Source organism: Mycolicibacterium frederiksbergense (assembly GCF_012223425.1).
GTDB classification, from domain to species: Bacteria; Actinomycetota; Actinomycetes; order Mycobacteriales; family Mycobacteriaceae; genus Mycobacterium; species Mycobacterium frederiksbergense.
Genome location: NZ_CP038797.1, coordinates 1,353 through 231,204 on the forward strand (window position 1 = coordinate 1,353; position 229,852 = coordinate 231,204).

Consider the following 229,852-nt stretch of genomic DNA (forward strand, 5'->3'; position numbering starts at 1 on the left):
CGGCAACGTCGAACCACCACAGTGCACCGGCGCCTGGGGCCCGGGCTACGCCGCCACCTACGAGGGCACCGGCCTCACCGGTATGGCCATCCAAGGTGTCGCGCAGGGCCAGGAGCACCGCATCGCCCAAGCTGTGCTCGCATTTCCCGACCCTGCAGCGGCCCAGCGCATTTACGACAAGCTCGTCGGTGACTGGAACGCCTGCCAGAACACCCGCGCCGAGTTCAGCTACCAGGGCGCGTCCACCACGGTCGACATCAAGACACCACGCCCGATCGGCGACATCAACACCCTGATGCTGGTGCCCACCACCTCGCCGGTCCCCGGACAGCAGTGCGAGCGCGGTATGGCGTTGCGCGGCAACGTGATCGTCGATGTCCGGGTCTGCTCACCGACCGTCGGCAGCGCCGGATACTCGATCACCCGCGCCATTGCCGACAAGGTCCGCTGACCCCTCGCTCCACGTGCGCACCACCGACCAACCCCGCGCACCGCGCGGTAACGCCCTAAAGCGGTGCAGCCGTCGACGCTGCACCGATACGCGGCCACGAAGGAGATCACCATGACCAACCCCCCCAACGCTCCCGGCGGCTGGCCCGGTCCCGAGGACCCCACCGTCGTGACACCGCAGTTCCAGCGCCCCGCACCGCCGCAGCCGCAACAGGCGCAGCCAGCGGCAGGATGGGGCCAAGCACCGACGCCGAACCCTGCAACCCCGCACAATTCGTGGGGCACACAGCCACAGCCGCCGGCCGCTGGCACCCCACCAGCGCCCGCACAGGGCTGGGCAGGCTCACAGCAGCCGCTGGCCGCCGGAACGCCGGCGCAGGGATGGGCCAGTCCGCCACCGCAGGGCTGGGCTGGCGCGCCCGCCGGCACCGGCGCCAAGCCCCCGTCCGCTGGCAGGCGCCGCAAACTGATCATCGCCGCGGTCGCCGCCGTCGTGCTGGTGATCACTGCCGTCGTGGCCGTTCCGCGCCTGTTCGGCGGCGCCAGCTCGATGACCGCCGCGGAAACCGTGACCGCCTATCTTGAAGCACTGGCTGCCGGTGACGCCGAGCAGGCGCTGTCGTTCAGCAAGAGTGAACCTGCCAACGCCGATCTGCTCACCAGTGAGGTGTTGGCCAAGCAGATCGCCAAGATGCCGATCTCGGACATCCGCATCCTCGACGACGGTGAGGACATGGCGGGCATCGGGATGGCCATCGTGAAGGTCGCTGTGAAGTTTGGTAACCAGCTCTCGGATTCGACCGTGCGTCTATCGAAGGTCGAGGAGACCTGGAAGATCGACGAAGCCATCAACAAGATCGAGATCCTGAGCCCCAACGCCGCTGACGAAACCCTCACCTTGTTCGGCAAGGAGTTGAGCAAGGGCGAAGCGTTCTACGTGTTCCCCGGCTTCATCGAAGTGGGCAGCTCCAACGAGTACATCGATGTCACCGCAGACTCCCCGCTGCTGACCGGCTCGATGTTGTCGTTCCGACCGACCTACGAACTCAACGACGACGGCACCGAGGCCGTGTCCGCCGCCGTGGCCGATGCGTTCGCCGCATGCGAGAAGTCCAAGCTCCTCAATCCGCCGGCCTGCCCAGTCAAGCTCAACGAGTACAGCGCAGTCGACGGCACCGTGACGTGGGGAAAGTCCGATCTCAGCGGTGTGAGCATCGGCGAACTCAGTCCGTACGACCTGACTGTGCGGCTGAGCGGAAAAGTCGCCACCCCGGTGTCTTTTCAGACCCGCGACGGAGGGACCGAAAGCGGCACCGCCGAAAGCAGTATGTACAACTCAGTCGACGTCAGTACCTCTCCGCCGACGATCGGTCGATGAGCTGATGTCTCGGATCGCACTGCCTTGACTCGTGAGTCCTAGCGCCACATTTCACGACGAGGGACAGCTACAAGAGGAGGTGGATCGGAATGGCGGACTGGCCTGGCGAACAAGGCAATACGCCACGCGCCCGCGGCTGGGGTGATCCCGACGCACCCACCCGCACCGTACCGCGGTTTCCACCGCCATCAGCGGCGCCCACCCACGCTCCCGGCACACCACCACAGCCGGCCGCACGCACAGCACTCATGGGCCGCGCCGCCGGTTGCTGGTCGCGCCGGGGAACCGGCAGCACCAGCGCCCAATGCCCCGACGGCGCCAACCCCGCCATCCGCAGCTGCCCGGACAGTCACCGACTACCTAGAAGCGCTGAGCCGAAAGCACCACCCGCGTGCCAGGGAAACACTAAGGCAATGCTAGAGAGGCACCCGTGACACCTACGACCGCCGTTCTGAAACTCGCGATTGCTGTGAGTGCGTGTGCCGCGCTGATCACCGGATGCTCCTCCACCACACCGGGCACCGCGAAAACCGCGGCAGCAGGCCCGGATTCGGGGGCCAACGTCGCCTTGATGGACACCGGCCCCTACGACACCGCGTCGAGCAAACCGTTCGGCACCGTCGGCGACGACGCTGAGGGCGCCAACTTGCTCGAAGCGCACCGCATGGCCAACTTCGTGGTCGGACCATGGGAGGTCGACGCTGAGCTGAATAAGCTGCCGGGGGCACTGAGTTTGGGGATGATTGGCCCGATCCCGTCGATCCAAATCATGCGCAGCAACGGCGTGCTCAAAGACGACCTGATCGCCATCGCCGAGAAGCACCGCTTTATGACGGCGTTCTCCACGGTGCGCGTGGCGCCGGAAACAGCCGGCCAGCCGCGCAGCCTGCACAACTTGGTGCTGCGATTTCCCGACGCCGCCGACGCCGAGGCCGCCGCCGCCGAGATGGCCACCACCGAGGCGTCCCGGCCCGGACAACCCCCGACAGAAGCCGTCACCATCGGGAACACCCCAGAGGCCCGCGCAACCACATCCACACGCGACGGTGCAGTCAACGTGGTCAGTTTCACCGCCCATGGCCCATACCTGCTCTACCAGCAGGCCCAGACCGCCGAGGCGTTCCTGGGCACCAACGCAGTCAACCTGGTTGACGGTGCCCTGATCAGTCAGAAGCGCCGCATCGATGAGTTCACCCCCACCGAACCCGCGGCGATGGGTGATCTGCCGCTCGATCCCAGCGGACAGCTTCTGGCTCGGACCCTCGTCGCGCCCGACGGCGGCGCTCCGTTCATGATCGGTGTCTGGAATGCTCGCGGATGGCTGCATTTCGAGCTGGATCCGTTGCAGGCCAACGCGATGTTCAACACCGCCGGCGTCGACATCGTGGGCCAGCGACTCACGACCGTCTACCAGGCGGCCAACGCCGACGGAGCCACGCGCATCGTCGGCGGCCTGGTCGACCAGCTCGAAAACCTGCCCTCGGTGCGCGAGGTCGACGGCGTCAAAGGGCTTCCCGCCGCGAGGTGCTTCCAACGCACCGAAGGTGCGCTTCCCGGCACTGCGGCACCGACCTGGCAGCGTGTGGTCTGGCAGTTCAAGTGCGTGGCCAGCGCCGACCGGTACGCTTTCACCGCGTTCTCCGCCGATGTCACCGACGTGCGTCAGCAGATGGCCGCCCAGTACCGGATCCTCGCAGGGCAGTAGGTGTTTCGATAGTGGTTCTCCCAGCTGGATCGACGATCAGCGGTTACGTCATCGAAGACGTTCTCGGTTCTGGCGGCATGGGCACCGTCTACCGGGCGCGCCACCCGGTGCTGCCACGGTTTGATGCGCTCAAGGTGCTCTCCGGTGAGCTGTCGCGCGACGAGCACTTCCGCGCCCGCTTCGACCGCGAAGCCGAACTCGCCGCCACCCTGGATCATCCCAACATCGTCACCGTCTACAACCGCGGCGAAGCCGACGGCCAGGTGTGGATCGCGATGCAGTACGTCGCCGGCAGCGACGCCGAACGCGAACTGGCCGGCGGGCGCATGACCCCTCAACGCGCCGTGCACATCACCAGTGAAGTCGCCAAGGCTCTGGACTACGCGCATCGCCGCAACCTGCTGCACCGCGACGTCAAACCGGCCAACTTCCTGCTCGCCACCGACGACGAACGGATCTTTCTGGCCGACTTCGGCATCGCGCGCGCCCTCGACGACGCAGTCAACCTCACCCAGACCGGCACCGTGATGGCGACCATCGCCTACGCCGCACCCGAGACGCTGGCCGGCGAACCCGCCGACCACCGAGCCGATATCTACTCACTGGGCTGCTCGCTGTACCGGATGCTCACCGGCACATCACCGTTCAGTGGGTCCGGCGGCATGGCCGCCGTCGCGGCCGCCCACCTCATGGCACCCCCGCCGCGCCCCACTGATGTGGTGGCCAACCTGCCCGCCGCGATCGACAACGTCATCGCCCGCGCCATGGCCAAAGAACCTGGCCACCGCTATCAGAGCGCCGGGGATCTGGCCCGCGCCGCGGCCGCAGCCCTCGACGAGACCACCGCCGAGGTACGCATCACCCCCGCGCCCGCGCCAGGCCCCCGCCAGCCGTGGGGCCCGGAGAACAGCCCACCCCATTGGAGCGGCCCGCACCCCGGAACAGGCTCGTACCCGCCCGGGCCCGGATGGTCGACCGGCCCCACCCCGGCAACCGGGTGGCCCACCGGGCCTGGCCCCGCCGCCCCGGTGCACACCCCGACGGGAAAGCCGCGCAGCCGCAGAACGGCACTGGCCGCCGCGGGCGTCGCCGCCGCCCTCGTGGTCAGCGGAGGCGTCGGAACGTGGATGTTCACACGCGAGGACACCCCTGCCTATACGGCGCAGACGCTGGCCCACGAGCACGGAGAGGCCACCCTGACCTCCCCGCCGAACGCGATTGTGGCCGCCGGCCCCGGCGACGGGGATGCCGTGCTGTCCCTCGGCATACAGCCGGCCGCCATTGTCTCATCCCCCGGCGGGCTGCCCAGCTGGGAGAAAGACCTCATCACCGGCAACACCCAAGTGCTCTCCGACGCTGATCCTGCTCAAATCGCTGCCGCCAAGCCCGATCTGATCATCGACACCGGCGACGTTGACGCAGCGACCTACCGTGCTCTGGCCGAGATCGCGACCACCATCACCCGCTCGGCTAACGCCGGCGAATGGAGCTGGCAGACCCAGCTGCAGTGGATTGGCCGCATCCTCGACCGCACCGAACAAGCCCAGCAGCTCATTGACAACGCCGCCGACGCCCAGGCCGAGCTGCGCACCGAACATCCGGTGTTCGACGGCAAGAGCATCGAGGTCGTGTTCGTCGGCGATGACGGAATCAGTGCCGCCACCCCGAAATCCCCGGCCGCGCAATACCTGCAGGGGCTCGGCTTCCGCTACCTGGACAAGCCGGCCGTCACCGCGACTGCCGACGGATCAGCTATCGCCGCCGTCGCCGACCCCGAGCAACTCAACACGATCCCCACCGACGTACGGATCGTGGCACGCACCGACTCCGCAGCTGGTGGCGGCAGCTACAACGGGCTACCCGATCCCTTCACCAAGTACCGGGGCGCCACGATCATCGTCGATGATGTCGCGGCGATCGACGCGCTGCGGGTGCCCGGTTACGCGGCCATCAGCTATCTGAACACCGCGCTGGTCAACGCGCTGAGCCGCCAGATCCGCTGAGTGGGAGGCGTTCTCGCCCCGGCGACCGCGACACGCCTGCACGCCGACCGCGTGTGGTTGCGCGCCGAGATTGCGGCGCCGGGCAACCCGCGCACCAACCGGCAACGCAGGACAAATGTCGCGGCGAAAGGTCCGCTGCTTGATTCACTCGATGAATGCCGGCGGCGATGTCGTGAGGTCCACATTTTCGTACAGCTGCTGGACCGCAATGCGCTCGAAGGGCTGACCGGAGCGCAACTGCCCGGACACCGGGATACGGACCGCGCCGTTCACGATGGCGAACATTCGTTGGTCGTTGAAATCCGTCACCGCCACAGCCCCAAGATCCGCCTTACCCCACCTGAGGGTGCCTTCCACGACATCGGGATCGGTGATCTTGGCCCGACAACCCGGTGGGGCGAGCATCGTCGAGCCCTCGCACGGTGCGTACGCGTTGGCCACGGTGTCGAGAACTGCAGTCTCTCCCTGGTCGTTGATTTCGACGGTGGGCCGGAAGGTGACTGGCGTTTGTCCGGGAAGCGGTGAGGCGAACGTGACGTCGATGTACTCGTTGGAGGTGACCAGCTCAAGAGATCCGGGGAAAACATACAGCGTTTCGCGTTGGGTGAGTTTCTTGCCGAGAATGCTCAGTGTCGCCACGGCGGCGGTGTGATCGGCGATGTGCAGCTCGTTGAAGGCATGGTCGACCTTCCACTCATCGCCAACCTTGGTCACCCCCATCGTGACATCGGAACTCACCCCACCGAACATCATCGTCGCGTCCACATCGGCGGTGTCGCCCGCCTTCTTGCCCTCGGTCTGCCCCACGACCTGGATGTCGGAGATCGGCATCGCGGCGATCTGTGTGCGCAGAACTTCGTCGGTGAGCAGATCGGCGTTGGCGGGTTGGCTTTTGCCGTAGGACAACGCTGCTGCGGCATCGCCGCGGCTAAGCGCCTCCAGGTATGCCAGGACGGTCTCAGCGGGCCCGGCCGAGCCGCCCGAGCCAGCTGCGCCGGTCGAGCCGGTGGAGCCGTCGCTGTCCGTCCTCATGTAGGCCAGACCTACCGATATCGCGGCCACGATGACCGCGACGACCGTCAGCAACCCCAGACGGCGTGTCCGCGACGCGGCCTTGCCCGCCGGGGCCCCATCTGCAGGCACACCAGTCGGCCAGCCCGGTGGGTGTCCGCCGGCGGTGGGGGGTTGCGGCCGCCACGGTGGTGGGTTGCTGGGAGCCGGCTGCGGTCTCTGGAACTGCGGTATGACGTGAGTGGTCTCCTCGGAAGCGTCATCGCGCCGATCGCGCGGCCCAGGGCCCCGGTCACCAGGCCAGTTCGCCATAATGTCGCATTTCCCTTCCCCGCATAGCTTTTCAGGCGACCTCGGCGCGCGAGGCTGTCCATGTGTTGCACTGGGCAATCTCGTTGAGGGTGCCCCGAACGAACCAGCCCTCGACGTTCTCGGCGGTGCCGTGCGTAGGGCTGCCGGTGCCGCTGCCGTATTCAAACCGTCGAGTGTGGTCGACATCGGATCGGGTGAACGGTCCGCCGCTGTCAACGATGGATTCGACGAACATGCCCGCGAAGCACTGGACCTGAAGCTCGGTGCGGCGACTGCTCTCCAAACCGGCCGGACTGGTGCGACCAGCGCGGCGTTCACGTTGGAATGCCTCTTCCAGGACGCCGGTGAGGTTTTGCACGTGATGGCCGAATTCGTGCGAGAAGACTGAAAGGTAGTTCAACGGACGACCTTCAGTCCATGCTTCTGGCAGTCCGGCGATCGGCATATAGATCGTCTCGTTGATCGGGCAGTAGAACGCGGCGGCCTGCGCGGTGGACGTCGTCCCGCACGGAGACGTGGCAGTCGTCCCTACCGGGACCATGACCTTAGGGGCGTCGTATTCCATTCTCACGCGCTCGAATAACGGCTCCCAAGCTCGTTCGACGCACGGCAACGCCGCCGCGTAGAACGCTTCTCCGGCAGGTCCGTCGTTGGGGTAGCCGGGCGGGCCGCATACCTGCTTCTGCATGCCGCCGGCCTGCAAGATCGGGTTGGCCGTCAGGGCTGGCTCGCCGATCGGCACGGGCTGAAAACTCGGCGACGTCGTTGTTCGCGGCGTCGAGGCCGCCGACGTCGACGATGTCGACGAGGGCTGCGTGCTCGGTGCCGTAGCGGAGGTCGTTCTCGTGGTGGTGGTGGATGCGACGGTGCCGGCGCCCGGAAGTGCGGAGCGGATGCTTTCCGGCGAGGCGATCGCCACGCCGATGACACCGAGCGCGACGACCAGGATGGCCCCCAGGGCGATCTGCGCGCCAGAAGAACGCCGGGGAGCCGGCGCAGCAGGCGGGTAGGGCCACGGTCCCGGGCCGGGGATGGGTGGCGACGCACCGTGTCCGGGTGGTCGTCGGGCATGTGCCGGCGGTCCCGGGTAGGGCGGGTAGGGCTGCGGCGGGGGGCCTGGCTGCGGCGGGTAGCCCTGCGGCGGTGTCGGTGGGCGCTGGTAGTGCGGTGGTGGCACCGGTGGTCGCTGATAGTGCTGCTGGCGCGGCGGGGGCCGGGCGGGGGTGGCCGGCTCCATGCGACGGGTGTGGAGGTGGCCGCCGGAACGCACGGTGTGCGCCGGTGTCACCCCACTGCGGAGCCGGCCCCACTGGTCTTGGTGGCGGCACCGGATGCATCGGTGGCCGCGGCGGCTGTTGTTGCCTCCGAGGGTGTTGCGGTGCTGGTGGCGGGCGATTCGGATGCCCGGGTTGGCTCCCCGCCGGGGGTTGCCCACCCGGATGTGGTTGCCCGGGAAAGGGTGGTCGGCGACCGGGAGGATCCTGATGCGACGGCACCGAAGTAGGTTACCCTGCGCGTATGGGTGGGAGATTCACATATTTTCTGGTCATCGCTATGGCCTGGGCGGGGTTGCTGCTCATAGCTACTCCGCCAGCGCATGCAGACACACCGTTCACGCTCGATCTCGCGCTCGACGTGCGCGATGACGGCACATTGCGGGTCACCCAGACCACCACTGTCCCTGACGGCGCCACCGCGACCAGCCGGATGCCGTTGCAGATTGCGGTGGAAGGCAACCGGACGCAGCACTTTTCGGTCTCGGATATCAGCACCGAGAACGGAGCCCAAGCCACCATCGACGGCGAGGACCTGTCGCTGTCGGTCCCGGCCGGCACCTCCACGGTGCGCTACAGCGTCAGAGGAACCGTAGCCGATGGACCAGACCTACAGCAGTTCACCTGGCTCCTGGCCGCCGCATGGTCAGAGCCCATCGCGGAATTGACCGGCGTGTTCAGATCTCCTGCCGCGGCGCCGGACTCCCCGATCTGCGCCTACGGTCAGATCGGAATCCGGCGGCTGTGCTCGCTGACCCAGACCGAACTCAACGGGCAGGTGAGCTTTCAGCACAACAATCTTGCCGCCGGCGATGTCGTGGTGTTCTCGGTGCTGCTGCCAGCCGAAACTGTGCCTGCATCAGCGGAATTCAGCGCTACCGTCGCAGACGGCGGTCAGTCGCCGACCGCACAAGCCGGCGGCGCTGGCCTGATCGCGGCGACGGTGGCGACGGTGCTGGCCGGCGCGGCAGTTCTCGCTGCGTGGTGGCGACGCCGCAGCGACCGGGTCGCCGCGCAGTCAATCACCGACCAGCCGAACTTGCTGTCCTCCAGCGATACCGGCGGTGTGTTCACCTCCCCTGACGGCGTCCTTCCGGGGCAGATCGGTTCGGTCGCCGCCGGGACCGTCCGCGCCTCGGACTTCGGGGCCACGGTGCTGGACCTGGCCGTGCGCAACTATCTGTGGCTGGCCGAGATCCAGCGCGACGACAGCGAACCGGACTTCCAGATCTCGCGGCGCGCCGACCTCGACGAGGCGGTGACCCCGTTTGAGCGGGCAGTGGTGGATGCGTTGCTGCCCGACGGCCGCCAGTCGATCCTGCTCTCGGAGTTGACTGGTGCTCCAGCTCCGGTGGATTTGCGGCGTGTCAGCGCTGAGATCGGACGCAGCGTTGCAGCCCGCGACTGGACCCGTCAGTGGGGCGCTGCGCAGACGGTCGGGCTCTGGCTGCTGGGGATCGGCGCTGTCTCGACCCTGGTGCTCTACGTCGTCGGTGTGAGCCCGCTGTTCGGTGTGGCAGTGGCGGTGATGGGTGCAGGAATCACCGCTGCGGCATTGCTGATTCCCGCGCACACCCCGCGTGGATCGCGGTTGACCGCCGCGCTCGGTGGTCTGCGGCTGCACCTGAGCAACACCGACCCGGCAACGATGGATACCGCGGCGGCACCGGTGCTGTTCGAACGCGCGCTGCCCTATGCCCACGCAGTCGGTTTCCTGCAGCCGTGGTTGACCCGCTGGGGATACGCCGGGCCCCAACAGCTGCAGTGGTACCAGTCCTCACCGGCTAGCGATCCGCCGTTGGTGCGGCTGCCTGTCCTGGCAGCGACTCTCGACGGGATCGCCGCGCAAAGCCAGGCCGCCAACCCGCGCTGACTATCGCCGGGGATCTGTCCGCGGCGCGGACCGCGCAGAAGGGTTGCGCTGGCTCATTTTGGTGCCAGGTAGGACCTTTCAGGTCGCTTAGGGTAAATACATGCCCCGTTCAGCACTCATTCTCGTTCTCACCGCCGCCACGGCGCTTACCGCGTGCTCCGGGCCGGCTACGAGTGCACCGGAAGCAGCTGATCGGCTCGCGGTCATCAAAGAGTTGCGCGGTATCGATGTGTGCGCGCTCTACGCCGACGCAGAGTCGGTTGATGGTCAGCCACTGACCATCAAGGGTTTCGGCTCAGCGTTGAACTGCGAGGCCACCGTCGAGGACCCCGCCGGCACCGTTGATGCGACGATCGCGCTCAACATCGGCCCCTCCCAGCCGGCCGCGGAGGAGCCCAGTTGGATCCGCAATGAGGTGATCGACGGAGTGAACGTCACCATCGCCTCCAGCGCCGACCAACCCGACGCACCCCCGCGTGAGGAAATGGTGGCGTGGTCGTGCGAACTGGCGGCCAGCTACCCGGACAACGCACGATTGTCTGTATCAGTAATGGCGGACCCGGATGTCGATGGCTGCGCGGTAGCCGAGACGTTGATGCGGACCGCGATCAGGACCTTCGAGCAGCGGCCTTCTTTGGGCTCCAGCGGCCAACCTTCCGCGATTCTGTCCGGTGCAGATCCGTGCGCGCCGGCCGAGCGGCTACGGGCCACCCACGCGGTCGATATCGCCCCCGACGACGTCACCGTGAACAGCTGCATGTTCACCGTGGACGGCGGCCCGCCGGTGGATGTGTCGTTCTCCTACCAGGCCCCGGAGTTGGTCGACGTCTATCCCGACCAGTTCAGCATCGGCGGTCACCGCGTCGCCGGGGACCAGAGCAGCGGAGTTTTCGATGTCGTGGTCGGCGACGTCGTGCAAAGCGCGCGAGGCCCCGTGCTGCCGCTGGTCAGCGTCGTCGAACCCACCCAGAACATGGATCTCATTCGGCAGGTCGCGCAGGCAGTCGCTGACCAGTTCTAACCCGCCGGATGGCCGCCTGGCCAGGCCTTCACCGCGCTACGCCGGCAAAAGCGGAGGCTAGAGGAGGTCTGTGCGCTCCCTGTGCGAAGAGCCGAAAAGAAGTGATCAAACACCCCTTGGGGGCAGGTAACGTGATCAACCGAGCAACTTTCCCGAGGGGACCAAACATGGATGATGTCGAAAAGACGCAGGATGTCACCGACAACGCACCGCACGACGTCGACCCGGACAAGACCACGGTCGTGCCGAGCACACCACGACCGAGCACCGCCGGTGCCCAGTACGGCGACGACGCAGAACGGACGCAGATCGTGCGGGACACGCCCGCCCCGTCGCGTCCCGCGCCTACCACCGAGCGCCAGTACCCGCCGGCCGCAGCGGGCGGCCAACAGCCGCCCCTCGCCACGCCCCACCAACACCCCGGCACCGGAGCCCCGCCGCAGCGTCCGCAGACCCCACCGCCTGCCCAGTACGGCCCTGTGCCCGGAACAGCGCCGCAGCAGGGACCGCCGCCCTCGTACGGGCCCCCTCCGATGAGCGGCCCGACCAACTACGGCCCGCCACCGGCGCCCGGACCCCACTACGGGCCAGGCCCCCAGCCGCCGCACGGCTACCCACCGCAGCACGATCCCTACGCCCAGCCCGATCCCTATGGGTACTCAGATCCCTACGCTCAGCAGCCCCCGCAGGCGGGACCGTTCCCCGGACAGCCCGCTGGGCAGCCGCCGGGACCGCAGCCCGGACAGGTGCAGTCACCGCTGCAGGCAGCCAATTCCGCTCTAGCCAAGGGCGGTTCATTCATCGCACGACTGATTCAACGCGGCATGTACGGCGAGCTGATCAAGAATCCCTGGTTCCAGCAGACCCGCCAGCAGTCCCCAGATCAGTTCGTCTACATCGGTTTCGGCATCGGCGTCGTCCTGGCACTCATTCTCGGGCAGATCGGCGGCTTGATCGGCGACCTTCTCACCCTGGCCATGTGGGCAGGCCTGGCCTACACGTTCTTCGCCGTCGGCACGAAGAAAGCCGTCCAGTTCGTCGCCTACGGCATCTGCGGCATCGGCGCAGTTCTCTACGGCGGCGGAGCCCTCCTCGGATTCCTTGCCTGGTCGCAGCTGACATCGTCGCCCTACATGAGCGGCCTCGGCGGATCGAGTATCGGCACGGTCATTCTGCTGCAATCCATCACGAGCACAGTGTTCGCCGTCCTTTTGGGCTGGGCCGGGATCACAGTGCACCGCACGATCAAGAAGCTGTCCGGGCACGGATAGCTCCAAACAGCTCGACTACACGGGCGGCACCACTGTCACACTCGACGGTGGTGCCGCCCGTCTTTCTTGTCCCTCACGGAGGTATCGCATGACCGCCGCGACACCGTCGCCGCTGCGCGGTTGAAGCATCGAAAATTGGTGCGCAACAGGGGCTGCACCGCACCTTAGGCTCGAAGAAGGCCGCAGCCAGCGGTTTACAACGACGCCAAGGGGGGCGATACGCCATGTGCGTGCACAACCTATCCACGCTGCGGACGAAAGCCGTTGCCAGGCAGGCAGTGGCCACCCTCACGGCGGCAATGATCGCACTGTCGTCATCTGCTTGCGGTGGCGTTGACGACTCTGCCCACAATCCAACAGACCGTGACGCCGGCCGCAACAAGCCAGCGACTACCTCGCAGACGGCTGAGCCCGGATCCGACCCTTCCCCTGCGCCACGCTGACCATCCGAACCCGACCACGCGCCACGTGAGGACCGACGCCACAGTGGCTGAGCCGGACGTCGTCGATGGGGTGGCACCGTCGCCTACGAGATCGATAAATGTCAGCGACCCCGGCATGTTCATGGTGGCTGGAGGTCCCGGCCTGATCCGTAGCACCGGCTCAGACCCGGCCCCCGGCGGTGTGGAAGTTCTACGCTCGTTCGACACCACGATGGGCATGCTCACATGGTGTAGACCGCGATGTGTACATATGCCTCGCCAGGTGCGCGCTTATCCACGATGATCTCGCGGAGATACCCACCGCCTGGTGAATCGATCCCCGTTTGCATAAACAACAGCTCCGGCGCTGATTCCAGGGCAGGCCCAGCGATCACCGACATCGACCGAGGGATATCGGATGGCTGCGGACCGAGCAAGAACTGGGAAAGGAACTCCTCGAGTTGCCCGTCATCGAGCCGCATCGCCACCCGGTAGCGAGTGTCAGCCCCTGCGTCGGATTCGGCGTCCAGGATCTCGGGCCACAACGGCAACCTAATCTGACCTAGCGTCTGGACCGCCTCAATCGGAGTGATCTTCGATTGCGCCGACTCGGCCCATCGTTCGCTGACCGGGGAGCAGGCTGCAAGCGCGCACACCGCCAACAAGGCTGCCAGCGACACCTGTAGGCCTCGACGGCGCCGGAACGATTGCAGATCATCACTTTTCGCAGTCATGCGGACCCGTTCCCTCCTGGCGACGTCGGCTGTAGGCGATCGTTAGTACCGCGGGCCCGGACCGGGCTGCTGATGTGGATACGGTGGATACGGCTGCGGGGCTTGGTAGGGCTGCGGATATGGCTGCTGCTGCTGCGGGTATTGCCATGCGGATCCATCCCAAAACGGCTGCGGCTGCATGCCGCCCGGCGGCGGGTACTGCCAGGCGACTCCGTCCCAGTAGGGCTGCGGCTGTGGGTACTGCACGGGCGGGTGGGCACGTCGTCGGCGTTTCCGGATCAGGTGCACGATCCCCCAGATGATGAGCCCGACGATGATGAGCCGTCCCAGAACGAGACCTACTGTCCGGCCCGGATTGGCGTTGTCTGCCAGCACCATCACAAGATCCGCCGTCATTGCTACACCCCCCCATTTCGCACAGCCCGCGGTCGCGGGATGCTCTCAAAGCCTAACCGCCGCACTACTTCGGCAATGTCAGTTCTTTCCACCCGAGGTGCGCGGCGCCGTCACTTCGAGGGGAGTCGATACGCAGCTCTGTCGTGTGGGCCGGTGAGCAATCTTCTGGTAGCTGCTGAGATCGGAGACGGAAGGCAGAGATGGCCATGCTGTGCACGCGCGAGCATCGCACCGCTAAGAACGAAGCACTTCGATTTGAGTAGATCTACCGATTCGGCGCCCGCCCTGTTGCCCGACGATTGCTCCATGCGCACAGACAGGGCTCAGGACCGCGAACGCGCCGCGATGCTGTCGATCGCGGCTGTTTCCGCCATGATCATCGGATACCTGCTCGTGTTCACGGTGCTGCGCGACCCCAATATGACTGACAAGCTGATGAATGGCGCCGCGCCCCCGGGGACTGACGTCGCCGGCATCCGCGCCTCAGCGGTCGGTGGGTTCATCGCCGTTCTGGGCGGGTGGGCCGCCGCGGTGGGGACGCGGCGCGTCATCCCGATCCTGTTGGCGCTGTTGGCGTCGGTGCCGTTTGCGCCGTTGGCGCTGTTCGCACTAGCCCTGGCCTTCTGAGCGGCGCGCGGCCGGCCAGGCGGCGCCTCGGAGATCCCTGCGAGCCCCGACTGCGGGCCCTCGACTACCGCCCCGCCCGAAGGGACCTACTGGGCTTGCACTCAGATCCCACTTAACAGTTCACTCCAGCGCGGCCAGGAGGCGTTGGAACGCATCAACCTGAGTCGCGACCAGAGGTTGTCCAGCTTCGGCCATAGTGACGTCGGCAGGACTAAGTCCCACCATCGCTGAGGCCTCTTCGACCGTCAGTTCAGCACGATGGCGCGCGGCGAAGACTCGTTGTCCGAGCGTAGCGTTTGGCGATCCCGCCGCCTGCAGCATCAAATCGCGGCGCATCCGGCGAATCTCGCCCAGTCTCAGGAGGATGTCCTGTGCCCCCGACAACCCTCGGGAGGCATTCGACGCGGCCGACTCCAGCCGAGTCAGATCGACGATCAGACCGGCGATCCGTGACTGAAAGATTGGATCTGCGGGTGGCGGTAGTTCGGTGATCTGAGACGTGATGTTCGACAGCGCGACCGCGATTGTTTCGACCATGAACCGAGATTCAACGGAGGTGGTGCCTCCCGACCCGAGCAGCACAGTTCGCTCGTCATCTTGGGCATCAGACGTGTTGTTGGGCTCGGCTTGGCTCTGTTCGCGGAGCGCTTGAGCTTCGTATGCTGAACGGAGGCTTTCGATGTGGCCCTCTGGCCACCCCAGGGCTTCTTCCAGCTTTTCGCGAGTCTTCTGACGCGGCCAGCTGCGGCCCTTTTCAAACTGGATCAACGCACCAGCGTTCATTATTTGCGCACTGGCAAGGGTGCGCTGCGAGATGCCGAGTTCGTTGCGACGCTGCGCAACCTGAGCGCCAACGTAAACCAGGCTAGGGTCCAGCCCACTGAAATGCACTTGGATACCGACGTGAGGGTGCCCAAGAACGACGGTTAGCTCGTCCTCGGGTACGGCGAACTCATCATTGACCTGCTGGCCGTCAATGAACACACCATTTCGACCTCGCGGAACCCCGTGCCAGGCGCCTGCACGAGCGACTAGGACCAGGTGCTCGCGCGAAACCCGACCATCTTCGATTGGGATCTGTGGCGCCTGCCCGGTGCGTGCGTCTGGCCGTCCGATGACAGCTGGCGAATCGGCGCTGTGTACGCGGTAGGAGGCCGAGCCGACCCGAACAGTCAGGGTAGGCGCCGCGACGTCGGCTTCGCCATCAGCTTCGTTGGGCATCGCACTCACAAGGCAAATCGTAGCATCGCTACGCTTAGCGACTCCGTCGCGCGCGCCGCCCACCACCACCTCCCGCAAGGCACTCACGATCTGATCGGCGAGGTCGGATGGAGTTGCGGCTGGCACTTGGGAGGTGATCGCGCCCCGGGCTCGTTGATCGGCCCCTTTCGCGCTCCATGGGGCACGCCAGCCACAATGGGAAGGCGGTGGTGGTGGTTGAGCAGACCCTAGGGGTCGGATCGATGATGTGAGCCGCGCTTAGCGATTCATTGCTGCGTGGCCGCCGAGCCGGCGAACATCTCCGCGGCAGGGACGGTGCGCTCCATGACGCACCACACTCCCCACATATGGGGCTGCACGCGCAGCATGGTGGAGTCCATCATGTTCGTGAAGCGGACCTCCACGTCGACGAAATCACCGGGCTTGGCGGCTTTGAGGTCGGACTCCACCTGCTCTGCTGCTTCAGCCGTGTTATCGGCGAGAGCATAAAGAAGGAACTCGCCCGGGCTCGCGGTCGTGGCTTGTAGAGCTAAGGCCCACGCGTTCACCACTTCGGGGTAGTTGTCTGTCATCAATCCTCCAGATCTCTTGGACATCGTTCACAGCATGCTCTGCTTTTGGCCACCTCGACTCCGCACAACTGTTCTGCTAGAAACCCTTTGGAGAGTGGGAAGCGTTCCGCGGCGGCTACTGACGTAGCCCCTGGATCCAGGGATCTCCCGCCATCTCCGAGACTGACTCGACGATCTCGGCGTCGGAGTCCTGGGCGCGGCCCATCATCTGCCAAGCAGCGTCCTCGATGCGCTGCAAAAGTGCGCTGTAGGCCGCGCCGGCGGCGTTGGCGTAGGAGGCCGACGCCTCGGCGTCAGGCTGATCGGTGAACCGGTCGGGCAGGTCGGCCAACTCCGCCGAGAGCCCCTTGGCCCGTTCTTGAACCGCCCTCGTCAGGCCGCGCACGTACTCGGGGTCTGGCTGTGGCTGCGCGCCGGACACCGCGCTCTCCAAGACGTAATCGATCCGATAGAGGGTGTCCAAGACGGCTTCTAGCGTGCCGATATGCGGGCGAACCTGCACTGGCGCAACGGGAATCATCAGCGGCCCGGACGCTTGAACCGCCGCCGTCACCCGAGCCACTTCGTCCTGCGCTTGGCGCACGACATCCTCTGCGTAGGAGTGAGCGCCGTCGATATCGGCTTGCGCGGCACGGCGCGCATCTGCAATCTCCACCTGCGCCGCGCGCTGGGCAACAATGATCTGTCCTTGGGCCGCATCAACTTCGACCTGCGCACCAAGTTGGGCCTCGACAATCTCGGCGTCAGCGTGTGCCCGAATGGCGGTTACTTCACCTTTGGCTGTTGCGTGGGCAGCGGCGACCTCTGCAGCGGCGTCGGTGCGCACCTGCTCAACTTCGGAGTGCAGCCGCCCCAGAGTTTCCTCTGCAACTGCGCGCTCGGCCACGCGCTCGGTCGCACGCTGCTCGGCCCGGGCCTCTGCCGCGCGCGCTCGTTCCCGCGCTGCGACCACCTCAGCCGCGGCGTCAGCACGGACCTGTTCTAGCTGCGCATGAAGCTCCTGCACCTTCGCCTCCGCGGCGCCGCGCTCAGCGGTTCGCTCGCTCGCTCGCTGCTCGGCGCGTTCCTCGGCGGCGCGGGCGCATTCGTGCGCGGCAGCGACCTCGGCTGATGCATCGGCGCGTGCCTGCTCGATCTCCGCCGCGGTGTCGGCGAGTACTCGCGCGGTTTCAGCACGCGCCTGCCGTAACGCCTGTTGGTCGGCCGCATGCTCGCGCGCCCGCCTGCGGTCTCGTTCTGCCGATTCGGCTTCCAGCGCCCTGGCGCGTTCACACGCTGCCGTGGCGGTCGCCGCGAACTCGTCGGCATCAGCACGTGCGATCTCGGCGGCCGCTTCGGCATCGAGTCGACCTTGGTGAGCGGCGAGTTCGCGACGGCGGGCCTCGCGGCTTCGCTGGTCGGCCTCAACGAGCTGCATCACCGGCGAGGATCGTTTCTTGGTTGGCCCGTAGCGCTTGCGGTGCTCGACGAGTTCGCCGTTGGTCATCCTGGCCAACGCGAGCGTCTCCGGCCGCGGCGTTATTCCCAGTCGCTGTGACGTCTCGATCGAGGCCTCGGCGGCCTGCTTGGTCACCGTAGCCCACTCGGCTTCGTCGAGATCCTCGATGTGCTGCCGCGTCGTGGTCATCGCCGGCGCCGCCTCCCCGCAGTTACCTGCGCCGGGACAGCCGACGACGTTGATGCGCCCACCGGGTCAGGTGCGGCCGCCGCCACTTCGGACCGCCGCCTCGGCTCTGCACCCTCCGACAGCGCAGAGTCGTCGACTGCCGGCGCCAACGGGCCCCGTGGCGGAAGGCTCGTGGGTCCGCCATTGACCATTGGAGCCATGGACTCCTTCGCCAGAGCGGAAAGTGGGCCACCCTGCTGCGCCAGAACCAACAGCAGCTGCTCCTGGTAAACAGCGATCGCCTTGGCCAGCGTTGCATCGCCAAGATCCTCAGCGTCGCGAAGCAGGCCCCGCAGCACCTCCAGGGCTACCGCCGGCCCAAGCCCCAAAGTGGCCCCCTCGCTCGCGGACGGTTCGATCCCCGTTGCCTCCACAACCTGCCACCACCGATCCCAGCAGCGCGCCACCGCAGCCGCGTGCAGCTCGTCGGCGCGCCGTTGCTCGTGTTGGCGATCGCGCTGCTCCCATTCGGCGCTGCGGCGCTTCCCGGAACGACGTGACCCGTACAAGACGGCACACACCACGACGATCACACCGAGCACCGCCGCCACGCCCGCGAACCCGGGGGACAGAAGGAAATCCCGGGCCGGCGGCAGATTGTGCAAACCGGCTGCTCGCATGACGTGGCTCATCTGGCCAGTTTCGCACCCGAACGCTCCTAGATAGCGCGCCGAAGCACCCCAATTTCGCTCGCCCTGACGCATCTCTGCACGCATCTTTCGGCCTGGCGGCTGCGGTGGCAGTGGCTCCGATCAGCAACCCACTGCGCGCACTCGCGCGTTGTGCTGGGGCGAGGTCGAACGCCGTACTTCTTGACCGCGGATACGCGGCACATCGAGACGCAGCTGAAATCGACATTTCGCTTCCACGCGCCCACCCACGGTGCTACCAGCCCCCCGGCTTTCGAAGAGCTGTACTCGTCGGGACCACATACTCAGCTGGATGGCCCGCGAACGGGTACCGAGGTTCTAGCGGAGGTCCTTGCAGACATGTAGCCGTGAAAGTCGCGCTACGACGAACTGGCCTGCAGTGCATGCGTTCCGGCGATGGCCTCTTTCAGCGTGGGCGCTGTCTGTAACTGGTCCAGGAGTACCCACAGTCGAGATGAGGGGTAGATCCCGGCGCCGTTGGGGATCGGTTCGAAGGGCGGGATGCGTGGCCCCAAGTCGTACACGGCGTGCGCCCGGTCACTGAGGGGGCCTTCGGGCAGGTAGTCGAACCGGTCACGGATGGTGGGGACGACGTCGACGCGAACGATGCGATGGATGCGCTGGACGTGCCCGGCCCACCGGAATGCCATGAAGTTCGGTGTGTCCGTGGGCCATCCGCCGATGCCGTAGGGATGGAAGTAGCAGTTCCCCTCGGTGACGATCTCGCGGAAGGTCGGTGTGCCCTCACCGCCGGGGCGGTCCTCGCTGAGTACGACGCTGTAGGTCATGCTGTCGGCCACGGTCCTCATGCGGATCACTTCCGTCAGGTAGGTGTGCAGTTCTGCGAGCCAGATGCGTTCTCGCCCACGGCAGAGCGGCCGTGCTGCTGTGATGTCGGCGAAGACGTCGCGCCATGACAGATGCACCACGGGAACGCCGTCGATGTCGGCAGGCAGTTGTGTGGCCGCAAGGGCGGGCGAGGCTTGCGACAACGACACCAGCGCACCTGAGCCGTGCCGGTGAATGCGCGAAACATACTGTTGCAGCTGTTGTGTGGTGGGGACGAGCCAGTCGCGCTTGGCTTCGAAGATCAGCAGAGCGGAGCTGGCGGGGAGCCGAACTTCCAGATCGGTGCGGCCCACTTCAGCCCGCACTTCCAGGGCGAAGCTGACCTCGGCGTCGCTGTCGTCGAAGGCGGGCCACACCCGGCGGAGGATGGCGGCGCCCAGGGCCTTGGAGCGCGCCATGGTGAATCCGAGCGCTGCGGTCAGGTCGTTCTCCTCTTGGCCCAGGAGACTGAAGACTGAGCCGACCTCCGCTCCGTAGCGGGTGAGTGACGCCACGACAGCTCCCTTTCCTTAATCGCCGGCCCGCTGCCATAGGACGGGGACGTGCCATTGGCACTGGTCCTGGCTTTATGCGGGATCAGGGCAGAAGTCGATGTCCAGGCCATCGACGTTGACTGCGGCTGACCACCACCACACCGGGCCCAGGGCGTCGAGGCCGGCTTGCGGCAGGATCATGCCGATTTCGCCGGGGGTGTCGGTGTCGGCGAACCCGTCCATGTTGTGCTGGGTGCCCTCGGCGAAGAGGAAGTAGAAGTAGCCGGCCTTTTGCCCGTCGAGGGTCTTGTATCCGAGTTGCACCGTCGATCCGGCGGGATTGGTGGCAAGTAGCGACCAGAGCACGGTGCCGGTCGCGGGTGGGCCTCCGGTATAGGTCATCGTGACTTGAGCGCTCTCACCGGCCCGTCCTGCCACCTTGCCGACTTTGACCTCGACGGTGCGCAGATCGATGGGCGCCGCTGCGGCGCTCGACGTGCACGACGACTGCGGGCCAGCGAGCACCTTTCCCGGGGGTATCGCCGGGGGCGCTGCGGGCGTCGGCGCGATCTCGGAGGTGGCCTCGACGGGCAGACTCACCGTTGTACTGATCGCTGGCTCGCTGGGGCTCGACGACGTGGGCTGGGTGGTCGTCGCCGAACTCCCGCACCCCGCCGTCGCGACAAACAGGTAGGTAGCGATGACCGTGTGGGCAACCCGTCGATGCGTGCAGTCACTCATCCAACCCCCTTGTTCCCGATGCACCCAGCAAGCTACTGCATCTTCGCGTAGCTACTCGCGAAATTGCCCCGCGTCTCTCCTCGGACCAGGAGCACTCAGGCATCCCTTGGCCTGCTCGCCGTCGGGCTGGCCCGCCGGCGGAGCTGGCCGAGCCCGGGCCAGACTGTTGGCCGCGTCACGCAGGGCCCGACTGAGGCCACGAACGGCCGTGGCGTTCAGCTTGAGGGTGTTGGACTTCAAATCCTGTCTGTCATCGCGGTCGATGACATACAGGACAATGGGTCCGGGCTTTGCCGGCTCCTGACGCGAGTAGACGAATTCATAGCGAGAGTCCGGCACGGTGACCCGCTTGACTTGCCACTGCTCCGGCGATGGCCCACTCAGTGCGTCGGCGAGAGCGTGAGCGGTCCGCTCGTCGAACTCAGCCCGCCCGTCCCAGGACGCTGCACCGATCGCTCCGTACCAGTCGACGCTCACAGCGGGACGGCCGCCGCGCACCGAGTACCCGACCTTGACGCGCTCGTTCTTGTTGCTGGCGATTATTCGGGGCTTCGTGGCGGTAATCGTTTCGTACAGGTGCTCGTGCTCGTCGTCGATGGCGTCTGCGAGCTGCGCCCGTTCGGCGTTCAGAGTGTGGATCTGCTCAGCGAGCTGGTCGCGACGCCGCTCCAACTCGTTGACTCGATCCACCGAACGCTGCAGCTGTGCGCGTGGATCGGAGCTGCAGCGACGAGGCCCGTCGGGTTCGTTACCGGCCTTGCACATGGTTCAGCTGCGTCCAGCGGACAACTGTGACCTCGGTGATTACTTCGCATATGCACATACCGCTCCCCGTGTCGGACTGCCTTCACCGGGGAGTACCGACGCAAAGGCTTATTTCCGTCATGCTTCGCGGGCTCGCCGTTTGGGGCACACCGCGCCTGGCGAGTCGTCGCCACAACCTCGACGACGGTGCAGGCCTTCGGCAGCAATCCCTATGCTGGGCAGTTCTCGACGACTCGCGACAACGCGGCATCTGCTGGTTAGCAATCGTTTTCGAGGATTCGCATTACGGCCGAGCGCGCTTGGGGATTGAACGGATCGTCGTGCAGCTCGTCGCAGGCGAGTTTGAGGTTGCAGGGCGAAACTGCGCACCGCATCCAGGGCAGAGTCGCCGGCCGGCGACGATGTCGCAGCGACACGGCACATAGCGGCTCCTCTCGTAGTCCTGACAGGCGCCTTCGCCGCTGAGCGGTACTACGCATCCGATACAACGATGCTCGCCCCACCCACACCGTGGCACCTCGAACGGGCGCCAGCCTTCTGGCCGACGCCAGGGACCGCTACACGGTGTTCTCCAGTTGGGCGGGCAGCTCGATCCCGGCCTCACGCGCCAGCCGGTAACCAAGTTCGGCAAGAGCCTTGATCTTGTCGGGCTGCATCCCCGACTCCAATGCCGTGTCAAGCATCGAGGCCAGGACGTGGGCTGCGTCCTCCTCCAGGGCGGCAGTGAGGGCGATCCCCGCCATCACGCCGTCACCGCGGATGTACGTATACGCCGCGAGCAGTGTTAACGCCTCCACCCGCGACGGGGCGGGAAGCGAGCGCGCCAGCATGGCCCAGAAGGTTTCGGCGGCGCCGCTGTCGCTGGTAAGGGCGAAGGCCAGCAGCATGTCTCGGACCTCCTTGTCGAGCAGAGCCCCCGCGACACAGGCCAGCCGATCATCACCGGGCGCCTGCCCCTCGGCGAGGCAACGTGCAGCATCCATGACGTAGTCAACCGCCGCGCGAGGATCACCCGGCGCGCTGGCCGGCGATGACGCGGCCCTCACCGCTTCGGACCTCCGGGAATCTCGCGTGACCAGTGACTGCATCTCGCGCCGGTTGGCGTAGACCCGCCGCCCGTCGAGGACCGCGGCGGCGGCCAACACGCTCGTCGCCGGGTCATCCAACGCTCCGCCCGCACCGCAACCGTCGGGGCAGTGCCAGCGCCCACCCGCGGTGATCTCGTCGACGACGAAGGCGCCCAGCAGCCGAACACCCCTAATGGTCAGTGCGTCAGTGAAGGTGTCGATCAGCTCCGTGTGGCTGCGGTCCTCGCCGTGGGCGTCGACGACGACCACGACAGCTTCGTCGGCACCCTGGCTGGCGGCGGCAATGGCGAGCCGCCCGGTGTACTCCGCGGTGTCACCGTCTAGGTCTACGCGCATGACAGCGCCCAGGACCTTGTCTGCGACTGTGACGACCAACATGGAGTTCTCGGGACGAAACCCTAGGACAAATGGGATCGCGGCAATCAATGAATTCGGTGCAGTGATGTCGAGCATGGACCCTCCTGGGTTGATGGACTGGGCCTCGCGGGCCTAGCCGATGTGCGCCCCGGCGTGCTGGGGCTGTCTTCAACAGAGTAGGGCACGGGTCTGACATGCCGGCCGATACAGCGGTCGGGCGCACCGCCGTTCCGCCTCGAATCGGCGTCGGATTCAAACATGGCAGCGAAACCGGTGACGTGGGAGAAGCGCCTTGAGATCCCCTGTCATGGGAATATTGAGCCACCACGGACTTGGAGGGACCTCGGGTGGCAGTCAACGCTGGGAATGCGCATCTCGTTCGTGAGCCACGCGTGGCGTCACCGTGGCGCACGACATTGCATGCGCGCTGCTACCCCGGCCGGGTGGGTGGGCAATGAGCACCGGCGACGAAGTCAGCTCGATCCTCAACCAACTGCGAGGACTCCTCGGTGAGGGCACTCCGGTGACCGCTCCGCTGCCCTCGCAGGTACCTGACCAGATTCAGCAGCGCCTCAACGCCCTGCCCGGCGGGTTGGGTGCCTTCATCGACAAACTCATCGACGACCGCAAGAGCCAGGCAGAGATCAGTGCTGAACTGGCCAAGATTGACCCCTCCTTGGTGCCGGTCGTGGATGAATCCGCCGACAACGTGACCGGCGCGCGTGATCAGCTCGACGGTATACACGGCACCTATGACGATCGCCGCGGCCAGCTGGCTCCCGTGGAAGGCACCCCCATGGGACAACTGGGCGTGCTTCAGGCCAAGGCCGACGCCGTCGGCAATGGGGCCAACACCGTGCGGGAGCAGATACCGCCGGCCGATCTGCGCAGGGTGATGGTGGACCGTCTGGCGCAGCGCTATTACGAGCAGGCGAAGGCGGCTATGCAGGGCGCGGGTGGAGGGATGCCCGGCGGCGGCCAATCAGGAGGCGGCGGTGGAGGGATGCCCGGCGGCGGCCAATCAGGAGGCGGCGGTGGCGGATCACCTCTCAGTGCCCTGACATCGCCAGCGGCGAGCCTTGCTTCGGCGTTCAAGCCTGCGTCGTCCATGCGCGAGGGGTCTGACGACGAGCAGCGCGAAGCGGCGGGACTGCCATCAGGCCGCGGTGGCAGCGAGGCCGGCCGCAAGATCGCCGAGAAGGCGCTGACGGCAAAGGGACTCCCCTATGTGTGGGGCGGCGGCAACGCCAGCGGCCCCACTGGCGGCGGCTTCGATTGTTCGGGTCTGGTGCAGTGGTCCTACGCCCAAGCGGCCGGCGCGGAAATGCCACGGACAACCTATGACCAGATCAATCTTGGCACCCGTATCAACCCGGTGGATGCTCAGCCCGGCGATCTCGTCTTCTCTCGATTCAGCAATCGCGGCCCCGAGCACGTCCAGATCGCCCTGGGCGGCGGTCAAGTGGTCCACGCACCGCAGAGCGGCGACGTCGTTCGCATCGCCGCCATGCCACGCGACGTCGTCGTCAAGCGGATTCTCTGAGCGCCCGGGACTTATGCGGGGCTCTGGTCATAAGTGCGCCGATCCCTCCGCACCGCAACCATGCTTGCTTGCCCTCGCCCGGCTGGGGCCGCCACCGCGGTTACCCTGCACCCCATGGCCTCGACGTCACTGAGTCCCGATCTTCGCGCCTGGGCACAAGCCGCCGGCTACACCAGCCTCGGCGACGAGGCCGACACCAACGAGTTACGCCCGCTCAACGGCGCCAATATCCGCTATCACCTACGCCCTCATGACAATCAACGGACGATACTCGCGCGGACGGAACCAGACAGCGACCCTGACGAGCACATCGTCTTGCTCATCGCCTCACCCAAAGTCGTTGAGCACCATCTGTATAGCCTCTTCGGCGATGACATCCGCGACGACCTGGCCCTGCCCTACCTCCAACTCCCCTGGGCAACCGGCGACCTCGCCCCCGGCTACACCCTCGGTACCGACGCCGAAGAGTCCCAGGTGCTGGTGCACCACTCCCGCGGCGCTGTAGCCACCGCACCCGATCCGGATTTTGCCTTGCTCACCCTGGTGCCACTGTCGCATCTGCTGGGCTTCAGCGCTGCTGATCTGCGGCGGGCCTTCATGGCCGAGGACGGCGCTCCGCTGCTGTCCAACGGCTACTACGCCCCCCGATAGAACGGCAACGCTGCACTCACCGCTGCCCCGGATCACGGTTGGTCAGGTCTGCACTCGGATGCTTCGATCGCGCGTCCGCGATGCGGGCGGCAACGGTCATGGCGCCGCGATCCGCGGAACGCTGGCCCTCGGTGCCGTCGGCCGCGGCGCTGGAGACGTCCTGGACCGTCCGGTGGCGGCTGGCGTAGTCGACGGCCTCCTGCAACTGGGCGGCAGTGTACATCCAACCCGCGGCAGTCCACGTGCGAGAAACCAGTTGGGCGATCACCGGCTGCGGCAGTCCGCTGGCTTCGGAGACGTCTTTGATGCTGAACTTCGCGTCGGCGTAGTCCGGGCCGGTGCCGCGCCGACCGAACTCGATGACCTCGCCCATGCCGGTCGACGTTACCGCTATGACAGACCCCCGCCGGCCACCAAGTTCACGGTGGGCCGCGTTGGCGGGACAGAGTCTTGACCAGCAGAAATTGCCGGACGGCGGGGGCCTGGTCGCCGAGCAACCCCAACGCGGCGCGTAACCCCGCCCCGGCGCGGTGCGGCTATAGTGGGGTGCAGAGCCGTTTCGCATGGCTGACCCCGAGTCGTTCAGGCGCCCGCACCGCGCAGCGACAGTAAGGGCAAGGTCCTCTGGATCTGCGATAGACCGATCACTGTTGGTAGGCGTTGACGTGCGGGGCATCGCCGGTCTAACCAGGTGAACGGATTATCTGATGACGAAGAACTCATCCCTCAAGAAGGCCGCCCGCGCGTTCCAGCGCGCCAACCCCGGCGTTCCTTTCCCCGCGGCATTGGCCGCAGTCGACCACGCGCGGCCGCCGGCGCCGGCGCGGTCGTGGAGTCACGGCCAGGACCCGTGGATCCGCAGCCTGCCCGCCGAAACCCCGACCCGCTGCTACCTGTGCGGAAAGACCACCAGCATCGTCTCGTTCGGAGACCTTCTGGTGGACCAGGGGCGCGTGCAGATGTACTGCGACCACACCGATTGCGATGCCCGCGAAACCGAGATCGTGATCGTTGACGACGGTGTCACCGCGACGGCGCAGCGCTCCGACGTGCGCATCCTGGCGCACGTCCCGCCCGTGACGGACCGGCCGCAGTGGACCTTCGGCCCTGGAGCCGGCTGGGCGGCGGGCACCTCGCCCCACGCGCGGGTGTCGGGGCAGCGGATGCCCTGCCTGTTCTGCGGGGAAGTCAGTTGCGTGCCAGCACCCACCGACCCTGCACGCGACGGGGGACGGCTTCGCCTGCGCTGCAACAACACCGGGTGCGCCGTCATCGACGTCGAGGTGCTCGTGACACGTGACGGCACCGGCTATGCCGGGGATCGCCCGGATGTGGAGGCGCTGCGCGCGCTCAGTCCGCCGCGGCGCCGCATCGCCCGCCTCACCGGGCCGGTCGAGATCCTCCCCGTGGTCGACCCCTATCCGCCGTCAGATCAGACGGTGCTGGATCGCCGTCGATCCGGGCCGCTGCCCTGGGACTGATCTCCTGGGCGCCTGAGGTGCACCGGAGGAGGTCCGCCGCCAGCTGGTGGCGGCGGACCCCTTCCAGGCCCTTGTCACGCCCGCCTGGTCACCGCGGCGATGACCCGCTGGCGGAACGCCTCAAGGTGCGCCGGCCGCGACGCGATCGCCTCGGCCTCGGTGCGCAGGCGCATCACGTGCGCGGCGTCCAGCCCGGTGGTGCGCTCCCCATCACGGCCGGCGAACAGGGCCACACCGAAGTAGGGCTGATAGATCTCGCGGTGCTCGGCCAAAAGCAGTGTCGCCAGCGGGTTGAGGGTGGCGGTGACCATCTCGACGTCGCCCAGGTCGGGCATGCCCTCGTCGTCGATCCACATGTCGGTCTGCGCGTCGACATCGGTGATGGTGTAGCGCCGGCAGCCGATCGCCTCGCCGATCGCCGTGCCGTAGGAACCGTCCTGGGCGCGGGTGAGGTCGATGGTGTCGATGGTGCCATCGACGTCGATGCGCAGCGCCTGCCCCACATCGACGGCTGTGGCATCTGGCCGGGCGGCCGTGTCGTCGGTGCCAGTCTGCGGGAAAACATGAGCTGTCTTGGTTGTCATGGTGAGTCTCCTTCGGAGGCGGTTGTGGACCGGGCTCACAAGCCGCGGCCGTTGGGGTGGTTCGTGACGCACTCTATCGGGGGGCGCCGACACGCCCGCGCCGAGCGCGGGTTAGTCGGTGGCTGAGTCGATTTCGTCAGCGCTGAGGCGGAATGCCTGCGCCGCCATCCGGTAGACGTCGTTGATGTCGATGCGCACCTGTTGCCCGCTGGAGTGCACGGCGATGCTGTACGCACTGATGTAGCAAAGCTTCTCAGCTCCGGCGTGCACGAACACCGCCACCTGGCCGTCCTGCAGGTGCGCCGCGATGATGTCGGGAACGAACAACTCCTCGGGCTCGTCCTGTCCGTCGACGTTGACGAGCTGGCCCCAGCAGCCCGCACCGTCGCTGTCGGAGGCGGTGAGGAACACCGCCCCGAGTCCCCGCTCGGGTCGCTCACGCACCACGAACTCGCTGCCCTCCAGCGCCGCTTTGAGGGCCTGCACGTCGTTCACCAGGAAGGTGTTGGTGCGCCCTTTACCGTAGTAGTTAGCCACGTGTTGCTCCTGCCATCGGAATCTGTGACCGGATGCTCACACCCGGCCGTTTACGCCAAACCCGTTGTTTGACAGTGATTATCGTATCGCCGGGGTCTGACATCGGCACGGTTGTCGGTGGCCGTTGCGCCCTCAGGCCGGGTTCGCGCCGGCGGTGACCTCCCACTGGCGCATCCCGTCTCTGATGGCGGCCAAGGCCGCGGTGTCGTCGGCGTTATAGCTCAGCAGCCACTGCCGGGGTTCTTCGGTGTTCGGCCGACCCGGGCGGGCGTGGTCGAGCATTTTCTGCGACAGGGCTCCGCCGGCATCCTCAGCACGCCAGTTGAAGCCGAACAGTGGTGCGACCGTTTTGATGCTACTTCCGTGTAGCGACAGGAACTGCTCTTTGAACACGCGCTCCAAGTCGGTGAACACCCCGGTGTCCGGGTTCAGAAGGTCTTCGGCGTCGCTACCGAGGATTCTTCTGAGCCGGGAGGGCTCAGCTGCTGACCAGTGGAACACCCCGACGGTCTGCCCGACGATCTGGGCGTGGTCGCGCAGCTCTTGCAGCCAATGCAGGAAGCGCTGAGCCAACGCCCGCTCGCTCGCGGTGTCGCTCACTGACCAGTCGACGAAGGCATGGAACTGGGCGGTGGTGTCGTCGCGCGCCGTGCGCACCCGCGCACCCCACAGGTAGACGTGTCCTTCGGTGTCCCATTCGATGTCGAGGTCGATCTCGACGTCAGCGCCGGGCACCTGCACCGGCCCGTCCCCCGTCCTGACGACATGGACTCCGGCCTCCACCATCACCGCGCGCTGAGCAGCGCCCCGTAGACGAGAGCGCGCGTGATCGCGGCCGCGGTGCGATGTCTCGGCGTGGTACCGCTGCAGGAAGTGGTCGTCGTCGAGGTCGACCTCGGCCAGAGCAGCCGTCGTCGTGACGCCCAGCGCGCGCAGCGCCAGCCACTCACGGGTGTCCAGGCTGCCCACGGTCAACGCCAGGGATGGATCGTCTTGGGCGCTCATCTCGCGGGCGCACGTGCGCTCATAGGGGCAGCTGCGGCACTCCGGCTGCCGGACCGGAGTGACGAGCCGATCAGCACGGGCGTTCGCCGCGGCGGCCACGGCCACCCGGAATCGGTGTTCGTGGTCGTAACGCTGCAGCAGCGTGCGTGCTGCCTTGCCGCTGCTTCTGGAGTAGGTGAAGCCCAGCGGCTCGTTGAGGTCGTGCCACACGAGCACCAGCTCGTCGCCTGCCGGCCCGGGCAGTTCACTGGTGCCGAGCACTGCCGCCCACGGGTACTGCGGGCCGGGATGGCGCCCACAGGCCTGCAACATCCGGGTGTAGTGCGCCAGCTGGAGCCCATCTGCCAGCCGGTGGTTGGTTGCTGCGGTGAACCCGGATTCGAGGTGGTGCACTGCTGGTGCGCTGAGACGCGATACCCGGGCCCGCTTAGTCTTCTTGGCTTCCAGCGTGCGGTGATGCTTGACGTCGGCGGGCAGGTAGCCGCCGGCTACCCGCACCAACAGGTCCGGTTTGCCCTTGCGCGCACCGGCGGGGTCGTCGGGAAGCCATCCCCCCAGAATCAGTGGCGCGCCAGCGTCCATCGCAGCCAGCGTCTCAGCGGTGGCGTCCTGGCGGCGCAGCGCGGCAGCGATGTGCGCGGTGCCGGGGTGCGCCGCGATCAGGCGGGCGAACACGTCGGCCTCGAAGTCGATGCCCGCGTCCAGACGCGCCTGTTCCTCCGCCTCTGGCACCCACGTCAGCGGATGGGGCCCGAAGTCATGCTGGGTGCGCACCGGGCACTGCTTGGCGGCGTACCCGCCCAGAAGCACGGGCCCGCTCTGGCGCTCATTCATGCGGCGGATTCCCCTTGAGTGGTTGGGCCTCACCGAGATCCCATTGCTGCCAAGGCATTAAGCCGTTCTTGTCGGGCCAGACGATCTGTTGCGCTGCCATCACTGCGCCGTAGAGCGCCCGCACGTTGGATAGGTCGCTGGTGTCGTCCATCGTGATCGCGACCAGCGGCAGCCCTCCTGCCAGCAGGCCGTCGATAGCCTTTCCGCGGGGCAGCTCTCCTGCAGTGAGGACATGCCCGGCGACGGCGTTGAGCACCCCTGCTGCAGAGCGCAGATCCAGCCCGTAGACCGCCAGTTCGGGCAAGCCGCGGTCGGTCATTCCGACGGTGTAGCTGAACGGTGGGCCGTCATCGACTGATGTCGGGAAGACCCCGATGACCGCCCAGCCGTGCTGGTCGATGAGGTTGCGTACGGCGTTCACCGGTCCGGGGCCGCTCATACCAAGTCCTCACGTCGCCGCGGCGTTGCGTTATGTGGCACACGGTTGTTGAGATCGTCTGCGCTGCAGTTCATCATCGTCTCCTTACGGTGGGTGACGGGGCCCTCAGAACCCTGCCGTTGGTGGTCACCCGAATCGGAGCGGCAACCGGTGATCAGTGTATCGAGACGGTCTGACATGCCGGGTGACCGAAGCTCGCCAGAGGTGCTGTCAGGCCGCCGGCAGGGGCCGGTGCTGGTTGTTCTCGCGGCAGATCCAGCCGTCGCGGATCAGCTGGGCGGGTTCGCCGCAGCACCAGGGCAGCACTTCATCTGGGGCGTACACCACGGGCACGTCCATCGGACGGTGCCAGTGCTGCCAGGGCAGCAGGCCCGCGCCGAGGGTCACCTGAGCCAGAAACGCTGAGTAGCCGCGCATATCGTGGTCGCGGAGCCAATCGAGGTAGTCCTCGATGTTGTCGACCCCGGCCGGCCCGCCTTGGCCACCGCGGCCGCGTCCGCTGTCGTCGAGCCAGGTGAAGTCCGTGCCGGCAGCGTTCCAACGCCGCACAAGGCGAACGGCGCAGACGGTGCACGTGGTCTCATCAGTGGTTCTAGCCATGGTCGACCCCGGCCGTGACGCAGTCGCGGCGGGCGTCCCGGATCGCTGCTCGCACGGGTGAGAACGCGCATCGCCCGCCGTTGATCTGAGCGTGAATTTGCTTGGAGGTGACCAGTTCGGGTCGCCCAGTCGACAGGTAGAGCACCGCGAGGTCGTAGGCGTCCCAGCGCACGCGGCTCGCGCCCCGGGTGTGGGCCTTGCGGTAGTGCAGTGACATGGAGCGTCGGCGACGTTCCTCGGGTGTTTCACCGGGGCACGCGGCCACCGATGGTGTCTGGCTCAACATTGGGTTTCCCCTTCTCGGGTCGGTGACCGGGCGCTCACGCCCATGCCGGTGGTGGCGAACTCGCTTCGCCATATGCGTTCACGGTAGTCGGGGGCTCCGACATCCGGCCTGCACCCGGCGACGCGTTAGCCGGGGTGCGGTGTCGTACTCCACGTGGACATGAACCAATCCCAGTTCGGGCGAATCTTCCTGCCCGACCGCGCTGTCCAGAGTCGCAGGCTATCGACCTGGACCGTGTCGATCACGGTGCCACTTTGCAGGGTGACAGGCGACTGCAGGGTGATCCATCGGCCGCGAGCTGCCAGCGCCGCGGCGCGCTGCTGTTGGTAGTGGGCGGCTTCTTGGCGCCACTGGCGGGCGTAGTCGCCCTCCGGTTCGGTGAGCGCCGCCAGGACCGTCGCTCCGACCCCGAGGGCTGTCGGACCCATGGTTTCGTCCATCATCTTGATCACCACATCGCCGCGGTACTGAGCGAACAGGGTGATGGAAGCCCATACCTGTCCACTCTCCTCACGGTGGGCGGCGAAGTACGTTCCGCCCCATTCGTATCCGTCTCCGGGCGCACTGTTGGAGGCGATGACTTCGGCGCGGGTCCCGCGCACGTGCTGGGCGACTTCTGCGCGGGCGGAGCTGCGGTGCGGAATGGCGTAGCTGATTGATCCCATTGACTCAACCTTTCGCGGGTTGTCGGTGACCGAGTGCGCACACTGGGCCGGATGGTTGGCTGGCGGTTGTTGTACCGCAGCCCTTTTGAGGATAGCCGTGGGTACCGACAGGTGAGCGAGTTAGGACGGTTGCCAGTCTTCGGCGGTGGTGTCGGTGCCGGTGAATTGGTATTGGCATTGGTAGCAGCGGGCGGTTCCGCGGGCGCGGTTGATCCAGTAGCCGAAGTGTTGGTGAGAGGTCGCGGTCGCGTCCGGGCGGGCGGCGACCGCGCGCAGGACGTCGTTGGCAACGGTACAGATTTCGTCTAGGTGCTCTCGCGCGCCAAGGCGAGCGTCGGTGGCATCCTCGACGCGGGGCACTTCTGTCCATCCGCTGGTGAGCCCGACGAGACGCTGGTTGCCGACGTTGTTCTTCAGTACCGCGTAGAAGCCACTGACATCTTCGTCGTCATCGCCGTAGACATCGAGTTCGAAGGCGTTGTCTCCGAGGATCACTGCGGCTTCCTTGGCGTTGTGGAATAGGTCTGACAGTGCTGCGCCGGCGCGGGGGTTGGTTCGCGTCGGGATCTCGCAGGCCAACTCCTCACCCTTGGCGTCACACCAGCGGGTGAAGGCCTCGTCGTCGATGCTGAACAGGGTCGGTTGTGCGTCAGTGAGGATCACGGTGAAGGCGGGTGCCAGTGCAGCTGTCATCGGTGTCTCTCCCGGTGTTATCGAGGACCGGGCACTCATGTCCGGCCGGTTTGTATCGGTGCGTGTTGGGCTCCGTTGGGTTCCAGTTTAGCGGCACCCACCGACAAACCCCTGGTGGCGCTGCGCCCCCGCTGTCAGGCGTCTTTCCGGGTGAGTTTGTCGATGACGCGGTCGACTCGTCGAGTAGGCCTCTGAGATTGACCGGTTTCCGACAGTGCCTTCGCGGCCTTGCGTCGTTCGGCCTCCTGCGCGGCCTTCCAGAACGGGGAATTGGGGTCATCGGTGCCGATCTTTGAGTCGGCATCCAGGCCCGCTTCCCTCCTGTCCCAGTACCTCTCGGTGGGTGTTGGCGCGTAGTCGGACCATCGGGGGCTCCGCTGTTCGCGCCCGGCGTGCGCTGCTTGCTGCAGTTGGGCGGGTGTCTGCGCTGTGTAGCCAGGCATTGTGCTGACGTCGCCGGCCAGGTTATAGAAGTGGCCGTAGGCGTGTTCTCTGCTGTAGTCGGGGTTCTGCGCGAGCTTCTCGGTGTACCACTGGTCGAAGTCGGGCGGGTTGGGCGGATCGGCGAATGGCGGCGGCCCGATGTGCGGGCCCCAGGCCGTGCTCGGCGGTGCGGCGCTGGCGCCGGCATCCAGCCGTGCCGTCAGGTCGTGTTGCCTCGCCTCCAGGGGGCGGCGACGTCGTCTGCAGAGCGGGCGGCCTTGGCGCGGGTGTCGCCGCTGCATCGCTGCGGTCCACCAGGTTCGCTACTTGCTTTGCACATGGGTCCTCCGACGGGGTGTGGACATCTCGTGAAGGTAGTACCGGCGCGTGTCGCTGTTTCCGTCGTCTGATGCCAGATTCTCTCGTCACCCTCGGCCGCGACGCGTGACGGAAATGTCGGTGGGGCCCGGTACTACCAGGGGGAGGCGATTCGCCGCCGCCGAGTCGTGAAGTGAGGATCGTCGTGTGCAAAGCCAGCCATGAGCCCGGTGGGCCGCAGCGATGCAGCGGGGACGCCCGAGCGGCCTTGGAGCGCTCGTTGGGGGCGGTGGCGCAGTTGGAGTGCCGCCAGGCCGCGCTGACTCGCGCTGTGGGCCTCAGCGGTGCGCTGGGTGGGGTTCAGGACGGTCCAGCACTGAGCCTTCGGCAGCAGTACTTGATCGACGCCGAGGCGCTGTCACCGCGCGAGGCGGCGGCCCGTTTTGCCCGTTCGGTGCTCGCGCCGGGGCGGGCGATCATCGTCGACACCGAGACGGTGTCGATGGGTGGGCCGATCTGCGAGATCGCCGTGGTGGACGCTCATACCGGTAGTCCGCTGCTGGACACGTTGGTCAATCCGCGGTGCGCGATCACCCCGGCGGCTCAGGCCGTTCACGGGATCACTGAGCACGAAGTGAGCGCGCCGCAGGTGCCAACGTGGGTCCAGGTGTACGAGCAGTTCGCTCAGGTTGCCCAGGGCCGGGTGGTCTTGGCCTACAACGCCGACTACGACCGCCAAGTTGTTGCCGATGACTGCCGCCGCTACAGCCTGGATGCTGCCGGATCGGCATCTGATGCTGGGTGGTGGGCCGATGTGATGGCGCCGCGCAGCGATTTCATGGGGGCCAAGCGGTGGCTGCGCAACGGCGGCGGGCACCGGGCTCTTGGTGACGTGGTGCAGACCCGGGGTCATCTTCTGGCGATGGCCGCGGGGTCATCCGCCTAGCTTGTTCGGCCTCTGCTTTCGGTGCGCGTCGGTCACGGGTTGATCGCGCACGGCCGCCGGCACGACGATGATTTCGTGTTCTCCTCGCCCGTTCAGGTAGGCGATCACCGCGGACTTTTCGACGGTTCCGGCTGCTACGCGGGGACGCCCGTGCCCGAACCGCATTGCGAAGCGTCGGGCGACCTCAGCGTCGAGGCTCCAGCTCATCCCCTTCTGGCGCTCGTCGCTATTGAACCCCCGGTAGACGCGCATTGACGTCGGCTGCTGGGCGAGGTGGCGCCGTTCTGGGGCGGTCATCATGAGGTGGCGGCTGCGGATCCTGGAGCTGTCCTGCAGCAATGTGGTCCACAGGGGCTCGTTTTCGGCGATGTTCTCCGCATCGATCCACAGCTCGGCCAGGCTTGTCCAGTAGGTGCGCGCGGTCAGCTGCGCTGCAATGCGGGTGAAAGCGTTGACGCGGTAGGGCCGTTCGTGCAGGAACAGGTACTGCGACCACTTCCGGGTTTGGAGGGCTTGTCGGCAGCCGTCTTGCTTGGCGCGCAGCCGCGCGTTGGCCATGGCGTTGAGCTGCGGGCTGTGTGGGATGGAGAAGACCAGGGGGTGCTTGATCACCGGTCCCAGCGGTGAGTCGACGAGGTGGGCGGCGAGTTCAGGATCGAGCGTTTCCTGTGGCCGCTGCAGTAGCGCGTTGAGTTCGGTCATGAGGTGTCCTTTGGTGGTGCGGTGGGTGACCGGGCCTGCAGGCGCCGGCCGGGTGGTGGCAAGCGCGGTCTATTGAGGCGTGCTGGTCGCCGTCGGCGGGGTCTCGTCCTGCCAGAGCGCTCTGCTGCGGATGGTGGTGCGGCGGCGCCCGCGGCAGGTGGTGCAGGCCGCGGGAATGCCCCGCCTGGTGCTGAACAGGCGGCCGTGGCATTCGGGGCACGGGACCGACAGTGTGATAGCTCCGGCCGCACGTGGCGATGCATGCGTCCAGGCGTTCCAGGCGTGCATCCATGAGGGGAATGTATTGGGTTGCTGCAGCATCCATCTCACGAATTCGGTGCGGATCTCGTAGCTGGAGTGCATCGGTCGCAGGTCGGGCAGCGCGGTAGCCAGAACATGGTGTGGGAGATGGTGGATGTCGTGTGCGAGGGAGTGATTGTTCATATCCGAAGGGGACCTCTCGATATGGGTGACCGGGCACTCGTGCCGGGCCGGATGTGGTGCGGTGTTGTTGATGCTGAGTGTAGTGCTGTGGTCTGACATGCCTGCCAGCTCTTGGACCTAGCGGTGTCGCGGCAGGGGTGGCGGTCGAGTTGCTCAGTCGTTCAGTGTGTTCAGGAGTGGGTGGTCCACCATGTGTAGAGCTGTTCGAGCGAGGGGCCTTGTGCGTTGCCTGCTGTGACGTTGAGCAGCGTCTGCGCTTCACTGGTCCATACGACGACGGCTTGGCCGCGGTCGGTCCCGCAGAACAGTGTTCCTGCCACCTGCGTGGGGGCGGAATTACGTCGCCAGGGCCCTGGTGTTCAGTGGCCCTCTCGACAGTTGTCGACCGAACTCATTCATAACCCCTTGGTGATGGGTTCAGCATCGCCATCGAGGTCGTCATGAACCGCGCGGGCCGGCACGCTGGCTGGCCAATACTCTGCTGCCGGCGGGGGTCACGCGGCTGGTGAACATGAAGTCGCCGGGTGTGTTTATGCGGGTCAGCGGATCGTCGTCGTCGCTTACGTCGAAAAGTGGTGCGAATCGCTTGGGCGACGGACTTGTGCGTTTAGGTGGACGGCTGGGGGCATCGACAGAAGCTAGTGCGATTCCGACTGCCACTGGTAGCTCTCGTTGGCGCTGAGGTCGGAGTCGGCGGTGAGAAAGCCGGCCTGCACGATGAGGTCGCGATGGTCATGTCCGCGACCCTCGATGACGGCGTGGCCGCTACAAGAAGTACACGTGCTCGGGCGTGACGATCGATGTGATGGTGCTGGCGAGTAGTTCCGCGAACTTCGCCTTGGAGGCGTCGGAATTCACGACGACCGCCAGCGTGGCCTCCCGGTCCGGAAGGTATACCGCGACGGTGATGTAGCCGGCGATAGCCACGTTGTGCCCGACCCACCACGGAGCGTTGAAGATCGCGAATGCGTAATCCATGCCGTCGGCTATTGCGCCCCGCCGACCGCGATCGACTGGCCCACCGCCCCGACCATGCCACGGTGGAGATAACCCCTTCACCACCCGCAGCAACTCGTCGAGGTTGCGGCCGGTGCTCAGCGGGTAGTAAATGAGTGCGGACGACGCCGGCGGGGTCCACGATGAACACCGCGCGGACGGCTTTGGTGGAGTCCTCGCCGGGGCATGATCATGCCGTACCTGCGGGCGACCTCCATCGTGATGTCTTCGATGAGCGGGAACGTTACTTCCACTCCGCTCATCCCGTTGAAGGCGATCTTCTCCTTGATGGTGCGCAGCCACGCGATGTGCCTGTAGAGTCCGTCGACCGACAAGTCGACCAGTTCGGGTGTTGTACTTGCCGAACTCGTCCTGCATCGAGGCGAACGCGATGAATTCGCTGGTACATACAGGCGTGAAATCGGCCGGACGGGAGAACGGAGAACAAGATCACCGACTTAATTCTTGTAGTCTCCCCGGAAAGTTGATCGGTCCCTGTGTTGTCGATGCGGTGAATTCCGGCGCTGGATCGCCGATGAGGGGCATCGCTGCCACGACTTCGGATGCATTGTCCGCGCTTGTCATCATTGACCTCCATGGTTTTGGGGATGAAAGTTTCCTACCACAACTCTATACCCGGAGGGGTATAGACCAGCCTCCTGTCCCGGCGGCTGTGACGCACAGATTCCACTGCCGTTCCAGTGCATCGGTCAACGCGCGAGACACCGTCGAACTCACCCCTTCGGTTTCGGTGCCACTAACGGGGCCGGGTGTTTACCATCTTCCTGTCAAGCAACCGGTTCAGTGGGCATCGCGAGGGTGATCCAGTCATGAAGTCCACCTCGATAATAGGCCAGGGCGGAGGCTGGAAATCCGTTCTTCAGCAGTTCGCGGATGGCGTCGGGAGATTGGGGGCATTGCGGGCCGTTGCAGAACAAGACGTTTACTCGTGACGCATCGAGTTCACTGCTTCGGTGCGCAATCTCGTTGTGAGGGATGCTGACAGCTCCCGGGATGGTCACGCCGCTTCTCGAATCGGGTAGTCGAGTGTCGAGGAGGAGGGCTCCGTCGCGCAGGCTCTCGATCAGTTCGAGCTCGGCGACGGTCACGACGCCCGGCGCGCATTGCAGGGGCTGCAATTCCCCCCAGGTGGTATCCACCGCGACGAGGTCTGCTTCGTGTTCCAGCGGCTGAGGGACACTGGAGGGAGCGTGTTGACGGCTTCTGGATTGACGCTGGACGTTAACGGGTGCATTCGGCATTCCTGCAGCCTAACTAACTACGCCGGCCCGATTGCCGGCGGTCGGCGCTGAGGGAATCGATCACTGCCCGCACTTTCGTCAAGACCTGTTCGGCAAAGGGAGAGGTCGGTGTCGCCGGTTACGTCCACGAGTAGTGGTGGGGTTCATGGCTTTTGCGTGGACGACGCGTGCATCGGTCGGATCGGCGCCGGCCACGACGTTGCCCTGGCGGCGGGTTGCACGCGCCCAGGATCGGATGGTCCCCCTATGTCCTCACTGGCTGTGGTTCTCAGCGTGGTCTTCCCATGGATCTCGGGCAGAATGCCCACTCCGTTCTGCGCCAGTACTTCTCGCGCACGCTTGTTGAGCGTCCCTCTGGATGACGACCACGGAGGGTGTCTCGGTCACTTCCGATGCCGATGAGAGTTCGGGCTGCGGAACTTCGTCTGCACCACCACTGTGGTGACATACGGCGGTACCCCCGATGACCGGCCCGCGCCGGACTGTCGGACCGAGCGTTGAGGGGCATCGTGACGGACGGGCGTCGTCGGCACGCTAAGTGACGGCACGGACGCGAAACCTGTTGCGCCCAAGCCGAACTGACCCCTTCGCCAATCCGGGGTGTGGTAGGCAACACTGATGCACCGAGAACGCAGTGCCCGACAATGATCGTCATCCGCCGACCCCAGGACGCCGAGGCCCACCTCGCCGACGCCGTCATGTGCTGCCCGCACTGTGGCGGCACGCTGGCCAAATGGGGATACGCGCGCGAACGCACCGTCCGCGCGCCGGGTGCCGCGACAGTGACCGTGCGCCCGCGGCGACTGCGGTGCCGCAACTGCACCACCACCCACATCCTGCTGCCGACCGCATTGCAGCCGCGCCGCGCCGACACCACCGAGGTGATCGGAATAGCGTTGGCGCACAAGGCGAATGGCTTGGGGTTCCGGCGCATCGCCACCCTCATGGGCCGGTCCGAATCAACGGTGCGGCGCTGGCTGCGCCGCGCCACCGACACACACCTGAACTGGGCATGCCAACAGGGCGCGACGCGACTGATCCAACTTGCCCCTGAGGCGTTCACCGAGATCCGCTACGCCGGCAACCAGCTGCGGTACACACTGACCATCCTCAGCGCGGCCGCCTACTGGGACCGCCGCCGTTGCGGGTTCGAGGAACCACCGTGGACGCTGATCGGCATGTACACCCGCGGCCGCCTCCTGGCCCCACCGCGCAGCGGCTGAAATCGAGTCCACCGCGCGCGTCTATGCTCGCGGCACGGCGTCACTGCGTCGCCGACCGACCATCACCATGCCGACGATGCCGTCACCGCACCGATCACCCCGTCAAGCTGCCGACCAACGGCCCCAACCTCGTCTTCATCGACAGTGACGGACAACACGCGCTGAGCCGGCGGCGTCGAATGTGGTGTGCAGCGCGGTCGAGATTGCAATGCTCATCGCGTGGTTCCTCTCGTTTTGGGCCGTGGCCGGCGGTGGACCGATACGGGCGTCAGACGTCGGGGCCGAGTCCGGGTTTCGGACGGGCTTGGCCGAGGATGTGGGCGAATCGGGGAAAGTGCCGCAGCGGCGCGTAGGAGAACCGGTCCAGTGTTTCGATGTCGAAGCCGGCGGCCCGGATCGCTGCGGTGGTGTCGCGGTTGGGATGGCAACCGCCGCCGATCCGCGACCACAGCGGGGTGATCGCATCCTCGAGCAGACCCAGCCAGGGGGTCTGCGAGCGTACGTGTTCGAAGAACCGCAGCTGCCCGTCGGGCTTGAGGACGCGGCGCATCTCGGCCAGCGCCGCCCGCTGATCGGGAACCGAGCACAGCACCAGTGATGCCACCACCGCGTCGAAGCCGCCGTCCTCGACCGGCAGCGCCGTGGCGTGTCCGGCGAGCACCTGCACCGGTACCGGTGCCGACTCGGCGGCCTGGGCGGCCAGGCCGCGCAGGTGGTCATCGGGCTCCACGGCCACAACTTCGGCGACGGTGGGCGGATAGTGGCCGAAGTTCAAGCCGTTGCCGGCACCGACCTCGATGACGCGGCCCGACAAGCCGGCCAGGGCATGGTCGCGGCGTTCGGCGGTTCCGCGTTCCTCCGATTCGGCGCTGATGCGTTCATACATCCGGGCGAAGCGCGGATGTTGGAACGTTGACAGATCCATGCGCCGTCCTTTCATCCGTCGGCTGGTGTCGGCTGCTCATACTCCGGCCAACTCCAGGTTCGTTGGGTCAGCCGTGCCCGTGATGGGCAGGCGGCGGCTGGGTTTCCGCGACGGGTGGCGCGGGGATGTTGAGCGCTATGGTGGCGGGGCCGGCCGCAGGTCGTCGGGTCGAGTAGCTGATCCCATTCGGCTCGACACCGACCGCGACGGTCGCCGCCACCGTCTGGCTGGCCAAGTCGATGACGGAGACCGCGTTGTCGTAGCTGTCGGTGACCCAGGCCCGCGTGCCGGCGCGGTCGATCACCACGCCGTGCGGCCCGGCGCCAGTGGGAACCGCGGCGCGTACCGCCATCGTGGTGGTGTCGATCAGTGACGCTGCATGCCCTGGGGCTTCGCGGGTACCTTGATCGGCTGACACCACCGTCGCCTCATCGGGGGTCAGGTACAGCTGCACCGGTGAGGCCGACACGGCGACACTGCCGACCACCTTGCGCGCACTGAGGTCCACTTTCACCACCGCAGGTGGTTGGGTCGTGCCGGTGTAGGCAAAGCGGCCGTCGGCGGTGACCGCGACCTGCGCTGGTCCATCGCCCACGGGTACGGCGCCCAGCATCCAGTCGGTGCGGGGGTCGATCAGGTCCACCGCTCCGGCCATGTGGTTGGCGATTACGATCACCGAACCGCCTGCGGCTGCACGCAGCCCGTGCGGCATCCCGCCCACGTCGATGCGGCCCACCGGTTGCAGGTTCGGGCTCTGATACACCGAGACGGTGCCGTCCCCGGAGTTGGCCACATAGACCTTGCCGTTGGGAGCCTCGATCACATGGGCCGGCTCCGGCCCCGTCGGGGCGGTCGCCGTGACGCGGTAGGTCGCGGCGTCGATGGCGACCACCGTGTTGGTGGTGTTGCTGGACGCATATACCGTGGCGCCGTCATGGCCGACCTGCACGTTGTGTGGCCCTGGCATTCCGGTCAGGGTTGTCGATACTGTGTTGGTGGCCGCGTCGAGGACCGTCAGGCTGTTTCCGCCTTCGTCGGCCACCCACACCGATCCGGTCGCGTCGGCGGGCGCCCGTGACGCGGGGTTGGTCGTTGACTGCCCCGAGTCGGTCGTCTGGCCAGCGGAACAGGCTGAAACGGCAGCGAGCAAGGCGGCGGCCAGAGCAGCGCGTGTTTTGCTGGTGACCGCGCCGGTCCGCAAACGATTCAGACGAGGCCGTCGGCGTCGGGATGCGTCGGAAAAGCTCATCGACATGGGGACTGCATACCCCGGTAGGTATCGCTCAAACGCATCTGCACGCAGCCAGTGTAGGCACAGCAATTGCCGCGACCGCCGGTATCGCGGGCGCTCGCTGATGAGGAACACGACGCACTCACGCCAGAGACGACTTCAGCGACATCCTCAGCGGGTATGGCGCCTCGTAAGAAGTCGTCGAAAGCGCCTATAATCGATAACTCGCCAGGCAAGGCGCGCTAGAGACGGACTCGCCGATCGACCACCCGCCGATGGCGCCGGATCCTACTGCCCGGGCCCCATACCTCCGGGCGCCATCGGGCCGGGCCCCATATCGCCGGGCTCCATCGGGCCTGATCCCATACCGCCGGGCGCCATCATCGGGCCAGACCCCATACCTCCGGGCATACCGGGGTTCATCGGCAGGCCGCACCTGGTGCTCAGATCCTGAACCGGCTGGTGGATATTTCGTAAGGCGGCAGCGACGTCGGGATGGGTGTCGTTGTAGGCCTTGATCACGTCGTGTCGCTCCTGTGGCGTGGCCTGACTCCTGGCGTCCACAAACACCTGCTGGACATCCGGGCGCGAGTCCAGATAATCGGCCATCTGAGTCATCGCTGCGGCGTGCGCACGCATGACTGCCGCCGGGGAACACGGATCTGGCGCCGGCTGGGCTGTCGCAGCGCCCGCAGCAGCCAGCGCCACCACTCCGGCGACGCTAGCAGCGGCGATGAACCGTGGCGTGCATCCGCCCGTAAATCGTTGCCTCACTGTCATCGTTCCTCCTGATCGCTACTGAACAACACCCCTGGTTCCCGCTGAACCGACGATGGTCGAAACTTCGCAAACACGGCGGGATCGGTCGCCGACCGCACTCGTCCACCGGAGCCTGCCCCCAATCGACACTACGCGCTCGACGACTCGAGAATTCCCACGTCTCGCTTGCTGCCGTTTGCGGACGCACAGATGACGTGGACGCAGACCATATCCAATGCGCCATTCGGGTTGTGCCCCGCCGACACCACCCCAAGATGTCGGACTCCCATCGTTGATGAGTGCGCCGCCTGCGTAGGGGGATACGGCGCCGTGATCTGATCATTCTGCGCGGCGAGCGGTTAACCGTGCACGTTGACCGTGGCCATCATGCCGGCGTCTTCGTGATCGAGAATATGGCAGTGGTAGACGCTGCGGCCGGCGAATCTGGTGAAGGCGATGCGCAGCCGGACCCAGCCCTGCGGCGGGATTAACACCACGTCCTGTGGTACCCCGAGGGGTGGGGTGTTGTCGCTGCTGGCCAGCACGGTAAACGGCCAGACATGCAAGTGAAATGGGTGCGCCAGCGTGCTGGTGTTGGTGACGGTCCAGTCCTCGACCGACCCCAAGGTGGTCGACTGGTCATCGCGCGTCGGATCGAAGATGCGTCCGTCTATGGTGAAGGTCATCCCGCCACCTCCCATACCCATGCCCATGCCCATTTGGAACGCGATTTGGCGTTGGGCGACTACCGGTCCGGCGGGACGTGCTTCCACCGGCACGGATGCGGGCAGCGGGGCAGCGCTGGCCGGTGGCCCGTCGACGGTCATGGTGGCCAGGGAGACCGGTTCGCTGGAGTCAGTCCCGCCTCCCATCATGCCCATGCCGCCGCGTTGGAACGGTTCAGTGATGAGCTCGAAGCGGCCGGGGGCCGCCGGGTGAACGATGACGTCGGCGCGGTTACCGGGGGCCAGCATCACCTGGCCGGTGCGTGCCGGGCGGGGAAGGTAACTGCCGTCCTGGGCGATGTGCAGCAGGTCGTGGCCCTGCAGCGCAACGACCAGCACCCGTGATACGCAGCCGTTGATGATCCGCCAGCGTTGCAGCGCCCCGGGGGCGGCCGCAATGGCGGGTTGATGCTGGCCATTGACCAACACCAGCTGGCCTTCGCGTCCCATGGCGCGCTCCATGGCGCTGGGCCGGGCAACGCGGCCGTCGCCGGTCAACGTGATGTCGGTGACCAGCAGCACCCGGTCGGCCGCTACCGCAAACTCCGGTTGCTGCCCAGGGGCTGGGTCGACCAGCAAGGCACCGGCCAGGCCGCCGAAAATTTGGTCGGCCACCACGCCGTGGTGATGCGGGTGATACCAGAAGGTCCCGGTCGGATGATCGGGCGGAATGCGAATGCTGTAGTCCAACGAGGCGCCCGGGTCGACGCGCAGGAAGGGGTTGTCGCTATTGCCCAGTGGTGACACCCGCAAGCCGTGGGTGTGCAGATTGGTCGGCTGATCGAGTTGGTTGACGAGGCGCACTGCCAGCTCGTCGCCAGGGTGTACTTTCAGGGTGGGTCCCGGTAAGGAACCGTTGTATCCCAATGCATGGGTTTCGCGCCCGATTAGCCGTGCCCCCGCCGCGGCGGTGAGTTGCACCTGCAGTCGCCCGTCACGACTGTCCAGCCGCGTCGGCTGGGTCAACTCAGCTCCAGTGTCAGCAGCATCTGACCAGTCACCCGAACCGGGGCCGCGAGAACTCGCCATCCAGCCAGTCACGCCGGACGCGACGGCGGTGGCGCCGAGCGCACCGAGAGTGATGGCGTGCCGCCGACTGATCGGTGCCGGCGTCATGTCAGCTGGTTGCGGCGCCGCAGGTATTCGTCTTCATCGATCTCGCCCTTCGCGTACCGCTCGTCGAGGATCCGGCGGGCCGAATTCTGCTGAGGCGGAATGGGCCCGACACTTCGATCAGCGACCAACCGGTACCCGAGGTACACGATCAACGAAATCCCGATAAGCACCAGCAGCGGCCAAGCAAGCCACCATCCGCCCATCCAGGTACCACTCATCACCGTCGTTACCTCCGTTGCCAACATCATTCAGGTTCACGGTCCAGTCCCCGAGCGCAGCGGCTCGTTTCCGTCAGCCCACGACCGCACCGCTTCAGGTGTGCGCTGCAGCGCGGTCCGTGGCCACTCGGTTCGAACGCAACGCGCTATATACCCCGAGGGGTAAGCCAGGACAGCTGCCACTGTACCCCCGCGACCGAGGCGTTCATCCTCGACCGCGCTACCCCCGACGGCTATTCGGATAGTTCTGATACCGCCTCCTACCAATTCCGATGGTGCCCATCTTGTCCTTGAGTCGGCGAATGCTGACCCCGTTGGGTGTGCCGTCGTGTCGGATTCGCGGGACCACGAACATCGCGAGGCCCTTCGTTCCGGGCACATCGGGATTGACCCGGGCCAGGGTGACGATGAGGTCAGCGCCGACGTTGGAAGCAAACCACTTCTCGCCAGTCAGCCGCCACTGGCCGGTCGGGACGATCGCGGACAGCAGTTCGTCGCGTTGCTCGACGGTGGCGAAGCGCTCCAGCACGGTGACGGTGCCGTGGGCGAGTTCCGGCGGACAACACAACGCCATGTCGGCCTGCCCGACGAGGTAGTCGAAGGCGTCCAGCAGCGGGACTGGCGCCCGACCGTGGCGCTGCAACCGGGCGGGGTCGTGATTCCAGCCGACCAGACCGTAGTTGAAGACCTCGTCGAGGTTGGCCAGCCAGTCCGGGTGATGCTCGACCCGGCTGACGTCACGCCCGAGCTTGTCGTAACGGGTCAACACGTGTCCGACTGCGTCGTAGACGTCGGCTCGTCGCACCAGCTCAGTGCCGGCCGGATTTCCCAACTGCGACAACGACTTCTCGGCCCATCGCCGGACCGTGGGCGTCAAGTAGGTGGCCAGGGTCCGAGCCAGGTTGGGATCGGCGGTGTAGTAGTTCACTCCGCGCCCGGACTCCAGTTGCCGGTACCAGCTGTCGCTGGTGGTGGCGTCCAGCGCGAACGGTGGATATACCTGGGCGATCGATGACGGGTAACTGGCGCGGTGATCGGCCGGCGTGTTCGCCGACTTGAATGGCGACACGTCCATCATCGGGCGCTCCTCGCGATCGGGATCGGATCGGGGGGGCGATTGGACGGGGTCGGTCGGCACTGTTGATTCATGGTGGTCCTCTCCTAGGGGTTGCTGCGGCGGCGTGGTCAGTGGTCGTAGTCGTTCTGGGGGCCCCGCTCAGGGCCGGGTGTTCGGTTGGTGGAGGTGGGGGCTGGCAGCCGGTGGCACAACACTTTCCGGGCTGCCGCGTCGACCTTTGCCGTCCGCCGGCGGCCCCGCGGTCGATCAGGTTGGCCACCAGTTCGGTCTTCTCCGCGATCGGGTACTGGCGCCAGATCTCGCGTTTCATCGCCTCCGGGGAGCCACCGCCGTGCAGGGAGATGATCGAATACCAGCCGCCCTGATAGGAGGCCGTCAGGTCCTCGATCAGCCGTGACACCTCCAGGCGTTGACGCGCCGGGATGTCGTCGCGTCCGCCGAGCACTGCGGCCAGCGCGGCCGTGGTGACCGGATCGTGGTCCTCCTCGGGTCCCGGCAGGGCGACGACCAAGCCGCCGGACACGTAATGGGCGAGGCGGTGCATGTCATAGATCTGGTTGGCCAGCAGGAGTTAGCCGATGTTGGCGAACACCGCATCGGGGGTCACGGTCCCCGAAGGTTCGGCAGCAGCGTAGGTGGAGGCCGTGACCCCGCACGCGTAGAACCCTTCGACGATGGTGATCAGCTCGACCATCGCCTCCCGGATGTGGCCGTGCACGTTCGGGTCCAGGCCGTTCGCCTCGATCATCAACGCACCGGCGCAGATCAGCAGATCCCCGAACCCGGCGCGAGCGCCGATGCACGAATGCCAATGATGCGTGGCGTAAGTCGTGGTCAAGGTGCCCCAAAGTTCGTATTCGGCTTCGAGGAACAACGGTTCCCAGGGGACGAACACGTCATCGAAGATCACCACCGCGGTGGACTGGCCGTACCGGGACGAGAACGTCGCCGCCCGCTCACCTGGGTGCCCGGCCGGGCGCGCCACCATGGTGATGCCGGGGGCATCCACCAGGACCGCGCACGCCACCGCGAAGTCGGCGTCGTCCGCGGTCACCGTGCGACACGGCATCACCAGCAACCCGTGCACGTACGGGGCGCCGGTGACGATGGCCTTGGTGCCGCGGATCACTATGCCATCCGGCCCGGCGCTGTGCGACGTGGACGTAGACGTCCGGGTTGTCTTGTGCGCCGGGCCGTTTGGACCGGTCGCCCTTCGCATCGGTCATCGCGACCCCCAGCGTCAGATCCGCGTCCTGCACGCGTGCGAGATAGGCGCTGAACCGTTGGTGGTAGCCGGTGCCGTGTTCGGGGTCGGCCCGGAAGCTCACCTGATGCAGGGCCGCGAGTCCGTCGTGGCTCAAATACCTTTCCGCGCAACCAGATTCCTGGCAATCCAACCGGACCGCCTCCAGCTTGGCCAACAGCTCCGTTGGCGAGGCGTCCAGCGCTGGCATCCGGTCGACCGTGCGCCCATCCGGGGTGCAAGCGGTCCTCACCTCCCGGCAATGGGCGGCGTCGATGACGGCCGGGGTCGAGACGGAGCGCCCGCAGCGTAGCGATGACGAGCGGTCCTGATGCCGCGCCGACGCCGGCGCATCAGCGACGGGTTGCCGAAAACTGGACCAGGCTAAAGTAGCGCTCAGCGAGCGCCGCTGCACCATGCGGCAGCTACCTCCCAAAGGAGGACAGATGCACGATGACGACGCCGGGACAGGCCTTGGCAGCGCTGACAAGACGCCGCCCGCGGGTCCGGCCACGTGGGACGAGCGTTATGCCGCCCCCGGATACTTGTTCGGCACGGCACCGAGCCGATTCCTCAAAGAGCACAGGGATTACCTCGTCCCCGGCGCAAAGGCTCTGACCGTCGCCGACCGCGAAGGGCGCAACTCTGTCTTCCTCGCCGCGTGCGGCCTGCGAGTGACCGCCATGGACATCTCGCCTGTGGCCGTCGAGAAGGCCCGTGCACTCGCCGCCGAGCAGGACGTCTCCGTCGATTTTCACGTGGCCGACATCCTGGACTGGGACTGGACACCCGATGCCTATGACCTCGTGTCTAGCTGGCCGGCATCGCTGAAACCGTGCGCGACAAGCTCAAACACGTGATCGATGCCCTGTGAGGGCGTGACAGGAAAAGGGACGCCCATGAAACTGGTGCAGTTCGATTTTCCCTACGATGGCCCCTTCGGCCCGGAGATGACCGAGGCCATGGACGGGCTCGCCCGGTCCATCCCGGACGAACCGGGCTTCATCTGGAAGATATGGACCGAGAATCAGGCCGAACGCGAGGCGGGCGGCATCTACCTGTTCGCCGACGAACAATCCGCACGGGCCTATATCGGCAAGCACTCTGCCCGGCTCGAGGAGTTCGGCATCGGCAACGTTAGGGCCAAGGTCTTCGACGTGAACGGCCCCCTGACCGCAATCACCCGAGGACCAGTGTGAACGCGCCGCGGGCCACCCGACCCCATCCGTCCTGGCCCCGCATTGTGGCGGTGCTGCGGGCTGGGGTTTTGCAATAGCTGTCGGGTGGTTCGGGTGGTGTAGCACTTCAGTGAACGCTTCATCTACCTAGTCCTCCCAAGTATCAGCGGCGGCCACCGGTGTGTTTGCGTGGCATCGGAACGACGACGGTGGTCCCGGAGGTTTCGTGCGTGAGTTCGGCGATCACCGCTGAGAGCGTTCTGATCTTGCCTCGCAGTTCAGCATTTTCGGCAGCCAGTTCCTGGTTGTGATCACTCGCCTCTGCAAGTTGCCGTTGCAGAGCCTCGACATTCGAACCGACGGGCCCGCACCCGACCGACTCCTTGAACTCATTCAGCAGATCGCTGTGATGTTCATAGAGTCTCTGCCGTGGTATGCCCGACTCGTCAGCCAGAGCCACGACCGTATGTGCCCCGTTGCTCCGCTCGGCTTTGCTCTCTCGGAGGCGGCTCATCGCGGCCTGGACCAGCTGGCGTTCCTCATCGTTGCGGGCCGCGGCATTGCGCAACAGGATCATTCGGCTTCCCCGTCCTGTAGTGGACTTGTCGGTGGTCGGCTGGATTCGTGGCCGGTAAGGGCTTTTCGGTGCTCGATCAGGCGAGTCTGAATTCGTTCCCGCAGTGGTGCGGGGAGTCCGGGCGTCGCCAAGTCGCGTTGAAGTGCAATGACGTGCTGGCGGAGGTTGGCTGCGTCGCGGTCAGTGCGGGCGGCGTTGACGCAGCCAAGACGGCACCGATTCCAGGAGGGTTCAGCGGAGCTGTCGGTAGGTTCGAGACAGGCCGCGGTGGCGCGTCGGAACACACACGTCACGACCGCGCCGTGGTGGATCTGCAAGTCGGGGTTCGATAGGGCGCTGTTGATCTGGCTCTTGGTGGTAACTGTCAGACCTGCGAATGTGTGCACCCGCGCAACGCGGGCACGATACTCATCGGCGGCCGGGCCGGAGACGTGCTCCCCGCGCTCGAGTCTGTGGGCATCGTCGTGGATGGTCTCAGCGCGGTGCAGAAACTGTTCGAAGGTGATTTCGTCGAGAAACCCTGAATCGGCTCCGCCAGCGTAACCGTGGATCATTTGTGTGTGCAGGTGGCCGTATTGCGTTGCGCCGGCGATGGTTCCGCCTGGCCGTCGTACGATGTGCCATGCCAGTGTGCGCCGCAGGCGCGGCACCTGGATAGTGCCCTGCGGATCGGCACCGATTAGCGGATGACTGACTGCCGGACAGACGTCGCGGTTGAACCACTCGATGAATCTGGTGATATCAGCGTTGATCGAGCCGGGTGTTCTCGTACGGGTGCAGCCGAAGAGGAATTGGTCCTGGGAGCACAACTCGAAACCCGGGAAGAGTAGATCGCTGACCGTGATCTGCTCGAGGACGCTGACGGCATGTGCGGTTTCATCAGTCACGACCCACGGGATCGTGGCGGGCGATCGGTCCCGGCGCCGGTCATCGGCTTTCAACTGATGACCGGACATGAATGTCAACTCCAGCTTGGAACCCCGGGTGATGCAGCCGCGCCGTAGGTTGAGTGCCTCACCGGTCCGGACACCCGACAGGTAGGCAATGACGAGGAAGCAGGCAGTTGTGACGTGGCGGAGCAGTTGCACGAGTTCACTCGCATCGACGGGCTCGTCACGCCAGGGGTGTGTGCCGATAGTGCTGAATATGTTGGCGCGCAACATGTCGACGTCGATGGGCAATCCGCACTTCGCCAACATGACCGGCGTTTCCTTCATTCGCTTCAGTTCGGTGTGGTGCAGCCATCCGCCGACGGCCAAACCCATCAGGTCGACACTGGTCGTGTCGCTTGTCCGGATACCTGGAAGTGCCGCGTCGTCGCGGCCAAGTGCAGCAAGCAGGCATTCGAGTTGCGCCTTGGTGGTCTCGAATACCGACACCGTACGAGTACGAGCCCGACGAATGTCGGGTGCGATTTGATGGGCGAGGTGCCGCATCGCGAGAAGGTTGCGCGCTGCGGGAAGGAGATCGGCCGCAACCGTATTGGTGACCATCAACGCCGCCGAGAGCAGCGGCTCCATGACATCGGGATGAATACGAGGGGTCGTGTTCGGTTTGCCCCAGGATGACTCATAGTTGGCAAGCCCTCGTGCACTCGCGCCACCCCATAACGGGCCTGCGGGGAGCCGGCAATGCGCGGGCACCGTGTCCCGGTACAGGTGTAGACGCTTGATCGCCTGTAGCGCGCAGCGTTTGGATCCGGCGCTGACCCCGCCCGTCTCGGTGACATGGCGCAGATAGCCGTCGAGGTGTTCGGCGCTGACCTGGCCGAAGGATGTCAGCCTCATCTCCACCAGCCACATCGTGAACCGTCGCAACGGCACCAGCTCGCCCAAGATCGTCTTGACATGCGGGCACAGTGACCGCGCACTGTCGAGGCGGGGTGCGTCGTCAACGATGTTGAGTAGCGCGAAGAGGTAGAGCTTGCAGGCGTGCCGATATGGGGTCGGGAACCTGTGCCAGTGCACGGCTTGTCCTGCGCTGTGCCGGTCCTCGATCGCCGCGGACAGATCCCACACTGGGTCGCCAAATCGGCATCGGATCCCTTCGACGTGCAGGGTGCGGTTCAGCAGGACCTCTGTGTCGGAGGCGACTTGGACACCTGCCACGACGTCGATTGCGTCAGCTGCGCAGGTCATGATGCTTCGAGGTTTCCGGACAGGAGAAGGGTGGCCGTCCGGTGATCGCTGTCGGTGATCTCGGCTCGCGCGGCCGTCAGCTGGGCCTGCTCGTATTCGGCGAAGATGTCGTCCAGTTGCGCAAGAGGACCCGCGTGATCGGCGATCCACTGCCAGATGGGCACCTCCTTGCGCATGTCACGAAGCCGGTCGGCAACGACCAATTGAACGGGCAAGTGGCGCGGGAAGGCGCGGGCGTTGCCGCAGTCGAGGCATGCCATGAACGACTGGCGACATCGTTTGCCGTCGATCGGCGAGTGCTCGAAATCAGCGCAATTGCCGAGGACGGCGTCCTGGCCGGATCCGGTGTCATGGTCGTCCGGATGCACCGTCATCGAGCGTCGAGCGAGTGCTCGCGCGACCTGCTCATCGAGAGCCTCGGCCACGATGTGGAATCCCTCGTTCCTCACCGACTCCATTCGACCTAGATATCGAGCCAGAGTGCCCGGCGTATGGGCCGTGGGCTTTCGGACCTGCTCCAGGTAGGTCTTGCGCAGCCGATCCATACTGATCCCGAGCAGCAACTCGTCGTGCCGGGCAGCACCGTTGAGCCACGGCGCCATCCAGCGTCGTCGTGCATTGACGCCGGACGCCGTGCTGCTGATTCCGTATCCGAACAATTTCTGTTCGCCGTGGTCTGGCTGGGCGCTGTAGTAGATGAAGGCGTGCTGGTTCCCGGTCAGCGCGCGGGCCGGTTCGGTCAGTTCCAGCAGCAACATAAAGACCCCATACGCAGTAGTCAGCGACGTGTTGACCACCGCGGTACGCCGATTGTCGCTACCAAGCGGCCGCAGTTCGGGGCGCAGCGCGGTCACCGGCACCGTCATGACCGATCTTCTCCCACGACGGGGCTTGTCGGCGCTGACGAACAGGATGCCGGGTTCGTCAGGGTGGCTAGCGTGTCGGTGCGGAGCGGGCAACGAGTCGAGTGTCGACAGGTTCAGGCCGGTCAGCCCGGCGAGGAGAACACCGAATGCCCACGCCTCGCCGGGGCTCAGATGCAGCAACGACAATAATCGACATCCACCAGCTGCGGTCACCGCCCGCCGGGTCACGAAAGTTCTTGCACCCGAGGCGGTGCGCGGGAAATCTCCCTCACGAGCGCAGTGATCAAGCGCCTCGGCCAGATTGCGACTGGGGTCTGCACGGAGTAGGTGATCGAACCGTCCCGCACGATAGTCAGCGACTATCTCCCAATGCGTCCGCAATCGGACACGCGCCCGCCGAACCATTCCACGCGCCACGACATTGATTTGGCGAACCTCCTCGGCGGAATACGGTTGTCGCGCCCTGGCCATCTTCAGGTGACGCACCCGCGCGAACGCCTGACGTGCCTCGTCGGAGACGACAGGGCTGCAGCGCAGCAGAGTCTTGAGACTCGGCGCCGGGCCCGGGCCACTGGGTACCCGACATGACAAGGCGAGCAGTCGGGTATCCGAGGCTGATAAATCTGCGAGTCCGCTTAGTCCTGTGCGGTTTTCGGCAAGCCAGCAGCAGGCATGCCGGGCAGCCTGCCACAGCGCGCCGGCACCCCTCAATCGCTTGGATACGCCCAGTACACCGGTGGCATCCTCGAACGCGATCGCGAAGTCGTGGCGGATTCCGTCGTTGCCCGGCAGCGATCCGAAGTCGAAGTCCTTCGACGCAGTGCCATCCTCGCTGACGAACGTCACGATGAACCCTTGTCGTCGCAATACGGGTCGCCACGCCGAATCCGGCTGCTCCGCCGGGTGACCCGTCATGTCTGGACCGTCAACACACGCGACTCACCAACGCCAACTGAGGCGACGAGACGCTCGAGCGATTCCCGATCGTCGGCATCCATCAGAGCGATCAGCTCCTCAACCTGCAACACCTGAAACGGCTCGAGATAAACGCCACGCGTCACCTCAGCACTACGATGTCCGAGAAGTGTGGCCAAGAGAAACCAGACATCACCAAGTTGATTGCGGAAGTCCCGCTGCTCCTGGTTGGTCAACATATCGGTACGTCGCCACGCGACGAAGGTCGCAATGCAAAACCAGCGCAGCGCAAAGGAATGCCTCAGCATGTGGGGACGGCACCACAGCGGCGTACCCCCTGCTTGCGCAAGCACTTTGGCGACCCTGGTGTTCGCGCGATCGAACGTCTTGTACCAGGAATGTTTAGGGCGAGGCGTCCCGTCGTGATTCAGCCACAGCCACAACGGCTCCAGACCGTCGGGGCCCCAACTGAATAGTTTCATTCGCATCGACGGGCCGAGTGCGTCCAGCCGAACCGTACGACGCGATCCCTTCTCATCGACTACCTCCAGTTGTCCATCCCGCCGGACATGCTCAACGATCCAATGATCCGCGACTTGCCCATACCTCCCGCTGCGTTGCGCGCGGGCGACGGCAGCAGTACGACTGCCTTCCTGCAGATAGAAATGGACTTGTTGGGCAACGCGGCGGCGCATCCAGAACGTGCGCCCGCTACCGCCCTTGGCGCAACACGACGCAACGTGTGAACGCACGAGTCCCTCAGAACCCGGCTGCGGCACCTCGATGGTCAACATGCTGGCCCACTCGCCGATTCGCAAACCCGTCCCGAACAGCCCCTCCACGAACGCGACGTCGCGATCCTCAGTCACTCCCTTCCAATCGTGACGCGGCAAGCCTTCCATCGTGAAACCGCGCAGCCCCAAATTGCGCCACAACCGAAATGCCTGCGGGGTAAGCCACTTCACATCGGATCTGCGGATCCCAGAGGGAGTGCTTTCTAACGCGGCTTGACCCCCAGTAACCCAAGACGTGGCAATCGCACGGGCTCGGACGGGGTTGTCGATTCCGTGCTGCTCGGCCGCCCACGAGTAGAAACTGCGGATCGCGGCGCGATCGACACAGAAACTATTGGCGCTCACATGCTGAGGGTTCTCCTCAGCCGACAACCGCCACTCCTTGAACGCAGCCAGTTCCGATCGCGACGCCTGATCCCATCGAACGCCCAGGACGTGCAGAAAATCCAGCCACATTTTCAACGACAACGCGTAACGACGCAACGTCCCCGTCGCCCGTCCCCTCACCAGCGGATCCCGCCAGTAGGCGTTCACCAACGCATCCGCCCGGCCCACGGGATCAAGGAAGAAGGGAGTGCCGTCACGCGCACCATTTCGCTTCGCCCACGCCTCGACATCGCCCAACCCGGGAACCACGTCGTCCACCGGCACGAACCGCCGACGGAAATCGTAGAAATGAAGAGTCCAACCATCAGCCGAATCACCAGCCATCCCCGGCTCCCTCTTACCTCACGACCAATGCCCCCATCATCGCGGACGCACGTCCCCAACCATCTCCGACACGCCTGTCGGGCAGAGAACGGGTGACTGGATGTTGCCGGGGCAGATGGCGCGGTCGAACGTTGCGATGGTGGCGGTGAAAGCCTGTTGGAGAGCTTGGTTGTCGGGATAGATCGCGTAGGTCGCGGATTGGGGTCCACCGGGGTTGGCGTTGGGCGTGCAGGTGAGCGAGGGGTGTGTAGTGTCGGGCGTCGGTGTGCAGTCACCGTCTGAATAGCCCTTGGGCAGTTCCGCTTTGACCCGTTGCAGGTCGACATCTGATGCTGTGGGGCTGGGTGCGGCGCTGGTGTCACTGTCACTGCTGTCGCTTGATGTCAGCACGCTCCAGCCGGCGAAGATGATGAGCAGGGCGCCGGTCAGGACGGTCGCGGTGACCATCAGTGTCTTTTTCGAGGGCCTGGATCGGCTGGGCGTCGTGACATGGAGTTGCGCCGGCGGGATGGGTGGCGCGGGATACGTGTGCGGCGGGTGTTGCTGGACAACAGGAATGGGGGACGTGTCGGTCGGCGCTTCCGGCATCGGCGGCCGTGGTGGCCGGGCCAGAGGGGCTGCTGGGGCCGGCGGCGAGGTCGCCGCAGTAGCGTTGCCGCCGACGCGGGCGGGCTCGGGCGCCGGGGTGAATCGCTGTTCTACGTCGAGCCCGGTGGCGGCTACGTTGTCGCCTGCCGCCGGGGATGTGGTCGTATCGCCCTCTGCTGGTGTGTCGAGGTCTAAGGCCGGGGTGCTCACCTGTTCCGGTACATCCGGCGCAGTGGCAGCGTCGCCGTCGGCTGGTGTCGGGGTGGCATCTGTCGGCGCATCGTCGGGGACGTCGTCGATCTCCGCGGTCGCGATGGGCAGGATCTTCCCGAAGTCCAGGGCGGGGTCGTCGAGGTAGCTCAGGTCGATGGCGTAGGCGAGGTCGACCGGGAAGCGGTTCATGCCGTAGTGGGGCTGCTCTCCAGGTGTGCTGGGCCGCATCACGATGTCGGTCACCCAGAGGAACGGTCCGTTGGCGTCGGCCCCGAGCTGCTCGGTCGAGCAGGCGCTGGTGTCGAAGTGTGTGTCGATTCGGTGCTTGATGGAGCCGTCGAGCCGCGCATAGAAGTACTGCTGGCCGTCGGGGTCGGTGCGGACGTCGATAGTCGTCCCGGTGACGGGAAGTTGATCGCGGAACTCTTCGGGGCCGACCCGAAGATTGCTGATGACAAACCGTGACACAGCCCAGAACCTACCTTCGCTGCGTTCAGGAAACCTCGAACGCGGTGGCGTCGCGTTCGAGGCGTGCCGGGGCTTCGCAGGACCGGATTCGGGGGCCGATCGCGATGTCATCGTGGCCGTTGAGAGTCATGGCCTGCCCGTTGGTCAACTCGAGGTCCACCCATTGCACGCCGAGTCTTTCGGTGCGGATGTCTACGAGGCTGACTGCGGCTTCGAACTGAGGCAGGTAGTCGCCTACTTCGAGGTCGAGCACCAGTTCGACCTGGTCGGACGTGTTGTCGGGGCCAGACGCTGCCGCCGTGAGGGTATCGCCGAGGGTGGTGGTCATCTGCGCCTCTCTCACGTGGTCTGGTCGGTCGACTCGCCTGTCGGTGCCGGGCGGGTGCGCGGGTCGGGCCGTCGGGGTGGAGTCCACGTTAGCTGCGAGTTCAGCGCTGACGGGCTCCCGACATAGGCCGATTTCCGTAATGTGTGTCGCCGGTTCATCGACGGGGCCGCCTTGCGGTGCATGCCTCCGGTAGGCCGGCGGTGCGGCGGCCGCCTTATGGGCGCGGGCGTCGAGGTCGGCCAGGTACTGCTGCGGTGCCCAGCTCGGCTCCATGCCCGGCTGCGTGCGGCGCCCAGGACATCGGCGGCTGCCGCCTGGCACGACGAACGTCGGCGAACTGAAAGAAGCTGACCTCATCGCCTCCGGCGGCCAACAACTTTGGTGTCCCACAGCCCTGTTCCGGGCAGCCGCAGGGTGCGCCGCACGGTGCCGTCGGCGGCGCGGCTCAAACGTACGGGGCCCGCGCCGGCGCTCACCGAAACTCCGCGCTGAGTCAACGTGAAGCGGAAGGGACCGAGGGTCTTGGTTTTGCGGAACTGCATGGGTGATTCCTCCTGGTGTGACGTTCGCGCTTCATCTCTCTCATGGGTAGTACCTTCCCGCGCGTCGCTTTCCGTCACGAAGATCGTCAATGGTGCGCGTACCTGCGGCGATGACAGGTCCCCCGGCCACGCGTGCGTGTGTCTGTCAGCGCCGCATTGTTCGTGCGGAGAGGGACGGCGGGCGCGGCGGTGACGTGCTTAGTTCTCGCGGCTGCGGGCGAGCGCGATTCCCATCTCTGTGATCTCGCCGCCTTCCATGCACAGGGTTAAGGCAGGGCGCAACCCTTCCCACACCGTCAGGGTGTGGCCGGTGGATGCGGTCCCGGTGCGGCCGTCCCAGAGTTGCACTCGGACCGCCCAATTGGTCGGTGCGCCAGGACTGAACCGTCGTGCGTCCAGCTCCGCTACGGCGCGCCAAGCAAGTCTGCGTTGATATGGAGTTCGCCTCGGCCACTGGCGAGGTTGAGGGACCGTAGCCGCGACAGGGCGTTGCGAAAGCCACCGCCGACGGGGCTGTATTCGGTCGCTTCGGCGATCTCGGCGATGGGGATGTCGCGGTGGGGGTGGCGCGCCAGGTACTGAAGGATCATTCGCGGTGCTTTGTCGAGATGTTGTGCCCACCATGCGATCAGCTCGGGACCGGGTGGCGGCAGATGCTCCCAGCTTCCGAGCGCGTCCAGGCCAGCGGCGGTGATGGCGATGTCACCGCGACCTTCAATCAGGCCGCCGGTGCGAAGGCTGGACAATGCGTTACGGAAACCCCCGCCTTTATGGCTGCGGCCGGTCAACAATGCGATCTGGCTAGAGGTCCGCTGGCCGTGTTGGGCCAGGACGGTGAGAATCTCGCGCTCGGCCAGCTTGAGCTTGTCGTCGTCTCGCCCGGCCGGCTCCGCTGTCGTTTTCGCCTTCGGCGGCGACTCGCATTGCAGTTCCGGTGCTTTCGCGGGCGTGGCTGCAGCCCGGCCCTGTTGGCCTGACACGGCGGGGCTGGCAGCGAGCGCGTTCTCAACCTGATCGGCCGCCCTGCTGATCGTCTCGCCGAATGCGCGCAGTTGCTCGACCGCGCAGGTGAGGGCACCGAGGTCATCTGTGCTCAGCACCGGGACCTCAACGTGGACGACCTGTTGGGCGCGGGCACGTTCGGCTTCCAGTTCGCTTCGCAGGCGTTGGATTTCGCGGTCCGCACTGGGTGCTGGGGTTCCATCTCCGGCGACCGGAGTCGTGGTGGTGTTGTCGAGTTGCCGGCGCAAACGTTCGACGTCGACCGGGGCCCTGGTGCTGGCGGTGTGCCGGCGTGCGCCTGCCTTGGGTGTCGCGCTGGAGTCGAAGGTGTGACGGCGCCTGACGTTGATGAGCTGGGTGACACCGAGCCACTCGGGGGACCATACCCAGGCTTGACCGATCGGCAGTGATGGTAGCGATTGACGCACTTGGCGGGCTTGCCCTTCCTCGGCGTGCTGGGCCACCCAATCACTGATCGCGCTGACGTCTTGTGGTGCCGTGACACCTAAGGCGATCAGCGAATCAAGTTGCGAGAGAACGGTTTTGTGCAGCGCAGCGGCGCGCTGACTACACAGGGTGACCCCGAGCCCCTTGACCCGACCGCGGCGCACGATGTCTTCGGTGGCTCCTAGAAGTCGTTCCACGCCGGCGGGAGCGCGCTGCGGGGCGAACTCGTCGGCCTCGTCGATGATGAGGTGCAGTGGTTCCCGGTTGCGCCAGTAGAGCGTTTCCAGGAAGTCGGTGGCGAAGGTACGGCGTTCGGCTTTGCGCAGCAGGGAGAGGTCCACAACCGCAGGGAAGCGTTCCTTGACGATGAGTTCGGCGATGGCGGCTCCCTGGTCGGCACGTAGCGCGACGTCGGCATGCTCACCGCCGATGATGATGACGGGGAACCCGGCCGCGCGGCCGTCGGCCGACGATCGCAGACCGTGCCAGACACCGGTGGGATCGATGACGCAGATCAGGCAGCCGGCGCTCATCAATTCCTCGGCGAGAACTGAGGCGGTGTGGGTCTTCCCGCGGCCCTTCTTGCCGAGAATGGCAAAGGTCGAGGTCACGCTGTCCAGGGGCATGGTGAAGTCGTCAGCGATGTTGATTGTGGCGGCTGGTGCGCCGTCCTGCCCGATTTCCGTCATGCTGCCGCGCCTATCGGTGTGACCTGGCCAAATGGTTTCTCTTCGTTCTGAGTATGCACCGCGGATCGGGGCATCGCGGCTCCCGCGGCGCGTGTGTTTGCCTTCATTGCGCCCCCGGCGGCGCGCCGACGCCGCGAGGCGTCGCGCTGACAGCTGGGGGCCTTGCGCCTGCCCAGCGCGGCGTTGAGCAGGCATGTCGGCACGTCCCCTGAGTTAGCGCCGGATGCGCACCCGGCGCTCTGTGGTGGGGTCGGCGGGCACGAGGATCTCGGCGTGCGGGTCGTGTTCGAGCTCAGTCACGGAGTTGATCTCGCGTTCCAGGCCTTGGAATCCGTCGTCGTCGAGTTCGGCCAGCCGGTTCTCCAGGTCCAGCTCGTCGATGTCCGCACCGAGAGGAACCTGGACACGGGCCTGGTGTTGGGACACTTCGGTCCATGTGACGAGCACCGTCTGCATAGTCGCTGACTGACTCGCGGTCTGGGGGTCTAGTGAGGTCATGGCATCCCTTCGGGGGTGTGGTGACTGGGCCAGCAGGCCGAGCCGGTGAGCGCGCCCGTGTCGGGGGCACGGCCTAATTGTACTGCGCTGCACCGACATACCACATCTCCTCAGCCATCGGCGCTGTCTACTTCAATGCTGGCCAGCGCAGCCGTTCCGATGCTGCCGGCGTTGCGGAGCAGCGATGCCGCCACGCCGCGCTGATATCCGATGCCAGGTGCGGCCTCGAAAGCGTCCATCAGGACAATGTCAGCAATGCCTGCCTCGTTGACGATCTGAACGCCGACCGAGAGCACCTTGAGATAGGCCGCCGGGAGCATCGCGATGATCTCGTCGGGACGGCGGGCACACAGCTGGGCGGCCAGCAGGTCCGGACCGCAAGCTCCGGGCTGTCCCATCTTCAGGTCGTAGGGAGCGATGACAGTGTCGAGGTCCACCAGCCCGTGCAGAGCCGAGACGATAGCGACGCCGGCGGGCTTACCGCACACTCTGGTGGTGTCAGCCGCTTCGCTGCGTGCGGCGGACAGCATGAACGTAAAGTGGTTGCTGCAGTACAGTTCTGCCGCCGGTGCCGGGTGCTCGCGCTTGGCCGCGGCGCAGGCGACGACGACCAGGACGCCGCCGTTCACTGGAAGTCCTTGGACGAGATGATGGCCTGCGTGACTTCGCGGCACCGATTCGGGCATGCCGTGACGGCGAGATCCTTGCAGCGCAGTCGCACCTTTTTGCCGGATCCGTCGAGGACGATTCGGACGTAGCCGCCGGGCACACCCACGACCATGCCGGTGCGCTCCCCCGCGTTGTGCCAGGTTGTGCCAGGCCGCAGCGCTACCCGGTCGGCCAGCTGGAAGTCGGCCAGCGACGTCGCGTAGGCGAGATCGTCGCCCTGGGGGTCTTGAACGGTGGTGTAGAAGCGGTCATCGAGTGGCACGCCGCATCTCCTTTGTCGGGTTGGTGACCGGGCCGCACGGCCTGGCCGGATGTCGGCTGCCCACCTCGGGTGGTGGTCAGCGCCTCGGGTTCATCGCCCCGGTTGTGTGAGAGCAAGCATTTCCCTCGACCGGGTGAGCTGCGGTTTCTCACCTCACTCGCTGGTCGCCACGTGGCGATCGCTCGACTGCCGCATGCTCTGGTGTTGATCAGGCTGCCAGCGAGGTCAGCAGGGCGTAGCTCACGGCGTGGCACTGCTGTGTGCTCATGCTGGCCGGTGTCGCCGTCTCGGGGTCGGTGGCGACCACGATGGCGTTCCCGCAGATGAGCGGCAGGTCGTGCGGGGCGCGATCGGAGACTGCCAGCGCCAGACCCATTGCGGCCATGTTGGGTTCGGCCGCAGAGGTGGCGGACTGGTCGCTGTACCAGAGGTCCAGGTTGTGCCAGAGGACCAGGGTGGCGGGGTGGCTGGCTCGGTGGCCGCGGGGATCGAGGTCGATGCCTGCGACCCATCCGTCGGCGCCGATCTTGACTGCGCGCATGTGTTCCTCCTTGGTGTGTTCCCGGGGTGTAGGCGACGCGCCCTCCGGACCTCACAGATGCGGGGGACGTGCTATCTGGCCTGGTCATGGGCGTTGTGGTGGGTCTTCGGTGAGCCGGCCGTCGGGGGTATAGCTCCAGCTCCGGATCCGTTTGAACGGCTTGGCAAGGAACAGCACGTGCGATTGCGGGGTTCGGGGCGCGATGATCCTGGCTTCGTAGTCGCGGCAGATGCCCATCACCCAGCGGTCGGGTTTGGCTTCGGTCATCAGCTCAGGGGTGATGGTGTCGGCGCTGATGCGGTGCTCGGGTGCGCGGCGATGCTCCCGGCGCGCGATGTGCGGGCACAGGGTCAGGCTCGCAAGGGCGCAGTCGGGGTGCATCGGGGGGTCTAGATAGGCGCGCTCGGATGCTGTGCGGGGTCCGCCCAGGAACGCCAGCCACCATCCGAGTGGTTGCCCGCAGGATCCACACAGGCGCTCACGTGCGCAGGTGAGCACTCTGGCCGATTGGATGGCCGCGAAATCGGCCGTGTGGTCGTCCTTCTCATTGACGTAGGGGATGGGGATGCCGCGGCGTCGGTCGTGCGGGCGGGCGGCTAGCGTCTCGGGCAGCACGTGCTCGGGTGCGCTCATCGTCGTTGCTCCCGCACGTGGTGGACGTAGCGCTGAATGTCGTCGATGCGATCGGCGATGGCGTCGAGGTCGCCTTCGATGATCAGTCCGTCCTCTTCCTCGCCGAGGAACAGCGCCCATGGCTGGGTGACCTTCTTGGCCCACGGGTCGTCGTCCTCTGGGGGCGCGGTGTTCAACTCTTCGGGTGCGCGGTCGCGTTCTACCAGTAGGTAATTGAGGTTCTGGACCTGTGCCCAGTTGTCACGGCTTTCGCTCATGGCTGCTCCTCGTCCTCTTGCTCCGCGGCGTACTGCCGATCTGCACAGTTGCCGCAGGCCCCGTTCCATCCCTCTCCGTCGTCGAGGGAGTCGGTGCAGCCCTCCTCGAACGGATCCGAGCAGATGTCCTCGCTGTCACGGTCGGTGTCGGTGTCGCTCGCCTTCGCGGTGGTCATCACGCGATCCCAGCAAGGTGGTCGGCGTAGATGCCGGCGGCGTGCTCGGCCGCCGCGTCAGCGGCCCGGTCCTCGGATGCTTCGTCGGCGAGGTAGCCCAGCCAGTCGCTCACGTCGGCGATCTGCCGGGCCAGCGCCGGCGTCTCGGGCTCGGTGTCAGCGCGCGCCTGCAGGGTGCGCAGCAGGTCGTTGGCTTCATCATCGTTGAGCAGTTCCAGGGGGAAGTGGTCGCCATCAACGGAATACATCACTGGTATCACCCTTCTGGGCTTGGTGACCGGGCCCGCGGGCCTGGCCGATCTGGGGTGCGCTCATCGTGTGAGTCGCTGCGTTCAGTGTATCGCGGGCTCTGACAAATCCGATTCTGCGGGGGGCGTGAATTCCCCAGCCCGAAAGCGTGGATCTAATCGTCTGCACGGGTGCGGGCCTCCTCCTCTCGCGGGGGAAGTACCGGTGCATAGCCATCATTCCGTCGCCACCCGTCTGAGATTCTTCCCCTGGCGGTCAGTACTCGGCAGTGGCCAGCAGTGTTTGCAAGACGGCCTGCGCGGCGTGCGCGGCTTCTGAGTCGGCCTGTTGCAGCACCGTCTCGGTCTGGTCATCGACGATCAGCGACAGGTGGCTGCGGTGGCGCGAGAGCATCACGCACAACCTGCCGGTGGCGAGGGAGAACTCGTCAGCCACGCGCTTGCCGGCCATCGGGTGCACGGCGACCACAGCCGGGCGTTCGAGCCCCTGGAGGGCGTCTGCGGTTCCGCACAGCAGTTCGGGGTGGTCGGCCATGAGCGCTCGCACCGCCGCGGCCTGAGGCACGTGCGGGACCACGACGGCGATGTCGCCCTCGGTGATCGGTCGGGTGCCGGCCGCCGTGCTTACCTGGGCGTGGCCGAGCAGCTCGCGCACGCGCGTGACCGCGGCCGCGATCAGGGCGGCGTCGGTGCTTCCGTTGGCGACCGTGATGGCGCGGTGGGTCAGTTCCGGCAGGGATGTCCGTCGACGGCGATGTGTTCGGGGGCCGCCGTGAGGTGAACGGTAGGTCAGGGTAGAACGCTGACTGCACGACGGCGGTGGTCTCTGGCCCAAGACGCCAGGTGTAGGGCAGGGCAACGGTATTGACCACATCGGGGTGCGCGGCAGCAAGAGCGTTCGGGGCGGGCACGTGCGGGCCGGTGGGAGAGTCTGCCCACCGCGCCACGTCCCCGGTGACCACGGGGTCGATCTGTCCGGGGTCACCGACGCATACCACTTGTGCAGCCATCGAGCCCAGCGCGCCGAGGTCTGCGTAGGTGCACTGGTAGGCCTCGTCGACGATCAAGACGTCGGCCATGGTTTTGGAGGGCTCGGAGAACAACCACCGCGCCTTGGTGGCGACGCGGACTGCCCCGCCGCTGTTGGGCCACATTCTGGCACCGGATTCCAGGACCGGGCAGCCCTGTGCGTCCGGCTTGACATCAGTTCTCCCCCAGAGCAATCCAATCTTCGGGCGGTCGCACACTGCGGCGAGCCGCCCTGCGATGTCGACGGCTTGCGCGCGGGTTTGCGCGACGATGCCGACCCGCAGTTCCGCGCGGCCTGAGAGGGCGCTGGCGAGCAGCACGGTCAGGCGCGTCTTCCCGGACCCCGGTGGGGAGGGGACGCGGACCGCGAGGTCTCCACTCCACACGGACATGAGCACCTGAGCACTGACCGGATCGTTGAGCAGTTCCATGCCAGGCCAGCTCTTCACCGTGGGCTTGGGGGCGGGTTCCGGCGCGGTCGGCACTACGGCCTTAGGGGTAGGAGCCTGGCTATTGCTGTTGCGGGGTTTAAGGATTCGCATGGTGTTACTCCGTTTCTGCTGCGGCGCAAAGCACGTCGAGGGGCACGTCGCGGCGACGTAGACCGGGGGTTTTTCCTGAGGCGATCCACGAATCGGCTCGGAACTGCAACTTGCGGTACTTGTGACGGCCCATGCTGACCGTGCGGGGGTTGGGCGGGGCGGGCATCAGCGACACCCACCCGCCGGCGGACGGGCGGTGCTCGGCGGGCACCCGAACCACTTTGAGCAGCAGGGCACCGTGGTGTGCGGAGGCCTCCAGCACGTCGCCCTGAAAGTGGGTCACTTGGTCATAGGAGTCCAGCCCACCCGACCATCCGAGGATTGCCGATCCGCCGCGCAGCCGGGCGTCCAGGCGGCGGCAACGCACGGTGAAGCTGGCCTTGGTCGTCTCCACGACCTCCCCGCCGGTGACGTGTCCGGTGTGCACGGCGCGGTGTCGCCAGAGCCGATCAGAAAGCAGCGCGGCCTCCCACAGGTCGGCGGTGTCGCAGCGCAGGCGAAGTCCCATCGCGGCGATCGGTGGCGGCTCCGGGGCGGTCCAGCTGTAGCCCTTGTCGAAACGCTTGCACGCCTGCTGGTAGCTGTAGGCGTCGTCTTCGTGCACTGGTGCCAGCGCGTCGAGGAACGCGCCGTGTGCGACCCGCTGTGCCCACTGACGCAGGCCCGTGGACCCGGTGGGGGTGGTGAGCGCGGACTGCCAGTGCGCGGCGTGGCGCTCGGCTTCCGGTGGCGCGCCGGTGATGAATCTCTGTCGACTGTGGGTGAGCAGGTTGATGACAGCGTTGGTGCCCGGGTATCCGGCGCGGTCAATCCACCATCCGATCGTGGCCGAGGCTGACCGCACCGCGGGGTCGCCGTCGTTGTGGTGCGCGCGGGCCACCGAAGCCAGCGCTCCTAGGGCGGTGCCGTCTGCAATGACCAGTTGCGCGGGCTCGGCGGCGGGGTCCATCTGCACTCCGCGTGCCGCCAAGGCGCGCAGCACCGCAGCCCCGGGTGCGGTCAGCGGCGGATGACCAAGGGCTGACAGCCGCACGGTGGGGGCACCGGAGGCGTCGGTGTGGGCCTCGACGAACACCGCGGTCGGTGCCAGGGTGAACAGCGCTTGGGCCACGCGCAGCACGGGGCGTCCGGTCTTGGCGGCGTGCAGCCGCTGGGCCAGGTCGTAGAACTCGACGGTCACAGCTGCACTACTTTCGCCGCGCGGCGTGCGAGATCCCAGCCGTGTTGCAGTGCGTGCACTGCCGAGCCTTCGTCCTGGCTGGGGTCCGCCGCGTAGGCGTCCGTTTCGGTGAGCCCGGTGCCGGCCAGGACTCGTTGGGCGTAGGTGTGCAGTGCGCTGGTGTTGTCGACGTTCTCAGCCATGGTGGGTGGTACCGCCTATCGGTGCTCGGTGACCGGGCTCGCGAGCCTGGCCGTTTGGGGGCGGCCCTGGGGGCCGAGCTACCTACACACTGTAGCGCGGCCCACCGACAACATCGGCTCGATTACTCGGCTCCTGCTCCGCTGGGGACGGTGGCGGTCAGCGCGAATTGCGGTGTGCGGCTGGCTGCCTGGTCGTTGCCGACGATGACGCAGACCAGCTTCGCGCGCGGCGCGCGGGCGGGCCACGGCGTATCGCCGTCGCTGATGACGATCGTCACGTGCGGCGGCGGGCGCAGCGTGTCCGCGGCCGCGATCCCGACGCACATGTCGGTGCCGCCGCCACCGGTGAGCACGATGTCTTCGACCCGGCGGATCCGTTGCGGGGTGCCGGTGGCCGCGTCACAGGTCAACAACGTGAGGCGATCGCCACTGATGCCAGCGGACTTGAGCACGCCCCGAATCTCGGACATCCCGGCCAGCAGATCCTCCCGCGTCATGGACGCCGACGTGTCGAACACGACCGCCACCCGCACCTTGGGACCGCGCATGGACGGCAGGATCAGTCCGGGACTCTGCCGCCGAGACGGGCGGGTGTAGGTGAACTGGACACGGCCTGCGGCCTCGACGCAACCGCGGCGGGTGACGGCCCGCAGCTTCCGATTCCACGGGATCTTGGGCGGGGTGAGCACGCCCTGCGCCCACCGTTGCAGACCGGCCGGCACGGTGCCCCGACCGGACCCCGCTGCCTCACGGACTGCTTCGGCGATCTGTCGGCGGATCACTCCGGCGGTGGCGTCGTCGACGCCGGCCTGCCCGTCCACAGCCTCGGCCGGTGCCAGTTCCCCAGGAACAGGGGCCAGGCCCGCTCCTGACCCACAGCCCGGCTCGTCGTCGTCGGCCTCTGTCCCGCTCGGGTCGCCTCCACTGGTGTCGCCGTCGGCCTGGTCGTCGTCGGCCAGATGGGCGTAGTAGTCCTCCGCGACGCCGTGCTCGTCGCATCCGATGGCCTTCGGGGTCACCACGCCCGCGGGCAACTCGACACCCGCATCGAGCAGGTCGTCGTTGATCTCGGCGTCCGCTGCACAATTCCAGCGATAGTGCGAATACGGTTGCGGCAGAGCAGTTGCCCGTTCGGCGTGGAGTCGCAGTAGGTGGTTGAGTTCGTGGCAGAGCACACCGCTGGCCTCTCTGATCGTCCACGCGTCCTCGCCGATCAACAAGGCAGGCTCGACATAAATTCTCCACCAGCGGTCCACCGCCCACGTGCCCAAGCCGGGCGCGGCCACCGGCTGCAAGCTGAACAGCCCGGCGGCGTAGTAAGGCATCAACTGAAAGGCCACCAGCCGCACCACCCGGAACGCTTCGAGTTCCTCGGCAGTGAGCGTTCGCACGCCTCCCTGTGTGGTCATGGCGCTCATGCGGCATCCTCACTCAGCAGCCCGGCTCGCTTGAGCAACGGCTCGAACTTGCGCATCTCCGCCGGGATCTTGGCGTTGGGTGGCCGGAAGGTCGCCAGTGTCCGCGCGGCCGCGGCGGCAAAGTCGGTTCTACCCGCGTCCGACGCGGCACCTAGCGGCTTCCAAGCCTTGCGGAACGCTTCGATAGTCCCGCGCTCGGCTGCCAGCGTCACCACCCCATTGAGGACCGCCCACACGCGATCCTGCCGCTCATTCGCCCAGTCGACGATGGACGGGTCGGCGGTGACGGCATCGGGGTCGGGCAGATCGGCATGCTGGAGCCACTGCACGAACTCCATACCCGCACCTTCACCGACAAGCCCCACCGCGAGTGCCTGAATAGCCGCCACGTCGTCAGCGCGCACGTGGGCCAGGACTTGCCCGAGCATCGTCCAGCTGCGACCCGAGGGGTACGCGCGTCCGCTTTCCTCGGGCGTCTGGGGAAACTTGTCCCACAGATCCGGGCGGTGATGAATGAACCCGGAGACCGCCGCGACCGTTGCGGTGGACCGTTCGGTACTGGCCACCACGGCCCGCGAGGCGGGTAGAGACTTCCACCGCGTCGCCATTCCGTGCAGCCAGTCCTCCACGGTAGGTTCGTAGTTGATGTGGCAGAACCGATTCGCCATCGGCGGGGTGAGGTCGTAGCCGCCAGCGGCCGAGTCAGGTGGGTTCGCGCCTGCCACGATCCGCACCGCCTCGGGCAGCTGGAGGTCGCCGACGACACGGTCGAGGACCACGGTCAGCATCGGCCCTTGGACGCTGTCGGGCACGGTGGTCAGCTCGTCGAGGAACACGAAACCGGCACCAGCCGCGACGAGCCGCTTGGCCCAAGCTGGCGCTTCGCGCTGAACGCCTGCACCGTCGGGCGACAGGTAGGGAAGTCCGCCAATCTCAGCGGGCTCGTACTGCGAGCCCAGAACCGTCTCACACGGAACCGCCTGTGCCGCAGCCAGTCCCCGAATCAAACTCGACTTGCCTGAACCTGGACGGCTTAGCAGCAGAGCCGGCACCTTCGCCATGCCGCAGGCGTCGAGCACGGTCACAGTGGTATTCATGTCAGCCATTGGGTTGCACCTCTCGGTTGGGTGACCGCCCCCTCGGGGGTAGCCGTTTCGTTGTGCCGGACAGTGCATCCGGCGTACCTGGCCCACTCTAGCGAGGGGCACCGACACGTTGGACGTGCCGGGTTCAGACCAGTGTGTAGCCCGCCTCGGCGAAGGCGTCGGCCAGGGTGTTCCCCCAGCCACTACCGGGCAGCTCGTCGGAGTCCAGTTGTAGGTCCTCGCCCACGACTCCCAGCAGGAAGGTTTCGACTCCACGCTCGATGCCCCCAGCCGCGGCGACGCGGGGCGCAGACGCCAGGGTGGATGCCACGACGACGGTGAAGCCGCGCAGCGGCGGGTCGAGGTGGTACAGGTTCGCCTCGCCCTGCCATTCGACAACGCATTCTCCGTCGCGCACCACGCCCACTGCGCTGCCGACGAACCGTGCCTGCGCGGTGATGGTGTTGACCGTCATGGTGCCCCCTTGGGGTTAGGTGGCCTCGCCCTCGGGCGTAGCCGGATGGTGGTGTCTGGGTGTCTTCCGACACTGTTTCCTGCGTTGTGCTCAGTATATCGGTGGCCACCGACACGTTCAGTTCGCTTGCCGCAGTCTGGCACCGACGCCGATGATGCGATGCCCCTGGGTTCAGGGCGTGTTTACGGCCAGGGGTCATCCTCATTCCATCGTTCCCCGGCTGCCATGGGGTCGAAGTCAGGCGGGGCCATTTCCGGGTAACGGGAACGAATGTCGGCCATCACCGGAGTCAGCCGCTCAACGTATGCCGCGTGGTGCACGTCGCACCGGCTGTAGCGCTCGCCGCTGCCCGAGAGGGCGGCACGGGGGAATGTGTCGCCACCGCAACCGTGCGGCCCTTCGAGGCACTCATCATGATCGTCGCGCAATTCCATGTCGCATCCTTCCGGTAGTGCGCACACCACATTGGTTGCGCTGCTGCGCTTTACACTACCGACGACCACCGACACGGCCGCTGCGCCGCCATTCATCATGACCACGCCGAGCCTTGCGCGGATCGAATGCCGACGTGCGGCGCGGACTCCGGTGGTCACGAAAGGGCGCTGCGATCCCTGAACTGGATGAATTCTCGCACCAGCGGATCGGCAACGTCGTACACGGTCAGGCGCCGATCTCCGGCCATATCCTTCGAGGACGACACCCACCGGCTGGCGGCAAGTCGCCGCAGTCCCGTCGAGGCGGATTGGCTGGAGATGCCCAGGTTCTCAGCGAGTTCGCGGACCGTTCGTCCATGTGGGGAGCGCGCAATCTCGGTGAGTAGTCGCCCCTCGCCGGCCGGCACCTTCCATAGCCGCGGCTGGTAGTAGGGAGTCCAGAAGTCCAACACCAGGCGCACCGCGGCGTCGACCTCGAACAGCGTGCGCGCATCCAAGACTTCCGCGAGGAATAGCCACGTGCGCGGGCATCCACCAACCCGGCGGTGAATCTCGGCGACTGCTGCCCGGCCGGGGCCGGATGTCACAACTGGGTGCAGCCCGTCAACTCCTCGCGGGCGGGCGGCCCGCCCGACCAGGGTGACGATGTCCTCGGTAGACATCTCGTGCACCCGCTCGACCATGAACGACCCGTACCACGGCTTGGTGCGGGATGAGACCCCCTCAAACAGGGTGGGCGAGGACGCGAAGACCGTGACACCAGAGGGGCTTTCCGCCCACTGTCGCAAGCTGCCTTGGCCCGCCACGCCGATCGCGCGGAACACCCGATCGAGTCTTTCCACGACCAAGAGCATTGCCCGCCCGCCGGCTGCCCGCGCGAGCAGGCCTTCCATCCCTGCGTCGTCGCGGTGCTGGCGCAGGGTGGCGGCTTCGTGGTGCACGTGCGGGTCGATCGCGCGTGCGGCTTCGTGGAGCAGATCGGTGTAGGTGCCGATGGCGACTGAGTTCTCGGGATGACGATGGGAGAATGTGATTGGCGGTGTCGTCGGCGCTCAGGGCGCGGTGCAGCGCCACGTGCAGGGTGTGTGTCTTCCCCACCCCGGGTGTTATCGAAGGTTCGAACGCAGAATGACCGTGTTATGCCTGTTCAGGACGTTGTTGCGATCGATACGACGTTAGGCGAGGGCTGGATGCCGCGGCGGGCCAGTTCGCGCCGTAGGTCGAGGTTCTCTCCGTGTGCTCGTTCGAGTGCGTCGCGGAGTGCTTTGAGTTGCTGGTGGTGCTGTTTCTTGAGTTCGGCGATCTGGCGGGTCAGCGTGATGACGAGCGTGCTGTCGGTGTCCACGGATTGGTCGGCGGGGGCCTTGGGGCGGGTGCCGCGCAGATGTTCGATTCGTTTGCGCAGTTCGGGATGGTTGTAGAGGAAGGCGTGAGAGACGGCCGCTTCGCGTTGCACGGCCTGGAAAGTGATCGGGTCGCCACGTTTGACCAGTCGGCGGATGGCCTGCTCAGCGTCTCGGGTCTTGTTCTGAGACTTGGCTTTCGCTGCTTGGGTGAGTGCGGTGATGCGGCGTTCTCGGGAGTCGGTCATGGGGTGCTCCTGCGGTGGGCGGTGAGATCGAGAGTCAGCGGGACTGGTCCAGCGCTGGCTCGATGACACTGGGTTGTCGCGCCGTGGGCTGCGGAGCCGGGCGCATCGTCGAGGGCGGCCAGGAGTCGGGTAAGCGCGTGGTGTTCAGCTCGGCGGCGGATCAGCCAGACGTTGTCCTCGGGCATGGGATGGCCGTGTCGCTGTTCGAATTCCGTTGTGGCCCGGTCGATCAGGTCGGTGGTCTCGCGGAGTTGACGTTGCAGTACGTCGTGGTGGGTGTGGTCGGTGACGAAAACTGAGCAGGTCAGGCAGGCGTTGCCTTTGTCGCAGGATTGCAGCGGTGGCAGCATGCACCACCCGTTGGGCAGGAACCGGTCTGCGCGGCGGAACAGGTGCAGACTGTCGTGGTCGTCGCTGGAGAGTTGGATGCGGGTGCCGTCGGATCGCAGCTTGGCCGTGGCCAGGAATGCCTGCTCGGCGTGTTCGTCGCGGGCGGCGATGTAGTGCATCGTCATGGTGGGGGTGGCGTGCCCTGCATAGCGCTGTAGGACGTGAATCGGCAGACCGAGTTCGGCCAGTCGGGTCAGCCGGGTGTGGCGGAAGCGGTGAGTGTGGCTTAACCGCACGGCGTGGCCCTTGGCGTCGGTGATCTGAACGAGGTCGCTGAGGCTGCGCAGCACCCAGTTGTAGGTACCTGCCGGATAGGGTTTGTCACCGCGGCGGTTGCCCAGACGCCGCGCGAACAGATACCGCCTGCTGCCTTCTGGATGCTGGATTTGGAGCCAACGGTGTTGTTCGGCAATGACTTCGGTGACCTCGCGGTCGACGAGGATGATGTCGGGTGCGACATCGATCTTGCTCTGCGCGTAGCGGAACCTGGTCAGCATTTGGCCATCGCCCTCGGCCGCTGCGGTAGTGGCGGGCGCAGCCGAAAGGCAGTCGAAGTCGCAGGTGCGGATCTCGCTGGCCCGCCGGCCGGTGAGGATCTGCAGCAGGATCATCCGCATCGCTTGCGGGTCGTCAAGTCCGTTGGCGGTGAGGGTGGTGCCGTCGCCGCGGGTGATGGTCATCTGCTCGGTGCGCGGCAACCCGATCAGCGGCAGCGCCGCAGTGATCTGCGCGAGTGCGTGATCATCGATGTAGTTCGCATCGTTGAAACCGCGTTGATGCGGTATCCGGGTGACCCGGCCGAACCAGCTGGAGGCGTGTGCTGCGCTCACTCGTTGCCAGGGCTCGGCACCGAGAACGCTGCGAGCCTCCCCGGGATTGGCGGCAATGAAGTCCAAGAGGCCGGCCACCGCTCGCAGGTCGTCGTTGATTCCCCGGATCGGCACTGTTCTTCCGAGGTGGCGTGTGTCGGATTGGCGGGTGACGCGGTTGGCTGCCACGGCGGTCCACCGCGCGAACGCCGCCGCCTGTTCGACCGCGCTCGTTGGGTCGCCCAGGATGCCAGTCGGGTCGTCGAAGCTGGCGGTCAGCCAGTTGTCGAACCGGCGGAAGCTGCGCATGCGTTCCTGGCTGACCGTGGTCCAGCGCAGCGCCCCGGATTCGAGCATCGTGCCCAGGTGCCACTTCACCGCGGCCCGCAACCACGGAAGCTGTATATCTCCGGGTGCGCAGCCGTAGTTGGCGACCGGTTCACGATCGGTCAGTGGTATCCGCGGATCGCAGCGCGGGTGCCAGAAGTCCAGGTGCCACCACGGGCCGTCGTGGCAGGCGGCGATCAGGGCGTGCCGGGCGAACCCGAACAGAGCGTGCACCCGGCCCCGACCTCGGGGTGAGGGCAGTCGCTTGCCCCTGCTGAGATAGAACCAGCTCTGCAACACCGCGGCGGCGTCGTAATCCATCGCCCGGATCGACGAGGGGAAATCACGGCCCTCGGTAACTGCCCGCCGAATCATGTTGGCCAACTGCGCCATCGCCAACACCGAGACACGGGTGCCATCACCGGCCTGCCAGTGCGCCATCCACGCCAGCTCCGCGGCGAACGGATCGGGTAATTCGCTCAGATCCAAATGCGGCCAATCATTCTCGGTAATCGACGCCCAGTTCTCGATACCGGGCCCGAGCACGGGGCCACGCCACTGTGCTGGCAGCTCGTCAAAGAGTCGCCAGATCGGATCGAGGTGTTCGGCACTACGCAGGCGCAGGTGGCCATGCTCGTCGATCACTCGGCCACCCGCCAGCTGCTGGCATAGGACGCCCAGTTGGCTGCTGCTCGCAGGGCTTCGTCATCGCGAACCCAGCCGTAGAGGTCAAGGGTGGTCTGCACGTGGGCGTGCCCGAGGCGTCGGGAGACCACCCACTCCGGCGTCCCCGCCAGCAGCAGTGCAGTGGCATGGGTGTGGCGGAACCAATGCGGCGTCCACCCGGGTGGCCCGATGCAGCGCCGACGCAGCGTGGCCACCTTCTCCCGGACCGTCGTCTCTCGCAATGCGGCCAACAACGGTGGTCGGAACACATTCACCAGTAGCGGCGACGTGTCCGTAAGAGCAATGCCGCCTTCGGTTGCCCGGCAGGCGATATCGGTGAGATAGTCGGCGAACAGCCGCTCGAGGTCGGCCCCGACATAGACCCGTCGCGGTCGCATCATCTTCACCCGCGCCCCGTTGGGATTATCCGAGCGGGGCACGATCTGCACATACGCGGTGCCGCCGCGGCCAAGCACGAACTCGCCGATCCGCAGACCCAGCGCCTCCCCGAGACGCATCCCGGTCTCGGCCAACAGGGCGAACACGAACCGATCGCGCAGGTTGCCTCGCCACGATCCGGACTCGGCGTCGAAGACCGCGCAGCCATCCAGGATCGCCTGAATCTGCTCGGGCAGGAGCACGGGCGGTCTGTCGCGGCGGCGGTCGCGGCGCACGCGCACCAGCGATGACGCGACCGGGGCCGAACGCGCATCCAGATGCGCAAGCAAGCCTCGCGCCGGTCGGTGCCGCGGTGCTCCACGAAGGAGCCGTCCCGCTACCGCCACCCCGGACACGGCCTGATGCCAACGGTAGAACGAAATCACCGCTGCCAGGCGGACTTCCAACGTTGCAGCGGTCGGCGTCGGGCCAGACCCGGTCAGCCGATGTTCAACCGTGCGGCCATTGCGCTGCCAGGACAGGAACGCCGTGAACGCGGGGACACCGACATCACGCCAACCGTCGGTCTGTCCGCGTTGCTCCAGGAAGCTCCACCACTGCGCCAACGACGTCGCATAACCACGCACCGTGTTCGGTGACCACAGGTGCCGGTGAGCTTCGATCCACTCCTCGATCGGACCGACCGTTGCGAAGTCCTCGCCAAGCACAGTCCACGTCCGCTGCCCACCCGCAGGACACACAGCCACCGGATACGCCATCGTTGCCGTTCCTTCACGTTGAAGAACACCCGCCGATAAACCGGCAACAACGATGACTTGCCCCGCATCAACCCCCTTGTCACATACATAGATTCGAGCGTGTTGCTACCCGTTGATAACGCTGGGGCCCAACAGCAACGTATGGGGTCGTGCGCCATTCCTGGCTTTCGCTACACGGTCGACGAGGGTGTCCACCAGGGTGGTGGGGCCGACGGTGAGGGCGTCGAGGTCTGCGCCCGCCATCGTCGAGGGCGTGAAGAGCGGAGATGTCGTGGCCGGCCGTGCTGCGACGCGGCCGCCCGTGCCCGGCGGTTCGTGTGGCGGCGGGAGCATGTCATGACCTTCGGTAGGTGGACTGCAGTTCCAAGGGTTCACCGGTGCGGGCGGCAGTGCGGATCTTGTCCAGTGAGGCCTCGGTGATTCCGGTGTCACGGTCGGCGGGGTCGACGTCGAGGCTTCCCAGGATGGCGTACAGCTCGTCGTCGGACAGGTCGCCGGCCCGGTGCAGGGATATCGCGCCGATGAGCGCTTCGAGCATGACGCGCTCTTCGGGGGCGTACTTGGAGAACTCGGCACCGGCCCAGGACATGGGTTCCTCGTTGGCGCGGCTGAGGCGCTGCAGGGCTCCGTCGACGTCCCCACGGAATCGGCGGACGTAGGGCGCGTCTTCCTCGCTGAGGGTGGGGCTGGCTAGCTCGGCTTCGGCGTCGGCGAGCCAGCGTTCCAGCATGGCGTAGACACCTTTGCGGTCGGCGAATGCCATTGCCCTCCAGAAGGTTCGCCACGCACCCATGTAGCGCTTGTCCTTGGGGTGTCGGGGCACCAGGTGCGAGCGGATGACGATGTCGCCGCTGGCCGATTTGGCGACCTTGCCTGCCCATGCCGGGGTGAGGCGTTCCTCGGGGAACTCGACCGGTGTCGCCGGCGGGAACCATGGCTGTTCCGGCGAGTACACGCGGTTGTCGGTCATGTTGAGGACTCCTTGGGTATGGGTGGGTGAGATTGCCGCCGGCGGGCGTGCCGACGGCCGAGGCGGTGAGCAGGGCGGATGGCATGTCCCCTGCAGGGGTGTCGCTCCTGAGGCGTCACAGTGATGCTCCCGCGGTGACCTGCATGCCGAGCAGGATCCCCACCAGTAGTGCCAGTGCCATCAATGCGCTGGCTAGCGCGGTGGCAGGCAGCGGCCAGTTGCGGGGGTTGTGGGGTGAGGGCACGACATCTGACCAGAAGTCCAGTGCCGCGCGCAGAGCGTCGGGGTGGGTAGGGGCGTTCTGCATGGCCGTGTGCACCCAGTGCCAGCGCACACCGTAGGCCAGCATGAGCGCGGCGACCTGGGCGCGAATGACGTCGGCCTCGCCGAACCGTCGCGCGTCTGGGGAGCTGCCCGCAGCGCGGACGGCGGGCTGGATGAGTTCGGCGATGATGGGCCCGGGCAGGCCGACCCGGGCGGCGACCTCGTCTTCGGTGAACTGCTGCATGGAGTGCTTCCCGTCGGACATGTTGGGACCGGGTACGCGTACCCGGCCGGCTGGCTGTGGGACGAGCCGCTGGGGGCGGCTCACTGTGCGGTCACTGTACTGGGGTGGGGGCTGACCGTGTGAGGCCATCACGTGATCGTGTCCGCGAGTTTGACCGTTTCCAGCTGGGCGCAGATTGTGTCGATGACGTCCAGGCTCAAGCCGGCCCAACGTGCGGATCCGCCGTCGCCGAAATCGACCCACACGGTGCCTGCCGCCTCGGGGGAAACCGCAGACGTGTCCTGGCTGGCGGACTGATCGCTTGGCTGGGGCGCGGTGGTGTGTGGCGTTGTGCTCATGTGTTGCTGTCCCTTTCGGGTTCGTTGGCTGGGCTCGCAGGCCTAGCCGGATGGTTGGAAACTGTTGCGGTGCTGACTCTATCGGAGGGCACTGACATCGTTGCAGTGATCGGTGCCCGCGGTACCGGCGCGACGGGCTAGTCGCGGATTTCAAGGGAATGCACCGTGGTGACGGTGACCGCCTTGGGTTGGCGTCCGTACCAGGTCGAGGTGACTTGAATTTCGATCTGGCGACCTATCACTTCCTTCGTCATTTCGTCGTCTTCGTCGGCGTGGGCTGCGACCAGCGAGCTGGCATCTGGCTCGCTGACCGCCATGTCCGACCCGTACAGGGGGTGGGACTGGTTGTCCAGGCGCCGGCCGTACTCAGTGGTGCCGCCTTTGCCCGGGATGCTCGCCGGATGGAAGATGTCGCAGGTGACGTCGAAGGCGATATAGACCGCACCTCCCTCATCGGTGAGCCCTGGGGCGATTCCGGATCCGGTTTCGCGCCACTGACTCACCTTTTTGGTGCTCACACCGGCCTTGGTCGCGAACTGCTTGATACCGCCAGCACGGTCGATGGCGGCCTGGCGGTTGAGTTGCTGCTGGTCGGCACCTCGGGGGGTGGTGTTCTTGTTGGCGTTACGCCTGATGGTGCTGTCGGCGGGTCGTTTACCTGTCAGGCGTTCGATGCGTCGTGCGACCTCGGCCGTGGCGCGGCGCGCCGCTTCTGCTCGTTTCTGGGCATCGGTGGCGCTCTGCCACTTCTGGCCGGTGATCTCGCGGAGCTTGCGATTGACAGCGGCGCGGAAGACCGCGCGAAATCCCCTGGCGCTGGGCGGCAGCGCGGACGCGGGTGTGCCGGTATCCGCCGGGGCGGGGGATGGCCCCGCGGCCGGCGGTGAAGGATCTGCGGCAGCTCCCGCGGGGGCCGGTGGCGGGCCGGGCGGCGAGCCCTTGCCCATCTTCTTCATGCGGCACCTCCGCCCTGTTCATCGTCCTCAGCGCTGGTCCACTTGACGCGGTACTTGCCGTTGACGGCGGGTTCCTCGTTGAAGATGGACAGGTCTTGGTCTCGATCCACCAGGTAGATCCAGGCGTCCAACTCGGCCTGCACCGGGTACAGATTGTGGGTGTCGGCCATCATCCGTGCATAGCGCATGGCCCGCCAGCGAGTGTCTGCGCGGATCGCTGCGTACCACGCCGGCTGCTGGTGTTGCTTCTGGCTGGGCTGCCACTGGTCACTGGCCATCCGGCCGAGGTAGGTGGTGTAGATCGCCTTGACGAAGTCCTGGTAGTCCTCACGTTCGGCCTCGCGGGCCTCAATCAGCTTGGCCCGCAGCGCGTCTGCCCAGGTTCGCAGGAGTCGGCCTTGTTGTGACCACACCCATGCTTCGTCGATGACCAACTCGGGGATGCTCAGGCCAGCACCGCCCAGCTCCACGGGAGCGGTGAGCTGCTGCACTCCACGGGTGGTGACCCAGAAGGTGGCGGGTTCGTCCCACTGCATCGAGGCATGTGGGCGGGGCAGCTTCTTGGTCAGTCCGTCAAGGTCGCTGCACGGCGGGGTGGTCAGGCGCCACAGACCGAAGGGCGGTTTCTGTTCCCCGAAGACTCCGACGTCAATCTTGCTGAGTTCCTTGAGCTTTCCGTAGCCGAGTTCCACCTGCCCCGCTGAAGCTAGGTATGCCGCACGTTGGTCGACCTCAACGTCGATCTTGTCCTCTTTGGCTCGGTGGGGACGTCGATCCCACTGCGGTTCGACGGCGGGCTCGATGTCGCCTCCGGTTTCGACGGCCACCTGGGCGGGATAGGGGCATGCTTCGATCGCCTTGGTGTCTTGGCGGCCCCGCTTCCGGACGGCATCCAGCAGTGATGCCCCCAGGGTTGACCACCGCGATGACGGCGCAACGCCATCGGCGATATTGGCAAGCCAGGCAATGCGTTCGGCGAGCAGCTTGACCGCGTCGAGTTCATCTTCGGGCAGCTCGGTCCCGGAGTCCTCGTAGCCGGCCACTCCCATGTCTCCGGGGCGTTTGGACGAGGGGTCTGTGTGCATGAGCGGGATCAGCACCACATACGCCTTGCGGTCTCCGGCGAACTTGCAGGTGAACCATCCCGCTTTGGCGTTGCTCACTTTGCAGTCGAAGTATTGCTCGACGACGCCGGTGACTGCTGATGATGACGTGATCGGACCGTCTGAGTCGTCGACGGCGAACCCGATGGATTCGAGCGCTTCGTAGGTGAGCCAGAGTTGCGGCAGGAATTTGGGGCTTCGCGGCCAATGGGTGGCCAGGAAATTGCCGAGGGCCTGGCCGCTGGGCATGGATTGACCGGTGATGACCTTGCCCGAGGGGGCGACGACGCCGAGGCTGCTGATGATCACGACGCGGTCATCGGCGGCCATCGGCACATCGGCCCACAGCCGCGACCGCGGCGTCCATGCGGGCTTGTCTGAGCGAGAGGATGTTTCGGCTGCGACCGCTTCATCCATCATTTCTCGCGATGCCTTGTTCGTGTCGGTTTCCGCGGCGGGCGCGTCGCTGTTGAGCAGTGCGGCTTCCCAGCCATCGACGGAGGATTCCAGCCAGCCGCGGGTGTGGCCTGTTTCCCTGTTGGGATCGCCGATCACCATGTCGGGGGCCGGGAAATCCGTTGGCAGGGCGCTGCGGCCGATGCGCGCCAGGACTTGTTGTCGCGATAGGGCGATCAGCGGTTCTGGTGTGCCTTGCGACTCGATGTACCACTGGAGGATGTCGCTGGTCTCGCCGTCGGCGTCGATGCGGTAGGTACGCCCAGCGGTGGTCAGAAGGTAACGCGTCATCGTCTTGTCCTCTTTCACTGCTGCTCTTGGCGAGGTGGGGGAATGTGGATCGACAGAACCTCGGGCAGTCGGCGCTGTCGCCACCGCAGCCGCAGTGATTCCACGGCGCTGGCGGTGCGGCCAACCCTGAGTGCGGCATCTGGGACTGACAGCGTGAGGTCCAGGGCGATCTTCGCCTCGTCGACCGTCCAGGGCTTGCGCGTTCTTTGTTGATCAGCTGGCGCGGCCGTCCGGGCGGCACGCCGCTCGACATAGCGACGGCGCTCTTCGCGGCGGCCTTCAGCGAACCCTCCGAAGTTGCCTTCCCGCGCGGCCGGCGTCATTGCTCGCGCCCTAGGCGTGTGGCGATGCAGTCTTGGCGCATGACCCACACCCTAGCACCCCTCAGGTATTGGTGTCGGTATGCATGAGTGGCGTGTTGCGTTCGGGCTGCTTTTGCTTTGCTCCCGCGACTGGATCCGACGATCTTGCCTTCACCTGCGCGCCAGTCCCTTTGGACCGGCCCGTACGCACTAGACTCAGGACGCACAGCGGGACGGGCGCACGGCACTTGTCGGACACCCCCGCTACAGTGCACATCGCATGCCGGACGAGACTCCGGCGACGAGAACCGGCTGGCCCTGAGGGGCTGGTCACCGAACCGAAAGGTGCGACTTATGGCCGCAACGCTTACCGCCGCTCGATCCGCCGTCCAGGCAGTGCACGCCCTCCAGACCTTGAAGCCCGGGACTTCTCCCACGCCCGACCAGCGCGCCGCTTTGGCAGGATTTCCCGGATGGGGCGCGGCAGCACCGTTGTTCGATCCGCAACCCGCCAAGTCGTGGGCGGCGCTGGCCGACGAACTCGACGACCTCGATCCCACCGCGATGAATGCCGCAGCCCGCGTGGTCGACACCTCGGTCTACACGCCTCCCGCGCTGATCGAGCACATCTACCACCTGCTGCGCCAGGCCGGCTTCCGTGGCGGCAACGTGCTGGATCTGGGTTGCGGAAACGCCCGGTTTCTGACCCACGCCCCGGCTGACCTTCCGATCACCTACACCGGGGTCGAGGTCGACCCGACCACCGCAGCCATCGCCGCGGCTCTGCATCCGGCAGCCACGATCATCGCCGACCGCCTACAGGATGTGTCCATGCCCGCCAACCGCTTTGACGCCGCGGTGGGCAACGTGCCGTTCTCCTCGGCCAACGTCCACGACTCGGCGATCGCGTTCTACGGTCCTCTGCACGAGTACTTCCTCGTCCGCGCGGTGCGCGCGGTCCGTCCGGGCGGCTACGTGGTGATGGCGACCTCGCGTCATACCGTGGACTCCGCCAACGGCCTGTCCTACTCGGTGCGATCGCACGCCGATCTCATGGCGGCAATCCGACTGCCTTCGGGGTACTTCGCCGCCGAAGGCACCGCTGTGGTCGCCGACGTGCTGGTGCTACGCGTGCGCGACACCGACGAGCCGCGCCAGGGCTGGGATGCCCGCCAGCCCTGCGACACCCTCACCGGCACCGATCAGCGGGGCCACCGCGCCCAAGCTCGCATCAGTGCGTTCTGGGGGGCGCACCCGCAACTGGTCGCGGGCACCATGCGGGTCACCGGGTATCACCAGAACCCGCTCACCGTGGACTGCGATGACCCCGACACCGCGGTCGCCGACGCCTTCACCGCGGCCCAGCCGCTACTACTGCCCTACCCGGCGGCAAGCGACGCGATCCATGCGTTCGCCGACGTCGCTCTGACCGACGCCGAGGGCCGCAAGGAGGGGTCGTTTCATCTCGTCAACGGCGAGATGGTCCGCGTGGTGGACGGCCATCTGCAGGCCGTCAACCGGGCGAGCAAGGAACTGTATTCCCTCGTCGCGCTGCGCGACGCGGCCGTGGCACTCCTTGCCGCGGAGGCGAACTGGGACACCTCAGATGCCACCCTGGCTCCCCTGCGCGCAGCCTGCCTGCAGGCGTACCTGGCCTACGTCGAGCGCTTCGGCCCCCTCAACCGCGGCACTCTGATTGAGGGCAAGGTCGACCCCGACACCGGCCTGCCCAAGCTGAGCTGGCGTGTCCCGACGATGGGCGGATTCCGCGGCGACCCCGATTCGGCGAAAGTCTTCGCACTCGAGAAGTTCGATCAGGACACCGGCGAGGCCGCGCCGGCGCCGATCCTGCAGCGGCGCGTGAACCAGCGCCCGGTGCCCATCACGCGGGCCGACACCCCCGGTGAGGCCATGGCCGCAACCCTGGGCGAGGGGCGCGGCTTGGACATGGCGCGCATCGCCGAGCTGCTGGGGCTGCCCACTGCCGAGGACGCGTTCACCGCTTTGGGCGATCTGGCCTACCGCGATCCGACGACCGGACGGGTCCACTCGGCCCGCGACTACCTGTGCGGCAACGTGCGCACCAAGCTCCAAGATGCGCTCGCCGCGGCCGCGACCGACGCCTCCTATGAGCGCAACGTCGCCGCACTGCAGCAGGTGCAGCCGCGGTGGCTGGGCCGCGACGAGGTGCGGATCGAACTCGGTTCCCCGTGGGTGACGCCCCGCGACATCGAGGACTTCTGCCGCGAGGTGTTCGGGGCGAGCTATGTGAAGGTCCACCACATCGCACCGCTGGCGGCATGGGAGGTCGACGGCAATGCCCACGCCATCTCCCCCGACGCGAAGATCACCTACACCACGACCCGCAAGACCGCCTTCGACCTGCTCCAGGCCGGACTCAATAGCTCCTCGCCCACCGTCTACGACGAGGTGTACGACTCCGCCACTCACAGCTCCCGGCGGGTCCGAAACGCCGACGAAACCGAGGCGGCGTTGGCGGCACTTGCGGCCATCGAACAGCGCTTCTCGCTGTGGATTTGGGAGTCACCGCAGCGCGAGCAGCGCATCCTGGACCGCTACAACCACGCAATGAACTCCCATGTGCTGCGCCGCGACGACGGGTCCTACCTGACGTTCCCGGGGCTGGCCGATGACCTCAAGCTCTGGTGGTGGCAGCGCGACTTCGTCGACCGCGCATTGTCGGTGCCCGTCGCCTTCGCCGCCCACCAAGTCGGCCTTGGGAAGACCCGCACCGCCATTGCGCTGTGCATGACGTTGCGGCAATTCGGAATCGCAAACAGGCCACTGTATTTGGTCCCAAACCATCTTATTGAGCAAGCTCAAAGGGAGGCCTTGCAAACGGCCCCGTCAGGCAAGATCCTGGTGATCACCCGCGAGGACCTGACCCGCTACGGCCGGCGCCTCTTTGCCGCACGCTGCGCCACCGGCGATTGGGACCTGGTCATCATGACCCACGAGACGTTTTCTTCCTTGCCGGTTCCCGCGCAGGTCGAAAGGGATTGGCTCGACGACCAGTTGGCCGAGCTGGAGGACTACCAACGCAGCCAAGGCGCGACCGGCAAGCGCATTGCCGCGGCGGTGCGCTCACTGGAAGGTCGCATCGAGAAGTTGCGCGACACCGCCACCGATCCAGACGTGATCACGTTCGACATGCTGGGTATCGACTACTTGGCTGTCGACGAGGCCGACCGCTTCCGCCGACTCCCTGTCACGACCCGCGCGGAGGGGTTCAGCCTCGGCGCTTCCAAGCGCGCCACCGACCTGCTGCTGAAGTTGTCGATGCTGCGCCGCGACAAGGGTTCCCGCCCCTACGCGAGCATGTTCACAGGCACCCCTTACACCAACACATTGGCCGAAGCCTTTGTCTGGCACCGCTTCTGTGACCCTGACCGGCTCGACGAAGCCGGTCTCGGACACTTCGATGCGTGGGCTGCCCAGTTCGTCCGCTACGAAACGCTGATCGAGGTCAGCCCCGACGGCTCCGGGTTCCGCAGCAAGCGCCGCCCGACCGTGATTCAGAACGTGCCTGAACTCCGATCCATGATCGGAGCGTTCATGTCGATGGTCCACAGCTCGATGACGGACCTGCCGTTGCCGACCCCGCATCAGCACACCATCGTCGTTGAGCCGACGGACAACACCCGCACGTTCATGAGCGAACTGGTGCGCCGCGCCGACGATCTGCGGGCGCGCCGCGTTGGCCCGGAGACCGACAACATGCTGGCGATCTGCGGTGATGGACGCAAGGTAGCCCTGGATCCCAACCTGGTCGGCTTCTGCGAGACCGCCCCCAAACTGGAGGTGGTCGCTGAGAACGTCGCGGCGATCTATCACCGCAGCCGCGACGCGGTCTACGCCGATTCCGCGCGCCCCGGCGCGTTCCAGTTGGTGCTGTGCGACTTGGGAACCCCACACCCAGACGACGCCCAGAGCTACGGCCGGATCCGCGAGGGACTACTCGCCCGGGGCGTTCCGGCTGACCGGATCCGCTTCATTCACGAGGCGACCAATTCCAAGGCCCGCGAGGCACTGTTTGCAGCATGCCGCGATGGCCGGGTGTCGGTTCTGGTGGGCTCCACACCGAAGGTCGGTGTAGGCACCAACATTCAGAACCGCATGATCGCCCTGCACCACGTGGATCCCACCTGGACTGCCCGCGACTGGGATCAGCGCAACGGCCGCGGGATCCGCACCGGCAATCTGCATGACGACATCGACATCTACTGCTATGCGGTGTCGGGATCGTTTGACGCCTACATGTTCCAGCTCGCCGAGCGCAAGAGCCGGGGTTTCGAGCAGCTGTACCGCACGGATAGCGACGCGCGGGAAATCGAGGACCTGGGCGATGGCACGTTGAGTTTCGGGGAACTGAAGGCCGCGGCCGCGGGCAACTCGCTTCTGCTGCGCCAGCATCAGCTCCAGGTGAGGGTGCGCAAGCTGCGCCTCACGCATCTGACGGCACGCCAGAACGTCAACGCCGCCTTGTACGCAGCGTCGGAGGCGGACCGCCGCGCCGATGCACTGCAGGAACGTGCCGACCGCCTGGCCGAACTCGTCGACTATCTCCCCCAGCTCCCGCCGCTGGATCTGGCGCGCTGCGCTGAGAACGCGGCGTCGGACAACGGCCACCGTGCCCGGTACTCCAGCGGGCCGCTGCTGGTCGCGATCGTCGCAGAGCGCGGCGATCACCACCTGAAGGTCAGCTTCGGCTACCACCCGCTGTGGACGCAGGTGTTGCCCGCCAAGGTGCGCCGCCGCGGCGCCCAGGACGTCGCCGAGTGGACTCATCAGTTGGTGCGCGCCTGGCTCGATGGTGCGGCCGCTGAGCGCCGACAGGCCCTCACCCGGGCCGACGATGCCCGTCACAGCGCGGCGCAATCGCGGGCCGCGGCTGAAGCGACGGATCTGTCCGCACCGGCGGAACTGGTCGCCGCCGAAGCTGAGCTGGCCGAGGTGACCGCCACGATCCAGGCGGAGATCCTTGACGCCGGCGAGGCACCGCGCGGGGAGGAGGCGGCCTGACCCGCGCTGGTGGGGCGCGCCGGCATCGTGCGCCCCACCAGCCCGGCACGGCTGGACCTGCACTGATAGCACGTCCCTGCCACTGCCCGCACGCGATACGCTCGACGACGTGACGGGCGCGGTGCATAGGGCTACGACATGGTGAAGCGCAAAGGCCTCCCGTGGGCCCCCACGTCCGTTCCCGACATGCGACGGCAGTGGTGTGACGCTCTCGATGCCCTTGTCGCACATCAATCGTCGGCGTTGGAGGAGCCCACCGATCCCGCACTCGGCGGTTCTCGCCGCTTGCAACGCATGCAGGCCAAGCTGGCCGAGTCCCTGACCCAGATGAGCGCCGAGTCCGGGGCGATCCGCAGCGCCGAGCTGTTCTGGGTAAGCCGCGACATGGTGGACGTCGCCCTCGACGCCGCCGATTCGCTGCCCGAGTGGACGCCTGCGATCGCCGCGCCGTGCCCCACCGGGGTGCTCTGTTGGGCCAAGCCCGCCGGCGACGTTCCGTGGAACGCATTGAGCGCCGATGACCCGGCCGAGGTGACGTGGGACGGGCTGTGGTGGTGGTCGCGCCCAGATGGAGTACTCCAGCTGCAACCGCTATCGCGGCTGGCAAAGAACCCCGAGCTACTGGCGCCCTACCAGGTGACCTCACCGCTGTGGGCAACCAACCCGACCCTGATGGTGCAGCCGCTGATTCCCCGTACTGCCGAGGTGGCCGGCGCGGCCGACGCGTCCCCTCTGGTGAGCATCGTGGGCGCGGCGTGGCTGCTGATGGGGCAGCCGACCGTCGCCGCGACCCGAGCGCTGGAGACCCCTTCACGGGGCCGCCAAGAGGGTCCGGCGGACGGGGAGGCTGACCCTGATCAGGTCAGCATCATCGAGTTGCGCCGGCCGATGAGCCCGCCGCGAGAGGGCGACGGTTCCTCGACTGACCGCCAGTATCACCACCGCTGGTGGGTTGGCGGGCACTGGCGTCAGCAGGCGTGCGGCCCCAACCACGCGGATCGACGCCCGAAGTGGATCGCTCCGTACGTCAAGGGTCCCGACGGTGCCCCGTTGAAGAAGGACCGCGTCTACCTGTGGCGCCGGTAGGGCCCTCGCTGTCGTGCTCGGCGCCCTCGATCACCGCGGGTGGCTGTTCCCATGAGCGGTGGATGCTGGCCAGTTCCCGGCGTCGCCGCGCTTCGCGGAGGTACTCGATGCCGCGCTCGACGAGCGATCCACGGAATGGGTCTTCACGCAGGCCCGCCATGTTTTCGGTGACGAGCTTGTGCACCAGCTCTTTCGGCGCCAAACCGTAGGCCGCGCAGACGGCCTTGAACTCATCAACGACGTCGTCTCCGACCAGTTCGAAGACGGTACCGATCCGCGGAGTGTTCGGGGCCCTCTTGCGGCGGCTCATCGGCGCGTCACCGGCCTCCCGGGTCTCGCGGGGACGTGCCGTATCCGCTGGTCATGAGCCTTTGGCTGACCGGTTTGGCGCCTCGTTGTCCCGAGGGGCGATGGTGATGGTGGTCTTGTAGCCTTCCGGCACCACCATCACCGCGGCGGCCGGGTGCAGCGCTACGGAGAACTCGCCGAGCCTGAGCACCAGCAGCGGTTTGGTCATCGACTTCGCCGGCGGAAACAGCAGTGGCCCGGTGAGCGTGTTGCGGCCGCGGCGCACGGCGATGATCTGCCCGGCGTGCGCGGTCGACAGCGCCCCGACGTTGATCTCGTAGGGGCCCAGATCCGGCACGGGCTGCAGCCGCCTCGATCGCCGAACGGTTCCCAGGGCCATCCTCATGAGACCCTGCCCGCTTCAGTGAGCCGGTAGAGCCAGGCCGTGCTCGCCGGCCGGTGTTGACGTTCGACTAGTGGTCTGTCTGTGAATTAATTTGGTAGTTTGTAGTATGCCTGTTATGACAGCTGTCGCGTTGCCGGTCAGTGATGCGCAGCGTGCGGAGTTGGAGCGGATGGCGGCCTCGACGTCGTTGCCGCATCGGCAAGTGGTGCAGGCGCAGGCGCTGCTGTGGGCTGCTGACGGGGTGGCTAACGAGCAGATCGCGCGGCGCAGCGGTGTGGACTCGGACACGGTGCGGCGCTGGCGTTCCAGGTTCGCCCAGGAGGGGATCGAGGGGGTGGGCCGGATCGCCAAAGGGCGTGGACGTAAGTCGAGTCTGCCGGCGGGCACGGTCGAAGAAGTATTGAGGCTGACCCATCAGGGGCGACCTGCCGACGGCTCGACGCATTGGAGTACCCGCACGTTGGCTGCCCGGGTCGGGATCGGCAAGGACTCGGTGGCCAAGATCTGGGCCGATCACAAGCTCAAGCCGTGGAAGGTCGAAACCTTCAAGGTCAGCAACGATCCGCGGTTTGAGGAGAAGCTGGTCGATGTCGTTGGGCTGTACATGAATCCACCCGCGCGGGCGGTGGTGTTCAGCTTCGATGAGAAAACCCAGTGCCAGGCGTTGGACCGTACTCAACCATCGTTGCCGATGAAGGCCGGCCGCGCCGGAACCATGACCCATGACTACAAGCGCAACGGCACCATCGACTTGTTCGCCGCGATGAACGTCGCTACCGGCGAGGTCCTGACCGACCTGCGCAAAGGCCACACCGGTGCGGACGTGTTGCGGTTCTTCAAGCAGATCGACGCCAGCGTCGCGCGTGGACTCTCTGTACACGTCGTTCTGGATAACCTGTCAGCGCATTCCACGCCTGAGATCGCGAAGTGGTTGGCGCACAAGGATCGTCGCCGCTGGCACATGCATCCCACCCCGACCTCGAGCTCGTGGCTGAACCTGATCGAGCGATGGTTCAAAGAACTCACCGACAAACGTTTGCGCCGCGGAACCTTCACCAGCGTCGCCGAACTCTCCGAAGCCATCATCGCCTGGGCCACCCATTGGAACGCCGATCCCAAACCCTTCATCTGGAAAGCCCCCGCCGAGGACATCATCACCAAAGTCCGACGCGGCAGAGCCTCTCTCCACCAGGTCAATACGCAGACGGACCACTAGGCCCTTGCGGGTCAGCCCGGCCAGGCCCCGTTGAACGCGGGAGCTGGGCCGGCCCACATCCATCGGCCGCAGCCACTTCTCGGGCGGGCTTCCGAGGTCGTGCAGCATCTCAAGGACCTCTTCCTCGGTCTCGGTCAGATTCACGGGAATGTTGTTGCTACTCACCGCTGCAGTCCTATCGAGAGTTGGAGGTGTGGTGGCGGATGAAGGCCGCGGTGTACACGCCGCTGAAGTCGAGTTGGAACTCGTAGCGCTCGCACGGATACCCCAGGCGTGCAGCCACGGGCCCCACATCCACGGGGTGGTTCGCCTGCGGCCGGGGCAGAGTCGGATGCGGCGGGGGAATCTCGTCGGGCAGCGCCGGAATGAGGTCGACGACTTCACCGAGCCCGGTCCATTCGCCGTCTGGGCTGAAACGCGGCTCGAACACCACCCAGTTGGGTTGGCGCACGCATCCATCGGCGTCGCGCGCTTCGTAATGCGATCCGACGATTTGGCCCCATTGCTCGACATTCTTAGGCCTGATCGCGTCAGCGATGTTGATCGTCATGTGCGCCTCCGTCTCTGTCGTGCCCGGCTGGCGATGCCGCGGCGCGGTCGTCGCTGCTGTGCCTCGCGGGTTGGATACCGATGTCGGCCGCGCCGCTGCGCAACGGGCGGCCTTGGGCGCGTCGGATCTGCCGTAGCAGCGCCACCGTGGTGGGCGTGTATGGCATTGGCATGCACCCTTTTCCGCACTCGTGCGCCCTGGTCCAGGGCGCAGCATTAGGCCAAGCTGTCAAGAACACGCCGGTCTTCGGCGCGGTCGGCTTCGACGAGCGCGTAGTCCTCGCCGGCGTTCAGGAACGGTCGGCTTGGAACTGCCACGCTGCGCCGCGCGAGATCTCGCCCAAGAACCGACGCGGCCCACTGCTCACCGCGCCGGTCAAGCACCCGTAAACAGGTGTGCAGAACCGTCGGGTCCACGAACGGCGATCGCCGGGATTGCCCGCGGGCGCGCAACTCAACGAGTGTGGGTTCTGGCAACTGGGTGATCATCTGCCGTCCCTCTCAGTCGTTGCTTCGGACGTAGGTGTCGAGTGCGTTCTGGATTGCCGGGTAGCCGCGGTATTCAGCGCGCGCGTCCTCGACGAACCGCCGACTTTCCTCGGTGCTGAACAAAACTCCCGAGCCTCGGGGGTAACGCTGGACGGGATCGTTCGGCGGGGCCCACCGCAGCAGAGGTCGGCTGGCGATGAAGTCTGACACTGCGGCGAACTGGCGCAGCGGCTCGACGAGCTGGCCCAGGTGCTGGCCGTAGATGCTGGCGGCAATGTCAGCGCCGGGCCCGAACGCTGCCGTAGTCAGGTTGGCGCGAGGTGAACGGTTCTGCGCGGCAATGGCATCCCAGACGGGTTGGGCGATCATCGCGAACACCACCGGGTGACCATCGAGCACCGTCCCGGGGGGAAACGGCCCGTCGTACAGGTTCGAGCAGGTGGTGGTGCGCTCGACGAGAAACAGCAGTGACTCGATGTCGATGTCGGGGTCAAACCAATGGGGGTCACCGGCATGGGTGTGATCGTGTGCCTGGAATCGGCCGGTGCGGTGGGCGGCCGAGAAGAACCGCGTCAGCAGCGCCGCGTTGAGGTCCGCGGGCACTGACTCGATACATCCGAACCCGTCATAGGTTCCATGGATACCCATCGAGATGGGGCAGTAGTGGCCGTCGGGCGTGCGGTGTAACATTACGACGGCGGTATCAACGCTGCTGCCCAAGTTGATACCGGTGATCAGGCAGGTCGTGTCGTAGAAGCCCATGGCGCGCTCACCTCCCGCATGCCGATCTTTGCCCCGCAGCTAATCATCCGAAATCACCACCGTCCGTGTGCGTGACGTTATACTGTTAATTCTCAATAGGATTGCCCTCCGCCCCTTTGACCAGGGGCCATGTTGGCAAACCTACTCATGTGAAGCTGGTTGGCCGCCTTGATCGTTCTGGTGGGTCCCGATCGGTGCTTGCCGACGATGATCTCGACCTCCCCGGCCTGTGGATGGTCGGGATCATTGGCGTCGGGGCGGTGAAGCAGGATCACGAGATCACTATCCTGTTCGATCGATCCGGACTCGCGAAGATCAGAAATCAAGGGCCGCTTGTCAGTTCGTTGCTCCGGGCCACGATTGAGCTGGCTCAGCGCGACGACGGGCACGTCGAGTTCTTTGGCCATGAGCTTGAGGGTGCGGGAGAATTCCGAGACCTCCTGCTGGCGGCTTTCCACGCGCTTACCCGAGGTCATCAGCTGCATGTAGTCCACGACGATCAGCCTCAGGTCCGTCTTCTGCGCCAGGCGCCGCGCCTTGGCGCGGATCTCCATCATCGTCAGGTTGGCCGAGTCGTCGATGTAGAGCGGGGCCTCACTGATCTCGCTCATCTTCTTGGCGAGCCGCGCCCAGTCATCGTCGCTCATCTTGCCCGACCTCATGGCTCCCAGCTTGATTCCGGCCTCCGCCGACAGCAGGCGCATCACGATCTCGGACTTGCTCATCTCCAGCGAGAAAAGGATGCTGGTCATCTGATGCTTGATCGAGCATGACCGCATGAAATCCAGTGCGAGCGTGGAGTTGTGAGTAGGAACCATGCCGTCACCGGCGAGGTAGAGGTGATCAGCATTGTCCACCTGAACACATCGCACGGCCACGCTGTGCCGCTTGCGCACCGCGATGACGCTGCGATCTCCGGCAACCACGTGGATCGGTGCGCCGGCCCAGCCGGGGGCCACGACGAAGCCCAGCGAGCACAGCAGGTCCACTGCCAAGCTGCGGTCTTCGGGCAGCCGCCACCCGGCGATGATGGTGAAGCTGTCCCCCGGGCCGCCCTTGACGGTGCTGGCCAGCAGGAGTCCCCGCAGCATCTCGCGGCGCTGACGCAGCGAGCCACGCAGGTAGCGCGTGACGACGGTGTCATAGCCGCGCAGTTCGACACCGAGGTCTCCGCCCAGCCAGCGGCCCACGGTGTGCGGGTCATCGTCGGGCTCGACGATCTCGGGCAGCTCCACCGGCGCCGTGGTGGGGATCGTCTCGCCGGGCTGCAGGTCTGCGGTGATGACGATGCCGCCCCGGGTGGGCCACTGGTGCTGCTCGTCGGCGGTGATCACGGTGCCGTCGGAGAACTCCACGTCATAGCAGGGCCTGCCGTAGAGCACCTCGGTGGCCGCGACGATGCGTGTGGGTTGGCCGTCGGCGCCGAGCAGCTCCTCACCCACCTTCACCTCGCCCATCGTGGTCCACCCTGACGGGGTGGGCAGAATGGTGTTGAGCGCCAGCGCTTTACCGATGCCCGGGCGCGCGGCGATGGTGATCATCTGTCCGCCGTGCAGGCCGTTGGTCAACTCGTCGAGGTCGATGAACCCGGTGGGCACACCGGTGGCCAGGCCCCCGTTGTTGGACAGCTCGTCGAGTTCGTCCATCGTGGGCTGCAGCAGGTCGGCCAGCGCCACGTAGTCGTCGCGACGCTCATGGTTGGTGACGTCATAGATCTCGGCTTGCGCCCGGTCGACGACGTCGGCGACCTCAGCGCCTTCGGCGCCGGCATAGCCGTACTGCACCACGCGGGTGCCGGCTTCCACCAGGCGGCGCAGCACGGCCTTCTCGGCGACCAGGCGCGCGTAGTAGCTGGCGTTGGCCGCGGTCGGCACCACCGACAGCAGCGTGTGCAGATAGGGCGCTCCCCCGACCCGCTGCAGTGTCCCGTGTCGATCGAGTTCGGCGGCCACGGTGACAGCGTCGGCAGGTTCTCCGCGGCCGTAGAGATCCAGGATGGCGTCGAAAACGATCTGGTGTCGCGGTTTGTAGAAGTCCCCGGGGCGCAGGGCTTCCAGGACGTCGGCGATCGCGTCCTTGCTCAGCATCATCGCGCCGAGCACGGACTGCTCGGCACTCTCGTCGTGCGGCGGCAGCCGGCCGTAGTCGGCGCTGCCGTCAGCTCTCGCGGCGGCTCTGGCCGGCCGTTCCTCCAGGGCGGTCACGCACGCCTCCCCCGCCGCGGCGCCGGGATCGCGGTGGCCGTACCGCGCAGATGACCGTCTCTCACCTGGCGCTGCAGGGCCAGGGCGCGATCGACATAGCTGTCACGTTCGAGGATCTGCTGGTGGTTCAGCGGGGGCGCGGCGCTGGGACGCAGATGGGCCCCGAAGGCACGCAGGCAGTCCGCGCACGTGTCGCCCCACTGCTCCACGTCGATGCTGCAGTTGGGGATGACGCACTGCGGCCCGGTGGCACCGGCGCTGGGTGCTCGTCGCGCCTGGGTAGCTTTGTGGCCCATTGTGGCTCCTTCCCGTTCGCCTTACCGGGTGAGTACCGGCCCGGCGGGCCGTTTCCGTCGCTGCGGCCCGTAGTTGGGTCGCTGATCTGCGGTGACGACATGTCCCCGCAACGGGCTCATGCCGCGGCGGCGCTCGCTCGTGTGGTGCTCACCCCGGGCGCGCGCAGCGTGCCGCGGAAGCCCGCCGGCATGGCCAACCTCTGACCGGCGCGCTGGTGCAGGGCGTGACGTTCATGCAGGGCGATCGCGACGAACTTGGGCAGCGCGCCGCCGCCATGCTTGCCTCCGGCCTTCTTGGCTTTGGCGTAGAACTTCACCTGCTCTGGGGTGAGGTCGATGAGGGCATCGACGAGGACCTCGCAGTCGAAGTACTCGGCGTCCCCGAAGGTGTCGAGGAAGACGGCCATCCCGCCGACCAGCGACGCGTCGTAAGCGCTGTGCTGCGCCCCCCAGGTCTGATGCAGGAGGCGCAGGCTGTCCCGCAGCAGCGCGTGCCCGCCGCCGCTGCGCGCGATCTTCTCCAGCATCCCGGTGCAGCGCAGGTTCCCGTCCTTGGGCGCTTCCTCGACACGCAGCCCCACGCTGGCCACGGTCGCCTCGATGGCGGTCACCTCGGGGTCCTGTTGAGCACGCCGCGCCTTCCACCGGTTCCACGTGGTCAGCCGTCGGCGGTTGATGTCGATGCCCAGGAACAGTTGTGACTCCTCGGCGATGGTGAGTCCGCTGTGGATACGGGCGGCGATCGCCGCGCCGGGATCACGCAGTGCCACTGCCGCCCAACGGTGTTGGCCTTCGACGACGGCGTATCGGGGACTCGACGTGTCCCCGCGGTCGGAGACCTCGATGACTCCCAGCAGTCGCTGGTCGAAGGTGGCCGCCATGTGCTGGACCCGTTGCGGATCCAGCGGGCGCTGGTAGGTGTGGTCGGCGAAGATGTCGGCGACCGGGACCGCCAGGACGTAGGGCTCGGGGACTTCTGGTGCGGTCATCGGCGTCGTCCTTCCGCAATGGTGGGTTTGGGCTTGGTGGTGTTCAGCGCCCAGGCGACGTGTCGTCGACCGGGCAGTCGCAGGCGCCGGACCTGGCCGCGCTGTTCGAGGATGACGAGGTTGCGGTAGACGATCTCGTTGACCAGCCGTGGCGCCCACGACAAGAGCAGCTGGCGGATCGCGGCGGTGGTCAGTTCGCCCTCCGCTGCTGCCAGGGTGTCCAGGATGTGCTTGCGCACCAGCTCGGAGTCCAGGCGTGGCGCGCTCATCGTGGAACGTTCTGTGGGGCGGCGCGGTGGTTGAAGACCTCGACTGTCGCCGCCGGCGGATGAGTGATGGCCACACAGGCCGGGCACAACGGTGCACCGTCCTCCAGCAGAGCTGTGGGGCGTTCCTGGATGAGCCGCACTCCGCACCGCGATCGCGGCGCGCGCCCGAACGCAACGTCGAGCAAGTGCTGAATCCGGCCGACGCAGTGGATGACCTGATTACCGCGCGCCCGGCGGCACCCGCAGCTGATGTCCGTGCTCGGATCCCAGTGCCGCAGTGAGCCATGCACGTAGTCGGGCACCCACGCCTTGGGCGCAATCAGGGCTGCGGGCGCGGTCATCGCCGCGCGCCTCCGGTCGAATGACGCTGCGCCCACAGAGCCCGGTAGTCAAGACGGTGAGCCAGCAGCTCGATATCGGGGGCCTGCAGCGTCGGGATCAACCGGGCCAGCGCGGCCGCGGCGGTGCCGTCGTATTCCATGGTGGCTGGGAAGATGGCGCACACATCGCCGGGAATGTCGGCGATGAATCCGCCTCCGGCGATGTCTTCGCCCAGATGGCGCACCGTCCAGCCGTACTTGGCGACCAGGCGGGCCATCAGCCACGCGGCCGAACGACCACGGGACATCGGCTGCTCGTTGGATCCCACGGTGGGAAGCGGATCGCTGCACCGCCAGTTGCCGTGATGGCGGTGCGGGGACCCGACGTGCAGCTGGACCAGCCAGCACAGCCGGGTCAGCCAGTCATCTCCGCTTTCAGCGTCGCTCTGCCCCAGGCTCGCCACGGCGCGCGCGAGACCGATCAGCCGATGCGCAGCGCCTTGACCGGGAACCTGTTGGCGCGCTTTGCGATTGCCGCGAAGATCCCAGCTCACGGTCACGGTGCGCCGTGTCGGGGTGTGCACCGTAACGAAGGCGGTCGCGGTGTTGGCGTCGAACTCCAGGCGCTTGGGATGCCACCCGTAGGCCGCCAGGTCGATCGCCGTCCAGTAGGCGTCGATCACTTCGGCGGGGGGCTGGTCCTCGCCGAGGCCGGGGATCAGGTCGCGGCCGGCGGACCGCTGCGCGGGCCGGGTCATCCTGCCAACCTCGCGTCCTGGTAGTCCTCGGTCGAGGCAGCGATCGCCGGCAGGGCCTGCGGCTCGACGATCTCGCCATCGGTGGTCCTGTTGGGGTCCAGGCCGCGCTGGAGGCGGCGGCGCTCGCGTTCGGACAGTCCTCCCCAGACCCCAAACCGCTCGTCGTTGTCGAGCGCCCACTGCAGGCACGGATCCTTGACCGGGCAGCGCTGGCAGACCTTCTTGGCTTCCTTGGTCGAGCCGCCCTTCTCGGGGAAGAACGCTTCGGGGTCGGTCTCCGGGCACCGCGCCTTCTCGGCCCAGTCCTCGTCGACCGGTTGGGGTGCCCCCAACGTGGCGATCAGCTCGATCACGGCTGCTTCAGACATCGCATCTACCTCCCCAGGCCAGTCGCTTTCGCGTCCCTGAATCTGGAAATCCAAACGGTTACGATTTGCACATCTGTAGGGGCAAGATTAGTCGCTGACTACGATAAACAGCTTTCCCGCATACGGGTAATTATCTGTGATGGGGAGTTTTGGCGACTGCTGGGGGGTGCGGACGGCCTGCCAACTCAGCGGATGCGCTGTGGCCTGCGGCTATAGCACGTCCCTGCCGGAAGTCCTCGCCGAACGCGGGTGCCGGCGGGAACCCTGCCGGCGGCGGGCCCGCCTGGGGGCTCTGCCATTTGCGCTGGTGAAGCGCTAGTTTCTGTACTGGGTATTCGCCGAAGCCCCGATGTTCTCGTAGGCCTTTGTCATCGCCAGCAGGTCGGTGTTCAGATCGTTGAGCGCGGCGGCAGCCAGTTCGTTTTCCACCACCGCGGTGAACAGCGCGCCGCTGGGCACCGAGGAGTCCGCTGTCGAGGTGACCTGATCGCGGCGCTGCTGCAGCTCACTGAGCGTCGACACACACCGGTGAAGCACGATGAGCCTGCCCAGCAGCGCCTCAGTGAGAAATCGCCGCTCTGTGCGCAGCACCGCATTGCCTAAGCCGGTGACCACGAACGGCTGCCCCAGGGCTGCCGAGCCCGAATCGTGCGCGTCCAGGCAGTATGCGGCGCGCGCGATCTGAAAGATCTCTTCGTCGGGATCGAAGCGCAGCCGCACCACGTCAGCCCCCGGTAGCGCCCAGCCCGGGCTGGCCATCAGGTCCTCCACCACGGCGATACCTTCGAGCAGATAGCCACCGCCAGGGGTGATCGGGCCGGCACCGGCCAGTGGATTCCATTCCAGGACGCGGCGCGCGGCATCGACCTCATCGACTTGTGCAGCATTCAGATTCAGAGGATCGCGGCGCGCCCAGAGGGCCAGGCCGAAGACGGCGAGGGCAGCCCCGGCACACAGGAGCGCGCCCCACCCCGCGGCGGTGCCGATGCCGGCGCGGTCATCGGTCGCGCGGGCACTGATCATGGCCACCAGCGCCCAGACCGTGGCCGCCACGGCCCAGCACGCCGCGGCGCGCATCGAGGCCCAGCGGGGCAGTCGGCGTCGCCGCGGTCCGCTCGGGTCAAAGAGCGCTGCGGTTGGTGTGCCGGCGGTGCGGCGGCGGGCGATCAGTTCGGCGGTGCCGGCGCTGAGGTCTGACTGGCGCAATGGGGCCACGTGCTGACCGCGCCACAACCAGTTCGGGCCGGTGGTGATGCTGCGACGGTCCTGGGCCTGCCAGAACGCCAGGCGCATGCGCACATGGGCACGGAGGGCGTCCTGGTCGCTGTCCACGCCCGTAGCCTCCCTCACCGCCCAGGGGATGAAACCCGCTGGAAGTAAAAGCAACTCCGGCATGGGGCACGTTGCCGCACCGCGAACCGGGAAACCTCTTGCCAAAGACCCTGGAAGCTCATGCCGGAGTTGCGAGCCTCAGTCTATGGCCACAAATGCCCCGAATCGCCTGTCGCACAGGGGTTGCTTTTCACAACATCAATACAGCCGTATCGGACCCCGGGCCCGACACACGGCCATCAGCTGCTTACTCGGGCAGGAACTCTTCGGGCACAAAAAAGGTCGGTGGCACACCGAAGAGCCGCGCCAACTCGTAGACCACGTCCAGGCGCGGCGGAGCCTCACCGTGGAAGTAGCGGTAGATCTGGGTCTGCGAGACCGGCAGGTCGGGGGCCTGCTCCTTGAGCAACTGCTGGATCCGCAGCGGGGTGAGCTTACGGACGCGGTCAGTGTCGAGCATGCGCACGTTCATGCTGGCCGCCAGCGCACGGAATCGCTTGGCGAAGTACTCCGTTGCCGCGTGCGGCGGATCGATCGCAGCCTTGCCCTTGCCCTGTTGTGCGCTGCGTGTGGAAGGTGCCTCGGCGACGGTGGGCATCTCTTCGTTGGATCCCTCAACGAAGTAGGTCGGCGCCACCTCGAACAGACGAGCCAGCTCGTAGACCACGTCCAGGCGCGGCGGCGCCTCACCGTGAAAGTAGCGGTAGATCTGGGTCTGCGAGACCGGAAGGTCGGGGGCCTGCTTCTTCAACAGTCGCTGAATGCCCAACGGCGTGAGCTTCTTGACGCGGTCGGTGTCGAGCATCCGGACCTTGGTCGTCCTGACCAAGTCTTGGAATTGCTGGGCGAAGAACTCTGTCGCCACATGCGGCGGATCGATCTCCGTTTTGGCGGGCTCGGTGCGCACCAGTTGCGCCGAATCGGCAATGTCAGCGTCGTCGTCGCCGACGACGACGACTTCGAGATCGTCGGTCAGTTTGTCCACCTGGTTGGTCATCGCTTATCCAATTCTGCTTTGATGCCACTGGGACAAACCCCCACCTCGTCCACCTACAGCAACCTCCACCCTATCCACCGGTGGCCGAATCGCCACTGTTGGGATGAGCCTCGCCCCTGTCGGGCACGGCGGCCACTGGCGGCGGAAGCGCCCTCACAACACCGGGAATGTTCACGCCGCGGCGTTCCAGGAACTCCTGGATCGCCAGCGAAGCCGCGTCCCCCTTCGGTAAGTCGTACTCGTCGATGAATGCAGCAAACGCGTTCGACACGTGGGTGTTGATGTGAACGTTCATCCCGGTGCGCTTGACCTTGCGGTTACGCAGCTGCTCCAGCGCGGGGTCGTGAGCGACCATATCGGCGACCGGGTTGGCCGTGGAGTGGGGTTGGGGCGCCGCGCGCAGATCTGGGGCCGGGGTGACCCCGCCACGGCCTCGCGCGGCATCCGGCGACACGGCCCGCCCCCGAGGATTGGGCAGCGGCATGGCATCCTTAGCGGCCATTGGTGATCAGTCCTTCCTCCGCGATACGCACCGCGACACGCCGATAGTCTTCTGCAGCAGTGCAACCCGGGTCGTAGACCGAAATCGGCTGACTGTGCGCCTTGGCCTCGGTGACTCGGACGGTCCGGGAGATGTATCCCAGATACTCTTTCTCCCACGCATCTTCGACGGCGCGGCGGATTGATTTGGTCGCGCGCGAGCCGCTCATGTAGTTGGTCAGCAGCACGTGGGTGATCTTGATGCCGGGATTGTTCAGGTCCACGTTCTCCACGGCCGCGTCCAGCGAGGCGAGCGCGGCGACCTCATCGGGGCCGGTGCCCACGGTGGCCAGTACCCAGGTGGCCGCTGACAAGGCCGAAGCAGCCAGTTCGTTGAGCGTGGGCCGGCAGTCGATGATGATGAAGTCGTAGGCGGGCAGCATTTCGACCTCACGGCGTAGGCGCATCTGTCCACCGGGGCCCAGACCCTTGTCCAGCTCGTCGAGGGCTTCGCGCGACGGCGCGACGTCGACCCCGTACTCGGTGCCCTGGATGACGTCGTTCAGCGGCAGCCTGCGGTGCTTTTCGGGGTGCAGAACGTTGAACATGGTCGGGGTCGGATCGCCGTCCGGGGGAATCTCGAGTCCCAGCCCCGAGGTGGCGTTGGCCTGGGGGTCGACGTCGATCAGCAGGACGCGGATGGGCCGGGTGATCTGTTCGGCTTCGTCGAACACCTCCAGCCGGGTCAGTTCGTAGCTGAGGTTCACCGCTGTGGTGGTCTTGCCAACGCCGCCCTTGCGCATGGCAATCGCGATGACCACGGGCGGAGAATTTTGCGCCCGGACCAGCTTCGGAGTCTTTGGCATGCGCAAATCATAACCTTCCGGGACTGGGGGAATGCCTCTACCGAGTCAAAAAACTTGCAGCGACCTGGGGCCATACCGTTGTCGCAGGTCACAGGATAATTCACACCCATTGTGCGCAACACGCGCCCCCACTTTCACGAACAATGGAGGTTGTTTTCACGGGCCTCTAACGTCCCGCGTGGAAGAACCGTGCACCACTGGCGCACGCGGCAGGCTCCGGCGCTCGACTTATCTCACTGCCCCACCGGGGGCACCCAGCGTCGACACGCCGCTCCCGCCCACCCTTTTTCGACCGAAATCCGACCGGCCGCGGACCGGTTCTCGCCCTGCACACGGCAATACGATTGGACAATGAGCCCCCGCGCCGAAGATCTGACCTCGCCGGCCGGCGCCCTCAGCGCGGCCCTTGCCGCGCTTTGCGAGGCCAACGCCGAAGCCGAACAGTGGCGCCGCTGGCAATACGCCCGCACCGCGGCCGACTACGCCGCGGAGGTGTGGTGGCATCCCGCCGCCAGCAGCGAGCAACGCGCCGAAGCGTCTCGATGCCTGCGACTGTCCTACGACCTCGACGAGCAGACCAAGGCCCGTCACGCCCAGCTGCGCGCGCCCACCCACCTCAAGGCTGGATAGGCCCTTCCACGCAGCACAGTGGCTGTCGGACTACTTCCCCGGCGGAGGCGGGAAGTTGCGCGGCGGGCGACGCGGGGCCGGCGGCGGGGGTGACTCCGCTGCGCGCTGGCCGCGCGGAACTCGTTGCGGCCCACCAAGGTCGCGATGGCGGCCGCTTCCATTGGACCCGTTGCCGGCGTGGTTTCCGTTGGGCCCCGCGGTGGCCAGGTCGCCGGCCGGCACAGGTGCTTGCACCGGTGGCTGCGGCGCCCAGGGGGCCGGGGCTCGCGTAGCCGCCGGATCCGGCGCCGGCGTGGGCGCCGGCATCCGCACCTCTGCGGCTCGACGCGGAGTGCGCGTCAGCAACGGCGCGGTGGACACGGTGCGACGCGGCTGCTGGATCTGGTCGGCGCCCAGTCCCAGGTACCGATCCTCTTCACGGGTGCGGATGGTCAGAATGCTGACCGGCTCGGCATCGTTGATCGATACCTCCAGCACCTGCCCTGGGCCTTCGACGATGGTCATGTCCGCGCCGCCGCCGGCCGCGTCCGGGCCCAGCAGTCGCAGCACGGTACGCGCGGGCACCGTGGTGACCGTGCGCCCGTCGAAGATCGCGACGTCACAAGTGCGGGCACCTGCAGTGGCGTAGAAAAGCCGCCGGTCGTCGTCGACGGTGGCCACCAGGCTCTCCCAGCGCTGCCGATCATCGGTATGGATGGCGACCACTGCACCGGTGACCACGGCGCGCAACACCAACTGCCGCGCCACTTCTGGACCTACACGCGCGTCGATGCGGCGCCGCTTGGGCGATCCTGACTGATCCCACAGCGGCACGGCGACAAGGGTTCCCTCATCGATCTGGCCAAGAATCTGCCCGGACGGGCCGATGGGGACGCGCACGTCGCGCACCGCTGAGAACGCCACTGTCGGCATCGTCGCTTCCAGGCTGCGATCCCCGCCCGGCAGTGCCGCATCGAGCATCTTGCGCTGAATGCCGGTGGGGCGGGCCACCTTCGCCTCTGCGAGCGGCTTGTAAGCCTTGCCGTGGTGCACGTAGCGGACAAGCACACCGACCTGAACCTCGGCGACACCACCTGCACCTGTCAGGCGGATCACGGTGACCGTCTCCTCGGTGCGCCAGGACCACCACTGGTCGAATTGGCCCTGGGCCAACAGTTCCGGGTTGCCGACGTAGGTGGTGATGAAGTTCGGGCCCGACCGGATGTAGGACCACTTCTCCTGGTTGTCGACCGCCCCGACCGGCGCTAACAGCACGTCCCCCATAGCGTCGAGTTCCTCGGCCGACAGTGCATGGGCCCGGTGCTGCTCTTGCTGCAGACGTTGCACCACCCGGTGCGCTGCAGCCGCCAGCGCTTTGGGTCCGGCGCTGCGCGAGGGACCTTGCTCCACGATGCGGCTGAGGTTGTCCAAGTCGTTGAGCCGCAACACCAACCACGTACGGCGTTGCCCGACGAGGCGCCGGGGACCCACGAACTGGGAGTACACAGTCCGATACGCAGTCCCTGGCGGAACGTGGCAGCCAGCTTCGACGACGTCGATGTCGATGTCGAGCCCGTACTGGCTCATCAGCGAGACCACCAGCTCCAGGGGCAGCTCGCTGCCGCTGAACGATCGCCCCCCGGCCTCGGCACTCAAAGCCAGTGTCGGGCCGACCTCGACCGCGGCGACCAACGTATGCCCATCCCAACGCACTCCGGCGTTACCGGAGATGACGTTGATGTCGGTGGCCGGCGTCAGCGCCGGCGGCAGCGGTTGGCGTCGATGTCGCAGAAACGCCCAGAGGACACCGAACCACTCGACGAGAATGACGCGGCCGCGGATCGGGATGAACAGTCCGATCGCCGCGACCAGCAGGATCAGTACGGCCGCCCACACAGGCAAGTGCTTGGACATGGTGAACGCTACGACCACCCACACCGCGATGCCGTAGATGAGCGCCGAGGCCATGGGAAGCCGGATCCAGCGTCGCCGGGGACGCGCCACAGTCGCCATCACTGCCTCCTTCGCCGAGTGCCGGTCGCCGCCACGACGATGAAGACCACGGCCACGACGGCTGCCATCGCGCCGATGGTGATCGCCGCGGTCCACTTCGGCGCGGAATCCGGCGGTGGCGGGGGTTTGGGCAGCGATAGCTCAGCGGCCTGCACGGTCACTGCGGGTGCGCCCTCGATCGGGATCTCGTAGGTCAGCGCCGCGACAGGATCGATGAGCCCGCGTCCCACGACGTTGTCGACTCCGCGGGCGGGGGCATGGGCGGTGGCGATGATCCGCGTCGCCACTTCACGGGCGGTCATCTGCGGGAATCGTGAGCGCAGCAGCGCCGCAGTTCCTGATACGTAGGCCGCCGCAAATGACGTTCCAGCGATCGGCACCAGACCCGCTTCCTCGCCGGGGACGCCGTTGATGACGCCCTCGCCGCTGGAGGACAGCGACACGATGCCAGACCCGGGTGCGGCCACGTCGACCCACGGTCCGGCCATGGAGTTCTCGGCGCGCACCCCTTCGGGCGAGACGAACCCGACCGAAAGCACCAAGTCGTCAAACCATGACGGCGTGGACACCACGCTCACCCCACCCCAGTTGCGGGGATCGTCGGGACGGGTGGGGTCAGCCTCGGGGTTGCTCTTGCAGCTCTGGTTGCCGGCACCGGAATCAACGGAGGCATTGACGTTGCCCGCCGCAGCGACGACAAGAGCGTCCTTGACCTCCACGGCGTATTTCAACGCCCCGCCCAGCATCGCCTGGTCGATCGGAGTGGAAACCTTCACGCACGACACCACCGACACGTTGATGACCCGTGCGCCCATGTTGGCGGCATGCACGATCGCCCGGGCCAGCGTCCGGATATCCCCTGCGGTCCGAGAGCTGTTGGGGTCGTCCGGGTTTGCCGAGATGTTCTCGGGCATGTACGCCAGCGATGTCTGCCGGATGGCCAGGATCTGCGCGTTGGGTGCGACACCGACCAGCCCGTCGGTAGGAGCCGGCGCCGCGCCGATGATGCCCGCGACGATCGTTCCGTGCCCTTCGCAATCCTCGAACCCGTTGGCGCCCGTTGCGGGATCCACGTAGTCACCTCCGGCGATCATGCCAGGCAACCGAGGCTGGGGGCGCACGCCGGTGTCGATCACCGCGACAATCACGCCGGCGCCGGTGGAGAACTTGTGCGCCTGCTCGATCTGCAGCGACGTCAACGGCGGCGGAGTCTTGGCCAGATCGGAATTGGGCAGAACCCCACCGACCACGCACGCCCCGTTCTTACGCATGGGTCCGTCGGGTCCTGGCGGGCCGTCCGGCGGCGCGGCAGCCACATCAGGATTGGGCGGAGTCACCGCGCCGGCAGTTCCCAGTGGCGTCGCGGCGACCAGCGCGGTGACCGCGGCCAGGACGGCTGCAGTGCGCGTGGCGGCGAGCACGGCGCGCGCGTTCACAGCAGGTTCCGGAAGAACGCGAAGGCCCCGACGATCCAGAAGGCCAGCATCGCCACCGCCATATTCGTCACGAACTCCAGATACTCGATGCGCCGCAACGTGATCGGCGACATCTTCCTGCCGGGCAGCAGCATCGCGGCCAGTGCGGCCAGGATCGCCACGGCGACCACACCGCCGAGCACGCTGATCTCGGCCACGACATTGGACGTGCCGGTGATGATCGTCAGGGTGAACCCGACCAGCAGGATGAACGCCCCGACGAAGAAGGTCACCGCGTGTACTCGGTCGGGCAGCGAACGCCCACGGAACACGAGCACCAGGATCGACAGGATCGCCACGGCGACCTCACCCCAGAAGTAATGGGTGTGGGGTTCGACGGCGACGACCGCTCCGGTCACGATGACGATCACCGCAGCAGCGAACAGGCCGGTGAGATACTTGTTGGAGACCCGCGAGCGTCCCTCGAGTTGGGTGTCCTCGTCGTCAGACAGTGCCACCGTGCGCACGTCGTTGCCGTCGTCGAAAACTTCGACCATCATGGCGGCTTCGTCGAGTTCGTTGCGATCGATATCTTCGCCGGGCACAGGAAGGCTCGGCGGTTTTACCCCGGCCAGCAGCAGCGACAACCCCGGCGCGCTCACCACAACGATCATCCCGACAACGACCGCGACGGTGCCGATCTGGCGCAGGTCGAACTCGGTGAAGGTGAGTACGCCGGCCGCCGCCGCGCCGGCCACTGCGAGCGTCACCGCAGCGGTGTGCACGGTGATCCCAACGTTGGTCAGCCACAACACCATCAGAGACACCGCAGCGGCGGTGAACGCCGCGGCCATCACGTTGGCGGCTGTCCAGTGCCCCGGGGTGTTCTCGTAGGCGGGTACCGCGACCCATCCCACCGCGAACGCCAGGAGCACCGCGGCGATGCCGGCGACATACGACACCGCGGGCGCCGAACGGCGGGCGGCCACGACCGCGCCGACGACAGACAACAGTGTCAGCGCCGCACTGGGCGGCACCCACCACAGGCTCGACGGGGTGGACCACCACGCCGCGATGGTCAGGGCCGCGGTGAGCGCGGCGCCTCCCACGATGGCGATCAGTCCGAGCACCCGCGCGGTATCGGCGGTGAAAGAGGCGAACTTGACGGCGTTGAACTCGGCCAGGGCATCGCTGCCGTCTTCGATGATCGGCTTGAACACTTCTGTCGAGTGCACCTCGCGCAGCAGCAGCCGCGCACCGTCGAGGACACCCGCTTCGGCCAGCGACAGTGTGCGCGCGAACGGCATCCCGCCTTCCACGGCAAGGGTGTAGACCCCCGTGGTGGTGAAGTCGACGGCCAAACCCTCGCTGCGAAGGGTATCGGACAGGAACGGCACCAGCCCTTCCATGACGATAGACAGCGGAGCGTGCGCGGCCAGCGAGGTGTCGACGTTGTAGTTGCCTACGTGGATCGCTACGCGGATCTGCTCGGGAACCGCCGCGACGGCGGTGGTGGCGCTCTCTGGCTGCCCGCTCGGATCGGCGGGCAGAGATTCAACCGGCAAGACGACTGACATTGGCTGTCTCCCTTGATGTTCAGCTAGCGGCGGCGACCGGCACCGGCGGTTGCGGCACGGAGAAGTCGTCGGCCAGAACGGCGGCGAGGTCTTCAAAGGCGCGCCGCGTCTTCTTCTTCAACTTGTCCAGGTCGACGAACAGACCCTCATCCAGATGCGGATCGAACGGAATGTGATGCATCTTGAGTTGCTGGCGCGCCAGCACCGTGGTCAACTTCGCCACATCCAAGCGGGTGTTGGCCGTGGTCTCGTTGATCACGGCGACGGTGCGCGCCAATAGACCCTGGTAGCCGTGGTTGCGCAACCAGTCGATGGCATACCCGGCCTTCTCCGCTCCCGGACGGGACGCTTCCACAAGCAGCACAAGAGCATTGGACTTGTTCAGCATCTCGCGCACCACGTGAGAGTTCAGCGCCTTATCGCCATCCCAGAGCAACATGCTGTAGTAGTGCGAGGCAATTTCGTAGACATCGCTGATGTCCTCGGGAACGAGCACCCGCTCGCCGTCGGGGCGCCACCCGTTGCCCAGCACATTGAGGTCGGTATCGGTGATGGATAGGAACCGCTGCACCTGATCGTGCTGGCGCAGATCATCGGACTCGGTGTCGAGCATCTCCATCATCGACAGGTTGTTCGGATGCACCGCGGTGCGCGACGGCAGATCACCGGCGTCCGGGTCGGCGTCCACGGCGAGAATTCCGTCGGATCGGTACTTGGCGAAGGTCTGCCCCAGCGTGGCGGTCACCGTCGTCTTACCGGCCCCGCCTTTGAGGGTGAGTACGGCGATCGCGTACATGGTGTCCTTGGGTGCACGGATGCGCGCATACACATCGCGGCGGCGCTGCTCCTTCTTGCTGGGCTTGAGCTTGAACCCAGCCTTGTTGGTCGCGCCGCGCCAGCCCGTGTTGGCCACCGGCGTGCGTTCCTCGTTGGCCGTGGCGATCAGTTCCTGGCGGATGCCGGCCGAGGCCGCCTGGATCGGCGCGTTGGCCCGCCGGTACTGATCCGGCTCAGCTTGGCGCCCGACCGCCTGCTCGCGGTCGGGGACCGACTGGCGGCCACGCTCCTGGTCGGGAACCGCGGGGATTTGCGCGGTCATCTCGGGTCGGCGGAAAACACCGTGCTGGTGGGTCACTTCCTCGGAGCCCCGGAACTGCTCGCCTTGCGGCGGCTGCGGCTGCTGCGGCTGCTGCGGACGTCGCGGCGCCATCGCCGGGCCGGGCCGTTGCGCTTGAGGAGCCGCAATGGGCTGGCCCCACTGCTGCGCGGGGCCGGGCCCTGCGCCCCCACTGGGCGGGACCTGACTGCGCCGGCGGGGCTGAACCGTTGGGGCGCGCCGGGTTCTGCGCCGGCGGCTGTCCCCACGCCGGCTGAGGACGCGGCGGGGGCACCGCGGTGGGCGTGGCCTCGGGCCCGAACCGCTCTCGCCCTTGGGCCGGCGGTGGCGGCGGCGGTGTGTCAGGGCGGGCCGACCAGTCGCCAGCGCCGGCCGGCGCGATCATCGTGGGTGGCGGGCCCGGCAGATCCTCCGGCGCGGCAGCACCGGTTTCTGGTGCCGGGCCACCGCTTTCCGATGGTGCGGACTGCGTGGACTCTGCAGGAGTCTCCGGTTCCGACCAGTGCCGGCCGCTGCCCGTATCGACGTCTTCAGCCATTCGGCTCACCTCTCCCCGCAAAATGAATCGTGGTGACCGGCATATCATCCGGTCGTTTGACAGCTGCCACCCTGGGCTTGCCCCAGGACCATTCTCCCAGCGTTCACCCGCACACTAGCGCACCAAAATGGGCGAAATCGGCGCCGCAAGGCACCATTTTCCTGCACCGATGTCACGTCCCGTCACCGCGCCGCACCCCCGGTAGCGAACCAATTCCGGCTCGGTGTGAGCTGCACGAGATCTGACATCGCCGCCCGGAACCGCGCGTAGGTGCCGGGCCCGAAAGTCACCCACAGGCGGGGACCCTGTTTGCCTACCGCGGAGAGCACCCGCCCGTAGGAGGTGTCCGCAACGAAGACACCGGCCTTGGTGTCCACGGTTTGAATGCCGCGGTTCTCCCGCATCACGATCTCGCAGCGCTGACCGGTGTAAGCCGAGACTTCGTTGAGGATCTTGGCGGTCTGGACGTCGACTCCGAGTTCCCCACGCAAAGCGCGGATCATGTCTCCTGGCGTCGCGGACGCGGACAGCTCGGCGATCTGGTCCAGGGGCAGGGTCACCGTTTCGAATTCCGCCGGCGCCGGGGCGAGCACCTCTTCTGTTTCACGCATCGCCGACCAGATCGGCGTGGACACAACGTCGTCGAGCGATTCGGTCGTCGACCACACGGCCTGGATCACCATCTCGTCGTTGCGCCGCAGCGCCATCACGTGTGTATCCCCCTGGCGGGCGATGACCGCGCGCCGCATGCGGTCCTCCTGCAGGGCGCGCAGGGTGACCTCGATATCGGGGCGTTCGAGCACCCTCATCCAGGAGGCCAGCGTCGGGTCGACGGTGCCGTTGATGTCGATCAGTCCGGCGTCGATCAAGATGGGGACGGTGACATCGTCGACGGCAGCCTGGTCTTGGGGGTAGTAGACGTTCTCCATCAGGGCCAGTACCGGGGAAATGCTGTCGATGCCCATCAGTCGCTTGATGAACAGCGCCGAGTCCACGCTCAGATGCGCGGCCGCCAGGATGTCTTTCGCCATAGCCGCCGATGCTACCCGCGCTAGGACCGTATTCTGCCTGCGCGAGAACGCTTTTCACGTCGACCTTCTACCGGTGACGCAACAGGGCGCCTCGACCCATTTCGATGGATCGAGGCGCCCTGTCCTCGACGTGCTGAAAGCAGATCAGCCGGGGAAGTACCCCATCATCTGCTTCTCGTTTCCCTGCATCCCCTGGATGCCGTTGTGGTAGGAATTCACGCCCCGCTGCACGACCTCGATCTGGTCCTGGCAGACACCCTCGAACTTGGTGAAGCAGTCCAGGAACGTGTTGGCGGTGTCGCCGTGGAAGCTTCCCAGCAGGGTCTGCTTGTTCGCCCGGCCAGCATCGAGCAGGCCCTGCGCGGTGGTCCCGCAGGTCTGCAGCTGCCCGGCGATCCCTTCCATCAACGGATAGTTGTAGTGAACTTCGTCTCCGGCCATGATGTGTTGTCTCCTTGTGTGTCAGTGGTTTTGGGTGATCAGGTGTCGGCGCGGGCTAGTGGAACGGGCTGACGACACCCGTGATCTGCTGGAAGTCCGCGGCGGCGGAGGATTCCTGGTTGTCGGTCGAGCCGAGACCGAACTGCAGCGCCTCGCGGATCTGATCGAGAACCACGTTGTTACTGGTGGCGACCTGGTGGACATCGCTGATCCACGTCTGGAACGAGGCCGACATCTGGCCGCGGTTGGCCGTCATGGCGCTGTCGGCGACGACCATCATCTGCTTGTTGTTGGCCTGTGCCGAATCGACCAGACCCTGGAAGCTGGCGGTCTGGGCCGCCTGGACAGCCATGTCCATGTTGAATGGCATACTCACAACGAACTCCGTTTCTTTGAAATGGTGGTGGTGTTCTCTGAACTGGTGGTGGTGCTGCCGCTCCTGGACTCACACGCCACCATGGCGCGCCGCGCTCCGAACAGCCTTGAGCGCAAGTGTGGGGGCAGGCGCGCTGCCATCTAACTGGTTTCCTGGGTGTCGGGTGTCTGCCTCTCTGAGACCAAGGCGCCGGCCGACACAGACTCCTCCTCATCGGGGACGTACCCCCAGATCGGAGTGAGTTCTGTATCAGGACGTTTGACCGTCACCTTCTCCTCGTCACGGCGGTTGCCGTGGCGCATGGGCATCCCCGACCCGCCAGGGCGGGCCGCAGGAGCGCCGCTGCTGGGCGCAGCGGGTGCCGCCGGCGATGCCGATCCCGGAAGGGGACCATCCCAGCCGCCGGGAAACCGGAATCCCGTTGACGCACCGGACAATCCGGACAGACCCGGCACCCGGATGGCCGCGGCCAGTCCGCCACCGCCCGAGCTTCCAGCCAACCGGTCCAGCGTGGAAGAGCTGGGCTGGGTATCGAAAAACCCGGGCTGCTCCAGGCGGTGCTCCGGTGACACCTGACTCATCAGGTTGCTCATCTGCGAGGCGAACTGTTGGCCCATCTGCTGGCCCTGTTGCAGCGCCTGCTGCGGCGCCTGCATCACGGTCTGACCGATCTGCGCGGCCTGCTGCGGGATCTGCTGCACCAACTGCTGGGCCATCTGGTCTTCGGTCCGATTCGCCTCACGCTGCAGGCCGTTCTCTCGAAACCGTGTCACAGCGGCTTGGGCCTCGGCCTTCTGCGCGCCGTCGGCCGTGCGCTGAGCCATCCACGCCGCCGCTGACGCGGCACCACCGACCTTGCCCTTGAGCACGGCGGCAGCGTTCTGCGCCTTGATCGCCTGCATCCGGACCGTGTCGGTGGCCGCCATCGCCGCGTTGAGGGCCTGCGTGATGACCGGGGGAAAGCTGGTCACCCCGGTCAGTGGGGGCAGTTTCGTGAAGGGAACCGGGGTGGTGTTGGCGACCGTCTGTGCCAGGTAGTTGGTCTGCACGGCGACGTCGCGCATCCACATCTCCATGTACTGGCCCTCTTTGATACCGATGGGCACAGTGTTGAAACCGAGGAAGTTCGTCGCGTGCAAGGTGGCGGTGGTGACGCGGTTCTCCACGATCTCCGCCATCTGGGCCATCGTGGTGTACGCCTCGGTGAACGCCGCCGCCTGCGCGGCCGTGCGCGCCGACTGGGCGAGGACCTGCGCCTGCAGCATGCGATTGACCATGATGAACTGCATCACGGTGCGCTGCATGGCCATCGCGGCCTCGCCTTGCCAGGAGGCGCCCAGGTAAGCCATCAGCGCGGTGAGCCGGTCGATGGAGACCTCGTAGGCGATGCCGGCGGCGGTGTACTCCGCCGACGCTGCGGTCATTGGAGCGGCGCCGGCGCCCGACATCAGCCGGCCGGTGATCACCTCAGGAGGGCCGAACATCGACACCTCCCCAGACACCCGCAGCTGCCGCCACTCGGGCGACGTTCACTTCGGGGGGAGCGTGCCAATAGCTTCCCCGCTCTGGGCAGACAGCCAGCGCACCGCGCCCGGACACTGAGGTGCCGGGCGCCTGAGGCTGCTGGTCCGCAATCATGATCGTGGCGTGTACCCGGTTACAGGTACTGCGACCCGTTGGCCGCGTCGACGGTGGTGTAGCTGGCGTCGACGACGCCCAAAGTCCCCGCGTAGCGCGCCAGCTCCAGGAACCCCATCGAAGCGGTGCCGAGCAGGTCCGCCGACTGTGCGCTGGTGTTCGCGGTGGCCAGCATGGACGCCTCATCGGTGCCGGCCGGAACCGGCGCCATGATGACCGGCGCACCGCCGGCGATGACGCCTGCGGTGGATGCCACATTGGAGGCCACATCGGCAACGCTCGCCATCATGACCGCGGTTTCAACGTTGGTGATCACTAGCAAACCTCATTCCCCTGGTGCCACGGATCGCCGCCCGCGGCAATATTACCTGTGATGGTAAAACTCTGCACCAGCCTAGCGCCACTGTGAAGGGGCGGTGTCGCACTTTTTTCCTGTTCCGCGCTGTGCCGGCGGCGGCGGCGGCGGCGGCGGTCGCATGTTCATCAGTCCCCGAGGCTGTCATCGTCGCTGTACCGAATGCCCGACCATGCGGCCTGAACTCTGCCCTTGCGCGCGAAGCCCGACTCCAGATAGCGGGCGCGGCCGGGGATGCCGAAGTTCTCGAACTTCTGATCACCGATCTGACCGTCGAACTTGTTACCCGAGAGCATCACCGTGGGTGCCGCGTCCCCGATCAGGCGGCGCAGAATCGGGTCCCTGTTCACCGCGATGAAGAACTCCTCAGCAGCTCGGGCGAGCACGAAGTGCCACCCCTTGGCCAACGCCTCGTTCTCCAGCTGCGGCAGCATCTTGAAGATCGCCGGCTGGTCCCCGAAATTCCTGGTGTTGGCGAACAGGTGGTAGTCGTCGATGATCATGAAGATCTCCGGGCCCGACCACCACGAACGCGCTGCCCGCGTTTTCGCGTCGATGCCCGGGGGCAGCTCGCGTGCTCCCAGGTTGTAGCGGTCCCACAGCTTGACGACCGCAGCGGCCAGTTCGTCGTCATTGGTGACGTAGGCGAACAGGTTCTTGTCGCTGATCTTGCCCAGGTGCCGGCGCCGCGGGTCGATGAAGATGACCGCGGCATCGTCGACGCCGCCGGGGAACCGGCGCGTGATGCTGTCGTAGATTGCCCCGATCGCCTCGCTCTTGCCTGACTTCGCGTTGCCCGCGATGAGCAGGTGGGGCTCGCGCCACATCTCGGCGTAGGCGGGGGTGAGCCGTTCCTCCTGGATGCCGAAGGCCAGGCGCAGCTGCCGACGCGGGTCCCAGACTCCCCCGTTTTTCTCGACCGCTCGGTGGTCGGCTTCCAGGACCATCTCGGCGAGGTGGTCGTAGGTCAGCGAGGTGGGCAGCGTGCGCAGACGTTCGGCCGAGCTGGTGGCGAACTGGTCGGCAATCTGGCGCACCAGCGCCGACATGCCCTCGTTGATCGAGGTCTGGTCCTGGACGCCGTCGATGCGGGGCAGCGCGACGAGCCCCTGCAGCGTTGAGCCTGTGGCCAGGACGTGTCCCGGGGATTGGCGACGGTTCTTGGACAGGGCGTTGTCGATGCGGGAGAACTCATCGGTGTCCAGCTCGATGACCGCTTCCATGTGCGGTTCGATGCCGCGCATCTCGACGACGCGCGTTGTCGACATCACCAGGTGCACGCCATAGTTCAGAGCACCGGCGATCAGCGACTCAACTTCATTGCCGCGGTATTGCAGCACCTGCCCTTCGGAAACGGCTGCGTCCCATCCGTCGATCATGATGTAGACGTCGCCGTAGTGATCCTCGCGCAGCAGCGGGTGATCGGGGTTGGTGCGTAGCTTGCGGTAGTCGGCCATGGTGCCGATCTTGTTGTCCCGGAAGAGCCGCTCGCGGTCGGTGATCAAGCTGCGCACCTGGGAAAGCATGCGGTTGATGGCGTCGTGCTCGGACCTGGTGGCCACCCCGCCAACGTGCGGGAGATCTGCCAGCGGGCCTAGGCCGCCGCCGGCGTAGTCGACCAGATACATCTGCACCTGCTCGGGGGTGTTGTGCAGTGCCAGTGAGCAGGCCAGCGTCTTGAGGGCGGTGGACTTGCCCTTCTGCGCACCGCCGAGGATCAGGACGTTCTGGTTGGCAGTGTCGATGGTCCACGTCGGCTGGGAATGCTTGACCGGATCGTCGAACATGCCCATCGGCACACGCAGCTGCGGCAGCGCGGTATTGGCCGGCACGGCCCAGTCGCGCAGGGCGGGCTCGGCATCGTCGAGGGTCTTGACTTCCAGCGGCGGCAGCCACATCCGGTAGGGCGCCGGGAAACCCGAGTTCCGCAGAAGCTCGACGACGGTGGTGAAGATGGTCGGGGCCGCCTCGAGTTCCTCTTCGGTGCGCTCAGGTTCGCTGACCACCTCGACCGAGGCGTTGGCGTCCTTCGGCAGCGGCGCCTCGATCGCGGTGAAGGCCTGCGGCCCGACGAATCCCCCATCGTCGGAACGGGTCTGAGCGCGCTCGACGCTGATTTCCGAGGCCGGCGGGAAGTATGCTGCGCCGGTGAAGCCGGCGTAGAACTGCGTCAGCTCACCGGCGCGGTCGCCGGCGCTGCCCAGCAGGATGCCATGCCCGGGTGTGCCGGGCAGGCGGTAGGCGGCATCGGAGCTGTCCAGCAGGGCCCGCGATTCCTGGGCGGTCTGGGTCTTCAAACCGATCTTGTAGCCGATGTTGGATTCCAGGCCACTGGTGCGACCGGAGATGTCGAGGTTCTGAGAGGCGAATAGCAGGTAGATACCCAAGGACCGGCCCACGCGGCCGATGCGCTTGAACAGGTTGCCGTAGTCGGGGTACTCGGCGAGCAGCTCGGCGAACTCGTCGATGATGACGTACAGCGAGGGCAGCGGCGCGAGGTCGATGCCGCGCTCACGCAGCTGCTCGTAATCGCGGATGTCCTTGACGTCGTAGCGGTTACTAAGTTCGTCGGCGCCGCGCAGGATCTGGAATCTGCGCGCGATCTCGCCGTCGATCATCTCGGCCATGCGCGAGACCAGGTGGGATTCCTGCTCCATGTTGGTGATGACCGCAGTGACATGGGGAAGGTCACCCATGCCCAGGAATGTCGGTCCGCCTTTGAAGTCGACCAGCAGCAGGTTGAGCATGTCCGGGGAGTGCGTCACGCACGCGTTGAGCACCAGGTTGCGCATGAACTCGGACTTGCCCGAACCTGTGGTGCCCAGCAGCTGCCCGTGCGGGCCGGTACCGCCGTCGGCGGCCTGCTTGATATCCAGGTCCAGCCGGTCACCATTGGCCAAGAACCCAATCGGGATGCGCAGGCGCCGCTTGTCGCCGTAGCGGCTGATCGCGCTCCAGGTGTCCATCGGGTCCAGGGAGCCGGGATCGCGCACCCGCATGAGCGTCCCCCAGTCGCGGCCACGCTCGGACTGCTTGGCTTGGCGCCCCAGACTGGTCAGCGATGTGACTTCGTACTTGGCCAGCTGCCGCGCCAGAGTCCGCGCATCGGTCAGCGAGACCTGATCGGCCAGAGCGACTTTGGTCGGCTCGGCCAACGGCTTGTCGGCCTCGGTGCGCCACACGGTGCGGTCGGGGTCACAGCGCAGCACGATGCCCTCGCTGGAGGTCAGAGCATTCTCGGGCGGGTTGACCATCAGCCAGGTCACCCCGGCCCGCGGCGCGATGACCGAGTCGATGAGCTTGTCGTTGACCGCGGAGTCCACGATGACCAGCACGTGGCGGTACTTGTCGTTGACGAACTCGACATGGGGGTCGAAGTTCATCGTGAAGTCGATGAGCTTGGCCGGGTCCTCGTCGTCGTCCCCGCCGACGCTGGCGGTCAGTGTCGACCAGTCCGAGTACATCATTCGCGCGCTGCCCAGACGGTCCAGTTTGAACGGGTGCTGGGTGTGGGGCAACCACTTCATCCACGACCACTGCGGCCCGTCCGGGTCGTCGGTGAGCACGACCATCGACAGGTTGTCCGGACCGTGGGTGACCGCAGCGTGCATCAGCATCGCGCGCAGCATGCCCAGCGCGACCTCCCGGTCCCCGGAGATCCCGATGATCGGGAACCGCGCGGTGGCCAGCGCCAACGGCATCCCGGACGCCGTGGTGTGGTGACGCAGGAACCGCACGGTTTGCACCCAGCCCACCGGCTCCAGGAACTCTCCTGGAGGCGCCTCGGGGGCAACGATGCGCGCGGCCAGTTCCACCTCACCGACGCCGTAACGCAGCGCGGTGAATCCGTCGTTGGTGGGAGTGACCTCCCACATGCGTTCGTTGCCAATGAGACTGGGCAGCATCACCGGATCAGGGAAGGCGTGCTGCAGCCCTTCATGCATACTCAAGCCACGCTTGAACACCTTTTCCCGGGTGACCCCCAGGCCGCGGGTCTGGGCTTTGCGATCCGATAGCAGCTGCGCCCGCGAGGTCCCGCCCCCGCCGCTCTGGCCGAACATCATGCCGCCCATGCCCATGAGCATGATCAGCGGAAGCATGATGAACATCGGGTTGAAGCGCCCCGAGCGCATCATCAGCGCGACCATGCCGGCCAGCACCACCAGCATCAGCAGTGGCAGGCCCACGGTTCTGAGCTTCGATACCGGCTCACCCTCTTCGATCTCCTTGGGCGCCGGAACCTGAATCTCATCACGCGAGATCCGCGGGGGCTCGACCGGCATGAACGGCCGGTTGAAGCTGGTACGCACCTACTTCACTTCCTTCTTGTCCAGTCCTGCGACAACAGGATTGAGGGGCACCCCGTCGTGACGGATGAGTGCGTCCTTCTGCGAGAGCGTGGGTCCCGGCGCGAACAGCGACACCACAACCCATGGCGCCGGCACCGGGTAGTGCAACTTCAGCGCGGTCAGGGTCACGTCGCCGGATTCTCTGTCAGAGGTGTCCAGCCCGAACCGCACACCGGTATCGGCGACCCAGAAATAGGACTCCCTCAGACGCGAATCCGTTGCCGCGCTGGTGACTTGCACAAACCGTCCGGTCGTTGAGGGCATGTACACCTGGTCGGCGGTCATACCCTCCGACGTCGGGGCGGACACCATCGGGACGATCGCCTTGACCTGTTCGGGCCGCAACGGCAAAGTGCGCCCGGTGACCACCTCGGTGCGCGCGGTTGGCTCGTCACCGAAGTGCGACCACGACCAGCACGTCACCGGCTCGTTGTCGGCGCTGACCAGCTCCACCGCGGCCTTCGGATAGAACGAAACCGCCAACATGGTCGACTTCGGCAGGGCTGCCAGCTCGTCCGGGCCGATCTCGACGGGCTCGGTGCTGACCTGGGGGTTGGCGGCCCGGATCATTGTCGCCGCGGTCAAACTGACCTCCTGCACCCCATCGGGCAGCGTGGCGTAGTAGGTCTGCTGACCAGCCAGGTCGCGCGCGGTGAGGATGGTGCCCACCGTCAGCGGACGGTTCTCCGCGAACGCCGGTCGTTCACCGACCCCGGGGATCGCCGGGGCGATCAGCGGCGGCTCGGCCGGGATTGCGTTGAACAGGCCCTGGGAGATCGGCAGGACGAGGTCCTCGGCATTGAGCCCCAGCGCGTCGGCGACGATCGGATCGGTGATGTCCAGCGTGGAACGGACCACGACTCCGTCGGGGCGAGAGTAGATCAGCCATGTGCGGTTGTCGTAGCCCACCAGGCGGGCCTGGTCGCCACCCATCGTGGCGGTGTCAGCGCCCTTGGTCAGGACGCCGCCGATGGCTGTCGTGGTGACCGGCGAACGGGCCGTGGTCGGCAATCCGGACACTGGATCCAGCGGAACCGCTGAGCCGGTCATCGTGGTGTCGCACACCGTCCACACCGACCACGGGTCCTCGGCGTCGCGAATATCGTTGGGTGCCCCGGGTATTCCGACCAGCGATCCGCGCGGGTACTTGTCGATCTCGGCGGCGCCGGCCTTGACCGGACTGTCGGGCTGACCGACGATCAGCCGCGCCGAGGTCAGGTTGGCAACCGGATCCAGGCGGTCACCGACACGCACGTAGAGCGCGCCGCTGTCCTTGTCCATGACGATCTTGGCGTCCTTGACCTGCCCGGCCGGGGAGAACAAACCCCACACCACCGCGCCGAGGCAGACCACGACGCCGAGCAAGATGCCCAACACCAGCGGAGAGGACTGCGCCCGCTGCGGGTCGTCGATCATCCGGGTGTCCCGGCGCACCAAGGCATGCTGCAGCCGGCGGTACAGGAACCGCCACCCGCTGACCTGATACTTCGCGGTGAGCCGGAAGCCGCGGCGGCGCCGCTGCTCGGGACCCTCCAGTTCAGCCACGACTACTCTCCCAACGCCTATCCATTGAACGGAACTCCCTGCACGGAACAGACTTCACGGAACGCCGCGGCCACATCCGTCTCGTCGATCGTGACCAGCACTTCTTTGACCGACAGGTCCAGGTCCAGGCTCGACGACAACCGGAAATCCCTGATCTCGGTGGCCTTTTCGGTCACGTTGCGAATGAAGCGGGCGTTGCCGGCTTTGTCGATTCCCGACACCACCCGCGGGTTGCCGCCGGAGTCGACGTCGTCGACCGACGTCTGCGCCAGCGTCTTCAGACTGGCGAGCATCAGGTCCTGGGCCGCCGCCGAATACAGCGACGACTCGGAGCTGGCCATTAGGTCGGCGATCTTGACCAAGTCTTCAGGGGTATAGGAGTCGAAGTGGATCCGCGTGGTAAACCGTGACGCCAGGCCCTCGTTCATCGTCAGGAAGCGATTGATGTCAGCTTCGTAGCCGGCGATCACTGTCACCAGCTTCTTGTTCGGATCCTCGGTCTTGCGCTCGTTCTCCAACCGCGCCAACAGCGTGTCGATCGCCTCCTGGCCGTAGGCGTCGCCGTCGGAATAGCCCTTCTGGTACAGCGAATAGGCCTCGTCGATGAACAGCAGCCCGCCCAACGCCTTGTCGATGACCGCGTTCGTCTTCTGCGCGGTCTTGCCCAGGTACTGGTCGACCAACTGCGGACGTGACGCCTCCACCACTTCCGGGCGCGCGATCACGCCGAGCCCGAACAGCAGCTGTGCCAGGATGCGGGCCATCGTGGTCTTACCGGTACCCGGAGGGCCCGTGAAGATGTAGGCCGCGCCGACGTCCTTCGCAGCGATGCCCATCTCGGCGCGCTTCTGGTCCATCATCGCCTTGGCTTCCAGACGACGGATCTGCTCCTTGACCCCACCCATGCCGATCTGCTGGTCCAGCAACGCCATTGCCTCAGCGCGCACCCCGTCGCGACGCTTCTCGCGGGCCTCAGCCTCCAGCGACGCCGCCGAACTTCCCGACTCGGGATCCCAGATGTCGGTCCGGGTCGCCAGCGATGACGCGGTGACGGTCTCGATCGTCTTCTCCGGGTCCTCGATGGCCTCCTGCACCTCGGGCAGATTCACCCAGGCCTGAAGCTCGGTGAACGCCTTCGTGGCTTCCTCGCGCTGCCCTTGGGCGCGCATCGCGTATCCGCGGCCCAAACGGAGCTTGGCGTGCACATCGTTGGGCAATCCCGATGTGTTCAAGCCGATGTCGGCGTAGCGCTGGGCTTCTACAGGATTCCCGGTGCCGACCAGCGCCCACACCTTCCACACCAGCATGCCGGCGTTGAGCAGGTTCACAATGGTCGGATCCTGCGACCGCCATTGCTGCTTGCCCTCAAAGCTGAGCACATCGGGCCAGCGCCGCGCCAGGCCGAGCAACCCCAGTCGCACATAGTCGAGCACGTCCAGATCGATATCCGGCACATTGGGCTGCCGGAACTCCCGATTGATGACTTCGTCGGCTTTGGCCAACTGCCGGGGCGTCGCTTCGGCCAACGCCGCGGCATAGGCGATCGCCACATGCAGCCGCGTGTGGGTGGGCATACGCAGCGTGAAAGACCCCAGCGTCAACGACGTGACCACATTGAGGTCCCCCACGTTCATCTGGGCCGATTTGAGCGCGGCACCCAGATTGTTCACCGACTTGTACGCCCCGGCGGTGACCTCCAGTGCGGTGTCCCCGGTGGCCATCCTGCCCAACCACGCGTCACACATCAGCGGGTCCTGCTGCGCGGCCATCCGAAACGCCTCGCGCGCTTCATCGGTCTCACTGTTGCGCAGGTATCTCAACCCCAACACGAACACGTCGAGGGGTTTTGTGTTTGTGTTGACACCTGTCGTCATCGCTCACCAGCCTTCTCACCACAGCGGAAACGTGCACGCCAGAGGGGCGCAGTTATGCGACGATCCTAGCCGGGCTCGACGGCGTCAACCGGTGCCGACCATTGACGAAAATGCGGCCGCCGGCAACGCCGGTGTAGTGGGTGTCCTTGGCGTCCTGGGCGCAGGATTCCATCAAAGGGCAACCCTTGCACAGCATTTCGGCTTCCGCGCACGCGGTCCGGCATTGCGCCTTGCTGCTTCCGGCAGCAAAGACATGCTCGGCCCGGTCCTCCCAGTGGGCGATGACGCCGATGTTGGTACGGCAGTTCGGCACGTTGACCGCCGGCTTGGCGCCGGGCCTGCTGCTGGGGCCTCGACCGCGCGCCATGGCCGCAGCCAGGCGGGCCGCGGCGCCGGCGTGCACGCTCTGGGGCGCTGCGGCGCGGGCCAGTCGAGGCCGGGGCGAGACGACCGATGGGGTGGCGCACACCGCGGCCGCCTGCTGGGCGGCCCGTCGATGCTGTTGCGCTCGTTCGTCATTGGCCTGCTTGATCAGGGCCGCGGCGTCCGCACCTTTGGGGCCGGTGCCGGGCATCGGGACATCTCCCAGGATCGCGGGGTCCAGACCCGTGGCGGCCATGAACGGGGCCAGCATGCTGGGCGGTGACGCCAAGACTGCAGTGGCGGTGTCGACCAAGCCGATGCTGTTGAGATGGTCGACCACCTTGCGTCGCGCTAGGCGGCCCTGCCGGCGGCTGCCGTTGGCGCGCGCGGCGGCGGGGAAGGATGAGCAGGCCGGGCAGCGGCGGCGCTGCCCGTTCTTGAGTGAGCGGCACATCAGTAGGCCCCCGAAAACGGTCGGGCCGGGATACGACGAATACACATGGTTTCCCTTCCGGTGAAGGTGTCTTTGGCATGGCTAGATTAACCCATATCCGGGGAATTCACCACCAGTGGGAAGTTTTAATTCGCCTCACCGCTACCCGTTCCACCCTATATGGGCACGTCAGACGGGAGAAATCCCATCAGATCAGCATTCTGGACGGACTCGACCCGCGATGGCGGAAAGTGCACACGGCACCGGCGCGGCGCACCCACCGAGGCCGCGGCGGCAGGCAGGATTCCCTAGCAACAGCCCCACCGGGAGATCCACATGAATGACGACCCACAGCACTACTGCGGCCGCCACCGCCACCGCGACCGCGAGGCCGACCTCAACGAGACCGCAGGGCTGCTCGAACAACTAGCCGTCGCCTCGCTGCTCAGCGAGGCCGAGGATCTGACCCGCGGCGTACGCCACCTGTCGATCGCCACCGGCGACCCCGAAACCGATGACGACCTAACTCGCATCAATGCGCTGACCACAGCGGCACGCGCTGATCGGACCGACGCCAGGACCACAGCCATCCGCGGAGGCAGCGACTACCTGACCATCCGCATTGAGGGTGCTGGCGCCGAAGCCTTCGTCGAAGACCTCGCCGCCCTCGCTCACCGCCTCAACCCCGGCTTCTGGCGCATCAACCGGTCCCCCCACCCGACTTGAGCAGGGCAGACGACATGTCCCCACGCCGGGCGTGCATAGCCCCGCCGCGGCGGACGGCTACTCGTCGGAAGCACGCACCGGTTCCCCGTTGCGAAGGTCATACGCAGCAGATCTGATCGTCACCAATTCCAGCTCGTCGAGATCAGCCACCCGCCCTATGGAATCGGCGATCGCCTCCGGGCTCATGCCCTCGTCCAGCCGCTCCTGAATCTCGTCGATCTGCGCCCTGGTCAACGCCATCCCAGTTCCTCCCTCGTGCACACCTGACGCCGGCTCCCACCGGCCGGGGACATGCTATTTCCCCAGCTCACCATCCCTGCTGGGTGTGTGGCCATCAGCTTGCCTTCTTCCAGCCACCGGCACCAGTGTCTTCAGACTCCGCAACCAGGTCCTCAGCCACCAGGTACACGGTGGGTGCGCCCGCGATACCGGAATGGTCGACGTGCACGCACCGCAGATGCGACCCCATCGGCAGGATCACCTCGTCCTCACCGGAGAAGTTCGAGATGCTCTTCACCGGCAGGCCCTCGCGGGTCCGCACGACCATGTAGTACGGCGGGTGCCCGGCGAACGCCGACGCGGTGGACTGCTTGGTGGTCGTGCTGGTCACCTTGCCCACCTCCATGCGCGATCCCACGGTGAACACCGCGTCGATGTACTCCGCCGGCGTCCCCTTCCACCCACTGGGCACCCTGGTGCCGCGCACCACTGTCATCGGCGTCATGTTCGGGTTGTGCTCGCGGAACTTGTCGAACGCCGACTCGATCCCCGAGACCACCGTCTTGATCGACCCGGAAGGCTTCGCGCCGTCACGTCCACAGATGGCAGCGTTGATGCTCGTGTAGCTGCCACCGGTATAGGTCGTCAGCGCTGAGCGCTCCTTGCCGTCGAGCTTCTTCTTGACGAATTCCGCGTTCACCGTGGTCAATTCACCGATGCTTGAGGTCTGCACACCCGGCCCGCTCCCCGAGAAACCCCACGCCTTGAGGTTGCCGGCGCGCTGGGCGATGACCGCGTAGTCATCGGCGGTTTCCTTGCCCCAGGCGCGGATACCGCTGCGCCACAGCGACTTGTGCTTGTCCTCACCGATGCTCTCCGGCGGGATCTTGTGATCGAAGTGCGGGATGACACCGCCGCCGCGCGTCGGCGTCCCCAGCGCACGGCGATGCGCGGCCGCATAGGCGGCCTCGGCCTCCTGGGCGCCCTTGCCGGCGGCCAGGGCTTCGGTGCGGGCTGCTTCCCCGGCTGCAACGGCCGCCTTCTCGCGCATCAGCTTCTTGTGCCGCTTGGTCGCGTCGTAGATGTCCGCGCGCACGGGTCCGGCACCTACCGAGTCGACGAGCTTGCCGCGGGCCTCGCTCATCTTGTCGTCGAGGAACTTCTGGTGCTGCTCGGCGGTCCAATGGTGTTCTGCGGCTTGGCCGGCCAACTGCATCAGGGCTTGGGTCTTGATGTGGTGGGCCTGGGCTTCGGTATCGCTGGCGCCCTCATGCAGCGCCGGCAGCTCGTCGAGCATGGGGATCCGGCTGGCCTTGTTCAACGCCGCGGACTTGCCGCCTGCCGCGGCCACCCCGTGATACACCCCGTCGCGCTTCTGCAGGATCAGGAAGTCCCCGGATCCGCGACGGTGAATGGCCGTGCCGCCGTCGAGCAGTCGGCCCTCGACTTCCACCGCACCCGAGCCGGTTTCCATCAGGAACTTCCCCGGCGTGTAGACCGAGGTGTCGCGCACGGCGCCGGCGGTCAGCGAGGGCTGAGGGCCGCCATCGAGCGCGCCGGCCGCCTCGGCCGCCACCGCCCGGTTCAGCGAACGCGCCAACGCCTCGACGTCCTCGCTGCTCAAGTTCGCGCAGTAGGCGTCGCGCTCCTCCTCGGGCAGCGTCGTGGCGACGCCGTACTTGGCGGCCACCACGTCGTCGGCCGCGTCGGGGACGGCCTTCTTGGCCTGCTCGTAGGCCGCCTTCGCCGCCTCGATGGCCTCACTGGCCTCCCCGAGCTGCTCCATCTGCTCAGCGGTCAGAGCCTCCTCGTCACCGGTGCCCAACTCCTTGACCAGCTTCCGGCGCCGCGACTGGGCCCGTGACACCGCCTTGCGGGCATCGTCGACGCTCTTCTCCGCGGCCGCGAACGCCGCCTCCGCGGCTTCCAGGGCCTGCTCTTCAGCAGAGATCTGCGGACCGGCCAGAGCGGCTTGCTCAGCCTTGGCCGCCGCGATCAGCAGACCGGCAGAGGGTGGGTTGGCGTGCGTGCTGGGCATCGGGACGTCCCCGAGCACCGACTCCTCAATGCCCATGGCCTTCATGAACTCCGGCAGGATGCTCGGCGGGGCGGACAGGATCGCCTTCGCGGTGTCGACGAGGCCTTGTTCGGTGAGGTGGTCGACGACCTTCTTGCGGGCCATCCGCCCCAGGCGGCGATTACCGTTGGCTTTCGCCGCGGCTCCGTAGCTTCCGCAGCCGGGGCATCGCCGCCCACCATGCTTCGTCGATCGGCACACCGCGCGCCTCCTTCAGGGTGTCTTTGGCTGGTACACCCAGGAAGTACCGACGCCCGGCGGCGTTTCCGTCACCGCAGTCGCAAAATCACCACAAATTGGTTCACCACCAGCGGCGATGCCATGTCCCTAACCTGTCGGTGCGGCGCCGAACCGACGGCTACGACTGACGCCACCACGCCTGTGACCAGGCTCAACGACACGTCCCGACTGGCATTCAGTCGGTGCTGACCGGCTCACTAGCCGGTGACTGATCGGCGAGACGCTTGCGGGCGCTGCGAAGACCATTGCGCCTCTGCTCGCGCCGGGCCCTGAATCCGAGCCCAATCCCCGCGGGCTTGATCGATATCCACTGCTCGGTGGCCAGCCACCCAGCTTGTGCCGCAGCGTCCTCGACATCGCGGAACACCCTGCTGCCGTCCAAGTCGAGAACCTCAGCAATATCCGCCCACTGCAGGTGACGCTTCTCGCCGGCAGCGTGGGACTGCCGAATCAACCCTGCGACACGCCGCCCGACCGGATCCGGCGCCCGGTATCCCGCTACGAAGAAGCTCGGGCCGGCGCACAGACTGCGTGGCTGATCATTGAATGCAAACCATCCCCGCCGGCGGCCACGCCGAATCAGGAGACTGCGGACACCGTCGCGCCGCAGGTACCCCTGAACGCCGCCCTCACCAACGCCGCTTCCGACACCGAACTCATCAAAGGCGCGCTCAACGGGTGCGCTGCTGAAGAACTCGTTCCACGTCGGCCCAGTCCCGTGTGTCTGCCGGTACTCATGCAGCCAGGGCGCACCGAGCTGACCGAAACGGTCGATCTCCGCATCAGACCACTTCCGCGCGGGCTCGCGCACCACGGGCGGGCGGGCATTTGCGGCGCCGGCCTGAACGGCTCGTTGGGTGGGCACCTGGCCCTTCTTGAGCAGGGCCAGTACCGCATTGGCGTCCGCGGACTGGGGCTCGGGTAGCACCAGTGCCTCACGTTCGGCCGAGGTGGGATTCAGCGCCTTGACCAGCAGATCCCTGTAGCCGTCGACATTTTCGGCTCCAGCTGCTCCCAGCCAGCCATGAATAGCCTCCACCGGCCGACCTCCTCGTCCCACCCAGCACAACCGCGTCGCCTATCAGGATAGGGCTGACCCAGCACGAAATGGCTCTATTCCGAGCCTCACCACGGCGCCCCGAACAGCGGGTCATCACATCAGCCCTTGTTGAGTAAGGCGCCGACGTCCGAGCAGTCTCTGCACTCGTCGCCCAAGCCAGGATCGAGAATTGGGTTCTCCGCCGTGTAGCGGATGCCGCACCGGGGACAGTATTCGCGGGGCCGAGCTAGCGGTATGCCGTAGCTGTCGCACCGCGGAGTCGGGGCAGCGCGGACGTAGCCGCGCACCAGGCACACCTCGACGTGGGGAGCCGATGGGTCGCGGGCCGGCCGCGACGGTGCCCGCCTCCGCACGCGCCGGCGTTCTACTGGCGGGGCCGGTTCCGGCCGTGCAGGCAGCAGTATGTCGAGCAACTCTGGGGTGACGTCGAAGACGTTGATGGAGATCACAACTCGCCTCTAACCAGCGACCCGATCGGCGATCTGGCCAGCGATCGTGACGGCCGCCCGGTCCTCGATGTCATAGGAGCACGTCATCACATCGGCGACGACGTTGACCGCCGCAGCCAACGCCCGCTGGCAGGTCCAGCCCTCGCCCAGCTGCTGCGGCGTCACCAACGCCAGCACCGAGTCCTCGTCGTCCACCGAGCCCACCAGCCACACCGCGTCAGCCTCCGGCGAGCGGTAGGCGTAGCGGCCCGCCCGCGCGCACGCCGCCCAGATGGCGGCAGAGTCGATGAGAAACTTCGCCGCCTGGGCCTGCGTCGAGAACTCGATCACACCCTGGCGGGCCAGGTGCGCGAAATCCGCACCCTCTTCGTGCAGGCTCTGGACCCGCACGGCCGTCCACCCTGCGTCGCCGTAGACGTGCTCTTGACCCACACTGCTCACCGACAAACACTGCGCAGGGTTGGTACGGCCGCCGTCCTCGACCAGCGTGCTCTGAGTAGCGGCAGCCACCATGCCCTCAGCGCCCATCGCGGCGTTGATCTCGGCGGGACTGAGCAGAAACGACTGCAGCGCCAACGCTTCCCGCGCCCCCTCACCGGGTCTACCGTCCCCGGACACAGTGACACTGCACCCTGCCACCGCGGCGACAGCGAACAACGCCCCGGCGCGCAGCAGCACGTTCATGAGCCCAGAAGGGTGACGTAGTCGTGCGCGCCGAACTCCAGGTGATGTGTGTGCCCCAGGTCGTCGACCAGCACCAGCAGCGGCCGCCCGGCGACAGGCACACCCTGCCCGTCAGGGGTGACGCCGACAGCCGCTGTGGCCGCCAGACCGTCCACCGTGCCGGTGATCTCGCCGAACCGCACGCGCCGTCCGCGGTACGCCGCATCGGAGAGGTCACGCACCAGCACCCGCGCCTTGGAGACGGCGCCGGAACCCATCCTCATGGAGTCCCCCGCGCCGCCTGCGCTGGCACCCGGCACTGGATTCTCATGCGGTTGCATGGGGTTTCGTCCTTCACTCATTGCAGGATCCTGAACGCGTCGAGGAAGGCCCATCCGCCGCCGGCGCCCGCACTGCCCGCCGCGGCCAACACGGCCGCAGTCCAGATCAGCCTCTGGACACGGCGCAGCAGCCGCAGCAGCGACAGCGCGCCAAGCACTCCCACCGCACCCAGCGCCACCATCAGCATCGGACTGGACTCGATGCCTGCACCCTCCAGCAGATCGGTCATCGACACGCTTTCCTCCTGAAATACGTTTTCGTGCAGGTTCTTTGGAGCGTCATGCAGGTGCGACAGGCAATACTGCGCCGGCCTTCAAGGCGGTGACAGCTTCACCGCCCTGGTTGCGCACCAGCAGTGCCGCCACCTCGAAACACTGCTTCGGCGTGGCCTCGCGCATCGTGGCATCGGTCTGCTCGTCCGTACAGACCTCGATGATCTTGGCCGCGTGCTCCAGGCCGAGGGTGAAGCCCGCCAGAACCAGGTCTCGGGGCGTACCGGACAAACCGATGGCCTGCGCTACGGCATCTTCTGGAATCTCACTCATCTTCAGCCCCCCTTCTGTTCGGTCGGTGTGAATTGTTCTTCCGCAACAGATGTGCGGTCTCGCACTGGCACCGCCGGGCAGGAGATTTCGTAGTGGGCGGCCAGTGTGGTCAGCACCGAGCACGGAGCGCTGACGGTGCACTCGGCAAGGACGGTGCCCTCCCACTCACCGGCCCACACGCCGTCGGCGGCGACAGTGCAACCGGGGCAGATGATGCCCACTTCTGGACAGGTCGCCCCGTAGCCGTGGGCGTTGGCGATGCCGATCTCCGCGCATTCCTGGCACACCGCCACGGTGGGCAGGTGGCGGGTGGTGTGCCCGAGCAGCTGGGAGCGGTGGGAGGGACCGAGCCGATCCGCGCCCTGCCACAGCGCGGGATCGTGGGCGATCTTGTCCAGCAGCCGCTCGCCGAAGTCCTCGCCGAGACGGGCGGTGATCACCGCGGCGTCGAAGCCGTTGACGGTGGTGAACGCGGCGATCTCCTCGTCGACATCTCCGCGGTGCAGCGCCAGGATCCAGGCACAGTCTGGGCAGCGCGGCCCGTACTCCAGCGCCGCCTCCCGGCTGTAGGGGCCCCACGCGGGGGCAAGTTTGGCCACCCGCCGGCACAGGGCGCTCGCATGCGCCAGGCGCGGGTCCCCGCCGGCGAACTCGAGTGCGACACCGGCGGCCTCGCTGGTCACGATGTGGCGCTCACGCCCCGAGACTGCGAACACCAGCTCAGCGGCCGGCAACGAAACGTAATCAATACTCATTGAATTCCTCTCTTGTGAACCATGTTCGGCCCGCCGGCGGCCCGCGGGCGGGCGTGACGCGGGGACGTGTCATCACCGCTGGTCACCGAGGGGATCACATGCCAGCGCGTCCCTCCGTGGCTGCCACCACCTCCCGCGGGAACTCCCGCGGACCACTGGGCCCCGACAGCGGGCGACATCCCCGCCCCTTCCCGCTGCGCTGACACAGAAACCCTCCGGTGACCTCGGCCTCCCCGGTGCGGGTGAAGAACCGAACAGGGAACCCGGTGAGCCGCGACAACGCCTCCAGCTGCTCCCAACTCGGATACAACTGCCCGGCCTCCCATTGATCGACCGCGGGCTCCTGCACCCCGCATGCCTCGTCGACCTCGGGGCCGTAGAGCGCACGCATGTCCAACGCCGCGGTGATCGCCCTGGGCGACACCAGACCCTCGCGCCACGCCTCGAACGGATCACCCTGACTATCCCAGTCCACCTCAGCGCTCATGCCTGCTGCTCCACTTCCACCTCGGCGACCAGACCGGCCGCGTAGCGGGCGTTGATGATCGCGACCGCGTCACGCCAGCTCACCTCCACCGCCCCCAAGGAGACCGCCGCAGCGCGCTTGGACTCGGTGACGTCGTAGTGCCAGTTCTCCGCCGCCCGGCTCCCCGGGCGCGCCTTGAACGGCTTACCGACCTTCACCGGATCCTGAAACCAGCTGCGCCGCAATCCCAGACGTGCCGCGAACGCGTGCAGCTCGTCCTGGGTGTCGGCGAACAGATGTGACCACGTAGTGGCGTGGCGCCCGACGCGCGCCGGGATCCGCGCGTTGTCGACATAGACGGTCACGACGCCACCCCTGCCAACGCTGCCACCTGCGTGACAGGCCGCGTACCGCTGACCGCATCAACGCCACCGAGGTCCTCCACGGCGGCGTCGATACCGGCGGCTCGCCGGATCGCCTCACCGACGAGCTGGGCGGCCTCCTGCGGGAGCATGTGTCCCGCCCCCGGGATGTGCACGTGCTCCGCGCCCGGGATCGCCGCCGCCAGGTCCCGGGCGTGCACCGCCGGAGTCAACGGGTCAGCGCCACCGCTGAGCACCACCGTGCGCGCCCGGATGCTCGACAGCATCGGATATTGGTCGTAGTCCCGCAGCGCGGGCAGGAACCCGACCGCAGTGGCCACCGAGACAGCCGCCAGAGCGTCGGCGGCCACCGCGGCCAGCGCCGCAGCCGACGCTCCACGCCGCCACCGGCTCAACGTCGCACACAGCGGAGCGGCCATCGCCCTGACTGCCTGCTCCGGCGCTACACCGGCGACACCGACTAGCGCCGCGGTCGCCGGCGTTCCCAGTAGCCGACCCATTCCCCGCTGCCGCAGCTTGCCCGCCGCGGTGGCCACCAGCACCAGTCCCACCGGATCGACCGGCCGCCGGCCGGCATCCAACCCGAGATATCCCAGGGCGGTCATACCGCCCATGCTGTGCCCCACCAGCGTCACCGGGCCACTGACCTCGCACACCGCCAGGACCTGGGCGAGGTCCTCGGCTAGGCGCTCAATGCGGTAGGTGCTCATCGGCGCCTGACCCGACCGGCCGTGGCCGCGATGGTCGTAGCTCAGGATCCGCACCGCGGACCCGTACCGGCTCACCAGAGAGTCGACCTGGCGCGCCCAGCACACCTGCGACAGGCATAGCCCATGCAGGAATACCACGGTGTGCGCAGCGCCCCGGCGACCCGTGTCACGCACGGCCAGCACCACACCATCGTCTGTCGTGACATGAATGTCGCGTCCCTGACGCGCCTTCACACAGCCACCGTTCACGGCCCGCACCTCCCTACACCAGCGCCTCGACGCGCGTTGCAGCGCTTCTGCTTTCATCGCCCACACCACCCGCGGCCTGCACCCCTGCCAGCGCAGCAGACAGGTCGGCGATGGCTTTGCTCGCGGCCGCGACCGGGTTGGCGTAGCCCACAGTGATGCGGTGCGCGACCCGCGCCACGCTCCCATGCGCGCTCACCAGCGCGGCGATCTCACCCAAGGCCTGCAGGCCGATCGCTCCGGAGCGAGGCGGTTTGTCCGCTGAGTTCCAGTCGATCGGCGCGCCCAGCACCTGCTTGAGCAATGCCAGGCGTTGCTGCAGCTCCGATACATCCGGCAGCTCGGCGATCCGCCGCGCCAACGCCGCATCGGCTTCGGCGTTGGCCTTCACAGTTGCGGCGGCCAGGGCGGCCTTGTCACCGGCGTTCAGCGCTTCGGCCCTCAGCGTGTCGTAGCGGGCGAACACCGAGCGCACCACTTCCCAGGACGGGTCGTGATCGACCTTGGGCACCGCTGGGCGGTGGATGGTCATCCGGGTCACCGACCGACCGGGCGACATCAGTCCCCAGCCCTCGGGTAGCTCACCATCGCGCACGATCGACGGGTCGGACACGACCAACCACCACTGATGGCACTGATCGGCCCACGTGTCGGCCTTGCCGGTCTTTCGGCCCAGTTCAGCGACCCAGTCCGAGCGCGACACCTTGATCTCGTGGCCGATCAGCTGGCGCCCGCTGGTGGTGGTGAACCCGACGTACACCGCGTCGCAACGCCGCCCGGCCCCGTAGCCGCCGTTCATCCCCACCTCGGGGACGAAGATCCCGCCCGGAAGGCGCCGTGACGGCTCGATGTAGTGGCGCCGCAGTCTGCCCAGCAGAGCGGCCGCCGTCATCGGCGCTGTCTCACGGTTGGGGGCCATCGCAGCGCTACTTCACATCGGTCACGTCGATGGGGAGCCAATTGCGCGACGACACAGCCCATTTCCCGTCTCGGACCAGCTCGGCGAGTTCTTGGCACTGCTCGTCGGTGTCCACGTCCCAGCCCTGCCCTATCGTGTTGACCGGCCCACGAACGCCCGCCCGCCAATCCAGGACCGTGTACTCCCACGCACCCCGCCGGCGAAACGGCGCCTGCCGCGTCAGCACCGCGACGTCGCCCACGCGGCCACGCACCGTCCACCACCGCCGCTCCGCGTCGAGCTTGACGCGCTGACCGACGGCCATGGCCACCGGCGTCATCGGCTCAGGCTGGTCGTACTGCCGCAGCTTCGACCGCTCGGCATTGGTGATCATCTGCGTCGTCATCTCGGCTCCTCCTGCACGGTGACTGCATCTCCTACCGGTGAAGTACCGCCACGGGTGGCTGTTTCCGTCACCTCGTCCGGGTACTGATCCCAGGTCCGCCCGTCAAGCACCCGGCCGGCGCGCTGCTTGCCCACCCGAACCGCGATGGTGTCGCGGTCGAGCAGCACGGTGTTGGTGGTGCGCTCCCCCGGCGACAGCAGCCGCATCTGCGCACCGCGCAAGGTTGAACTGCCCGGCGCAGGGACGCGGACCGCCGGCGACCTGCGCCCGCCGCCTGGACTGTCGTAGGCACGTCCGAACGCGAACTCCGCGTCATCGACGATGGGGACCGGCAGATACTCACCGAACTGCTTGAAGAAGAACGCGATCTCACCTGTGAGGCACTCATCGCGCACGCTGCGCGCCCAGTCCGGATGCATGGGCCGCGCGCCGGGCCCGGATTCGCCCCCGACGATGACCCAGTGCAGGACTTCGCGCACGTTGAGCCGCTTGCCGTCCCACGCGGGATGATCCTCTGGCGGAGTCCATTTGCGCAGCGCCAGGCTCAGCTTGACCAGCTCAAGCAAGGGCTCCAACGAGAGGTAGCGGACGGCGGCCGGGGTGTCCAACAGGGCGGGGATGCGTCGGTCGGCCCAATACTGGCTTTCCACACTGACGCCGAGCCACACGTTGGGCAGGAACCGCCGGCGCAGGTCCGGCGGGTACTGCTTGCGCCCCGGACCGGTACCCGCCAGGTCCAGCCAATGGGAGTTCACGTCGTCCCAGAACGCCGGGTTATTCAGCAGCGCACGCATTCTCGCGTGCCTCTTGGTCAGTACCTGAAATGTATGCGCCCCGGACGAGGCCATGACCGCCCACACCCGGGCGATGTAGTCATCGGGCACCTCAGCGTGGAACAGGTCACCGGTGGAGCAGACGAACACCTTCCTGGGTGCCCGCCACCGCAACGGCTGATCGAGCCGGTCCGGCCACAGCGTGACATCAAATCCGTTGGGCCACGCCTTCGTTCCAGCGAAGCGATTCGCGTGCCGGGCGGCATAGCAATGATCACAGCCCGCCGAAATTGGGGTGCACCCGGAAACAGGCCCCCACGTCGACGTCGTCCATTCGATCTTGCTACGCGCCCCCATCACCGGGCTCCGGCTGTCAGGTCTGTGGCTTCGGCGATCAGCGGCTCCCGCGGTGCGCATCCAACGCCGTACGCGTGGCTCCAGGCGTCGATCGCCGCGGCGGCCTTCACGACCCAGCGGCGCTGACCCACCCAGCCACAGGTGCACCTCGCCTGCCGGTGACGAAGGCGGCGGCGCGGCCGCACAATCGCAACGGCGACGATTCCGGCGCCACTGAGTGGGGCCTCAGCGTCGGCCCGCCGTGCGGCGATGCGCACGGGCGAGCGCGCGTCCAGTGTTGAGTTCGACATCGCGGTCGTCTCCTTCGTCTCGGCGGGGACAAGACTCGTGGTGGCCCTGAGTCGGTGGATGCCAGCAGCAGGTTTCGCACCGACCCAGCGATCGGCACTGCGCGCGAGTGAAAAGAGCCGGCGATACGCGGTGGTCATCGCTGACGCTCATCGCTGCCTCCTCCGCTGCCACGGCAACTTCTCTCCAAGAAGTCTGCAAATCGTAACAACGGGATCTGACAGAAACTGGCCCGCGAGCAGGTCAATCGCAGATCGCCGCGCCCGTGTTCCCGTCAGTGGAGAACTATCTGCGCGTTTCCGCCCCGGTTCCGAAGCGCTACCAGCGCCGATGGCAGGTCCCCGCCCGGGCGCCCGCCCGCCTCGGCTCGCAGACCACAACTGGAACGGCTCGCCCAGCACTCATCGCCCAGGGTCGACCCCGGCGAGCCCACGCACTCGTGAGGACAGCCGAGGGGCAGCTTCGCGCCGACCCCGACACAACCCTCAGGGACGTGCCGTCATCCCTGGTCATCGGCGGGTTTGCACGTCTCTTGATCTCGCCGAAGGGCCGCCCTCTGACTGGGCGAAACCCGGCCGCTCGGCGCACCTGCGCCGGGCGCGGCACGGCAATGATCACGCCGATGACCAGCGGCACCGTGCTCGGCGACGCCACCGGCAGGTTATTCGGTGCGGGCACTTCCCCACCTCGCGGCGTTCGCCGCGAGAACTCACGCGGCTGAGTCGGCCGAGGGCTTTACCGATCCGGGGCCGGAGTCGCTGCCCGCACCCGCGACGGAGCGGGCCCCCTTTCGTTCGGCGTCCTTGCCTGCGGACCGCGGGGAAGCCTTCGGGGTTCTCATCGCTCTCTCCGTGTCGGGCTCGGCATCCCGTTCCGCGGTGTCATCGCGGTCGACGGTGGTGCGACTTCCCGGCGTGGCTGATCGCGTCTCGGTGGTGCTGGACTCCGCGGGTTCGGAAAGCACCCCGCCGAGCTGGGCCTCGCTGTCCGCGGCGCCTGGTGAGGTGGTTGCGGTCTTCTCGGTTTCGTCGGCGGCGCCGGCGCCGTCGACGGGTGCGTCCACCTTCTCGATGCGCTCTGCAGGTTCAGCGGTCAAAGCAGTGGCGCCCTCGGTGGCCGGTGGGTCCACCCGTTCAGCGTCTCCGGTGAGTTCGTTTGCGTCGGTGGCCGGTTCGGTGTCCAGAGGGATCATCGTGGAGGGCTGTGTCCACTCGGTGTCGGTGATCGCGGGGACCTGTGGCGCCCCAGCGGTCAGTACAGTCCGCTGCTGGGCACCGCCGTTGGTCGACTGCAGCGCCGGAGGGGAGACGATCGGCTTCAAGTTGAAGATGCTGCGAATGCTGTTGTTGATACCATCACCGACCTGGTTGACCAGCCGGTTGGCATCGAGCATCGGCCCGTTGAGGTCCACCCCGAGATCGGTGACCGCGCCCAGTCCGTCGTCGATGGCCTTGTTCGCCTGGGCGGTGGCGTCGTCGAGCGCCTTGGCGATCGGGTTAAGCGCACCCTGAACATTGTTGATGATCGGGTTCAATTCATCGCGGATCTGCTCCAGGGCATTGGAGATGAACTGCGCTACGGCGACGCTGACAGCGTTGCGGTAGAACAGGTTTCCGATCTCCTTGTTGCCGAAGATCTCGAACTCGCCCTTGGCCGGGTCGAGAAGGTTGTCCTGCAGCCCGGTGATGACCGAGTTGAACACGGTCTGCGGAGTCTCCAGACCCATCTGCCAGGAGATCGGGTTCTGCCAGAACTTCGCCTGCGTACCGGCCATGTCCCAGCCGCGGGTGAAGGTGGCGACCCCTTCGGCGTCCACGGTCATGTCGACGTCCTGGTAGCCCTGGGCGACCAGCTGGGTCAAGACATCGGCGAACGAATCCGACATCGTGGTGGAGAACCCGAATCCCGGCAGGTAGCTCAGCGTCCGCGGGATGAACTGGATGGGCTCCAGCAGGGGCAGCCGACCCGAGTCGTAGGTGACATACAGGTTGCCGTCCGCGCCGACGTCGACGTGCAACAGACTCGCGACGTCCACGGTCTCCAGCAGGTGGTTGATCGTCCCGGCGCTCAGGGTGCCGCCGGTGAGATCGCTGATCACCTCGAAGAGCGCATCGACGTTGGGCGGCAACAAGTAGGTCGGCATGGCCATGCCGACGCCGCTGTTGAGCCATGCCAGCGGGTTGAGCAACGTCGACGGGGCGTCGGAGACGATGTCGTAGGCGGCTCCGAAATCCCATACGGTGACGTTGCCGTCCATGACCGTGGTTGGGACGCCCCAGTTGTTGGTTCCCTTGTGCGACGCCGTGCCGTCGGCGTTCGACAGATTCAGCCCGACCGTGGACGACAGCGGGTTGAGCAGCGAGAGAATGCCGCCGCCGGTGCGGCTGGGGTTGCGCAAGGCGATCGCCAGGATGGCCGTCTTGGCGAACGCGGGATCGTTGAGCAACGTGGGTGAGGCGAGTGCGAAGTTGGTGCCGCCCAGCCCGATTGCCGGCACGATGGCGAGCTTGCCAGCGTTGGAGAAGAACGGACCGTCCCAGGTGCCGGGAACGTTGAGGGGCATATCGGCCACGAGGGTCTCGATGATCTCGGTGTCGATCCCGGTGATGTCGCCGAGCAGCCCGATGATCACCGCGGCGGCGTCGCCGGCGGCCAGTGCGGTCTTGAGCGCCGACAGCGTGCCCTGGGTCAGCGTCGACCACTGCAGAGTATTTATCTGGTCGACGGTTCCGGCTGGCCCCACCGGCGGCACGGCCATCTCGGGAATCGAGATGTTGCCCAGCAGGGGCAGATTGATGCCGGTCTGCAGCGCGGCGACCAGGGCAGCGAGGTTCTCCACCGTCTGCTTGAGCCCTTGGCCGGTCTCGCCGGGGATGATCTGCGCCAGACCGGCCATGCCGTTGAGAAAGTCCTGCGCGGTGCCCATCCCCATGGCGCGGAACGCCTGCGGGATAGGCCCGATCGGGTATATCCCTGTCGACGCGGCCAGGCGCACCTGAGCATTGACGGCCGGCGCCGGGGCGGGCGGGGGCGTGGGGGCGGCTGCCGCAGTGGTCAGCGCGGTGACGGTGACCGCGGCCACGACGGTGGCGGCCATACGGGATGAGCTGGTGGACATGCTTGCTCCTACGTGGGTGGGGCCTGTTGGTGACTGCTCAGATCCCGGCGTCGGCCATGAGCCGTTCCCGGGTATCGGCGTCCAAGTCGGTCAGCATCGTGGTGAGCCGCTGAACATCGGAGTTGTGCGCGAGTTCAAGCCAGCCAAGCTCTGCTTCCAGCCGGCGCCCATAGCTGCCTTCGGGATCGGTGAAGTACTCACTGCGAACCCCGAAGAACTCGGCGATCAGTTCGATGGTTCTTCGAGAGGGCCGGCTACGTCCACCTTTGCGCAGTTGCGACAGGTACGGGGCCGACAACGCCTGACCGCGCATGCTCAGCGCACGGATCAGTTCTTGGCTGGTGTACGGTCCGCGACCGGGCGGGTAGTTGTTGGCGAACAGCCGGTTTAGGCGTGCTGCAAAGCTATCCAGCTCATCCGTCGACCCACCGACAGGTTTGGTGTCGCGCCGGGCGTCTTCAATCGTCTCCGTCATGGCCTGAATTCCTCTCATCTGCAACTTCTTTGGCTTCGGCGTTTTGTTGCGCGGGCCGGGCTTTCGGCGAACTACGACTTCCAACTCGGCGTCGTCACCGAACTCTCGAACCATTCGCTGAATGACGTCGCCAACGCTGCGATAGCCCATTGGCTGCGCTGCGAACTCACCGAAATGCGTGACCTCGCTGTGGTATCCAGCGACACGCGCTTTCCCGTCGAGCGAGGTGGCATCATCACGAAACGGGTGATACGAGAAGCACGTTCGGATGGCGATAACTGCTGGTTCGCGGCGCTCGCTAGTGGCGCGTAAGAGCGGATCCGGCCGTCCAGCCCTGGCATCAAACATGCTGATGCACATCACTCATGCGGCGGCTGCGGAACCGACACCCAACACCAACGGCTGCGCTCATCACACACAGCCACACCGCGACGACCAGCACTGCTGAACCCCGCCACACCTCAGACCTGGTTGCAGCCAGAACCACCGGCTCCGCGGTCGGCGGGAGGTGAACCGTCCTGGTCTGGATAGAGACCTCGGTTATGCCACCTCCGCTGTTGAGGCGACGGTGTGACGGTACCGGTCCTCGTACTCCGAGGGCGAGAGATAGCCCAGGGCCGAGTGCAGGCGGGTGGTGTTGTACCAATGCACCCAGGCGGCGGTTTCGCGTTCCACCTCGGCGCGCCCAGTCCAGGGCTGGGCCCGATTGATCAACTCGGTCTTGTAGAGACCGATCGCTGATTCCATCAGTGCATTGTCCAAAGCATCACCGACCGAGCCGATCGATCCTGCGATTCCCGAGTCATGCAGAGCATCGGTGAAGACCAGCGATGTGTACTGACTTCCGGCATCGGAGTGATGGATCAAACCCGTTGTCGTAAAACGGAAATCGGTTCTGCGACGGGTAAACACAGCCTGTTCGAGCACGCTGTGAACCAGCGGTGTCGCCTTGGTCGACATCACCCGCCACCCCAGAATTCGGCGTGAGTACACATCCACACAGAACGCGGTATAGACGAACCCCGCCAAGGTCCAGGTGTAGGTGAAATCGGCCACCCACCATTGATCAGGCCGTCTCGGAGCACCCCACTGGCGGGCGATCAGATCGGGATGGCGCGGTGCGCCCGGATCACCGGTCGTGGTGACCGTGGTGCGCCGCCGGCCACGAACGGCTCCGCTGATGCCGCAGATGCCCATCAGCCGGCTGACCTGGTCACGGCCCACATCATGGCCTGCATGTTTCATCGCGTGCCACATCTTGCGGACCCCGTAAAGCCGCCGGTTGGACACAAACAACCGGTGCACGGTGTTGGCGGCGTGCGCCTCGGTCCAGGCAGTGTCGCTGACCGGGCCGCGGGCTTTGGCCGCGTAATAGGTGGACGGGGCGATCTTGACGCCGTAGCTGGTGAGCACGGTGCAGATCGGGTCGACCCCGAACTGGTGACGGTGGGCATCGATGTAATCGACGATCACCGAAGTCGGCGGTCGACCTCCGCCGCTGCGAAAAACGCTGTCGCCGTCTTCAGAATCTCATTGGCCCTGCGTAGCTCGGCGTTCTCTCGGCGCAACGACTTCAACTCCGCAGAAGAATCCACAGCCCCATCGACAACCGCCGAGTCGCTGCTGCCGTAGCGATTCTCTACCCAGTTGCGCAACGTAGCTTCATTGATTCCGAGGATCTCGCCGACATACCGGCGGGCCCCTCGCTTGGAATCCCCAGTCTGGGAAATCCGGTCCTGATACATCCGTACCGCCCGCTCACGGGTCTCTGGGTCAAACTTCCTCGGCGCAGCCACAACAACATCCTCCTGGTGCGTTCACGATCTCCACCAGACCCAGGACGGTTCACGGGCAACCCGCCGCGGCCAAAGCTTTCACCGACGCCGAACACGACCAAGCTCATCAGTACGCCGAAGCGACCGGCGGAACCGTTGTCCCCACTCCCACTTTCGCCGCCATCCGGATACACCACCGACCCCCAACGCAACCTGGTACCGCTGCCGGTGCAGTAGCTAGGGGTGAGGGAAGATCGCTTCAATGCGTGGACCGTCGGTGGACCAAAACACTTTGAATGGTGGGTGGCCGATGACAGGTAGTCGCATGCGAATTCCGTCGGCGGTGGTAATCGCGGTGGAGAGACCCTGGGCTTGGCCGGGGACTCGGAAGATCAGTTCGATCGTGTCCAGGACGGCGTTGTACAGGTCTACATCGGGGCCTTGTTCGAGAGCGTCCAGTTGGCCATTTGCGACCTGAGAGTAGTCGGCCTCGATGCTCATCTACCTGCGCTGGCGCGTTCGGCGGACAGTCGGGGAGGCAGAGGCCCGGCCGAGGAGGTCACGCAATTCGGGATCGGAGTCGTACTCCTGCTGCGCATCAGTGACGATGCGCGCAGGCTGCAGGAGAATGCTGCCGTCCTCGTTGACGCGCATGAGGAAGCGTCGGCTGGGATGACCAGGCAGGACCGCGCGGCTGCGCGCGTCGGTCTCGATGAGCGCAGGTTCAGACATGCCATAACTCTATCCCACTTTCCCACTTTGGGACAATGGGCGCAGATGCTCCTCGGCTCAGGCTTCCCCGCAGAAGAGCAACACGGGCGATGTCGACCTGCCGGTCCTGCGCGACCCTCCTGGCCAGCGCCGACCAACCGTCGCACTCACGACGGACCGCTGATGCTCAACCCATTCCGCGCCGCCATCTCCTCATAGGAATCGAACAGATCAGGCCACTCACCACCCGGCCGGAGAACCTCCGCAGGCAGGCGACCGAGCGCGACTGCCAGCCGGACACCAAGGTGATTGATGCCGGCGATCGCCAGCCAACCCGCGCACGCACGGTCACGACCCGGCTCCGACTTGTGGCAAGCGAAAATTGGTGCGCCGAGTGCCGCTTCGTGTCCGGGTGCTCCGGCTGTGGTCCGCAGGGCGTCGTACCGTTCGGCCGGAAACTCCCCGGCGGGGGAATCCCTGCGCCACGGGCAGTTTGCGCACGGCCGCACGCAGTGCGCCAACTCGTCGCCCCGGTTGTGCGCGGACCCATCCAGGTCGGGCTCGGCGTGCTGGCCGAGACTCTGTGACGTCACGACGGTGTCCAGTACTACGCGGCACCACCGGCGATGACGGTCAGCACCGGCTTGCCGCCGGCCGCGGTGGCCGGGGCGGCCGGCTCGTTGAGCAGGTCGTAGGCAGCTGACTTGATGGTGACTATGTCCAGTGGCCCGAGGTCATTGACGCGCCCCAGGAAGTCCGCAATGTCCTCAGGGCTCATACCGCCATCCAGGTATCCCTGGATCACGTTGCGTTGCAATACGTTCAACATCTTTCCACCCTCGCTCTCAGTTCGCTACGACCATCACTGGACATTGGACATCTGCGACCGCGCCGAGCTTGGCGTCCACGGTCACCACCGGGCATCCCAGCGCTTCGGCCAGCGCTACATAGCTGGCCGCGCCCGCGTCGAGGACCTCGCGCAGCTCCCAGACCCGCCCCAGGAGCCCGAGCCCGCTGACGCGCCGAACGCCGAGATCCCGCCACACCGCCATAGCGGCATGCGCGGCCTTGCCGTCGACGACGCCCTGGGCCATGCAGCGTCGAAGGCCGTTGGTGACCTCGACGTCGATCGCCTCCGGCGCCCAGACACGTTCCTCGGCCATCGCTTTGCGGGCCTGGCCGGCATGGAGCAGCGCGGTCAGCGCGGCGGAAGCGTCCATCACGATCACCGGGACTCGCGGCCTTCGTTGACCGCTGAGACGATGTCGTCGGTGTCGACGTTCAGATCCGGCAGCGCCCCGAGGAGATCAGCGTTGTCGGCCCGGCGGGAGGCTTCGGCCAGCTCACGCATCGCGTAGGTGTTGACCGAGACTCGTTCCCGGGCGGCGAGCCGCTCCAGGCGTTCCACGACGTCATCCGGCACGTTGCGCAGGTAAACCGTTCCCATGTTGCACAATGCTAGCAGAGTGCAACAGTCTGCGTCAGGCTGGCGGCAACACCGACGCACTCGGCGCCACGACCACCGGAGGCAACACCGTCTCCGCCGGGCCAGGCGTGACCGGAGTGCCCGAGCTTCCCGCCGCCGCCGGCACATGCTGCACAGCCGCCGGCACCAACCCGCCACCAGGAGCCGTCGCCTCCACATCAGCGGGCGGAACCGGCGTCCCAGCGCTCACACTCGGATCCACCGGAGTCCGTTACCTTTTGTTGAGCGAATGTGAGTGCGCTCGTTCATCAGGCAGCCTCGCCTTGCGGTGAGGCGGTCCCCGTCTGGTCCACCGGGTGGTGGTGCGGGGTTGACGTTTCATCGCCTGCTGCGTCGCCCGCTGGCGCGGGTTCGGTCTCACGCATGGCTCCGCGTCCTTCCACCGGGCCACTCCCGGCGGGACTCTGTTCACCCGGGAGTGTGGGTACGCCGAGTCGGGCGAGGTTGATCGCGGCACCCAGATCACGATCGATCCGGGTACCGCAGTTGTCACATTCGAAGACTCGATCGGCGAGGGTGAGGTTTGGCTTTCGCCTCCCACACGCTGTGCACGTCTTCGACGACGGGTAGAACCGGTCAGCCTCCACCAAATAGGAGCCGTACCAATGTGTCTTGTAGTCCAGCATGCGCCGGATCTCGGCCAGGGCAGCATCAGCCAAGGCGCGGTTGAGGCCCCGCTTGCGCGATCCGCCCTTGGCTCGCATGCCTGCGGCGTTCAGAGTTTCGACTACCACCACCTGATGCTGCTGGGCCAACGCGGTGGTGGCCTTGTGCAGTACGTCGTGGCGCACGGCTGCGGCGTGGGCGTGTGTGCGACCGATCCGGGCCTGAGTGCGCCGCCACCGTTTCGAGGGCTGCAGGCGGGTCCGGGCCTGCGGGTCGTAGGGGCCCTGCTGGCGGGCGGCTCGGCGCTGCAGCGCCCTCAGCCGGACCTGGGCGGCGGTCAGCGACTTCGGTGCAGCAACGCGGTCGATCTCGGCCCCTCCGGGAGTCGCCACGACAAGCAGGCTGTCAGCTTTCACCCCGACATCGACCCCGACAATCGGATGGGGTGATCGCCGCGCGTGCGCGGGTCGGGCCTTGGCTGTGACGATGGTCTGTAAGGCGCAGTACCAACGCCCGGCGCTGTCTTGGCGCACGGTGGCCGACAAGATCCGCGCCGTCCCGGCCTGGGTTCGGCGGGCCAACTTACGGGTCGATTCATGGGTGCGGACCGCACCGAGGCGCGGCAACGTGACATGACGGCGATCGGCCTCGATGCGAATCACCCCGGTGGTGAACCGCACTGAGCGCGGGGTGCGGGCCGACTTGAACCGCGGGAAACCGACTGCGCGGCCGGCCCGTTCACCCTTGCGGGACTTCGACCACGCGTCCAACCCGCGGGCCAACCCATCCAGGCCAGTGTTGTAGGCCTCCTTCGAATTCTCCGCCCACCACGGCGCGCACAGAGGTTTGCGCTGATTCCACACCTTGCGCAACGCTGGCAATGACCACCCCACCACCGGGGTCAGCCGATCCTCGCCGATGCCGTAGCTGCGTTCGGCGACCCTCTGGTCCATCACCGCTTTCACCAAAGCGAGCATGTGATTGTGCGCGAATCGTGCCGCACCGGCATGAGAAGCCAACGCCCGCAATTGCGTCGGTGTGGGATCCAGGGCGAAGCGATACGCCTGCGCGGTCCAGCCCTCGGGAATCTCGAACCTAGCCACCGCCAACAACCTCTGCCTGCTTGGTGGCCGTCACCGCCCGCATCGCCCGGTTGCGCGCCCCGCGGCGTCCATACAGCCGCGCGCACATCGAGGTTAGCACCTCGATCATGTCACGCACTAAATCATCGGCGGTCTCGCCCTGATCGGTGACGACTACCTTGCGACCCTGCGCGGACAACGCGGCTTCGAGATACTCAACCCCGAAGCGCGCGAGCCGATCACGGTGTTCCACAACCACCACCGAAGCAGATGGGTCTGACAAGACCCTGCGCAACTTGGGACGTTTCCCGTTCAGACCGGACCCGACCTCGGTCACGACCTCACCGACCACATGTCCGTTCGACGTAGCCCAATCAGTCAGCCGTGCAACCTGCCGGTCCAGATCGGCCCGCTGATCATGCGACGACACCCGCGCATACACAACAGTGCGACCAGCCTCCCCGCTAGCCGCAGCGTCGACCCAGATCGTCCCCGACTCCAACCGGCGAGCAGGAACCGGCATCCGACCCTCACGGAACCACCGATACGCCGTCTGCGGATGCACACCACTCGCACGCGCCCACTCAGCCAGCTTCACACACTCACTAAAACACACATTCGATCACGAATACTCACATTCTGACGAGCAGTTCGAACCCTGCGGCGTCGCCACCCCAAACAACACTCGATAGGTCTGGCCACTGCGCGACGCCCGCGCGTTCAGGTTGGACACGATGGGCTGAACGGTGCCGCGCACCGCGGTGTCGGTGGCGGTTGCTTCCCATAGCGTTCCGGCGGGTACGTAGGGGATGGTGTCCCTGGGTCGGACATGGCTTCACCAGAAAGCTCACAGGGGCTGACGCCCAAATCGGCCGCCGCGCATGGAGATTCTTTGCCCAGCCACCCAGATCACCTCGCCAGCCCCGACATCGGCGCATCCAGCGCGCATATTGGCGCAAACGCACACCGAAATCGCGGCCCTCCCCAGCCCGTCACGATGCCCCCACCAGCGACGATGGCACGTCCCACCGTCACGGGCCATAACGCCACACAACGCCCATAGGCTCGACCGATGGACTGGCCGAAGGCACCCGGACGCGACAGCCGCCACAGCGGCGCGTTCGAGATCAGCTGGCCGTACCGCGACCACCATATGATGGACTTCCTCGCCCACGCCACCGGAGACGCCATCGTCGACGAGCACGCACTGTCCGCCGAGCTGGCCGCCAAGCGCCGCCGCCGCGGCCACCTCCACACCCCGTACCCGCCGTTCAACTGGCGTCACCCCGCCGCACATCCCGGTTGGCGCTACACCCGATCCGAGCGCCGAGCCCTACGCGCAGCCACCATCCGCTGGCCGGCATCACGCCAAGACCTCGCCGCCTACGCCAACCGCGACGTCCTCGAAGCCGAGTGGGACACCCGCTTCACAGGCGACGGACCCGTGCACGCCGGCGCGGCCGCCCTGGTGTGGCGCGAACCCAACGCCGTCGCCGCTGCGTTCACATCGGCCAAGTCTGCGCGCCACAGCCGACTCTGGAAGACCGACTTCCTCGACGCACACAGCGCCCGCCTCGACGTCGACGCCGTCATGGCCCGCATCGCCACCACTGCCCACCGCCTGTGGCGCACCCACGCCGGCACCCACCTACATCTGGGCCCCACGGACACCACCACCTGGGCAGCTCTGCTGGCCACCGTCGACCACCTCACCGACTACGCCCGCGCGCTCAACGGGCGCGCCGATCTTCTCCTCGCCTACCGCGAGGTCCTGCGCCTGGAGAACGTCGACGACGCAGCGATCCGCATCGAGTTCGGGCTGCCTCTCGACGACACCACACCACTGAACCGCAGCGCACTCGATCTCGACCTGAACGTGGAGCTGACCGCGCTCGTCTGTCAGTTGGCTCGATCGGCCCTCTTCGACGAACAAGAAGACATGGCGCAGTCCTCGGGTTGACCTGCCAAAACAGCGTACTGTTGCAGTGTGCTAGCATAGTGCTAACACTTGGCAACGACAGTGGACCAATCACCCACACCACGCCAACGACCAGAAGGAGGCCCCAAGATGTTGCAAAACGCGCAGTTGGACGCCCCATTTACCAGTGACGTGGCATTCGGCGAGGGATACCATTTCCCCATGGACGGAAATGCGCCGATCAGCGCGCCTCCCGGGCCCCCGGCCCCGTGGCCGCAGTCTTACCCTCCCGCCAAGCCGGCGCGGCGGTGGCTTCCCGTCGCCATCATCGTCGCAGCGATCATCATCGCCGCAGCCATGGTCAGTGTCGCTGTCCTGAGCAGGGACACCAACAACGCCGCCCCCGCCGGCCCGGCACCCACCGCGGTCGGCAGCGCACCCGCTCAGGGCGCCGCCACGGAGGCCAGCTCGACCTGCGACGCATGGCCTTCCACGAAGGCCGCGCTCAACTCGATTCCCGCTCTGCCAGCCGGGTGGAACTGGGATACGCCGAACATCGACGTCTACGTGTCGAATCAGAGCGCAGCTGTGACCAAGGCGCTGGACCTGTTCGAGCCCGAGATCGCGGCTGCCGATCCACCTCAGGTGGTAGAGGCCGCCAAGGCCTACGTGTCCGAGCGCCGGCTGGCGATGCAAAAGCTCATCGACCGCACGTACACCTCAGCCGATGGTGTGCCTGGCAACGTCGCACTTGCGAAGCTCGATCAAGTGTGTGGTCTGAGCTAGGGCTTCGGTCGAGGACGTGACTCCAAAGCCCACTACGCCGAACGCATCTGAGCTGCTGCAGAACTTCTGGGAAGACTCCCTTGAACCTGCGGACTTGATGCGACGCTCCGTGGAGATGACCAAGCTGTCGGGTCAGCTTGTCGCCACGTCCCAGGATGGCCAGGTGGGCGCTATGAAGCTGCTCAATTATGGGCAGGGCGATTTGGCGAACGTCATTTCTGGGGCGTGGACGAAGTATTTCGTCAACGTGGGCCTAGTGGGGGCCCAGGTCGGCCAGGCAGCGGGATGCCTGGAGGCCTGGGCCTCCGCGCTCGGCGCTATGCATGCGGGGATGGCCGGTGTCGTCGGCTGGGCCGAGTCCGCAATCGCGGCACTCGAGGCCGCACGTCCGGCGGCTATGGCCGCGGGCCAAGACGTCGACGCCATGATCGAGCAAGTCAAGAACGAGGCCAAGTCGCAGATCATGGCGATCTCCAACGCTGCGATGGGTGCGCTCGCTGCTCTACCCAGCTGGGCCGGGAGCATCCCCACCGCCATGCCAACGCCAGGCGGATCTCCGGGTGGTACAGGTCAATCCAGTTCCGGTGCTGCGGTAGCGGACGCCGGCCCCAACGCACCGACGCAGTCCCTTTCGAACACCACCGGGTCGGCAGGCAACGACGCCGGGCCCAACGCATCAACCCAGACTGCTTCAAACACCACGGGATCCGCAGCCAACGACGCTGGACCGAACGCCTCGATCCAGCCCGCCTCAAACACAACCGGCACCGCAGGCAGCGACGCTGGACCGAACGCCACCCCCGCGGGGCTTTCGAGTTCGGGAGGCTCAAGCGGTGGCGGCATGGGCGCCGGATCCGGCTCGGGAGGCGCATCAGGCGGAGGCGCGCCGTCCACCGGCTCAGGTGGCAGCGGTACGCCGGCGGCAGCTGGGTCGTCGCCTGCTGCTGGTGCTTCGCCAGCCGCGTCATCGTCTTCGCCTGCGGCAAGCTCGACCTCCCCTTCGTCGACTGGGGCGTCTACTGGCGGATCCGGGACGGAAGGTTCAGGGGCAGGTTCTGGGTCGGGGTCTGGGTCTGGGTCCTCCTCTCCCGCTGCGGCACAGCCGGTTTCACAGTCTTCGGGATCGACCGGCGCGGAGGCTCCTGCAGCTGCTGCGGCGCCGGCGGCCTCACACTCGACTGCAGCTGCGTCGACAGCCGGCGTAGCTCCTGTTGCTGCTTCCGCGGCGCCTGTCGCGGCAGCAGCGGCGGGTCCCGCGGCGGCCGCGCCGATGTCAGCAGCAGCTCCGATGAGTGCCGCCGCGGCGGCCCCGCTGGCGTCGACGGCTGGCGCGGTTCCTGCGCCTCCCCCGCCGGTGTCTCCGTTGTCGCCGGCCTCTCCGGCGGGCGCGATTCCGCCTCCGCCGCCGACGATGGCAGCTCCTCCTCCCGCTGCGGGTGTGCCCGCGACGGCGACCCCGGGTCCTGCTCCAGCACCCGCGCCCGCTCCGGCGCCGGCGCCGGCCCCCGGTCATGGCCCACCGCCTGGCCCTACTGCGCATACTGCGCCGCCGTCGTCGACGCCGGTGTCCAATGCTTCGCAGCAGCAGAACCCGGATCCGTCGGTCCCCCCGTCGGGCGGTCCCGCGGTCGGCGGTGGGGTTGGTGGTCCGATCATCGCTCCGCTGAGCGGGCAGGATCCATTGGTCGTCCCGGCCGTGCTGGCGCCACCGGTAAGCCCGATCGCCGCTCTGGGCGACGAGGACCTTGCGACGGTGCGCAGAGTCGTGGAGGCGGCCGGCGGCGCGGCCCGCGTGCAGTGGGCCGCCGGCATGGTGGTCACCAGCGGACGCCGCCAGGTCGTGCTGACCTCCGATCGCGGCCGTGGATGGGTTCCGGCAGAAGCGTTCATGCCCGCCGACGTTGTGATGCCGTGGTCGCATGAAGACTCGGCCCGCTGGGAGGGCCTGGTGGATCCGGCCCGGGTCATCGTCGAGTACGCCGCCGCCGCGCAGGGTCAGTTGACCGCGCTCGCGTCGACATTCTCCAGCGCCCCGGGAGTCGCTGCCGGAGTCCCGTGGGCGTTCGTCGACGGGACCGATCGGGCGTATCCCGAGCTGCTCAGCGGGCCAGTGGTGACTCGCTTCGAGCTGCAGGTCTCAGATGCGCGGCGCCGCGCCGTCAAGCACATCGTGGACTCGGTCAAACAGCGCGAGCAGGTGCTGTGGCTTGCCGTGAACGCTGATGAGAAGGCCGGACCCGCAGACGAGCGGCAGCGCATGCTGACTACGTTCCGAAACAACTTGGGGCGCATCGACAATGCCCGGTGGGTGGCGTCCTTGCCGTGGGAGCGGCTGGAGGAGGAATACCACCAGCTGTGCGTGCAGGAGAAGGCCGCGCGGGTCGACGTACGTGACGTCGAGGTGGGCCAGCTCGACACCGCCGGTGGCGGGTGCCGGCCCCTGCTGGCACAGGCCTACGCCACCGAGGCCGCCCTGGCGCTACGCAACCCCGTAGCGGTGCGGGCGTTGGCCGATGCGACCTACTCGTGGAGCATGCTGCTCGACATTCAGACCACAGAACCCACCTCTGCGCTCGTCGGACGGTGAGTTGAGCGGTGGCCAGCGTCCCGTTGGTGTGCGCACTCCTGGCCTCGAAGTACGCGGCGATCTTGGACGCACTGTGCGGCGAGCTGGGTGATGCCGCGGTGGTGCGCGTCGGGCCGGCCGACGCCGAGGAGCCGTATCCGCCACACGTCCTGGGCCCGGATGAGCTTCCGGGGCCGCCGCCGGCACGCTACGTGATCGAGTGCGTCCTGCCGGATGGCCACCTCCTGCACGTGTCGGATCACCGACGGTACGGGCTGCGGAAGGTGGCACGCCCGGCGGACGCGCCGGATGCGTGGATCGTGGAGATCTGGTCTCGCCGTGGCGACTTCACTTCAGGGCTGGTGGGCACCGCTACCAGTGACGAGCACAGCGTGAGTGGACTGCTCGTTGCGGTGCGGGATGCGCTGCACGTTCACGGCATGCGTGCCGTCAGCTGATCCGCTGCCCGGCCACTCTACGCGCAGGCGTTGATCGCTGCGGTCTTCTCGCTCACGGTGATCGGCAGGTCGTACTTCACATTGACCGCCAGGTACTCCTTGGCGAAGAGGCAGCGCGATTCGGGCAGGGAGGGAGACCACTCATCGAGCGTCGCATCGCTTTTCGCTTGGTTCACGCTGGAGGACAGTGCGCGAAGTTCAGTGAGGTCGTTGGCGAAGATCTGACGCTTGGTCGGATCCCATTGCCAGGCACCAGCATTCCACGCTCTATGAAGAGAAACGGTATGGTCGATCTCAACGTCATCGAGGTCGACGCGTTCGCCGCTGTAGGGATCCTGTAACCAACCGGCGATGACCTTGCAGTTTCGGGTCCCTGCCTTGAACGTGGTATCGCGCAGATCCCTTTGTAGAACACGGGATCTCGTGTCACACCCGGTGTGATCGGTTGGGTCGTTCCACGCTGGCCCGAACACGCACGCCTTACCCTTCTTACAGCTGCGCTCGTAGCCCGGCACGTCGTCGATGCGGTCGACGACCCTGATCTGATCGAGCAGTGTCGCGAGATCTCCGGAGGGAGCTGGTGCGGCGATCGCCACTGTGTCACCGCGGTATCCGAGGTCCAGACCGGGGTGCAGCCAGGCCGCGATCGCCACCACTGCGGCCGCAACCGCTACAGCCCCACCACGCTTGCGTCGACGCCGAACCATCTTGATGTCCTCCCGGAATTCACAGTGCCTGCTCAGGTTATCCGCCGGTTCGGACAGAAATGCTTGCCGCGAGCCTCTGAATTCGACTGCCCGTCATTGCGTTCCCACGAAGAGGGCGTTGTTCAGCGGCGATGTCACGTCCCCGGCGTTCGAGCGGTAAGCCCCTGCTCTATTGCGAAGCCGGACTGTCCGTAGCGGGGGCCTGGCCCATCGCTGCGGCACCGGCCTGCAGGAGCTTGCTCACGGTCTCATGGTGCAGGCCGGTCTTCTTGTTGATGAACCGTTTCGACTGGGCGCCGTCGTGCGCGAGTTCGAGTACATCGGCGATCTGCTCGACCGGTCGATCCGCGATCGCCTTCTGTGTCGGGTTCTGCTCCTTCACCCTGTGCGCGACCTCGACCCAGTACCGACGCCGGTACGCCGCGCGCTGCGCCTCCTGTGTTTCCTGGTGTGCTCGAACAGCTTTGATGGTCATTGGGCGCACGCGGCTGAGGATGGCCGCGCCGTGAGCGGTCGCGAGGAGGCTCACCGGTGGCACAACACCGATCGCAGCTTTGAGCCACGGTTCCAGCTCGGCGGTCGGCGGAAGAGTGGCGTGCAGAGCATTGGCGCCGACGCTGGCCATAGCGGCCAAAGCCAGTACCCACCAGAAGAATCGACGGTTCGAGCGCTGCTGTTGCCCGTACGCGCCCAATGCGAGCACGGCCATCGTGGCGCTCAGGATGGTCCCGTCGACGATGATGGGCCACAGCGGCGCAAGGCTGCGGTTGTAGCCGGCACGGATCGCGAGGTCGGTCAGCGACGCGAAACTCAGGATGAACGAGGCGATTCCGATGATCGCGGTGATACCGACCGCCGCGAAGCGAGTCGCGCGCAGCATCTTCGCCGACCCTGGGGCGGCCAGGACCTCCTCGTCGCCCGCGAGCACCAGGTCGTCGTCAGTGACCGGGACCGTCGGCGCGGCCGTCAGTGGTGCCATCGGCATCGTGGATGCCACGGATGATCCGTTGCGGGCGGGGTGTGTGTCTAGTGGGGCGTCGTCGACGACTGTCATGGCGTCCTCAGGGTTCGGCGGCGAAATCGAGATGTCACGGGTTTTGGTTTACTGAAAACGGCTGGCACACAATGCCAGTACTCAGCACCATCACCGAAAGCGTAACACCGTCTCGGCGCCTATCCGGGGGCCGCGACCACCGGAAATGACAGAGCCCCGGCCGCTAGTGACCCGAGGAGGTCGAGCCGCCGGCTGTGCCGAACGGCGGCTCTTCGGACTCGATCTCCGGGATCGCTCCGAACGTCTGCTCGACCCCCGGCGGGCCGTCGTAGAGCTTGTCCTCCGGGAAGATCGCGGGGTCGCGCTTGCTCGACTCCCCGCCGCCCTGCTTGTTGCCGCCGTGCATGCCGTGCATGGGCATCATCGGCATCATCGGCATCCGGCTGCCGGCGGCGCCCGCCGGCGACCCGCCACCGGGCGCTTGCAGAGCGCTCGCCTGCAGCGCACTGGATCCGTTCATCGGGGTGATCGGGCCCTCTAGGCCTGCCGGCATCGTTGTACCGGGGTCCATGCCGCCGCCCCCGCCACCGCCGCCGAAGCCACCCCCGCCAGCACCGAGGCCGTCGAGGCCGAGATCCGGCGCGGAGACCTCCGCGGACGCCGATTCGGCGACCTTGCTGACGAGTTGGCCGACCTGCTCGCCTGCCTTGCCCACTGCCTCGCCGACCTTGCTACCGATCTGCGAGAGCTGCTGGGAAAGCTGCTGGGCGATCTGGGAGCCGGTCTGCATGCCCATCTGCATGACCTGCTGCATCATCTGCTGAGACTGGTCCCCGCCGAGCATCTCCTCGGCCTTGGCCTTGGCTTCCTCATCGATCGACTCGGGATCCAGCTGCCCCGCCACGTCCGAGCCCGCCAGGCCCTGGCCCGGGGTGCCGCCGTTCTGGAAGCCAGCCGCGTTCTGAGCGTCTTGGCTCTCGATGCTCGACATGCCCTGCTGGGTCGTGCCGTTGAGGTCAGTGGCCCCATTGCTCAGGGCAGGACCGGCGGGTGAGAGACCCACCTGCAGCTGTCCGGTCAACATGGAAATTTGGTTGCCCACCGGGCTCGACGCTCCGGGCGGGGACAGCGCAGAGGACACCCCGCTGGACAGGTCTGACCCCGCCTGAGTGCCCTTGTCGCCCAGGTCGTTGGAGCCGCCCCGAAATGCCGGCAGATCGAATGTCAATGGCTGACCCATGGACGTCAGTTTAGCTGCAGGAACGCGCTGGAAGGGCGGCGATCACAGCCAGTTCTCTGTCGTTGGCGGCCGACTCAGACGTTAGATCCGGGTAGGGAGATCCGGCCGGGACGCGGCCGCGGAGAGGTCCAGCAGCGCAAGGAGTGTCCGGCGGGCGTCGAGGTCGGTTGGGTCGTCGTGCAGCTCGTCGCAGGCGATCTTGATGCGTCGTGCGTGGGCGCGTTCATCGAGCGGTGGGGTGGCCTGCAGGAGGACGTGGCGGACGTTGGTCTGGGCGACGGGATCTAGTGGTGCGCAGTACAGGTCGTCGCAGGCGACCTTGATCTGGTGAGTGAGCGCGTCTGTCATTGCAACCCCCGACCGATAAGCAACTCGTGTTGAGTTGTGTACTCAACTGTTCTTGTCACTATAGACGCGTGGCGCGGACTATCAAGGCGTGTTGTCATCAGCTCACGAGAAATGTTGAGCCTCAGGGTTAACCTCCAGTGGTGGCTTTCGACGACCTCACCGCTGAGGACCTGGCGGCCGCCAGCAGGCGGATTGCTGCAGACACCCTTCACTCGGCACGCCTCGTTGCCGCCGAGTACCTTGTCGCGGGCCCGGGGGCGAGTGCGGGCGACGCTGCCACCGCGGTCGACGTCCTCCTCGCGCGTGATCCTGCGGACAGCCGCTTCGAACTGCTCCAGGCGTTCGAGAAACCCTGGGCCGCGCTGACTATCCGAATCCTCGCACCGGTTGCCGACCCCACATCCGCTATGCAGGACGCCCGCGACCGGGGTGTCACCGCGGCGGCGATCGCCAAGGCGCTCGGGGTCACCCAGCAGGCGCTCTACCAGAATCCGCGGTACGCCGACATCGTGCGGAAACCGCGCTAACGCGACCTCGTGTCCACTCTGCCGAACGACGCCCTGTGCGTCAGCACGAACGGATTTGGTCGATACTCTGAGTGCGATTGGTGTCATCTCGGCCTTGTGCGCGTACGACGCTTCTCCTGACGAAACCGCTTCCACCGTCCAAGTTGATCTTTACGAAGGCAGTTTCCGTCGGCGTGGTGCCAGAGAGGTCCTTCACATAGGTGGTCGCGGTGGATTGGCAGATTGCGGTCACGGTGGAGTTCGCCGGCAGTGTCCATTTCTGGGATGGAGCGGTGGTCGTGTTGGCGAGGATGTCGCTCGTGGAGTCGAATGGGGCGTCGTACACGGGAGCCTCGCTGACAAGGATCCCCGGCCAGCCTTCGGCGCCAGGCTTGTCATCACTGCACGCCACTGCGGCGCCGCTGACGAGAAGCGCGGCAAGTATCAGGTCGACTGTCTTGGTGATCGCCATTCTGGGCCTCGTTTCAGTTGATGGGGCGTTCCCGAGGGAAGTACCTGGCCGATCAACCATTTCCGTCAGCGTTTGACGAACAATTCGCGCGGATGCCCCGCTGACGGCAATTTGTGAAACTTTGTTTCAAAGTTTCATCCAAGAACCGGGGCCCCTATGAGGTCCGAGTGGCGGCCGCCTTGCTGATCTGGTTTTCGTACTTGATGTCGCTTTTGTAGTCGATGACGAGGCCGCTGGCGTAGTGCTTGAGGACGTGTTCGGCGACGACGCGGATGGCCGTGTCGGTGCAGTCTTCGTGGTGGAGGCGGGCGAGGTAGTCCTGCATGCGTGGGGTGAATTGGCCGTCCTTGGGGTCGATGATGTCTTCGCCTGCAAGAAAGTCGGTTTGGGCATCAGTTGAGTAGCCCGACGTTGATTTGGCCGGAGAATGGGCCTTCTTGGATGCCGCAGTAAGTCATGCGCGGGTCCCCTGTGCTTGGGGGTTGGCTGGGTCTTGCGTTTCGGCGGCGGTGCCGGGGGCGGCCGGTTCGACGTTGGCGCGCCAACCCTTGTCGATGGGGGCGTCGTGGGCGGGGATGGTGACGGTGCGGTCGGTGCCGGAGAGTGTGCGGCCCGTCCTGGTTTCTGCGGGGACTGGTTCGTGTGGGACGAGGTCGTGGCGGATGACGATGTGGCCGTGTTCTTCCAGTGAGCCGAAGGTGCGACCTTGTTGGCCGTGGGCGGCGTGGCCGTCGATGAGGAAGACGGGGAAGGTGCTGTGGCCTCGGCGCGCCATGTTCGGGTGTTCGTGGCCGTATTGGACGCGGCCGGCCTGGACGAGTTCGAGGGCTTCGCGTTGCCGGGGTGAGAGGCGCTTGGGGGTCATCGTGGTGCTCCTTGGCTCGCTGGTTGGGCGGGGACGACGGCCGCGGCGCTCCGTGCCGGTTGGCGGGGGTTCATGCTGCGCCTGCGAGTGTTTCGCCGAGGCTGGCGGCGACTCGGTGTCCGAGCCAGCGGGCGATGGGGACGGCGACTGCGTTGCCGATTTGGCGTTTGACGTCGGCGCGGTTGCCGGTGAATGCGTAGGTGTCGGGGAAGCCCTGTGCGCGTGCGCATTCGCGGTTGGTGATCATGCGGTGGTAGGTGCCGTCGGTGGTGACGGTGGCTAGGCCGTGGTGGTTGCCGCCGGCGGTGATGGCGGCCAGGGGGTGCTGGTCGGCTCGGCGCGGTTTGGCGTTGCGCCGGTAGACGACGAGATGGGGCGCGTTGGGCTCGACGATCTGGTCGATCTGCGGGGAGACGTAGAGCCTGCGGGTGACGGGTTTCCCTGGGTCGGAGTCGAGGATCGCGGCGGCGGCAACGGGGGGCAGGTGGGGCAGGGTGAGGTCGACGTCACCGTTGCGAGTGAAGATGCCGAACCAGCGCTTGCGGCGTTGCGGCAGACCGAAGTCGGCGGCGTCGAGGATGGCGGTCTGGGCGTGGTAGCCGAGGGCGGTCATGCCGTCGAGCCACCAGTTGTAGAGCACCCAGTCGGTGAATTCTGGGACGTTCTCGACGATGACCGCTTCGTAGGCGTGGACTTCGGCGGCGGCGATGACGGCGAATGCCGTTGCTCTGTCGACTGCTCCGGCGTCTTGGCGGCGCAGTTCCTGGTCGACGGGCAGTTTCTTGCGGCCGCCGGCGGGTGTGTGCCATACGCACGATGGCGATGCCCACAGCAGTGTGGTGGTGGGGAATCGGCGCATATCGGTTTCGTGCAGGTTGGCGAGGTGGTGTTCGGCGTCGGGGTGGTTTCGGCGGTGCGTTTCGACGGCGCGGTCCCAGTGGTTGGCGCAGGCGCGGACTTCCCAGCCTGCGAGGCGGAGGCCTTCGGAGGAGCCGCCGGCGCCGGAGTAGAAGTCGGTCGCGGTCAGTGTCATGGGGTTAGCCTCTCCCTGAAACGGCTTGTCGTACGGCCTTTTAGCGGCCCCGAAGCTCTCTGGTGCCACCACGGTATCACATGGTGTAGCACCTCTCGCCACTAGTGCTACACTTGTTTCATGCCGACTACGCGACCGCGTCATTTTGTGACGGAGACCGACGACCTTGCGGAGGCCTTGGACCGCGCTGCCGAGCGTTGGCCTGGGCTTAGCAGGCCACAGCTGCTCGTCCGTTTGGCGCTGCAGGGCGATCGGGCGGCGGTTGAGGCGCGAGAAGCGCGCAGAGATCGTCGGCTGGCGGCGATTGCGGAGTTGAGTGGTTCTATGAGTGGGGTTTACGGGCCGGGTTACTTGTCGGATCTGCGTGAGGATTGGCCGTCGTGATCGTCTTGGATGCGTCGGTTCTGGTCGCGTTCTTCAGTGGTGCGGATGCTCATCATGTGGCGGCGACTGAGCTGTTGGCTGCGGCTGGCGCCGAGGATCTTGTCGTGAGTTCGATGACGTTGGCGGAGCTTCTGGTGGGGCCGGTGCGGGAGGGTGCGGTTGATGCGCTCTTGGAGGCGCTGGCGCGTTTGGAAGTTGGTGAGGAGTTGTTTCCTGAGGACGTGGCTGTGCGGCTTGCGCGTTTGCGGGCTGAGACGGGGCTGAGGATGCCTGACTGCTGCGTGTTGCTTGCGGCGGAGTCGGCTGGGGCGGAGACGGTGGGAACCTTCGACGGGAGGCTTGGGCAGGTTGCGCGGGGCCGGGGTTTGACGGTGGTGGGTGTATGAGTTTGCGGCCGTTGCGGTTTGGGTGTGTGGACCTGGGCGGTCTAGACGACGCGTTTGATTGGCGCACCGACGGTTTCTTTCGGGCTCTTCGGTGCGACGGAGCGACGGTCAAGGGCGTGGCCAGTGACGCGGAAGCGGTCGCGGAGCTTCTGCGCCGCGCCGGGGTCCTGGAGGCCGATGGTCCGGTGTATCACGCGCGGCCGAATCACGAGGTCGTGGATTTCGGGTGGCTGTCGGAGGCCGCCGCCGATGCGGACGATCTCGGCGGGGAGTTCGACCGCCAGCTCCGAGAGGGTCGCCCGGCCGATCTGGCCGGGCGGCTAGAGTCACTTGCTTCCGAGATCCCGGCCAGCCATGGTGAGCGCGTGGAGTTGGCGCGGGTGCGTGCCCATGAGTTGAATGTGTCTGCTCCGCAGACGGATTCGCATCGTGTGTTCATGCCGCCTTCGGGCGATTCGGACGTGGGGGCTCTCGGGGTTGATGGTGCTGCGACGCGGGGGTGGGCGACGTGGGCGGAGTGGGTTGAACCGCGGCTGTTGGTGTGCACGAACGATAAGTCGTGGGGTGACATCGATCGCAATCCTCGAAGGGACACGGTTGTTCGCGTCGCGGAATGGCTGCGCGCCGCCGTTGCCGGCGGCGACGTGGATCGTTGGCTGGTGAAGATGTTCGCGGGGGAATCGGTGTTTCTGCAGCGCTTGGAGGGGCCGGCGGGCCCGGTATACCAGGTAGGTCCTGGCACCCATCGTGTGCACGCCGCGCGGATTTGGGATCTGCCGTGCGTGTTGGGCCGCGTGCATGTGGATCGGCTGGCCACGCCGTTACTGCCGCGTACGCCGCTGTTGGAGGCGTTGTGGGATGGCTTGTGCCGCCGCGGCCTCCTGAGGGCAGGTACCGATGGTGATCGGTGGTACCTGCAGTCAGTGGTCGCCGACTGGATGCTGACTCCCCCGGCGGTGGCCACCCAGTGGAACAGGATGTACGAGCGCGTCTACCCCGGTGCGCTGCAGGCGGTGACCGGGTTGTCGCTCGACGAACTGTGCGACGGCGACCGGTGGGTCAACGCGCTACTCAGGTAGCGGCACACCCGGGAGGTATGTCCGTGTCCCCAGTTCGCTGCGAATGTCATGACGTGCGGTAACTAGGCGGCCGCTGCGTGTTTCGGGGTGGAGTTGCTTGCCGCGGCGTGGCGGGGCGAGGTGTCGGAGGCGTGCTTGGGTGTCGACGTGCCGCCTGCAGTGTCGCCCTTGGTGTTGTCGGTACCGGCCGGTGTGCGCGTCGTGGAGGTGGTGCGGGTCAACGACGCGTCGTCGTCCTTGTCGGCGGCCCGGGCGGGGCGCTTGGTCTCCTTATCCGCGGCTGAGTCGGTCTTGGTGCCTGGCTTGGGCTGGCCGGCCTTTTCGGTGGTGGTCTTCGGCTCGTCGGCCTTCTCGGTGGTGGTGTCGCTGCTGGCGGCGGGGGTCTTCGGTTCAGTGGCAGGGGTTGTGGCCTCGGGCTCGGGCGCCGCGGTGACGGCTTCCTCGCCGGTGACGGCTTCCTCGCCGGTGTCGGTCTCGGCCGGGTCTGTGGTTTCGACCGCGGTGGTTTCTTCCTCGGTGACTGTGGCTGCGGGCGGCGTGGTTTCGGCCGCGACGTCAGGGTTGGTGGGTTCGACGGAGGTGGCCGGGTCGATCTCTTCAGTGGCTGCCGGCGCTGACGCCTCCAGGACCTGCTTGCCGGTGACATCGGTGGCGCTGGCGTCGGTGACGGTGCTGTCGGCGGTCTTCGTGGTGAGGACGTCCTCGGCGGCGGCCGCGGGCGACTCGGCCTGGGCCAGTTGCAGGGTGACGGTCTTGGCCGCGGGTGCGGCGAAGGTGCCGGTGATGGCGGATCCGATGTCGAGGATGGTGGCAATGGAGCGGAAGCCGGCGTTGGCGGCGAATGCGGCACCGTCGACGAGGCCGTTGACCGTGGCGGCCAGGGCGTGGGGCAGGTTGTAGACGATGGAGGGCAGCCCGACTGCGCGCATGATGCCACTGGCTGCTGTCGCCAAACCTGAAGTGAGAGCGGTGATGACGTTGGCGCCAGCGGTGGTGATGTCGGCTGCTGCGGTGAAGGGCACCGACGCCAGAGAGCCTACGGAGCGTACCGCGGTGGTGACGGTGCTGATGCCTGCGCCGACGAGCACGGAGATGGCTGTGGTGTAGCTCGCGGCGCTCAGTGGTGCCGAGCCGATGGTGTTGATGACGTGCTGGATGGCGCCGCCGCCGGTGCCGTCGCCGATCCAGGTGGCGATCGCGTCGGAGGCGCCGTCGGCGACTCGGCCCAGGGCGGTGCTCGCTGCGTTGACGATCGTTGTGGAGGCGCCGTTGACGCCGGCGACGGCGGCGGTGACGGGCGCGGAGACGATGCCTTGGACGGCGGTGAGGAGGCCGTTGATGAGGTCGAGGTCGGTGAGGGTCTTGCCGGCGCCGATGAGGCCGTTGAAGGCGTCCAGGGCGTTGGAGACCTGGGCGGTGACGCCGCGGACGACGGTGTTGGTGACCGAGAGGACGTTGGTGCCGAGGTTGTCGACGGCGCCGATGCCCTGGGTGAGGAGCAGGCCGGCGATGTCGATGGGGGCGTTGATGAGGCCGGTGTAGCTGGGCAGTGCCAGTGGGTTGTTGACCACGGTGGCCACGGCGTGCAGGACCGAGCCGAGGGACCCAGTGATGGTGGAGGTCAGGAGGTCGGTGAGCTGGCCGGTGGTCAGGACGATGTCGCTGTTGGCGGAGTCGACGGTCGTGGCGAGTTGCGAGAGGCCGTTTCCTGCACTGCTTTTGAGGGTTCTGATGATGGCGAGCAGCGGCTTGCTGTCGGTGGCGTCGATCAGGCCTGCCCACAGGGTGTCGTTGAGTGAGACGGCGGAGTTGAGGGCTCCGGACAGGGTTTGGCCGGGCGCTCCGACGAGGTTGGTCACCGTGCCCGACGCGGAGTTCAGGGCGGCGTTGAGGTTGGCGACGAGTGCGTCGACGTCGGCGGGGTTGATCGCCGCGGCGAGCTGCAGGCGTGGTGCGGCGATGTTGGGTACGGCGATGTCGCGCATGGCGGGCGCGGGGAGCATCAGTGGGGTGAAGGCGAGGGCGACGGCGGTGGTGAGGGCCAGTCCGGTGGGCATTGCTGAGCGGGCGGTATGCATGGCGGCTCCTGATGGTGGCCGGCCCTTCCCGGGCGGGCAGGTCTTCACAGGCGACTTTTACCTGGTGTGGGGAATTTACCAGCCACGGTAAGTCTGCTCAGGGCTTCACGAGTAAACAACTGGGGACCCACGCCTCGCGCCGGCGGGCAGCGGCCCGCTCGAATAGTCCGCCGGACTGGTGTTTCTGGGGGTGGGGCCATGCCATCACCCCAGGTCGTGTGGTTGCGAGGCGGTGCAACGTCAGCTGCGCGCGCTCGGACGGTTCGGGGGCCGTTTACGGGGCTGTTGGCGGGCACGGTCGAGCGCACGCCGGGGACGTGTCATCACTGCTGTTCAGGAGTGCTTTTTCGTGCGATCCGTTAGCTGGCCGGGCACGGCGCAACGTTCAGCGCTGTTGGCGCTTCAAGCCGGTTCGAGAGCCGGCGGTCGCTGGAGCCGAGCGCCCGTCCTACGCCGGGGACGTGTCATCGACACTGTTCAAGGGCCGTTTCTCGCTCGGGCAGGTCCAGGCCGGGCCGCTGGCGCGGCGCGACTCTTCAGACCTCTTGCTCGACGACCTCGATGTTCTGCGCGGGCTCCCATGCGAGTTCGTCGCCGGTGACGGGGCCACCGGAAGCGAACCCGTAGACCGTGTCGCCCGGCATGCCGGCATGGCCGTCCGGACCTAGGCCGAGCGCCGATCGCGGCTTGAATCCAGTCAGGGCGCCGTCGGCCAAGAGCGCTCCTGCTTGGTCGCGCACGCGGACATGCTGGCCGGTCCAGGTCTCGAAGTCTTCCTTGAGCTTGGTCCGATAGTCAGATGCTGAGTACTGCGTCATTTGCCGACTCCTTCCTGCAGCTCCTGACGCTGCCTCAACTGCCACTAGATTCCGTAGTTTGCTTGTTCTACAAAGTGTTTCAGATCTTGGTCCCGGTTCGGGTGCTCGGCGGGCCCGTTCGGCCCGTTCGGCCCGTTCTCTGGGAGTCGGCACTCCGTGCAGATGCCGGTGTGGTCGTCGTAGGTGGCCTGCCACGCGCACGGCCCGTGCAGGGTGTCGCATGCCTGGTAGTCGGTGCAGCCACAGCTTCGGCTGCGTCGCGGAGGTCCTCTAGGAGCGCGAGGTCGGCGCGTGATGCGACGCCGTCCAGGCTTCCGGAGCGAAGGAAGTTCTCGGTGTCGAGTCGGCCGGTGGACAGGCCGTCGAACACCTTACCCGAGGAGTACACGACCCCGGAGAGGTCGGCGACGGTGAGCGTAGCCATGGTGCGCTCCTTTCCGTCGCGGTCGTTGTCCATGCTCATTATGGTAGTCGATTATTGCGGCTTTGGCCCACCATTTTCTGTAGTCGTTTATTATTGGCCTATGCCGTCCCCTGGGAGGCCGCCCCTTGAGGCGGGCAAGCGCCGAGCAGCTCCTGTGCCGGTCCGATTCACCGAGGCCGAACGCGCTTTGGTCGAGTCGGCAGCCCAAGCGGATGGGCAATCGTTGTCGGCATGGGTGCGAGACCGCGCTGTCGTGGCCGCCAAACGGCGTGCACATAGAGGCGGTTCGGCGGGCGACTGATGGCGATGTCTCGGGACGTGGGCGACACGGGAATTACCCCCGTCACCCGCGATCTTCAGGTGCGTCGCGGGCCCTGGGTGGGCGAGGCGCATTGCTGCATCTTGCGTTCGGTGAACTCCAGCATTTCGGCGCTCAGGCAGCCGATCGGCACGGCGCCGAGTTCTATGGCTTTCTCGCGCATCGAGTCGGTCACGTCGTAGTGCGACTCCCACGTCCCAGGCGTCTGCGCCCAGGCCGGCTTCAGACCGAGTTTGGACGCGAACTCATTCAGCTCGTCGTCGGTGTCGGCCATCAGGTGTGACCACCGCGCGCGGACCCTGCCCACCTTGGCCGGCAGCCTCATGTCGTCGACGTACACAGTCATCGGGCGCCCGACGTTGCAGTCCCGGGAGTGGCAGTTCCCCTGCGGGGCTGAGCGTTTCTCATACCTTCCACCACTCCTCCAAGCGTTTCTTGTTCTCCGCTGTGCTGGCGCGGCGCTGGCTGCGTTCGTCCTGTGCGTGGCGAGCGTCGAGGATCCGGCTCTGTAGCCATGTGATGCTGGTGAGCGCCTGGCTGATGCGTTGCATGTGGGCGTCGGTGAGGCCGGACAGTTCGCCGGCGGGTGTGTGTGTCGCAAGGACGAGTCTTCCGCGTAGCAATGGCACGTTGCGTGCGCTGAATTTGGTTGTTGCGAGGAAGATTTCGGTGGCTTTGCGGTTGACTCCCTGGTGCCCGGGGCTGGTTGATGGGGTGAACCAGAAGTCGATTTCGCCGTCGGTGCTGGTCAGTGTTTCGAGGTGGGTTTCGCGGATCAGGTCGGCGATGTCGGCGGTGCACTGCAGGTGGTGTCGGTAGAGCGTGCCGTTGTGGCTGGCATGGAGTACTTGGAGCATGGCGGGGTCCCTCGTCGGTCGGCTTTCCTCAGTAGCTAGCACGGTAACTCTGATTGATGACACGGTGGCCGATCGCTGTGGGACGTGCTGTTTGCGCTGGTTGTGGACGCTCCGGGTGGTCAGTCCGGCAGGAGTGTGGCGGCGGGGGACCCCGTAGCCAATCCGTCGTCCAGCGCCCCGGGGTGATGTTCTTCGGGCCGGCGGCCTGATCGACAAACTCGACCAGTTCCACAGGCACTACATGTCTTAGCCAGGAGGGATGATCGACACCATGACCGTCACGACATCACGCGCTGGGGACCTCGACGCGGTCCGCGCTTTCGCCGAGTACTTCGGATACACCGAGATCCACGACAGTGGCCCCTGCATTGACGGCAGGCTCGTCATCTTCGGTGATGCCGAGTACGCCGCCGATTACCTCCACGGCCGCGGTGTCCTCGGCGCGCGGCTCGATGTGAACTTCGACAGACGCGGCGAGGTCGACTCTGCCCGCCTGACGGTCGACAACACGCGCGTCGACGAGGTCGCCCGCGGGAAAGGCAGCTCCGGGGAACGGCTGGTCTGGACAGCGCAGCTGTTAATCGAGAATCCGGCGAAGCAAGTTGCTCGCTGAAGGGACCGAAAGAGACGAAACCCTATGTCACGCAGATTTACTCATGCTCCGGATGGTGGTTTCATTCCCGGTGCGCTCTGCGAGGAGCCGACAGGCGACGTGTCGATAAGCGAGTGTGGCGTCGACTGCACTGATTGCCTCGATCAGCTTGAGGCGTCGCCGAGGACTTTTGCCCAGCTCGCTCGGCCTCTCCAGGATCTGAGGGGTCTCGGTGGCACCACCACGCACGCACGGCTCTTGTTGAGAAGCTCTGATCCTGCGACCCGTTAGAGGTGAATTGTGGCCGGCACATGTGAGGCTGAGTTGTGTCCGATGTGGGGCGGCGATGGCTGCCTCTGCGACGTCTTCGGCCTCGATCCGGCCGATCCTCCTCGCAATGGGGTGTTCTCGGTGACGATTCCGAATTCCGACATGGTTCCACAGGACTGAGGATGGCTGCTCGCTCGCTCGCTCGCTCAATCAGCGGGGGGACGTGTCATCGTCGCTGTTCGTGGGCTTGCGCAGAGGCGCTGATAAGCCCGGTTATCGGCGGGGCGTTGGCCTGCGTTGCTGCCGCGGTGCTTGGCTGAACGACATGACCGAAGAAGCGTTGTTGGAGCAGGCTCGTCGAGCTGCCGCCGAGCTGGATCGTCGATGGTTCGCCGACTTCGCGGAGATCTGCGATTTCGCCGAAGTCCTCATCGCTCTGGACTTCTTGCCCGCGCCCGGCGATGTCGTGGAGTACTTCCGCAAGCCGTGGCGCTACACCGTCGAGCACGAACTGTGGGAGCGGTCCGGGCGGCCATCGGATGTTGATGGGGCTGTCGGTGAGGTGCTGGTTGCGCTTTGGGATGCCGGCGGCCGCGGCGATGCAGCGCTCGTGCTGGCGCCCGATCGCGTTTGAGCTGCGTTGATGCCATATCCCCTGCCCGGGCGGCCCCTCGCTGCTCCTTTATCCGACTTCTTGGGTGCCGCGGCGGCCGCCCGTACGAGGCTAGCCTGCCGCACAGCTTGGTAGGCCCCTGGGTGCCTGTTCACCTGCTCGACTTAAAGCCGCTTAGTGAGTCGGCGGTAATGGCTGAAGAGGACGTCTTGGCGGTCGAGTTCTGGGATGTCTGGATCCTTGACGCCGAAGACCTCGTCCACGATGTGGTCGAGTCGCAGATGCGCCTGGCGGAGGTCCTCGGGGAAACTCACGGGGTCGTACATGTCGGCTAGCGCCATGTTGGTGAGTTGTGCGCGAACGGTCAGCACCTCTGCCCCTGCGCTGATGATCAGCTTGCGCCGATCGTCGTTGATGGTGGGGAGCGGGAATGTGTTCCATGCGAGCAACTTGTTGAACCGTAAGTCGGATTTGATGCGGCCGCCGACGGTGCGCTGCCAGGTCATGAACATCGTCGAGGAGATCGCAGCGAAGATGAAGCCGTCGGGGTCTGGGGAGAGGAAGTTGGCGTCGCTGCAGATGACGTCGGCACCGTAGCGTTGCGCGAGGAAGTACGGGTAGTTCTCGCTGATGTGGCGTGGGATGCAGAGGTAGGCGGCGTCTGGTTGGGACACCTGCCGGAACTCATGAGCTGTTGATGCGGCGTCCCGGGTGGACGCTGCTCTACTTTTTGAGCGGAACTGCCGGGCAGCGGCGACTCGTTCTTTCAGGACTGGGCTGCGTTCGAGGTCTTCATCATCGGCGTCACGGAGCCAGAGGCAGTGGCGCATGGTGTCGTGGAGCAACTCCCGCGCTCCGACGTAGCGGCGGACGTACTTCGCGGCGATGGGATCGTCCATCACGGTTTGGTAAGCGTCAGGTTCGACAATGAGGTTTCCCCCGTCGGTCGGTTTGTTGCCGTATGCGACTGCGCCGATCTGTGGGTTGAGGGGGTTGGTTACCGGTTCGACCAATACGTAGGGCCGTCGGTGAGGTACGGAGTGATGTTGGTGACGCCAGCTCGTTCAACGGGCGCTGCGCCAGCACTGGGATAGTCGAAGAGCCGTGGTTCAGCGACTTTCTTGGCGAATCCGATGATGATGCAGTGCACGGCCGCTCTGCCCGCCGCCTCCGAAGTCCACGGAAATGTTCTGTGTGCGAATTTGATTCGCCACTTATGTTCGGTGATTCTGCGGAACAGGGGGGCGACCGCTTCGCCTTGCAGGACTGAGTTGGTTGATACGAAGGCCCACAGACCGTCGTGGTTTGAGAAGTAGTCGACGGCCTTCGCGTACCAGCCGGTGACGTAGTCGAGGGTGCCGTGGTACCCGGTACCCCATACGGCTTGCAGCTCCGCTGTCTGTTGGGCTGTGCGCTGGCTGATGCCGAGGAATGGTGGGTTGCCCGCGATGATGCTGTTCACTCCAGCAGGCATGACAGTTTCCCAGTCCAAGGTGAGCGCGCTCTGCACCACAATGCGAGTCTGAGTCTGGATGGGCAGGCGGCGAGGCGCTTCCCCGAAGCGTTGCTTGAGTTTGAGGTCGCACTGCCGGTTGGTTAGGAACATGGCCGTCTCGGCGATGCGGGCGGGCCATTCGTCGACCTCGATGCCGTGAAAGTGGTCGAGCGTGACTTTAAGGGACAGAGTCGGGTCGAAGGACAGTTGGTTGTCCCCGCCGAGTTCCTGCAATTGCTCCATGATCTGCAGTTCGAGATCGCGGAGTTCGCGGTAGGCGACGATGATGAAATTTCCACACCCGCAGGCGGGATCCATGTAGCGGATTTCTCCAAGCTTCTTCCAGAGCTTGTTCAGTAGCTTGGCGGCGTCAGGATGGTCGCGCGCGGTGCCGAATTCGGCTCGTAGCTCGTCGAGGAACAACGGGTTAAGGGTCTTGAGGATGTTGTCCTCGGCAGTGTAGTGCTCACCGAGTTCGCGGCGAGTCTGGGCGTCACGCACGGATTGGAACATCGACCCGAAGATGGCTGGGCTGATCGTCGACCAGTCGACAGCACACGCATCGAGGACTGCGTCGCGGAACTCTCTATCCAGGGGAGGGATGGTGACCGGCTCGTTGAAAAGGCCGCCATTGATGTAGGGCACAGTGCGGGCGACGGTTGCGTTGTTGAGGTCGGCGAAGAGGTCGTTCAATTGCTCGGCCAGGGTTGCGCCATCAGGGGTTGTTTCGCGGTGAATGAAGTCCCGGAACGCATCTGGTTCTCCGTCGGGCTCCCACATCTCGGTGTCATCGCCAAACATCAGGAACAGGATCCGCGCCAGTGTTACCGAGATCTCGTGTTCGAGTTTCGGTCGGTCTGCGTTGTGGGGGTACGCGCGTTCGAGCGCTGTGTACATGCGGGCCATCAGTTTTGATGCCCGGCGGGATTCGTTTCGCGCTTCGATGTCGAAGGCGTCGCGTACACGCGTAAGGAGAGTGTTCGCGTCGATCTCCCGGTCGAGGGGAAGCTGGATAGCGGCGAGTCGCGATTCGAATGGCGGGTCGGGGTTGCCGTTACGGTGACGGTGGCGTGTGAGGCGGGTGGCATTGGCGTTGTCGGTGCTTCGCCGAGCGGGCCAGCGCCACACTTGTTCTGCTTCGTTGTGGAAGATGACGAGTCGGTCGGTGGTGGTCTTGGCGATGGCGCGGTCGATCTCGGCCTCGGTGCGGGAGCCGGGAATTCCGTCGCATGCCCATACGCGGATGCCGCGGTAGGAGGCCACGTTGGTGACCGTATGAGTTTCGCCGGCTGCGGCGGTGACGCTGACCGGTGGGTGGTCGGGAGCGTTCCAGTTCAATTCATGAAGAAAGAGATCCTGGTGGCGATTCTCGTCGGCAAGGGTGATCAGGTTGGCTGTACTCATGCGTCTTTGACTCCAATTGAGCACACCAGCTTGATGTTGTCGATGTCGGTGGAGCGAATGACCAAGCGGTCGTCTCGGTGTAGCTGGGTGATGAGATCGGCGAGGTCGTCAAGGCTGTATCGATTTCGGCGGGCCTGGGTGAGCCGCGCTGTGGCGTGCTCGGTAAGCGGGCGCTCCTGAAGTGCGTTGAGCGCGTCCGAGGCTTGCTCGAACAAGGTGTTACCCCCTAGGCGCTCCCATACCCACTTACGGATTCCCTTGAGGTTGCCGGCAGCCAACGCTTCTAGCGTTAGTGGTCCCTGCAGGAGTTGGCGTTCCAGCTCGAAGTGGTCTGGGCGCACTTCTGCGGTGGGGGTGTCGACTTGGGCTTGGAACATGCGCATCGCTTCGAGGGGTGTCAGCAGTTGGTGGCTGACCGCGCCGGAGGGGTCGAGGGTCGCTGAGGCGAAGGCCTCCACTCCTGAATCGGTCGAGACGAAACAAGCGACGCCTCCGCGTGATTCGGTGAGGTACTGGTCGCGACTGGAGTGGAGCAGGTCTTGCATGGCGAGCACCTTGGCAGCGATCTGGGGATGCTTAGTTTGGGCGTTCGACCATGCCAGCCACGCTTCGCTTACCGCGTCCGCTTCGCCGTCGACATCTTCGGCGTCCTCGGAGACCTTGCCCTTGTAGAAGTCGTCGAGGATCTTGATCTCCGCGGGCCCACCGAAGAACTGCTCGTCCGAGCCAAAGGCCTCCGCCGACGCTCCGAGTCGGGACTTGATGCGTTGGCGGAGGTTGATCTGCTGTTCGATCTTGTCGTGGCTGATCAGGTACACGTAGACGGTGTCGGATTTCTGACCCACGCGGTCGACGCGGCCGGCGCGTTGGATGATTCGAATGATGGCCCAGGGCAGGTCGTAGTTGACCACGATGTGGGCATCTTGGAGATTCTGACCTTCGGAGAGAACGTCGGTGGCTACCAGTACGTCGATCGGGTCTGCTTCTGTCGTGTCTGGGGCGGGTTTCCCGGGGACGGTGTTGGATTGTGGGGAGAAGCGGATCGCCATCTCGGCTGGATTGTCGGTGTTGCCCGACACCAGTCCGACGTTGGCTATCCCAGCTTCGGTCAGCGATTGAGCGATGTAGTTGGCGGTGTCGACGTACTCGGTGAAGACCAGCACTTTGTCGCCCGGGTGCTCGTTTCGTAGGAGATCAACGAGGGCGTTGAGTTTGGAATCTCGCGATGGGTCCCAGCTACCGAATCGGTCCAGTAGCAGCGAGATTCGTTCGTTATCGCTTTCAAGGTCGCGGCGCAGCGCGGGCGTGAACACGGCACTGTTGATCCATTTGGTCTTACCCGGGGCGCTATTGCGTAGTTCTTCATACCGGCTGGTGAGTGAGCCGTGTGTGACAGCGGCTTCCTCAAGGTCCTCGTCGGTTACGTTGAACTGCTTGTCGGTGAAGCTGCCCACTGGGATCGGCAGTTGCTCGTTGATGGCGTGAATGAAGAGTTCGTTGCGTGCGCGCTGCCTTTGCAGCGAAAGGATGAACGAATGTCCCGATGAGGACAGTCGCTTGAACAGGCCGGTGCGGACGAATCCGCTGACATTGCCGCGGCCGGAGCGGATGTCGGCGAGAGCGGCGGTGTCGGTGATCGTGTGCGTGGCGCGTGGGTTGTCGTAGTCGGCGAGGCGGTACCTGGGCAAGGTGAGCGCCTGCACGGTGTTCAGCGTGGTGTCGTCTTCCATGAGTGCAGCTGGGTCATCGGCGGCGAAGTCATGGCTGCGTGGTCGCGCGATGCGTTGTGGGAAGTAGAACTTTTCACCGTTGGCGAACTGAAGAAACTGGCGTTCTTGTTGCGTGCCGTCCGGCAGGCTGATGACTTCCGTTGCTGCGGTGCGCTTGACGAAGCTTCTCGTGCGCCTGACTAGGTGGTCGCTCATGAGACGGCGCCAGTCCTCGGCGTGTTCAGAGCGTCGGAAAGCCAAAAGGGTGTTGATTTTTCCGTCTACCTTGTCCCGAAGGCCTGGTTCGGCGACTAGGGCCGCTGATGGAACGATGCCGAGGTCCTGGTCGTCGTCGATGTACAGGCCGATCTGGCTTGCGACGTCGAGGAAGGCGAGGTTGTAGGGCGTGGCGGTGAGCAGTAGGACCTTTGATGCGTTGCGGCGGATGTAGTCGTGAATAGCTTGGTAGGCAACGGTTCCGCTGTTGCGCAGGTTGTGTGACTCATCGCAGATCACCAGGTTGAAGCGCTTCATCTCTGGTAAGACCTTGTCGACCATTGAGTACGGGACAACTCGGCCGTTGAGGTCGTACTCTTCGATGTAGCGGGTCCACATCGGTTCCAGTGTCTTGGGGCAGAGCACAAGCGTCGAGTAATCCTCTGCAGCTTGCAGCATCAAGGCGGTGGCGATTGCGGTGAGTGTCTTGCCCAATCCGACGACGTCGCCGAGCATCGTCCCCCCGCGGCTGACGATTCGCCGTGCCAGTGTCCGCACAGCGCTTTCCTGGTAGTCCAGCAGCAGCGTTCGCATCGATTCGGGAAGCACATACCCCAGGCCGTCTCGCGCGTCCTGGGACAACGCGTGGCAGACCTTCAGGTAAACCTCGAAGGGGGTGGGCTGGAGTTCTGCAGCCCACGACTCGGCGATCAGTTCGATGATCTCGGAGCCGATCTCCAGTGAGTAGCGATCGTCCCATCTGGCCTGGAACCAGTCGGCGAGCTTGGCGCTGGCGTCGGAGTCTTGGACGTCGATGTTTAGTTCGAGATTGGTGGTCAGTCCTGCGTTGGTCAGGTTGGATGATCCGACGAATGCCCACCTCGAATGGTGCTTCTTGCTGGGTGTTTGAAAGAGGTAGGTTTTGCCGTGCAGCGGCTTCTCGGTGAAGACCTTCATCTGCACGGCGCCGCTCTCGAGTTGGCGCTTCAACGTCTGCAGGGTCTGCTGCCCCTGTTCAGTGGCCAGACCGCGCATGAGCTGGTTGCGCAGGTGGTTGACGAGTTGATCTCGGCGCGCTCGCGCCTTACCGGCGTCGTGTATCTCGGCCCCGTAGGGGACGGGTTGCACTTCGTGCTGCAAGGAGTCGAGGATCTGCTGGGAGTCCGACGGCGCCACCATTCCGACCAGGATCCTGGCTACGGGGCCGGCCGCGCCGTTTGCGGACTTGTCTTCTACGAGGTCGGCTAGACCAGCCCAGCCCCGCAGGTCTAAGTATCCGGTTGCAACGTCGAACGTGTCGTACTCCTGCAGCGCCTCACGAAGTGCAGGTCGTAGCCGCGTCTGGGGTGCAAGGTTGTCATAGATGTTCGGCATTCGACCCCTCGGTACGGTGTTCGCCTAGTGGCCGAGTGCCAGCCCAAGACGGATCCAGATTAGCGGTGCTCGGCGTTCTTATTCGCGAGGCCAAGTGTTCGAGTTGCAAGCGCGGACGCTTGCCTGCGGGGACGTGTCATCGTCAAAGGTAGGGGCACTTTCTGGTGGCCGATCCTTGCAGCCGGCTGTAGCCCGCAGAGTGGAGGTGAAGCGGGCCCCTGCGGGCCCGCTGGAGTGGCACAGGCAGGCGCCCAAACGTTGGATGGCAATGCGCCCGGGTGACCCACCGTCACCCCGTCTGGCCCGCCCCACGTTCGTGGAGGCCCTCGGCGAGGTGTGGGTCGCGCTTGCGGGATGCCGGCCGCCGCGGCGATGCTGCGCTCTTCTGAAGCCCCAAACCACGGTTGACCTCGCGAGATGGCACTTTCCCCGCTGCCGTGGGGCCCTCGCTCTGCTCCTTCGGCCCCTCTGGGCCGCGGCCACGCCGCGCCGGTGGGCTGCTGCTCACTCGTCGAGCCGCATAGGTACGGGGACGTGCTATCGGGCCTGCTCAGGAGGCTTTTTGGGCGCGCTCTGCTGCTTCGGCTTCGGCTTCGGCGACCAGGTCTTCGGCAACCAGGTAGACGGTAGGTCGGTGTTCCACGCCGGCTGCGTCGACGCGTACGCAGCGCAGCGCTGTGCCGGGCGGGATGATCACCTCGTCTTCGCCGGCGTTGGCGGAGATCGCCTTGACTGGCAGGCCGTCTCTGGTGCGGATGACCATCAGGTAGGAGCCGGGCTCGCGGTCGGCGAACTTGGTGGCGGTGGTGGTGCGTGTGGTGGCCGAGGCGACCTGCCCGAGTTCGACTTTGGCGCCGATGGGGAATGCGGTGGCGAGGTAGTCGCTTGGGGCGGTGGCCCATTCGGAGGGGACATGGGTGCCGCGGACGACGGTGACGGGTTCGCGCATCGTGTTGTGACGGGCGTATTTGTCGAAGGCGCTGCGCAGGTGGGTGCAGGTGTTGGCCACTGCTGGGGATGGTGTGGTGGTTCGTCCGGTGAAGACGTCGTTGATCTGGATGTAGGCGCCGGAGCCGATGTGTCGGCCGCTGGTGTAGGTGCGCAGTGCGTCGCGTTCATCGGTGGTGAGGGCGGTGTTGACGAAGCGGGAGTGGGCCTTGGTGAGTTCGGCGATGTGGGTGGGTCGCAGGGTGCCGTAGACGTCGCGTAGGCCCCACGATGTGAGGTCCTCGCCGCGGCGGCGGATGACGGTGTAGTCGTCGACGGTCTCGGGCCCGTAGGCGCGGAGGCCGTTGCGGGCCATGGTGGTGTGGGTGTCGGCGCCGATGCTGGGGGCCGGCAGGACGTGGTGGGCGAAATGTGGGATGTGGGCGCCGCCGCGGGTGGGTGTGCCCAGGGCGTTGCGGTAGGCGGCGGTGTATGCGGCGTCTGTGTCTTGGCCGGCCGGTTCGGCGGCGCGGCGGGCGGCGTCCCCGGCGGCCTGGGCGGCGATGTGCTGCTGGTGGTGGCGGTGTCGTGTTGTGGCGTCGAGGATTTCGTTGTGTAGCGGTGTGGCGGCGGCGGCATCGACGATCTCCTCCCGGGCATGGGTCAGGCGTTCTGCCAGAAACGCTGCCTGCTCGTCGGGGGTGGTGAGCTGGCCGTGGGCCGCCCGTGTGGCCAGCTGCAGCGCCGTGTCGGCGCGGGCGCGGTGCGCCTGCTGCTGGAGATCGTCGATGCCGCCAGGGGGTTGGCCTATGGGGGTGAGTGCGGGGATTTGGTTGGCCTTGGTGAGGGCGGTCTTATACTTGGAGGCTGTGGCGATGGTGCGGTAGGCCTCGCCGTCTTGGTAGGCGATCGCGTAGTCGCCGCGGCGGGTTCGGTACACCGCGGTGTTGGCGTCTAAGCAGGTCGCGCGCATTGTGTCGGTGCCGTGGGGGCGGTGGATGGAGATCTCGGCGTGCTCGGCGATCGTGGTGTCGCGTGGGGTGTCGGCCAGCTGCAGTGTGGGTGTGGCGGCGAAGGCGGCGTCGACGGCGGGGCGGATCTGTTGGCGGCGGGCCTCTGCGAGTGCGTCGATGTCCTCGGGGGTGAAGCCGGCCAGCAGCTCGTCTCGCTGGGCCGGTGGGAGTGCGGTGGCGGCGCGGTGGCGGTCGGTCGCGTCGTGGGCCGTCAAGGCGTGGTGCAGCTGCTGGTGGCGCGCGTCGAGGGTGTGCGCGGCGGTGGCGGACTTCTCGTAGGCGGCGCGGGTGTCCCCGGAGCAGCGCCGCGGACCGCCGGGCTCGGTGGTGGCCAAGCACATGGGAGATCAGCGCCTGGTTGCGTCGATGTCGCCGGGCACCAATTGTCGACTCCTTTTGCGTGTTCGTCGTAGTTCATTCGGGTAGTACCGGCGACACGCGCTTGTTCCGTCACCTTGGCCTGTAATTGGGCGTTGTCGGGGCCCGGGGATGTCGGTTTGCGCTGCTAGCGTTGACGACACGTCCTCACCCCCGAGGACGCGCGTTGCGCCCCCTAGCCGCTCCTCCCCCTGCGGCTGGGGGCGCGTTCGTTTTCAGATCCCCCAATGGGCACGTCGTCGTCGATCTCGCCCTGCTTCACACCGCCGAAGTTGATCAGGTCGAACAGTTCACGCTCCTGGTCGAGTGTGGCGAAGTGGCCCTCGGCGACAGCGATCGGCACGTTCCGAACGCCGCGCTGCTGAGGCAGCGTGAGATCTGCGAAGCACACCGACCCGGCGGCGTCGTCGTCCCACCATTGGCGGGGCACGCTGAACTCGTTTGCGACGAAGGACTGCACCATTAGGGCGCCGGGAACGTCGCGGCGGCCAGCGCGAGGATCTCCTCGCGGTCGGCGGCGAGCAGGAAGCCAGCCTCGATCGTGGCATCCAGTGATGTGGTGAACCGGTCGAGGTACTCGGCGGCGCCGCCCGGGTACAGCCGCGCGAGGGTCTCGGCGTCGAAGACGGACCCGGAGCCGAACAGCATCGCCATCAACGGCTCGGCGCTGCCGATACCCGACGTCCGCGCGATCGGCACGTCCACCCATGGCGTGCGCACGCCACCTGTCGCGAGCCCGTTCGCGTCGAGCACCAGCTGCGTCGGCTCGTCGTCGGTGAGGTCCATCCGCGCCGCGGTCGGCGGCACCGCGCCCGTGCGGACCCATGCGACCAGGTGAGCCAGCGCAGCCTGCAGCACGTAGTGGTGTTGCGGGCCGAAGTTGATGCAGTGCGGCAGTTCCTGACCCATCAGGTTGGTGGTTGGCGCGTAACCTGCGACGAGGTCGGCCAGCGGTGCCGAGCCGGAGTCGATGAATCCCACCTTGATCGTGTAGTTGTCGGCGTGCGCGGTGCCCGCGATCTCCCAGGCGCGCAGCCGGTCCCCGTCGGGCCGGCGGGCCAGGTGATAGCCCGCGCGCACGCCGCCGACGAGGTCGGTCTCGGTGATCACCGTCATGACCGGCGCGCGCAGGTCCGCGCTGAACGGCACCGGCTCCGGTTCGCCGGCGTCTTCGAAGATCGACGAGCCGTCCAGCGGCGCGGCAGGCCCGAACCGCGAGTGCACCAGAAATCCGTCGTACACCTCGGCCAACGGATCGACGACGTTGACGTAGGTGGTCAGAAACAGGGCCGACTGTGATTCACCGACCGCCACAACGGTTTCCGGACGGGCGTTCAGGAGTTCGTCCGCGCGGTCTCTGAACAGCCGGCCGATCTGGGAGTAGATGTCGTAGGCGTAGGCGTCGCCGGGGTGGTTCAGCGCCCCGTAGCGCGCGGCGTCCTGCGTCTTGAGCGACATGTCCATGCCCATACTCGCGCCGCCCTCGATGCCGACGCGTTGCGCCGACACCGCGACATAGGCGTGGCCGGCCCGGACGATCTCGCGATGCGCCATGAACCACACTGCGGGAGCGTCGATCCCGCCGCTGACGTTGAGCCACTCAACGATGACCGTCCCGCTGAACCGGGCTGGATCGGTCGGCGTCAGGACCACGATGCGGGTTGTGTAGGCCGCGGTGCCCGGCTGGGGGACGTAGCTGGTCGCCGTTCCGGAGACGAAGAACTCCACCGCGTCGTAGCCGATCGTCGACACGTCATACGCGCCGAGTAGCAGGTTCGGCGTGCCCGGCACGCGCTCGATCGTCGTGTCGCTCACTGCATCGTTGGTCACGGCCCCACCGTACGTGGCGGGCTCCGGCGGTCAGCGAGATTGTCGCTCAGAGGTGGGCACTTGCAACATCACTCCGGGGACCTCTCAGCACTCCGGGACATTGACCGCCAGCCCACCGAGCGAGGTCTCCTTGTACTTGGTGAGCATGTCCATCCCCGTCTGGCGCATCGTTTCGATCGCCTGGTCGAGGGACACCCGGTGGATGCCATCGCCGTGCAATGCCATCTTGGCGGCGTTGACGGCCTTCACCGCGGCGATGGCGTTGCGTTCGATGCAGGGAATCTGCACGAGACCGCCAACCGGGTCGCACGTGAGCCCCAGGTTGTGTTCGATGCCGATCTCGGCGGCGTTCTCCACCTGACGCGGTGTTCCACCGAGCAGTTCGGCCAGGCCAGCTGCGGCCATCGAGCACGCCGATCCGACCTCGCCCTGGCAGCCCATCTCGGCACCGGAGATCGAGGCGCGTTCCTTGTAGAGCACCGCAATTGCCGCCGCGGTCAGTAGGTACCGAATGATCGCCTCGTCGCGCCGTTCCGGGACATCGAGTCCGGGCAGATAGCGCACCGCCCAGAACATCACGGAGGGAACGATTCCCGCGGCCCCATTGGTGGGTGCGGTGACCACCCGCCCGCCGGCGGCGTTCTCCTCGTTGACGGCCATCGCCGCGACGTTCAGCCAGTCCATCGAGTCGGCGTGCGCAAAGCCGCCGCCTCCGCGCGTCAACTCCCGATACAGGCCCGGCGCCCGCCGGCGCACCGCGAGCCCGCCCGGCAACACACCCTCCGCGTGCAGGCCTGCCTCGACGCAGTCGGCCATCGCCGTCCAGATCCGCAGCAGACCGGATCGCACCTCCGACGCGGGACACAGCGCGCGCTCGTTGCGGCACATGATCTCCCACATTGGCGCGTCGTACTGGTCGCACAGTCGCAGCAGTTCGTCGCCGGTGCTGAATGGCATCGGAACCGCTGCGGGTGCGGCCTCGGCGTGGCCGTCGCGCACGATGAATCCGCCGCCGACCGAGTAGTACATCGCGACGTGGTGGCCGCCGTCGTCGAAGTCGACGGCGAACCGCATGGCGTTGGTGTGCCGGTGCTTGATCTCGGCGGGCTGCATGGCAATGTCCGCGGTGGTGAACGGGACCGGGTGCACGCCGCCCAGCAGCAACGGATCACCGCCGTCGATCGCGGCTACGCGTTCATGGCCGGCGCGCGGGTCGACATCCTCGGGCGTCTTGCCTTCCAGGCCGAGCAGGATGGCGCCGGGCGTGCCGTGTCCGCGGCCGGTGGCGGCCAGCGACCCGTACAGGTCGACCCGCACAGCGACGACGGACGAGACCCGTTCACCCAGTTCGGCGATGAATCCCCTCGCGGCACGCATCGGTCCGACGGTGTGGGAGCTGGAGGGGCCCACACCGATCGAGAAGATGTCGAACACGCTGACTGCCACGCGGATTCGCTACCGTATCGCCATCGCCAGGAACCTCCGCACCGGCTCGAGACCAGTCGTCGAGCCCAAGGCCGATGCTACGCGTTCGCCGGGATGGTCGTCGCTGACGGTGCGATCAGGAGTTCGATGCGTTCGTCTCATCGATGTCGAACCGTCCGGCCTTCAGCCGCTCCAGCGCCCGCCCGTCGACGAGTTCGGCACGGTCGTCTGGATTGAGCCAGTAATGGCGGATCATCCAGTACAGCGGCGCTCCGCCTGCCACGTAAAGGTCGAGACCCTCAACGACAAGGTCGTTGCCGTCACGCTGCCGTAGCACCACCGGCTTACGCGTCTTCATTCGCTCGACATGGTCGACAACCGCGTCGACGTCCTCCCACACGGCGAACCGTGTGAGTTCAACATCGGCGTACTCGACTTGATAGGGGGTCAGTTTGATATAGCCCGCTCCGCGGCCACGAAATATTTTGACCAAGCCTGGGATCAAAACCAGCAGTGCGCACACCATCACAATCGGCAAGAAGATCTGCATGCCCCGTGACATCGGAAGGTCGATTTCACCTCGGGGCACGAAGATCACGATCAGCACCGCACTGGGGATGGCTAGGATGCCGCCGATGAGCAGCAGAACCCCCATCCAGATGTCCGGCCGCAACTTGGTGCCCGTCGTGTCAACACTTGCGCGCAGTGACGTTGGCCAGATCGAAACCCGCATGAGCGCAACCACGCCGAGCAACAAGGGCGCAATCCACCCGGCGACGACCGCAGTGGTCAGGTAGTTGCCCCGCATCGTTGCCTCGGCACCTCGGAAAACCAGCCATCCGCCAATGACGACCAACGCCACCGCCGCCCAACCCCATTTGCGCTGACCGCTTTGCCAACCGGACGGCTCCGGCACGCTTAGGACGGACACACGAACTCCCCCACAAACTTGCCCAGTTCTGCCCCACCTGTCGCTCCGACCGCCCCGAAGAAGAGTGCGCCGATAGGCACTGTCACCGGGGCGAACGGGCCTCCGAGCGCGCCCAGCATGGCGCCACCTTCCGCGCCGCCCCAACCGCCGCCACCACTGGCGGCGCCGGCCAGGAAAGCAATACAGCGAGCCTTATCGGAGTCAGCCATCGCCATGTCGAACACCGTGGTCGCAAATGCAAGCCCCGGACCGCCGAACTTGGCTGCCTTGCCGATGTCGTCGACGGCGGATGGCGTGATCATTGGCAAACTGCCTCCATTCACGATGTGCTTCTCCAGGCCGGAGAGGCCAACGCCGGACACCAATGAGATGTTATCGATCAACTCGACCGGGATTGGCGGATGCCCACCCTCCGCGGTGGTGAAACCGACTGTCCGATGACCGGACGGATCCATCGAGGCGGTGAGCTGGGATCCATTTGGGTAGGCGACAGTGAAGTAGTCGTAGTTGGTGCGGAGGTCGTGCCACGAACTGGATCTCGAGACCTCATTGCCATCCTTGTCGAACTGTTCGATCGTGATGAAGTTCTGCCTGTCGGGCCAGTCGAATGGATCACGCTTGCTGACGACCTGCCGGCTGCCGTCTTGCATGTACACGGTCGTCACTTCGTCGCCGTAGGAGTTCTCTGACTCGACGACCTCGCGGATCGCCATCATCATGTCTCCGTTGCGAATCGCCTCCTGCGCAACCACACCAACCGGGTTCCGGGGATCCGGAACCTCATCGCCGGGACGCTGCGCGACAGGGACGATCATCGATCCCAGATCCGTTGGCGGACCGGCTTCGACGAAGCCGAACTCGCCTCCCGCCGCGACCACAGCGTTCGCGGCCGCGTTATCGGCGTCACCGACGGCCGTCAGCATGCGGTTGATCGACTCCTGCTCTGAGCGCGCCAGCTTCTCCAGTTGAGCCATATCCTCGGCCGACATCCTGACTGGGTCGATCAGGACCACCCACTGGTCGGTGACATTGAGCGGGCCCGCATCTAGCCGCAATACCGTTCAGTTAACAGTTTCGGATTCTGATGCTGGGTGGATGTTCGGGTTGAGGCCAGTGTTGGTGGGCCGTTCTTTTGACGTGCCATTTTGGCATTTTGCGTTTGATCACTCGGGGTGCTGATCGGTGGCGTCGTGGCGGGTTGAGCCGGGCCAGGAGTCGATGCAGGAAGGCCCGCCAGTGTTGGTCGGCTGATCGTCGCTGGTTAGGGGGAAAAAGCACCCTGCTGGGCGACGGATTGGCGTGCGATGCGTAGCGCGGCGGTGAAGCTGAGCCGATCGGGGTCTCGGCCGGCGTGATCGGCGGCTTGGCTCATCAGGGATCGAATCGCGTAGTGGCAGCACAGGTATCCCCAGATTTCCTGAAGTACCAGGTCGGGCGATTTCGATCTCAGCACCACTTTGGAGCCGCGTTGGTGGGTTTTGAGTTCATCAACGACGCTTTCGATCTCCCAGCGCTGGGCGTATGCGGTTGCCAGCTCGACCGCAGGCGCTTCCACTGGGTCGAGCAGAGTGGTCACCAGTCGGTAGGCGGTGGGGTTCTCGCGGCCGTCATCGAGGGTGTAGTCGATGATCCGAGCCAGCATCGGCTCGCCGTGTCGATCCTTACTGGCCCGCAGATGCGCCAGCCACGACCCGTCGGGCAGGTCCTCCACATGTGACGGTGTCGGCCCGTTGGCCCCGGTACTCACTCGCCACAACAGGTCAGCGCCGGTATCAGAAGCGTTACGCCACAACAGATATGAGAAGAATCCGCGGTCGGCCAGCAACAACATCCCGGGTGCGAGCGCAGGCAGGAGATCCCCGATCAACACCTTCTCAGAGTCCCGGCAAGCCCCCACCACGGCAGCGAAGATCGCGTGCGTGCCACACTCGGCGACCGCCAGCAGCCGGGCCTGCGGAAACGCCGATTTCTCGCCCTTATTGACCCCGGGCCGGCCGAAGAACTCTTCGTTGACCGGGGTGTCCGCCACGTCCAAGCAGGTCCCATCAATGGCCACCAACCGCCGCCCGGCCGCCCATGTCCCCGGCGTGTCCTGACCACCCAACGGCCGAGCAACCCGCGCGAATAGGTCCGCCAACGGCGCCGACCCCAGCCGCTCCCGCGCCTGAAAGATCGCCGACTTACCCGGCAACCGATACTCTTCACGCCACCCCGAAGCCCACGCCAAACCATCCGTGAGCTGTGATAACACGTCTTCATAGGAACCGTCTGAATACAGGCCCATCCCGATCGCGAAGTAGGCCATCACCCGCGCCGGCAGCGCACGATGACGCACCTGTGTGCGCCCTGCCGCCTCAATCACCTCGTCCACCAACGCCGGCGGGAACACCCGCGTCAGCACACCCACCGACACCAGATCCGACAACCGACGATCCGACTCCGGCTTGCGCCAACCCGCACGAGGCATAACCTACAAACTACACCGTTGTAGTCTTAACTGAACGGTATTGCATCTAGCCGGTCGGCCGCGTTGAGCAACGCACTTCGCGCGGGTCCGATCGTGTCGGCACCGGTGCGCAACGCTGACGCGACACCATTCGCGTACGCCAAGAAAGTCAAGGCCTGACGGCTCGCCCGTCCGAACATCGCCGACGCCGCCTCGTGCGCGCGCCCCGACCATGCCTTGACCTCGGGCATGCGCAGACACTCGTCATCGATGCCCGTCACCGCATCCGACACCGACCGCGCCTTGGACGTGATCGACTCTGCGGACGTCGTCAGGGAGTCAGGGTTCCACCCCCTCAGGGTGGGACGTGACGGCAGCATCGGTCAGAACAACCCGTCCAGGGTGCCCGCCAGCGCGTCGTCGGTCACCTCGTACGCGTCGCCGGCTCCACGCACGGCCTGTCCGAGCTTGGTCACGTTCTGCGCGAGTTGGTCAGCCACGGTGGAGAAGTGCTCACCGACGGCGCGCACCGCCCACTGTGTCGTGGAGCCGGGCAGTCCCTCGGCGGCTTTGGATGTGGTCCCACCGACATCGGCCGCGGTGATCACCCCGGCGGCGCTGTCGACCTGCCCGGCCAACGCTCGGAGTATCTCCGGATCTACCTGCACCTGGCCCCCTCAAGCACTCGCTCACCCCATTCTGCGGTATGCAGAGACTACGGATGTGCACGTTTTTTAGTGCCAGGGTGAAGAAATCCCCGCTCCAGAGCCCGACCTGAAGCGTCACACCCCCAAACGCCCCGACAGCTTCGTGAGTCGCTCGAGGCTGGCCCCGTCGAGTCCGGTGAGTCGCACGGTCTTACCCCGCGCCTGGTACTTCAGCCGGATCGTGTCCAGCGTCGCGACCGACGACGCATCCCAGACATCGGTGCCCGACAAGTCGATCACCACGTCGTCCGGGTCATTGGCGTAGTCGAACTGATGCACCAGATCGTTGCTCGACGCGAAGAACAGCTCACCCCGCACCCGGTACGTCCGGACATCCGACGCTGCATCGCACTCGACGACGGTGAGATGAGCGACGCGGCGGGCGAAGCCGACCATCGCAGCCAGCACACCCAGCGATACGCCCACGGCGAGGTTCCCGGTCGCGACCGTGCCGACGACCGTCACGAGCATCACCGCGGTCTCGCTGCGCGGCATCACCCGCAACGTGCGAGGGGTGACGCTGTGCCAGTCGAACGTCGCCACCGACACCACGATCATCACCGCCACCAGCGCGGCCATCGGGATCATGCCGACGGCGGACCCCAGGGTCACCACCAGCACAAGGATGAACACGCCGGCCAGCAACGTGGACAACCGTGTCCGGGCCCCGGCCACCTTGACGTTCATCATCGTCTGGCCGACCACCGCACAGCCGCCCATACCGCCGAACATCGCGGTGACGATGTTGGCCACACCCTGGCCCCACGCCTCCCGAGTCTTGTTCGACGGCGTCTCGGTGATGTCGTCGACGAGCTTGGCGGTCATCAGTGACTCCAACAGCCCGACCAGCGCCGCGCCGAGCGCATACGGCGCGATGATCTGCAGCGTCTGCAACGTCAACGGCACGGCCGGAAACCCGGGCACGGGAAGCGAATCCGGCAGCGCACCCTGATCACCGACATCCGGCACCTGCCAGCCGAACACCGCGACCGATCCTGTCAGCAGCAGTACGACCACCAGCGGCGCCGGAACGGCCGTCGTCACCTTCGGCAGCAGCACCATCACGACGATGCCGACCACCGTCAGCGGATACACCAGCCACGGCACCCCGAGCAGATGCGGCACCTGCGAGACGAACACCAGGATGGCCAGCGCGTTGACGAATCCGATCATCACGCTGCGCGGGATGAACCGCATGAGCCTCGCGACGCCCACGAACGCCAGCGTCAACTGGAAGAGCCCCGCCAGCACGATCGTCGCGATGAGGTAGCCCACCCCGTGCTCATGCGCCACCGGCGCCACCACCAGGGCCACCGCCGCGGTCGCCGCCGAGATCATCGCCGGCCGCCCGCCGGTCAGCGCGATGGTGATCGCCATCGTGACCGAGGAGAACAACCCGACGCGGGGATCCACCCCGGCGATCACGGAGAACGCGATCGCCTCCGGAATCAGCGCCAGCGCGACCACTAGCCCGGCCAGCACCTCGGTGCGCAGCCGAGCCGGCGACCGAAGCGCCTGCACGACAGACGTTTCGGCGACGACGTGGTGATCCCGCCCGGCGGGAAGGGTGACGCTCACGATGCTCTCCTACTGGTGACGGTCAGGCACTCTGCGTGGGACTGTGGCCGAGGAAGTCGAGGATGCCGCGGCGGCGCCGCTGATACTCCTCGTGGAACTGGGCCTCGCGCGACCGCGGCTGATCGCTGGTGATGATCTCTGCCACCGTCGCCGGCCGGTGGCTGAGCAGCACGACCCTGTCCGCGAGCAACAACGCCTCGTCGACGTCGTGGGTGACGAACAGGATCGTCATCCGCTGGGCCTCCCACACCGACGCAGACCCACAACCGTGCACGCGCGGCGCTCTTGCCCGAACACCGGGCAACAGAGTCGCACAACGACTGGACCACTACGACGGGCTCACCTCACGCGGATCGGCCGCGCAGCACTCACCAACTGAATGGTTTGTTGAGGTTCAGTGTCTTATAGGCCTTTTCGTACCATCCCTGCGGGGCATAGTCGCTTGTGTGCAGATAACACTGGGCCTGCACTTCGGAGCTGCCCGGGGTGAAGGTGAGCAGCCGACTGATCGGTAGCGTTGTGATCGGCATGTGGTGCTTGCTCAGCGACGCAGCGTTCATGAAATAAGTTCCCCCATAGCACTGCTCGATATGAGTCTTCCCGCCATAGGAATCGTCGGGGTTGGTGTGGGTGTGGCCGGCGATCCACAGTGCGACCGACCCGGGATGCGCTTCCAAGTAGCTCTCGAAGGCACCCGAATCCGGCTTGCTATCAACCCAGTACAGGTAGGACGCTCCGTTTGGCGTGCCGCGCTGGAATGGTCGATGATAGTGCTCGTGCAGCGTTCCGTCGTCGTCGATGCGAACGCCTTCCCACTCCCCGGAGGCAACCGTCGTGCCTTTGAGGACGTAGTGATGGACGGTCACTATGATCGATTCGGGATTTTCTTCGACATTGCGCTTCCACCATTCGAACGTGCTCCCCGACACCACGCCGCCGGGGTTTCCACCCAGTTCACCACGGCCAGCTGCCTGGGTGGGCTCGTTGATGTCACTCATCATCAGAAACAGGATGTTGCCCACCCGGAACGAGTACCTCTCCCAGGTGCCTTGGACGGGATAGGTTCTTGCCGCAGGGTCGACGCCCGAGTCCTCGGTGTGCCGACCCAGCGGATCGATCCATTTCTGCCACCACCAGCCCGCCGGTTCCGTCAATCCGCTGCGGTCGTGGTTGCCTGACACGCTGTAAACGTCCTCGCGGCGGTGTTTGCGCATAGCCGAGAACTGCCGGCGAATCTCAGCGCCTTCTGCGTCGGACGGCAGGCCCAGGTGCGTGCCTGACATATCGCCGGCGTCGATGGCTATGTCCCAGTCGAACGGTTGACCGCCTTCTGCTCCACCGTATTCCGATTGCCGGATGGCGTCTGCCAAGCTTTCTCGTCCGTATTCGATGTCGGTGCCGACGTGCGCGTCGCCGAACGCCCATAGCTTGAACTCGCGTTCCAGTTCCTTCATGATGTGCTGATTACCTCGCTGTCTGATGAAGGCGTGGTTTTGATCACGCCGATTGCTTGCATTGCTTCAGCCATTGCTTGGACACCCGTGACGCCGGATGTGAATGTGACCGAGGGCTCGTGTAGTTGAGCTGAGATCGTAGAAGCGTCCTCTCCGAATTCGGCGGCGAGGATGGCAGCCGACTCATCTGGGTCGGATGTGATGAAATCAGCGGCTCGGCTGATGCCGGTCCGCAGCGCCTCGATAACATCAGGGTTGTCCTCGATGTAGGGCTGTCGCACTGCCACCGCACCGAAGATCGGACGATCAGGCCCCCCGAAGATGTCGTGGCTGCCCAAGATTCTGCGCGCACCTGCGTCCCGATCCTTGAACTGGTACGGCGGGTTGGTGAACTGTGCTGCCACGCGGCCGGTGAGCAAGGACTGCGTGCCCGTGTCGTGCGGCATGTATACCTCGTTCACCTTCAATGCGTCTGCGTTACCAAGTTGCTGCTTGGCTGCAATCCGCAAGAGAATCGCCTGGTTGTTGTCAGCCGACAGAACGGCGATCTTGTCGGAGGGGGTGAAGTCGGCCAATGAGTCGATGCGGGGATCTTTTGCCATCAGCCACTGGTCGATGTCAGACAACGCACTGACGATCTTCCAGTCCAGCCCCTTGTCCCATCCGACCAGGAATGGCGACAGCGCCAAGGCGCCCACCTGGATGTCGCCTGAAATCATTCCTGATCTGATCAGCGCTCCAGAATTGACAGTCTGATACGACACATCCCAATTGGGCAGGGATTCCTGCAACCAGCCCTTACTCTTCAGGACCATCAGTGGCGCGTAGCCGAAGTTCGGCTGATAAGCGATCTTCAGCGTCGTTTGGCTTCCACCGCCGGCGCCACCCGCGTCCTGATTGCCGCACGCCGCTGCGGTCAACGCAACGCCCGTCGTAGCAGCCAGCACTCCGAACCGTCTGCGAGATATCGCGCGAAATGGCTTAGAACCGTTGATTTCCAACGAATTACCTCTTCCTAGTGTCCGAATGTGTGACTGTCAGGCTGGCGACGACATACCCCAGCGGACTAACGTTCGACGTTCGAGCATCTTGAACAGCGCCTCAATGAGCACGCCCGCAATTGCGATCGTCACTAGGCCTGCGAAGACCTCGTCGACTCGCATGAACATGCTGGCGTTGTTGATGTAGAAGCCGAGGCCACCGCCTTGTCCTGATGCTCCGAACACCAGTTCTGCGCCGATCAACGTGCGCCATGCGAACGCCCATCCGGTCTTCAATCCAGTGAAGGCGTACGGCAGAGCCGCCGGCAGCAAGATGTCACCGGCAAGTCGAAACCTGTTCAGGCCCAGCGTTCTACCAACCATAACTACGGTTGGGTTGACTGAGCGGAAGCCGGCACTGATGTTCAGCGCCACCGGCCACACCACTGAGTTGGCGATGACGATGGTCAGCGCCAACGGCCCGATTCCAAACCACAGGATCGCCAGCGGCAGGATCGCGATAGCCGGTAGTGGAGTGAGCGTTGAGGTGGCCAACGACAGTGCGTACCCGCACCACTTGCTCCACGTGGCCAGGACGGTCAAGATTATCGCGGCCCCAACGCCGACCACCAGACCGATGGTCAGATAACGGAACGTCCCGAACGTCGCGTCCATGAGCGAGCCGGTCCGCCACCCGTTCCACATCGCTTCGAATACCTGCACCGGGCTCGCAAAGACGAGGCTGTCCACTCCACCCACGGTGGCGTAAATCTGCCACAGCAGAACGAACGCGCAAATCAGCGTGAACTTGGCGCCGAGTGTCCGCGCGCCGACCGACTGCATGCCGAGTTTCGCCTGCACACGCTCGGTGTTTCTGGTCGATAACACAGTTCTCCCCTAGCCCGTCAACAGTTCTCGCAGATGGCGCTCGGCAGTTGCGAAGCCGGGGCCATCGAGGTCACGCGTCGATACGTCGATGATTTCCTGCACACGCGACGGCGAATTGCCCAGGATGATGATGCGATCCCCCAGCCGTAGCGCCTCGTCGATGCTGTGGGTCACGAACAACAGCGTGGATTTGGTTTGGTCCATGACCCGACGCAGTTCGCCCTGCAGACGCTGTCGGGTGAGCGCGTCGAGGGCGGCGAAGGGTTCGTCCATCAACAGGATTGCCGGTTCAATCGCCAATGCTCGTGCGATGGCCACGCGCTGTTTCATACCGCCGGACAGCTGATGCGGGTAAAGGCTTGCCGCGTTGCTGAGCCCCATAAGGTCCAGATAGCGCTCCGCGGTCTCGGAGGCCACCGCTTTGGACCGACCCACGGCACGCACCGCATAGCGGATGTTGTCGACGGCTGTCTTCCACGGAAACAGTTGATCGAGTTCCTGGAAAACTACCCCGCGGTCGGGTCCCGGGGCCGGCGCGCTCACTCCACGAACCCTGACCTCACCAGACATGGGGTGATGAAGCCGGCGATGGTCTTGAGCAACGTCGATTTTCCGCAGCCGGACGCACCGATCAACATCACGCGTTCCTGTGGGTGGATCTCGAAGCTCACATCCTCGATCGCGATCCGGGTGGTGCCGTCCACCTGGTATCCGACCTTCAGCCGGTTGGCGACGAGAATGGCTTGCGTACGGTTGAAGTCACTCATGGCCGCAATCTCTCGGGTAGTACGGCAGGGCGAGTATCATCAATTCTCCTCGACTAGGTGGATCGCATGGCGGCCGCATCCAACGGGCCTATATCAACTGCTGAACACAGTTCTGATGCTTGACGGCTTCTGTTACCCCGCTGTCTCTGAAGGTTTCACGTCCGTTACGCCACGGTTGGCATTGGAATCTGCCAGCTGAGGAGCAGCGTGCTGGCCACGTCCTCCGGGTCCTGCCATGCCTCGCCGTGTCTGTGACGTGCGGATGACACCCCCACCAAGGGCTAGGCGGGCACAGCCATCTGTTGACATGCGGAACGCCTCATGCGGGCGCATTCTCGAGCGCAGCCCTTGATGATGATCGATCCGCATCGGCTTCGGTGTCCACGGGAATCACATTCGGCGGCTTCTGCTAACTGGCCACGACTGAACGTTGGACCACGGCTATACCGCCAGTGCACCTCGGACAACCAGTGTCAGGACGCTCGGCATTCGGCATTCGGGAACCTCGACCGGGCGAACCTGGACAACCAAACTCCTAGGTGAAGCTTCAGTTACGCCACCCGCACTGCACTAGCGGTCTTCCACCATCCCCCGGAGACTGTGCCGATGAGTGCCAACACCACCGAACCTGTTGATCAGAACGAGAATTCGTCACTGCTCGAGCCCGATTACCGGTTCACGCTTGCCAACGAGAGAACGTTCCTAGCGTGGCAACGCACTGCGCTGGCCCTGCTGGCGGCAGCGGTGGTCGTCGTCCAGTTCCTGCAGGAACTGGCCGTACCGGGCCTACGGCCTGCGCTGGGTGCGGCGCTCGGCGCACTTGCGATGCTGTCGTCGGGTGCCGGACTTCATCGGTGGCACCAAGTCGACCAGGCGATGCGGCGCGACCTGCCGCTCCCGCGTCCGTCGACACCGACGTATCTCACCGCTGGTTTGCTCATCATCGGGCTGGTAACCGTGGCTTTTGCGGTGGCGGCGAACACTGACGGCCGATGACTCGTCAGGCGCTGGCCGAGGATCGCGGTTTGCAGCCCGAACGTACGTTACTGGCATGGACCCGTACGTCGTTGGCAATCCTCATCACCGGCGGACTGCTGCTGATTAAAGATCATCACCTTGCAGAGTTGGCCGGGCGTCCGGAACAAGTAGCGGTTGGGGCCTTCGGCGCTGCGGCGGCTGTGGCCGTCTGTGTAATCGGTGTGCACCGCCGTCGTGTACTCACCGTTCGTCCGGTGGCGGTGGGTGCCCCAAGACGCGAAGTCCTCTTCACAGGGATGGCGGTTCTGACGTTGATGACCTTGGTGCTCGTCTACCTACTGCTGCGACTACTCTGAGGCTCAGATATCGAGGAAGCGAATGTCCTTGGCGTTGCGGGTGATAAAGCTACGCCGGGCCTCAACGTCGTCGCCCATCAGCACCGAGAACAGCTCGTCGGCGGCAGCGGCATCATCGAGGGTGACCTGGCGCAGCACCCGCACCGACGGATCCATCGTGGTCTCCCACAGCTCCTTGGCGTCCATCTCGCCGAGTCCCTTGTAGCGCTGGATGCCGTCGTCCTTGTTGATCCGCTTGCCTTCCATCCGCCCCGCCTCGAGCAGCCCGTCCCGCTCGCGGTCGGAGTAGGCGAACTCCGGTGCGCTGCGCTGCCACTTCAGCTTGTACAGCGGCGGCTGCGCCAGGAAGATGTGGCCATTCTCGATGAGCGGCTTCATGAACCGGAACAGCAGCGTGAGCAGCAGCGTGGAGATGTGCTGACCGTCGACGTCGGCATCGGCCATTAGCACGATCTTGTGGTAGCGCAGTCTTGCGATGTCGAACTCGTCGTGGATGCCGGTGCCCAGCGCGGTGATGATGGCCTGGACCTCAGTGTTCTTCAGCACGCGGTCGATGCGCGCCTTCTCGACATTGATGATCTTGCCGCGCAACGGCAGGATCGCCTGGAACATCGAGTCGCGTCCGCTCTTGGCCGAGCCACCGGCCGAGTCCCCCTCCACCACGTACAGTTCCGACCTCGCCGGATCGGTGGACCGACAGTCGGCGAGCTTGCCGGGCAGGCCGCCGAGGTTGGTGGCGCTCTTGCGTCGCACCAGCTCTCGCGCCCTACGCGCGGCGAGCCGCGCGTGCGCCGATGACGTGACCTTGGTGATCACGACCTTCGCCTCCGCCGGGTTGGCCTCCAACCAGTGCGTCAGCCGGTCGTGACAGATTCTCTGCACGAACGACCGCACGTCGGCGTTGCCCAGTCGTGTCTTGGTCTGGCCCTCGAACTGTGGTTCGGCCACCCGCACCGCGACGACCGCCGCCAGACCCTCGCGGATGTCCTCGCCGGTGAGGTTCGGGTCCTTGTCCTTGAGGAGCTTCTTGTCCTTGGCGTACTTGTTGATCACCGTGGTCAGGGCGGCGCGGAACCCCTCCTCGTGGGTGCCGCCCTCGTGGGTGTTGATGGTGTTGGCGAACGTGTGCACGGACTCCGTGTAGCCGGCGTTCCACTGCATCGCCACCTCGACCTCGAATCCGGGTGTGGCACCGCAGAATCTGACGACGGTCGGCTGGATCGGCTCCCTGGTGCGGTTGATATGCGAGACGAAGTCGACCAGGCCGCCGGGATAGCGGAAGGTGCGCCGCTCCGGCTCCCCCGTGCGTTGGTCGTCGAGGGTGAGTGTGAGGTCGCGGTTGAGGAACGCCATCTCCCGCAGTCGGCGTGCGACCGTCTCGAGGCTGTAGGTGGTGGTCTCGAAGATCTCGGGGTCGGCCCAGAATCGCACTGTCGTTCCGGTCCCGGCGGTCGATGCGCCCTTGACCAGGGTGCCCGGCACGGACCGGTCATAGGTTTGCGACCAGCGGTGTCCGTCCCGACAGATGTCGACCTCAAGACGGGTGGACAGCGCGTTGACGACCGACACCCCGACGCCGTGCAGCCCGCCGGAGACGCTGTAGGAGTCCGAGTCGAACTTGCCGCCGGCGTGCAGCTGCGTCATCACGACGTCGATGGTGGGGACCCCGGTGGCGTGCTCGGCCACCGGGATCCCGCGTCCGTCGTCGACCACCTCGACGCCGCCGTCGGCCAGCAATGTCACGTCAACCCGGCTGGCGTACCCCGCCATCGCCTCGTCGACGCCGTTGTCGACCACCTCCCAGATCATGTGATGCAGGCCGCGCTCCCCCGTCGACCCGATGTACATGCCGGGGCGTTTGCGGACGACGTCCAGCCCCTCCAGGATCGTGATCGACTCGGCGCCATAGCGGTTCGACGTGGTCATCTGCTGACTACTGTGCGCGCGCCGGCACGAAGTCGACCGGTGCGCCCGCCGGAATCAGCTCCTCGACCTCGACGCTCTTGTCGAACTCCTGAATGAAGCGGTAGGCGTGCTGCATGACCCACCACCGCACCCACGTCTGGTTGACCGCCTCGCGTTCCTTCGGGTCCTCCAACAGGTTGGTGATGCGGGCGAACCCCAGGGGGATCTCGGGGTCGTGGAAGTGCTGCTGACGCTTGAAGTTGATCTTGAACTGGGACCACTTGACGGCGTGCAGCTCCTCGTTGAGCCACACCATGCAGCCATCGCGCTTGGACTCCTCGGCATCCCCGGCGAAGAACTCCCGCTGGTCGATGCCGTCGATGGTGCGGTCGTCGGGCACATCACAGCCAGCCCAGCGCAGCAGCGTCGGGAACATGTCGGTGACGTGCACCATGTCATTGCTCTCGCGTGGCGTCACCCTGCCCGGCCAGCGGATCAGGCAGGGCGTGCGAATACCGCCCTCCGCCGAGCTGAAGTAGGAGCCGTCGAAGAATCCCGCGGTGCCGCGTCCGGCCAGATGATCCTCGGCGCCGTTGTCGCCGGCGAAGATCACGATGGTGTTGTCCTCGATACCGAGTTCGGTCAGTGTGTCCAGGATGCTGCCGAAGTCGTGGTCGAGCATCAGCAGCGAGTCGCCCCAGTTGCCGTTGGTGCTCTTACCCTTGAACTCGTCGCGTACCTCCATCGGGAAGTGCATCAGCGAGTGGTTGTGGTACAGGTAGAACGGCTTGTCGGCCTCGACGCTGCGCTTCATGAAGGCCTTTGCGCGGCGGTCGTATTCGCCGTCCATCTGGCCCTTGAGCTGCACGGTCAGCTGCTCGTCGGTGGTCTTGACACCGTCGGCCTTGGTGCCCTCGTACATGTAGGAGTAGCCGTCGCGGTCGCCGTCGTACCAGGGATCGTCTGGCCAGAGGCACTCGTCGTAGGTTCGGGCCGGACCGTACCACTCATCGAAGCCGTGATCGGTCGGCCAGCGGCCGTCCTCGGCTCCGATGTGCCACTTCCCGAAACATGCTGTGGCATAGCCCGCTTCGGAGAGAATGTCGCCCATGGTGCGCTCCCAGGCGACGATGCCGCCGCCGTTGCCGCCCAGGGCGATGGTGTGGTTGCCGGACCGGATCGGATACCGGCCCGTCATCAGCGCCGACCGGGTGGGGGTGCACTGCGGTTCGACGACGAAGTGGGACAGCTTCAGCGACTCGGCGGCGAACGCGTCCGCGCGAGCGGTGTCGGCACCGCGCAGGATCCCGCCGCCATAGCAGCCGAGTTCGCCCATGCCGAGGTTGTCGACGTGGAAGTAGACGATGTTGGGTTGTTCGGGCATGCTGAATACACCTCTCAAATGGTTGTGAATTGAACCCCGGGCGGGGCGTGTCGTGCGGTGCCGCTTGGTGTTACGGAGGGGTCGGGGCAGCGCCCCGGGCGGCGGTGGTCACCAGTGAGCACCGGTCGCCGCGATACCGCACGGTCTCGAGGTCGAACGGCGTGCCGTCCTCGAGGTGAGTGAGTCGGTGGAGCAGCAGCAACGGTGCTCCCGGGCGGATCTTGAGCAGCTCGGCGGTCTTCGCGTCCGCCGCCACGGATTCGACGGTGATCTCGGCCCACCCCAGCCGGACGCCGAGTTCCTGCTCGATGAGGGCGAACACGTCCTGCTGGGCCAGTTCCGCGTCGACCGGGATGGCACCGATCCGCAGCGACGTGGTGTCGAGCGACAGCGGCAGCCCACCGACGGAGCGCAGCCGCTCGATGAACAGGATCGGCGAGTTCTCCGGGAGTTGCAGTTTGGCTGCGACGAACGGGGTCGCGGTGGACTCGCGCACCGACAGCACCTCGTTGTCCACCGGCAGGCGGTGGCCGGCAAGCGATTCCGCCAGCCCTTCCAGCCGGTCAAGGTGCTGGCGCAGCTTCGCACCGGTGACGAAGGTGCCGGAGCCCTGCACCCGGGTGATCAAGCCCTCGCCGCGCAACAACTCCAGCGCCTCGCGGATCGCGTTACGGCTCACGCCGAGTTCCGCGGAGAGTTCGGACTCCGACGGCAACGCCGGACGCGCGGCGGCCAGCCCGCCGAAGGCGCCTTCGAGGATCTGGCCGCGCAGCACGTCGCGCACCCACCGCGCGGCGTCGGCACGGGTACCCGCGTAATCCCGCACCGACGGACGCGGAAAGTCCTTCGGGGGGATCTTCGGTTGCCGTGGCATGCGATCACTGTGCCACTTCACGAGCCGGGTGGCGGTAAGCGGAATGTTACGCCACCTGGCCGACCGAAAAAGCTCAGGCCAGCGGCTTCCCGGCGGCGAAGTGGCAGATGTTTCGCCACTCGGCCCCCAACCTGGGGCGCCGCCTCAGGCGACGCAGCGGAATCCGATGTGGGTGGTGGCGCTGTCCTGCGACTGGGACGACCGCGCTGCCGGACGGTAGCGGTGGCAGTACTCGGGCGCACACAGATGCGAGCCGCCCTTGAGCGCTTGGTGCACTGCCGGGTCACCGGACGCCGACGGTGGCGGTGGCGGGCAGCAGCCCACGGCGGGTTGACCGGGCTGGTGCTGACGGGTGTAGCGGGTGGTCGTCCACTCCCACACGTTGCCGATCATGTCGACCAGACCGAAACCGTTGGCGGGGAAGGTACCCACCGGGGACGTGCCGACCCAGCCCAGCGCGCCGTCGTTGCGGTACGGGAACATGCCCTGCCAGGTGTTGGCCATCAGTCGGCCGTCGGGTCGCACCTCGTCGCCCCACGCGTAGGCCGTGTGGGCTCCGGCCCGCGCGGCGTACTCCCACTGCGCCTCAGTGGGCAACCGACGCCCCGCCCAGTCGGCATACGCGGCGGCATCCGGGTAGGCGACCTGCACCACCGGGTGGTCGAGGCGGTCTTGAAAGGACGGGCTGGACGAGTCGGGGCCGAACGGGTGCCGCCAGCAGGCGCCTGGCACCCAGGTCCACCACTGCCGCCAGTCCCGCAGATCGACCGGTCGGTTCGTCGGCTGAAAGACCAGCGCGCCGGGAACCAGCTCGTCCGGCGGAACGCCGGGGAAGTCAGCCGGCTCCAGCGGACGCTCGGCGACGGTGACATGGCCGGTGTCGGAGACGAACTCGACGAACTGCGCGTTGGTCACCGGATGACGCTCGATGGCGAAGCGCGGCACCGACACCGAGTGGACCGGGGCCTCCTCGGGGTAGAAGTCGGTCGCCCCCATCCGAAACGAGCCGGCCGGCAGGTCTATCAGTTCGGTGAGCATTCCGACAGGCTAGATCCACTTCGCGGCCAAGGTGAGATGACGCCTTGCGCTAGCCACCCGCCCCATTGACCACGGGCGTGTCGATCATGCCCTTCTCGACACCCCACATCGTGGCGATGGTCCGGTACTCACCGGTCTTCATCAAGTGCTCCAGCGCCAGCCGCAGCGACTGCGACAGCGACGAGCCCTTCGCGACCGGCCAGCCGTAGGGCGCGACGTCGAAGATCTCCCCCGCGGTATCCAGTTCTCCGGCACTGAGTTTCACCGTGAAGCCGGTGACCGGCGAGTCGGTCGACATCGCCTCGATGTCGCCGGCGATCAGCGCCGCGGTCAGATCGTCCTGCCGGGTGAAGACCACCATGTCGATCGGCGCCAGACCCGCTGCGACACACGTGGAACTCTTGCCCGGAACCTCAGTGGTCTCCTGGATCGTCGCGAACGTCACGCCAACCCTCAACCCGCACGCGGCATCCGGGTCCACCGCGGCACCTGTGCGCTTGGCCCACTGTGTGCCCGCCTGGAAGTACGTCACGAAGTCGACCGACCGCTCCCGCTCAACCGTGTCGGTGATCGACGACATCCCGACGTTGAAGCTGCCACCGCCGACCGACGGAATGATGCTCTCAAACCCGGTGTCCCGATAGTCCGGCGACAGCCCGAGGACCCGCGAGATCGCGTTCATCAGGTCGACGTCGAAGCCGACGATCTTGCCCGAGGAGTCCCTGAACTCGTTGGGCGCGTAGGGCGTATTGACACCGACCACTAAACGTCCCGTTGCGCGGATGTCGGGCGGCACCGTCGCGGCGATCTCCGCCACCTCGCCGTCGGGCGTGCCCGGCGGCACCGTCGACTCGGCGACGCTCGCAGGTTTCGCGTCGTCGCGGCCCGGCGGACCCCACACCTGCCACGCCCCGAAGGCGCAACCCCGGCCAGCACCACCGCCGCGCTCGACGCCGCCAGCGCCCGCCACGGCGCCCGCCGCGACTGCGTGGCCGAGCGCGCGATATGCCGTCCGCTGGTCCGACCCGACCGTGGCACCGGCGCGGTCAGCGCCCGCCGCGCGGCACCGGCCAGTTCGGCCGCGGTCTGATAGCGCTTGGCCGGCTTCTTGGCCATGCCCCTGGCCACGACGTCGTCGAACGCCCCGAGCTTCGCGGCGGTGGCCGACGGTCGCGGCGGCGCCGACATCATGTGCCCGGCGATCTGCTGCTCCAGGCTGTCCGCCTGATACGGCCGCACCCCCGTCAGCAGCTCGTACAGCACACACGTCAGCGCGTAGATGTCGGCGCGGAAGTCGACCGGCCCGGTCTCGAACCGCTCCGGGGCCATGTAGCCCAGCGTGCCCAGCGTGTTGCCGGCCGTCGTCATCCCCGACTCACCGGCCGTGCGGGCCAGCCCGAAGTCGATCAGATAGGCGAAGTTCTGCGGCGTCAGCAGGATGTTGGACGGCTTGACGTCGCGGTGGATCAGACCCGCCTTGTGCGCGGCGTCCAACGCGTTGGCGACCTGCTCGATCACCGTGACCGCCGACGCCGGGTCCAGCGGCTTCTTGTCCTCGGCCAGGATGGCGCCCAGCGTGCGACCCTCGATCAGCCGCATGTCCAGGTAGAGCCTGCCGTCGATCTCGCCATATCCGTGAATGGGCACCACGTGCGGGTCGTTGACGCCGGCCGCAGCCTGCGACTCGCGGCGGAACCGCTGCTGGAAGACCTCGTCGGTAGCCAGGTGGTGCGGCAGTACCTTCAGCGCGACGATGCGGTCGGTCTTGGTGTCGTAGGCCTGATAGACCTCGCCCATTCCGCCCCGGCCCAGCAGCTTCTGCAGCTGGTAGTGCCCGAAAGGTGTCGCATCCACCGGTGAACTCCTCGGCTGCGGCCAGTCGGTGTGTCGGATGCAAGTTACCGCACCTTTGGCACGATTGACGAAAAAATTCGGCAGGCGGTGTCAGTTCAGCCCTCGTTTCAGCCGAGCCGCCACGGGTAGCCGCCCGGCATGAGCACCTACCCACAATTCGACACCATGCCGATCGGCGACAGGTGGCGCGCCGGCTCCTCGGGTAAGCAGCGCGAGGACACAGATCCGTGGACAGGTGACACCCTGACGGTCCTTCCCCAGGCCGACGCCGACGACCTCGACGAGGCCTACGCCGCGGCCGAAGAGTCACAACGTGATTGGGCCGCGCAACCACCGAGGGTCCGCGCCGAGGTGATGCGCAACGCGGCCGACGTGATGACCGAGCGCGAGGACGAGATCACCGGCTGGCTGGTCCGCGAGACCGGCGGCACCGTCGCCAAGGCCGACCTGGAGTGGAACCTGGTGCGTTCGGTGATGTGGGAGGCCGCCTCAATGCCACACCACGTCGAGGGCCGCATCATGCCGTCCGACATCCCGGGCAAGGAGAGCCGCGTCTACCGCGAACCCGTCGGTGTCGTCGCCGTCATCTCCCCGTGGAACTTCCCGATGCAGCTGTCCAACCGCTCCGTCGCGCCCGCTCTGGCCGTCGGCAACGCGGTGGTGCTCAAACCGGCAGGCGACACCCCGGTCACCGGTGGGTTGCTGCTCGCCCGGATCCTTGAGGAGGCGGGCCTGCCGCCCGGGTTGCTGTCCGTGGTGGTGGGCTCGGGCTCCGACATCGGCGACGCCATCGTGGCGCACCCGACGCCGCGCGTCGTCTCCTTCACCGGATCCACAGCCGTCGGCGAGGGCATCGCCGCCAAGGCCGGCATCAAGCACCAGTCGCTCGAACTCGGCGGCAACGGTCCGCTCGTGGTGCTCGACGACGCTGACCTCAATCTCGCCGTCGACGCCGCGGTGTTCGGCTCGTTCTTCCATCAGGGTCAGATCTGCATGATCGCCAACCGCCTCATCGTCGACGCTGCCGTGTATGACGACTTCGTCGAGCGGTTCGTCGACCGGGTACGGCAGTTGCGGGTCGGCGACCCGAGCGACCCGCAGACCCACCTCGGGCCCATCATCAACTCCGCACAGGTGGAGTCGATCCAGGACAAGATCACCCGCGCCCAGGACGACGGTGCGCGGCTGCTGCTCGGCGGCGACCCCTTCGGCCCGACCGGCCAGTGTCTGCCACCGCACGTGCTCACCGGCGGCAACGACGCGGTCACCGCGCGCGAGGAGGTCTTCGGACCCGTGATGACCGTCATCCGCGCCGACGACGAGGACGACGCACTGCGCATCGCCAACGACACCGAGTACGGCCTCTCGTCGGCGGTCTTCAGCACCGACGTGGACCGCGCGGTGCGCTTCGCTCGCCGCATCGACGCCGGCATGACCCACGTCAACGACTCGCCCGTGAACGACGACGCCAACACCGCCTTCGGTGGCGTGAAGGCCTCCGGTATCGGCCGGTTCGGCGGGCAGTGGGCGGTCGACGAGTTCACCACCGAGCACTGGATCTCCATCCAGCGGGAGCGTCGCGAGTACGCCATCTGAGCCGTCCTCGGCAAACGTTGCGCCACGGCGTGGCAACAGCTTCCGTGGCTTCCGTCAGAACCCCAGCGCAATGCGGTTGATCTCGGTGACGGCGGGTACCCGACAGTGCTCACGGTGTCCATCACGGGGACACAAGGAATCGGAGAGCGCGATGAACGTCATCAAAGGAGCATTCCGGCTCGTCACCACCACGGCCGACGCGGCGGTCGCCACCGCGGGCGCTGTCGGCGGCGCGGCCATCAACGGCGTGGTCGGCGGGGTTCGCGGCGTCGCAAGCGGGGTCCGCGACGGCGCCACCAGCGGCAGTCACTCGACGTCGGCGGCGGCGCTGACGCTCGGGCTGATCGGCGCCGCGGGCCTTGTCGAGTGGCCGCTGCTCGTCGGCATCGGCGGCACGGCGCTGGTGGTCCGCCAACTCACCCACAACGGCCAGTCGCCGGAGGAACCCCGGCTGCGGGCGGTCACCGAGACGGCACCCGCCCGCAAGGCAGCGCCTCGCAAGGCACCGGCCCGCAAGACAACGCCCCGCAAGGCGCCGGCCCGCAAGGCACCCGCTCGCGAGGCGCCGGCCAACAAACGCACCGCAGCCAAGGCGCCCGCGAAGAAGGCCGCCAAGAAGAGCACCGCCACGAAGTCCGCGCCACGCAAGCGCTGACAGCCAGGAGCCCCGCACACGTGAACCTCGCCCAACTGGCGAAGGCCTCGGTGGCACTGCCCCTTTGGGCCGTCGACACCGGAGTCCGCGCCGCCCGAGTCAGCGTCGCCACGGCAACCGCCACCGCCACCGTCCTCACCGTCGCCGGCGTCACCCTGGTCGACGTGCCACTTCGCGCCGTCGGCGAGGTCCTGGCCGGGCGCTCCGCGCGCCGCCGCTGGACCCGTGACGACCGCTGCTGGATCGAGGTCTACGGGCTCGACGACGACGAGGACGGCACCGTCGGCGCCGCCGTGCTCGACGCGCTGCGGGCCGAGCCGGGCGTGCGCGAGGCATCGCTCAACCGGCCGTTGTCACGCGTCATGGTGCGCTTCACCCCGGACATCTCGCCCGACGATCTGTGCGACGTGGTGTCGGCCGCCGAGATCGAGGCGACCGACGGGGACGTCGAGCCAGCTACCAACGAGCTGCCGTGGGACGGCCCCGTCATGACGGGCAACGTGGCCTCTGCGGCGGTGAACATCGTCGGGTTGGCCGCAGCCATCGCCGGTCGCGTCATGCCGTGGCCGCCGCTGCCCCAGGCCGTCGCCGCGGCCGCGGTCCTGGTCGACTATCAGCCCCGGCTGCGCACGGCCCTCGAGCAGCGCCTGGGGGCCACCGCCGCCGACACCGCGATCACCGTCACGACCGCCGCGGCCTACACGCTCACCCAGGCCCCGTGGTCCCTCGCGGTCGACGCGGCCAAACACCTGGCCCGGGCCGCCGAGACGCAGTCGGCCGCCCGCGCCTGGCGCACCCTGGAACCCGACCTCGCCGAGCGCGCGCTGGTTGAGGACGGCCGCCCCGATGCGGCCGATCAGATCGACTGTGGCCTCTGATATCGCTGCGGCAGCGTGGATGACCTGGTCGCGGGCGGCGTGCAGGGCGACGGTGAAGCTCAGCCGGTCGGGGCTGATGGGGGGGCGGGCCAGTGCGGTGTCGGCGATGGCGGTGCGCAACGCCTGGTAGGTGGTCAGTAATGCGTAGACCTCTTGTGTGACGCCGGCGGGGGTCTGCGCGCGCAGCACTCGTCCGCCCAGAATGGTCGATTTCAGTTCCAGGTAGCTGGTTTCAACCTCCCACCGTTGATGGTATAGCTCGACCAGTTCGTCTGCGGGATATTGCTTTTCGTCTAGAGGGTGGTGACCAGGCGGTAGTGACCGCAGCGGGTGGCTCCGCCGTCGACTGCCACGCTGATGCGGGCGTCGATGACCCGCACGGTCACCGCGCCCATCCGCGCCAGCCATGTCCGGTCCGGCAGTGTCTTGATCGGGGGCAGCACACGGGCGTCTTTGCAGCGGATCAGCAACTCGGCATGGGCCGAGGCGATCTGTTCCACCAGAGCGGTGACGGCGAAGTTGCGGTCGGCCAACAACAGCATGCCCGGTTGCAGGCAACCCAACAGCTGTGGCGCATAGGTGGTTTCGCCGACGCGGTAGGAGCCGAACACGGCGTCGATGACGGTGCGGGTACCGCAGGCCACGATGGTCAGCAGTCGCAGCATCGGGTATCCGGATTCCGCGTCTGGGCGGCCGGTTTGGCGTCCGAACGCCGCGGCGTTGGCGGCGCTATTGGGCACGAACATCGAGGTGCCGTCGATCGCGCAGACCAGCAGGCCCTGCCAGCGTGCCGCCCCCACGGCCGGGCCGCGCAGCAGGCTGAACAACTCTTTTAGCGGTCCGACTCCGACACGCCGCAATGCTTGCGACAGTGCCGAAGAACCCGGTGCGGCCACCGTCGCCGGATCCAGGCCGGCCACCAGTCGTGCCCAGACTTGCCGGTAGCCGATCTCGGTGAACAATGCTCCGGCCAGCAGCAGGTACACCACGACCCGCGAGGGCAGCACCCGCACACGGCGCTGCACGCGGCCGGTGTTCTCCAGGGCGGCATCGACGAGATCGGCGGACACGATTCGTGTCAGCTCGCCCAAATGGCCCGGCGCGAACGCGCCCTGTCGGCTCGACTCAGCAGAACAGATGACAGACTGAACAGACAGCGGAACTCCCCGGGTGATGGCGTCTTTGGTCGGACATCCATCGATACCGGGAGTTCCGCTGTCCCACTACCACCTCACACGGCGTGTCACACTTGCCCCACCAGTCACACGCTTAACTGCGCGGCATTGGGGTTAGTGGGTTGGCGGACATCGGGTCTCCTCAGGGTGCGGCGCCGGTCAGGCGGGGTCGGCGGGTAGGTAGTCGCCGTAGATGCCGCGGGCGTCGCCTTCGGCGGCGAGTTGGTTCTGGCGGTCGGCTTCGGCGCGGAGGCGGTCGTTGCGGCGGTTGATCCAGCGGATGGTCCAGACGGTGGCGGCGGCTACGGCGATCACGGGGACCAGCCACTTCCACTGCCAGATCATGCACGCGATCCAGAAGACGATGAGGGTGGTCCAGGCGGGGTGTCGCTGTGCCCAGTCCTTGGCCGGCGGGGCCGGGACTGCGACCGTGATGACAGTGGGGGCCGCGATGGCCTCCGTCCACTGTTCGCCGTCCCAGAAGCGTTGTTGGGCAGCCCCGGTGGGGTCGGGGTACCAGCCTTCGGGTGCGTAGTGGGTCATGGTGGCGTCCTCCGGGTCGTGGTGTTGCCGCTGACTAAAGTAAACCACAAGTCCGTCTGATTGCATAGTGATTTACATACGTTTTTGGGTATAGGCTTTTACACACACGGGGCGTCGTGCACCCGTGTTGCGGCCGAGTCGCACATGACTTCCGCAGGCAATCGAGCGCGTACGCGCGTCGACAGAAGGAGGAGGCCGCCGTGAAGGTGATTCTTCGAACGCCCGCAGAGATGGTCGCCGAATACAACCTGCCCGAGCTGGACAGCAGCGCCAGCGACGAGGAAGTCCTGGCGGCCGCGGCATTGGTCGAGCCGCTTCGGCGCGGGGAACCCGAAATCACCGGGGAGCCTTATGTGTTCGCCCGCGGCCTGGATGGGCTCGCCCAGCAGGGCCGGCGCCTGGAGCAGGCGGAGTCGCGGCTAGACGCGGAGCGACAGGCCGCCCGGGAGCTGGCGCGGCAGTACTTCGAGGAAGGGCGCAGTAAGCGCGAGATCGCGACCACGCTGGGAATCACCCGGCCGACGCTTGATTCCTGGCTGGGCGAGGGCGCAACACGGCGCCGCAGCAGTGGTGGGTGATGACGATGCGCACATCGCGAAGACCGCCCCATCCAGCCGATGATCGGGTGATGAGCAGCAGGGGCGATGCCACGTCCCTAGGTTGCTACTATCGCTGCATGGCCGACGCGCAGGCGTGGGGCCGGCTGCACACCCTGGCCGCCGGCCAGTTCGGCCTGTTCACCGCCGCCCAGGCCCGACACCACGGGGTCCCCCGCTACGAACTCGCCCGCCGCGCGGCTGCCGGCGAGCTGTTCCGGGCACACCACGGTGTGTACGGATTCACCGAGGATTCCGCCGGCATGTTCACGTTCGAGGACTGGGCGGCACAGTGGTTGGCACTGCGCCCCGAGGACGACATCGAGCGGCGCCGGACCGACCCGGACTGCATCCTCAGCCACGACAGCGCCGCGGTGATCCGCGAGCTGGGGACGATCGTCGCCCGCGGCCTGTTCCTGACCGGCCCACGCCGCATCAACACGCGGTCACCGCGGGTGCACACCTACCGACGCGACATCGGCGCCCGGGGCGTGGACTGGGACGTGGTGCAGGGCCTTCCCGTGGCGACACCCGGGCGCATCATCGCCGACCTGGCCCGAGACGATCTCGATGGATCCCATCAGGGCACCGTGATCGCTGACGTCCTGGATTCCGGCCTGCTGACGATCGACGAGGTGGGCGCTCGGCTGGATCCGTTCGCGCATCGGTGGGATGAGCCGCACGGGGTGGCGTTGGCACACCGGTTCCTGGCCGCGGCCGGGCGGCCGTCAAGCCTGCCGGCATAGCGCGCGGCGTCGTATGTGCAAGGCCAGCAATGAGCCCGGCGGGCCGAAGCGCTGCTCGGCGGACATGCGGGCCCGTGCCCAGGAGTCTCATGACCGTGTGGAGGCGCTGGAGCGGCGGTACCGCGAGATCGAGGAGCAGCTCGACGCGAGGCGAACCTATGGCTCGGAGAGCGCTTTTCGGGCGGCTCTGAACACCCGCATCCGTCAGATCGTGCGCGACACCCACGGCGATGCGGCTGAGGTAGCACGTCGGTTCGCCCTGCAGCAGTTCGTGTCTCGGCTTTTCGATCGTGATCCGGAGTCCTGGCTGGTGACTGGAGGGACGGCTCTGCAGTTCCGGACCCCTGCCGAAGCCCGCGCGACCGCGGATCTGGATCTGGCGGTGACGCGCAACGTTGAGGACCTCACCGTGGCATTGACCGAGGCATCGCGCAGGCGTGCCGGCGAGCATGGTGAGTTCGAGGTCTCGGTCAGTCCGGGCAGCGGCCCCGGCGGGTACACCGGGAAGATCACGTACCTGCTCAACGGGTCCCGGTTCGCGGTCGCCAAGCTGGATGTGGCTGTGGGGCGGCAGTTTCCCTTCGAGCCGGACACCCTGGTCCCCGATCCTGTGGTGACCATCGACGACGTGCGTCCGATGTCGCGGGTGCGCACCTATGCCGTAGCCGCCCACCTCGCTGACAAGGTTGCCGCTATGTATGAGCTGCATGGCAGCAGCGGCGCGGCGCCGTCGACGCGCTCCCACGACCTGGCCGACATCGTCATTTTGTCGAGGTGCGCGTACGGCCTGGCCGCCGAGGAGCTGCGCGCTGCGGTGCGCGGCCAGGAGCAGCGGCGGGGCATTACGGTGCCCTCTCCCCTGGTGCTGCCTACCGATCAGTGGCGGCGCAGCTACCCGGCGCGGGTCGCTGAAGCGGGCTTGCCGGCCGAACTGCGTGACGCTGACGCGGCGCTGGTCGAGGCCGATCGATTTGTAGGTGCGGTGCTCGACGGCCGAGTGCAGGCCGGTACGTGGGATCCCGACCGCCGGGCATGGACACTGCAGTAGCAGCTCGATGGCCGTGGCTTTCCTGGCAGCAGAGCAACTTTTTCTTTCTTCGAGTCACCCTGCTGTGCCGCAACAGCTCAGCTGTTGATTCAGGTCGCGTCGGACAGATGTTTGGCTGGGCGGCGGCGACTGTGTGTGCGGACGTCGTGCTTGCCGCGGGTGTAGGACACGACGGTCACATCGTCTTCGGTGTCTTCGGACGGATCCGCTGGGGCCGGCAAGTCGTCGTCTGTGTCGTCTTCGGGGTCGGGCAGGTTCGAGGGTGCGGTCGGTCGTGGGCGGTCGAGCAAGCCACACTGCCGAGCGACTCCGGCTTGCAGGCCGGTGACCAGATCCCCGAGGGTGGCGGTGGGGATGTCGGCAGCCGCGGCGGCGATCGCGTCGGGCAGAGCTGCGGCCATGTCGCGCGTGCGCTGCACCAGGCGGTCGGGATCGGTGCCGGCCTTTGTCGCGAATTTGGCGATGGTGTCGAGGGTGACTGTGCCGAAACGGCTGCGCCCGGCGATAGCCATTGCCACCCGGGACAGGTTCGAGTCGGGGTCAGGGTTGTACGGGAAGACGCTGGCGACATCGTAGACCGGTGCGAGGGTGACACGGTTGCCGACCAGAATCACGCTGTAGTTCTTCGCGTGACCGTCGGGGGCACCCAAAAGGTATTGCGCCACAATGATATCGGCGAAGCGGTCGACGTCATCCTGAGTCGCGTGGTCAGCCAGTAGCTTAGCAATGGCGGTCGCTGAAGGTCCACCGTCGCTGGCGTACTTCTTGCCCGGCCACACCGACATCGCCTGGCACATGTCCTCTTGGTGCAGTCTTAGCACCGTGCCGTTGCGCTCAACGCGGTCGTAGCGGGTGACCACGATCGCTGGGACCCCGCCGAATTCGTGGTAGGCGGTGTGGGCAGCCGCAATGCCGATGGCCGGCAGTACCTTCTGGCACAGGTGTTCGTTGAGAGCCTGGCCCTTGAACTGCATGATGCCCGGCTTGATGATGTGCGTGCTGGCGCTGTTGCCGTGCGCGGTAGCCCACCCGTCGCGGGTTCGCACGGCGGTAAATTTGCCTTGCATTCCAGGAAGACTCCAGCGTTCCCCCTCATTGGTCCACCGGCCAGGGTTGTCGATGAGGCGCTGCAGCCGGGCCCCGAGTTCGACATCGGTGATTGGTTCGATGTGGCCGGTCTGGGCAAGGACGTCAGCGATGTCGCCGGCGGGAGCCAGCTGTACGGCGCCGGCGCAGTCGCGGCCGAGGTGGCGCAGCAGTGCGGAAGTGTTACGTGCTGAAACGCCGTATTGGGCAGCCCACCCTTCTCGGACGCGGGGGTCTTCAGGGAGCAGACCCGCCAGCCATGGCGCTGCCTTCTGGTGGCGGTACGTGTGGCCTGGGCGCAGAGGCATGGACAACGACAGTGGCGTGAGGCGGCCCGCGGATCCGGCGTAGTCGTCGGCGTAAGTGAAGTGGGGGCGACCGAATTCGTGAGTGATGGTGCCTGCGAGACGACCGTTGAGGACCACGGCCAAATCGTTGATGTCGGTCACGGGAGGGCGGCCGGCGGAGCTTGCAGGTTGTTGATCAGGTCCAATGCGGCCAGCTCGCTGTCGTTGAGCGGAACTTCCTCTACCACGGTGAACCGGTAGTCCAAGGCAGCGGCGACCGCGATGTAGGCGCTCACCTCGCCGTTGAAGCCGTTCTCGATACGTCCCACGAGTTGGCGAGAGACGTTGGCGCGGCGAGCCACATCGTGCTGAGTGAGGCCGGCCTGGATGCGGGCATGGCGGAGTTGTGCGCCGATCTGCGCGAGAGTTTCCGCCACCAAGCTAGCCACGCCTGACATGATACCGCAACAAGCTCAGCGGTGTCACGGTATTGCGACACGACGGTCGGGCGCGGCTTGTGCGAGGCGCCGCGCGCGCCAGTGCACCGTGACCGTTTCGCGGGTCGCTCGCCTGGCGCTCCGCGACAACGGCGCTGCTATAGGGAGGCGTAGACCGCCGAAGAGCCTTAGAGCGGGGTAGTAGACTGGGCTTCTGAACAGCAATTTGTCGGGATACTAGAACAAGCTGGCGTGTGTCACGATATCAAGACATTGGCTGGAATCTCCGGCTACAGGATGGCGGCTAGGCAGGGCGCGCCGCGGTCAGCTGGTACCGGCCGGTCATAGGAACTCACCGCCGTCAGCGATCCGCTGCCGGATCGGTGCGAGCGGGATGGGCATCGTGTAGTCGTCGCCATAGAAGCGCTGCTGGTATGCCTCAATCGCTGTCTGCAGTGCGTGCCTGTTCGCATGTTGGGCGAGGAACTGCGGACGGTCCCGCAACGGGACCAGCCCGGTGGTCATCCAGTAGCGGTTGAGGCGTTCGACGGATTCGAGCTGCTCGACTGATGGGGCCGCATCTGCTTCAGCGTCCCAGTGCGGATGCATCAGGATCAGGCCGTTGGAGGTGGGCATCATCGTCTCGATGGCCTGGCATAGCGCCCAGGCGCCCAGGCGGTGTCCACGCAAGGCCGGATCGATGACGATCCACAGCACGAACATGACAGCCTCGACGGTATCGGAGAACTGTTGGGCGAGTTCGGGTCCGATGCGGTAGTCGTCGAACAGTGGGGCGAAGCGGTCGGTACGGAGTCCGTGGAACCTCTCGCGGTCGAGCAGCTCGACGGCGAGGCCCTCGACCCCGGTCCTAGCCATGACGAAGTGGATCTGGCCGACGCGGACGTCGGGGTCTCCCATCCGTGAGTCCAGGTGGGTGAGGTCGACAGTGGCGCGCCACAGCAGTGTCCCCGGTCGGCCGAAGGCGTTGTCGAGGGTCTCGATATGGAGCGAGGGACCGAACATCTCTACGTGGGTCGTGGCCGGGTTGAGCGTGGCTGCGAACTCGTCAAGGGAGATGGAACGCATGGTTATCGGCCGTCTTCTGGTGGTGATGATGATGACGACGATGACGACGTTCCGCGGGGCCGGCCACTGAGTTCGTGCTCGGCGACGAACCACTTGTTGTTCCAGATGGCGGCCTCGATCGGGTCGTCGATCGATGCCATCCCTGGTCCGAAGGTGTCGTGTACTTCCAGGGCTAGTTGCATGCTGGCGACCAGGGCGGGTAGCTCTTCGGTCAGCCAGCGGTGCGTGGTGTCGTCGAACGCGGCGAGCAGTTCTTTGGCCGGGGCGTTGTCGGGACTTGCTGTGGCTCGCACTTTGGCGGCGGTCCGGGTCAGTGTCGCGATTGTCTGTTGACCCTCAACGAGGTGACGGGCCAACTCGCGAAGCGTCGAGTCGGGATCCATCATGAAGGCGCCTTCGTTGGAGGATCCGGCGGTGTGCGAGTCGGACATTCCTTGATGGTCGCATGCGATTGGCGTGACCTGGGGCGAGGTCCCGTCCCCGGTTCGAGGCGGGAGCGGGACGTCGAACGCGGTGGGCGGTGGGTTGAGCCCAGGGTGCTGCGCTTAGGTGTGGTGTTCCACCACGTTGGTTGCATGGACAGAGGCCGCTGCGGATGGGGGCTTGATCTGGTATCGGTCATCGAGCCCGCGTAGTCGGCGGCTGCCTTCGGCTTCCGGTAGGTCGTAGAAGAGGCAGGAAGATCTCTTTGAATTCTGCGGCCACCTCCGTCCACGGGCGAACGAGTTGGGTGTCGGGTACGGGCCAGGTCACCATCGGCAATCGGAATCGACCACCGGCGCCGCCGCCGTTGGGCATTGATCCGATCGATACATCGAGGACCATGTAGTACCGGGGTATGCCCGCGACGGCCGCGTGCTTGGCATTTTGCCACCAGAAGACGTGCAGTCCTTGGCTACGGCCATCGGGGTGGGTTCGATGAAATCCGATAAATCCGGGCGTCGAGTGTTCTTCGAATCCGTGAGTCATTGCTAAGCGGCGCAACTGTGCTTGTGGAGCCATTGCCGTTACGTCCCTTCGCATTTCGGTGCATTCGCGCTTTAGCTGCGCCGGTCGTTGTGAGGCCCGTAACCAATGTCGCGGAATGTCACACCTAGGCCGTGTCTGATAAATGCGGTAGCCAAAGTGTGATGGCCCTTAGGACTGCTCCGCCGCGGTAAACGATGGCGAGTTTGTCGTAGCGGGTGGCCAGACCGCGCCATTGCTTGACGACGTTGAAGTTGCGTTCGATGACGTTGCGGCCCTTGTAGTCTTCGGCATCGAAGGCTGGTGGTCGCCCGCCTTGGGTGCCACGACGTTTGCGGTGGCCGATCTGATCGGACGGTTCGGGAATGACTGCGACGATCCCTCGTCGTCGCAGCCGCTGTCGAGTCGCTCGGCTGGAATAGGCCTTGTCGCCACGCAGGCGATCAGGCCGCGTGCGTGGCCGCCCTCGACCGCAGCGCTCGACTTTCAGGTGGGCGAGCAAATGCTCCAGAACCGGTCCGTCGTTGGCTTGGCCAGCGCCCACGAGCACGACTAACGGTCGTCCGTGGCCGTCGACGAGGTGATGGATCTTGCTGGTCAGTCCGCCGCGGGAGCGGCCAATGCCGTGGTCAGGCGGCTCGCTGGCCAGATTTGTGTAATTCGACCCAGCCCCCTGTGTCACGGGTGATGTTCGTGGCATGTTGATGAGCACGGGCGATCGTGGAATCCACCGACACCGACCAATCGATGATCCCGGCTTCGTCGGCGGCAGCCAGCAACCGCGCCAACACCGCATCCCAGGTGCCCTCTGCGCTCATCCTTCGATGCCAGGTCCAGATCGTCTGCCACGGCCCAAACGCCTCGGGAACGTCGCGCCAGGCGATGCCGCACCGGTACCGGTAGATGATCCCCTCGAGCATCTGGCGGGCATCCCGAAAAGGCCTGCCCTTCTTACCTGTCCGAACAGGAAGAAGCTCTTCAATCAACGACCATTGAGCATCGGTGAGCAGCTGGAACCGCGACATGGCCTAAGTCTCAGCCGAAACACCCGAAATATTTGTCAGACACGCCCTAGTTGAGGCTGCGCAGAAGCTGGCCCAGTCGCATCAGGCGTTGTCCGGAGGCGAGGCATTTCGGGGCCAGCGCTGCGCCGTCGCCGCTGGAGAGCTGCTCGGCCAGGGCGGTGGGGTCGCCGGTGGCCATGACCGCGGCGATCGCGGCTTCGAGGTCGGCCATGATCTGAGCGGTGTCACCCGGTTGTGCGTCGTGAGATGCGGCGGGGGCCGGCCCGGCGGGCGGGGTGGGGTCGGCGGTGTTGTCGGCCTTCGGCTGCTGCTGGTGCGCAGGGCCTTCCTGCTCCCAGGGTGGGCCATCGTCGTGCGGTTGTGCCCAGCCGCGGTCTGCGGCCGGTGGCCGCGGTGCAGTGTCGCCGATGTCGCCGAGGTCGCCGATGTCGCCGTCCGCGTCGTCGGGCACTTGGGCGGGGACGAGCGCACCAAGTGAGGACGCAGGGGCTGGTGGTGTCGTTGATTCGTAGAGCGGTCCGAAGCCGGGTGCGGTGGAGCGCTGTGCCACGGAGTCGATGAGTTCACGCAGTGCGCCGGTTTGAGCGTCGGGGTCGGTGACGCCTTCCAGGACCGCGGGAGCTTCCTCGACGACCACGCGGGAACCGGTGACGCCCAGGCGTGCGACGTCTGAGGAGGTGACCGGGATGCGGGCCCCGGGTGCGGTGAGTTCCTGCAGCGGGAGGATCAGTCCGACGATGCCCTGCTGGTAGCGCCGGGCGTTGGAGGCGGCGCAGCCCATCTGGTCTTGGACGAATGCGGTGAAGCCGGTGTAGGGCCGTCCCGCGGCGTCGTTGATGAACTTCCAGTCTTCGTCGCGGTAGATCTCGGCGAGCACTTCGAAGGCCGTCTGGAAGGCGTTGTGCAACTGCTGCGCTCGGCGCAGTGCGCGTTCCTGGCGGGTCTCCACGAGGCCGGGCTCCTGGAAAACGAGGCCGGTGCTCATTGGGCGTCTCGCTGCGCGATCGCGGCCGCGATGGAGTCCGCGGCGTCGTCGAGGCCGGCGCACAGGCGCTTCTGTGTGCCCGGGTCGCTCCATGCAGTGGCGATGACGTCGGCCAGGCCGGAGGTGAGGACACCGAGGTCGGCGGGGGTGTCGATGCGCAGCCGCTTGCGGGTCTGCCCGTCGGGCAGCAGCCGCAGCACGGTGATGGTGACCACGTTGGTGGTCATCGACGCCGGGCTGTTGCGGTATGTCGCCATGATCCGTTGTTCGACAAGGGCTTTGGCGAGCGGGTCGCGCAGGGATCCGACGGGGACGACGGACAGGGGGCCGTCGTTGTCGCCGGCGTTGCCGCGGGTGAGCCGCTCTTCGTACTCTTCGCCGGCCATGGCCAGACCGGACAGGTAGGTGGTCTTGAGGGCTTTGCGCTCCTGGTCGTCGCGGGCCAGCTCGTAGCGGCGGAACGTCTCGGCGGCGCCGTCTGGGGTGGAGGCGTAGGCGATGGCGTCGGCGTCGCGGCGGCGGCGGGCCTTCTCCAGCTTGGTCTGTACCTTGTCGAGTTCGCGCAGGAGTTCGTCGCGGGTCGGTTCCTGGGTCGGCGGTTCTTGGGTCATGGTGTCAGTCATTGTCTCGCTCCTGGGCTTCGTTGACGCCGAAGAAGTCTTCGGCGGCCGCGGTGGCGTCGGCTTCGGTGGGTCCGGTGAAGGTGTGGCGTTCGCCGGTCTCGGGGTCTTCGACCTCGATCTCGGCGTGCTGCGGGGTGGTCATGGTGGGTGGTCCTTCCTAGGTCATGACGGCCGGGGCGGCCTGCGGGAACTGGCCGATGATCTTGTTGCAGGCCTTGTTGACGCGCTCGGCGGTCTGCTGCACCTTCTTCGGGTCGCCCTTGGCCCAGCCGTCGATGTAGGCGAAGGAGCTGCCGCCTGGTTTCAGGCCGTAGTGGCGGGCGATGACGTAGGCGACGCTTTCGGCTTCGACCTCCATCGTGGGACGTTGTCCGTCTGGGCCGCTGTGGTATTCGTGGTGGCGCTCCATGTGGCCCATCTGGATATGAGCCAATTCGTGGGCAAGGCAGACAGCCGCGTGCGCATCACTGTGGCGGGTGCTCACGACGACCTTCTTGGTCGGCTTGTCCTGGGTGTAGGCCTCCGGGCCGTCCTCGGGCAGTTCGACGCGCTCGACGGTGTAGCCGTGCGCGTTGATCTGCTTCTCGAGTTCGGCATGCATCTCCGGCGGGGCCACCCCGGTTTCGCGGGTGTAGGTGATCTCGGGGCGCTGGGGCACGGGTGGGCCGGTGGTGTCGGAGACGTCGTAGACCGGGACGCCGAGCCAGCCGGTGACGACCTCTTCCTCGGTGCCGTCGTCCTTCTTGCGCTTCTTGATGATGGGTGCCCGCACCCAGATGGCCTTGCAGCCGGCGATGAGGGAGCGGTTGAACTTCTTGTTCCAGACCTTCTTCATGCCGCCGACGAAGGTGGCGTCGGGGCGCTGCATGCGGATGAGTAGCTGGTTTCCCAGCGAGTAGGAGTGGAACTGGGCGGCGTATTGCAGCCAGTCCTGCCACTGTTCGGCGGTATTGAGGTTGGCGATCGCGGTGTCGATCTCGCGGCGGAAGTCTTCGACGCGGGTGGTCTTGTCGGCGAAGCTGACCGTCTTCGGTGTGGCCGCGGCCGGCGCCGTGGTCGGTGGTGGTTCAGCCGGCGGCGCGGCGGGCGGGTGTGCGGCGGCCGCGGCGGGGTAGCCGGCGTCGGCCAGGGCGGCCTGAAGGACCGATTCGGCTTCCTCCAGGACTTCGACGGAGTGCGCTGAGTGGCTGTAGGCCAGTCGGGTGTCCCCGGAGCAGCGCCGGGGTCCTCCTGGGTCAGTCGTGGCACGACACATGGGTGGTACCTCCTCGGACACGGACGCTGGGACCGCTATTGGTGTAGCGCCAGCTCGGCAAGAAGAGCTGGAGTGCGTCCTTGCCTAGGAAGTACCGGCGGGGGCGGGCGTTTCCGTCACCCGTGGCCGCGAGAAATTTCCCCGTCCCACCGCGAGGTATACATGGGTGCCGTAAATATGTATAGTGGTTTACATCCGAAGGGGAGGCGCACCATGATGAGACGAACTGCCACTCAGGCCCGTTACCGCAACGCCCTGATCGGCCTGGCCGCTGGCGATGCCTGGGGTTACCAGGTCGAGTTCCGCAAATACGACCGGATGCCCGCCTACCCGGTGCCGGCGCCCAAGAAGATCTGGAGGATCTCCGACGACACCCAGATGACCCTGGCTCTGCACGATGCCCTTGTCGACGCCTCCGGGCAGCTCGACGACGTCGACGTCCTCACCAAGGCGATCACCGCACGCTTCCTGGAGTGGCAGGTCGACCGCGACAACAACCGCGCGCCCGGAGCCACCTGCATGGGGTCGCTGTCGCGGCTGCGCGCCGGCGCCCAGTGGCACGACGCCGATGGCGCTCGGGTCCGTCCCGGTTGCGGTGCGGTGATGCGCCTGGCGCCGGCGGCGCTGTGCCCGGACGAGGTGTGGCTGGGCGTCACCGCGCTGCAGGCGGCGCTCACCCACAAGCACCCCCGCGCGATCGCCTCCGCCCTGGTGCTCAGCGACGCGATCCGCTCGGCCACGACTGTGCGTGGCCACTTCCTCGAACATGCGATCAGCGCCGCGATGTCAGTGCTCTCAGGGCAGAGCCCCTGGCTGCGCGACGAGTTCCTCCTTCGCGTCCTCTCCCCCATGACCGCCGACGTGCCGGGCATGCTCGCCGCGGGAGTCAAGGACGTCCTCATCGACGCGCTGCTGGACGCCTTCACCGTCAAGCAGGAACTGTTCACGCTCACCCCGGACGTGTACGGCGATCCCTGCGTCGGTATCGGCGAGGGATGGGAGTCGGCCTCAGCGACGGCGATCGCGCTCCTGGTCGCCGACATGGCCACCGCGCCCGGGCGCCGTCGCGCTCCTCTCAACGGCCGCGACGCCCTCGCGTGGGCCTCGACCAGCAACGGCGACTCCGACTCGATCGCCAGCATCGCCGGCGCCGTCATCGGAGCCGCCCACACCGGAGATCGCTATTGGGCAGGTACCAAGCTCAATCCGCGGTTCGAGCCGCGGTACGCCAAGGCGCTGCGCAACGCCCCGTCGTCAGCCCGAAGCTTTTTGGCCTGACTAGAAGACCGTCAGATGCCGCGGCCGAACAGGATCGATAGGGACAGCGCTCCGAAAGAGACGCCACATACGATGACGGAGACGTGAGCGCCAAGGCAGCTGTCGTTGGCAAGCTGAACAGCACACGCTGCTGCTTCTGGCTGTGCCTCTACCTGTTCCTCACGGCTCATTCATCTTCGATTTACCAGCATCGATGTACACAACTATATCGGCGACGCTATAGTTGTGTACATGTCAGAAGTCCTCACCACTGGGCAGGTGGCGCGCCGCCTCGGAGTCCATCCCTCACGGGTGCGCGCGCTGATCGCCGCTGGGCGCTTGACAGCGACGCGCGCTGGCGATCAGTGGCTTGTCGACGCCGATAGCGTCGACCGGCACGCCGATCTGGTCAGCGCAGGAGCCACCGGGCGGCCGTTCGCGACGCGCACCGCCTGGGCGGCCGCGGCGATGTGCGACGGGCTCAGCGACGGCCTCGCCGCCAGCGAGCGATACCGCCTGCGCAACCGTCTGGCCCGTGCCGCCGACACGCCCGCGATCTGCCAGACAGTGCAACGGTGGATGTCACTGCGGGCGCGCGCCGTGCGCCGCTACCGGGTCGGCGCACGCGACGTGCCGGATCTGCTGGCCTCCGGCGGCGTACTCCCCACCGGGATCAGCGCCGCCGATAGCTACAGTCTCGGACTGGCGGCTGGTGGAGCCGCCGACGCCTACGTCAGCACCGAAACCGCACAGCGATTGGTCGCCGACTTCTACCTGATTGGCAGCCCGCAAGGAAACCTCACCCTGCGAATCCTCGACATCCACGCATTGACCGCCACGCAGATCGCCGAACGGGGCGCGGGCGGTATGACTTTCACAATCCATACCGCGCCGCGACTGATTGCCGGCGCCGATCTCGCCGACGACAGCGATGCACGCACTCGTGCAGCAGGATGCGCGCTGATCAACGACGCTCTGAGCGCAACGAAGCGGGCTGATCGTTGAGCACCGAGGCGCTCGAATGGCCGCACTCTGTGGCGCTGGAAGCCATCGCAGCAATCACGGGGCAGACCATCGAGGGCACGGCTGAGATGTTCCTCGCCTTGCGCGAGACGTCGGGTGCCACCCCGCCTGCCGACAGCGCGGACCTTGCCCGGGCCGTGAATCTCCTCTGCACACGGGTTGGGCTGGCGCCGGCACTGGTGCAGGAGGAGCGCGAACAGCGAATCGCCGAGCTACGGGAACTGGGGCGGAAGGCACCGAAGGTATCGCGGGCTGACCTTGACCTGTGGATCCAGATCGTTCGCACCACACCGGAGTTCGTGCCGACCTTGCGACAGGATCCTGTTGTACTACCCGACATGCCCGAGCACCAGACACAGATGTGGCGCACACTGCTTGACTTCGAAGAGACTGATCCGCCCCCGTGGGTTCTTGTCGGTGGCCAGATGACGATGCTGCACCTGCTTGAGCACGGTGTCACGATTCATCGGCCCACCGACGACGGGGACATGGTGGTGGGAGTGTGGACCCGCCGCGACGCGCTGCGCGACACCACGCTCTACCTGACCGGCAACGGCTTCACCGAGACCCCCACCAGCGACGGGTTCGGATACCGTTTCACGCGCGGCAAAACGGTCATCGACGTGATGATCCCCGAGGGGACGGAACGCCAAAGCCGTGTTGCCAGAACTGGTTCTGGCAAGCCGGGGCTTGGTGCCGATGGCGGGAACCAAGCGCTCACTCGCGCACAGCGTGTGCCAGTCGTGATGGACGACCACCATGGTTATGTTCGCCGGCCTACGCTTTTGGGCAGTTTGGTCGCCAAGGCCCGCGCGTGGACCGTAGACAGCCGCGACCGTGAGCGTCACCTGCAAGACCTGATCTCACTGGCCGCCGTCGCGCTGCATGACCCACGCGCCGTCTTGAGTCAGACGCGACCAGATGACAGCCGGGCTATGCGGATCGCGATGCGTGGTTTCGATGCTGATCACCGAAGGGTCCGCGCGGCCGATGACCCCGACGGGGTCTACGCCTTTCTGACACGGTTAGCCAATCCGACTGCCTGACAGGGTCGCACAGCCTCGACCTCTGATACCGGTTCAGCTCATGTCCCAGTCGGTGCCCCAGGTTTTCGACAGGAAGAGGTTGATGGCGCCGATGGTGGAGCAGTAGATGACGCCGGGTCGGCGAGGGTCTTCGGAGATGACGGTGCCGACGACGTGGACGCCCTTGCTGCCGGGCTTGAGGCGCTCGTAGATCGGCGCTCCGCTGTCGCCGTGATCGGCTGGCATTTGGACGGCGAACTTGGTCTCGTCGACGGAAAGTACTGTGCCGCAAGTCTCTTGGGTCGTCGCCCCGTATTTACAGACCTTAGATCCTTCGTTGGGCACCCAGGGATCCAGGAGTGGCTCGCGGGACATCAGGCTGTACTCGCTGGGGATGTTTGAGTACAGGCGGATGGCGATCAGGTCGGTGGTGGGGTCGTGGATCTCGGGTATGAACTGGCCGATCTGGATGTTGCCGAGGCTGACTTCGGTGATGCCGTTCTTGTAGCAGTGGCCGGCCGTGTAGACGATGTTGGGCATCTTGGGGTCCGGGAAACTCACTGTGCACCAACGTCCGCCGCTGGTGATCATGAAGCCGGCGGTGATGGCCAGCGCGGCGGCTGGCGCCGCGGCGCTCAGCGCGGTGATGACGGCCAGCGTCACCGCGGCCAGGACTGTCAGTAGGCGGCGCATGTCAGTACTTCAAGGTTTCGCGTTTGTACTGTTCGTACTGCTCGGCGGTGGGGGCGTCGGGCAGCACTTCGTAGGCTGAGGGTGGCACGGTGGTGCCGTTGGCTGCGGCGTTGGCTTCCATGCGTTCGCGCACGCCCAGGCGGCCACGCATCGAGGCGACGCCGGCTACGGCCAGGATCTCGCGAACCAGGTTACGTTCGTTGCCTTTTCGGACGTTCTCGTGCAGGAAGAGGCCGGTGACTGCGCCGCCGGGGGCGGTGGAGACGCCGATGGTGCGGTTGCGGTTGAAGACCTCGTAGCGGTCGGGGAGCTGAAGCCGCGGGGAGTCGGGTGCTGATGTCATCGGGTCTCCTTGGTGTGGCGGTTGGGTTTAGGAAGCGCGGGCGGCGGAGAGCAGCTGGCGCAGCTGGGGGTGTGTGGGGACGGGGATCGCGTGCTTGAGATCCCAGATCAGTTCTTTGCGGTCGTGGTCGGCCACGGACTCGGCGGCGATCAGCCAGAGGTCTTCGCGTTGTGCGTAAACGCGAAGGCCCAGTCGCGCTGTCTGGTAGGCCGCCGCGCGGGCACCGGTGGCGTGTTGGCGCTGGGCCAATTCGGCCGCGGCGGTGCTGCAAAGGTCGATGAGTTCGTCTTTGAGCAGCTCCACGGAGCGCCAGGAGTACTCCTCTTCGGGGACGTCCTCGAACGGTCTGCCGCGGATGAGGTTCACCGCGGCGGACAGGGCCTCCGTGGTGGCGCTTTCGGGGGCTTTGCCGACGAGTCGGTTGAATTCTTTCCAGTCGCAGAACATGTCGACGACGAGGAGTCCGCGCAAGTCGCTGCGGATGGGGTCGTGGCCGCCCATCATCTTGCGGATCTGGGTGCGCAACTGCCGGCGATTCTGCGGGGTGACTTGGAGGATGGTCTCGCCCCACTCGTTGGAGGTGACGCCGTTGGAGGTGGCCACCGCCATCAGCGCTTTGACCGGCTTGCGGACTCCTTGGCGGGTGACCGCTGAGTGCCGGGTGGGCTCGTTGGTCTCGGGGTCGACGCCCAGCGCGTACACCGGGCCGAGCACGTAGAGGCCGGGCTCGGTGGGTTCTTCGGCGGGCCGGCCGGGAAGCAGCGGGGTGTTTTCGGCGCCGGTGTCGTGGTCTTCGGCGGTGGCGACCAGTGATGCGGGAATGCCCGGGGTCAGCAGTGGTGGCGTGACGGAGGGCGCCGGCGGACCCGGCTGGACCGCGGCCGCGGCGGGCTCGTCGACCTCCACCGCAGGGGACGCGTCATTTCCGCTGGTAGGAAGGTCGATGCTGTTGGCAGCTGGAGGCGCCGCCGGTTCGAGGACGCTGGGGTTGGTTGCTTCGGCAACGGCATCGACATCCTCGGTGCCGGCGGCGGCGTCGACGTCGTCGGCCGCACCACCGGGAGCCGGCAGTGGTGGCGTGACGAGGGTCGCCGGCGGACCCGGCTGGACCGCGGCCGCGGCGGGCTCGCCGACCTCCACCGCAGGGGACGTGTCATTTCCGCTGGCAGGAACGCCGCCACCGCTGATAGCCGGAGGCGCCGCCGGTTCGAGGCTGCCTTCGGCAACCGGTTCGAGATCCTGGGCGCCGGCAGTCTCCGGGGCGTCGGCCGCGACGTCGGGGGACGTGTCATTGTCGCTGGTCGTGGCGTTGTGGCTGTCGGACGCTGCAGTTGGCGACGGTGTCGGCACTGACCCGAGGGACGTGTCATTGTCGCTGGTCAGGGACGCCCAGGGCGGCAGCTCGTGCTGGTGCTCGTCGAGTGACTGCGGCGAGACGGACGGGCCCGGGCGGCCGAGTACCTGGACGGAGCGATCTGCGTCGGCGAGCGCGGGTCCTCCTTGTTCTGCGTGCAGGAGGACCTGCCGCGTGGGGGGCTCCGGCGCAGATACCAGCACCGTCTTGAGGTGCTCCCACCGTTCGTCGGCGATTTCCATCCGACGCCAGACCGGCCAGTACCGGTTGGCCAGGTAGATGCCGGCGACGGTCTCGTTGCACAGGACGACGTTGGCCGCGTCGGCCGCCTGCGAGGACACCGTGATGGGATGCGGCTGCCCTGCGGCGGGGGCACTGGTGTGGTGGGTGCTCAAGATCAGCGATGTGCCCGCCGTGGCCGCGCCCGGGTCCCCGATCAGTGCCAGACGCTCGGCGCCGGCCATAGCCAGGGCCGGATCGGTGACCGCGACTTCGGCGGTTGGGGTCTTGGACAGAACCTGGATCAGCCAGGACCGCATCATCAGGATCGGGTTGTCACCTTCGATGCCCAAGTAGTCGGCTGCGGCGAGGTTCACCACGAGAACTTGGTTGCGCGAGGTGATGCCGACGACCACGTGGTGCGACGCTGATGTGCTACTGGGCAGCAAGCTGGAACGCAGCGGGTGGGACCACCCCTCGGGGGCCGACGTCCACTCTTGCCCCTGAGGCTGTGCCCCGGGATCGACGGGGTAGGCGGTGATCGTCGCGGCATCGATGGCGGCGGCCACCACGCCGGTGGGGCCGAAGTCCTCCGTCAGCAATTGTGCGACGTTCTTCAGTGCCCCGTTTCCAGCAAGCAGCCACCGGGTCAGCTTGGCTGCTTGCTCGTTCACACGAGTGAGTCTATCGAGATTGACGGGCTGATCCGGGCGCCGCAAGGCCCCCAATTGCCTTGGTTGCCACGGGTTCGAACTCCGGGATCCGGCTGGCGCCGCGAAGGACGTCCTCGGCCTGCTTGGTCGCTTCCTGACCCGCCGTTGTCACCAAGCGGGTGATCTCCCCGGCGATCTCGGCGGCGGTTCTGCGAGCAAGAATTCCGGGTTCGAGCCGGAGATCAATGAGCTGTCCACACAGGTCTACTTTGACGGCTATCTCCCCGTCGGCGGAGGACTGCTCTACGGCAATGGATTCCATCTGCACGACGGAATTGCGAAGGTGCTGGGCGACCTCCTCGAGATGCAGTTTGGAGTCCACGGTGGCCGCGTCGGTGGCGATCGCTTCCGAGGCTTCCCTGAGACGCTTCCAGTCTTCGACATAGTGGACGATCTGGTCGGAATCTGTCTCGTTGCGGAGCAGGTCCTCCACCCTTGCAGTGTCTTCAGATACACGGACCGTGATCCCATGTAATCGAGTGGCGAGATCCTTCAACCCAGCTGTTGACTCGCTCATACTCGCAGCCTATCTGCCTGTGTTTCTGGCACGGGTTCAGTGGTATCGCCGCTCCCCTGGGCTGCCACTAGGGCGTCGAAGTCTGGGAGTTCGTGCGCGGTCCGGAAGAGTTCGGCGACCTGATCGGCGTTCTGTTGTCCGGCGGTGGTGACGAGTCGGGTGATCTCCTTGGCGATCTCGGCTGCAGTCTTGCGATCGAGAATCCCCGGCTTGAGCCACAGGTCTGCGAGTTGGCCGTTCATGTCGACCTTGACGGCGATGTCTTTGTCCTCTGAAATGCCTTCTGCAGCCAGCGCTCTCATCTTCTCGATAGTGCTGAGGAGATGGTCGTGGACCGCATCTGCGTACAGCAGTGTGTTTCTCACATCGGGGTGGATGACGGCCATGGTTGATTCCTACACGATTTTCGGAGGGATGAAGGCTGCGGCGTTGATCTCTTCGGTGGCCTTGGTGGAGGCGATCGAGGCGCGCAGCGCTGTGGAGGTCTGGACGTTGTGCTCGGCGAACGTCGTCCCGGCGATCTGCTTGCTGGCCATGAACTCGCGGATCTTGAGGTAGGTCCCGTAGTTCACCTTGCCGTGGGTGGCCAGGTAGCGCTCGGGGAAGTCGGGGTCACCGGAGGCCCATTCGGCGATCTCTTGGGCGTTCAGGTCGTGCTCCTTGGCGAACTTTTCCAGTTCGGCGTAGTTGACCTGGAAGGGTGCTCCCGTCCCGCCTGGGCCGCCTCCGGGGCCGGTGGTGTTGCTGATCGGGGCCAAGCCGCCGCCCACGCCGGGGCCGGGACCCGCGCCTTCAATGGGGTCGAGTTCCTGGACATAGTTCATCAGCCCGTCATCGCCGATCTCCCAGTGCCAGTCACCGGGGGCGCTGGTGTTGCTGATCAGCTGGGCGGGGACCGGGCCGATCGCGCCGGGGCCGGCCGCCGCGCCACCGGGGTCGATGGGTTCCCAGTCGTCTTGCCAGCCGGGTCCCTCGAACCAGTCGTTGTTGTCAGACATCGTCATTCACATCCTTCTTGAAGGCATTAGACCTGGGTGGTGGGCGGGCGGAAGGCCGCGGCCGAGGATTCGTCGGTGGATTGGGTCGACTCGATCGAGGTGCGTAGGCCCACCGCGGTGTCACCGTTGCGCTGGGCGTAGGCGCCCGCCTCTGCTTGGCGGCTGTCGTTGAATTTCTTCACGTTCAGGTAGGTGGCGTAGGCGATCTTGCCGTGAGTTGCCAGGAACCGATCGGCGAAGTCTTGCTCGGCGTTGGCCCACTGCGCTACCTGCTCGGCCTGCTGGTCGTGGTTGTTGGCCAGGCCTTCGAGTTGGCGGTAGTTGACGTGAAACACGTCGTTGCCTGTGCCGCCGCGTTGATCAGCTTCGGGGTCGGTGGTTGTGTCGCTGGCCGGTCGTGCCGATTTGGCCACAGTCTCAGGGCCGGGGATCCACACCCCGGAGTCGCCGAGGGGGACGTAGCCGGGTGGGACGGCACGGCCGTCGCCGGGGAAGCGGACGTCCTGGATCTGTACGGGCTTCTCCCCCGCCGGCGGGGCGTAGGCGCCGGGGCGCATTTCGTTGGAGCGTGGGTGCGGGATCCACACACCGGTGTCACGGCCGAGTTCCATCATGCCCTGGGGGCCAAGTTCACCCGGTGGGCGCACCTGGATGTCGCTGGCGTACAGCGGCATCCGGACATTGTCGTCGTTGACGATGCCGGGTTTCAACTCATTGGCACCGGGGTCGGGGATCCACACTCCCGGCACCAGCTCCTGGTAGTTCGATGGACCGAGTTGGTCTGGTCCGATGTCGACCAGATCGGCGATGTCGAATGTCGTCATGTCCTAGGCCTTCCTGGTGGGATGTGCGGTGGTCATCGCGTGGCTATTCCAGCCCCGCTGCGATGCGTTCGCTCTTGGTGGAGCGCGCCGCGGGCGGCGGTGCGTCGTCCTCGAACGGTGAGGGCGGCGCGGGCTGGGGCACGGTGGCACTGGGCTGCGGCGCAGGGGCCTGCGGGGCGGGTGCGCCCGCTGGGCCGGGCCCGGACAGCGGAACGCTGTCCGGTGCTGGCTCGGCCGGCACGGACGTCGGCGGTGGGCTGGGCGGTGTCGGAGCCGGCGGCGTGCCGTCGTTGTCGGCAGCCGGTGGGGGTGTCGGCTGTCCGGGCGGTGTCGGCGGGGCCTGCGGGTCGGTCAGCGGCGGCGCCGAGGTGTGCGTGGACAGCGTCGGGTCGGTCTCGGTGGGACGGAAGACGCCTTCGAATCCCTTCTGGTCTTTGAAGACCTCGGCCAGGGTGTGCGTGACGCCGGGCTCGTTGGGGTCGGCGACGAGCCCTGGGGCGACCGCAACCATGGTCTTGTCCTGCCACTTCAGCACGTCCCCGGGTTGCATATCGGAGGGATCGACTTTGGCGCCCAGGTTCTTCCCGTCGCCAGGTAGGTCCAGTCCGGTGGGGCTGTAGGCCTTCTGCGCCGCGTCGCCGCCTGGCGACGCGTTGTCGATGGCGTTCTGGGCCGCCTCGGCGGCCTGCTCGTTCGGTGCCTCGATGACCTTGCCGTCGGGCAGCGTCACGGTTGGCTTGGCGCCGGTCGTCGTCGAGTTGCCCGCCGGGGTGGCTGCGGGTTCCTTGGCTGAGCCGGGCTGGCCCGGGGTGCCAGCCGCCACTGCGTTCGGATCCGCGGGCGCACCGGCGGGGCTGGTCGCCGGTGGCGGCGGTGCGTTCTGCGGTCCGGGGTTCAGGGGGGTGATCGCCGGCTTCTTGTCCTCGCCCTTGCCGTCGGTGTCGGACAGCTTGGATAGCGGCTTCACCGCATCGGACAGGGACGACAACGGGTTCCCGCCACCCCCCATCGGGCTGCCGCCACCGCCACCCAGCGGGTTCATCCCGCCCAGAGCGCCCAAGGGGTTGCCTCCCATGGGCATTCCACCACCGAACGGTGATCCACCCATGCCTCCGAGGAGGTCCTTGAGGTCTTTGGTCTCGTCGGCGGGCGGGGCTGCCAGCGAGGCGTCTGCCGGTGGCATCGCCGACCCCGGAGCGGGAGGTGTCATTGGTGATCCGGGTCCGCCTGCGGGGTTTGACGGCAGGTTCTGCTGTGTGTTGGCCGCACTTTCGACTTTGGACTTCACGGTGTCGAGCAAGGTTGACTCGGCCTGCAACAGCCCGTCCCAGTCGCCTTCGTCGAGTGACTTCGCGGTGGTGTTGAACGTGGCGATCGCATTGTTTATCGCATCGCGGCCGGCTTGGGTGACGTTGGCGGAGGTCTGCACTGCATCTTTGAATGCCTTTGCCGCGGAATCGAATTGCGCCTCGATGCGCTTGAAGTCGCCCTTGACGGTGTCGTACTGGTCGATGCCGGACTTCTCGCCGGTGTCGGTGCTGAACGGGAATTCCGGCAACTCGCTGGTGGCGGGTGACCCGCTGCCGAACAGTTCGTAGAGCCGGACGACGACACCGGTCATCTGATTGGGCACGTCGGGGTCGACCTCGGTCGCCCACTCGGGGTACTCCGGCACCGTCATGCCATCGGGCACGCTCACCTGGGTGCTCTGCAGCGGTGCGTCAGCGCCTGGGGCGTGCGGCTGTCCCGGAGCTTGACCCGGCGTCGGGAAGGGCGTCCCCGCGAAGTACTTCTCCTTGCTGATCGGCTGGCCGGTCTTGTCGAAGTACTTGTTCTGTCCTGTGGCGGGGTCGATTTCGTAGTAGTCACCGTTGGTGTTCAACGGGGTGGCCACGCCACCTGCCTCATGCCAGCCGGGGCTGCCCGGGAAGTTGGCCGGCTGCGGATTCAGCGCACCGACCTGGGTGCCGCGCGCATCGATCGGTGCGTACTTGCCGTCAGCCATTCTTCGGTAGCCCGCCGGGGCGAAAGGTTGTCCGGTCGGTTGAAAGTTCTGGTCGGCTTTGGTGAAGGTGCCGTCGCCGTTGTTGATCCAGTTCTGGTTGCTCGCGCTGTCGCGGTAGGCCAGAGTGCCGTCTGCGGGCACCCGCGTGCCGTCGCCGAAGACGAGGTAGCGATCTTCCCCGTTGTCATCTGTGTTGTACCGGATGTTGGGGTCGCCGTAGGCAGCTTGGGCATCGGTCAGGTTGGTGGTCCAGTAGAGGTCTTCTTTGTCGATGACGAAGTCTTGACCTGGGACCTCCCAGCCGCCGTTCGGGGTGAAGCGGAACCCGTCGGTCGGCTCCCACGTTGTCTGCCCGTCGAACTTGTTGCCAGTCATGGTGTCCTCTTACCTCCGGGTGTGATGGAGCAGTCGTCGTGGGAGTTGTTGGGGGGCCGTGTGTTACAGGGCATAGGTGTCTTGCCCTGACGGGTAGCCGCCGCCGCTGGTGGCGATGTGGACGTGGTCGTAGTGGTTCTGGGTGTCGCCCCGGCGGTCTTCCATCGGCCGCGGCGATGAGCCTTGGGTGTACATCGTCTGCCGCCAGATCGCATGGTCGAGGCCGTATTTCGAGGCGTGCTGCATGGCGAAGGACAGCACGCGGTCCCCCAGCGCCTTACCCTCGGCGCTGCTGTAGTTCGGGATCATCACGTCGATCGCCAAACCGTTGGGGTGCCATTTCAACGAGTCTTGGCGATATCCGCCGATGTCCTTGATTTCCGGGAAGGCCGCGCTGATAGCGCGGGCCAGCAGGATCGTGTTGCGCTGCAGACCCTTTTCCGGGGCAGCTCCTGGCGGCAAGGCACCCTCAGGTGTGGCGCGGGCCGCCAGAAGGGTCCCGGGTTCACCTTTTCCGCCCTTGCCGCCGGAGAGTCCCGACATCATGCTTGCCGGGGCCGAAGCCAGCCCGGACAGCGCGCTGAGCGGGCTGCCGCCCCCGCCGCCGCCGGAGCCGCCACCCATGCCGCCGCCGGACCCACCTCCCATGGCGCCGCCCATGCCGGATGCTGCGGCTTTGGCCTGCTGGTAGTACTTCTGGGCGAGCTGGTCGACGAGCACGCGGCGCATGTCTGCCGGCGGCATCTGGGTGCGCACGGCGCTGGTGCCGCCGGCGAGGGCGTCGGCCTTGTTCTGCAGCGATGCCATCGCACCCATCGGGGTGTTCTCGACCGGGGCCAGAGCGTCGTCACGGTTGACGTACTGGTTGGTGGTGTTGTCGATGTCTTCGCGTCCGGCGGTGACATTGGTGGCTGACTCGTCGACGACAGGGACTAGGGACGGGTCGACTTCTGCCAAGGCGGCGCTGATCTCGGCTTGACTCTTGCGGGAGGTCACCATGTTTTCGATGAAGTCGCCGAGGCCGTTGGGCAGGGTCTGCAGTCGCTGTTCGATGTCTGCGGGGATGGTCGACGGCAGCGGCGCAGTCACGGGCGTGCCCTCTCCGAGGAGTCCCCGGAGTTGGTTGAGGATTGCCGTGATCTCGTCACGCGTTGCGCCGCCTGTCGTCATCTACAGCGAGGGCTCCGGTGCAGAACCGCCTTCGGCGCCGTTGCCTTCACCGTCGCTGCTGTTGGTCTTGGGGTCGTTGTCGGGGGTGCGTGGTTCGAGGGCCGCGTTGCGGGGCTGGCGGCGTGGGATCGCGGTCCGGGGGACGCCGAGGTTGGTCAGTTCCGCGGGCTTCCAGCCAGCCTCGATGCACTCCAGGACCGCTTTCTCGATGCTGGCCTCGATGTCTAGGAGTTCGGCCTCCTTCTCGGCTTTGGTGTCGAGCAGCTCGCCGAGGCGTTGGACCGGTCCCAGGCGCGTCGACAAGAACTCGTTGGCGCGCTTGGTGAAGTCATTCTTCTTGGCCACCGGTGGAGGCTCCTTCCGTGATGTTTCCATTATTGGCGATACTTGGTCGTTATTCCCACGTCAACGCGGGTTTTGTTGAGGGTTGGATTCGCCGAGGTCGGCCGGGGTCGTCATATGGCCGCCAGATGGGTTTCGGCCAGGTCGCGGACCTCGACGAGTGCGTCGCTGGATACCTCGGTCTCTTCTCGTTCACCGTTGTAGAGGTCGCGCAGGATGAGCACCGTGGTGTCTGGGGTTTCCCCGGGGCCAGGTTCTTCGTCGAGGATTGCCCAGTCGCCGGTCTCCGGGTGGCACAGGTAGTCGCCGACGTCGAGGTCGACGATTTCGACGCGGCGGATCTCGCCGTCGGGCTGGTCGTAGGTGGAGACGAGTTCCTGTGCTGATGTCGGGGTGACGGGGCGGGGGCCGCCAGGGGCGGTGCCGAAGATGGACTCGACGCCGCGGTCATGGAAGTCCAGCCATCCAGGTGGTGCGTAGTCGGCTGCGTGCGGGTCGAACTGCGGGTAGTCGGCGGCCTTGAGCAGGGGCAGGCTCAGGTATTCGGTGAAGTCCTCGACGCCGTCGTTGGGATCCCAATCGGGCGGCATGACGATGCCTCGCTCGTACAGCGAGGTTGGCGGGCGCAGCTCGTCGAGGATCTGGCGTTCGTCGTCGTCGGCAGGGTCTGAGGGGTCGGGGACGTAGAACGCTTGGACTTCGGTGGGCCATCCCGCGCTATTGAGGGAGGTGCCGCGGCCGCGCACGCCGATGGGGACGGTGCGCCCGGCGTTGGCGTCGTTGTGGATCATCATCGCTGCCTGGGTGGACAGCTTGCCCAGCGACAGGCGCTGGGTGAAGTTGTCCTTGGCTTCGCCCTTGAGGAAGTCGGCGTCGGCGCGCTGAAGGGCGGCCACACAGTGGAAGCGGCTGGTGCGGCCGAGGCGCAGCAGTGAGGAGAACTGCCGCAGCGTGGGGCAGTCCCTGGCGCCCTTCTTTTCCTTGTGGTTGGCGTAGAAGTTCTTGATCGCTTCCTGGAATTCGGTGTACTCGTCGAAGATGATCATGAATGGCTCTTTGCTGGCCAGTGCACGGCGGTCGCGTTTGTACAGGTTGTAGCGGGCCTGCATCTCCTTGTAGATGGTGTTCACCAACGCGATTGCCTCATGCGGTTCGGTGAGCACTGCCACGACGTTCGGGTAGTTGCGGTAGCTGGTGAACTCACCGCCCTTGAAGTCGATGATGAAGATGCGAACCCCGAGCCGGGCGGCCTGGACGATGGCGTTGTGGATCGTGGCGGTCTTACCTGTGCCGGTGGGTCCCATGAGCAGCATGTGTGGGTTGACCTTGAGGTTCCACTCGATGACGTTGCCTTCCTCATCGACTGCAAGCGGGATGGCGGCGTGATCGTATGTGGCGCAGGCTTCTTCGACGGTGGTGACGGCGGGAAGAACGGGCGGGTAGACCTTGGTGGGCAGTTCGGGGCGGATCTCGAAGACGGCGGTGCCCGCCAAGTGGTCGCAGCGGGTGGCGCGCCAGCGGCCGGGCAGGAGATCGCTGATCTTGCGGGCGATGGAGCGGATCCGATCCGTGCCAGAGAGTTTGGCGCCGATCTGGTGGTGCACGGTGAATCGCACGATGTCGCCACTCTCGCTGTACTGCAGGTCGGTGACCGTGGCGCCGGAGGCGAACAGTTCGGTGCTGGAGATCTGTTCTCGCAGTCCGCGAACCGTGGGGGATTCGGTGTTGACGCTGGCCAAGCTGGCGGTGATGAGCTGGTCTGTCGTGGCGTAGGACAGGGTGTAGTGCGAGCCGACGGCGTCGTCGAGTCTGCGGCTCAGTTCAGGCTTGAGTTCTTCGCGCCGGCCGCGGTAGGCCAGCAGCAGCGTCTTGGGCTTCTCGGGTTGGCCTTCGACTTCCTCGTCCCACTCGGTGATGGAGACGACGCGGCGGCGCGGCAGTTCGTCGTAGCCGAGGTATGGGTAGAGCGCCCATTCGATTTCGTTGAGGTAGCGGGCCCGTTCGCGGCGTTCGCGCAGCTTTTCGGTGAGCAGGTCGGCCAGAGCGTAGGCGGCGATGATCCCGGCGGCCGCGGCGATGAGGTCCGGTATGAACGGGATCAGCACCAGGATCAGCAGTCCCCCGGTGAGGGCTGTGGCGGCCAGGACTGGGGCTGCTACCGGTGGGACGGGGCGGCGGTCGTCGGGGTCGTGCTGGACCGGTGCTGCCATCCGGACACCCACCAGCACCGCGGCGGCGATGCCGAGCGCGACCGCCAGGAGGGCGGTGATGGTCAGCACGGTGGGGCCGGCGCCGCCGGGGGCTCCGGGTAGGCCGAACGCGGGGCGGGTGGAGAAGTAGCCGTGGCGCAGCGCCCAGGAGGTGGCGGTGGCCGCGCCGCTGATCCAGAGTGCGCCCAGGACCACGGGTACGACGATGATGGCGACCAGGCCGGGATTCTGTTGCTGTGTCTCGGTTTTGGCCACGTCAGTATCCCTTCGCAGCGGCGTAGGGGTTGGCCTGTTGCACTTTCTGCATCAGATCTGACCCGTCGGCGGAAACTGAGTACCGCGACATCATGTAGTGGATCGCCGCGGCGGCGTTGGACACCGGGTCGAAAATGTCACGTGACGTTCCGGGTCGCCAGTGGCCCTCGAAGGTGGGCCGGATGGTCTGCATCCATCCCATCGACGGGGTGCCCTTCGCGGCGTTGGAGTCCCAGCCGTTCACCGCGCGAGGATTGTTACCCGATTCGCGCTCCCCCATGGTCATGAGCCCGGGTAGCCAGTTCGCGACGGCGCGAGGGTCGGTGATTCCGTTGGCGGCCAACGCTTTTATGGCCCACGCCTTCGGCCCTCCGGCTGCCAGAAGGTTCTGTTGCTCTTGGCTGTCGGGGCCCGCAGCGTTGAGGTCTTTGATGTAATCGGCCGACATCGTCTTGACGGTGTCGGCGTTGAGCGCGTCCTTGCCGACGGCGTCGGTCAGCACCGCACCTGCTTGCTGAAGCCCTTGAGCGATGGTGGTCAGCACGCCGAGCTGGCCCATGGGCGTGCTGGCGATCGGGCCCATAGCCTGCAAGGCCGTCTTGACCTGGTTGATGATCTGCTCGATCTTGTCGCGGCCCAGCGTGGAGTTGGCCGCCGAATCCTCCAGTGAGGTACGGAGTTTGCGTTCCAGGTTGTCCATGGCGCGGGCCTGGTTCGCCTGCTTGTCCACGTCGGATTGATAGGCGTCCCCTGCGAAGCCGGCGATGCCGGTGCTGGCGTCGGTGGAGCCGAGGCGATCGAGCACCCCTTGCGGGAAGCCACTGGAGGACGGCATGGCCGGGTTGCCTTGTCCGAACTGGTTGAGGATCTGGCCGAAGGGGGCGAGCAGGCCGGATCCGATCCCCATGAGCGCGGACGGAATGCCGGCCAGCGGTTCGGCCAGCCCGGAGAGCATGCCCATCGCGTCTTCGGGGCTGATGGGGGACTTGGCGGCGGCTTCGTCGGTGGGCGCTTCGGGGGAAGCAGCAGCGTCCTCGCCGCCCTGGTCGTGGTCGTGGCCGGCCTCGCCGGAGGCGGGGTCTGTGGCCGGGGCGGGGCCTCCGGCGGCCGCGGGCGCTGCGGCGGCCGGGGTGGTTGTCCCCGCGGGCGCGGCGGCCGGTGCCGTTGTTCCTGCGGGAGCTGCTGGGGTGGCGGCCGGTTGGGCGGGAGCCGGCGTCTGTGCTGGCGCTGACTGTTGCTGCGGTGGTGGGGCGGCGGGGTTGCCGGGCAGGCGCGGGGTGATCGGCAGGATCGGCCGGCGCTGATTGTCGCGGTTGCCGGTGTCGGGGGACGTGCCGATGCCCGGTGGCAGCGGCGGGGCCGCGGTGTCGGCGAGTTGGTCCTCGGTCACGGTGTGGGCACCTCCTGTCCGGCGCGTGTGTGTGGCCGTTTGACGATGACGTTGCCGGTGGGCAGAACACCGACGGCGATGGGTTCGTTGAGCGTGGTGGCGTCGATGCCAAGGGTGGCGGTGATGGCGATCATGACGGCGGTGGGCCCCTGGGTGGGGGTGAAGTTGAAGAAGACGAGATCGCCGGGGCTGATCGCGGAGGGGTCCACGCGATCGCCTTCGTCGATCTGGTCTGCGACGTCCGTCGGCAAGGTGACCTCTCCCCCTGTGGCCTGGTAGTAGGCGTATCTGACCAAGTTAGCTGCGGAAAACGCGTTATTCGTGGGCCCGGCGGTACTTCCGTCGGCCTCGGTTGTCAGCAGGCCGACCTGGTTGTTGGCCAGGACGGCGGCTTGCTGGCCGATCTCGGTTCCAGGCGTGGTCAGGGGTGGTCCGACGACGTCTCCGGCGCGTACGGCGTCGGCGCATGCGGCGGTCTTGGCGTCGGCGGTGGCCGGCGCGGTCAGCGTGGCGTATGGATTTGCCGGGGACGTGCCATTTGCGCTGGTCGTGGTGGTGGGTGGTGCTGTCGTCGACGGTGATGTGGTGCTGGTGGTGGTCGGGGGTGTGGTGGTCGCCGGCTGCAGCTCCGTTGTCTCCCAGGTCGTGGCCGGCGCCTGGCCGTAGGGAACAGAGGTGGCCAGTCGGGGCACCACTGCCAGTGCTGCGGTGTTGCCCACGGAGTAGCCCAAACGCGATTCGCACTGGTAGCTGAAGTCGCCCCGCTGGTCAGACATTCGGCTCAGCGCCGTGATTGCCGTGATTACCAGGATGAGGACCAGCAGCGCCGCGGCCGCGGCCACCGAGAGAATGACGGGCCATCCGACGGCGCCGACGACGGCGGTTCCGGCAGAGACCGCGGCCTTGCGAATGACTTGAACCGCTGCGGCATTCGTCAGGCTGCGCAGGGCGGATCGGCGAGGCGGGTCGGGGGTGGGTTCGCTCATGATTTGCCCTGTTCATCGGGCCGATCGGATGCCGGTGGCAGCGGGCGCCCCGGCCCGGTCTTGGGAGGTGTCGCTGGTGGCGGCGGGGACGGTGTGTGGCCGGGTTCCTGCTCGAAGGGCGACGGCGGCGCGGCGTTGCCGCCGGCGGGCCCGGGGTTGGGCGGGTCCGGCGACGGGGACGTGTCATCGATGCTGGTCGCAGGCGTATTCGGTTGTGGAAGTGGTGCCGCTGACCCGGTTCTTGGTGCTGGAGGCGGCGCGTTGAGCGGGTCGACGACACCGGAGTGCGCCCCAGCCGGTGGTGAGTTGTAGCCCGGCGATGACGGGGTTGACCCCTTGGGCCGCAGGTCGTCGTTGGTCAGCGGGGGCCGAGCTGGTGCAGGGGCCTCGTGGGAGGGCGCGGCGCTGAACGTCGATGTCGGTGGGGCGGAGCCGTTGCGCTGAGCCGGAGCAGAGGGAGGGGTGGAGCCGGACGCGGATGGGTCGGTCGGCGGCACAACGGTGCTGCCCATCGTGGGTGGCGCGCTCTGATCCCCGGCGGCCGGGGATTGCCCCATGGTGGCCGCCTTCTCCTCTTTCGCGCGCTGTTTGGCCTCTTCCCTTTCCGCTCTTTGCCTTTCGCGTTCCAGGCGGTCCTGCTCGCGTTCATAGAGGTCGGCGCCGCGATCGAGGTGTCGCACCATGGAGGTGCGTCCGCCTCGCATGAACGGGGCGACAGCGTGCAGGGCGTGGGTTGCCGACGGTGATCGTGCGGCCAGGGCGCCGCCGGCGGCTGTGGCGCCCAGCCCCAGGGCGACCACGGTGCTGTCCCGCAGGAATCCGCCAGCCTTGTCTTGCCAGATGTTGGCGGTCTGGGGCGGTGGTGGTGGGGCGGCGCCGGCGCTGTTGAGGACGCCGGCGGCGACGTTCGCGCTGGAATCCTTGAGCTTCTTGGAGAGCTTGAAGACGCCCTGGATGGCGATCACCATCAGCACCAGAACGGAGAACATCGCGACGACTCCGTTGCGCTGCTGGCGGAAGACCACCGTCACGATCTCGCCGACGAAGATGGTCATGGTGATGTAGCCGAACATGGCGACGCCGGAGAACAAGACGGCGACGAATGTGTTGACCAGTGATGCTTGGGGTCCTCCGGGGATGACGCCGACGGCGAACCCCCAGAGCAGCTTGAAGGCGTTGGCTACGGCGCGGAAGAACTCGGCGACGATATGGAACCCGAGGACGATGCAGAACAGGGCGAAGATTCCGATGAACATCACCATGAGGAACCCGGTCCCCAGCTGCCCGGGTGTGGGGTTGTCAGCGGCGGCCTTCATCGTCGCGGAATCGGGGGCGCCGCAGGCGGCGATTCCGTCCTTGATGTTGTCGGGGTCACCGGAGTTGACCCCGGCGCTCCAGGCGGCCGCGCAGCTGGGCGTGTTGTCGGGTTGACCGGCGAAGTTCCAGGTCTGCAGGGGGCGGCGCACAAACGAGGTTGCCAGCGTGCCCTCCAAGCGGTCGAGGGTGTCGGCGGTTTGGGCCTTGCCGGCCACCGAGTTGGAGCCGATCCCCACGGCGGCATCGCGGCCCACTGCCAGCGGCCCGTCATTGGATATCACCCAGGTGATGGGTGAGGAGACGAGTGCTCCCCCGATCAGTGCGATCACGACGGCCGCAGCAGCCTGGGATGCGGCTCGTGGCATGTTGCCGCGCAGGATGTTGACGGCGATGAACGTGGCGGCGATGACGGCGGCGATCGCGGCGACGCCCGGCAGGATTTGGCCGGCGTAGTCCTGGGCCACCACCGCCACCGGTTGGACGAGGTCGGGTAAGAACCCGAAGCTCAGGATGTACATCAAGAAGAAGATGGCTACACCGCCGATGGCGACGAAGAGTCCAGCTTCGGCTTCGAACAGGGTCGCCAGGACAGCCTGTGAGCCTCCGTCGAGGATGGATCCGTAGTCGGTGGAGATGGCGTAGAGCGACAGCGGGACGCCGTAGGAGTCGGTGACACCGAGCACGTAGAGCAGGGGGCTTTGCGGGCCGATCGCGGCATGGGCTTCGGCGGGGAAGACGAGCGCCACCAGGCACAAGCACAGCTGCAGGTAGACCGGCAACACGGTGTAGCGGCGCAGTGTCGTGGCGTTGGACAGCGCCCAGCCACGCGCGAACAGCTGGCCGAGGGCCGGCATGGCAGGGTCCCAGCCAGGCCGGAAGAAGGCAGCGGTGAGCACTAGTTCCTCACCTGCTGGGGTGTGGTGGACACCGCGAGGGCGCGGTCTTCACGGGCGGGGCCGAAGATCTTTCCCCGGCCGATTCGGCCGCGGCCGTCGGCGATGAAGCACTCGCCGCGGCGGTTGGGGGCGACGGTTTCGTTGCGGCCTGTGGGCGGTGAGGTGTTCTCGCGGAGCTGTTTGATCAGGTAGGCGTCGCGTTCGATGTCGACGCCGAGCCACTCCAGGGTGTTGGCGGCGATCTGGGGGTTGCGCTGGCGAAACCCGAAGCGGTTGGGAATCAGGTTGTGTGCCGCGGTGACGTAGTCGGCCTTCGGGTCGTGGGAAGCCAAGATGATGCCGGCCGAGTGCTTTCTTCCATCACGGACGAACTCCTCGACGATCTGCTTACCGACGGTGGTGGCAGTGAAGTGGTAGGCCTCGTCGACCACCAGTGCTCCGAACCGGCCGGGCTTGAGGAACTGTTCGCGGGCGAGCAGGCCGACCAGCTCGTAGAGCGTGTGACCGAGTCGCTTGCGCCATGGCAGGTTCGCGTAGGCGTGGCTCATGGTCAGTTCGTCGACAGTCGGCAGGGCCAGGGTGTGGGTGCGGACCACGGTGGCGGTGGCTGTCACCGGCATGGGGGGCAGGGACCGATCGAACAGCACGGGGGCTTCCACTGCGTCCATGGCGCGCACGAGGGCGTGTTGGTCGTCGGCGTCGCGGCCGTGGCCGCGCTCGGCGTTGTGGGCGAGGTAGTCGCGGACATCGGCCAGCGAGCGCAGATTGTTCTTCACGCGGTTCTCCGGTTGGAGCGCTTCGGCCAGCAGGACACCGGCTGCGGAGACCACCGGGATGTTGAGCAGCGGAAGGATTGTGTCGAGGGTGATGCTGCGGGCGCGGTGCGGGTCGGCGAAGATCCGCAACGGATCCAGGGTGAACTCCGGGACGTCGAGGCTGATCAGAACCGAGCCGGGAATGGACTCCAGGAGCGCGACGTACTCCCCTCCCTGCGATCGGTCGATGACGAGGAACTGACCCAGCAGGTCGGCGATGATGCTGATGAGGGTCTTGGTGAAGTAGCTCTTCCCGGAGCCCAGCTCGCCGGCGATCGCGATGGCGGGGCTGATGTCGGAGAGCACCTTGTTGAGGAAGTTGAAGTGCAGCGGCTCGAAGAGCCCGGAGAGCAGGTTGACGCCGATGACCGGGCCGGTGTCGTCGAGCAGGCGGGCGGTGGTGAAGGGGACGAAGCCAGCCCAATCGGGTGTCGACATGACGTGCTGATAGTCGGTGTAGACGGTGTCGGCGGGGGCGCCCGGGTTGAACATCATCCACATCCGGCGCTGCCCGCCGCGCGGGGCGTCGAGGCGGATGCCGAGGCGCCGGAACTTGGCTTTGAGGGTCCCGACGCTGCGCGTGAGGTCGGCCTCGGTGGGTGCGCCGACGGCGAGCACCGTGGTGAACTCGACTTCTTCGGCGTTCTCGTCGGCGGCAAGGCTCTCGTTGTAGGCGGCCAGGGTGTCGACCTTGCGTCGCAGTTCCTGGGTGTGGAAGCCGACGTCGGTGTCGCGTTCCCCGAGCTGGATACCGAGCTTGGCGAGGACCTTCTCGTTGAGCTGCATGGCGGACTCGCGGTCGCGGCGGCGTACCCGCATCGCCCAGTCGACGCTGACATCGGGGATCCCGTCGAGCACCGACAGGAATTCGGAGTGGCCGGGGAAGGCCATCGCCGGGGGGAAGGACAGCGGGGTCAGCATCGCCTGGTAGCTGTTGATGACGTGTCCGTCATCGAGCCGGACCATGGCTTTGAGCATGGGGTCGAAGCTGCGCCGAAAGGACTTCTCGGTGCGCGCGCCTTCGTCAATGACGCCCGGGTGGAAGTTGGTGGCGACCGGGGTGGTGCTCGGCGAGGCGTTGGCAGGGTTGTGTGGGGCGTGTTCCAGTGCGGAGCCGCGCATCAGGTTGTGGTTCCAGATGAAGGGCAGTAGGCCCTCGGGGACGGGCTCGAGTTTGAAGTTGGATTCGGGGTCGACAACGGCGAGAAGTGCTTCGGCGGCTGCGAGTTGTGTGGCGACTTCGCGGGGGGACGGTTCACCCTTGAGCGGGCTCTTGTTGATGGGGAACGTGATCGTGTAGACCCGCGTCAGCGGAGCGATCTCGGCGATGCGCCGGTACCCGGCCAAGGTCTCTTTGATGTAGTCCGGGGTGCGCTGGAGGTCGACGTTGTCCAGTGAGCGGTTCATGACGTCGACCAGATCGAGCGGCGCTTGCAGGCTGAGCAGCACTGTGTTCTCGGGGCAGTTCACGATGAGTGATTCGTGTGCGTCGGCGACGCCGGCCTTGTCCTCTGGCTGGCGCAGTCCGTAGTCGAGCGCCTCGACGAAGTAGGTGGCGTAGACGCCTCCATGGTGGGTCCACTGGAGGTGGTGGCGTCGGGCTGCGGTCGGCTGTCTCAGTTTCACGGGTGCGCTCTCGGCTGTGTGCGTTGTGGCGGGGCAGTTTCAGCTGGCGTTGACGGCGGTGTCGTCGATGACGAAGGCGTGGGGGTTGGACTCCGCTTGGCGGCCCAGCTCCTCGCGGGCGAGGACGGTCGGCTTGCGGTCGGCGATCAGGCTCGCAAGTCGAGCCGTCTTCCCGAGGACGGGAATGCCGTCGTACTTGATCAGGCTCAGGGCCGCGGTGACCGCGCAAGCCAGGAAGATGCCGGTGCCGAACGTGGCGATCGCGTTGAACGGTAGGAGCCGGGTGGCGAAGATCGTGGCGACCAGGACGGCAGTGAAGCCGACGATCTGTTCGATCGGACGCGCGCCTCCGGGGATCCTGCGGCCGCCGGGGAGCCGGCCCACGTAGGTGCGGAAGCGTCTGCCACCGGTGGCGACCCGAACCCAGCGGATCCCATTCATGCGGCTGCCAGGGCGCTGTTGTCGACCACGGGTGAGGTCGGCACCACGTTGAAGGCCGGCATCGAGTATCCGCCGCCGCCGCCGATCTGCTCACCGGTGCTGCTGCCCGCGTCAATCAACGCCGGGATCAGCGAGTAGACGCCGGCCGCGCCAGCGATCACCGCGGCACCGATGGCGATCTTCACGGGCTGGCGCCCGCCCTCACCGAACAAGTTCTTGAAGAAGTAGAAGAGGCCCCAAAGCATCAGCAGCGTCCCGGAGACGCCCACGGCGACGACTTGGATGTTCTGGAGGAGGACCTGGATGTCAGTCATGGGGATGTTCCTTTCGATTTCAGGTGGTGGGGGTTAGCCGCGCGTCGGCGGTGGCGGCGGAGTCGTGGATGTGGCCGTGGTGGCGTTGTCTTCGCGGGGGGTGTCGGGTCGGGTCTGCAGCAGTGGAACCGCGGCGATGGAGATGACTTGCCATTGACCTTCGACCGACCGCACTGTCAGCGGGTAGGCCAGCTGGGTCAGCGTGTAGTTCTTGGTTCGGGCCGCGACGGTGATGTAGACCTCGGCGGTGTCTGCACCCGCTCCATCTCCCCCGACGTTCGCCGCGATGGTGAGGGTGTCGACCTTGGCGTAGGGCGCCGGTTGGATCGGCTTCTCGGTGGAGTCGGCGGTGACGTAGCGAGGGAAGTCCGTTCCGCCGGTGAGGTAGGAGCGAACGAAACCGGTGACGGTCGTCCCCAACGGTGAGTCGAGAGCAACGGTGTGGCGATAGCCCAGCCGGAAGTCGACGCCGACGCCCGGGCCGGCCACCTGCATGGGCAGGGCAGTCGCGCGCGGAGCGCTGTCGAGCACGGTGATGGGCACTCGGTAGAAGGTGCGTTGAGGTGAGGCTGTGGTGTCTCCGTTGACGACTCCGGAGATCGTCACCGTCCACACCGCCACGCCGTCATCGGTGGTGGCGACCTGCTTGGCGAAGGCGACCTCGGTGTCGGTGAACTGTCCGGCGATGGGCGGCAGCTTGACGTCTTTGAGCGTGACGTAGCGCGCCAACTTGTCTTCGTCGCCGCTCCGGGCGGTGAGGTAGGTCGTGACGTAGTCGCGGGCGAATCCGGTCACCAAAGTGGAGGACGGGATGTAGGAATTTCCCGGCGTGGGATCAGCCTGGTTGGACTCTGGCCACAGATTCGCGAGCATCGAGAGGATGGCGAATACACCGCCGAGGACGCCCAGGATGGTGATCGCTCGCTGTGCGAGTTTCTGCCGATCGACAGGCTTGACCAGCTCGTCGAACTGTTTCCTTTTGGCGGGAATTTTACCTGTCACGGTAAATCAGTCTCCCACAATCCCGGCGCCATTCTCGGCGAGCGCACGCGTCAATGCGGCGTCCGCTTCGGAGCTGTCGTCGACGATCAGTTTGAGTAGCGCGGCGCGGGCACCGGCGTTGAACGGGTCGTCGTGCAGCTCGTCGCAGGCGATCTTCACCGCACGCGAGTACGTGCGCACGGCGGCGAGGGCCGGGGTGATGTCGAGGTCTCGCGAGCGGGCTGTTGCGGATGTCGCCATGGTGGTGGTCCTTCTGGGAAAGGGAGCGGCCTGGGTGTGCCGCCTCTATCCGTGAAGTACCGGCCCAGGGCCCGGTTTCCGTCGTCGCGCCGGCGAGAAGTTCGTAGCGATTCAGCCAACCGCTATCGCCGATAGCGCGTCCCCAGTTATCCGTTCGTTAGCCTAACGAATGGATATCAGTGTCGATCGCCAAACTGGATGGCAAGCGACGTAGCTCCTCCCTGCGGTTTTCCCAGTTTAGTCACGGAGATGACGCAGCAGATTCGGTCATCCGCGTGGCAAAAGTTGCAACGGTACGGTGGTGCAGGATTGCGGGCGCTCACTCCGCGTCTCCGCACTGGCCGTACGGCCACTCCCTCGCTGCATTGCTTTGCCGCGCGCTTATGCCGGCAATCCAGCGGTTCAGCGCGCAGGCCCTGAACATGCAGAAGCAACGACCGCGACGACGGGTCGAAGACAGGGGACCAGATCCCCGAGGGGCGGGCGTTCAACTTGGGACTGAACCCATGACAAGTGCCAACAGCATGCACTGGACACATCATCTCGACCAGGTGCGCGGACTCCCAAGCATGCCGTGCCGCCATCGGCCGGCCCAACGGCATCATTGCTCACCCGCCTGGTAATGAAACACGGTAAGACTGACTGGGACTGGCGAGGGACCGATAGCCTGGCTTGCTGTTGGGTGGCTGGCTACGACGGACGGACAGAATGTGCAGAGTCTGCGACAGGTATCGGCGCTAGCTCTGGCACTGATCTGGATCCTGGGCATATTCGTCATCGCGTCACCAATCTCCTCGGCATCCGAAGACGGCGACCACTACGTCATCGCAACAGACACCACGTTCGCGCCGTTCGAGTACCAGGACAGCTCTGGCAGCTATGTCGGCATTGACATGGATCTCATGAGGGCCATCGCCGCTGACCAGGGCTTTACCGTTGACATCAAGCCACTCGGGTTTGACGCCTCGCTGCAAGCCCTGCAGGCCTACCAAGTGGACGGAGTGATTGCGGGACTTTCTATCACCGATGAACGCAAGGCTGTATTCGACTTTTCTGACCCCTACTTCGTTTCCGGCGTGCAGATGGCGGTCCCGAACAGCAATACCGACATCACCGAATACCAGGATCTGGCCAATCGACGTGTAGCAGTCAAGGACGGCACTCAGGGTGCGGACTTCGCGCGGTCAATCGCCACTCAGTACGGATTCACTGTGGTCGGCTTTCCCAATTCGTCCGCGATGTTCGACGACGTTCGTCTTGGCCGAACGGCTGCACTGTTCGAGGATTCACCCGTCCTGCAGTACGGCATCGCGCAAGGCAACGGCTTCAAAACAGTGACACCCCTCGAAGATCCGACCGACTACGGATTCGCGGTTGCCAAGGATCGCGATCAAGACCTGCTCGCGCGTTTCAACGCCGGGCTGCGGTCTGTCCGTGACTCAGGCAAATACACCCAGATAGTCGACACCTACCTCAAACCACCGTCGGATACCACGCAATCGTCTCCATCGAATCCAAGGTCAGATAGCTCCTCCACCAGCGGCGCGTTGATCATTGCGATCGCAATCCTCTGCACCCTGGCCGCAGCGTTGGGCGTCTACATCTGGCTACGCCATCGCCGACATGATGACGCCCACCAACGTCCGGATGTAACCGCTGAAGCCTCGTCGCCAGCGCAAGCCGTGGCAGAAGGTCGGTCGACTCACAACTCACTGCCATCTAGTCCCTCTGCGCCCACGCAGGCCGCACCCGCGGTTCTTCACCCCTCAGAGGCGACCGTCAGCGCAGAGCTCGGCCGCTACCAGCTCCTGGATGTCATCGGTCGTGGCGGCATGGGAGAAGTCTGGAAAGCATTCGACACCGATACCAATCGCATTGTGGCTCTCAAGCTACTGCCTCCGCACCTGACCGACGATCGAACGTTCCGAGAACGTTTCAAGCGTGAAGCCCGTCTAGCGGCCAGTCTCACAGAACCGCATGTCCTGCCAATTCATCATTTCGGCACCATCAACGGCCGACTCTACGTTGACATGCGACTCGTCGAGGGCCGAGATCTGGCTTCCATACTTGCCGATGGCCCATTGAGCCCCAAACGCTCGGTGATAATCATCGATCAGATCGCCAGCGCACTCGATGCCGCGCACCAGAGCGGGCTCATACATCGCGATGTCAAGCCGTCTAATATCCTCGTCGGCCAACGAGACTTCGCCTACCTCATCGACTTCGGGATCGCAAGAAGCGCTAACGACACCGCACTCACCCAAACCGGTCACGCGGTCGGCACATTCTTCTACATGGCGCCCGAACGACTTGCTGGATCCGACAATCTCGACCACCGCGTTGATGTCTACGCGCTCGCTTGCGTCTTGCATGAATGTCTGACGGGTAACAGGCCTTTCACCGGCGACAGTCTTGAACGCCAAGTGATTGGCCACCTCAGCACGCAGCCTCCAAAACCCTCAGAATTCAACCCTGAGGTCCCCACTGCGTTCGACTCAGTAGTCGCCGCCGGAATGGCCAAATCTCTCGATGAGCGCTACGCCAGCGCCCCTGAACTCGCAGACGCTGCGCACCACGCACTCTCAACTTAAGATGGCTGTCCGTCGCGTCCCGATGCGGACGGTCTGTGGACGGGGGAAACCGATAGTCAGCGAGTGATATTCAGTGCGAGTTTGGAATGTATTCCGAGACAGTCGATTTCAACGAGGAGCGATCGGCCCCGCACATCGAAAGTAGCCTTCGGCCAATTAGTTCGGTGCCGACGCCGGCATGACCTTCAAGTGCCGATTTGAGCCGCTACCACTGCAGCACCGCCTTGGCCGACGATCAAGGTGCCGACCTCGGCTTGATCGATATCGGTTTCACTACGTTGGCAACCCGTGGCGCTCCCGCAGCATCCGAGCAATGGTCGATTTGCCCGATCCACTGTTGCCGCGCAGCGCGACGAGCACTGTGGATTCCGACCCGGTGGCGTGTTCCCGTTGAATGAGCCCAACCAGTTTTAGAGTCCTGTGGCCCCATGTCGGGCGAGAAGGGACGATGAAACGTATGGCTGGTCGGAAGCGGAATTCCGCAGAAGACATCGTGCGCAAGTTGCGCCGAGCAGATGAGCTGGCCGCAGAAGGCAAGACCGGCGAGGAGATCGCCGGCGAGCTGGAGGTCTCGCCGGCGACGCTGTACAACTGGCGCCGTTCCTACGGCGGGATGGACACCGACGCCGCCAAGGAGCTCAAGGAGCTGCGCGAGCAGAACGCCCGGCTTAAGCGGCTACTCGCCGAAGCCGAGCTGGTCAAAGACGCCCTGCGGGAGGTCGCTAAGGGAAAATTCTGAGCCCAGCTGCCAAGCGCCGCGCCGTCGAGATGCTCGCCAATACGTTGGGCATGTCGGAACGGTTGGCGTGCAAGGCCGTTGGGCTGGCCCGCTCCACCTGCCGTCGCCTGCCGTTGGCACAGACCCCGACCGATCCGGACGCCGAAATGAGGGCTTGGCTGCGCGCCTACGCCACCAAACACCCGTGCCATGGGTTCCGGCGCGCCTGGGCGGCGTTGCGCTACGACGAGCGCCGTGAGGTCAACAAGAAGAAGATCCACCGACTGTGGCGTGAAGAGGGTCTGCAGGTGCGCGTGCACAGCCCCCGTAAGCGGGCCGGCGTTTCCTCGGTGCCGCCGATCGTCGCCGATGCGCCGAAGGTGGTGTGGGCGATCGACTTCCAGTTCGACTCCACCGTCGACGGTAAGGCCATCAAGATCGCCTCGATGATCGACGAGCACACCCGCGAGTCGCTGCTGAACCTGGTTGAGCGCTCCATCACCGGCGAGCACCTGGTCGAGGAACTGAAAGCGGTGTTCGCCGCCCACGGCGGCCCGCCGAAGGTACTGCGGCTCGACAATGGCCCGGAGATGGTTTCCCAAGCGCTGCAACGTTTCTGCGAGCACAAGACCGGGATGGTCTACATCCCGCCGGGCTGCCCGTGGGACAACGGCTACATCGAATCCTTCAACAACAGACTCAGGAAGGAGTGCCTCAACCGCAACTACTGGACCACCCTGTTCGAGGCCCGCGTGGTCATCAGCGACTTCAAGGACGAGCACAACACTCGACACCGTCACTCGGCCCTGGGCTACCGCACGCCGGCCGAGTACGCTGCGGCCTGCGGGTGTACCCACACCCCGGTGGCCTGCAGCATCAACTGAGAACGGATCAAACCAACCCGACTCTAGAAACGGGTGGACTCAGAAACGGGGACTCGCCACCGGTACCACTTACTCGCCGATCAAACCAGCCACGGACGCCCACCGGCCGAGCGACTCTCCCGGGGTCAATTCCTACTCGCCGGCGAGGAGTCAATTTCGATTGCCATTGACAGCTTCGGCCGGCGGCCGCGTCGATCACCCCGGCTCCCGGAACCATCGGTCGTGGGCCACGCGGCGCGCCGCGTGTTGCGACTTAAGCGGCTGCGATGTGCTGCGGCCCCGGGCAGGGTGACGCTCGGCCAGAGGTTCACCTGCCCTAGCTCTGCCCTATGCGATCAGACGGTGGAAAGCCACGGCGACTGCACATGCGCTGGCGATAGCCGCAACCGGTCCTTCCCACATCAACCCGCCAACGGCGGCGGCAGCAGTCAATATCGCGATCACCACCCACCGCAGCGGCAGCCGCTGCGGACCATCGCCTATAGGGAGCTCCTGCGAGCCCGTCCGGCGTATCGTCATAACAGTTGTTTCCTAATCGTTTGTAGGGATAGGTTGTCCGGTCCTAGACCGGGGGTCTGTTCCGTGCGGGGTCTGCCGTCAGGTGATGCCTGGAGTTTCCCGACGCGAGACGTCTTACGAAAGAACGGCGTGTCTGGCGGCAGACCCCCCTTGTGAGGTGGTGGGATTCCGTTGCCCAAGCCTGCCGCAGGGTCTA

General features: G+C 66.2%; 226 protein-coding genes, 8 pseudogenes and 1 other annotated feature. Of the genes and pseudogenes, 43 read left to right on the top strand and 191 right to left on the bottom strand.

The window, feature by feature from the left end:
- From EXE63_RS00075 to EXE63_RS00090, 4 genes are all read left to right on the top strand, one after another.
- Positions 1-451 (top strand): sensor domain-containing protein (locus tag EXE63_RS00075; RefSeq protein ID WP_168140281.1); only part of this gene is annotated, 451 nt, incomplete at its 5' end.
- Positions 452-562: 111 nt separating this feature from the next.
- Positions 563-1,828: a DUF4878 domain-containing protein gene (locus EXE63_RS00080; RefSeq protein WP_168140282.1), complete on the top strand. Its 1,266-nt coding sequence runs from the start codon at positions 563-565 to the stop codon at positions 1,826-1,828.
- A 430-nt stretch (positions 1,829-2,258) separates the two neighbouring features.
- Complete coding sequence (locus EXE63_RS00085; RefSeq protein ID WP_168140283.1) at positions 2,259-3,533, top strand: DUF7373 family lipoprotein; 1,275 nt, start codon at positions 2,259-2,261, stop codon at positions 3,531-3,533.
- A gap of 11 nt (positions 3,534-3,544) precedes the next feature.
- Positions 3,545-5,536, top strand: coding sequence for a serine/threonine-protein kinase (locus tag EXE63_RS00090; RefSeq protein WP_168140284.1), 1,992 nt, complete (start codon positions 3,545-3,547; stop codon positions 5,534-5,536).
- Positions 5,537-5,680: 144 nt separating this feature from the next.
- Here the strand turns inward: EXE63_RS00090 and EXE63_RS00095 are convergent, their stop codons facing one another.
- Both EXE63_RS00095 and EXE63_RS00100 read right to left on the bottom strand, forming a co-directional pair.
- Complete coding sequence (locus tag EXE63_RS00095) at positions 5,681-6,679, bottom strand: DUF4878 domain-containing protein (protein WP_168140285.1); 999 nt, start codon at positions 6,677-6,679, stop codon at positions 5,681-5,683.
- A 211-nt stretch (positions 6,680-6,890) separates the two neighbouring features.
- A complete protein-coding gene (locus tag EXE63_RS00100; RefSeq protein ID WP_168140286.1) occupies positions 6,891-7,778 on the bottom strand; it encodes a neutral zinc metallopeptidase in 888 nt (295 codons plus the stop codon).
- 399 nt (positions 7,779-8,177) lie between these two features.
- Here EXE63_RS00100 and EXE63_RS00105 point away from each other — a divergent pair, with 399 nt between their 5' ends.
- From EXE63_RS00105 to EXE63_RS00120, 4 genes are all read left to right on the top strand, one after another.
- A complete protein-coding gene (locus EXE63_RS00105; RefSeq protein ID WP_209999670.1) occupies positions 8,178-8,363 on the top strand; it encodes a hypothetical protein in 186 nt (61 codons plus the stop codon).
- Positions 8,364-8,377: 14 nt separating this feature from the next.
- Positions 8,378-10,006: a DUF2207 family protein gene (locus EXE63_RS00110; RefSeq protein WP_168140288.1), complete on the top strand. Its 1,629-nt coding sequence runs from the start codon at positions 8,378-8,380 to the stop codon at positions 10,004-10,006.
- Positions 10,007-10,106: 100 nt separating this feature from the next.
- Positions 10,107-11,027, top strand: coding sequence for a hypothetical protein (locus EXE63_RS00115; protein ID WP_168140289.1), 921 nt, complete (start codon positions 10,107-10,109; stop codon positions 11,025-11,027).
- A 167-nt stretch (positions 11,028-11,194) separates the two neighbouring features.
- Positions 11,195-12,298, top strand: coding sequence for a DMT family transporter (locus EXE63_RS00120; protein ID WP_168140290.1), 1,104 nt, complete (start codon positions 11,195-11,197; stop codon positions 12,296-12,298).
- A gap of 664 nt (positions 12,299-12,962) precedes the next feature.
- On the opposite strand, the gene EXE63_RS00125 is transcribed toward EXE63_RS00120, so the two are convergent.
- Together EXE63_RS00125 and EXE63_RS00130 are read right to left on the bottom strand one after the other, a co-directional pair.
- Positions 12,963-13,454 (bottom strand): hypothetical protein, encoded by a 492-nt coding sequence (locus EXE63_RS00125; RefSeq protein ID WP_168140291.1) that lies wholly within the window; start codon positions 13,452-13,454, stop codon positions 12,963-12,965.
- Between the two features lie 42 nt (positions 13,455-13,496).
- A complete protein-coding gene (locus EXE63_RS00130; protein WP_168140273.1) occupies positions 13,497-13,850 on the bottom strand; it encodes a hypothetical protein in 354 nt (117 codons plus the stop codon).
- A 306-nt stretch (positions 13,851-14,156) separates the two neighbouring features.
- Between EXE63_RS00130 and EXE63_RS00135 the strand changes: the two genes are divergently transcribed.
- Positions 14,157-14,477 carry a hypothetical protein gene (locus tag EXE63_RS00135; RefSeq protein ID WP_168140292.1) on the top strand — a complete coding sequence of 107 codons (321 nt, stop codon included), beginning with the start codon at positions 14,157-14,159 and terminating at the stop codon, positions 14,475-14,477.
- Between the two features lie 120 nt (positions 14,478-14,597).
- Here the strand turns inward: EXE63_RS00135 and EXE63_RS00140 are convergent, their stop codons facing one another.
- From EXE63_RS00140 to EXE63_RS00175, 8 genes are all read right to left on the bottom strand, one after another.
- Positions 14,598-15,698 (bottom strand): FHA domain-containing protein, encoded by a 1,101-nt coding sequence (locus EXE63_RS00140; RefSeq protein ID WP_234904122.1) that lies wholly within the window; start codon positions 15,696-15,698, stop codon positions 14,598-14,600.
- Positions 15,699-15,964: 266 nt separating this feature from the next.
- A complete protein-coding gene (locus EXE63_RS00145) occupies positions 15,965-16,270 on the bottom strand; it encodes a hypothetical protein (protein ID WP_168140294.1) in 306 nt (101 codons plus the stop codon).
- Between the two features lie 115 nt (positions 16,271-16,385).
- Positions 16,386-17,897, bottom strand: a complete 1,512-nt coding sequence (locus EXE63_RS00150; RefSeq protein ID WP_168140295.1) for a coiled-coil domain-containing protein — start codon at positions 17,895-17,897, stop codon at positions 16,386-16,388.
- Positions 17,894-18,568 (bottom strand): hypothetical protein, encoded by a 675-nt coding sequence (locus EXE63_RS00155; protein ID WP_168140296.1) that lies wholly within the window; start codon positions 18,566-18,568, stop codon positions 17,894-17,896. Before EXE63_RS00155 ends, EXE63_RS00150 begins: the two co-directional genes overlap by 4 nt.
- Positions 18,569-18,945: 377 nt before the next feature.
- Positions 18,946-19,929, bottom strand: a complete 984-nt coding sequence (locus EXE63_RS00160; protein ID WP_168140297.1) for a hypothetical protein — start codon at positions 19,927-19,929, stop codon at positions 18,946-18,948.
- 72 nt (positions 19,930-20,001) lie between these two features.
- A complete protein-coding gene (locus EXE63_RS00165) occupies positions 20,002-20,508 on the bottom strand; it encodes a hypothetical protein (RefSeq protein WP_234904092.1) in 507 nt (168 codons plus the stop codon).
- A gap of 192 nt (positions 20,509-20,700) precedes the next feature.
- Positions 20,701-21,339: a hypothetical protein gene (locus EXE63_RS00170; protein ID WP_168140298.1), complete on the bottom strand. Its 639-nt coding sequence runs from the start codon at positions 21,337-21,339 to the stop codon at positions 20,701-20,703.
- A gap of 632 nt (positions 21,340-21,971) precedes the next feature.
- A complete protein-coding gene (locus EXE63_RS00175) occupies positions 21,972-22,955 on the bottom strand; it encodes a DUF4192 domain-containing protein (RefSeq protein WP_168140299.1) in 984 nt (327 codons plus the stop codon).
- 358 nt (positions 22,956-23,313) lie between these two features.
- Between EXE63_RS00175 and EXE63_RS32470 the strand changes: the two genes are divergently transcribed.
- Positions 23,314-24,402 (top strand): C40 family peptidase, encoded by a 1,089-nt coding sequence (locus EXE63_RS32470; protein ID WP_209999672.1) that lies wholly within the window; start codon positions 23,314-23,316, stop codon positions 24,400-24,402.
- 114 nt (positions 24,403-24,516) lie between these two features.
- Positions 24,517-25,053, top strand: a complete 537-nt coding sequence (locus tag EXE63_RS00185; protein ID WP_168140300.1) for an Imm61 family immunity protein — start codon at positions 24,517-24,519, stop codon at positions 25,051-25,053.
- Between the two features lie 16 nt (positions 25,054-25,069).
- Here the strand turns inward: EXE63_RS00185 and EXE63_RS32605 are convergent, their stop codons facing one another.
- On the bottom strand, positions 25,070-25,426 hold the full coding sequence (locus EXE63_RS32605; protein WP_234904093.1) for a hypothetical protein: 357 nt from the start codon (positions 25,424-25,426) through the stop codon (positions 25,070-25,072).
- Between the two features lie 334 nt (positions 25,427-25,760).
- Between EXE63_RS32605 and EXE63_RS00195 the strand changes: the two genes are divergently transcribed.
- A complete protein-coding gene (locus tag EXE63_RS00195) occupies positions 25,761-26,534 on the top strand; it encodes a hypothetical protein (protein WP_168140274.1) in 774 nt (257 codons plus the stop codon).
- A gap of 74 nt (positions 26,535-26,608) precedes the next feature.
- Here EXE63_RS00195 and EXE63_RS00200 read toward each other — a convergent pair whose 3' ends face one another.
- The 9 genes from EXE63_RS00200 to EXE63_RS00240 all read right to left on the bottom strand — a co-directional run bounded on the left by EXE63_RS00200 (position 26,609) and on the right by EXE63_RS00240 (position 32,902).
- On the bottom strand, positions 26,609-27,118 hold the full coding sequence (locus EXE63_RS00200) for a DUF3846 domain-containing protein (protein WP_168140301.1): 510 nt from the start codon (positions 27,116-27,118) through the stop codon (positions 26,609-26,611).
- A 111-nt stretch (positions 27,119-27,229) separates the two neighbouring features.
- The gene (locus EXE63_RS00205) at positions 27,230-27,655 is read right to left on the bottom strand and encodes a hypothetical protein (protein ID WP_168140302.1); all 426 of its coding nucleotides are present in this window, start codon (positions 27,653-27,655) and stop codon (positions 27,230-27,232) included.
- 132 nt (positions 27,656-27,787) lie between these two features.
- On the bottom strand, positions 27,788-29,494 hold the full coding sequence (locus EXE63_RS00210) for a ribonuclease H-like domain-containing protein (RefSeq protein WP_168140303.1): 1,707 nt from the start codon (positions 29,492-29,494) through the stop codon (positions 27,788-27,790).
- Positions 29,487-29,933, bottom strand: a complete 447-nt coding sequence (locus EXE63_RS00215; RefSeq protein ID WP_168140304.1) for a DUF4262 domain-containing protein — start codon at positions 29,931-29,933, stop codon at positions 29,487-29,489. The genes EXE63_RS00210 and EXE63_RS00215 overlap by 8 nt, the downstream gene beginning before the upstream one ends.
- 210 nt (positions 29,934-30,143) lie before the next feature.
- Positions 30,144-30,482: a hypothetical protein gene (locus tag EXE63_RS00220; RefSeq protein ID WP_168140305.1), complete on the bottom strand. Its 339-nt coding sequence runs from the start codon at positions 30,480-30,482 to the stop codon at positions 30,144-30,146.
- A gap of 43 nt (positions 30,483-30,525) precedes the next feature.
- A complete protein-coding gene (locus EXE63_RS00225) occupies positions 30,526-30,819 on the bottom strand; it encodes a hypothetical protein (RefSeq protein ID WP_168140306.1) in 294 nt (97 codons plus the stop codon).
- Between the two features lie 125 nt (positions 30,820-30,944).
- Positions 30,945-31,484, bottom strand: coding sequence for a DUF6927 domain-containing protein (locus EXE63_RS00230; RefSeq protein ID WP_168140307.1), 540 nt, complete (start codon positions 31,482-31,484; stop codon positions 30,945-30,947).
- A gap of 120 nt (positions 31,485-31,604) precedes the next feature.
- On the bottom strand, positions 31,605-32,177 hold the full coding sequence (locus EXE63_RS00235; RefSeq protein ID WP_168140275.1) for a hypothetical protein: 573 nt from the start codon (positions 32,175-32,177) through the stop codon (positions 31,605-31,607).
- 134 nt (positions 32,178-32,311) lie between these two features.
- On the bottom strand, positions 32,312-32,902 hold the full coding sequence (locus EXE63_RS00240) for a hypothetical protein (RefSeq protein WP_168140308.1): 591 nt from the start codon (positions 32,900-32,902) through the stop codon (positions 32,312-32,314).
- A 209-nt stretch (positions 32,903-33,111) separates the two neighbouring features.
- On the opposite strand from EXE63_RS00240, the gene EXE63_RS00245 reads away from it, so the two are divergent.
- A complete protein-coding gene (locus EXE63_RS00245; protein ID WP_168140309.1) occupies positions 33,112-33,864 on the top strand; it encodes a 3'-5' exonuclease in 753 nt (250 codons plus the stop codon).
- Here the strand turns inward: EXE63_RS00245 and EXE63_RS00250 are convergent.
- The 4 genes and pseudogenes from EXE63_RS00250 to EXE63_RS00265 all read right to left on the bottom strand — a co-directional run bounded on the left by EXE63_RS00250 (position 33,853) and on the right by EXE63_RS00265 (position 37,268).
- Entirely contained in the window at positions 33,853-34,566 is a 714-nt protein-coding gene (locus EXE63_RS00250; protein WP_168140310.1) for a hypothetical protein, read from the bottom strand. The two genes, EXE63_RS00245 and EXE63_RS00250, sit on opposite strands and share 12 nt — an antisense overlap.
- A gap of 1,209 nt (positions 34,567-35,775) precedes the next feature.
- Positions 35,776-35,988, bottom strand: a complete 213-nt coding sequence (locus EXE63_RS00255; RefSeq protein WP_168140276.1) for a hypothetical protein — start codon at positions 35,986-35,988, stop codon at positions 35,776-35,778.
- 30 nt (positions 35,989-36,018) lie between these two features.
- Positions 36,019-36,591, bottom strand: a pseudogene (locus EXE63_RS32610) (peroxiredoxin); the annotation flags it as partial.
- Positions 36,592-36,794: 203 nt separating this feature from the next.
- The gene (locus EXE63_RS00265) at positions 36,795-37,268 is read right to left on the bottom strand and encodes a rhodanese-like domain-containing protein (protein WP_168140311.1); all 474 of its coding nucleotides are present in this window, start codon (positions 37,266-37,268) and stop codon (positions 36,795-36,797) included.
- A gap of 644 nt (positions 37,269-37,912) precedes the next feature.
- Here EXE63_RS00265 and EXE63_RS00270 point away from each other — a divergent pair.
- Positions 37,913-38,491 carry a DUF6431 domain-containing protein gene (locus EXE63_RS00270; RefSeq protein WP_168140312.1) on the top strand — a complete coding sequence of 193 codons (579 nt, stop codon included), beginning with the start codon at positions 37,913-37,915 and terminating at the stop codon, positions 38,489-38,491.
- 268 nt (positions 38,492-38,759) lie between these two features.
- On the opposite strand, the gene EXE63_RS00275 is transcribed toward EXE63_RS00270, so the two are convergent.
- The 7 genes and pseudogenes from EXE63_RS00275 to EXE63_RS00305 form a co-directional block, all read right to left on the bottom strand.
- Positions 38,760-39,416 carry a class I SAM-dependent methyltransferase gene (locus EXE63_RS00275; protein ID WP_168140313.1) on the bottom strand — a complete coding sequence of 219 codons (657 nt, stop codon included), beginning with the start codon at positions 39,414-39,416 and terminating at the stop codon, positions 38,760-38,762.
- 67 nt (positions 39,417-39,483) lie between these two features.
- Positions 39,484-40,383 (bottom strand): YVTN family beta-propeller repeat protein, encoded by a 900-nt coding sequence (locus EXE63_RS00280; RefSeq protein WP_372923275.1) that lies wholly within the window; start codon positions 40,381-40,383, stop codon positions 39,484-39,486.
- A gap of 552 nt (positions 40,384-40,935) precedes the next feature.
- Positions 40,936-41,427: a hemophore-related protein gene (locus EXE63_RS33195; protein WP_158022684.1), complete on the bottom strand. Its 492-nt coding sequence runs from the start codon at positions 41,425-41,427 to the stop codon at positions 40,936-40,938.
- Between the two features lie 338 nt (positions 41,428-41,765).
- Entirely contained in the window at positions 41,766-43,247 is a 1,482-nt protein-coding gene (locus tag EXE63_RS00290) for a multicopper oxidase family protein (RefSeq protein WP_168140315.1), read from the bottom strand.
- Positions 43,244-43,465, bottom strand: a complete 222-nt coding sequence (locus tag EXE63_RS00295) for an SHOCT domain-containing protein (RefSeq protein ID WP_168140316.1) — start codon at positions 43,463-43,465, stop codon at positions 43,244-43,246. The genes EXE63_RS00290 and EXE63_RS00295 overlap by 4 nt, the downstream gene beginning before the upstream one ends.
- Positions 43,466-43,685: 220 nt before the next feature.
- Positions 43,686-44,543: an acyl-CoA dehydrogenase family protein gene (locus EXE63_RS00300; protein WP_168140317.1), complete on the bottom strand. Its 858-nt coding sequence runs from the start codon at positions 44,541-44,543 to the stop codon at positions 43,686-43,688.
- 67 nt (positions 44,544-44,610) lie between these two features.
- Positions 44,611-46,204, bottom strand: a pseudogene (locus EXE63_RS00305) (4-hydroxyphenylacetate 3-hydroxylase N-terminal domain-containing protein).
- A gap of 28 nt (positions 46,205-46,232) precedes the next feature.
- On the opposite strand from EXE63_RS00305, the gene EXE63_RS00310 reads away from it, so the two are divergent.
- Positions 46,233-46,646, top strand: a complete 414-nt coding sequence (locus tag EXE63_RS00310; RefSeq protein WP_168140318.1) for a class I SAM-dependent methyltransferase — start codon at positions 46,233-46,235, stop codon at positions 46,644-46,646.
- 39 nt (positions 46,647-46,685) lie between these two features.
- Positions 46,686-46,985 (top strand): monooxygenase, encoded by a 300-nt coding sequence (locus tag EXE63_RS00315; RefSeq protein ID WP_099962880.1) that lies wholly within the window; start codon positions 46,686-46,688, stop codon positions 46,983-46,985.
- A gap of 142 nt (positions 46,986-47,127) precedes the next feature.
- Here EXE63_RS00315 and EXE63_RS00320 read toward each other — a convergent pair whose 3' ends face one another.
- From EXE63_RS00320 to EXE63_RS00485, 35 genes and pseudogenes are all read right to left on the bottom strand, one after another.
- Entirely contained in the window at positions 47,128-47,541 is a 414-nt protein-coding gene (locus EXE63_RS00320; RefSeq protein WP_099962881.1) for a coiled-coil domain-containing protein, read from the bottom strand.
- Positions 47,538-49,649 (bottom strand): integrase, encoded by a 2,112-nt coding sequence (locus EXE63_RS00325; RefSeq protein WP_234904095.1) that lies wholly within the window; start codon positions 49,647-49,649, stop codon positions 47,538-47,540. The genes EXE63_RS00320 and EXE63_RS00325 overlap by 4 nt, the downstream gene beginning before the upstream one ends.
- Positions 49,650-49,675: 26 nt before the next feature.
- Positions 49,676-51,391, bottom strand: a complete 1,716-nt coding sequence (locus EXE63_RS00330; protein WP_234904096.1) for a hypothetical protein — start codon at positions 51,389-51,391, stop codon at positions 49,676-49,678.
- 65 nt (positions 51,392-51,456) lie between these two features.
- On the bottom strand, positions 51,457-52,965 hold the full coding sequence (locus EXE63_RS00335; protein ID WP_168140320.1) for a site-specific integrase: 1,509 nt from the start codon (positions 52,963-52,965) through the stop codon (positions 51,457-51,459).
- 36 nt (positions 52,966-53,001) lie between these two features.
- Positions 53,002-54,234, bottom strand: coding sequence for a hypothetical protein (locus tag EXE63_RS00340; protein ID WP_168140321.1), 1,233 nt, complete (start codon positions 54,232-54,234; stop codon positions 53,002-53,004).
- A 25-nt stretch (positions 54,235-54,259) separates the two neighbouring features.
- On the bottom strand, positions 54,260-54,835 hold the full coding sequence (locus tag EXE63_RS00345) for a hypothetical protein (protein WP_168140322.1): 576 nt from the start codon (positions 54,833-54,835) through the stop codon (positions 54,260-54,262).
- An 80-nt stretch (positions 54,836-54,915) separates the two neighbouring features.
- Entirely contained in the window at positions 54,916-55,104 is a 189-nt protein-coding gene (locus tag EXE63_RS00350; RefSeq protein WP_168140323.1) for a DUF4236 domain-containing protein, read from the bottom strand.
- Positions 55,105-55,508: 404 nt separating this feature from the next.
- Entirely contained in the window at positions 55,509-57,242 is a 1,734-nt protein-coding gene (locus tag EXE63_RS00355) for an ATP-binding protein (RefSeq protein ID WP_168140324.1), read from the bottom strand.
- Between the two features lie 213 nt (positions 57,243-57,455).
- A complete protein-coding gene (locus EXE63_RS00360; protein ID WP_436277421.1) occupies positions 57,456-57,698 on the bottom strand; it encodes a hypothetical protein in 243 nt (80 codons plus the stop codon).
- A 152-nt stretch (positions 57,699-57,850) separates the two neighbouring features.
- Complete coding sequence (locus EXE63_RS00365; RefSeq protein WP_168140326.1) at positions 57,851-58,369, bottom strand: DUF6884 domain-containing protein; 519 nt, start codon at positions 58,367-58,369, stop codon at positions 57,851-57,853.
- Positions 58,366-58,671 carry a hypothetical protein gene (locus EXE63_RS00370; protein WP_168140327.1) on the bottom strand — a complete coding sequence of 102 codons (306 nt, stop codon included), beginning with the start codon at positions 58,669-58,671 and terminating at the stop codon, positions 58,366-58,368. The genes EXE63_RS00365 and EXE63_RS00370 overlap by 4 nt, the downstream gene beginning before the upstream one ends.
- A 208-nt stretch (positions 58,672-58,879) precedes the next feature.
- A complete protein-coding gene (locus EXE63_RS00375) occupies positions 58,880-59,212 on the bottom strand; it encodes a hypothetical protein (protein WP_168140328.1) in 333 nt (110 codons plus the stop codon).
- Between the two features lie 84 nt (positions 59,213-59,296).
- Complete coding sequence (locus EXE63_RS00380; RefSeq protein WP_168140329.1) at positions 59,297-59,845, bottom strand: hypothetical protein; 549 nt, start codon at positions 59,843-59,845, stop codon at positions 59,297-59,299.
- On the bottom strand, positions 59,842-60,102 hold the full coding sequence (locus EXE63_RS00385) for a hypothetical protein (protein ID WP_168140330.1): 261 nt from the start codon (positions 60,100-60,102) through the stop codon (positions 59,842-59,844). The genes EXE63_RS00380 and EXE63_RS00385 overlap by 4 nt, the downstream gene beginning before the upstream one ends.
- A complete protein-coding gene (locus tag EXE63_RS00390) occupies positions 60,099-60,278 on the bottom strand; it encodes a hypothetical protein (RefSeq protein WP_168140331.1) in 180 nt (59 codons plus the stop codon). Before EXE63_RS00390 ends, EXE63_RS00385 begins: the two co-directional genes overlap by 4 nt.
- Entirely contained in the window at positions 60,278-60,526 is a 249-nt protein-coding gene (locus tag EXE63_RS00395; protein ID WP_168140332.1) for a hypothetical protein, read from the bottom strand. Before EXE63_RS00395 ends, EXE63_RS00390 begins: the two co-directional genes overlap by 1 nt.
- Before the next feature lie 256 nt (positions 60,527-60,782).
- Positions 60,783-61,181 carry a hypothetical protein gene (locus EXE63_RS32625; RefSeq protein WP_234904130.1) on the bottom strand — a complete coding sequence of 133 codons (399 nt, stop codon included), beginning with the start codon at positions 61,179-61,181 and terminating at the stop codon, positions 60,783-60,785.
- Between the two features lie 343 nt (positions 61,182-61,524).
- Positions 61,525-62,097: pseudogene (locus tag EXE63_RS32630) on the bottom strand (AAA family ATPase); the annotation flags it as partial.
- A gap of 4 nt (positions 62,098-62,101) precedes the next feature.
- Positions 62,102-63,277 carry a hypothetical protein gene (locus tag EXE63_RS00405; RefSeq protein WP_168140333.1) on the bottom strand — a complete coding sequence of 392 codons (1,176 nt, stop codon included), beginning with the start codon at positions 63,275-63,277 and terminating at the stop codon, positions 62,102-62,104.
- Entirely contained in the window at positions 63,274-63,459 is a 186-nt protein-coding gene (locus EXE63_RS00410) for a hypothetical protein (protein ID WP_168140334.1), read from the bottom strand. The genes EXE63_RS00405 and EXE63_RS00410 overlap by 4 nt, the downstream gene beginning before the upstream one ends.
- Positions 63,460-63,581: 122 nt before the next feature.
- Positions 63,582-64,868, bottom strand: coding sequence for a vWA domain-containing protein (locus tag EXE63_RS00415; RefSeq protein ID WP_366515266.1), 1,287 nt, complete (start codon positions 64,866-64,868; stop codon positions 63,582-63,584).
- Positions 64,869-64,873: 5 nt separating this feature from the next.
- Positions 64,874-65,983: an AAA family ATPase gene (locus EXE63_RS00420; RefSeq protein ID WP_168140336.1), complete on the bottom strand. Its 1,110-nt coding sequence runs from the start codon at positions 65,981-65,983 to the stop codon at positions 64,874-64,876.
- 124 nt (positions 65,984-66,107) lie between these two features.
- The gene (locus EXE63_RS00425; RefSeq protein ID WP_168140337.1) at positions 66,108-66,437 is read right to left on the bottom strand and encodes a hypothetical protein; all 330 of its coding nucleotides are present in this window, start codon (positions 66,435-66,437) and stop codon (positions 66,108-66,110) included.
- A 182-nt stretch (positions 66,438-66,619) separates the two neighbouring features.
- On the bottom strand, positions 66,620-67,030 hold the full coding sequence (locus EXE63_RS32635; RefSeq protein ID WP_234904097.1) for a hypothetical protein: 411 nt from the start codon (positions 67,028-67,030) through the stop codon (positions 66,620-66,622).
- A complete protein-coding gene (locus EXE63_RS00435; RefSeq protein WP_168140338.1) occupies positions 67,027-67,812 on the bottom strand; it encodes a MarR family transcriptional regulator in 786 nt (261 codons plus the stop codon). The genes EXE63_RS32635 and EXE63_RS00435 overlap by 4 nt, the downstream gene beginning before the upstream one ends.
- A 206-nt stretch (positions 67,813-68,018) precedes the next feature.
- A complete protein-coding gene (locus EXE63_RS00440) occupies positions 68,019-68,462 on the bottom strand; it encodes a DUF6262 family protein (protein WP_168140339.1) in 444 nt (147 codons plus the stop codon).
- Positions 68,459-70,633: a tyrosine-type recombinase/integrase gene (locus tag EXE63_RS00445; RefSeq protein WP_168140340.1), complete on the bottom strand. Its 2,175-nt coding sequence runs from the start codon at positions 70,631-70,633 to the stop codon at positions 68,459-68,461. The genes EXE63_RS00440 and EXE63_RS00445 overlap by 4 nt, the downstream gene beginning before the upstream one ends.
- Positions 70,630-71,811, bottom strand: coding sequence for a tyrosine-type recombinase/integrase (locus EXE63_RS00450; protein WP_168140271.1), 1,182 nt, complete (start codon positions 71,809-71,811; stop codon positions 70,630-70,632). Before EXE63_RS00450 ends, EXE63_RS00445 begins: the two co-directional genes overlap by 4 nt.
- Before the next feature lie 105 nt (positions 71,812-71,916).
- Positions 71,917-72,144, bottom strand: a complete 228-nt coding sequence (locus EXE63_RS00455; protein ID WP_168140341.1) for a hypothetical protein — start codon at positions 72,142-72,144, stop codon at positions 71,917-71,919.
- A gap of 1 nt (position 72,145) precedes the next feature.
- Positions 72,146-72,781: a hypothetical protein gene (locus EXE63_RS00460; RefSeq protein WP_168140342.1), complete on the bottom strand. Its 636-nt coding sequence runs from the start codon at positions 72,779-72,781 to the stop codon at positions 72,146-72,148.
- Positions 72,782-72,896: 115 nt separating this feature from the next.
- A complete protein-coding gene (locus EXE63_RS00465) occupies positions 72,897-73,310 on the bottom strand; it encodes a hypothetical protein (RefSeq protein ID WP_168140343.1) in 414 nt (137 codons plus the stop codon).
- A gap of 107 nt (positions 73,311-73,417) precedes the next feature.
- Entirely contained in the window at positions 73,418-73,627 is a 210-nt protein-coding gene (locus EXE63_RS00470) for a hypothetical protein (RefSeq protein ID WP_168140344.1), read from the bottom strand.
- A gap of 137 nt (positions 73,628-73,764) precedes the next feature.
- Positions 73,765-74,583 carry a hypothetical protein gene (locus EXE63_RS00475; RefSeq protein ID WP_168140345.1) on the bottom strand — a complete coding sequence of 273 codons (819 nt, stop codon included), beginning with the start codon at positions 74,581-74,583 and terminating at the stop codon, positions 73,765-73,767.
- Positions 74,580-76,433: a hypothetical protein gene (locus tag EXE63_RS00480; RefSeq protein WP_168140346.1), complete on the bottom strand. Its 1,854-nt coding sequence runs from the start codon at positions 76,431-76,433 to the stop codon at positions 74,580-74,582. The genes EXE63_RS00475 and EXE63_RS00480 overlap by 4 nt, the downstream gene beginning before the upstream one ends.
- Before the next feature lie 14 nt (positions 76,434-76,447).
- A complete protein-coding gene (locus tag EXE63_RS00485) occupies positions 76,448-76,756 on the bottom strand; it encodes a hypothetical protein (protein WP_168140347.1) in 309 nt (102 codons plus the stop codon).
- Between the two features lie 333 nt (positions 76,757-77,089).
- Here EXE63_RS00485 and EXE63_RS00490 point away from each other — a divergent pair, with 333 nt between their 5' ends.
- Together EXE63_RS00490 and EXE63_RS00495 are read left to right on the top strand one after the other, a co-directional pair.
- Positions 77,090-81,778 carry a DUF8437 domain-containing protein gene (locus EXE63_RS00490; protein WP_168140348.1) on the top strand — a complete coding sequence of 1,563 codons (4,689 nt, stop codon included), beginning with the start codon at positions 77,090-77,092 and terminating at the stop codon, positions 81,776-81,778.
- 138 nt (positions 81,779-81,916) lie between these two features.
- Positions 81,917-82,864, top strand: a complete 948-nt coding sequence (locus EXE63_RS00495) for a hypothetical protein (protein ID WP_168140349.1) — start codon at positions 81,917-81,919, stop codon at positions 82,862-82,864.
- Here EXE63_RS00495 and EXE63_RS00500 read toward each other — a convergent pair.
- Together EXE63_RS00500 and EXE63_RS00505 are read right to left on the bottom strand one after the other, a co-directional pair.
- Positions 82,806-83,174 (bottom strand): hypothetical protein, encoded by a 369-nt coding sequence (locus tag EXE63_RS00500; RefSeq protein ID WP_168140350.1) that lies wholly within the window; start codon positions 83,172-83,174, stop codon positions 82,806-82,808. The two genes, EXE63_RS00495 and EXE63_RS00500, sit on opposite strands and share 59 nt — an antisense overlap.
- Positions 83,175-83,225: 51 nt before the next feature.
- Positions 83,226-83,552 carry a hypothetical protein gene (locus EXE63_RS00505; protein WP_168140351.1) on the bottom strand — a complete coding sequence of 109 codons (327 nt, stop codon included), beginning with the start codon at positions 83,550-83,552 and terminating at the stop codon, positions 83,226-83,228.
- Positions 83,553-83,673: 121 nt separating this feature from the next.
- On the opposite strand from EXE63_RS00505, the gene EXE63_RS00510 reads away from it, so the two are divergent.
- Positions 83,674-84,774: an IS630 family transposase gene (locus tag EXE63_RS00510; RefSeq protein ID WP_168140352.1), complete on the top strand. Its 1,101-nt coding sequence runs from the start codon at positions 83,674-83,676 to the stop codon at positions 84,772-84,774.
- A 175-nt stretch (positions 84,775-84,949) separates the two neighbouring features.
- Here EXE63_RS00510 and EXE63_RS00515 read toward each other — a convergent pair whose 3' ends face one another.
- From EXE63_RS00515 to EXE63_RS00585, 14 genes and pseudogenes are all read right to left on the bottom strand, one after another.
- Positions 84,950-85,324 carry a hypothetical protein gene (locus tag EXE63_RS00515; RefSeq protein ID WP_168140353.1) on the bottom strand — a complete coding sequence of 125 codons (375 nt, stop codon included), beginning with the start codon at positions 85,322-85,324 and terminating at the stop codon, positions 84,950-84,952.
- A gap of 215 nt (positions 85,325-85,539) precedes the next feature.
- Positions 85,540-85,812 carry a hypothetical protein gene (locus EXE63_RS00520; RefSeq protein ID WP_168140354.1) on the bottom strand — a complete coding sequence of 91 codons (273 nt, stop codon included), beginning with the start codon at positions 85,810-85,812 and terminating at the stop codon, positions 85,540-85,542.
- A 12-nt stretch (positions 85,813-85,824) separates the two neighbouring features.
- Complete coding sequence (locus EXE63_RS00525; protein WP_168140355.1) at positions 85,825-86,574, bottom strand: hypothetical protein; 750 nt, start codon at positions 86,572-86,574, stop codon at positions 85,825-85,827.
- Positions 86,575-86,666: 92 nt separating this feature from the next.
- Complete coding sequence (dnaB, locus tag EXE63_RS00530; protein ID WP_301335177.1) at positions 86,667-88,778, bottom strand: replicative DNA helicase; 2,112 nt, start codon at positions 88,776-88,778, stop codon at positions 86,667-86,669.
- Positions 88,775-89,074 (bottom strand): hypothetical protein, encoded by a 300-nt coding sequence (locus EXE63_RS00535; RefSeq protein WP_168140356.1) that lies wholly within the window; start codon positions 89,072-89,074, stop codon positions 88,775-88,777. Before EXE63_RS00535 ends, dnaB begins: the two co-directional genes overlap by 4 nt.
- A gap of 116 nt (positions 89,075-89,190) precedes the next feature.
- Positions 89,191-90,063, bottom strand: a complete 873-nt coding sequence (locus EXE63_RS00540; RefSeq protein ID WP_168140357.1) for a DUF6551 family protein — start codon at positions 90,061-90,063, stop codon at positions 89,191-89,193.
- Positions 90,060-90,332: a helix-turn-helix domain-containing protein gene (locus EXE63_RS00545; RefSeq protein ID WP_168140358.1), complete on the bottom strand. Its 273-nt coding sequence runs from the start codon at positions 90,330-90,332 to the stop codon at positions 90,060-90,062. Before EXE63_RS00545 ends, EXE63_RS00540 begins: the two co-directional genes overlap by 4 nt.
- Complete coding sequence (locus EXE63_RS00550; protein WP_168140359.1) at positions 90,329-90,673, bottom strand: hypothetical protein; 345 nt, start codon at positions 90,671-90,673, stop codon at positions 90,329-90,331. The genes EXE63_RS00545 and EXE63_RS00550 overlap by 4 nt, the downstream gene beginning before the upstream one ends.
- Positions 90,670-91,410 (bottom strand): hypothetical protein, encoded by a 741-nt coding sequence (locus EXE63_RS00555; RefSeq protein ID WP_168140360.1) that lies wholly within the window; start codon positions 91,408-91,410, stop codon positions 90,670-90,672. The genes EXE63_RS00550 and EXE63_RS00555 overlap by 4 nt, the downstream gene beginning before the upstream one ends.
- Before the next feature lie 98 nt (positions 91,411-91,508).
- Positions 91,509-91,820, bottom strand: a pseudogene (locus tag EXE63_RS00560) (WhiB family transcriptional regulator); the annotation flags it as partial.
- Positions 91,821-92,093: 273 nt separating this feature from the next.
- Positions 92,094-93,110, bottom strand: coding sequence for a hypothetical protein (locus EXE63_RS00565; protein ID WP_168140362.1), 1,017 nt, complete (start codon positions 93,108-93,110; stop codon positions 92,094-92,096).
- Between the two features lie 247 nt (positions 93,111-93,357).
- Complete coding sequence (locus tag EXE63_RS32640; protein ID WP_234904098.1) at positions 93,358-94,107, bottom strand: helix-turn-helix domain-containing protein; 750 nt, start codon at positions 94,105-94,107, stop codon at positions 93,358-93,360.
- Positions 94,108-94,177: 70 nt separating this feature from the next.
- Positions 94,178-94,609, bottom strand: a complete 432-nt coding sequence (locus EXE63_RS00580; RefSeq protein ID WP_168140363.1) for a hypothetical protein — start codon at positions 94,607-94,609, stop codon at positions 94,178-94,180.
- Complete coding sequence (locus EXE63_RS00585; protein WP_168140364.1) at positions 94,599-95,453, bottom strand: ParA family protein; 855 nt, start codon at positions 95,451-95,453, stop codon at positions 94,599-94,601. The genes EXE63_RS00580 and EXE63_RS00585 overlap by 11 nt, the downstream gene beginning before the upstream one ends.
- A 351-nt stretch (positions 95,454-95,804) precedes the next feature.
- Between EXE63_RS00585 and EXE63_RS00590 the strand changes: the two genes are divergently transcribed.
- Positions 95,805-96,083, top strand: a complete 279-nt coding sequence (locus EXE63_RS00590) for a hypothetical protein (RefSeq protein WP_168140365.1) — start codon at positions 95,805-95,807, stop codon at positions 96,081-96,083.
- Positions 96,084-96,113: 30 nt separating this feature from the next.
- On the opposite strand, the gene eccE is transcribed toward EXE63_RS00590, so the two are convergent.
- The 13 genes from eccE to EXE63_RS00655 all read right to left on the bottom strand — a co-directional run bounded on the left by eccE (position 96,114) and on the right by EXE63_RS00655 (position 115,148).
- Positions 96,114-98,075, bottom strand: coding sequence for a type VII secretion protein EccE (eccE, locus tag EXE63_RS00595; RefSeq protein ID WP_168140366.1), 1,962 nt, complete (start codon positions 98,073-98,075; stop codon positions 96,114-96,116).
- Entirely contained in the window at positions 98,075-99,511 is a 1,437-nt protein-coding gene (gene mycP, locus EXE63_RS00600; protein WP_234904099.1) for a type VII secretion-associated serine protease mycosin, read from the bottom strand. The genes eccE and mycP overlap by 1 nt, the downstream gene beginning before the upstream one ends.
- Positions 99,508-101,067, bottom strand: a complete 1,560-nt coding sequence (gene eccD, locus EXE63_RS00605; RefSeq protein ID WP_168140367.1) for a type VII secretion integral membrane protein EccD — start codon at positions 101,065-101,067, stop codon at positions 99,508-99,510. Before eccD ends, mycP begins: the two co-directional genes overlap by 4 nt.
- Before the next feature lie 19 nt (positions 101,068-101,086).
- Positions 101,087-102,166, bottom strand: coding sequence for a MinD/ParA family ATP-binding protein (locus tag EXE63_RS00610; protein ID WP_168140368.1), 1,080 nt, complete (start codon positions 102,164-102,166; stop codon positions 101,087-101,089).
- A gap of 738 nt (positions 102,167-102,904) precedes the next feature.
- Positions 102,905-103,753, bottom strand: a complete 849-nt coding sequence (locus tag EXE63_RS00615; protein ID WP_168140369.1) for an ESX secretion-associated protein EspG — start codon at positions 103,751-103,753, stop codon at positions 102,905-102,907.
- 144 nt (positions 103,754-103,897) lie between these two features.
- The gene (locus EXE63_RS00620) at positions 103,898-104,194 is read right to left on the bottom strand and encodes a WXG100 family type VII secretion target (RefSeq protein ID WP_168140370.1); all 297 of its coding nucleotides are present in this window, start codon (positions 104,192-104,194) and stop codon (positions 103,898-103,900) included.
- A 55-nt stretch (positions 104,195-104,249) separates the two neighbouring features.
- Complete coding sequence (locus EXE63_RS00625; protein ID WP_157517336.1) at positions 104,250-104,570, bottom strand: hypothetical protein; 321 nt, start codon at positions 104,568-104,570, stop codon at positions 104,250-104,252.
- A 140-nt stretch (positions 104,571-104,710) separates the two neighbouring features.
- Complete coding sequence (locus EXE63_RS00630; protein ID WP_168140371.1) at positions 104,711-106,054, bottom strand: PPE family protein; 1,344 nt, start codon at positions 106,052-106,054, stop codon at positions 104,711-104,713.
- Positions 106,055-106,227: 173 nt separating this feature from the next.
- Positions 106,228-106,524, bottom strand: coding sequence for a PE domain-containing protein (locus EXE63_RS00635; protein WP_168140372.1), 297 nt, complete (start codon positions 106,522-106,524; stop codon positions 106,228-106,230).
- 167 nt (positions 106,525-106,691) lie between these two features.
- A complete protein-coding gene (eccCa, locus tag EXE63_RS00640; RefSeq protein ID WP_168140373.1) occupies positions 106,692-110,873 on the bottom strand; it encodes a type VII secretion protein EccCa in 4,182 nt (1,393 codons plus the stop codon).
- Positions 110,874-112,457, bottom strand: a complete 1,584-nt coding sequence (eccB, locus tag EXE63_RS00645) for a type VII secretion protein EccB (RefSeq protein ID WP_168140374.1) — start codon at positions 112,455-112,457, stop codon at positions 110,874-110,876. It abuts the gene before it with no gap.
- Between the two features lie 17 nt (positions 112,458-112,474).
- The gene (locus EXE63_RS00650) at positions 112,475-114,331 is read right to left on the bottom strand and encodes an AAA family ATPase (protein WP_366515267.1); all 1,857 of its coding nucleotides are present in this window, start codon (positions 114,329-114,331) and stop codon (positions 112,475-112,477) included.
- Positions 114,332-114,383: 52 nt separating this feature from the next.
- The gene (locus tag EXE63_RS00655) at positions 114,384-115,148 is read right to left on the bottom strand and encodes a hypothetical protein (RefSeq protein WP_168140376.1); all 765 of its coding nucleotides are present in this window, start codon (positions 115,146-115,148) and stop codon (positions 114,384-114,386) included.
- A gap of 315 nt (positions 115,149-115,463) precedes the next feature.
- Between EXE63_RS00655 and EXE63_RS00660 the strand changes: the two genes are divergently transcribed.
- Positions 115,464-115,853: a hypothetical protein gene (locus EXE63_RS00660; RefSeq protein ID WP_168140377.1), complete on the top strand. Its 390-nt coding sequence runs from the start codon at positions 115,464-115,466 to the stop codon at positions 115,851-115,853.
- Positions 115,854-115,910: 57 nt separating this feature from the next.
- Here the strand turns inward: EXE63_RS00660 and EXE63_RS00665 are convergent, their stop codons facing one another.
- The 27 genes and pseudogenes from EXE63_RS00665 to EXE63_RS00790 form a co-directional block, all read right to left on the bottom strand.
- On the bottom strand, positions 115,911-116,093 hold the full coding sequence (locus tag EXE63_RS00665) for a helix-turn-helix domain-containing protein (RefSeq protein ID WP_083741587.1): 183 nt from the start codon (positions 116,091-116,093) through the stop codon (positions 115,911-115,913).
- Between the two features lie 94 nt (positions 116,094-116,187).
- Complete coding sequence (locus tag EXE63_RS00670) at positions 116,188-118,254, bottom strand: ADP-ribosyltransferase (protein WP_234904100.1); 2,067 nt, start codon at positions 118,252-118,254, stop codon at positions 116,188-116,190.
- A 310-nt stretch (positions 118,255-118,564) separates the two neighbouring features.
- The gene (locus EXE63_RS00675; protein ID WP_168140379.1) at positions 118,565-119,428 is read right to left on the bottom strand and encodes a hypothetical protein; all 864 of its coding nucleotides are present in this window, start codon (positions 119,426-119,428) and stop codon (positions 118,565-118,567) included.
- 479 nt (positions 119,429-119,907) lie between these two features.
- Positions 119,908-120,582, bottom strand: a complete 675-nt coding sequence (locus tag EXE63_RS00680) for a sensor domain-containing protein (protein WP_168140380.1) — start codon at positions 120,580-120,582, stop codon at positions 119,908-119,910.
- Positions 120,579-120,845: a hypothetical protein gene (locus EXE63_RS00685; protein WP_168140381.1), complete on the bottom strand. Its 267-nt coding sequence runs from the start codon at positions 120,843-120,845 to the stop codon at positions 120,579-120,581. The genes EXE63_RS00680 and EXE63_RS00685 overlap by 4 nt, the downstream gene beginning before the upstream one ends.
- A 74-nt stretch (positions 120,846-120,919) precedes the next feature.
- Positions 120,920-121,132 (bottom strand): hypothetical protein, encoded by a 213-nt coding sequence (locus EXE63_RS00690; RefSeq protein WP_168140534.1) that lies wholly within the window; start codon positions 121,130-121,132, stop codon positions 120,920-120,922.
- Positions 121,133-121,181: 49 nt separating this feature from the next.
- The gene (locus tag EXE63_RS00695; RefSeq protein ID WP_168140382.1) at positions 121,182-121,448 is read right to left on the bottom strand and encodes a hypothetical protein; all 267 of its coding nucleotides are present in this window, start codon (positions 121,446-121,448) and stop codon (positions 121,182-121,184) included.
- Between the two features lie 2 nt (positions 121,449-121,450).
- Positions 121,451-122,203, bottom strand: coding sequence for a hypothetical protein (locus EXE63_RS00700; protein WP_168140383.1), 753 nt, complete (start codon positions 122,201-122,203; stop codon positions 121,451-121,453).
- A gap of 94 nt (positions 122,204-122,297) precedes the next feature.
- On the bottom strand, positions 122,298-122,690 hold the full coding sequence (locus EXE63_RS00705; protein ID WP_168140384.1) for a hypothetical protein: 393 nt from the start codon (positions 122,688-122,690) through the stop codon (positions 122,298-122,300).
- Positions 122,687-123,034, bottom strand: coding sequence for a DUF4031 domain-containing protein (locus EXE63_RS00710; protein ID WP_168140385.1), 348 nt, complete (start codon positions 123,032-123,034; stop codon positions 122,687-122,689). Before EXE63_RS00710 ends, EXE63_RS00705 begins: the two co-directional genes overlap by 4 nt.
- Positions 123,031-123,996: an alpha/beta fold hydrolase gene (locus EXE63_RS00715; protein ID WP_234904101.1), complete on the bottom strand. Its 966-nt coding sequence runs from the start codon at positions 123,994-123,996 to the stop codon at positions 123,031-123,033. Before EXE63_RS00715 ends, EXE63_RS00710 begins: the two co-directional genes overlap by 4 nt.
- Before the next feature lie 28 nt (positions 123,997-124,024).
- Entirely contained in the window at positions 124,025-124,927 is a 903-nt protein-coding gene (locus tag EXE63_RS32475) for a hypothetical protein (RefSeq protein WP_209999680.1), read from the bottom strand.
- A 7-nt stretch (positions 124,928-124,934) separates the two neighbouring features.
- Positions 124,935-125,312: a hypothetical protein gene (locus EXE63_RS00725; protein WP_168140387.1), complete on the bottom strand. Its 378-nt coding sequence runs from the start codon at positions 125,310-125,312 to the stop codon at positions 124,935-124,937.
- The gene (locus tag EXE63_RS00730; RefSeq protein ID WP_168140388.1) at positions 125,309-126,442 is read right to left on the bottom strand and encodes a DUF5131 family protein; all 1,134 of its coding nucleotides are present in this window, start codon (positions 126,440-126,442) and stop codon (positions 125,309-125,311) included. Before EXE63_RS00730 ends, EXE63_RS00725 begins: the two co-directional genes overlap by 4 nt.
- Entirely contained in the window at positions 126,442-126,870 is a 429-nt protein-coding gene (locus tag EXE63_RS00735) for a hypothetical protein (RefSeq protein ID WP_168140389.1), read from the bottom strand. The genes EXE63_RS00730 and EXE63_RS00735 overlap by 1 nt, the downstream gene beginning before the upstream one ends.
- 569 nt (positions 126,871-127,439) lie before the next feature.
- Positions 127,440-129,848 carry a PE-PPE domain-containing protein gene (locus EXE63_RS00740; protein ID WP_168140390.1) on the bottom strand — a complete coding sequence of 803 codons (2,409 nt, stop codon included), beginning with the start codon at positions 129,846-129,848 and terminating at the stop codon, positions 127,440-127,442.
- Between the two features lie 37 nt (positions 129,849-129,885).
- A complete protein-coding gene (locus EXE63_RS00745; RefSeq protein WP_168140391.1) occupies positions 129,886-130,671 on the bottom strand; it encodes a hypothetical protein in 786 nt (261 codons plus the stop codon).
- A gap of 192 nt (positions 130,672-130,863) precedes the next feature.
- Positions 130,864-132,119, bottom strand: a protein-coding gene (locus EXE63_RS00750; protein ID WP_168140392.1) for an IS3 family transposase whose coding sequence is annotated in 2 segments (ribosomal slippage) — positions 130,864-131,825 and positions 131,825-132,119 — 1,257 coding nt in all. Because the reading frame shifts where the segments join, the coding sequence is not laid out codon by codon here.
- Positions 131,704-131,835 (bottom strand) — a sequence feature (AL1L pseudoknot). It overlaps the preceding gene by 132 nt.
- Positions 132,120-132,335: 216 nt before the next feature.
- A complete protein-coding gene (locus EXE63_RS00755; RefSeq protein WP_168140393.1) occupies positions 132,336-132,599 on the bottom strand; it encodes a hypothetical protein in 264 nt (87 codons plus the stop codon).
- Entirely contained in the window at positions 132,600-132,830 is a 231-nt protein-coding gene (locus EXE63_RS00760) for a hypothetical protein (RefSeq protein WP_168140394.1), read from the bottom strand.
- Between the two features lie 146 nt (positions 132,831-132,976).
- The gene (locus EXE63_RS32645) at positions 132,977-133,402 is read right to left on the bottom strand and encodes a DUF6283 family protein (RefSeq protein WP_366515269.1); all 426 of its coding nucleotides are present in this window, start codon (positions 133,400-133,402) and stop codon (positions 132,977-132,979) included.
- A gap of 14 nt (positions 133,403-133,416) precedes the next feature.
- Entirely contained in the window at positions 133,417-133,638 is a 222-nt protein-coding gene (locus EXE63_RS00765; protein WP_168140277.1) for a hypothetical protein, read from the bottom strand.
- Between the two features lie 16 nt (positions 133,639-133,654).
- Positions 133,655-134,032, bottom strand: coding sequence for a type II toxin-antitoxin system VapC family toxin (locus EXE63_RS00770; protein WP_436277432.1), 378 nt, complete (start codon positions 134,030-134,032; stop codon positions 133,655-133,657).
- 2 nt (positions 134,033-134,034) lie between these two features.
- Positions 134,035-134,256 (bottom strand): FitA-like ribbon-helix-helix domain-containing protein, encoded by a 222-nt coding sequence (locus EXE63_RS00775; protein ID WP_168140396.1) that lies wholly within the window; start codon positions 134,254-134,256, stop codon positions 134,035-134,037.
- A 287-nt stretch (positions 134,257-134,543) separates the two neighbouring features.
- The gene (gene tnpB / locus EXE63_RS00780; protein ID WP_168140397.1) at positions 134,544-136,004 is read right to left on the bottom strand and encodes an IS607 family element RNA-guided endonuclease TnpB; all 1,461 of its coding nucleotides are present in this window, start codon (positions 136,002-136,004) and stop codon (positions 134,544-134,546) included.
- Positions 135,997-136,581: an IS607 family transposase gene (locus EXE63_RS00785; RefSeq protein WP_168140398.1), complete on the bottom strand. Its 585-nt coding sequence runs from the start codon at positions 136,579-136,581 to the stop codon at positions 135,997-135,999. Before EXE63_RS00785 ends, tnpB begins: the two co-directional genes overlap by 8 nt.
- A gap of 42 nt (positions 136,582-136,623) precedes the next feature.
- Positions 136,624-136,800: pseudogene (locus EXE63_RS00790) on the bottom strand (DUF1942 domain-containing protein); the annotation flags it as partial.
- Positions 136,801-137,055: 255 nt separating this feature from the next.
- Here EXE63_RS00790 and EXE63_RS00795 point away from each other — a divergent pair.
- The 4 genes from EXE63_RS00795 (at position 137,056) to EXE63_RS00810 (ending at position 141,711) form a co-directional block, all read left to right on the top strand.
- Entirely contained in the window at positions 137,056-137,943 is an 888-nt protein-coding gene (locus EXE63_RS00795; RefSeq protein WP_168140399.1) for a hypothetical protein, read from the top strand.
- 180 nt (positions 137,944-138,123) lie between these two features.
- Positions 138,124-138,687, top strand: coding sequence for a hypothetical protein (locus EXE63_RS00800; RefSeq protein ID WP_168140400.1), 564 nt, complete (start codon positions 138,124-138,126; stop codon positions 138,685-138,687).
- A 1,564-nt stretch (positions 138,688-140,251) separates the two neighbouring features.
- A complete protein-coding gene (locus EXE63_RS00805; protein WP_168140401.1) occupies positions 140,252-141,274 on the top strand; it encodes an EspK C-terminal domain-containing protein in 1,023 nt (340 codons plus the stop codon).
- Between the two features lie 26 nt (positions 141,275-141,300).
- On the top strand, positions 141,301-141,711 hold the full coding sequence (locus EXE63_RS00810; protein WP_209999683.1) for a hypothetical protein: 411 nt from the start codon (positions 141,301-141,303) through the stop codon (positions 141,709-141,711).
- Between the two features lie 17 nt (positions 141,712-141,728).
- Here the strand turns inward: EXE63_RS00810 and EXE63_RS00815 are convergent, their stop codons facing one another.
- The 4 genes from EXE63_RS00815 to EXE63_RS00830 form a co-directional block, all read right to left on the bottom strand.
- The gene (locus tag EXE63_RS00815; protein ID WP_234904102.1) at positions 141,729-142,367 is read right to left on the bottom strand and encodes an HNH endonuclease family protein; all 639 of its coding nucleotides are present in this window, start codon (positions 142,365-142,367) and stop codon (positions 141,729-141,731) included.
- A 220-nt stretch (positions 142,368-142,587) separates the two neighbouring features.
- Entirely contained in the window at positions 142,588-143,346 is a 759-nt protein-coding gene (locus EXE63_RS00820; RefSeq protein ID WP_234904103.1) for a DUF2637 domain-containing protein, read from the bottom strand.
- Positions 143,347-143,635: 289 nt separating this feature from the next.
- The gene (locus EXE63_RS00825; protein ID WP_168140404.1) at positions 143,636-144,652 is read right to left on the bottom strand and encodes a hypothetical protein; all 1,017 of its coding nucleotides are present in this window, start codon (positions 144,650-144,652) and stop codon (positions 143,636-143,638) included.
- A gap of 81 nt (positions 144,653-144,733) precedes the next feature.
- Positions 144,734-145,000, bottom strand: coding sequence for a hypothetical protein (locus tag EXE63_RS00830; RefSeq protein WP_168140405.1), 267 nt, complete (start codon positions 144,998-145,000; stop codon positions 144,734-144,736).
- 140 nt (positions 145,001-145,140) lie between these two features.
- Between EXE63_RS00830 and EXE63_RS00835 the strand changes: the two genes are divergently transcribed.
- Entirely contained in the window at positions 145,141-145,527 is a 387-nt protein-coding gene (locus tag EXE63_RS00835; RefSeq protein WP_168140406.1) for a hypothetical protein, read from the top strand.
- 40 nt (positions 145,528-145,567) lie between these two features.
- On the opposite strand, the gene EXE63_RS00840 is transcribed toward EXE63_RS00835, so the two are convergent.
- The 4 genes from EXE63_RS00840 to EXE63_RS00855 form a co-directional block, all read right to left on the bottom strand.
- Positions 145,568-145,978, bottom strand: a complete 411-nt coding sequence (locus EXE63_RS00840; protein ID WP_168140407.1) for a hypothetical protein — start codon at positions 145,976-145,978, stop codon at positions 145,568-145,570.
- Between the two features lie 154 nt (positions 145,979-146,132).
- On the bottom strand, positions 146,133-146,303 hold the full coding sequence (locus EXE63_RS00845; protein WP_168140408.1) for a hypothetical protein: 171 nt from the start codon (positions 146,301-146,303) through the stop codon (positions 146,133-146,135).
- A gap of 129 nt (positions 146,304-146,432) precedes the next feature.
- On the bottom strand, positions 146,433-146,843 hold the full coding sequence (locus tag EXE63_RS00850) for a hypothetical protein (protein ID WP_168140409.1): 411 nt from the start codon (positions 146,841-146,843) through the stop codon (positions 146,433-146,435).
- 70 nt (positions 146,844-146,913) lie between these two features.
- Positions 146,914-147,876, bottom strand: coding sequence for a DNA cytosine methyltransferase (locus tag EXE63_RS00855; RefSeq protein WP_168140410.1), 963 nt, complete (start codon positions 147,874-147,876; stop codon positions 146,914-146,916).
- A gap of 380 nt (positions 147,877-148,256) precedes the next feature.
- On the opposite strand from EXE63_RS00855, the gene EXE63_RS00860 reads away from it, so the two are divergent.
- Together EXE63_RS00860 and EXE63_RS00865 are read left to right on the top strand one after the other, a co-directional pair.
- Complete coding sequence (locus EXE63_RS00860) at positions 148,257-148,646, top strand: type II toxin-antitoxin system VapC family toxin (protein ID WP_168140411.1); 390 nt, start codon at positions 148,257-148,259, stop codon at positions 148,644-148,646.
- A 116-nt stretch (positions 148,647-148,762) separates the two neighbouring features.
- Complete coding sequence (locus tag EXE63_RS00865) at positions 148,763-149,725, top strand: hypothetical protein (RefSeq protein ID WP_168140412.1); 963 nt, start codon at positions 148,763-148,765, stop codon at positions 149,723-149,725.
- A gap of 62 nt (positions 149,726-149,787) precedes the next feature.
- On the opposite strand, the gene EXE63_RS33200 is transcribed toward EXE63_RS00865, so the two are convergent.
- The 5 genes from EXE63_RS33200 to EXE63_RS00890 form a co-directional block, all read right to left on the bottom strand.
- Positions 149,788-151,803, bottom strand: a complete 2,016-nt coding sequence (locus EXE63_RS33200; RefSeq protein WP_168140413.1) for an autotransporter outer membrane beta-barrel domain-containing protein — start codon at positions 151,801-151,803, stop codon at positions 149,788-149,790.
- Between the two features lie 536 nt (positions 151,804-152,339).
- Positions 152,340-152,621 (bottom strand): hypothetical protein, encoded by a 282-nt coding sequence (locus tag EXE63_RS00875; RefSeq protein WP_168140414.1) that lies wholly within the window; start codon positions 152,619-152,621, stop codon positions 152,340-152,342.
- A gap of 79 nt (positions 152,622-152,700) precedes the next feature.
- Positions 152,701-153,078: a hypothetical protein gene (locus EXE63_RS32655; RefSeq protein ID WP_234904104.1), complete on the bottom strand. Its 378-nt coding sequence runs from the start codon at positions 153,076-153,078 to the stop codon at positions 152,701-152,703.
- A 323-nt stretch (positions 153,079-153,401) separates the two neighbouring features.
- A complete protein-coding gene (locus tag EXE63_RS00885) occupies positions 153,402-153,710 on the bottom strand; it encodes a DUF4031 domain-containing protein (RefSeq protein WP_168140415.1) in 309 nt (102 codons plus the stop codon).
- Positions 153,711-153,768: 58 nt separating this feature from the next.
- Complete coding sequence (locus tag EXE63_RS00890; protein ID WP_168140416.1) at positions 153,769-154,221, bottom strand: hypothetical protein; 453 nt, start codon at positions 154,219-154,221, stop codon at positions 153,769-153,771.
- A 259-nt stretch (positions 154,222-154,480) separates the two neighbouring features.
- On the opposite strand from EXE63_RS00890, the gene EXE63_RS00895 reads away from it, so the two are divergent.
- A complete protein-coding gene (locus EXE63_RS00895) occupies positions 154,481-154,834 on the top strand; it encodes a hypothetical protein (protein ID WP_168140417.1) in 354 nt (117 codons plus the stop codon).
- A 574-nt stretch (positions 154,835-155,408) separates the two neighbouring features.
- The gene (locus tag EXE63_RS00900; RefSeq protein WP_168140418.1) at positions 155,409-155,717 is read left to right on the top strand and encodes a hypothetical protein; all 309 of its coding nucleotides are present in this window, start codon (positions 155,409-155,411) and stop codon (positions 155,715-155,717) included.
- A 143-nt stretch (positions 155,718-155,860) separates the two neighbouring features.
- Here EXE63_RS00900 and EXE63_RS00905 read toward each other — a convergent pair whose 3' ends face one another.
- From EXE63_RS00905 to EXE63_RS00990, 18 genes and pseudogenes are all read right to left on the bottom strand, one after another.
- The gene (locus EXE63_RS00905; protein WP_366515270.1) at positions 155,861-156,709 is read right to left on the bottom strand and encodes a type IIL restriction-modification enzyme MmeI; all 849 of its coding nucleotides are present in this window, start codon (positions 156,707-156,709) and stop codon (positions 155,861-155,863) included.
- Entirely contained in the window at positions 156,694-158,595 is a 1,902-nt protein-coding gene (locus tag EXE63_RS00910; RefSeq protein WP_168140420.1) for a DNA methyltransferase, read from the bottom strand. The genes EXE63_RS00905 and EXE63_RS00910 overlap by 16 nt, the downstream gene beginning before the upstream one ends.
- Complete coding sequence (locus EXE63_RS00915; protein ID WP_168140421.1) at positions 158,592-161,894, bottom strand: helicase-related protein; 3,303 nt, start codon at positions 161,892-161,894, stop codon at positions 158,592-158,594. Before EXE63_RS00915 ends, EXE63_RS00910 begins: the two co-directional genes overlap by 4 nt.
- A 550-nt stretch (positions 161,895-162,444) precedes the next feature.
- Positions 162,445-164,175: an ADP-ribosyltransferase domain-containing protein gene (locus tag EXE63_RS00920; RefSeq protein WP_168140422.1), complete on the bottom strand. Its 1,731-nt coding sequence runs from the start codon at positions 164,173-164,175 to the stop codon at positions 162,445-162,447.
- A 212-nt stretch (positions 164,176-164,387) separates the two neighbouring features.
- Positions 164,388-164,642 carry a hypothetical protein gene (locus EXE63_RS00925; protein ID WP_209999685.1) on the bottom strand — a complete coding sequence of 85 codons (255 nt, stop codon included), beginning with the start codon at positions 164,640-164,642 and terminating at the stop codon, positions 164,388-164,390.
- A 32-nt stretch (positions 164,643-164,674) separates the two neighbouring features.
- A complete protein-coding gene (locus EXE63_RS00930) occupies positions 164,675-166,042 on the bottom strand; it encodes an alpha/beta hydrolase domain-containing protein (RefSeq protein WP_234904105.1) in 1,368 nt (455 codons plus the stop codon).
- A gap of 84 nt (positions 166,043-166,126) precedes the next feature.
- Positions 166,127-167,488, bottom strand: a complete 1,362-nt coding sequence (locus EXE63_RS00935) for an L-serine ammonia-lyase (protein WP_168140424.1) — start codon at positions 167,486-167,488, stop codon at positions 166,127-166,129.
- 115 nt (positions 167,489-167,603) lie between these two features.
- Positions 167,604-168,383, bottom strand: a complete 780-nt coding sequence (locus EXE63_RS00940) for a hypothetical protein (protein WP_168140425.1) — start codon at positions 168,381-168,383, stop codon at positions 167,604-167,606.
- Between the two features lie 2 nt (positions 168,384-168,385).
- On the bottom strand, positions 168,386-169,411 hold the full coding sequence (locus EXE63_RS00945) for a hypothetical protein (RefSeq protein ID WP_168140426.1): 1,026 nt from the start codon (positions 169,409-169,411) through the stop codon (positions 168,386-168,388).
- 248 nt (positions 169,412-169,659) lie between these two features.
- Positions 169,660-170,865: an IS4 family transposase gene (locus tag EXE63_RS00950; protein WP_168140427.1), complete on the bottom strand. Its 1,206-nt coding sequence runs from the start codon at positions 170,863-170,865 to the stop codon at positions 169,660-169,662.
- Positions 170,866-170,891: 26 nt separating this feature from the next.
- Complete coding sequence (locus EXE63_RS00955; RefSeq protein WP_168140428.1) at positions 170,892-171,137, bottom strand: hypothetical protein; 246 nt, start codon at positions 171,135-171,137, stop codon at positions 170,892-170,894.
- 90 nt (positions 171,138-171,227) lie between these two features.
- On the bottom strand, positions 171,228-171,512 hold the full coding sequence (locus EXE63_RS00960) for a type VII secretion target (RefSeq protein WP_168140429.1): 285 nt from the start codon (positions 171,510-171,512) through the stop codon (positions 171,228-171,230).
- 114 nt (positions 171,513-171,626) lie between these two features.
- Positions 171,627-173,129 carry a SulP family inorganic anion transporter gene (locus tag EXE63_RS00965; RefSeq protein WP_168140430.1) on the bottom strand — a complete coding sequence of 501 codons (1,503 nt, stop codon included), beginning with the start codon at positions 173,127-173,129 and terminating at the stop codon, positions 171,627-171,629.
- 22 nt (positions 173,130-173,151) lie between these two features.
- Positions 173,152-173,361: a hypothetical protein gene (locus tag EXE63_RS00970; RefSeq protein ID WP_234904106.1), complete on the bottom strand. Its 210-nt coding sequence runs from the start codon at positions 173,359-173,361 to the stop codon at positions 173,152-173,154.
- 136 nt (positions 173,362-173,497) lie between these two features.
- A complete protein-coding gene (locus tag EXE63_RS00975; RefSeq protein ID WP_168140431.1) occupies positions 173,498-174,583 on the bottom strand; it encodes a metallophosphoesterase family protein in 1,086 nt (361 codons plus the stop codon).
- Positions 174,580-175,584: an ABC transporter substrate-binding protein gene (locus EXE63_RS00980; RefSeq protein ID WP_168140432.1), complete on the bottom strand. Its 1,005-nt coding sequence runs from the start codon at positions 175,582-175,584 to the stop codon at positions 174,580-174,582. Before EXE63_RS00980 ends, EXE63_RS00975 begins: the two co-directional genes overlap by 4 nt.
- Before the next feature lie 36 nt (positions 175,585-175,620).
- A complete protein-coding gene (locus tag EXE63_RS00985) occupies positions 175,621-176,424 on the bottom strand; it encodes an ABC transporter permease (protein ID WP_168140433.1) in 804 nt (267 codons plus the stop codon).
- Between the two features lie 36 nt (positions 176,425-176,460).
- Positions 176,461-177,218, bottom strand: a pseudogene (locus EXE63_RS00990) (ABC transporter ATP-binding protein).
- A 606-nt stretch (positions 177,219-177,824) separates the two neighbouring features.
- Between EXE63_RS00990 and EXE63_RS00995 the strand changes: the two are divergent.
- Together EXE63_RS00995 and EXE63_RS01000 are read left to right on the top strand one after the other, a co-directional pair.
- A complete protein-coding gene (locus tag EXE63_RS00995) occupies positions 177,825-178,214 on the top strand; it encodes a YidH family protein (protein WP_168140434.1) in 390 nt (129 codons plus the stop codon).
- Positions 178,211-178,552 (top strand): DUF202 domain-containing protein, encoded by a 342-nt coding sequence (locus EXE63_RS01000; protein ID WP_168140435.1) that lies wholly within the window; start codon positions 178,211-178,213, stop codon positions 178,550-178,552. The genes EXE63_RS00995 and EXE63_RS01000 overlap by 4 nt, the downstream gene beginning before the upstream one ends.
- A gap of 3 nt (positions 178,553-178,555) precedes the next feature.
- Here EXE63_RS01000 and gyrB read toward each other — a convergent pair whose 3' ends face one another.
- From gyrB to stpK7, 5 genes and pseudogenes are all read right to left on the bottom strand, one after another.
- Positions 178,556-180,478 (bottom strand): DNA topoisomerase (ATP-hydrolyzing) subunit B, encoded by a 1,923-nt coding sequence (gene gyrB, locus EXE63_RS01005; protein ID WP_168140436.1) that lies wholly within the window; start codon positions 180,476-180,478, stop codon positions 178,556-178,558.
- 7 nt (positions 180,479-180,485) lie between these two features.
- Entirely contained in the window at positions 180,486-181,841 is a 1,356-nt protein-coding gene (locus EXE63_RS01010) for an arylsulfatase (RefSeq protein ID WP_168140437.1), read from the bottom strand.
- Positions 181,842-181,911: 70 nt separating this feature from the next.
- On the bottom strand, positions 181,912-182,616 hold the full coding sequence (locus EXE63_RS01015) for a GntR family transcriptional regulator (protein WP_234904127.1): 705 nt from the start codon (positions 182,614-182,616) through the stop codon (positions 181,912-181,914).
- 243 nt (positions 182,617-182,859) lie between these two features.
- Entirely contained in the window at positions 182,860-183,753 is an 894-nt protein-coding gene (locus EXE63_RS01020; RefSeq protein ID WP_168140439.1) for a formylglycine-generating enzyme family protein, read from the bottom strand.
- A gap of 49 nt (positions 183,754-183,802) precedes the next feature.
- Positions 183,803-185,607, bottom strand: a pseudogene (stpK7, locus tag EXE63_RS01025) (serine/threonine protein kinase StpK7).
- 138 nt (positions 185,608-185,745) lie between these two features.
- Between stpK7 and EXE63_RS01030 the strand changes: the two are divergent.
- The 3 genes from EXE63_RS01030 to EXE63_RS32660 all read left to right on the top strand — a co-directional run bounded on the left by EXE63_RS01030 (position 185,746) and on the right by EXE63_RS32660 (position 188,736).
- A complete protein-coding gene (locus EXE63_RS01030; RefSeq protein WP_168140440.1) occupies positions 185,746-187,203 on the top strand; it encodes an aldehyde dehydrogenase family protein in 1,458 nt (485 codons plus the stop codon).
- A gap of 151 nt (positions 187,204-187,354) precedes the next feature.
- The gene (locus EXE63_RS01035; RefSeq protein WP_234904107.1) at positions 187,355-187,858 is read left to right on the top strand and encodes a hypothetical protein; all 504 of its coding nucleotides are present in this window, start codon (positions 187,355-187,357) and stop codon (positions 187,856-187,858) included.
- A gap of 20 nt (positions 187,859-187,878) precedes the next feature.
- Entirely contained in the window at positions 187,879-188,736 is an 858-nt protein-coding gene (locus EXE63_RS32660) for a hypothetical protein (protein ID WP_234904108.1), read from the top strand.
- 186 nt (positions 188,737-188,922) lie between these two features.
- Here the strand turns inward: EXE63_RS32660 and EXE63_RS33380 are convergent.
- The 3 genes and pseudogenes from EXE63_RS33380 to EXE63_RS01050 form a co-directional block, all read right to left on the bottom strand.
- Positions 188,923-189,063, bottom strand: a pseudogene (locus EXE63_RS33380) (transposase); the annotation flags it as partial.
- Complete coding sequence (locus EXE63_RS01045) at positions 189,030-189,827, bottom strand: IS4 family transposase (RefSeq protein WP_272955781.1); 798 nt, start codon at positions 189,825-189,827, stop codon at positions 189,030-189,032. The pseudogene EXE63_RS33380 and the gene EXE63_RS01045, both read right to left, overlap by 34 nt.
- Positions 189,828-190,070: 243 nt before the next feature.
- On the bottom strand, positions 190,071-190,454 hold the full coding sequence (locus EXE63_RS01050) for a DUF2510 domain-containing protein (RefSeq protein ID WP_168140443.1): 384 nt from the start codon (positions 190,452-190,454) through the stop codon (positions 190,071-190,073).
- Between the two features lie 200 nt (positions 190,455-190,654).
- On the opposite strand from EXE63_RS01050, the gene EXE63_RS01055 reads away from it, so the two are divergent.
- From EXE63_RS01055 to EXE63_RS01065, 3 genes are all read left to right on the top strand, one after another.
- Positions 190,655-191,032, top strand: coding sequence for a hypothetical protein (locus EXE63_RS01055; RefSeq protein WP_168140444.1), 378 nt, complete (start codon positions 190,655-190,657; stop codon positions 191,030-191,032).
- A gap of 98 nt (positions 191,033-191,130) precedes the next feature.
- Positions 191,131-191,796, top strand: coding sequence for a type IV toxin-antitoxin system AbiEi family antitoxin domain-containing protein (locus EXE63_RS01060; RefSeq protein ID WP_168140445.1), 666 nt, complete (start codon positions 191,131-191,133; stop codon positions 191,794-191,796).
- Positions 191,797-191,893: 97 nt separating this feature from the next.
- On the top strand, positions 191,894-192,844 hold the full coding sequence (locus tag EXE63_RS01065; RefSeq protein ID WP_168140446.1) for a nucleotidyl transferase AbiEii/AbiGii toxin family protein: 951 nt from the start codon (positions 191,894-191,896) through the stop codon (positions 192,842-192,844).
- Between the two features lie 89 nt (positions 192,845-192,933).
- Here EXE63_RS01065 and EXE63_RS01070 read toward each other — a convergent pair whose 3' ends face one another.
- From EXE63_RS01070 to EXE63_RS01110, 9 genes are all read right to left on the bottom strand, one after another.
- Entirely contained in the window at positions 192,934-194,379 is a 1,446-nt protein-coding gene (locus tag EXE63_RS01070; RefSeq protein WP_168140447.1) for a type II toxin-antitoxin system HipA family toxin, read from the bottom strand.
- Positions 194,376-194,666 (bottom strand): helix-turn-helix transcriptional regulator, encoded by a 291-nt coding sequence (locus tag EXE63_RS01075; RefSeq protein WP_168140448.1) that lies wholly within the window; start codon positions 194,664-194,666, stop codon positions 194,376-194,378. The genes EXE63_RS01070 and EXE63_RS01075 overlap by 4 nt, the downstream gene beginning before the upstream one ends.
- 330 nt (positions 194,667-194,996) lie before the next feature.
- Positions 194,997-195,740 (bottom strand): hypothetical protein, encoded by a 744-nt coding sequence (locus EXE63_RS01080; protein ID WP_168140449.1) that lies wholly within the window; start codon positions 195,738-195,740, stop codon positions 194,997-194,999.
- A gap of 2 nt (positions 195,741-195,742) precedes the next feature.
- Positions 195,743-196,171: a hypothetical protein gene (locus EXE63_RS01085; RefSeq protein ID WP_168140450.1), complete on the bottom strand. Its 429-nt coding sequence runs from the start codon at positions 196,169-196,171 to the stop codon at positions 195,743-195,745.
- A gap of 662 nt (positions 196,172-196,833) precedes the next feature.
- Positions 196,834-197,731, bottom strand: a protein-coding gene (locus EXE63_RS01090; protein ID WP_109394451.1) for an IS5 family transposase whose coding sequence is annotated in 2 segments (ribosomal slippage) — positions 196,834-197,379 and positions 197,381-197,731 — 897 coding nt in all. Because the reading frame shifts where the segments join, the coding sequence is not laid out codon by codon here.
- Positions 197,732-197,777: 46 nt separating this feature from the next.
- A complete protein-coding gene (locus EXE63_RS01095) occupies positions 197,778-198,716 on the bottom strand; it encodes a hypothetical protein (protein ID WP_168140451.1) in 939 nt (312 codons plus the stop codon).
- A complete protein-coding gene (locus tag EXE63_RS01100; protein WP_168140452.1) occupies positions 198,713-199,339 on the bottom strand; it encodes a hypothetical protein in 627 nt (208 codons plus the stop codon). Before EXE63_RS01100 ends, EXE63_RS01095 begins: the two co-directional genes overlap by 4 nt.
- Positions 199,332-199,481, bottom strand: a complete 150-nt coding sequence (locus EXE63_RS01105; RefSeq protein WP_168140453.1) for a hypothetical protein — start codon at positions 199,479-199,481, stop codon at positions 199,332-199,334. Before EXE63_RS01105 ends, EXE63_RS01100 begins: the two co-directional genes overlap by 8 nt.
- A 15-nt stretch (positions 199,482-199,496) precedes the next feature.
- The gene (locus EXE63_RS01110) at positions 199,497-200,594 is read right to left on the bottom strand and encodes a hypothetical protein (RefSeq protein WP_168140454.1); all 1,098 of its coding nucleotides are present in this window, start codon (positions 200,592-200,594) and stop codon (positions 199,497-199,499) included.
- Positions 200,595-200,807: 213 nt separating this feature from the next.
- Between EXE63_RS01110 and EXE63_RS01115 the strand changes: the two genes are divergently transcribed.
- From EXE63_RS01115 to EXE63_RS01125, 3 genes are all read left to right on the top strand, one after another.
- Positions 200,808-201,872, top strand: coding sequence for an ADP-ribosylglycohydrolase family protein (locus EXE63_RS01115; protein ID WP_168140455.1), 1,065 nt, complete (start codon positions 200,808-200,810; stop codon positions 201,870-201,872).
- A 231-nt stretch (positions 201,873-202,103) separates the two neighbouring features.
- Positions 202,104-202,856 carry a helix-turn-helix domain-containing protein gene (locus EXE63_RS01120; RefSeq protein WP_272955782.1) on the top strand — a complete coding sequence of 251 codons (753 nt, stop codon included), beginning with the start codon at positions 202,104-202,106 and terminating at the stop codon, positions 202,854-202,856.
- On the top strand, positions 202,853-203,920 hold the full coding sequence (locus EXE63_RS01125) for a hypothetical protein (protein ID WP_168140457.1): 1,068 nt from the start codon (positions 202,853-202,855) through the stop codon (positions 203,918-203,920). The genes EXE63_RS01120 and EXE63_RS01125 overlap by 4 nt, the downstream gene beginning before the upstream one ends.
- Positions 203,921-203,953: 33 nt before the next feature.
- Here EXE63_RS01125 and EXE63_RS01130 read toward each other — a convergent pair whose 3' ends face one another.
- The 19 genes from EXE63_RS01130 to EXE63_RS01220 form a co-directional block, all read right to left on the bottom strand.
- Positions 203,954-204,592 carry a chymotrypsin family serine protease gene (locus tag EXE63_RS01130; protein WP_168140458.1) on the bottom strand — a complete coding sequence of 213 codons (639 nt, stop codon included), beginning with the start codon at positions 204,590-204,592 and terminating at the stop codon, positions 203,954-203,956.
- Position 204,593: 1 nt separating this feature from the next.
- Positions 204,594-204,935 carry a hypothetical protein gene (locus tag EXE63_RS01135; RefSeq protein ID WP_083741673.1) on the bottom strand — a complete coding sequence of 114 codons (342 nt, stop codon included), beginning with the start codon at positions 204,933-204,935 and terminating at the stop codon, positions 204,594-204,596.
- Between the two features lie 27 nt (positions 204,936-204,962).
- The gene (locus EXE63_RS01140) at positions 204,963-207,182 is read right to left on the bottom strand and encodes a bacterial transcriptional activator domain-containing protein (RefSeq protein WP_168140459.1); all 2,220 of its coding nucleotides are present in this window, start codon (positions 207,180-207,182) and stop codon (positions 204,963-204,965) included.
- A gap of 10 nt (positions 207,183-207,192) precedes the next feature.
- A complete protein-coding gene (locus EXE63_RS01145; protein ID WP_168140460.1) occupies positions 207,193-207,654 on the bottom strand; it encodes a YbaB/EbfC family nucleoid-associated protein in 462 nt (153 codons plus the stop codon).
- An 80-nt stretch (positions 207,655-207,734) separates the two neighbouring features.
- Positions 207,735-208,124 carry a YbaB/EbfC family nucleoid-associated protein gene (locus EXE63_RS01150; RefSeq protein ID WP_168140461.1) on the bottom strand — a complete coding sequence of 130 codons (390 nt, stop codon included), beginning with the start codon at positions 208,122-208,124 and terminating at the stop codon, positions 207,735-207,737.
- Between the two features lie 9 nt (positions 208,125-208,133).
- On the bottom strand, positions 208,134-208,736 hold the full coding sequence (locus tag EXE63_RS01155; RefSeq protein WP_168140462.1) for a hypothetical protein: 603 nt from the start codon (positions 208,734-208,736) through the stop codon (positions 208,134-208,136).
- 26 nt (positions 208,737-208,762) lie between these two features.
- Complete coding sequence (locus EXE63_RS01160; protein ID WP_168140463.1) at positions 208,763-209,560, bottom strand: type VII secretion target; 798 nt, start codon at positions 209,558-209,560, stop codon at positions 208,763-208,765.
- A gap of 43 nt (positions 209,561-209,603) precedes the next feature.
- The gene (locus tag EXE63_RS01165) at positions 209,604-211,940 is read right to left on the bottom strand and encodes a hypothetical protein (RefSeq protein ID WP_168140464.1); all 2,337 of its coding nucleotides are present in this window, start codon (positions 211,938-211,940) and stop codon (positions 209,604-209,606) included.
- A 63-nt stretch (positions 211,941-212,003) separates the two neighbouring features.
- On the bottom strand, positions 212,004-213,029 hold the full coding sequence (locus tag EXE63_RS01170) for a VldE C-terminal domain-containing protein (RefSeq protein WP_168140465.1): 1,026 nt from the start codon (positions 213,027-213,029) through the stop codon (positions 212,004-212,006).
- Positions 213,030-213,110: 81 nt separating this feature from the next.
- The gene (locus tag EXE63_RS01175; protein WP_168140466.1) at positions 213,111-213,455 is read right to left on the bottom strand and encodes a hypothetical protein; all 345 of its coding nucleotides are present in this window, start codon (positions 213,453-213,455) and stop codon (positions 213,111-213,113) included.
- Positions 213,456-213,565: 110 nt separating this feature from the next.
- On the bottom strand, positions 213,566-215,917 hold the full coding sequence (locus EXE63_RS01180) for an FtsK/SpoIIIE domain-containing protein (protein WP_168140467.1): 2,352 nt from the start codon (positions 215,915-215,917) through the stop codon (positions 213,566-213,568).
- 1 nt (position 215,918) lies between these two features.
- On the bottom strand, positions 215,919-217,307 hold the full coding sequence (locus tag EXE63_RS01185) for a DUF4226 domain-containing protein (RefSeq protein ID WP_168140468.1): 1,389 nt from the start codon (positions 217,305-217,307) through the stop codon (positions 215,919-215,921).
- The gene (locus EXE63_RS33205; protein WP_168140469.1) at positions 217,304-218,293 is read right to left on the bottom strand and encodes an NlpC/P60 family protein; all 990 of its coding nucleotides are present in this window, start codon (positions 218,291-218,293) and stop codon (positions 217,304-217,306) included. Before EXE63_RS33205 ends, EXE63_RS01185 begins: the two co-directional genes overlap by 4 nt.
- Positions 218,290-220,506: a hypothetical protein gene (locus EXE63_RS01195; RefSeq protein ID WP_168140470.1), complete on the bottom strand. Its 2,217-nt coding sequence runs from the start codon at positions 220,504-220,506 to the stop codon at positions 218,290-218,292. The genes EXE63_RS33205 and EXE63_RS01195 overlap by 4 nt, the downstream gene beginning before the upstream one ends.
- Positions 220,506-222,947 (bottom strand): ATP-binding protein, encoded by a 2,442-nt coding sequence (locus EXE63_RS01200; protein ID WP_168140471.1) that lies wholly within the window; start codon positions 222,945-222,947, stop codon positions 220,506-220,508. The genes EXE63_RS01195 and EXE63_RS01200 overlap by 1 nt, the downstream gene beginning before the upstream one ends.
- A 39-nt stretch (positions 222,948-222,986) precedes the next feature.
- Positions 222,987-223,388 carry a hypothetical protein gene (locus EXE63_RS01205; RefSeq protein WP_168140472.1) on the bottom strand — a complete coding sequence of 134 codons (402 nt, stop codon included), beginning with the start codon at positions 223,386-223,388 and terminating at the stop codon, positions 222,987-222,989.
- Positions 223,385-223,702, bottom strand: coding sequence for a hypothetical protein (locus EXE63_RS01210; protein WP_168140473.1), 318 nt, complete (start codon positions 223,700-223,702; stop codon positions 223,385-223,387). The genes EXE63_RS01205 and EXE63_RS01210 overlap by 4 nt, the downstream gene beginning before the upstream one ends.
- Before the next feature lie 33 nt (positions 223,703-223,735).
- Positions 223,736-224,704: a conjugal transfer protein gene (locus EXE63_RS01215; RefSeq protein ID WP_168140474.1), complete on the bottom strand. Its 969-nt coding sequence runs from the start codon at positions 224,702-224,704 to the stop codon at positions 223,736-223,738.
- A 6-nt stretch (positions 224,705-224,710) separates the two neighbouring features.
- The gene (locus EXE63_RS01220) at positions 224,711-224,944 is read right to left on the bottom strand and encodes a hypothetical protein (RefSeq protein WP_168140475.1); all 234 of its coding nucleotides are present in this window, start codon (positions 224,942-224,944) and stop codon (positions 224,711-224,713) included.
- 710 nt (positions 224,945-225,654) lie between these two features.
- On the opposite strand from EXE63_RS01220, the gene EXE63_RS32670 reads away from it, so the two are divergent.
- Positions 225,655-227,535, top strand: coding sequence for a protein kinase domain-containing protein (locus tag EXE63_RS32670; protein ID WP_234904110.1), 1,881 nt, complete (start codon positions 225,655-225,657; stop codon positions 227,533-227,535).
- A gap of 457 nt (positions 227,536-227,992) precedes the next feature.
- A protein-coding gene (locus tag EXE63_RS01235) for an IS3 family transposase (RefSeq protein ID WP_168140476.1) occupies positions 227,993-229,137 on the top strand; the annotation gives its coding sequence in 2 pieces (ribosomal slippage) (positions 227,993-228,260 and positions 228,260-229,137; 1,146 coding nt in all).
- The last annotated feature ends 715 nt before the right edge of the window (positions 229,138-229,852 follow it).

Coding starts and splice junctions, on each gene's coding strand:
- EXE63_RS00080 (WP_168140282.1), top strand. CDS start 563: ATGACCAACCCCCCCAACGCTCCCGGCGGCTGGCCCGGTCCCGAGGAC.
- EXE63_RS00110 (WP_168140288.1), top strand. CDS start 8,378: ATGGGTGGGAGATTCACATATTTTCTGGTCATCGCTATGGCCTGGGCG.
- EXE63_RS00115 (WP_168140289.1), top strand. CDS start 10,107: ATGCCCCGTTCAGCACTCATTCTCGTTCTCACCGCCGCCACGGCGCTT.
- EXE63_RS00120 (WP_168140290.1), top strand. CDS start 11,195: ATGGATGATGTCGAAAAGACGCAGGATGTCACCGACAACGCACCGCAC.
- EXE63_RS00125 (WP_168140291.1), bottom strand. CDS start 13,454: ATGACTGCGAAAAGTGATGATCTGCAATCGTTCCGGCGCCGTCGAGGC.
- EXE63_RS00130 (WP_168140273.1), bottom strand. CDS start 13,850: ATGACGGCGGATCTTGTGATGGTGCTGGCAGACAACGCCAATCCGGGC.
- EXE63_RS00135 (WP_168140292.1), top strand. CDS start 14,157: ATGCGCACAGACAGGGCTCAGGACCGCGAACGCGCCGCGATGCTGTCG.
- EXE63_RS00140 (WP_234904122.1), bottom strand. CDS start 15,698: ATGCCCAACGAAGCTGATGGCGAAGCCGACGTCGCGGCGCCTACCCTG.
- EXE63_RS00145 (WP_168140294.1), bottom strand. CDS start 16,270: ATGACAGACAACTACCCCGAAGTGGTGAACGCGTGGGCCTTAGCTCTA.
- EXE63_RS00150 (WP_168140295.1), bottom strand. CDS start 17,897: ATGACCACGACGCGGCAGCACATCGAGGATCTCGACGAAGCCGAGTGG.
- EXE63_RS00155 (WP_168140296.1), bottom strand. CDS start 18,568: ATGAGCCACGTCATGCGAGCAGCCGGTTTGCACAATCTGCCGCCGGCC.
- EXE63_RS00175 (WP_168140299.1), bottom strand. CDS start 22,955: ATGCTCGACATCACTGCACCGAATTCATTGATTGCCGCGATCCCATTT.
- EXE63_RS32470 (WP_209999672.1), top strand. CDS start 23,314: ATGAGCACCGGCGACGAAGTCAGCTCGATCCTCAACCAACTGCGAGGA.
- EXE63_RS00185 (WP_168140300.1), top strand. CDS start 24,517: ATGGCCTCGACGTCACTGAGTCCCGATCTTCGCGCCTGGGCACAAGCC.
- EXE63_RS32605 (WP_234904093.1), bottom strand. CDS start 25,426: ATGGGCGAGGTCATCGAGTTCGGTCGGCGCGGCACCGGCCCGGACTAC.
- EXE63_RS00195 (WP_168140274.1), top strand. CDS start 25,761: ATGACGAAGAACTCATCCCTCAAGAAGGCCGCCCGCGCGTTCCAGCGC.
- EXE63_RS00200 (WP_168140301.1), bottom strand. CDS start 27,118: ATGACAACCAAGACAGCTCATGTTTTCCCGCAGACTGGCACCGACGAC.
- EXE63_RS00210 (WP_168140303.1), bottom strand. CDS start 29,494: ATGAATGAGCGCCAGAGCGGGCCCGTGCTTCTGGGCGGGTACGCCGCC.
- EXE63_RS00215 (WP_168140304.1), bottom strand. CDS start 29,933: ATGAGCGGCCCCGGACCGGTGAACGCCGTACGCAACCTCATCGACCAG.
- EXE63_RS00225 (WP_168140306.1), bottom strand. CDS start 30,819: ATGTTGAGCCAGACACCATCGGTGGCCGCGTGCCCCGGTGAAACACCC.
- EXE63_RS00230 (WP_168140307.1), bottom strand. CDS start 31,484: ATGGGATCAATCAGCTACGCCATTCCGCACCGCAGCTCCGCCCGCGCA.
- EXE63_RS00235 (WP_168140275.1), bottom strand. CDS start 32,177: ATGACAGCTGCACTGGCACCCGCCTTCACCGTGATCCTCACTGACGCA.
- EXE63_RS00240 (WP_168140308.1), bottom strand. CDS start 32,902: ATGCAGCGGCGACACCCGCGCCAAGGCCGCCCGCTCTGCAGACGACGT.
- EXE63_RS00250 (WP_168140310.1), bottom strand. CDS start 34,566: ATGACCGAACTCAACGCGCTACTGCAGCGGCCACAGGAAACGCTCGAT.
- EXE63_RS00255 (WP_168140276.1), bottom strand. CDS start 35,988: ATGGATTACGCATTCGCGATCTTCAACGCTCCGTGGTGGGTCGGGCAC.
- EXE63_RS00265 (WP_168140311.1), bottom strand. CDS start 37,268: ATGCCGAATGCACCCGTTAACGTCCAGCGTCAATCCAGAAGCCGTCAA.
- EXE63_RS00270 (WP_168140312.1), top strand. CDS start 37,913: ATGATCGTCATCCGCCGACCCCAGGACGCCGAGGCCCACCTCGCCGAC.
- EXE63_RS00275 (WP_168140313.1), bottom strand. CDS start 39,416: ATGGATCTGTCAACGTTCCAACATCCGCGCTTCGCCCGGATGTATGAA.
- EXE63_RS00280 (WP_372923275.1), bottom strand. CDS start 40,383: ATGCCAGGGCCACACAACGTGCAGGTCGGCCATGACGGCGCCACGGTA.
- EXE63_RS33195 (WP_158022684.1), bottom strand. CDS start 41,427: ATGACAGTGAGGCAACGATTTACGGGCGGATGCACGCCACGGTTCATC.
- EXE63_RS00290 (WP_168140315.1), bottom strand. CDS start 43,247: ATGACGCCGGCACCGATCAGTCGGCGGCACGCCATCACTCTCGGTGCG.
- EXE63_RS00295 (WP_168140316.1), bottom strand. CDS start 43,465: ATGAGTGGTACCTGGATGGGCGGATGGTGGCTTGCTTGGCCGCTGCTG.
- EXE63_RS00300 (WP_168140317.1), bottom strand. CDS start 44,543: ATGATGGACGTGTCGCCATTCAAGTCGGCGAACACGCCGGCCGATCAC.
- EXE63_RS00310 (WP_168140318.1), top strand. CDS start 46,233: ATGCACGATGACGACGCCGGGACAGGCCTTGGCAGCGCTGACAAGACG.
- EXE63_RS00315 (WP_099962880.1), top strand. CDS start 46,686: ATGAAACTGGTGCAGTTCGATTTTCCCTACGATGGCCCCTTCGGCCCG.
- EXE63_RS00320 (WP_099962881.1), bottom strand. CDS start 47,541: ATGATCCTGTTGCGCAATGCCGCGGCCCGCAACGATGAGGAACGCCAG.
- EXE63_RS00335 (WP_168140320.1), bottom strand. CDS start 52,965: ATGGCTGGTGATTCGGCTGATGGTTGGACTCTTCATTTCTACGATTTC.
- EXE63_RS00345 (WP_168140322.1), bottom strand. CDS start 54,835: ATGGAGCCGAGCTGGGCACCGCAGCAGTACCTGGCCGACCTCGACGCC.
- EXE63_RS00350 (WP_168140323.1), bottom strand. CDS start 55,104: ATGCAGTTCCGCAAAACCAAGACCCTCGGTCCCTTCCGCTTCACGTTG.
- EXE63_RS00355 (WP_168140324.1), bottom strand. CDS start 57,242: ATGACGGAAATCGGGCAGGACGGCGCACCAGCCGCCACAATCAACATC.
- EXE63_RS00360 (WP_436277421.1), bottom strand. CDS start 57,698: ATGCAGACGGTGCTCGTCACATGGACCGAAGTGTCCCAACACCAGGCC.
- EXE63_RS00375 (WP_168140328.1), bottom strand. CDS start 59,212: ATGCGCGCAGTCAAGATCGGCGCCGACGGATGGGTCGCAGGCATCGAC.
- EXE63_RS00380 (WP_168140329.1), bottom strand. CDS start 59,845: ATGAGCGCACCCGAGCACGTGCTGCCCGAGACGCTAGCCGCCCGCCCG.
- EXE63_RS00385 (WP_168140330.1), bottom strand. CDS start 60,102: ATGAGCGAAAGCCGTGACAACTGGGCACAGGTCCAGAACCTCAATTAC.
- EXE63_RS00390 (WP_168140331.1), bottom strand. CDS start 60,278: ATGACCACCGCGAAGGCGAGCGACACCGACACCGACCGTGACAGCGAG.
- EXE63_RS00395 (WP_168140332.1), bottom strand. CDS start 60,526: ATGTATTCCGTTGATGGCGACCACTTCCCCCTGGAACTGCTCAACGAT.
- EXE63_RS00410 (WP_168140334.1), bottom strand. CDS start 63,459: ATGGCTGAGAACGTCGACAACACCAGCGCACTGCACACCTACGCCCAA.
- EXE63_RS00415 (WP_366515266.1), bottom strand. CDS start 64,868: ATGACCACACAGGGAGGCGTGCGAACGCTCACTGCCGAGGAACTCGAA.
- EXE63_RS00420 (WP_168140336.1), bottom strand. CDS start 65,983: ATGGCTGACATGAATACCACTGTGACCGTGCTCGACGCCTGCGGCATG.
- EXE63_RS00425 (WP_168140337.1), bottom strand. CDS start 66,437: ATGACGGTCAACACCATCACCGCGCAGGCACGGTTCGTCGGCAGCGCA.
- EXE63_RS00440 (WP_168140339.1), bottom strand. CDS start 68,462: ATGACCGACTCCCGAGAACGCCGCATCACCGCACTCACCCAAGCAGCG.
- EXE63_RS00450 (WP_168140271.1), bottom strand. CDS start 71,811: ATGGCGTATCCGGTGGCTGTGTGTCCTGCGGGTGGGCAGCGGACGTGG.
- EXE63_RS00455 (WP_168140341.1), bottom strand. CDS start 72,144: ATGCTCCCGCCGCCACACGAACCGCCGGGCACGGGCGGCCGCGTCGCA.
- EXE63_RS00460 (WP_168140342.1), bottom strand. CDS start 72,781: ATGACCGACAACCGCGTGTACTCGCCGGAACAGCCATGGTTCCCGCCG.
- EXE63_RS00465 (WP_168140343.1), bottom strand. CDS start 73,310: ATGTCCGACGGGAAGCACTCCATGCAGCAGTTCACCGAAGACGAGGTC.
- EXE63_RS00470 (WP_168140344.1), bottom strand. CDS start 73,627: ATGAGCACAACGCCACACACCACCGCGCCCCAGCCAAGCGATCAGTCC.
- EXE63_RS00475 (WP_168140345.1), bottom strand. CDS start 74,583: ATGAAGAAGATGGGCAAGGGCTCGCCGCCCGGCCCGCCACCGGCCCCC.
- EXE63_RS00480 (WP_168140346.1), bottom strand. CDS start 76,433: ATGACGCGTTACCTTCTGACCACCGCTGGGCGTACCTACCGCATCGAC.
- EXE63_RS00485 (WP_168140347.1), bottom strand. CDS start 76,756: ATGACGCCGGCCGCGCGGGAAGGCAACTTCGGAGGGTTCGCTGAAGGC.
- EXE63_RS00490 (WP_168140348.1), top strand. CDS start 77,090: ATGGCCGCAACGCTTACCGCCGCTCGATCCGCCGTCCAGGCAGTGCAC.
- EXE63_RS00495 (WP_168140349.1), top strand. CDS start 81,917: ATGGTGAAGCGCAAAGGCCTCCCGTGGGCCCCCACGTCCGTTCCCGAC.
- EXE63_RS00500 (WP_168140350.1), bottom strand. CDS start 83,174: ATGAGCCGCCGCAAGAGGGCCCCGAACACTCCGCGGATCGGTACCGTC.
- EXE63_RS00505 (WP_168140351.1), bottom strand. CDS start 83,552: ATGGCCCTGGGAACCGTTCGGCGATCGAGGCGGCTGCAGCCCGTGCCG.
- EXE63_RS00510 (WP_168140352.1), top strand. CDS start 83,674: ATGACAGCTGTCGCGTTGCCGGTCAGTGATGCGCAGCGTGCGGAGTTG.
- EXE63_RS00515 (WP_168140353.1), bottom strand. CDS start 85,324: ATGACGATCAACATCGCTGACGCGATCAGGCCTAAGAATGTCGAGCAA.
- EXE63_RS00520 (WP_168140354.1), bottom strand. CDS start 85,812: ATGATCACCCAGTTGCCAGAACCCACACTCGTTGAGTTGCGCGCCCGC.
- EXE63_RS00525 (WP_168140355.1), bottom strand. CDS start 86,574: ATGGGCTTCTACGACACGACCTGCCTGATCACCGGTATCAACTTGGGC.
- EXE63_RS00535 (WP_168140356.1), bottom strand. CDS start 89,074: ATGGGCCACAAAGCTACCCAGGCGCGACGAGCACCCAGCGCCGGTGCC.
- EXE63_RS00540 (WP_168140357.1), bottom strand. CDS start 90,063: ATGACCGCACCAGAAGTCCCCGAGCCCTACGTCCTGGCGGTCCCGGTC.
- EXE63_RS00545 (WP_168140358.1), bottom strand. CDS start 90,332: ATGAGCGCGCCACGCCTGGACTCCGAGCTGGTGCGCAAGCACATCCTG.
- EXE63_RS00550 (WP_168140359.1), bottom strand. CDS start 90,673: ATGACCGCGCCCGCAGCCCTGATTGCGCCCAAGGCGTGGGTGCCCGAC.
- EXE63_RS00555 (WP_168140360.1), bottom strand. CDS start 91,410: ATGACCCGGCCCGCGCAGCGGTCCGCCGGCCGCGACCTGATCCCCGGC.
- EXE63_RS32640 (WP_234904098.1), bottom strand. CDS start 94,107: ATGACCAACCAGGTGGACAAACTGACCGACGATCTCGAAGTCGTCGTC.
- EXE63_RS00580 (WP_168140363.1), bottom strand. CDS start 94,609: ATGGCCGCTAAGGATGCCATGCCGCTGCCCAATCCTCGGGGGCGGGCC.
- EXE63_RS00585 (WP_168140364.1), bottom strand. CDS start 95,453: ATGCCAAAGACTCCGAAGCTGGTCCGGGCGCAAAATTCTCCGCCCGTG.
- EXE63_RS00590 (WP_168140365.1), top strand. CDS start 95,805: ATGAGCCCCCGCGCCGAAGATCTGACCTCGCCGGCCGGCGCCCTCAGC.
- eccE (WP_168140366.1), bottom strand. CDS start 98,075: ATGGCGACTGTGGCGCGTCCCCGGCGACGCTGGATCCGGCTTCCCATG.
- eccD (WP_168140367.1), bottom strand. CDS start 101,067: ATGTCAGTCGTCTTGCCGGTTGAATCTCTGCCCGCCGATCCGAGCGGG.
- EXE63_RS00610 (WP_168140368.1), bottom strand. CDS start 102,166: ATGACCGCGCAAATCCCCGCGGTTCCCGACCAGGAGCGTGGCCGCCAG.
- EXE63_RS00615 (WP_168140369.1), bottom strand. CDS start 103,753: ATGGCGAAAGACATCCTGGCGGCCGCGCATCTGAGCGTGGACTCGGCG.
- EXE63_RS00620 (WP_168140370.1), bottom strand. CDS start 104,194: ATGGCCGGAGACGAAGTTCACTACAACTATCCGTTGATGGAAGGGATC.
- EXE63_RS00630 (WP_168140371.1), bottom strand. CDS start 106,054: ATGTTCGGCCCTCCTGAGGTGATCACCGGCCGGCTGATGTCGGGCGCC.
- EXE63_RS00650 (WP_366515267.1), bottom strand. CDS start 114,331: ATGACGACAGGTGTCAACACAAACACAAAACCCCTCGACGTGTTCGTG.
- EXE63_RS00655 (WP_168140376.1), bottom strand. CDS start 115,148: ATGTGCCGCTCACTCAAGAACGGGCAGCGCCGCCGCTGCCCGGCCTGC.
- EXE63_RS00660 (WP_168140377.1), top strand. CDS start 115,464: ATGAATGACGACCCACAGCACTACTGCGGCCGCCACCGCCACCGCGAC.
- EXE63_RS00665 (WP_083741587.1), bottom strand. CDS start 116,093: ATGGCGTTGACCAGGGCGCAGATCGACGAGATTCAGGAGCGGCTGGAC.
- EXE63_RS00670 (WP_234904100.1), bottom strand. CDS start 118,254: ATGGCCCGCAAGAAGGTCGTCGACCACCTCACCGAACAAGGCCTCGTC.
- EXE63_RS00680 (WP_168140380.1), bottom strand. CDS start 120,582: ATGAACGTGCTGCTGCGCGCCGGGGCGTTGTTCGCTGTCGCCGCGGTG.
- EXE63_RS00685 (WP_168140381.1), bottom strand. CDS start 120,845: ATGAGGATGGGTTCCGGCGCCGTCTCCAAGGCGCGGGTGCTGGTGCGT.
- EXE63_RS00690 (WP_168140534.1), bottom strand. CDS start 121,132: ATGACCGATCTGCTGGAGGGTGCAGGCATCGAGTCCAGTCCGATGCTG.
- EXE63_RS00695 (WP_168140382.1), bottom strand. CDS start 121,448: ATGAGTGAGATTCCAGAAGATGCCGTAGCGCAGGCCATCGGTTTGTCC.
- EXE63_RS00700 (WP_168140383.1), bottom strand. CDS start 122,203: ATGAGTATTGATTACGTTTCGTTGCCGGCCGCTGAGCTGGTGTTCGCA.
- EXE63_RS00705 (WP_168140384.1), bottom strand. CDS start 122,690: ATGAGCGCTGAGGTGGACTGGGATAGTCAGGGTGATCCGTTCGAGGCG.
- EXE63_RS32475 (WP_209999680.1), bottom strand. CDS start 124,927: ATGGCCCCCAACCGTGAGACAGCGCCGATGACGGCGGCCGCTCTGCTG.
- EXE63_RS00725 (WP_168140387.1), bottom strand. CDS start 125,312: ATGACGACGCAGATGATCACCAATGCCGAGCGGTCGAAGCTGCGGCAG.
- EXE63_RS00730 (WP_168140388.1), bottom strand. CDS start 126,442: ATGGGGGCGCGTAGCAAGATCGAATGGACGACGTCGACGTGGGGGCCT.
- EXE63_RS00735 (WP_168140389.1), bottom strand. CDS start 126,870: ATGACCACCGCGTATCGCCGGCTCTTTTCACTCGCGCGCAGTGCCGAT.
- EXE63_RS00740 (WP_168140390.1), bottom strand. CDS start 129,848: ATGTCCACCAGCTCATCCCGTATGGCCGCCACCGTCGTGGCCGCGGTC.
- EXE63_RS00745 (WP_168140391.1), bottom strand. CDS start 130,671: ATGTTTGATGCCAGGGCTGGACGGCCGGATCCGCTCTTACGCGCCACT.
- EXE63_RS00755 (WP_168140393.1), bottom strand. CDS start 132,599: ATGAGCATCGAGGCCGACTACTCTCAGGTCGCAAATGGCCAACTGGAC.
- EXE63_RS00760 (WP_168140394.1), bottom strand. CDS start 132,830: ATGTCTGAACCTGCGCTCATCGAGACCGACGCGCGCAGCCGCGCGGTC.
- EXE63_RS00765 (WP_168140277.1), bottom strand. CDS start 133,638: ATGTTGAACGTATTGCAACGCAACGTGATCCAGGGATACCTGGATGGC.
- EXE63_RS00775 (WP_168140396.1), bottom strand. CDS start 134,256: ATGGGAACGGTTTACCTGCGCAACGTGCCGGATGACGTCGTGGAACGC.
- EXE63_RS00795 (WP_168140399.1), top strand. CDS start 137,056: ATGGACTGGCCGAAGGCACCCGGACGCGACAGCCGCCACAGCGGCGCG.
- EXE63_RS00800 (WP_168140400.1), top strand. CDS start 138,124: ATGGACGGAAATGCGCCGATCAGCGCGCCTCCCGGGCCCCCGGCCCCG.
- EXE63_RS00825 (WP_168140404.1), bottom strand. CDS start 144,652: ATGGGTCAGCCATTGACATTCGATCTGCCGGCATTTCGGGGCGGCTCC.
- EXE63_RS00830 (WP_168140405.1), bottom strand. CDS start 145,000: ATGACAGACGCGCTCACTCACCAGATCAAGGTCGCCTGCGACGACCTG.
- EXE63_RS00840 (WP_168140407.1), bottom strand. CDS start 145,978: ATGGCGATCACCAAGACAGTCGACCTGATACTTGCCGCGCTTCTCGTC.
- EXE63_RS00845 (WP_168140408.1), bottom strand. CDS start 146,303: ATGCAGGACTACCTCGCCCGCCTCCACCACGAAGACTGCACCGACACG.
- EXE63_RS00850 (WP_168140409.1), bottom strand. CDS start 146,843: ATGACCCCCAAGCGCCTCTCACCCCGGCAACGCGAAGCCCTCGAACTC.
- EXE63_RS00855 (WP_168140410.1), bottom strand. CDS start 147,876: ATGACACTGACCGCGACCGACTTCTACTCCGGCGCCGGCGGCTCCTCC.
- EXE63_RS33200 (WP_168140413.1), bottom strand. CDS start 151,803: ATGCATACCGCCCGCTCAGCAATGCCCACCGGACTGGCCCTCACCACC.
- EXE63_RS00875 (WP_168140414.1), bottom strand. CDS start 152,621: ATGACGCAGTACTCAGCATCTGACTATCGGACCAAGCTCAAGGAAGAC.
- EXE63_RS32655 (WP_234904104.1), bottom strand. CDS start 153,078: ATGGACAACGACCGCGACGGAAAGGAGCGCACCATGGCTACGCTCACC.
- EXE63_RS00885 (WP_168140415.1), bottom strand. CDS start 153,710: ATGACTGTGTACGTCGACGACATGAGGCTGCCGGCCAAGGTGGGCAGG.
- EXE63_RS00890 (WP_168140416.1), bottom strand. CDS start 154,221: ATGCTCCAAGTACTCCATGCCAGCCACAACGGCACGCTCTACCGACAC.
- EXE63_RS00895 (WP_168140417.1), top strand. CDS start 154,481: ATGATCGACACCATGACCGTCACGACATCACGCGCTGGGGACCTCGAC.
- EXE63_RS00900 (WP_168140418.1), top strand. CDS start 155,409: ATGACCGAAGAAGCGTTGTTGGAGCAGGCTCGTCGAGCTGCCGCCGAG.
- EXE63_RS00910 (WP_168140420.1), bottom strand. CDS start 158,595: ATGAGTACAGCCAACCTGATCACCCTTGCCGACGAGAATCGCCACCAG.
- EXE63_RS00915 (WP_168140421.1), bottom strand. CDS start 161,894: ATGCCGAACATCTATGACAACCTTGCACCCCAGACGCGGCTACGACCT.
- EXE63_RS00920 (WP_168140422.1), bottom strand. CDS start 164,175: ATGTGCTTGGCCACCACCGAGCCCGGCGGTCCGCGGCGCTGCTCCGGG.
- EXE63_RS00950 (WP_168140427.1), bottom strand. CDS start 170,865: ATGCCTCGTGCGGGTTGGCGCAAGCCGGAGTCGGATCGTCGGTTGTCG.
- EXE63_RS00970 (WP_234904106.1), bottom strand. CDS start 173,361: ATGACGATCCTGTTCGTCACCCACGACGTCGACGAGGCGTTGTTGCTC.
- EXE63_RS00975 (WP_168140431.1), bottom strand. CDS start 174,583: ATGAAGGAACTGGAACGCGAGTTCAAGCTATGGGCGTTCGGCGACGCG.
- EXE63_RS00995 (WP_168140434.1), top strand. CDS start 177,825: ATGAGTGCCAACACCACCGAACCTGTTGATCAGAACGAGAATTCGTCA.
- EXE63_RS01000 (WP_168140435.1), top strand. CDS start 178,211: ATGACTCGTCAGGCGCTGGCCGAGGATCGCGGTTTGCAGCCCGAACGT.
- gyrB (WP_168140436.1), bottom strand. CDS start 180,478: ATGACCACGTCGAACCGCTATGGCGCCGAGTCGATCACGATCCTGGAG.
- EXE63_RS01010 (WP_168140437.1), bottom strand. CDS start 181,841: ATGCCCGAACAACCCAACATCGTCTACTTCCACGTCGACAACCTCGGC.
- EXE63_RS01020 (WP_168140439.1), bottom strand. CDS start 183,753: ATGCTCACCGAACTGATAGACCTGCCGGCCGGCTCGTTTCGGATGGGG.
- EXE63_RS01030 (WP_168140440.1), top strand. CDS start 185,746: ATGAGCACCTACCCACAATTCGACACCATGCCGATCGGCGACAGGTGG.
- EXE63_RS01035 (WP_234904107.1), top strand. CDS start 187,355: ATGAACGTCATCAAAGGAGCATTCCGGCTCGTCACCACCACGGCCGAC.
- EXE63_RS01050 (WP_168140443.1), bottom strand. CDS start 190,454: ATGACCCACTACGCACCCGAAGGCTGGTACCCCGACCCCACCGGGGCT.
- EXE63_RS01060 (WP_168140445.1), top strand. CDS start 191,131: ATGGCCGACGCGCAGGCGTGGGGCCGGCTGCACACCCTGGCCGCCGGC.
- EXE63_RS01080 (WP_168140449.1), bottom strand. CDS start 195,740: ATGCGTTCCATCTCCCTTGACGAGTTCGCAGCCACGCTCAACCCGGCC.
- EXE63_RS01085 (WP_168140450.1), bottom strand. CDS start 196,171: ATGTCCGACTCGCACACCGCCGGATCCTCCAACGAAGGCGCCTTCATG.
- EXE63_RS01095 (WP_168140451.1), bottom strand. CDS start 198,716: ATGAGCACCGGCCTCGTTTTCCAGGAGCCCGGCCTCGTGGAGACCCGC.
- EXE63_RS01100 (WP_168140452.1), bottom strand. CDS start 199,339: ATGACTGACACCATGACCCAAGAACCGCCGACCCAGGAACCGACCCGC.
- EXE63_RS01105 (WP_168140453.1), bottom strand. CDS start 199,481: ATGACCACCCCGCAGCACGCCGAGATCGAGGTCGAAGACCCCGAGACC.
- EXE63_RS01110 (WP_168140454.1), bottom strand. CDS start 200,594: ATGTGTCGTGCCACGACTGACCCAGGAGGACCCCGGCGCTGCTCCGGG.
- EXE63_RS01115 (WP_168140455.1), top strand. CDS start 200,808: ATGATGAGACGAACTGCCACTCAGGCCCGTTACCGCAACGCCCTGATC.
- EXE63_RS01120 (WP_272955782.1), top strand. CDS start 202,104: ATGTCAGAAGTCCTCACCACTGGGCAGGTGGCGCGCCGCCTCGGAGTC.
- EXE63_RS01130 (WP_168140458.1), bottom strand. CDS start 204,592: ATGCGCCGCCTACTGACAGTCCTGGCCGCGGTGACGCTGGCCGTCATC.
- EXE63_RS01135 (WP_083741673.1), bottom strand. CDS start 204,935: ATGACATCAGCACCCGACTCCCCGCGGCTTCAGCTCCCCGACCGCTAC.
- EXE63_RS01150 (WP_168140461.1), bottom strand. CDS start 208,124: ATGGCCGTCATCCACCCCGATGTGAGAAACACACTGCTGTACGCAGAT.
- EXE63_RS01155 (WP_168140462.1), bottom strand. CDS start 208,736: ATGTCTGACAACAACGACTGGTTCGAGGGACCCGGCTGGCAAGACGAC.
- EXE63_RS01160 (WP_168140463.1), bottom strand. CDS start 209,560: ATGACGACATTCGACATCGCCGATCTGGTCGACATCGGACCAGACCAA.
- EXE63_RS01165 (WP_168140464.1), bottom strand. CDS start 211,940: ATGACTGGCAACAAGTTCGACGGGCAGACAACGTGGGAGCCGACCGAC.
- EXE63_RS33205 (WP_168140469.1), bottom strand. CDS start 218,293: ATGAGCGAACCCACCCCCGACCCGCCTCGCCGATCCGCCCTGCGCAGC.
- EXE63_RS01205 (WP_168140472.1), bottom strand. CDS start 223,388: ATGAATGGGATCCGCTGGGTTCGGGTCGCCACCGGTGGCAGACGCTTC.
- EXE63_RS01210 (WP_168140473.1), bottom strand. CDS start 223,702: ATGACTGACATCCAGGTCCTCCTCCAGAACATCCAAGTCGTCGCCGTG.
- EXE63_RS01220 (WP_168140475.1), bottom strand. CDS start 224,944: ATGGCGACATCCGCAACAGCCCGCTCGCGAGACCTCGACATCACCCCG.